General features: G+C 60.5%; 219 protein-coding genes, 3 tRNA genes, 1 other RNA gene, 1 pseudogene and 1 riboswitch (2 of these 225 running past the window's edge). Of the genes and pseudogenes, 127 read left to right on the top strand and 97 right to left on the bottom strand.

From position 1 onward, the window contains the following. Positions 1–175 carry the 3' portion of a DUF2171 domain-containing protein gene (locus LQ231_RS03625; protein ID WP_230170316.1) on the top strand. The gene continues 59 nt to the left of window position 1, outside the view, so 175 of the gene's 234 nt are visible here — the last part of the coding sequence; its start codon lies beyond the left edge, outside the window; the stop codon is at positions 173–175. A gap of 311 nt (positions 176–486) precedes the next feature. After that, positions 487–2,310, top strand: coding sequence for a translation elongation factor 4 (lepA, locus tag LQ231_RS03620; RefSeq protein WP_113139625.1), 1,824 nt, complete (start codon positions 487–489; stop codon positions 2,308–2,310). A gap of 58 nt (positions 2,311–2,368) precedes the next feature. Here lepA and LQ231_RS03615 read toward each other — a convergent pair whose 3' ends face one another. Beyond that, entirely contained in the window at positions 2,369–3,592 is a 1,224-nt protein-coding gene (locus LQ231_RS03615; RefSeq protein ID WP_230170315.1) for an argininosuccinate synthase, read from the bottom strand. A 124-nt stretch (positions 3,593–3,716) separates the two neighbouring features. On the opposite strand from LQ231_RS03615, the gene LQ231_RS03610 reads away from it, so the two are divergent. After that, on the top strand, positions 3,717–4,184 hold the full coding sequence (locus tag LQ231_RS03610) for an Lrp/AsnC family transcriptional regulator (protein ID WP_230170314.1): 468 nt from the start codon (positions 3,717–3,719) through the stop codon (positions 4,182–4,184). Positions 4,185–4,278: 94 nt separating this feature from the next. After that, on the top strand, positions 4,279–4,509 hold the full coding sequence (locus LQ231_RS03605; RefSeq protein ID WP_230170313.1) for a type II toxin-antitoxin system CcdA family antitoxin: 231 nt from the start codon (positions 4,279–4,281) through the stop codon (positions 4,507–4,509). Between the two features lie 9 nt (positions 4,510–4,518). Here LQ231_RS03605 and LQ231_RS03600 read toward each other — a convergent pair whose 3' ends face one another. Both LQ231_RS03600 and LQ231_RS03595 read right to left on the bottom strand, forming a co-directional pair. Then, positions 4,519–4,818, bottom strand: a complete 300-nt coding sequence (locus LQ231_RS03600; protein ID WP_230170312.1) for a type II toxin-antitoxin system RelE/ParE family toxin — start codon at positions 4,816–4,818, stop codon at positions 4,519–4,521. Next, complete coding sequence (locus LQ231_RS03595) at positions 4,815–5,054, bottom strand: type II toxin-antitoxin system ParD family antitoxin (RefSeq protein WP_230170311.1); 240 nt, start codon at positions 5,052–5,054, stop codon at positions 4,815–4,817. Before LQ231_RS03595 ends, LQ231_RS03600 begins: the two co-directional genes overlap by 4 nt. A gap of 145 nt (positions 5,055–5,199) precedes the next feature. Between LQ231_RS03595 and LQ231_RS03590 the strand changes: the two are divergent. Both LQ231_RS03590 and LQ231_RS03585 read left to right on the top strand, forming a co-directional pair. After that, a pseudogene (locus LQ231_RS03590) lies at positions 5,200–5,370 on the top strand (DUF1508 domain-containing protein); the annotation flags it as partial. Then, positions 5,365–5,565 (top strand): DUF1508 domain-containing protein, encoded by a 201-nt coding sequence (locus LQ231_RS03585; RefSeq protein ID WP_230173236.1) that lies wholly within the window; start codon positions 5,365–5,367, stop codon positions 5,563–5,565. The pseudogene LQ231_RS03590 and the gene LQ231_RS03585, both read left to right, overlap by 6 nt. On the opposite strand, the gene LQ231_RS03580 is transcribed toward LQ231_RS03585, so the two are convergent. Further along, positions 5,562–6,458 (bottom strand): LysR family transcriptional regulator, encoded by an 897-nt coding sequence (locus LQ231_RS03580; protein ID WP_230170310.1) that lies wholly within the window; start codon positions 6,456–6,458, stop codon positions 5,562–5,564. The two genes, LQ231_RS03585 and LQ231_RS03580, sit on opposite strands and share 4 nt — an antisense overlap. Before the next feature lie 163 nt (positions 6,459–6,621). Here LQ231_RS03580 and bla point away from each other — a divergent pair, with 163 nt between their 5' ends. Beyond that, positions 6,622–7,554, top strand: coding sequence for a class A beta-lactamase (gene bla / locus LQ231_RS03575; protein WP_230170309.1), 933 nt, complete (start codon positions 6,622–6,624; stop codon positions 7,552–7,554). Positions 7,555–7,629: 75 nt separating this feature from the next. Here bla and LQ231_RS03570 read toward each other — a convergent pair whose 3' ends face one another. Further along, positions 7,630–8,418: a WecB/TagA/CpsF family glycosyltransferase gene (locus tag LQ231_RS03570; protein WP_230170308.1), complete on the bottom strand. Its 789-nt coding sequence runs from the start codon at positions 8,416–8,418 to the stop codon at positions 7,630–7,632. A gap of 116 nt (positions 8,419–8,534) precedes the next feature. After that, positions 8,535–9,608, bottom strand: coding sequence for a glycosyltransferase (locus tag LQ231_RS03565; RefSeq protein WP_230170307.1), 1,074 nt, complete (start codon positions 9,606–9,608; stop codon positions 8,535–8,537). 246 nt (positions 9,609–9,854) lie between these two features. Here LQ231_RS03565 and LQ231_RS03560 point away from each other — a divergent pair, with 246 nt between their 5' ends. Next, positions 9,855–10,721, top strand: coding sequence for a DUF6492 family protein (locus LQ231_RS03560; protein WP_230170306.1), 867 nt, complete (start codon positions 9,855–9,857; stop codon positions 10,719–10,721). A 15-nt stretch (positions 10,722–10,736) separates the two neighbouring features. Here LQ231_RS03560 and LQ231_RS03555 read toward each other — a convergent pair whose 3' ends face one another. The 3 genes from LQ231_RS03555 to LQ231_RS03545 form a co-directional block, all read right to left on the bottom strand. Continuing rightward, positions 10,737–11,660, bottom strand: coding sequence for a glycosyltransferase family 2 protein (locus LQ231_RS03555; RefSeq protein WP_230173235.1), 924 nt, complete (start codon positions 11,658–11,660; stop codon positions 10,737–10,739). A 99-nt stretch (positions 11,661–11,759) separates the two neighbouring features. After that, on the bottom strand, positions 11,760–13,157 hold the full coding sequence (locus LQ231_RS03550; protein ID WP_230170305.1) for an O-antigen ligase: 1,398 nt from the start codon (positions 13,155–13,157) through the stop codon (positions 11,760–11,762). Further along, complete coding sequence (locus LQ231_RS03545) at positions 13,150–14,751, bottom strand: GumC family protein (RefSeq protein WP_230170304.1); 1,602 nt, start codon at positions 14,749–14,751, stop codon at positions 13,150–13,152. The genes LQ231_RS03550 and LQ231_RS03545 overlap by 8 nt, the downstream gene beginning before the upstream one ends. 161 nt (positions 14,752–14,912) lie before the next feature. Here LQ231_RS03545 and LQ231_RS03540 point away from each other — a divergent pair, with 161 nt between their 5' ends. The 3 genes from LQ231_RS03540 (at position 14,913) to LQ231_RS03530 (ending at position 19,396) form a co-directional block, all read left to right on the top strand. After that, positions 14,913–16,007: an endo-1,4-beta-xylanase gene (locus tag LQ231_RS03540; RefSeq protein WP_230173233.1), complete on the top strand. Its 1,095-nt coding sequence runs from the start codon at positions 14,913–14,915 to the stop codon at positions 16,005–16,007. Next, a complete protein-coding gene (locus tag LQ231_RS03535; protein WP_230170303.1) occupies positions 16,007–17,437 on the top strand; it encodes an oligosaccharide flippase family protein in 1,431 nt (476 codons plus the stop codon). The genes LQ231_RS03540 and LQ231_RS03535 overlap by 1 nt, the downstream gene beginning before the upstream one ends. A 111-nt stretch (positions 17,438–17,548) precedes the next feature. After that, on the top strand, positions 17,549–19,396 hold the full coding sequence (locus tag LQ231_RS03530) for an alpha/beta hydrolase (RefSeq protein ID WP_230170302.1): 1,848 nt from the start codon (positions 17,549–17,551) through the stop codon (positions 19,394–19,396). A gap of 1,030 nt (positions 19,397–20,426) precedes the next feature. On the opposite strand, the gene LQ231_RS03525 is transcribed toward LQ231_RS03530, so the two are convergent. The 4 genes from LQ231_RS03525 to LQ231_RS03510 all read right to left on the bottom strand — a co-directional run bounded on the left by LQ231_RS03525 (position 20,427) and on the right by LQ231_RS03510 (position 24,853). Then, positions 20,427–22,076, bottom strand: a complete 1,650-nt coding sequence (locus LQ231_RS03525; protein ID WP_230170301.1) for a CRTAC1 family protein — start codon at positions 22,074–22,076, stop codon at positions 20,427–20,429. After that, on the bottom strand, positions 22,073–23,389 hold the full coding sequence (locus LQ231_RS03520; protein ID WP_230170300.1) for a vanadium-dependent haloperoxidase: 1,317 nt from the start codon (positions 23,387–23,389) through the stop codon (positions 22,073–22,075). Before LQ231_RS03520 ends, LQ231_RS03525 begins: the two co-directional genes overlap by 4 nt. Positions 23,390–23,581: 192 nt before the next feature. Then, entirely contained in the window at positions 23,582–24,283 is a 702-nt protein-coding gene (locus tag LQ231_RS03515; RefSeq protein WP_230170299.1) for a type 1 glutamine amidotransferase, read from the bottom strand. Between the two features lie 126 nt (positions 24,284–24,409). Further along, positions 24,410–24,853, bottom strand: a complete 444-nt coding sequence (locus LQ231_RS03510; protein WP_230170298.1) for a DoxX family protein — start codon at positions 24,851–24,853, stop codon at positions 24,410–24,412. Positions 24,854–24,974: 121 nt separating this feature from the next. Between LQ231_RS03510 and LQ231_RS03505 the strand changes: the two genes are divergently transcribed. Beyond that, positions 24,975–25,298, top strand: a complete 324-nt coding sequence (locus tag LQ231_RS03505; RefSeq protein ID WP_230170297.1) for a SelT/SelW/SelH family protein — start codon at positions 24,975–24,977, stop codon at positions 25,296–25,298. Between the two features lie 63 nt (positions 25,299–25,361). Here LQ231_RS03505 and LQ231_RS03500 read toward each other — a convergent pair whose 3' ends face one another. Next, positions 25,362–25,865, bottom strand: coding sequence for a BA14K family protein (locus tag LQ231_RS03500; RefSeq protein ID WP_230170296.1), 504 nt, complete (start codon positions 25,863–25,865; stop codon positions 25,362–25,364). A 264-nt stretch (positions 25,866–26,129) separates the two neighbouring features. Between LQ231_RS03500 and LQ231_RS03495 the strand changes: the two genes are divergently transcribed. Beyond that, a tRNA-Leu gene (locus LQ231_RS03495) sits at positions 26,130–26,216 on the top strand. 181 nt (positions 26,217–26,397) lie between these two features. Beyond that, on the top strand, positions 26,398–26,613 hold the full coding sequence (locus LQ231_RS03490) for a hypothetical protein (protein WP_230170295.1): 216 nt from the start codon (positions 26,398–26,400) through the stop codon (positions 26,611–26,613). A 14-nt stretch (positions 26,614–26,627) separates the two neighbouring features. Here the strand turns inward: LQ231_RS03490 and LQ231_RS03485 are convergent, their stop codons facing one another. The 4 genes from LQ231_RS03485 to LQ231_RS03470 all read right to left on the bottom strand — a co-directional run bounded on the left by LQ231_RS03485 (position 26,628) and on the right by LQ231_RS03470 (position 29,824). Beyond that, positions 26,628–27,020 carry a hypothetical protein gene (locus LQ231_RS03485; protein WP_230170294.1) on the bottom strand — a complete coding sequence of 131 codons (393 nt, stop codon included), beginning with the start codon at positions 27,018–27,020 and terminating at the stop codon, positions 26,628–26,630. Between the two features lie 73 nt (positions 27,021–27,093). Then, positions 27,094–27,951: a C40 family peptidase gene (locus LQ231_RS03480; protein ID WP_230170293.1), complete on the bottom strand. Its 858-nt coding sequence runs from the start codon at positions 27,949–27,951 to the stop codon at positions 27,094–27,096. 21 nt (positions 27,952–27,972) lie between these two features. Next, positions 27,973–28,344 (bottom strand): MarR family winged helix-turn-helix transcriptional regulator, encoded by a 372-nt coding sequence (locus tag LQ231_RS03475; RefSeq protein ID WP_230170292.1) that lies wholly within the window; start codon positions 28,342–28,344, stop codon positions 27,973–27,975. An 88-nt stretch (positions 28,345–28,432) separates the two neighbouring features. Continuing rightward, positions 28,433–29,824: a leucyl aminopeptidase family protein gene (locus tag LQ231_RS03470; RefSeq protein ID WP_230170291.1), complete on the bottom strand. Its 1,392-nt coding sequence runs from the start codon at positions 29,822–29,824 to the stop codon at positions 28,433–28,435. Positions 29,825–29,959: 135 nt separating this feature from the next. Between LQ231_RS03470 and LQ231_RS03465 the strand changes: the two genes are divergently transcribed. Beyond that, complete coding sequence (locus LQ231_RS03465; RefSeq protein WP_113144287.1) at positions 29,960–30,781, top strand: tetratricopeptide repeat protein; 822 nt, start codon at positions 29,960–29,962, stop codon at positions 30,779–30,781. A gap of 44 nt (positions 30,782–30,825) precedes the next feature. On the opposite strand, the gene LQ231_RS03460 is transcribed toward LQ231_RS03465, so the two are convergent. Then, positions 30,826–31,431: a YigZ family protein gene (locus LQ231_RS03460; RefSeq protein ID WP_230170290.1), complete on the bottom strand. Its 606-nt coding sequence runs from the start codon at positions 31,429–31,431 to the stop codon at positions 30,826–30,828. An 86-nt stretch (positions 31,432–31,517) separates the two neighbouring features. Further along, positions 31,518–31,943 carry a hypothetical protein gene (locus LQ231_RS03455; protein ID WP_230170289.1) on the bottom strand — a complete coding sequence of 142 codons (426 nt, stop codon included), beginning with the start codon at positions 31,941–31,943 and terminating at the stop codon, positions 31,518–31,520. Positions 31,944–32,402: 459 nt separating this feature from the next. Between LQ231_RS03455 and LQ231_RS03450 the strand changes: the two genes are divergently transcribed. Next, positions 32,403–35,216, top strand: a complete 2,814-nt coding sequence (locus LQ231_RS03450) for a DNA translocase FtsK (protein ID WP_230170288.1) — start codon at positions 32,403–32,405, stop codon at positions 35,214–35,216. A gap of 104 nt (positions 35,217–35,320) precedes the next feature. Here the strand turns inward: LQ231_RS03450 and LQ231_RS03445 are convergent, their stop codons facing one another. The 9 genes from LQ231_RS03445 to LQ231_RS03405 form a co-directional block, all read right to left on the bottom strand. After that, positions 35,321–35,851 carry a DUF992 domain-containing protein gene (locus LQ231_RS03445; protein WP_113144290.1) on the bottom strand — a complete coding sequence of 177 codons (531 nt, stop codon included), beginning with the start codon at positions 35,849–35,851 and terminating at the stop codon, positions 35,321–35,323. 302 nt (positions 35,852–36,153) lie between these two features. Continuing rightward, positions 36,154–41,616 carry a hypothetical protein gene (locus tag LQ231_RS03440; protein ID WP_230170287.1) on the bottom strand — a complete coding sequence of 1,821 codons (5,463 nt, stop codon included), beginning with the start codon at positions 41,614–41,616 and terminating at the stop codon, positions 36,154–36,156. Positions 41,617–42,283: 667 nt separating this feature from the next. Further along, entirely contained in the window at positions 42,284–42,598 is a 315-nt protein-coding gene (locus LQ231_RS03435; protein WP_162742785.1) for a hypothetical protein, read from the bottom strand. Between the two features lie 45 nt (positions 42,599–42,643). Continuing rightward, positions 42,644–43,069: a helix-turn-helix domain-containing protein gene (locus LQ231_RS03430; protein ID WP_113144082.1), complete on the bottom strand. Its 426-nt coding sequence runs from the start codon at positions 43,067–43,069 to the stop codon at positions 42,644–42,646. A gap of 142 nt (positions 43,070–43,211) precedes the next feature. After that, positions 43,212–44,309, bottom strand: a complete 1,098-nt coding sequence (locus LQ231_RS03425; RefSeq protein WP_230170286.1) for a hypothetical protein — start codon at positions 44,307–44,309, stop codon at positions 43,212–43,214. Next, positions 44,306–45,019, bottom strand: coding sequence for a TfuA-like protein (locus LQ231_RS03420; protein WP_230170285.1), 714 nt, complete (start codon positions 45,017–45,019; stop codon positions 44,306–44,308). Before LQ231_RS03420 ends, LQ231_RS03425 begins: the two co-directional genes overlap by 4 nt. Before the next feature lie 11 nt (positions 45,020–45,030). Then, the gene (locus LQ231_RS03415; protein ID WP_230170284.1) at positions 45,031–46,224 is read right to left on the bottom strand and encodes a YcaO-like family protein; all 1,194 of its coding nucleotides are present in this window, start codon (positions 46,222–46,224) and stop codon (positions 45,031–45,033) included. A 23-nt stretch (positions 46,225–46,247) separates the two neighbouring features. Then, positions 46,248–46,679 carry a hypothetical protein gene (locus tag LQ231_RS03410; RefSeq protein WP_230170283.1) on the bottom strand — a complete coding sequence of 144 codons (432 nt, stop codon included), beginning with the start codon at positions 46,677–46,679 and terminating at the stop codon, positions 46,248–46,250. Positions 46,680–46,691: 12 nt separating this feature from the next. Next, positions 46,692–48,611, bottom strand: coding sequence for a BTAD domain-containing putative transcriptional regulator (locus tag LQ231_RS03405; RefSeq protein ID WP_230170282.1), 1,920 nt, complete (start codon positions 48,609–48,611; stop codon positions 46,692–46,694). Positions 48,612–48,772: 161 nt separating this feature from the next. Between LQ231_RS03405 and LQ231_RS03400 the strand changes: the two genes are divergently transcribed. The 3 genes from LQ231_RS03400 to LQ231_RS03390 all read left to right on the top strand — a co-directional run bounded on the left by LQ231_RS03400 (position 48,773) and on the right by LQ231_RS03390 (position 50,374). Further along, a complete protein-coding gene (locus tag LQ231_RS03400; protein ID WP_230170281.1) occupies positions 48,773–49,264 on the top strand; it encodes a hypothetical protein in 492 nt (163 codons plus the stop codon). A gap of 156 nt (positions 49,265–49,420) precedes the next feature. Continuing rightward, positions 49,421–50,047 (top strand): pyridoxamine 5'-phosphate oxidase family protein, encoded by a 627-nt coding sequence (locus tag LQ231_RS03395; protein WP_230170280.1) that lies wholly within the window; start codon positions 49,421–49,423, stop codon positions 50,045–50,047. Positions 50,048–50,098: 51 nt separating this feature from the next. Then, positions 50,099–50,374 (top strand): hypothetical protein, encoded by a 276-nt coding sequence (locus tag LQ231_RS03390; protein WP_230170279.1) that lies wholly within the window; start codon positions 50,099–50,101, stop codon positions 50,372–50,374. Here LQ231_RS03390 and LQ231_RS03385 read toward each other — a convergent pair. Further along, complete coding sequence (locus LQ231_RS03385) at positions 50,287–50,751, bottom strand: MAPEG family protein (RefSeq protein ID WP_230170278.1); 465 nt, start codon at positions 50,749–50,751, stop codon at positions 50,287–50,289. The two genes, LQ231_RS03390 and LQ231_RS03385, sit on opposite strands and share 88 nt — an antisense overlap. A gap of 141 nt (positions 50,752–50,892) precedes the next feature. Between LQ231_RS03385 and LQ231_RS03380 the strand changes: the two genes are divergently transcribed. Beyond that, entirely contained in the window at positions 50,893–51,564 is a 672-nt protein-coding gene (locus LQ231_RS03380; protein WP_230170277.1) for a TetR/AcrR family transcriptional regulator, read from the top strand. Positions 51,565–51,720: 156 nt separating this feature from the next. Here LQ231_RS03380 and LQ231_RS03375 read toward each other — a convergent pair. Next, positions 51,721–51,810, bottom strand: a tRNA-Ser gene (locus LQ231_RS03375). A 179-nt stretch (positions 51,811–51,989) separates the two neighbouring features. Here LQ231_RS03375 and LQ231_RS03370 point away from each other — a divergent pair. From LQ231_RS03370 to deoA, 10 genes are all read left to right on the top strand, one after another. Next, positions 51,990–52,307: a hypothetical protein gene (locus LQ231_RS03370; RefSeq protein WP_230170276.1), complete on the top strand. Its 318-nt coding sequence runs from the start codon at positions 51,990–51,992 to the stop codon at positions 52,305–52,307. Positions 52,308–52,361: 54 nt separating this feature from the next. Next, a complete protein-coding gene (msrA, locus tag LQ231_RS03365) occupies positions 52,362–53,021 on the top strand; it encodes a peptide-methionine (S)-S-oxide reductase MsrA (protein WP_230170275.1) in 660 nt (219 codons plus the stop codon). Positions 53,022–53,275: 254 nt separating this feature from the next. After that, a complete protein-coding gene (locus LQ231_RS03360; protein ID WP_113144072.1) occupies positions 53,276–54,268 on the top strand; it encodes a BMP family ABC transporter substrate-binding protein in 993 nt (330 codons plus the stop codon). 64 nt (positions 54,269–54,332) lie between these two features. After that, positions 54,333–55,853 carry an ABC transporter ATP-binding protein gene (locus LQ231_RS03355; RefSeq protein WP_113144071.1) on the top strand — a complete coding sequence of 507 codons (1,521 nt, stop codon included), beginning with the start codon at positions 54,333–54,335 and terminating at the stop codon, positions 55,851–55,853. A gap of 7 nt (positions 55,854–55,860) precedes the next feature. Further along, positions 55,861–56,964 carry an ABC transporter permease gene (locus tag LQ231_RS03350; RefSeq protein ID WP_113144070.1) on the top strand — a complete coding sequence of 368 codons (1,104 nt, stop codon included), beginning with the start codon at positions 55,861–55,863 and terminating at the stop codon, positions 56,962–56,964. A gap of 10 nt (positions 56,965–56,974) precedes the next feature. Then, positions 56,975–57,946 (top strand): ABC transporter permease, encoded by a 972-nt coding sequence (locus tag LQ231_RS03345; protein ID WP_113144069.1) that lies wholly within the window; start codon positions 56,975–56,977, stop codon positions 57,944–57,946. 1 nt (position 57,947) lies between these two features. Then, positions 57,948–58,340, top strand: a complete 393-nt coding sequence (locus LQ231_RS03340) for a cytidine deaminase (RefSeq protein WP_113144068.1) — start codon at positions 57,948–57,950, stop codon at positions 58,338–58,340. Continuing rightward, positions 58,337–59,146: a purine-nucleoside phosphorylase gene (locus tag LQ231_RS03335; protein WP_230170274.1), complete on the top strand. Its 810-nt coding sequence runs from the start codon at positions 58,337–58,339 to the stop codon at positions 59,144–59,146. The genes LQ231_RS03340 and LQ231_RS03335 overlap by 4 nt, the downstream gene beginning before the upstream one ends. Then, positions 59,139–59,909: a deoxyribose-phosphate aldolase gene (deoC, locus tag LQ231_RS03330; RefSeq protein WP_230170273.1), complete on the top strand. Its 771-nt coding sequence runs from the start codon at positions 59,139–59,141 to the stop codon at positions 59,907–59,909. The genes LQ231_RS03335 and deoC overlap by 8 nt, the downstream gene beginning before the upstream one ends. Before the next feature lie 16 nt (positions 59,910–59,925). Then, complete coding sequence (deoA, locus tag LQ231_RS03325) at positions 59,926–61,242, top strand: thymidine phosphorylase (protein ID WP_230170272.1); 1,317 nt, start codon at positions 59,926–59,928, stop codon at positions 61,240–61,242. 7 nt (positions 61,243–61,249) lie between these two features. Here the strand turns inward: deoA and LQ231_RS03320 are convergent, their stop codons facing one another. The 7 genes from LQ231_RS03320 to LQ231_RS03290 form a co-directional block, all read right to left on the bottom strand. After that, positions 61,250–61,777, bottom strand: coding sequence for a TIGR02281 family clan AA aspartic protease (locus tag LQ231_RS03320; protein ID WP_113144064.1), 528 nt, complete (start codon positions 61,775–61,777; stop codon positions 61,250–61,252). A 123-nt stretch (positions 61,778–61,900) separates the two neighbouring features. Continuing rightward, on the bottom strand, positions 61,901–62,530 hold the full coding sequence (gene upp, locus LQ231_RS03315) for a uracil phosphoribosyltransferase (RefSeq protein ID WP_007600359.1): 630 nt from the start codon (positions 62,528–62,530) through the stop codon (positions 61,901–61,903). A gap of 107 nt (positions 62,531–62,637) precedes the next feature. Next, positions 62,638–63,606: an adenosine deaminase gene (locus tag LQ231_RS03310; protein WP_230170271.1), complete on the bottom strand. Its 969-nt coding sequence runs from the start codon at positions 63,604–63,606 to the stop codon at positions 62,638–62,640. Further along, positions 63,603–64,823 (bottom strand): phosphopentomutase, encoded by a 1,221-nt coding sequence (locus LQ231_RS03305; protein WP_230170270.1) that lies wholly within the window; start codon positions 64,821–64,823, stop codon positions 63,603–63,605. Before LQ231_RS03305 ends, LQ231_RS03310 begins: the two co-directional genes overlap by 4 nt. Before the next feature lie 96 nt (positions 64,824–64,919). Continuing rightward, positions 64,920–65,498 (bottom strand): TadE/TadG family type IV pilus assembly protein, encoded by a 579-nt coding sequence (locus LQ231_RS03300; protein WP_230170269.1) that lies wholly within the window; start codon positions 65,496–65,498, stop codon positions 64,920–64,922. A 20-nt stretch (positions 65,499–65,518) separates the two neighbouring features. Next, a complete protein-coding gene (locus tag LQ231_RS03295) occupies positions 65,519–66,154 on the bottom strand; it encodes a TadE/TadG family type IV pilus assembly protein (RefSeq protein ID WP_230170268.1) in 636 nt (211 codons plus the stop codon). A gap of 115 nt (positions 66,155–66,269) precedes the next feature. Next, positions 66,270–66,683 (bottom strand): pilus assembly protein N-terminal domain-containing protein, encoded by a 414-nt coding sequence (locus tag LQ231_RS03290; RefSeq protein WP_113144059.1) that lies wholly within the window; start codon positions 66,681–66,683, stop codon positions 66,270–66,272. Positions 66,684–67,171: 488 nt separating this feature from the next. Here LQ231_RS03290 and LQ231_RS03285 point away from each other — a divergent pair, with 488 nt between their 5' ends. The 9 genes from LQ231_RS03285 to LQ231_RS03245 all read left to right on the top strand — a co-directional run bounded on the left by LQ231_RS03285 (position 67,172) and on the right by LQ231_RS03245 (position 76,154). Beyond that, positions 67,172–67,354, top strand: a complete 183-nt coding sequence (locus tag LQ231_RS03285) for a Flp family type IVb pilin (RefSeq protein ID WP_230170267.1) — start codon at positions 67,172–67,174, stop codon at positions 67,352–67,354. 188 nt (positions 67,355–67,542) lie between these two features. Further along, complete coding sequence (locus LQ231_RS03280) at positions 67,543–68,055, top strand: prepilin peptidase (RefSeq protein ID WP_230170266.1); 513 nt, start codon at positions 67,543–67,545, stop codon at positions 68,053–68,055. Between the two features lie 115 nt (positions 68,056–68,170). Then, entirely contained in the window at positions 68,171–68,989 is an 819-nt protein-coding gene (cpaB, locus tag LQ231_RS03275; RefSeq protein ID WP_230170265.1) for a Flp pilus assembly protein CpaB, read from the top strand. Between the two features lie 14 nt (positions 68,990–69,003). Beyond that, the gene (locus tag LQ231_RS03270) at positions 69,004–70,563 is read left to right on the top strand and encodes a type II and III secretion system protein family protein (protein WP_113144055.1); all 1,560 of its coding nucleotides are present in this window, start codon (positions 69,004–69,006) and stop codon (positions 70,561–70,563) included. Between the two features lie 62 nt (positions 70,564–70,625). Next, complete coding sequence (locus LQ231_RS03265; RefSeq protein ID WP_230173232.1) at positions 70,626–71,309, top strand: CpaD family pilus assembly protein; 684 nt, start codon at positions 70,626–70,628, stop codon at positions 71,307–71,309. A 34-nt stretch (positions 71,310–71,343) separates the two neighbouring features. Then, on the top strand, positions 71,344–72,633 hold the full coding sequence (locus LQ231_RS03260) for a CpaE family protein (protein WP_113144053.1): 1,290 nt from the start codon (positions 71,344–71,346) through the stop codon (positions 72,631–72,633). Between the two features lie 27 nt (positions 72,634–72,660). After that, positions 72,661–74,142: a CpaF family protein gene (locus LQ231_RS03255; protein WP_230170264.1), complete on the top strand. Its 1,482-nt coding sequence runs from the start codon at positions 72,661–72,663 to the stop codon at positions 74,140–74,142. 5 nt (positions 74,143–74,147) lie between these two features. Continuing rightward, the gene (locus LQ231_RS03250) at positions 74,148–75,158 is read left to right on the top strand and encodes a type II secretion system F family protein (protein ID WP_230170263.1); all 1,011 of its coding nucleotides are present in this window, start codon (positions 74,148–74,150) and stop codon (positions 75,156–75,158) included. A gap of 12 nt (positions 75,159–75,170) precedes the next feature. Beyond that, entirely contained in the window at positions 75,171–76,154 is a 984-nt protein-coding gene (locus LQ231_RS03245) for a type II secretion system F family protein (protein WP_230170262.1), read from the top strand. A gap of 16 nt (positions 76,155–76,170) precedes the next feature. Here the strand turns inward: LQ231_RS03245 and LQ231_RS03240 are convergent, their stop codons facing one another. The 10 genes from LQ231_RS03240 to LQ231_RS03195 all read right to left on the bottom strand — a co-directional run bounded on the left by LQ231_RS03240 (position 76,171) and on the right by LQ231_RS03195 (position 85,969). Further along, positions 76,171–76,326 carry a hypothetical protein gene (locus LQ231_RS03240; protein ID WP_230170261.1) on the bottom strand — a complete coding sequence of 52 codons (156 nt, stop codon included), beginning with the start codon at positions 76,324–76,326 and terminating at the stop codon, positions 76,171–76,173. Positions 76,327–76,490: 164 nt separating this feature from the next. Continuing rightward, positions 76,491–77,795: a nicotinate phosphoribosyltransferase gene (gene pncB, locus LQ231_RS03235; RefSeq protein ID WP_230170260.1), complete on the bottom strand. Its 1,305-nt coding sequence runs from the start codon at positions 77,793–77,795 to the stop codon at positions 76,491–76,493. 125 nt (positions 77,796–77,920) lie between these two features. Next, positions 77,921–78,211, bottom strand: a complete 291-nt coding sequence (locus tag LQ231_RS03230) for a hypothetical protein (RefSeq protein ID WP_230170259.1) — start codon at positions 78,209–78,211, stop codon at positions 77,921–77,923. Positions 78,212–78,309: 98 nt separating this feature from the next. Next, positions 78,310–79,290 (bottom strand): glyoxylate/hydroxypyruvate reductase A, encoded by a 981-nt coding sequence (locus LQ231_RS03225; protein WP_230170258.1) that lies wholly within the window; start codon positions 79,288–79,290, stop codon positions 78,310–78,312. Between the two features lie 10 nt (positions 79,291–79,300). After that, the gene (locus tag LQ231_RS03220; protein WP_230170257.1) at positions 79,301–80,929 is read right to left on the bottom strand and encodes an ABC transporter ATP-binding protein; all 1,629 of its coding nucleotides are present in this window, start codon (positions 80,927–80,929) and stop codon (positions 79,301–79,303) included. Next, positions 80,926–81,429 (bottom strand): PIN domain-containing protein, encoded by a 504-nt coding sequence (locus tag LQ231_RS03215; RefSeq protein ID WP_230170256.1) that lies wholly within the window; start codon positions 81,427–81,429, stop codon positions 80,926–80,928. The genes LQ231_RS03220 and LQ231_RS03215 overlap by 4 nt, the downstream gene beginning before the upstream one ends. Next, positions 81,426–81,683, bottom strand: a complete 258-nt coding sequence (locus tag LQ231_RS03210) for a hypothetical protein (RefSeq protein WP_230170255.1) — start codon at positions 81,681–81,683, stop codon at positions 81,426–81,428. Before LQ231_RS03210 ends, LQ231_RS03215 begins: the two co-directional genes overlap by 4 nt. Positions 81,684–81,750: 67 nt before the next feature. After that, positions 81,751–82,893 carry an ABC transporter permease gene (locus LQ231_RS03205; protein WP_113144043.1) on the bottom strand — a complete coding sequence of 381 codons (1,143 nt, stop codon included), beginning with the start codon at positions 82,891–82,893 and terminating at the stop codon, positions 81,751–81,753. Continuing rightward, a complete protein-coding gene (locus tag LQ231_RS03200; protein WP_113144042.1) occupies positions 82,893–83,987 on the bottom strand; it encodes a microcin C ABC transporter permease YejB in 1,095 nt (364 codons plus the stop codon). The genes LQ231_RS03205 and LQ231_RS03200 overlap by 1 nt, the downstream gene beginning before the upstream one ends. Before the next feature lie 143 nt (positions 83,988–84,130). After that, positions 84,131–85,969 carry an extracellular solute-binding protein gene (locus LQ231_RS03195; protein WP_230170254.1) on the bottom strand — a complete coding sequence of 613 codons (1,839 nt, stop codon included), beginning with the start codon at positions 85,967–85,969 and terminating at the stop codon, positions 84,131–84,133. 187 nt (positions 85,970–86,156) lie between these two features. Between LQ231_RS03195 and mepA the strand changes: the two genes are divergently transcribed. The 6 genes from mepA to LQ231_RS03165 all read left to right on the top strand — a co-directional run bounded on the left by mepA (position 86,157) and on the right by LQ231_RS03165 (position 92,182). Further along, a complete protein-coding gene (gene mepA, locus LQ231_RS03190) occupies positions 86,157–87,224 on the top strand; it encodes a penicillin-insensitive murein endopeptidase (RefSeq protein ID WP_230170253.1) in 1,068 nt (355 codons plus the stop codon). A 96-nt stretch (positions 87,225–87,320) separates the two neighbouring features. Then, positions 87,321–87,701: a methylglyoxal synthase gene (locus LQ231_RS03185; protein ID WP_230170252.1), complete on the top strand. Its 381-nt coding sequence runs from the start codon at positions 87,321–87,323 to the stop codon at positions 87,699–87,701. 35 nt (positions 87,702–87,736) lie between these two features. Further along, positions 87,737–88,780, top strand: a complete 1,044-nt coding sequence (locus tag LQ231_RS03180; RefSeq protein WP_230170251.1) for a glucokinase — start codon at positions 87,737–87,739, stop codon at positions 88,778–88,780. Between the two features lie 114 nt (positions 88,781–88,894). After that, entirely contained in the window at positions 88,895–90,688 is a 1,794-nt protein-coding gene (locus LQ231_RS03175) for an ABC transporter ATP-binding protein (protein ID WP_113144038.1), read from the top strand. Between the two features lie 24 nt (positions 90,689–90,712). Continuing rightward, a complete protein-coding gene (dapB, locus tag LQ231_RS03170) occupies positions 90,713–91,525 on the top strand; it encodes a 4-hydroxy-tetrahydrodipicolinate reductase (protein ID WP_230170250.1) in 813 nt (270 codons plus the stop codon). A gap of 21 nt (positions 91,526–91,546) precedes the next feature. Beyond that, a complete protein-coding gene (locus tag LQ231_RS03165) occupies positions 91,547–92,182 on the top strand; it encodes a 2,3-bisphosphoglycerate-dependent phosphoglycerate mutase (protein WP_113144037.1) in 636 nt (211 codons plus the stop codon). Between the two features lie 52 nt (positions 92,183–92,234). Here LQ231_RS03165 and phnF read toward each other — a convergent pair whose 3' ends face one another. Next, complete coding sequence (gene phnF, locus LQ231_RS03160) at positions 92,235–92,954, bottom strand: phosphonate metabolism transcriptional regulator PhnF (RefSeq protein WP_141649861.1); 720 nt, start codon at positions 92,952–92,954, stop codon at positions 92,235–92,237. 101 nt (positions 92,955–93,055) lie between these two features. On the opposite strand from phnF, the gene phnG reads away from it, so the two are divergent. The 14 genes from phnG (at position 93,056) to phnN (ending at position 105,282) form a co-directional block, all read left to right on the top strand. After that, positions 93,056–93,526: a phosphonate C-P lyase system protein PhnG gene (gene phnG, locus LQ231_RS03155; protein WP_230170249.1), complete on the top strand. Its 471-nt coding sequence runs from the start codon at positions 93,056–93,058 to the stop codon at positions 93,524–93,526. Then, positions 93,526–94,134: a phosphonate C-P lyase system protein PhnH gene (phnH, locus tag LQ231_RS03150; RefSeq protein WP_230170248.1), complete on the top strand. Its 609-nt coding sequence runs from the start codon at positions 93,526–93,528 to the stop codon at positions 94,132–94,134. The genes phnG and phnH overlap by 1 nt, the downstream gene beginning before the upstream one ends. 3 nt (positions 94,135–94,137) lie before the next feature. Continuing rightward, the gene (locus LQ231_RS03145; protein ID WP_230170247.1) at positions 94,138–95,244 is read left to right on the top strand and encodes a carbon-phosphorus lyase complex subunit PhnI; all 1,107 of its coding nucleotides are present in this window, start codon (positions 94,138–94,140) and stop codon (positions 95,242–95,244) included. Further along, complete coding sequence (locus tag LQ231_RS03140; RefSeq protein ID WP_230170246.1) at positions 95,241–96,122, top strand: alpha-D-ribose 1-methylphosphonate 5-phosphate C-P-lyase PhnJ; 882 nt, start codon at positions 95,241–95,243, stop codon at positions 96,120–96,122. Before LQ231_RS03145 ends, LQ231_RS03140 begins: the two co-directional genes overlap by 4 nt. Then, positions 96,119–96,895: a phosphonate C-P lyase system protein PhnK gene (gene phnK / locus LQ231_RS03135; protein ID WP_113144031.1), complete on the top strand. Its 777-nt coding sequence runs from the start codon at positions 96,119–96,121 to the stop codon at positions 96,893–96,895. The genes LQ231_RS03140 and phnK overlap by 4 nt, the downstream gene beginning before the upstream one ends. A gap of 12 nt (positions 96,896–96,907) precedes the next feature. After that, positions 96,908–97,615, top strand: a complete 708-nt coding sequence (gene phnL, locus LQ231_RS03130; RefSeq protein WP_113144030.1) for a phosphonate C-P lyase system protein PhnL — start codon at positions 96,908–96,910, stop codon at positions 97,613–97,615. Then, the gene (locus LQ231_RS03125; protein ID WP_230170245.1) at positions 97,612–98,226 is read left to right on the top strand and encodes a DapH/DapD/GlmU-related protein; all 615 of its coding nucleotides are present in this window, start codon (positions 97,612–97,614) and stop codon (positions 98,224–98,226) included. The genes phnL and LQ231_RS03125 overlap by 4 nt, the downstream gene beginning before the upstream one ends. Positions 98,227–98,348: 122 nt before the next feature. Continuing rightward, complete coding sequence (gene phnC / locus LQ231_RS03120; protein ID WP_113144029.1) at positions 98,349–99,209, top strand: phosphonate ABC transporter ATP-binding protein; 861 nt, start codon at positions 98,349–98,351, stop codon at positions 99,207–99,209. 84 nt (positions 99,210–99,293) lie between these two features. Next, positions 99,294–100,199: a phosphonate ABC transporter substrate-binding protein gene (gene phnD, locus LQ231_RS03115; protein ID WP_230170244.1), complete on the top strand. Its 906-nt coding sequence runs from the start codon at positions 99,294–99,296 to the stop codon at positions 100,197–100,199. Between the two features lie 97 nt (positions 100,200–100,296). Further along, on the top strand, positions 100,297–101,259 hold the full coding sequence (gene phnE, locus LQ231_RS03110) for a phosphonate ABC transporter, permease protein PhnE (protein ID WP_230170243.1): 963 nt from the start codon (positions 100,297–100,299) through the stop codon (positions 101,257–101,259). 11 nt (positions 101,260–101,270) lie between these two features. Continuing rightward, complete coding sequence (phnE, locus tag LQ231_RS03105) at positions 101,271–102,779, top strand: phosphonate ABC transporter, permease protein PhnE (protein ID WP_230170242.1); 1,509 nt, start codon at positions 101,271–101,273, stop codon at positions 102,777–102,779. 45 nt (positions 102,780–102,824) lie between these two features. Beyond that, positions 102,825–103,514, top strand: coding sequence for a DUF1045 domain-containing protein (locus LQ231_RS03100; RefSeq protein WP_230170241.1), 690 nt, complete (start codon positions 102,825–102,827; stop codon positions 103,512–103,514). Positions 103,515–103,534: 20 nt separating this feature from the next. Continuing rightward, positions 103,535–104,674: an alpha-D-ribose 1-methylphosphonate 5-triphosphate diphosphatase gene (locus LQ231_RS03095; RefSeq protein WP_230170240.1), complete on the top strand. Its 1,140-nt coding sequence runs from the start codon at positions 103,535–103,537 to the stop codon at positions 104,672–104,674. Further along, a complete protein-coding gene (gene phnN / locus LQ231_RS03090; RefSeq protein WP_230170239.1) occupies positions 104,674–105,282 on the top strand; it encodes a phosphonate metabolism protein/1,5-bisphosphokinase (PRPP-forming) PhnN in 609 nt (202 codons plus the stop codon). Before LQ231_RS03095 ends, phnN begins: the two co-directional genes overlap by 1 nt. 13 nt (positions 105,283–105,295) lie before the next feature. On the opposite strand, the gene pcaD is transcribed toward phnN, so the two are convergent. After that, positions 105,296–106,081 carry a 3-oxoadipate enol-lactonase gene (gene pcaD / locus LQ231_RS03085; RefSeq protein ID WP_230170238.1) on the bottom strand — a complete coding sequence of 262 codons (786 nt, stop codon included), beginning with the start codon at positions 106,079–106,081 and terminating at the stop codon, positions 105,296–105,298. 33 nt (positions 106,082–106,114) lie between these two features. Continuing rightward, the gene (gene polA / locus LQ231_RS03080; RefSeq protein ID WP_230170237.1) at positions 106,115–109,102 is read right to left on the bottom strand and encodes a DNA polymerase I; all 2,988 of its coding nucleotides are present in this window, start codon (positions 109,100–109,102) and stop codon (positions 106,115–106,117) included. Between the two features lie 438 nt (positions 109,103–109,540). Here polA and LQ231_RS03075 point away from each other — a divergent pair, with 438 nt between their 5' ends. The 7 genes from LQ231_RS03075 (at position 109,541) to dnaJ (ending at position 118,524) form a co-directional block, all read left to right on the top strand. Beyond that, positions 109,541–109,972, top strand: coding sequence for a MarR family transcriptional regulator (locus LQ231_RS03075; RefSeq protein WP_113144089.1), 432 nt, complete (start codon positions 109,541–109,543; stop codon positions 109,970–109,972). A 105-nt stretch (positions 109,973–110,077) separates the two neighbouring features. Continuing rightward, positions 110,078–111,466 (top strand): dipeptidase, encoded by a 1,389-nt coding sequence (locus tag LQ231_RS03070; RefSeq protein WP_230170236.1) that lies wholly within the window; start codon positions 110,078–110,080, stop codon positions 111,464–111,466. Positions 111,467–111,788: 322 nt separating this feature from the next. Continuing rightward, complete coding sequence (locus tag LQ231_RS03065) at positions 111,789–112,247, top strand: YbaK/EbsC family protein (RefSeq protein ID WP_230170235.1); 459 nt, start codon at positions 111,789–111,791, stop codon at positions 112,245–112,247. A 190-nt stretch (positions 112,248–112,437) separates the two neighbouring features. Next, a complete protein-coding gene (locus tag LQ231_RS03060; protein WP_230170234.1) occupies positions 112,438–114,675 on the top strand; it encodes a transglycosylase domain-containing protein in 2,238 nt (745 codons plus the stop codon). A gap of 315 nt (positions 114,676–114,990) precedes the next feature. Further along, a complete protein-coding gene (gene dnaK, locus LQ231_RS03055) occupies positions 114,991–116,904 on the top strand; it encodes a molecular chaperone DnaK (RefSeq protein ID WP_113144017.1) in 1,914 nt (637 codons plus the stop codon). Beyond that, positions 116,904–117,377, top strand: coding sequence for a hypothetical protein (locus tag LQ231_RS03050; RefSeq protein WP_113144016.1), 474 nt, complete (start codon positions 116,904–116,906; stop codon positions 117,375–117,377). The genes dnaK and LQ231_RS03050 overlap by 1 nt, the downstream gene beginning before the upstream one ends. A gap of 4 nt (positions 117,378–117,381) precedes the next feature. Beyond that, positions 117,382–118,524, top strand: a complete 1,143-nt coding sequence (gene dnaJ, locus LQ231_RS03045) for a molecular chaperone DnaJ (protein ID WP_230170233.1) — start codon at positions 117,382–117,384, stop codon at positions 118,522–118,524. A gap of 96 nt (positions 118,525–118,620) precedes the next feature. On the opposite strand, the gene LQ231_RS03040 is transcribed toward dnaJ, so the two are convergent. Beyond that, positions 118,621–118,830 carry a SlyX family protein gene (locus tag LQ231_RS03040; RefSeq protein WP_113144014.1) on the bottom strand — a complete coding sequence of 70 codons (210 nt, stop codon included), beginning with the start codon at positions 118,828–118,830 and terminating at the stop codon, positions 118,621–118,623. Positions 118,831–118,901: 71 nt separating this feature from the next. Beyond that, positions 118,902–119,189 (bottom strand): hypothetical protein, encoded by a 288-nt coding sequence (locus LQ231_RS03035; protein WP_113144088.1) that lies wholly within the window; start codon positions 119,187–119,189, stop codon positions 118,902–118,904. Between the two features lie 163 nt (positions 119,190–119,352). Between LQ231_RS03035 and recF the strand changes: the two genes are divergently transcribed. The 3 genes from recF to LQ231_RS03020 are packed head-to-tail and all read left to right on the top strand — an operon-like array spanning position 119,353 to position 121,780. Next, a complete protein-coding gene (gene recF, locus LQ231_RS03030) occupies positions 119,353–120,483 on the top strand; it encodes a DNA replication/repair protein RecF (protein ID WP_113144013.1) in 1,131 nt (376 codons plus the stop codon). A gap of 41 nt (positions 120,484–120,524) precedes the next feature. Next, positions 120,525–121,286: a molybdopterin-synthase adenylyltransferase MoeB gene (locus LQ231_RS03025; protein ID WP_230170232.1), complete on the top strand. Its 762-nt coding sequence runs from the start codon at positions 120,525–120,527 to the stop codon at positions 121,284–121,286. Positions 121,287–121,312: 26 nt separating this feature from the next. Further along, positions 121,313–121,780: a GNAT family N-acetyltransferase gene (locus LQ231_RS03020; protein ID WP_230173231.1), complete on the top strand. Its 468-nt coding sequence runs from the start codon at positions 121,313–121,315 to the stop codon at positions 121,778–121,780. Between the two features lie 4 nt (positions 121,781–121,784). Here LQ231_RS03020 and LQ231_RS03015 read toward each other — a convergent pair whose 3' ends face one another. After that, positions 121,785–122,789, bottom strand: a complete 1,005-nt coding sequence (locus LQ231_RS03015) for a D-glycerate dehydrogenase (protein WP_230170231.1) — start codon at positions 122,787–122,789, stop codon at positions 121,785–121,787. Positions 122,790–122,980: 191 nt separating this feature from the next. Here LQ231_RS03015 and LQ231_RS03010 point away from each other — a divergent pair, with 191 nt between their 5' ends. Next, on the top strand, positions 122,981–123,523 hold the full coding sequence (locus tag LQ231_RS03010; protein WP_162742789.1) for an SH3 domain-containing protein: 543 nt from the start codon (positions 122,981–122,983) through the stop codon (positions 123,521–123,523). A gap of 8 nt (positions 123,524–123,531) precedes the next feature. On the opposite strand, the gene LQ231_RS03005 is transcribed toward LQ231_RS03010, so the two are convergent. Next, the gene (locus LQ231_RS03005) at positions 123,532–124,524 is read right to left on the bottom strand and encodes an adenosine kinase (RefSeq protein WP_230170230.1); all 993 of its coding nucleotides are present in this window, start codon (positions 124,522–124,524) and stop codon (positions 123,532–123,534) included. A 353-nt stretch (positions 124,525–124,877) separates the two neighbouring features. On the opposite strand from LQ231_RS03005, the gene LQ231_RS03000 reads away from it, so the two are divergent. Next, complete coding sequence (locus tag LQ231_RS03000) at positions 124,878–125,822, top strand: AEC family transporter (protein ID WP_230170229.1); 945 nt, start codon at positions 124,878–124,880, stop codon at positions 125,820–125,822. 75 nt (positions 125,823–125,897) lie between these two features. On the opposite strand, the gene LQ231_RS02995 is transcribed toward LQ231_RS03000, so the two are convergent. After that, complete coding sequence (locus LQ231_RS02995) at positions 125,898–126,455, bottom strand: cytochrome c family protein (protein ID WP_113144007.1); 558 nt, start codon at positions 126,453–126,455, stop codon at positions 125,898–125,900. A 153-nt stretch (positions 126,456–126,608) separates the two neighbouring features. On the opposite strand from LQ231_RS02995, the gene LQ231_RS02990 reads away from it, so the two are divergent. Together LQ231_RS02990 and LQ231_RS02985 are read left to right on the top strand one after the other, a co-directional pair. Next, the gene (locus LQ231_RS02990; protein ID WP_230170228.1) at positions 126,609–127,364 is read left to right on the top strand and encodes a 3-deoxy-manno-octulosonate cytidylyltransferase; all 756 of its coding nucleotides are present in this window, start codon (positions 126,609–126,611) and stop codon (positions 127,362–127,364) included. A gap of 66 nt (positions 127,365–127,430) precedes the next feature. Then, complete coding sequence (locus LQ231_RS02985; RefSeq protein ID WP_230173230.1) at positions 127,431–128,228, top strand: prephenate dehydratase; 798 nt, start codon at positions 127,431–127,433, stop codon at positions 128,226–128,228. Between the two features lie 21 nt (positions 128,229–128,249). Here the strand turns inward: LQ231_RS02985 and nudC are convergent, their stop codons facing one another. Continuing rightward, positions 128,250–129,209 (bottom strand): NAD(+) diphosphatase, encoded by a 960-nt coding sequence (gene nudC / locus LQ231_RS02980; protein ID WP_230170227.1) that lies wholly within the window; start codon positions 129,207–129,209, stop codon positions 128,250–128,252. Next, positions 129,206–129,613: an HIT family protein gene (locus LQ231_RS02975; RefSeq protein WP_230170226.1), complete on the bottom strand. Its 408-nt coding sequence runs from the start codon at positions 129,611–129,613 to the stop codon at positions 129,206–129,208. Before LQ231_RS02975 ends, nudC begins: the two co-directional genes overlap by 4 nt. A 91-nt stretch (positions 129,614–129,704) precedes the next feature. On the opposite strand from LQ231_RS02975, the gene ffs reads away from it, so the two are divergent. The 3 genes from ffs (at position 129,705) to LQ231_RS02960 (ending at position 132,156) form a co-directional block, all read left to right on the top strand. After that, positions 129,705–129,801, top strand: an RNA gene (gene ffs, locus LQ231_RS02970) — signal recognition particle sRNA small type. An 84-nt stretch (positions 129,802–129,885) separates the two neighbouring features. Next, entirely contained in the window at positions 129,886–131,766 is a 1,881-nt protein-coding gene (locus LQ231_RS02965) for a DNA polymerase III subunit gamma/tau (RefSeq protein WP_230170225.1), read from the top strand. A gap of 66 nt (positions 131,767–131,832) precedes the next feature. After that, complete coding sequence (locus tag LQ231_RS02960; protein WP_007600510.1) at positions 131,833–132,156, top strand: YbaB/EbfC family nucleoid-associated protein; 324 nt, start codon at positions 131,833–131,835, stop codon at positions 132,154–132,156. A 27-nt stretch (positions 132,157–132,183) separates the two neighbouring features. On the opposite strand, the gene LQ231_RS02955 is transcribed toward LQ231_RS02960, so the two are convergent. Then, positions 132,184–133,074, bottom strand: a complete 891-nt coding sequence (locus LQ231_RS02955) for an alpha/beta fold hydrolase (RefSeq protein ID WP_230170224.1) — start codon at positions 133,072–133,074, stop codon at positions 132,184–132,186. Between the two features lie 102 nt (positions 133,075–133,176). Next, positions 133,177–133,782, bottom strand: coding sequence for an MOSC domain-containing protein (locus LQ231_RS02950; RefSeq protein ID WP_230170223.1), 606 nt, complete (start codon positions 133,780–133,782; stop codon positions 133,177–133,179). Between the two features lie 55 nt (positions 133,783–133,837). Between LQ231_RS02950 and recR the strand changes: the two genes are divergently transcribed. Both recR and LQ231_RS02940 read left to right on the top strand, forming a co-directional pair. Beyond that, positions 133,838–134,443: a recombination mediator RecR gene (recR, locus tag LQ231_RS02945; RefSeq protein ID WP_113144000.1), complete on the top strand. Its 606-nt coding sequence runs from the start codon at positions 133,838–133,840 to the stop codon at positions 134,441–134,443. A gap of 24 nt (positions 134,444–134,467) precedes the next feature. After that, on the top strand, positions 134,468–135,745 hold the full coding sequence (locus tag LQ231_RS02940) for a lytic murein transglycosylase (RefSeq protein WP_230170222.1): 1,278 nt from the start codon (positions 134,468–134,470) through the stop codon (positions 135,743–135,745). Positions 135,746–135,754: 9 nt separating this feature from the next. On the opposite strand, the gene LQ231_RS02935 is transcribed toward LQ231_RS02940, so the two are convergent. Beyond that, a complete protein-coding gene (locus tag LQ231_RS02935; protein ID WP_113143998.1) occupies positions 135,755–137,383 on the bottom strand; it encodes an MFS transporter in 1,629 nt (542 codons plus the stop codon). Positions 137,384–137,634: 251 nt separating this feature from the next. On the opposite strand from LQ231_RS02935, the gene rimP reads away from it, so the two are divergent. From rimP to LQ231_RS02880, 11 genes are all read left to right on the top strand, one after another. Then, positions 137,635–138,234 (top strand): ribosome maturation factor RimP, encoded by a 600-nt coding sequence (gene rimP / locus LQ231_RS02930; protein ID WP_113143997.1) that lies wholly within the window; start codon positions 137,635–137,637, stop codon positions 138,232–138,234. 56 nt (positions 138,235–138,290) lie between these two features. Beyond that, positions 138,291–139,901, top strand: a complete 1,611-nt coding sequence (nusA, locus tag LQ231_RS02925; protein WP_113143996.1) for a transcription termination factor NusA — start codon at positions 138,291–138,293, stop codon at positions 139,899–139,901. Beyond that, positions 139,901–140,584 (top strand): RNA-binding protein, encoded by a 684-nt coding sequence (locus tag LQ231_RS02920; RefSeq protein ID WP_113143995.1) that lies wholly within the window; start codon positions 139,901–139,903, stop codon positions 140,582–140,584. The genes nusA and LQ231_RS02920 overlap by 1 nt, the downstream gene beginning before the upstream one ends. Before the next feature lie 101 nt (positions 140,585–140,685). Continuing rightward, positions 140,686–143,400 (top strand): translation initiation factor IF-2, encoded by a 2,715-nt coding sequence (infB, locus tag LQ231_RS02915; protein WP_230170221.1) that lies wholly within the window; start codon positions 140,686–140,688, stop codon positions 143,398–143,400. 179 nt (positions 143,401–143,579) lie between these two features. After that, on the top strand, positions 143,580–143,993 hold the full coding sequence (gene rbfA, locus LQ231_RS02910; RefSeq protein WP_113143993.1) for a 30S ribosome-binding factor RbfA: 414 nt from the start codon (positions 143,580–143,582) through the stop codon (positions 143,991–143,993). Positions 143,994–143,999: 6 nt separating this feature from the next. Next, positions 144,000–144,929, top strand: coding sequence for a tRNA pseudouridine(55) synthase TruB (gene truB, locus LQ231_RS02905; RefSeq protein WP_230170220.1), 930 nt, complete (start codon positions 144,000–144,002; stop codon positions 144,927–144,929). Between the two features lie 152 nt (positions 144,930–145,081). Next, positions 145,082–145,351, top strand: coding sequence for a 30S ribosomal protein S15 (rpsO, locus tag LQ231_RS02900; RefSeq protein WP_007606000.1), 270 nt, complete (start codon positions 145,082–145,084; stop codon positions 145,349–145,351). A 344-nt stretch (positions 145,352–145,695) separates the two neighbouring features. After that, entirely contained in the window at positions 145,696–147,837 is a 2,142-nt protein-coding gene (pnp, locus tag LQ231_RS02895) for a polyribonucleotide nucleotidyltransferase (RefSeq protein WP_230170219.1), read from the top strand. Between the two features lie 128 nt (positions 147,838–147,965). Further along, positions 147,966–148,982, top strand: a complete 1,017-nt coding sequence (locus tag LQ231_RS02890) for a class I SAM-dependent methyltransferase (protein WP_230170218.1) — start codon at positions 147,966–147,968, stop codon at positions 148,980–148,982. A 122-nt stretch (positions 148,983–149,104) separates the two neighbouring features. After that, positions 149,105–150,133: an AraC family transcriptional regulator gene (locus LQ231_RS02885; RefSeq protein ID WP_230170217.1), complete on the top strand. Its 1,029-nt coding sequence runs from the start codon at positions 149,105–149,107 to the stop codon at positions 150,131–150,133. A gap of 211 nt (positions 150,134–150,344) precedes the next feature. Next, complete coding sequence (locus tag LQ231_RS02880; RefSeq protein WP_230170216.1) at positions 150,345–150,608, top strand: LuxR C-terminal-related transcriptional regulator; 264 nt, start codon at positions 150,345–150,347, stop codon at positions 150,606–150,608. A 76-nt stretch (positions 150,609–150,684) separates the two neighbouring features. Here LQ231_RS02880 and fabI read toward each other — a convergent pair whose 3' ends face one another. Genes fabI through fabA form a run of 3 tightly spaced genes read right to left on the bottom strand, consistent with a single transcriptional unit; the run spans position 150,685 to position 153,278 of the window. Then, the gene (fabI, locus tag LQ231_RS02875) at positions 150,685–151,491 is read right to left on the bottom strand and encodes an enoyl-ACP reductase FabI (RefSeq protein WP_230170215.1); all 807 of its coding nucleotides are present in this window, start codon (positions 151,489–151,491) and stop codon (positions 150,685–150,687) included. Positions 151,492–151,496: 5 nt separating this feature from the next. Continuing rightward, the gene (fabB, locus tag LQ231_RS02870) at positions 151,497–152,720 is read right to left on the bottom strand and encodes a beta-ketoacyl-ACP synthase I (RefSeq protein WP_230170214.1); all 1,224 of its coding nucleotides are present in this window, start codon (positions 152,718–152,720) and stop codon (positions 151,497–151,499) included. A 39-nt stretch (positions 152,721–152,759) separates the two neighbouring features. Next, positions 152,760–153,278 (bottom strand): 3-hydroxyacyl-[acyl-carrier-protein] dehydratase FabA, encoded by a 519-nt coding sequence (gene fabA / locus LQ231_RS02865; protein ID WP_007606009.1) that lies wholly within the window; start codon positions 153,276–153,278, stop codon positions 152,760–152,762. Positions 153,279–153,601: 323 nt separating this feature from the next. On the opposite strand from fabA, the gene irrA reads away from it, so the two are divergent. Beyond that, positions 153,602–154,018 (top strand): iron response transcriptional regulator IrrA, encoded by a 417-nt coding sequence (irrA, locus tag LQ231_RS02860; RefSeq protein ID WP_037074773.1) that lies wholly within the window; start codon positions 153,602–153,604, stop codon positions 154,016–154,018. A 3-nt stretch (positions 154,019–154,021) separates the two neighbouring features. On the opposite strand, the gene LQ231_RS02855 is transcribed toward irrA, so the two are convergent. Beyond that, the gene (locus tag LQ231_RS02855; protein ID WP_007606013.1) at positions 154,022–154,657 is read right to left on the bottom strand and encodes a trimeric intracellular cation channel family protein; all 636 of its coding nucleotides are present in this window, start codon (positions 154,655–154,657) and stop codon (positions 154,022–154,024) included. A gap of 117 nt (positions 154,658–154,774) precedes the next feature. Here LQ231_RS02855 and LQ231_RS02850 point away from each other — a divergent pair, with 117 nt between their 5' ends. Further along, entirely contained in the window at positions 154,775–155,248 is a 474-nt protein-coding gene (locus LQ231_RS02850) for a hypothetical protein (RefSeq protein WP_113143984.1), read from the top strand. A gap of 30 nt (positions 155,249–155,278) precedes the next feature. On the opposite strand, the gene LQ231_RS02845 is transcribed toward LQ231_RS02850, so the two are convergent. Beyond that, entirely contained in the window at positions 155,279–156,070 is a 792-nt protein-coding gene (locus tag LQ231_RS02845) for a YdcF family protein (protein ID WP_230170213.1), read from the bottom strand. A gap of 161 nt (positions 156,071–156,231) precedes the next feature. Here LQ231_RS02845 and LQ231_RS02840 point away from each other — a divergent pair, with 161 nt between their 5' ends. After that, positions 156,232–156,429 (top strand): hypothetical protein, encoded by a 198-nt coding sequence (locus LQ231_RS02840; RefSeq protein WP_113143982.1) that lies wholly within the window; start codon positions 156,232–156,234, stop codon positions 156,427–156,429. Positions 156,430–156,686: 257 nt separating this feature from the next. Beyond that, positions 156,687–158,075, top strand: coding sequence for a tyrosine-type recombinase/integrase (locus LQ231_RS02835; protein ID WP_230170212.1), 1,389 nt, complete (start codon positions 156,687–156,689; stop codon positions 158,073–158,075). 769 nt (positions 158,076–158,844) lie between these two features. On the opposite strand, the gene LQ231_RS02830 is transcribed toward LQ231_RS02835, so the two are convergent. Then, on the bottom strand, positions 158,845–159,627 hold the full coding sequence (locus LQ231_RS02830; protein WP_230170211.1) for a hypothetical protein: 783 nt from the start codon (positions 159,625–159,627) through the stop codon (positions 158,845–158,847). 197 nt (positions 159,628–159,824) lie between these two features. Here LQ231_RS02830 and LQ231_RS02825 point away from each other — a divergent pair, with 197 nt between their 5' ends. From LQ231_RS02825 to LQ231_RS02775, 11 genes are all read left to right on the top strand, one after another. Beyond that, positions 159,825–160,535, top strand: coding sequence for a hypothetical protein (locus LQ231_RS02825; protein WP_230170210.1), 711 nt, complete (start codon positions 159,825–159,827; stop codon positions 160,533–160,535). A gap of 96 nt (positions 160,536–160,631) precedes the next feature. Further along, positions 160,632–161,096 carry a hypothetical protein gene (locus LQ231_RS02820; protein WP_230170209.1) on the top strand — a complete coding sequence of 155 codons (465 nt, stop codon included), beginning with the start codon at positions 160,632–160,634 and terminating at the stop codon, positions 161,094–161,096. Positions 161,097–161,362: 266 nt separating this feature from the next. Then, positions 161,363–162,712 (top strand): hypothetical protein, encoded by a 1,350-nt coding sequence (locus LQ231_RS02815; protein ID WP_230170208.1) that lies wholly within the window; start codon positions 161,363–161,365, stop codon positions 162,710–162,712. Between the two features lie 682 nt (positions 162,713–163,394). After that, entirely contained in the window at positions 163,395–163,892 is a 498-nt protein-coding gene (locus tag LQ231_RS02810; RefSeq protein ID WP_230170207.1) for a hypothetical protein, read from the top strand. A 166-nt stretch (positions 163,893–164,058) separates the two neighbouring features. After that, positions 164,059–164,457 (top strand): hypothetical protein, encoded by a 399-nt coding sequence (locus tag LQ231_RS02805; RefSeq protein WP_230170206.1) that lies wholly within the window; start codon positions 164,059–164,061, stop codon positions 164,455–164,457. 260 nt (positions 164,458–164,717) lie between these two features. Next, on the top strand, positions 164,718–165,341 hold the full coding sequence (locus LQ231_RS02800; protein WP_230170205.1) for a recombinase family protein: 624 nt from the start codon (positions 164,718–164,720) through the stop codon (positions 165,339–165,341). Between the two features lie 307 nt (positions 165,342–165,648). Continuing rightward, positions 165,649–165,957, top strand: a complete 309-nt coding sequence (locus tag LQ231_RS02795; protein ID WP_230170204.1) for a hypothetical protein — start codon at positions 165,649–165,651, stop codon at positions 165,955–165,957. 516 nt (positions 165,958–166,473) lie between these two features. Continuing rightward, a complete protein-coding gene (locus tag LQ231_RS02790) occupies positions 166,474–166,917 on the top strand; it encodes a hypothetical protein (RefSeq protein ID WP_230170203.1) in 444 nt (147 codons plus the stop codon). Between the two features lie 4 nt (positions 166,918–166,921). Next, on the top strand, positions 166,922–167,740 hold the full coding sequence (locus LQ231_RS02785; protein WP_230170202.1) for a ParB N-terminal domain-containing protein: 819 nt from the start codon (positions 166,922–166,924) through the stop codon (positions 167,738–167,740). Positions 167,741–167,864: 124 nt separating this feature from the next. Further along, the gene (rnhA, locus tag LQ231_RS02780; RefSeq protein ID WP_230170201.1) at positions 167,865–168,356 is read left to right on the top strand and encodes a ribonuclease HI; all 492 of its coding nucleotides are present in this window, start codon (positions 167,865–167,867) and stop codon (positions 168,354–168,356) included. A gap of 77 nt (positions 168,357–168,433) precedes the next feature. Next, the gene (locus LQ231_RS02775; RefSeq protein ID WP_230170200.1) at positions 168,434–172,195 is read left to right on the top strand and encodes a hypothetical protein; all 3,762 of its coding nucleotides are present in this window, start codon (positions 168,434–168,436) and stop codon (positions 172,193–172,195) included. Positions 172,196–172,236: 41 nt separating this feature from the next. Here LQ231_RS02775 and LQ231_RS02770 read toward each other — a convergent pair whose 3' ends face one another. The 4 genes from LQ231_RS02770 to LQ231_RS02755 all read right to left on the bottom strand — a co-directional run bounded on the left by LQ231_RS02770 (position 172,237) and on the right by LQ231_RS02755 (position 174,947). Continuing rightward, a complete protein-coding gene (locus LQ231_RS02770) occupies positions 172,237–172,878 on the bottom strand; it encodes a hypothetical protein (RefSeq protein WP_230170199.1) in 642 nt (213 codons plus the stop codon). A gap of 3 nt (positions 172,879–172,881) precedes the next feature. After that, positions 172,882–174,084, bottom strand: coding sequence for a TIR domain-containing protein (locus tag LQ231_RS02765; RefSeq protein ID WP_230170198.1), 1,203 nt, complete (start codon positions 174,082–174,084; stop codon positions 172,882–172,884). Between the two features lie 249 nt (positions 174,085–174,333). Continuing rightward, positions 174,334–174,409, bottom strand: a tRNA-Ala gene (locus LQ231_RS02760). 151 nt (positions 174,410–174,560) lie between these two features. Further along, positions 174,561–174,947, bottom strand: a complete 387-nt coding sequence (locus LQ231_RS02755) for a TIGR02300 family protein (RefSeq protein WP_113143981.1) — start codon at positions 174,945–174,947, stop codon at positions 174,561–174,563. Between the two features lie 282 nt (positions 174,948–175,229). Here LQ231_RS02755 and cmk point away from each other — a divergent pair, with 282 nt between their 5' ends. Both cmk and rpsA read left to right on the top strand, forming a co-directional pair. Next, on the top strand, positions 175,230–175,859 hold the full coding sequence (cmk, locus tag LQ231_RS02750; protein WP_113144086.1) for a (d)CMP kinase: 630 nt from the start codon (positions 175,230–175,232) through the stop codon (positions 175,857–175,859). Between the two features lie 157 nt (positions 175,860–176,016). Continuing rightward, positions 176,017–177,720, top strand: coding sequence for a 30S ribosomal protein S1 (gene rpsA / locus LQ231_RS02745; protein ID WP_230170197.1), 1,704 nt, complete (start codon positions 176,017–176,019; stop codon positions 177,718–177,720). A 103-nt stretch (positions 177,721–177,823) separates the two neighbouring features. Here the strand turns inward: rpsA and LQ231_RS02740 are convergent, their stop codons facing one another. Beyond that, complete coding sequence (locus tag LQ231_RS02740) at positions 177,824–179,518, bottom strand: hypothetical protein (protein ID WP_230170196.1); 1,695 nt, start codon at positions 179,516–179,518, stop codon at positions 177,824–177,826. Positions 179,519–179,854: 336 nt separating this feature from the next. Here LQ231_RS02740 and LQ231_RS02735 point away from each other — a divergent pair, with 336 nt between their 5' ends. Beyond that, complete coding sequence (locus LQ231_RS02735; RefSeq protein ID WP_230170195.1) at positions 179,855–181,252, top strand: nicotinate phosphoribosyltransferase; 1,398 nt, start codon at positions 179,855–179,857, stop codon at positions 181,250–181,252. Here the strand turns inward: LQ231_RS02735 and LQ231_RS02730 are convergent, their stop codons facing one another. Together LQ231_RS02730 and LQ231_RS02725 are read right to left on the bottom strand one after the other, a co-directional pair. Continuing rightward, positions 181,253–181,540, bottom strand: a complete 288-nt coding sequence (locus LQ231_RS02730) for a hypothetical protein (protein WP_230170194.1) — start codon at positions 181,538–181,540, stop codon at positions 181,253–181,255. 227 nt (positions 181,541–181,767) lie between these two features. Then, positions 181,768–182,394: a ribonuclease D gene (locus LQ231_RS02725; protein WP_230170193.1), complete on the bottom strand. Its 627-nt coding sequence runs from the start codon at positions 182,392–182,394 to the stop codon at positions 181,768–181,770. 620 nt (positions 182,395–183,014) lie between these two features. Between LQ231_RS02725 and LQ231_RS02720 the strand changes: the two genes are divergently transcribed. Continuing rightward, positions 183,015–184,439: a phosphomannomutase gene (locus LQ231_RS02720; protein WP_230170192.1), complete on the top strand. Its 1,425-nt coding sequence runs from the start codon at positions 183,015–183,017 to the stop codon at positions 184,437–184,439. A gap of 52 nt (positions 184,440–184,491) precedes the next feature. Next, a complete protein-coding gene (locus LQ231_RS02715) occupies positions 184,492–185,247 on the top strand; it encodes an SDR family NAD(P)-dependent oxidoreductase (protein WP_230170191.1) in 756 nt (251 codons plus the stop codon). 19 nt (positions 185,248–185,266) lie between these two features. On the opposite strand, the gene LQ231_RS02710 is transcribed toward LQ231_RS02715, so the two are convergent. From LQ231_RS02710 to LQ231_RS02700, 3 genes are read right to left on the bottom strand one after another with little or no spacing between them, the layout of a single operon-like run. Next, complete coding sequence (locus LQ231_RS02710) at positions 185,267–186,487, bottom strand: cyclopropane-fatty-acyl-phospholipid synthase family protein (protein ID WP_230170190.1); 1,221 nt, start codon at positions 186,485–186,487, stop codon at positions 185,267–185,269. After that, positions 186,484–187,275 (bottom strand): DUF1365 domain-containing protein, encoded by a 792-nt coding sequence (locus LQ231_RS02705; RefSeq protein WP_230170189.1) that lies wholly within the window; start codon positions 187,273–187,275, stop codon positions 186,484–186,486. The genes LQ231_RS02710 and LQ231_RS02705 overlap by 4 nt, the downstream gene beginning before the upstream one ends. After that, positions 187,272–188,630 carry an FAD-dependent oxidoreductase gene (locus tag LQ231_RS02700; protein WP_230170188.1) on the bottom strand — a complete coding sequence of 453 codons (1,359 nt, stop codon included), beginning with the start codon at positions 188,628–188,630 and terminating at the stop codon, positions 187,272–187,274. Before LQ231_RS02700 ends, LQ231_RS02705 begins: the two co-directional genes overlap by 4 nt. Positions 188,631–188,753: 123 nt before the next feature. Between LQ231_RS02700 and LQ231_RS02695 the strand changes: the two genes are divergently transcribed. The 5 genes from LQ231_RS02695 to LQ231_RS02675 are packed head-to-tail and all read left to right on the top strand — an operon-like array spanning position 188,754 to position 193,236. Continuing rightward, positions 188,754–189,443 (top strand): sigma-70 family RNA polymerase sigma factor, encoded by a 690-nt coding sequence (locus LQ231_RS02695; protein ID WP_230173229.1) that lies wholly within the window; start codon positions 188,754–188,756, stop codon positions 189,441–189,443. Next, positions 189,440–190,117: a ChrR family anti-sigma-E factor gene (locus LQ231_RS02690; protein WP_113143969.1), complete on the top strand. Its 678-nt coding sequence runs from the start codon at positions 189,440–189,442 to the stop codon at positions 190,115–190,117. The genes LQ231_RS02695 and LQ231_RS02690 overlap by 4 nt, the downstream gene beginning before the upstream one ends. 43 nt (positions 190,118–190,160) lie before the next feature. Then, positions 190,161–190,562: a DUF2177 family protein gene (locus LQ231_RS02685; protein WP_230170187.1), complete on the top strand. Its 402-nt coding sequence runs from the start codon at positions 190,161–190,163 to the stop codon at positions 190,560–190,562. Positions 190,563–190,602: 40 nt separating this feature from the next. Further along, positions 190,603–191,616: a ligase-associated DNA damage response exonuclease gene (locus LQ231_RS02680; RefSeq protein WP_230170186.1), complete on the top strand. Its 1,014-nt coding sequence runs from the start codon at positions 190,603–190,605 to the stop codon at positions 191,614–191,616. A 3-nt stretch (positions 191,617–191,619) separates the two neighbouring features. Then, positions 191,620–193,236 carry a cisplatin damage response ATP-dependent DNA ligase gene (locus LQ231_RS02675; RefSeq protein ID WP_230170185.1) on the top strand — a complete coding sequence of 539 codons (1,617 nt, stop codon included), beginning with the start codon at positions 191,620–191,622 and terminating at the stop codon, positions 193,234–193,236. An 8-nt stretch (positions 193,237–193,244) separates the two neighbouring features. Here LQ231_RS02675 and glpK read toward each other — a convergent pair whose 3' ends face one another. The 13 genes from glpK to LQ231_RS02610 all read right to left on the bottom strand — a co-directional run bounded on the left by glpK (position 193,245) and on the right by LQ231_RS02610 (position 206,620). Then, positions 193,245–194,738 (bottom strand): glycerol kinase GlpK, encoded by a 1,494-nt coding sequence (glpK, locus tag LQ231_RS02670; RefSeq protein ID WP_230170184.1) that lies wholly within the window; start codon positions 194,736–194,738, stop codon positions 193,245–193,247. 81 nt (positions 194,739–194,819) lie between these two features. After that, positions 194,820–196,541, bottom strand: a complete 1,722-nt coding sequence (locus tag LQ231_RS02665) for an ABC transporter substrate-binding protein (protein ID WP_230170183.1) — start codon at positions 196,539–196,541, stop codon at positions 194,820–194,822. Between the two features lie 83 nt (positions 196,542–196,624). Further along, on the bottom strand, positions 196,625–196,906 hold the full coding sequence (locus tag LQ231_RS02660; RefSeq protein WP_113143964.1) for a DUF2160 domain-containing protein: 282 nt from the start codon (positions 196,904–196,906) through the stop codon (positions 196,625–196,627). A 10-nt stretch (positions 196,907–196,916) separates the two neighbouring features. Beyond that, entirely contained in the window at positions 196,917–197,735 is an 819-nt protein-coding gene (locus LQ231_RS02655; RefSeq protein WP_230170182.1) for a carbohydrate ABC transporter permease, read from the bottom strand. A gap of 13 nt (positions 197,736–197,748) precedes the next feature. After that, entirely contained in the window at positions 197,749–198,618 is an 870-nt protein-coding gene (locus LQ231_RS02650) for a sugar ABC transporter permease (RefSeq protein ID WP_113143962.1), read from the bottom strand. A 3-nt stretch (positions 198,619–198,621) separates the two neighbouring features. Next, positions 198,622–199,692: an ABC transporter ATP-binding protein gene (locus LQ231_RS02645; protein WP_113143961.1), complete on the bottom strand. Its 1,071-nt coding sequence runs from the start codon at positions 199,690–199,692 to the stop codon at positions 198,622–198,624. 13 nt (positions 199,693–199,705) lie between these two features. Then, complete coding sequence (locus tag LQ231_RS02640; RefSeq protein WP_230170181.1) at positions 199,706–200,788, bottom strand: ABC transporter ATP-binding protein; 1,083 nt, start codon at positions 200,786–200,788, stop codon at positions 199,706–199,708. Positions 200,789–200,835: 47 nt separating this feature from the next. Beyond that, positions 200,836–202,347: a glycerol-3-phosphate dehydrogenase gene (gene glpD, locus LQ231_RS02635; RefSeq protein WP_230170180.1), complete on the bottom strand. Its 1,512-nt coding sequence runs from the start codon at positions 202,345–202,347 to the stop codon at positions 200,836–200,838. Positions 202,348–202,436: 89 nt separating this feature from the next. Further along, entirely contained in the window at positions 202,437–203,228 is a 792-nt protein-coding gene (locus LQ231_RS02630; protein ID WP_230170179.1) for a DeoR/GlpR family DNA-binding transcription regulator, read from the bottom strand. Positions 203,229–203,324: 96 nt separating this feature from the next. Beyond that, on the bottom strand, positions 203,325–204,335 hold the full coding sequence (locus LQ231_RS02625) for an iron ABC transporter permease (RefSeq protein WP_230170178.1): 1,011 nt from the start codon (positions 204,333–204,335) through the stop codon (positions 203,325–203,327). 79 nt (positions 204,336–204,414) lie between these two features. Beyond that, positions 204,415–205,377: an ABC transporter substrate-binding protein gene (locus tag LQ231_RS02620; protein WP_113143956.1), complete on the bottom strand. Its 963-nt coding sequence runs from the start codon at positions 205,375–205,377 to the stop codon at positions 204,415–204,417. A 16-nt stretch (positions 205,378–205,393) separates the two neighbouring features. Beyond that, positions 205,394–206,188 carry an ABC transporter ATP-binding protein gene (locus LQ231_RS02615; protein ID WP_230170177.1) on the bottom strand — a complete coding sequence of 265 codons (795 nt, stop codon included), beginning with the start codon at positions 206,186–206,188 and terminating at the stop codon, positions 205,394–205,396. Between the two features lie 24 nt (positions 206,189–206,212). Further along, positions 206,213–206,620: a DUF1636 domain-containing protein gene (locus LQ231_RS02610; RefSeq protein ID WP_230170176.1), complete on the bottom strand. Its 408-nt coding sequence runs from the start codon at positions 206,618–206,620 to the stop codon at positions 206,213–206,215. Positions 206,621–206,727: 107 nt separating this feature from the next. Continuing rightward, positions 206,728–206,963, bottom strand: a riboswitch (cobalamin riboswitch). 223 nt (positions 206,964–207,186) lie between these two features. On the opposite strand from LQ231_RS02610, the gene LQ231_RS02605 reads away from it, so the two are divergent. The 9 genes from LQ231_RS02605 to LQ231_RS02565 all read left to right on the top strand — a co-directional run bounded on the left by LQ231_RS02605 (position 207,187) and on the right by LQ231_RS02565 (position 217,122). After that, positions 207,187–208,140 (top strand): sugar-binding transcriptional regulator, encoded by a 954-nt coding sequence (locus LQ231_RS02605; protein ID WP_113143953.1) that lies wholly within the window; start codon positions 207,187–207,189, stop codon positions 208,138–208,140. 149 nt (positions 208,141–208,289) lie between these two features. Next, positions 208,290–209,603, top strand: coding sequence for a sugar ABC transporter substrate-binding protein (locus LQ231_RS02600; protein WP_113143952.1), 1,314 nt, complete (start codon positions 208,290–208,292; stop codon positions 209,601–209,603). Positions 209,604–209,785: 182 nt separating this feature from the next. Next, on the top strand, positions 209,786–210,658 hold the full coding sequence (locus LQ231_RS02595; RefSeq protein ID WP_113143951.1) for a sugar ABC transporter permease: 873 nt from the start codon (positions 209,786–209,788) through the stop codon (positions 210,656–210,658). A 12-nt stretch (positions 210,659–210,670) separates the two neighbouring features. Then, positions 210,671–211,495 (top strand): carbohydrate ABC transporter permease, encoded by an 825-nt coding sequence (locus LQ231_RS02590; RefSeq protein WP_230170175.1) that lies wholly within the window; start codon positions 210,671–210,673, stop codon positions 211,493–211,495. Positions 211,496–211,506: 11 nt separating this feature from the next. Next, entirely contained in the window at positions 211,507–212,505 is a 999-nt protein-coding gene (locus LQ231_RS02585; RefSeq protein ID WP_230170174.1) for an ABC transporter ATP-binding protein, read from the top strand. Then, positions 212,502–213,278: an L-iditol 2-dehydrogenase gene (locus LQ231_RS02580; RefSeq protein WP_230170173.1), complete on the top strand. Its 777-nt coding sequence runs from the start codon at positions 212,502–212,504 to the stop codon at positions 213,276–213,278. The genes LQ231_RS02585 and LQ231_RS02580 overlap by 4 nt, the downstream gene beginning before the upstream one ends. Positions 213,279–213,333: 55 nt before the next feature. Then, complete coding sequence (locus tag LQ231_RS02575) at positions 213,334–214,818, top strand: mannitol dehydrogenase family protein (RefSeq protein ID WP_230170172.1); 1,485 nt, start codon at positions 213,334–213,336, stop codon at positions 214,816–214,818. 23 nt (positions 214,819–214,841) lie between these two features. Beyond that, positions 214,842–215,543, top strand: a complete 702-nt coding sequence (locus LQ231_RS02570) for an HAD family hydrolase (RefSeq protein ID WP_230170171.1) — start codon at positions 214,842–214,844, stop codon at positions 215,541–215,543. Further along, positions 215,536–217,122 (top strand): FGGY family pentulose kinase, encoded by a 1,587-nt coding sequence (locus LQ231_RS02565; RefSeq protein WP_230170170.1) that lies wholly within the window; start codon positions 215,536–215,538, stop codon positions 217,120–217,122. Before LQ231_RS02570 ends, LQ231_RS02565 begins: the two co-directional genes overlap by 8 nt. 335 nt (positions 217,123–217,457) lie before the next feature. On the opposite strand, the gene LQ231_RS02560 is transcribed toward LQ231_RS02565, so the two are convergent. Genes LQ231_RS02560 through LQ231_RS02550 form a run of 3 tightly spaced genes read right to left on the bottom strand, consistent with a single transcriptional unit; the run spans position 217,458 to position 219,406 of the window. After that, complete coding sequence (locus tag LQ231_RS02560; protein ID WP_230170169.1) at positions 217,458–218,009, bottom strand: hypothetical protein; 552 nt, start codon at positions 218,007–218,009, stop codon at positions 217,458–217,460. After that, the gene (locus LQ231_RS02555) at positions 218,006–218,926 is read right to left on the bottom strand and encodes a hypothetical protein (protein WP_230170168.1); all 921 of its coding nucleotides are present in this window, start codon (positions 218,924–218,926) and stop codon (positions 218,006–218,008) included. The genes LQ231_RS02560 and LQ231_RS02555 overlap by 4 nt, the downstream gene beginning before the upstream one ends. Positions 218,927–218,956: 30 nt before the next feature. After that, the gene (locus tag LQ231_RS02550; RefSeq protein ID WP_230170167.1) at positions 218,957–219,406 is read right to left on the bottom strand and encodes a hypothetical protein; all 450 of its coding nucleotides are present in this window, start codon (positions 219,404–219,406) and stop codon (positions 218,957–218,959) included. A gap of 437 nt (positions 219,407–219,843) precedes the next feature. On the opposite strand from LQ231_RS02550, the gene LQ231_RS02545 reads away from it, so the two are divergent. The 4 genes from LQ231_RS02545 to LQ231_RS02530 all read left to right on the top strand — a co-directional run bounded on the left by LQ231_RS02545 (position 219,844) and on the right by LQ231_RS02530 (position 224,716). Next, the gene (locus LQ231_RS02545; RefSeq protein WP_230170166.1) at positions 219,844–220,455 is read left to right on the top strand and encodes a hypothetical protein; all 612 of its coding nucleotides are present in this window, start codon (positions 219,844–219,846) and stop codon (positions 220,453–220,455) included. A gap of 694 nt (positions 220,456–221,149) precedes the next feature. Continuing rightward, a complete protein-coding gene (locus tag LQ231_RS02540; RefSeq protein WP_230170165.1) occupies positions 221,150–222,031 on the top strand; it encodes an AbiJ-NTD4 domain-containing protein in 882 nt (293 codons plus the stop codon). Next, complete coding sequence (locus tag LQ231_RS02535; protein ID WP_230170164.1) at positions 222,021–223,343, top strand: hypothetical protein; 1,323 nt, start codon at positions 222,021–222,023, stop codon at positions 223,341–223,343. The genes LQ231_RS02540 and LQ231_RS02535 overlap by 11 nt, the downstream gene beginning before the upstream one ends. Positions 223,344–223,396: 53 nt before the next feature. After that, entirely contained in the window at positions 223,397–224,716 is a 1,320-nt protein-coding gene (locus tag LQ231_RS02530; RefSeq protein WP_230170163.1) for a hypothetical protein, read from the top strand. Positions 224,717–224,946: 230 nt separating this feature from the next. On the opposite strand, the gene LQ231_RS02525 is transcribed toward LQ231_RS02530, so the two are convergent. The 4 genes in view from LQ231_RS02525 to LQ231_RS02510 are tightly spaced (at most 45 nt apart) and all read right to left on the bottom strand, a layout consistent with a single transcriptional unit that may run on beyond the window. Further along, entirely contained in the window at positions 224,947–225,390 is a 444-nt protein-coding gene (locus LQ231_RS02525; RefSeq protein ID WP_230170162.1) for a DUF6527 family protein, read from the bottom strand. Beyond that, positions 225,387–226,562, bottom strand: coding sequence for a ThiF family adenylyltransferase (locus LQ231_RS02520; protein ID WP_230170161.1), 1,176 nt, complete (start codon positions 226,560–226,562; stop codon positions 225,387–225,389). Before LQ231_RS02520 ends, LQ231_RS02525 begins: the two co-directional genes overlap by 4 nt. Next, entirely contained in the window at positions 226,537–227,298 is a 762-nt protein-coding gene (locus tag LQ231_RS02515) for a multiubiquitin domain-containing protein (protein ID WP_230170160.1), read from the bottom strand. Before LQ231_RS02515 ends, LQ231_RS02520 begins: the two co-directional genes overlap by 26 nt. 45 nt (positions 227,299–227,343) lie before the next feature. Beyond that, positions 227,344–229,290, bottom strand: the 3' portion of a protein-coding gene (locus LQ231_RS02510; RefSeq protein ID WP_230170159.1) for a UvrD-helicase domain-containing protein. Its footprint extends 1,491 nt past the window's final position; 1,947 of the gene's 3,438 nt are visible here — the last part of the coding sequence; its start codon lies off the right edge, out of view; its stop codon occupies positions 227,344–227,346.

Below are 229,290 nucleotides of genomic sequence, written 5' to 3'. Positions count from 1 at the left end.
TGTCGGCACCGTCGATCACCTTGAAGGCCAGAGCCGCATCAAGCTGACCAAGAGCGGCTCATCGGACGGCAAGCACCACCTCATCCCGCTCGACTGGGTCGATCACATCGACAAGCATGTCCACCTGTCGAAGAGCATCACCGATGTGCACAACGAGTGGACGGCGCTGAACTGACGCACCGGCACCGCAAAGCGTCATCGCCAGCATCGATGTCGCGGCAGGCATGCCGCGACGCTTGCCAACCTGAGCCAGGCGTCAAAGCCCAAGGAAATCTTCCGCGATTCGCCGACACAACAAGCATAGATGATCGCAAACCGCAGACCCGAAGGACAAGCAGCGGGCCGTTGACCGCCCGCAGCAGAGGCGCGCCTGCGCCAAAAGCGGGCCGCACGCGAGCGCGTCAGCACAAGAAAGCCACCGTGTCTGGTGATTTGACTCAAATTCCCGCTATGCGCTGAAACGGCCCGCTGCTATATGCGCAAGCCATGAGCACAGATAACCGCACCCCCCTCGACCATATCCGCAACTTCTCGATCGTGGCCCATATCGACCACGGCAAGTCGACGCTGGCCGACCGTCTGATCCAGACGACCGGCGGCCTCGCCGAGCGCGACATGTCCGAGCAGGTGCTGGATTCGATGGATATCGAGCGCGAGCGCGGCATTACCATCAAGGCCCAGACGGTGCGCCTGCACTACAAGGCCAACAATGGCGAAACCTATATCCTCAACCTGATCGACACGCCCGGACACGTCGACTTCGCCTATGAAGTCTCGCGCTCGCTGTCGGCTTGCGAAGGTTCGCTGCTCGTCGTCGACGCCTCCCAAGGCGTGGAAGCCCAGACGCTCGCCAATGTCTATCAGGCGATCGACAACAATCACGAGATCGTCACCGTTCTCAACAAGGTCGACCTGCCGGCGGCCGAACCCGACCGCATCCGCGAGCAGATCGAGGAAGTCATCGGCATCGACGCATCGCAGGCCGTGCTGATCTCGGCAAAAACCGGCTTCGGCATCCCGGACGTTCTGGAAGCGATCGTGCACCAATTGCCGGCGCCGAAGAGCGAAATGGGCGAAAAAGGCCCGCTGAAGGCGCTGCTCGTCGACAGCTGGTACGACACCTATCTCGGCGTCATGGTTCTGGTGCGCGTGCTCGATGGCGTGCTGACCAAGGGCCAGACGATCCGCATGATGGGCACCGATGCCAAGTATCAGGTCGAGCGCGTCGGCGTGCTCACCCCGAAGATGCTGGCCGTCGATTCACTCGGCCCCGGCGAAATCGGCTTCTTCACCGGCTCGATCAAGGAAGTGGCCGATACCCGCGTCGGCGATACCATTACCGAAGACAAGAAGCCGACGGCCAAAGCGCTGCCGGGCTTCAAGCCGGCCCAGCCTGTGGTGTTCTGCGGCCTGTTCCCGGTCGATGCGGCCGATTTCGAAGACCTGCGCGCCGCCATGGGCAAGCTGCGCCTCAACGATGCGTCCTTCTCGTTCGAAATGGAATCGTCTGCGGCGCTGGGCTTCGGCTTCCGCTGCGGCTTCCTCGGCCTTCTGCATCTCGAAATCATCCAGGAGCGTCTCGAGCGCGAATTCAATCTCGACCTGATCGCGACCGCCCCTTCGGTCGTATACAAGCTGTTCATGACCGACGGCACCGAGCGCGAGCTGCACAATCCGGCCGACATGCCGGACGTGGTGCGCATCTCGGAAATCCACGAGCCGTGGATCAAGGCGACGATCCTGACGCCCGACGACTATCTCGGCGGCATCCTCAAGCTCTGCCAGGACCGCCGCGGCATCCAAACGGAACTCACCTATGTCGGCAAGCGCGCCATGCTCACATATGAGCTGCCGCTCAACGAAGTGGTGTTCGATTTCTATGACCGCCTGAAGTCGATCTCCAAGGGTTATGCCTCGTTCGACTATCATCTCGACGCCTATCGCGAGGGCAACCTCGTCAAGATGTCGATCATGGTCAATGGCGAGCCGGTCGATGCGCTCTCCATGCTGGTCCACCGTTCGGCTGCCGAAAAGCGCGGCCGCGACATGTGCGAAAAGCTGAAAGACCTGATCCCGCGCCACATGTTCAAGATCCCGATCCAGGCGGCGATCGGCGGCAACGTGATCGCCCGCGAAACGATCTCGGCGATGCGCAAGGACGTCACCGCCAAGTGCTACGGCGGCGACGCATCGCGCAAGCGCAAGCTGCTCGACAAGCAGAAGGCCGGCAAGAAGCGCATGCGCCAGTTCGGCAAGGTCGACATCCCGCAGGAAGCGTTCATTGCAGCCCTGAAGATGAGCGACGAGTGAGGTGTGGCGACCCGGAGCAACCTGTCCGGGTCGAAACCCAACCCTTTGTCCGTCGCACCTAGCGCAGTGCGTCCCTGTTCCTGGCACCCCAATTCTTGAGCCTCAGACCGGTCAGCCGGATGAAGCCTTCGGCGTCGTGATGGTCGTATGAGCCGGAACCTTCCTCGAATGTCACAAGGTCGGCGTTGTAGAGCGAGTATGGGGATGAGCGGGCAATGACGCTCGCGGAGCCCTTGTAGAGCCTCAGGGTCACGTCGCCGCTGACGAATGCCTGGCTTTTGTCGATCAGGGCCTGAAGCATTTCTCGTTCGGGGGAGAACCAGAAACCGTTGTAGATCATTTCGGCATAACGGGGCATCAACTCATCCTTGAGATGAGCCGCCGCGCGATCGAGTGTAATCGACTCGATCCCTCGATGGGCGGCGAGCAGGATCGTCCCGCCCGGTGTTTCGTAGACACCGCGTGATTTCATTCCGACAAACCGGTTTTCGACCAGATCCACCCGCCCGATACCATGTCTGCAACCGCGCAGGTTCAATTGCTCAAGCAGTGGCGCCGGCGACATGGCTTCGCCGTCGAGGGAAATCGCATCGCCGCGCGCGAAACTGATCTTGATGATTTCCGGCTCATCAGGCGCATCAACCGGATCAACTGTGCGCTGATGAACATAGGCGGGAGCCACAACGGCAGGATCTTCCAGCATCTTGCCTTCCGTTGATGTGTGCAGAAGATTGGCATCGGTCGAGAACGGCGCTTCTCCGTGCTTGTCTTTCGGGATCACGATCTGGTGGCGCTCGGCATAAGCAATCAGTTCGAGACGGGAGCGGATAGGCCACTGCCGCCATGGAGCGATGACCGTGATCGATGGATCAAGGGCGTTCACCGCCAGTTCGAACCGAACTTGATCGTTGCCCTTGCCCGTCGCCCCATGTGAAATGGCATCAGCTCCAACTTCCTGTGCGATCTTGACAAGATGCCGGGCGATCAGAGGTCTCGCGATCGAGCTTCCCAGCATATATTGCCCCTCATACAGCGCATTGGCACGCAGCATGGGGAAGACGAAGTCCCGGGCAAACTCTTCCCGCAAGTCGATGATCCGGATGTCATTGACGCCGAGCATTTCCGCATTCCTGCGCGCCGGTTCCAGTTCCTCGCCTTGGCCGAGATCGGCGGTAAAAGTAACGACCTCGCACCCATATGCCTCCTGCAGCCATTTCAGGATCACGGACGTATCCAGTCCGCCGGAATAAGAGAGTACGATTTTCTTGAGTTTTTTGGTCATGGAAATGCCTCCGAATTTGCATGTGTACGGTAGGTCAAATCGCGGCAGCAGAAATTGCAAAAATTGTAGAAGTTAAACCTTTTCTAGCATAATCTGCCAATTATGACTGAATCGGGAGCGTTATGTGCCATTTATATTGGACCGCATAGATCGACGCATTTTAAGCGTCCTGCAGCGCGATGGACGCATCTCGAATGTGGACCTCGCAAAGGAGGTCGGTCTTTCGCCGTCGCCCTGCCTGCGTCGGGTCCGTCTGCTGGAGGAGGCCGGCGTGATCGATCGATACATCGCGGTGGTTAACCCGGCAAAAGTAGGGGCCAGCCTCACGGTGTTTGTCCGGGTCTGGTTCACGACCCAAGATGCTCAAGTCACCCTGCAGTTCGGGGAGGCCATCCGGCGGTTCCCCGAGGTAACCGAGTGTTATCTGACCACGGGCGAATGTGATGCGATCCTCCGGGTGGTCACCGCCGACCTACACAGTTACTGGCGCTTCCAGGCCGATCACCTCACGCGGATTCCAAGCGTCTTGAGCGTCAAGACAGATGTCCCGATGGAGACATTGAAACGGAGCTTCGAGGTCCCGATCACCTGAAACCGACTGGATCAGGCTGGTCCGCCGCCTTCGGCGCCCGCTTCCGGTTCGGCCATTCTTGCGCTATGATCCGGCATTCACCGGAGATCCGTGCATGTCGACGCAGGCCCGCAAACCCACCAAACTGCCCCTGGACGAGACGCTTGTCGCGGAAGCCCATGAACTTGGGCTCGATGTGGCGGATGCCGCCGAGGCTGGCATCGCGCATGCTGTGAGGGCCGAAAAGGAGCGCCGCTGGAAAATCGAGAACGCGGACGCAATTCAGGCCGATAACGACTATGTCGCCAAACATGGTTTGCCGCTGGCAAAGTACCGGCACGGCTGACGTGCCACCTCATCCGCCTTCGGACAGCAGTCGTGCCCAGTCCTGTCGATGGCCGACGACGCGCAGGACCAATACGCCAGCTTCATCCATCGTATAGAGGATCAGATGTCCGCCATGCGGATGCATCCTGAGCGGCGGCGTGAATTGCCGCTGCTGGCGGGCCAGCAGCGGGTGTTCGTCTATCAATGCGAACGTGGCTCTCAGATCCGCGTAGTAGCGCTCCGCCTGTGCCTCTCCGAACGCCCTCACTCCATAGACATAGATCGAAATCAGATCTTCTTCGGCTTCGACGCTGAGCCGCAGGCTCATGCCTTCGCCCGCCGCCTTGCATCGATCAGGATCTCGTCCAGGGTCCGGGTTCCGACGCCGCTTTCGATGCCCGTGTCGATCAGGCGCTGCAGGTCCGCAATCCCCTGCTGGCGCTCCTGGTCCCGGCGGATCAGGTCGCGCATGTAATCGCTGGCATTGCCATAGCGACCGCTTTCGGCCTGCTGTTCGACCCAGGTCTTCATCTGCTCGGGCAGCGAGATATTCATCGTGGCCATACGCGCCTCCATTGGCAAAGCTTGCCAAATTTCAGCCAAACCTGCAAGCCTCCCCCGGCTTGCAGCCCCTCAAAATCCTCGTTATTTAGTTGTGCAGGCAATTCGAATAAACCGCGACGCGATCGCTTCCAAGGGGGAATAGCCAATGCACAAGTTCAAGATCGTCAAGACCGAGAAGGGCGAATACCGCGTCCAGTTCGTCTACAATGCCGAAGTGATGGTGTGGTCGGAGAACTATGCCTCGAAGGCCAGCGCGAAGAATTGCGTCGAGTCGATCAAGAAAAATGCCCCCACGGCGGCGATCGTCGACCTGACCCAGCAGGAAACCGGCAGCGGCTATCGCTTCGAGATCGACGAGGCGAAAAACGGCGAGACTTTCGTCCGCTTTCGGGCCGCCAATGGCGAGATCATGGTGCGCTCGGAAACCTACAAGGCGAAGGCGAGCGCCAAGAACTGTGCCACTTCGGTGCAGAAGAATGCGCCCGAGGCCGAGGTGGTCGAGGAAGGCTAGCGGCCCATTCGCCCCGTAGCCTCGCCGGCCGCCATCTCCAGCAACCAGTCCTGGAACAGCCGCATGCCGGCGGTGGGTGGGCGCGATTTCAACCGCGTCAGCCAGTAGCTGCCCATGCCGGTCTCGATGGCAAACGGCTGCACAAGCTGGCCCGACGTCAAAAGCCGCTGAAACATCAGCGGCGGCGCCAGCGCCACGCCGGCGCCCTGCTGGCATGCCTCGATCATCGCCAGCGAGGTGTCGAAAACCATGCCCTTCAGCGGGACGGAGGCATCCACCCCTGATGCAGCAAACCACGACGCCCATTCCGACGCGCGGTAGGAGCGCAGCAGCGTCTCGCCGAGCAGGTCGTCTGGGGCGTTCAGCCGGGCAGCAATCTGCGGCAGGCAGAGCGGCGACAATGGCGCCTCGAACAATTCCAGCGCCTCCGTGCTGTGCCAGGCGCCATTGCCGAAGCGGATGGTGAAATCCAGGCCTTCGGCCGCCATGTCGACGCGGTTGTTATTGGTCGACAGCCTGAGTTCGACAAAGGGAAACCGCCTTGCGAAATCGCCAAGCCGCGGCAGCAGCCAGCCGACGGCAAAGGTGCCGACAGCGCCGACCTTGACCACTTCGCTCAGATGACCGTGCTCGAAGCGGTCGAGCGTTCCGGCGATCCGGTCGAAACTCTCGCGCAGCACCGGCAACAGCGCCTCGCCCTCTTCGGTGATCATCAGGCCGCGCGGCAGGCGCTTGAACAGCGCCACACACAGCCGGTCCTCCAACTGCTTGACCTGCTGGCTGACGGCTGCCTGGGTGACGCAGAGCTCGATCGCGGCGCGGGTAAACGACAGATGCCGGGCCGAGGCCTCGAAGGCCCGCAGCGCATTGAGCGGAAGATAGGGTCGAACCATGGATGCCCCAGTTTTTCTAAGGTGAGATGCCAGATAAGGTCGTTTGCGGTGCAATTGCGATAAATTTAGCGATGGGGGCGAGCCAATCGTCAAGCCGGACTGCCAACGCGCACCCGGGCCGACGAAACCGAAAACACATCCGCCACGTGCCCAAGGAGCCGTCATGTCCGCCTCGCCCGACCTTCCCATGTCATTTCCTCCGTCCCTCCCGCTGTCCCGTCGCCACTTCACCCGGCTTGCCGGCGCACTGGTCGCCGCCGCGTTCGCCGCTCCCCGCCTGTCGTTTGCCGCTGGCAATGGCGACAGCCAGTTCGCCCAAGCGCTCGAAGCGATCGAGGCACGCATCCAGGCGCGGCTCGGCGCCTTCGTGCTCGACACCGAAACGGGGGCCACGCTCGGCTACCGCGCCGACGAGCGCTTTCCGATGTGCAGCACCTTCAAGGCGATCGCCGCTGCTGCCGTGCTTTCACGCGTCGATGCCGGCAAGGAGGACCTGTCACGCCGGCTGCACTGGAAGAAGGCCGACCTGATCGCCCATTCGCCGGTGACCGAAAAACACGTCAAGGCTGGTCTGACGCTGGCCGAACTCTGCCATGCCGCGACCACCGTTAGCGACAATACGGCCGCAAACCTGCTGCTGGAGGCTGTCGGCGGCCCGGCCGGTTTTACCGCCTTCGTCCGCTCCGTGGGCGATCCCGTCACCCGCATCGACCGGATGGAGCCGGCGCTCAACAGTGCAAAGCCCGGCGACCCGCGCGACACGACAAGCCCGGCGGCTATGGCAGCCCTTCTGAAAACCCTGGTGCTCGACGATGCGCTCAGCCCCACGTCGCGCGATCAGCTCGCGCAATGGATGGTGGCCAACACCACCGGCGGTTCGAAACTGCGCGCCGGCCTGCCGCGCGGCTTCACCGTCGGCGACCGCACCGGGGCCGGGTCCAATGGCACGAACAATGTGGTTGCGGTCATCTGGCCACCGCAGCGCAAGCCGCTGGTGGCGACCGTGTTCATCACCGAAACCCGGACACCGCGGCCGGAAACGGATCCGGCCATGGCCGAAATCGGCCGGCTGTTCAACCGCATCCTCGAAATCTGACCACACGGCCGCAGCCGTCTCCCTCCGAAGACGGCTGCGGCGTGCTTTTTGCAAACACTCTCGCGCCCTGGCCGTTCAGCCGGACTTGGTCAGCAATTGATAGAGTGCGACCGGATTGGTCGAGAGGTAGCGCACCAGCAGACGGCGCGGCTCGCGAAACAGGCGATAGAGCCATTCGAGACCGGTCTTCTGCATCCATTCCGGTGCGCGTGGAAGCCTGCCGGCGAGAAAGTCGAACAGGCCGCCGGAGGTTTTGATGACGCCGACACCGCGCAGCCTTTCGAGGTTGCGGTCGACAAACTGCTGTTCATGCGGCACGCCCATGCCGATCCACAGAATGTCCGGCTTCAACCGGGCAATCTCGGCGACCACCGCCTCTTCCCGGTCGGCGATATAGCCGTGCGATGATCCGGCAAAGACGAGGTTCGGATATTGTGCGCGCATCTGCGCCACGGCGCGCTGGTTGACCTCCTCGGTGGCGCCGAGGAAATAGAAACTGACGCCCGCCTGTTCGGCAAGGGATGCCACCGCATGAACGAGATCGGTGGTCGCCACCCGTTCGGGCAGCGGCGTGCGGCACAGGACGCGCGACAAAAGCACCATCGGCATGCCGTCGGCATGGATCTGCGCCGCCGTCAGCAGACTGTTTCTGAACCCTTCGTCCTGGGATGCCAGCGCGATGACCTGGCCATTGGCCGAGGTCGAATAGAATGGCAGCCCGTCCCTGTTGCGCGCCTCAAGCGCCATGCGAATGAACGCATGGGCGGATGTCTGCATGTCGATCAAGGCAATGGGGAGACCGCCGAGCCGGACGGTGTTTGCACCATCGTCCGTCGGGCGATCTGTCAGGTCTGCATTGTGCATACGAAAGGGACGTCCAGTTGGTCGTTTGGTCCTGCAAGTTACTACCGCAACGTTAACGGTTCGCTACGAACTGACCACCAACGGACAGGCCGGGACCTATCTGCCGCGGCCGCATGTCACGCCTGCCCGCCATCCTCGACCACCGCGACGATCTCCGACCACAGTCTTTGCAGTTCGGTGCCTGCCTCGATCCGGGGAGCGGCTGCGTGACAGGCTTCCAGCACAGCGTCCGCCATGGTTGCCGCATCGGCATCGGTCGCGACAAGTTGGATCGCCTTATGCTCGATCAGCCGGCGAAACAGGCCGTGATGGGCAAGCGCGTCGCCCCGCCGCGGCGCGTTGACGACCACCGGCTTGCCGGAAAGGCCGGCCGCCAGCACACTGCCGCGACGCGCGGTCAATCCCTCGGGAAACAGATAGCAGAACACGTCGACCTGCTCGAAGATCGCAAAGAGTTCGGCATTGGTCGCGACATAGCCGGTGACCGTGACACGGTCACGGATGCCAAGGCTGCGCGCAAGTTCGAAAAAATCGCGCTCGATATTGTCCATGCCCTTGATGAAGGAGCCGACAAAGACAATGCCGACATCATGACCACGCGCCAGCAGGGCTGCGGCGATGGCGAGCACTTCGGTCGACTGTTTTTTCGGATAGATCGAGCCGAACTGGCCGATGATCAGGCGGCCGGCCTGCTTCTGCTGTTCCAGCGCCTGCGATCGCGATCCGGGCTGCAATGTCGCCGGCGGCACGAGATTGGGTGGCACGGGCACGATGGCGCGACGCTTCGTCGTGACGTTAGACACCGGGCTTGCGGCGAACTCGTCCGCGATTTCCGGCGCCGAGAAACAGACGCTACTGGCCAGCAGCATGACTGGCATCAGCACCAGGCGGCGCTTCCAGTCGAGAGCCTGCCATTCATGCAGCACCACGACACGTTTGCGGCGCATGAGCCAGGCGACCAGCGCCGCAAACGTCGGCTCGACAAGCTTCTTCTTCCAGCCGACGACCGGAAAGTTGAAAATGACCGCATCCACGCCGGACAGCGCCTTCACCAGGCCGAAAAGGTCGAAGCCGAGTTCGTGCCTCTCGGCGCGGGGACCCAGTCGATCGGCCAGGAGCCTGGCAAAACTCTCGACGCCACAGGTCTCGGTCGCGCTGGAGACAAAAACGAGATAGGTCTTTTCTGTCATATCGGTCTGTCCAATGTCCTCGGTGGACAGTTCGGCGCCGCGCAAAGACGTGACGGCCCGCATCGGTGATGCAAAATCGGCCTTTAATCTAAAAATTCCGTGAAGCCGGGAGCCGTCGGTTTCATTGCTTGTCGTGGCACCAGCCGCGCGCCGCGCGCTCACAACGGATTTGGCATGAGCCGTTAAGCTATTCTAGGGGAATGCCGCCTAGATTTGGCAGCCAATTGCGCCATGAAGGACAAAGACATGACGGCATCTATTTCGCTGGTCACGCCGAGCTATAGCGGTGATTTCGACTGCTGCAAGCTGCTTTGCCTGTCGGTCGATCGCCATGTCACCGGCCATGACATGCACTATATCGTCGTCGGGGATGAGGATGCGGCACTGTTTGCGCCGCTGAACGGACCCAGGCGCCGGGTGGTTTCGTCCTCGAGCCTGCTGCCGACATTCTGGGCCCTGCCGAAATGGCGCGGCCGGCGCTACTGGTGGTCGCCCGCCATCCATCTGCCGGTTTATGGCTGGCATCTGCAGCAATTGCGCAAGATCGCCATGACGCTCGCCCAGTCGAGCGAACGGGTGATGTGCGTCGATTCCGACAATGTCTTCTGCCGTCCGCTCGATCTGTCGGAGATAGCCGCCGCGCCAAGGCTGCCACATTATGTCGAGCCCAGCCAGATCAACCCGTCGCGTCCCAACCATGTCCGCTGGTGGCAGAACGCCCATCGCGCGCTCGGCCTGCCGGATCCGGTCCTGCCCGGCGACGACTTCATCGGCCCGATGACGCTCTGGGAGCGCGAGACCGTCAAGGTGATGACGGCGCGGATCGAAAAAACGTCCGGCCTGCCCTGGTGGCAGGCGCTCGCACGCCAACGGCATTTCTCCGAATACCTCGTCTATGGCGCAGCGGTCGCCGGCGATCCGACGCTTGCCGCCCGGCATGAGCGGGTGTCGGAAAGCCGGTGCGTCACCTATTGGGTCGGTCCGCCGCTTGATCGCGCCGGCCTTCAGGCGCTCGTCGACAGCCTCCTGCCGCACCAATGCGCCATCACCATTCAGTCGCACACGCAGACACCGATCGAGATCATTCGTGAGGTCGCCATCGGCAAGGCCTGAGGTCGGGTTTGTCTGTCAGCCCTTGTAGGGCTTGGGCAGGAAGCCGAGGCTTGCGACCGTGCGGCCCAGCGAGACCAGCAAAGGATGGCTTGCCGGCAGCAGTCGGCGGGTTTGCCCGAACAGAACCAGCGACCGGCCAAGCCCGAGCACAAGGCTCACCGCATTCTTGGCCACCGGCTTCAGCGCCGAGCCGCTATGGATACGGTCGATGACATAGTTGATGCTGCCGGTGCGGATCGAGCGTTTCATCAGGAAGCGCGCCGTGACCCGCTCCTCGGCGACGAATTCGTGGATCATCGCCTCGGCGCACCACCAGGTCCTGAAGCCCGCCCTGCGGCAACGGGTGAAAAATTCCATGTCGCCGCCACCGAGAAAATTGAAGCGCACGTCGAACAGCGGCGATGCGAGACCCTCGAAGACACGCCTGCGGATCAGGCAATTGCCCGAGCCATGGATCTGGTCGATCTCGCGGCTTTGCCCTTCGATCGAGCCGAACAGCGGATGCTGCATGACGGCCGTGGTCGCCGGCACCTCGAATTCCCGGTCGACCGGGCCGCCGACGATATCGGCATTCTCGCGCCTGGCCGTCCCGACGATCGCCGCCAGCCAGCCGGGCATGGCCATTTCGTCATCGTCTATCATCAGCAGGAACTCGGCCTTGGGAAAGGCCTGCATCGCCTCGGCAAAGGCCCGGTTGATCGCGTGGCAATTGCCCTGATTGCCCTCGGTGAAGACCGCATAAGGCAGGCCAGCCGGGCCGAGCAGGTCTCCGGCGCAGGCCGCACCAACCGGATTGGCGGCATCATTGTCGACGACAACGATCGCGAAGGGGAAATCGGTTTTCTGCGCAATGACGGATGACAGCGTGCGCGCCAGCCAGGCCGGCCGACGAAAGGTCGGGATGCACACGACCGCCTGGATCGAACCCGCATCCTGCATTGGCATTTCAGAAGCTTTTGTCACCGGCGACTGCAATCTGGCTGATGTCAGCCTCTCTGATCCTGCGGCGAAACCTACAAACTGCAGGTAAGCATGACGTTAACGGACATTGGCCAGACGCTGGGTCAGACCCTGTGCCAGACCCTGTGTTTGGCGCTGCGGCCTTTGCCAGTTCACGCGTGCCGGCCGCACCTTTGCCGCGGCAACCTGCTTTGCTTCGACCAGGCTGGCATAGGCCTGGAACCTGAGACCGAAGACCGAAATCAGCGTGGTGAACCAGAGCGGGCCGGTATTGCCGAAGAACGGGCTCTCCAGGCAGGCAAAAAACAGGGAAAACAGCCAGATGCGGATGAACAGCCGCGTCAGCGCCTTATCCTTGCCGCTCTTCAACGCGCGGCTCGCATCGCGGATCGGCAGCAGGACCAGCCAGGCCACGACCAGGATCAGCATCGGAATGCCGCCGTTGATCAGTTGCTCGACATAGCCATTGTGCGAATTGGCGGCCGTCACCGCCCATGAACTGAGTGCCTGGCCGCGTGAAAACAGGGCTTCGGTCTGCCAGAACGACTGGAAGCCATAGCCGAAGAGTGGCCGATCGGCGATTGCCGACAGCGCCAGCTCCCAGATCGAGCTGCGGTCGGTGAAGGTCGGGTCGACGCCGAGCGAAAGCAGGAAGCCGCTGACCGCCGGAGACACGGCCGCCGACATCAGGATGGCGTTGACGACAAGCAGGCCGACGATCGGGATCAGCCAGCGCGAGGCCCGCACATGCTCGAACACCCAGGCGAGCACCAGAACGGCCGGCAACATGCCGGCCGAGGTCTTGCCGCCGGATTTCAGTACAAAAAAACCGGCTGCCGCGACGATCAGCAAACCGATCATCGTCGAGCGCACCTGGCGCAGATAGAGACCGAAAAAGACCGCAAAGACCATGGCGCCTGCCGCAACATTCTTGTGGCCGAAATGACCGCGCCAGTCGCCGGCCAACAGCTGTTCGAGTGCATCGGTCGGCTGGTGAATCGCCCGCTGCGGCAGGGCGATGACGCCGAAATAGGACAGGCAGATCACCGCCACCATGATGCCGCAGACCAGCTTGCCGAACTGCTGCTCGTTGCGCGGCAAAAGTAATACGGCACTGCTACACAGGCAGACCAGCACGGCAAAGACGATGCGGCGGAAGGCGGTGGCCGGATCATCGGACAGAAGCCCGGTGAAGCAGACCCACACCAGCAGCACTGCCAGCAGACCATGCGGCCGAAGCAGCATGCCGGCTGAGCGATAGCGAAACATCGTGACCAGAACGACGCCGGACAGGCTGACGACGATCAGCTGGTTGATGAGGTTCGAGCTTTTGCCATAGGCGGTCAGCAAGGCTGCGGCATTCGGGTCCGGGAAGGGCGCCAGACCGATCCAGAAATAGCAGAAAATGGTCAAAAAGAGCAGGCTGGAGAACAGGCCGTTCTTCGCGCTCGCTCCGTTCTGACGCCCGTCAGGCATGGGTTTCGTCCCCGAATTCGCTCAGGTAACGATAGTCGCGCCACAGGCCGAGTGCGACGGCGACAAACAGCCCGAGGAAAAGCCCGGCCATGCCGCCGGCTGCAGCCAGAAGGTAACCTCTGGGCGGGAAGCTGCGATTGGCAGGCGCGACGGCCGGCGTGACGATGCGGACATTGGTGGCGTCGATCTGCTGGCGCTGAGCGGCTTCGCCGGCACGCGCCATGAAGGCTTCATAGACGGCAGCCTTGGCGCGCGCCTCACGCTCGAGTTCGCGGAGCTGAATCTGCGAGGCGCTGTCGTCGAAGACCGAGCTTGCCATCTGGTTGGCCTGCGAACTCAGCTGTTTCAACGCGGTGCGGGCCTGATCGAGTTCTGTCTTGGCGGCCTGGACGATGCGGCCGGTCTCGGCGTTGATCTGGTCTTCGAGGGCCTTGACCTGTGGTGTCAGGGTCAGGATCACCGGATGATTGGGGCCAAGGACCGCCGATTGCGAGGTCATGCGCTGCTTCAGCGTCGAATACTGGGTGCGCAGCATGGTCATCGTTTCCGACTGCAGGCTTGCGGCATTCATCTGGTTGCGCGGGTCGGTGGCGACCAGTTCGTCGTAGCGGGTTTCCGCCTGGATCAGCCGCGCCCGCGCCTCGATCAGCTGGGTATTGGTCTGCTGCGACATCAGCGTCGAGGTCAGCTCGCCCGACACCGATTGCAGGCCGCGCTCGCGCTTGAACTGCTCGACATTCGATTCCGCCTTGGTCACCTCGACCTTGAGGTCGTCCAACCGGGCGATCAGGGCGCTTGCTGCGCGGCCCGCCCCTTCGGATTCTGCCTTGGCCAGTTCTTCCTGGAAGCTGGTGACAACCGAATTGGTGATGGCGACCGACTTGTCCGGATTGTTCGACCAGACCGCGACATTGACGATGAAGGAGCGTTCGTCGCGGCGTGCGACGACGCGCTTGGCGAGCGTCGTCAGGGCGTCATTGGCGGGATCCTTCGACGAGGCACCGGCAAATTCCGGATCGGCAGAAAGCTTCAGGTCCTTGACCACCCGACCGAGCACATTGCCCGAGGTGATGACGCGCAGCTTGCTGTCGACGTCGAGCAGCTTGGTGTCGCGCTGCATGTTTTCGGAAAAGATGTCGTTGCTGACCACCCTGAGATTGGCCGGATCCAGCAGGATGTCGATGCCGGCGACAAAGCGCGGCTTGACGAAGATGGTTGCGCTATAGCCGACAACGGCACCGATGACGGCCAGGGCGACGATCCAGATGGCGCCGCCGCGCAACCAGTTCAGGATGCGAAACAGGTCGAGCTGGAACAGCTCCTGAAGCCGGGAATAGGTTTCGGCATCGCGCGCTTCATTCTCCTCGAACGCGTGCGATACCGTCTCAGTGCGGCGCACCTCCCGCGTCGGCTCCTCCAGCGTCTGCACTTCTGGCTGAAGCCCGTGCTGTGCCGGCTCCGACGGCGCATCGGCCTGATGATGCACTCTGTCGATCCAGCCGCGTGTGCTGACCACGGGCTTCTTCAGTCGAGAGTTGGCTTCATACATGGTGGTCGGGACCCAGTCGCTTGTCAGCTTTGCGCGCGCAATCATGGTTAACAAACCCTGTTTTCATTAAGTATCCATTAATGCCGTTTGCGAATGGTGGATGCGCCTGCGCAAAGCCTGATATAAAAGGTGCCGTCATGCGTTGTCGGATGCGACGCGCCACAGACCATGCTCCATTTCGGAGCGTAGCCGAGGGAAGCATCGTGATGCGCAGGCGGGAATTCGTGGTCGGCGCCCTCGGGGCAGGTCTTGCAGCATCCAACGTGCTCGACAGCATTATTCCCGGCGCGCCTGCCGCTGGCGGCACGGCCAGCGCATCGCAGCTCAGGACCGCCATTCCCTTCGGTGCGGCGGTGCGCGTCGACTATCTCGCCGACCAGTTCGACTATAAGACCGCCATTCTCGAGCACTGCCAGATGGTGGTCGGCGAAGGCGGGTTGAAATGGATCGACCTGCGCCCGACGCGCGACGACTTCGTCTTCGACCAGCCCGACCGCCTGATCGCATTCGCCGAAGCCAATGGCATGAAAATGCGCGGCCATACGCTGGCCTGGTACGGCGCCATGCCGGACTGGACCCAGCAGATCGCCAGCGAAGCCGAGGCGGAGGGCGAGCTTGTCCGCCATATCGAAATGGTGGTCGGGCGCTATAAGGGCCGCATCCCGAGCTGGGACGTGATCAATGAGGCAATCGCCGATCATCCGACGCCAGACAGCCCTTACCGCGAATCGATCTGGCAGCAGCGCCTCGGCAAACGCTTCGTCGAACTGTCGCTGCGCACGGCCGCCGCCGTCGATCCCGACGTGCAGCTGGTGATCAACGACTACGCCATCGAAAATCCGACCGGCCAGTGCCGGGCCAAACGCGAGGCGCTGCTCAACATGTTGCGCGACCTGAAAGACCGCGACGTGCCGCTGCATGCCGTCGGCATCCAGGGCCATCTGCTCGGCGACCAGGAGATCGACAAGGACGGCCTGTCGCGTTTTGTCGAGGCGGTCGCCGCCATGGACCTCGAGGTGCTCGTCACCGAGCTTGACGTGATCGACAACAAGCTGCCCGCCTCGACCTATGACCGCGACCAGATCGCGGCAGCCACGGCCAATGATTTTCTCCGCGCCATTTGCGACGTCAAGCGCCCCGGCGCCATTCTCACCTGGGGCATCACCGATCGCTACACATGGGTGCCGATGTGGTTCACCCGCGACGACGGCAAGCCGAACCGGCCATTGCCGCTCGACGTCAACTATCGTCCGAAAGCCCTGATGCAGGTGATCGAAGAATACACGCGTGTGCCTGCCTGATGCTTCGTCAAGTCTCGTCCTACATGATCGCCAATGTCGTGACCGTCGTGATCGGCGGTGCCTCGGTCGTACTGTTCACCCATATCCTCAGCCCGCATGAATACGGCATCTATGTGCTGGGCATCAGCGTTGCCGGACTGATCTCGACGCTGCTATTCGGCTGGATCAAGACATCGGTGCTGCGCTTCGCCTCCGAAGAAGGGGGTGCGGACGTGCGCATGTCGGCGCTGATCGCCTATGGCGTCATCGTGCTCGCCATTCCGCTGATGGTGATCGCGGCGCTCTTCCTGCCCGATGGTTCGGCGCAATACGTCGTGCCGGCGATCTTTGTCGCCTATACCGTCGGCCTGTTCGAATTCGTGCTGGAAATCTTCCGGGCCCGCCAGGAAACCGGCTCCTACATGCGATCGACGATCCTGCGGGCCGCCCTCGGCATCACGCTGTCCTGTATCCTGGTGATGGTCTTCGACCTTGGCGGCCAGGGCCTGCTGATCAGCGTCGCCGGCTCCTATCTGGTCACCATCCTGGTCTATGCGCCCAAGGTCTGGCGCCGCCCTCTACATGGTTTCGACCGCGGCATTCTCACCGAAATGCTGCGCTTCGGCCTGCCGATGACGGTCTCGGGCGGCATCTTCATGCTGCACACGATCATCGACCGGCTGATCATCGTCGGCTATCTCGGCGAAAACGCGGCCGGCACTTACGGCGCGGCCGCCGATCTCGTGCGTCAGATCATCCTGTTTCCAGGCGTGGCGATCGGCTCGGCCATGGTGCCCATCGCCATTCGGCTCTTGTCCCAGGACGGACCTGCGGCGACCAACCGGCATCTGTTGCACAGTCTGGACCTCCTGCTGGCGATCCTCATTCCCGCCTGCGTCGGCATGGCGCTGACCGCGACCAAGTTTTCCGGCCTGATCCTCGGTCCGGAATTCGAGGTCGCAGCGTCGGAACTGATCCCGGTCATCGTTTTTGCCTGGCTGTTCCGCTCGATTTCCTACCAGTTCATCCATGTCAGTTTCCAACTCGCCAAGACGGCGCGGCTGGTGTCGATCCAGGGCATCGTCATCCTGACGATCAATGTCATCGGCATGGTCGTGCTGGTGCCGCGTATGGGACTGATGGGTGCCGCATGGTCGCTGCTGTTTTCCGAGATCTGCGGCGTGGTCGTCGGCTATTTCCTGTCGTTCAAGGCGCATCCGCTGCCGCTCGAGATCTGGCCCACCGTGAAGATCTGCATTGCCGCGACCGCCATGGCGCTGCCGACATGGTATGTCGAGACGTTTTTCACCGAGAAGGGCATTATCGACCTGATCATGCCGGTGCTGACGGGTGTCGTCGCCTACACGATCGCCGCACTCTGCCTCGATGTCGCCGGCATAAGGCAGATGCTCAGGGACCGCTTTTCCAGAGCGAGCCAGCAGCCCATCTGATCCGCGCGCCCGAACGCGTCCGGCATGCAAGGTCTGTTAAACTCTTGGGCATTTAATTGCCGCGAAAAAACGGGTGCGGCGCTGGCAGCCGTGTCCTTGAAGGAAGAGAGCGTGGACGGAGCAGCCAACACTTCTGCAAAACCGGCAGGTACCGATGTCTCGGCATCGCAACCCACCGTTTTCGGATCGCATGTCGGCCTGTTTTCAGCGGCTGCACCAAGCGCTGATCGCCGTGATCTGGCCGTGCTTTTTCTCAGCCCCTGGGGTCTCGAGGAAATGTGCACCCGCAGGTTCTACCGGATCCTCTCCGAACGGTTCGCAGCGCTCGGGGTGGCGAGCCTGCGCTTCGACTATCCCGGTGCGGCAAACGCATTCGACGCTGAGGGAGACGGGGCAGAGCTTGCCGAATCAGATCTGGCCAAACCAGGTCTGGTCGGCTGGGTCTCGACCGTCGGCGAGGCCATTGCCGAACTCAAGGCGCTGTCCGGCGCCCGCCACATCGTGTTGCTCGGCCAGGGTCTGGGCGGCAGCCTTGCCTATCTGCGCGCGCCGATGGAAACCGATCTCGCCGGCCTGATGCTGCTCGGGCCGGTGCTGAAAGGTCGCAGCTATCTGCGCGAACTGTCGCTCTGGTCGAAGATGATCGACGAGCCGATGCAGATCAAGGCCGAGCTTCGCGACACGTCGCCCGGCGCCATTGCCGGACTGCGCATGCCGGAAACCGTTGCAGCCGACCTGAAAAGCCTCGATCTTTCCACCGCCTCTCCGCTGGAACCGGCACTCGGCACCGCGCTCGATCCGACGCTCAAGCCGGCCCTGCCGGTGTTTCTTGGCCAGCGCCCGGGCAATCACGGCGACATCGCCTTCGGCGAAATCCTGCGCAAGATCGGCGGCAGCCTGACGACGGCCGATTTCACCGGCTATGATCAGCTTGTCTCCGGCCCCCTGTCGCAGACGATGCCCGGCGCATTTATCGATACCGTGCTGTCCTTCGTTCAGGCACTGCCGCAATTCCAGAGCCTGGCCGGAGAGGTCGTCCGGCCTCCGGTGATCCGGCCGATCACCTGCGGCGCCTGCCGGGAGACGCCTGTGCGCTTCGGCAAGGCCGACACGTTCTACGGGACGCTGTGTCAACCTGTGGGTCCATCGGTCGGGGTGACGGCGGTCATACTCTCGACCTCCTACGATCATCAGGCCGGCTGGGCCGGTTCATCCGCCGTGATGGCGCGGCGGCTGGCGGCGATCGGTGTTTCGTCGCTGCGCTACGATTCCGCCGGTGTCGGCGACAGCCCGCCGATCCCGGGACGCCGCAGGCAGATCCTCTACGACGACGCCCAGCTCGCCGATGTCTCGGCCGCCTATGATTTCCTCGCAACACGGGGGCTCACCGGCCGGACGCTGATCGTCGGACGCTGCAGCGGCGCCTATATCGCGCTGCGCGCCGCGATCGCCGATCCGCGCTGGAACGGGGTGGTTGCCGTCAATCCGGATTCCTTCCTGTGGCGCTTCAAGGGCCTGCCGCGCACGCTGAGCGCCTATTCCGCCGAGCTTCTCAAGCACGAGACGATCAGGCGCGTGCTGGCCGGGGACGTGGATGTTGGCGCGGTCACGCGCAATATCGCCGTCCGGCTGATCGACCGCGCCGCCAAATCCGCCTCGCGTTTCGTCAAGGCGGCCGTGCCAATCACCCGGTTGAGCGGCCGGGTTCACAGCGAATTCCGCACGCTCGAGGCGCGGCAGACCCGGGTGGTTCTGGTCTATGCCGAAGGTGATGAAGGTCTCGAGCGTTTCCACGCCCATTTCGGGCCGCGTGCCGAAAAGCTCGCGGCCTATGGCAATGTCGCGTTTCACATGATCCCCGATGCCGACCACAACCTGACGCCCCGGCCGGCGCGCGAACGCCTGTTCGCCATCGTCGAGGCCACCGCCCGGGCGCTTGCCGCAAAACACGCGATGTGAACCATCCAAGGGGGATGACTTTTGCAAATCCCCCAACGTTTTCAATAAAACGCACCCACTTTCATCCCCCTCGTTTCGACCTGTGCCATACTCCTCCCGTTCCGCTTTCGGATACACCGGGGATTGCGAGCCCGGCGAAGCGGAACCGGCGCCGGAGGGCGCGGCTGTCGCTGGCCAGACCCTCCGGGCCGGATGCAACGGTCTCCCTCCGGTGGCGGGACGGTGGATGGCGAACACCTCGGATGGTTTCAGCCAACCTCGATCCCAACGGCCATCGGGCGTGCCTCAGGGGCACACAAACAAGGCGCCGGATCCGGTCAAACGGGTCTGGTGACAAAGACGGCGGGAGCTCAGGCGTTAATGCCAAGGCTCCCCGGGCGAGGGTCAGGTCGGGATGTGCGCACATCCGCCGAGAACCTGAAACCTCCCGGGCACCCGGCCAGAACGTCTCGATGAGACGTTTCGGACCCGCGCCCGGTTGACGACGAGACCTATGTTTCGCCGCGCAGAGCCGCCTTGCCAGAGAGACGCATGCAACCGGCAAAAATCGCCGAACGGGGCGCCGGAAGGAGCCATATAAATTATTTCAACAGGTTGCTTCTGGCGCCCTGTCCGAGACTGCCACCATCCCCGGAGGAGGAATTCCGACCGGTGTATTGGCGTGGGATTTTGAAGGTTCTGAGTGATGAAGAGGACGTTGAACCATGTGGATGGAAGTCGAAGCGTGGCCGTAGCAACAGTCTTGCCGGCAGCGGTCAGCGCCAGTTCGCCCCCCTCTGTCGGCTCCGCCGACATCTCCCCCACACGGGGGGAGATCACCGAGACCTCGGCGCAAGGGAGAGGATGGTGACCTTGGTGCAAGGGCGACAAAACACCGACAGTCAGAAATTCCTCGTCGCACCGGCCTCATTTGCACAAGCTATCCGGTTGGACGAGCGGCCAGCCACCTGCCGATCTCCCTCCTTGTGGGGGAGATGCCCGGCAGGGCAGAGGGGGGTATTGCGGGGCACAACGACCGACATCCGTCCCCCTACAACCCCTCGCCCGGCGTCCAGGCCCGGACCGGATGATCCCGTTGCACGACATAAAACCCGTCGGCCTTGACCGTCTGCCAGTCCCCGGCCGTGCCATCCGGCCACAGCACCCGGATCTCCGTCTCGGCCGCGTCACCAATGCCGAAATGGTGCCAGCCGATCTTGCCCCCGGCATGGCCGCCGCCGATGGTGACCTCGCGGGTCAGCAACCGATCGCCGTGCCGGACCTCGATCCAGGCGCCGATGGCATCTCGGTTGGCCCCGTCCTGGCGCAGCGCCAGTTGCAGGAAATGCCATGCGTCTTTCGTGTCGTTGCGCCAGATCTCGACCGGCGAACCCTGGTTGACGACGACAAGATCGATGCGGCCGTCGAGATTGAAATCGCTGAGGGCTGCGCCCCGCCCGCTTGCCGTGCTGGCAATGCCGGCGGTGTCGCCCATCTCGACGAATTTGCCGTCGGCGCCCTGAACCAGCAGGTTGTTCGGGTCCTTCTCGGCGAAATCCGGCATCTTGGCGACATTGCCCTTGGCGATGAACAGGTCGACGAGCCCGTCATTGTTGACGTCTTCGAAATCGGTATGCCAGGCGGTCGAGGGGCGGATTTCGCCGCCGGTATAGGGTCGGTGCGCGGTCACGCCTCGGGCAAAGGCAATGTCGGCAAAACCCGGCTTCGGCTGGCCGTCTGCCGGCACCTCGGCCAGGACCTGCAGCTTGTTGTCGGCCATGCTGGTGAGGAAATAGTCGGGATAGCGATCGAAATTGACGTCGTAGCTGGCAATGCCCATGCCCCAGATGCGCAGGTAGCGCCAACCGTCCTGCTGGCTGTAGAGCACCGGCGCCTTGCCCGGTTCGATGCGCCACATCTGCTCCTGGCCGCCCTTGTAATATTCGCGGTCATTGGAGACGCGCAGCGATGGGGTGCCGGAGCGGTTCCAGTCGGTAAACAGGATCGACAGCGGACAGAAGGAGGGCGTCAACGCCACAGGCGGTGCAAAACGGCGCCCGCCCTCTGTGGCCGGGCGATGCAGCCAGTTGTCGGTGCACGAGCCCCAGGGCTCGATGTCCTCGAAGCGGTCGATATAATTGCCGACGGCCATGGTCGGCCAATCGGCACCGCGCTCGAAGGTTGCCGAAAAGGCGGTCGACCAGGCGTCACCGCCGTCGAAACCCCAGGCCTCGTTGGCGCGCTCAAAGCGGCATTCGCCGAGGCCGCGCATCGCGACATTCTCGCCGGAGCGCAACAGCACGAGGTCCTGTGTGCCGTCGCCATCGATGTCCAGCGGGTAGGCGCCGATGACCTTGTCGAGTTCGAGGCCGGATTGCGCTTCGGCGAAAGACAGCGGCCCACCGGCTGCGCTGCGATTGCGGTAGAACCGGGCCGGTGCCTCGCCGCCGGCCAGAAGCAGATCGGCAAAACCATCGGCATTGCAATCGAAGCTCGCAACGCCGCCGCCGACCATGAATTCCCAATCGCCGCGATAGGTGCTGTCGATGCCGCTGGTCGCGGTTTCATCGACAAAATGCGGCACGACAGGTTGCTTGGTCTCGGCCAGGGCGGCACCGGCCAGGGCGGCACCGGCCGACACAAGCAGGGAAGCCAATACCAGCGCGACCGGAGACAGCGTGTTCTTATCGGCGCCGCTCACTTGCGCGTCACCAGGGCGATGGCATGATCGCCGATGCAGCGGCCCTGATCGAGGCCGCGCTCGATCGCGGCGCGGAAATGGATGCCGCCATAGAGGCGCGAAATGCCGGCCTCTTCGGCGGCCGCCCAGAAATTCGGGAAACTGCGGTTCGGCAGACCGTCCTTCTCGTGGGTGGCATCGACAAAAGCGACGTCGTCGCCGAAGAAGGCGGTCAGCACCGCGGCGGCCGCGCCGGACTGGGTGGAGTGGCCGCTCGGATATTCCGGAAACGGTGGGGTGATCAGCAGCGCCTCCCATTTCGGGTCGATGACGCGCTTGATATAGGTGATCGGCCGCAGCAGGTCGTATTCGAACTTGCTGTTCCAGCAGCCGATGAAGGCGTCGGCCAGCGTCACACCCAGGCGGGCGAGCAGGTCGGCGCGGTCGGCAGCGGGTGCCTTGCGCCCGTCGAGCACCTGCAGGGCGATCGAAATCCAGTGACCGGGCGGGGTCGGCGAAAGCATCGGATCATCGGACCAGAAACGGGCAATCGCCCGCTGTTCCGGCGTGATCGCCTTGACCACGTCATGCACTTCCAGCGCTTCGCGGTAGAAGTCGGAGGTTTTTTCCTCGCTATAGGTGGGCGGCGGCGGCAGGCCGCAGCTCTTGCCCTCAGGCATGGCGAAAGGCCGGTTGTCACCCCATTTGGGCAGGAGCGGCATCTGCTGCTGGTTGACCAGGCTGGTCGGCACCCAGTTGCCCGGCCCCTTGTTGAGCGCGAACTCGACCGGGAAACCCATGTTCTCGACTTTCGCGCCGCCGTCGTCTCTCGACCAGGCCAAAACATGGGCAACGACCGCGCGGCCATAATCCTGGCTGCGCGACGCAAGCTGCGGCTCGAGGCCGTCGGCAACCTTTGCCGCCATCTTCGCCTGCATGCGTGCCAGCACCCGCTGACCGGTCGGACCCGTGTTGGAAAACAACTGCACGACCGCCTCGGCCAAAGCAGCGTTGATCACCACCGCCTCGTCATAGGCCTGGGCAGGGTCCCGGCCCGTCAGCGGCGAGAGCCCGTTCAACTGGCCGGCCAACGACACGAGGGCGGGGTCGCCCGACGCTGTCGCTTCATGGGCAATCACGCCGAGATAGGCAAAGGCACGGCTGGCGACCGGCGGCGAATAGGTCGCGGTGTGGCGCACCAGTTCCAGCACCAGCCGGTACCAGTCGTGGATCACCGCATCGGCACCTGGCCGCACGGCGGCGGCTGCCGGGCTCGACAGCACGGAAAAGATAATCAGGCCGATTGCGCCCATGCGCCGCCAGATTGCGTTCATTGCCCCCTCCCCGAGGTTTTGAATGCCGACCCTCCCGAAACCGGGCTCCCAAGGTCTTGTTCAGAGAGGATAAAGCATGGGTCCGGCCAACTCGCAAGAGACGGGCCACAAGAGTGGTGCGGCCAGATGTGCCACTGGCGCCAAACGGCGGTGGAACCGGATGCGTCCGATCACGATCAGATCAAGACCGGATCAAGACCGGATCTGGGCGACCCAGGCGCGGGCGATGGCGAGACCGGCCTCGTCCGAGGCGACGCCATGGGTTTCGGCAAGGGCCGGATGGCGCTCCAGCCAGCCCGGCTCCATGCGCTCGATGACATCCGGGAAGGCCGCCTTCCAGTCATCGACGACGTTGCGGTCGGCCTCGAAATGGAACTGGAAACCATAGGCGGCGCGACCGAGGCGGAAGGCCTGGTGGCGGGCGGCGGCGTTTTCGGCGAGATGCACGGCGCCTTGCGGCAGCGTGAACGTATCGTCGTGCCACTGGAAGGACAGGAAACTGTCGGAGACTGCGGAAAAGACCGGATCGGACTTTCCGTGCTCGGTCTTTTCAATGACGCGCCAGCCGAATTCCGGTGCGGTACCGATCAGGTTGTCGCCGCCATAGGCGCGGGCGAGCAGCTGGCTGCCGAGACAGATGCCGAGCACCGCCTTGCCGGCATCGCCAAAGCTGCGCATCAGAGCGGACAGATCGGCCAGATAGGGATGTTTCTGGTCATCACGGGCGTTCTGCTCGCCACCCAGCACCACCAGGGCCTCGTAGTCGTCAACCTTCGGCAATGGAGCGCCGGCATAGGCGGGGATGACGGTGACCGCTGCGCCGGCTTCGGCGAGCGCCCTGCCAACCTGGCCGGGATAGGAGATCTTCATGTTTTCGATGATGGCGACGCGCATAGGATCCGGTGCTGGGAGTGATCAGGAGCGGCCACGAAAGCATGGCATCGGCTTGACCGCAAGGGCGCGACAGCGCCGCGCCCTGCTTTTTCAATCCACCCGCTTTCAGCGCTCAGAAGGTGTTTTTCAGAACGTCTTCTTCAGGCGGGCGTCGACGGAATGGGCATTGCCGCCGCGGCTGATGAAGAACAGCGTGATGGCCGCCCAGAGGATCGACTTTTCGGCGCCGGAGAAACCCTGGCTCATGGTGACCCAGTGGAAATAGACCGTGACCAGGAGGATAATGGTGGTCGCGAGGGCTGCCACACGGGTGAAGAGGCCGAGCGCCAGCAGGATGCCGCCGAAGAATTCGCTGGCGGCCAGCAGTGGCGACCAGAAGACGCCGGGATAGAAGCCAAGACCTTCGACCATCTGGATCGCGCCGAATGGATCGGCGATCTTGCCGCTGCCATGGATGGCAAGGCAGACGCCGGCAACGACGCGCAGAACGGTTTCGACGATTTCGTGAGTCGAACGATAGAGCGGTGCTGCGGCCGGAGCGATGAGGCGGCTGGAATCGGTGGATGACATCGGCGAACTCCTTGAAATAATGATAGCTTGCCTCTTGGCGGATCAATGCCGCAGTGGCAATTGTCCTGCGACAAAAAGAAGAGTTTACAGGTTAACTTATCCGTGAAGACGAGGATTTGAGATGGACCCGCAGACACGTGGCAAACCGCGCATTGCAATCACCTATTGCACCCAGTGCAATTGGCTTTTGCGCAGCGGCTGGATGGCGCAGGAACTGCTGCAGACGTTTGCGGCCGATCTCGGCGAGGTGGCGCTGATCCCCGGCACCGGCGGGATCTTCGAGATCCGGCTGAATGACGACCTGATCTGGGAGCGCAAGCGCGATGGCGGCTTTCCCGGACCGAAAGAGCTGAAACAGCGGGTGCGCGACATGATCGACCCGGAGCGCGATCTCGGCCATGTCGACCGGATCGATCCGGAGCGCAACAGCGGCCTCGACACCTGAGCAATCCACAGAAAAGGCGGCCCGAAGACCGCCTTCTGCATTCTTGCCTGTGTCGGACGTGGCTCAGCCGAAGGGCGAGCGGCAGGTCTTGAAATAACCCGAAGACGACAGGAACTGGTTCGTCCGGGGATTGTAGGAGCGATAGCGGTCAAGGCACCAATCGATATGGCGGTCCCAGCTGCGGCCTGGTCTCGCATAGACCGGCGGCGGGCGATAACCCGGCTGAACATAGACCGGCGGACGACCGTAGATCGGCGGGCGGCCATAGCCCGGTGGTGGCGGTGGCGGACGACCGTAACCCGGCTCGACATAGACCGGAGGCCTTCCATATCCCGGCGGCGGCGGTGGCGGGCGACGATAGCCCGGAGGTGGGCGATCGAAGGTTTCGTAGCAGCCGTTGAAGTCACAGACCAAATCAACCGTCTGCACATCGGATTGCTTGCGGATATCCGCAGGCTGCGCCTGGGACACCGGTGATGTGGGCATGATGGTGGCAGCCTGCGCGACCCCGGCAAGGCTTTCCATGCCGATCATCGCGATCGCAAGCATTGCAATGGTTTTTTTCATCACCGATTTTCCTGTCTTCGAAATCGAATTGCTGCGTGGCCCACCGAAGTGGATCGCCGCCTGAGCGATAATCAGCGTTTCGATCACGGCTTTTTCACGGCGTCGTCAACAGGTTCATTGCGTGCATGTGCCTGAAAGGTCTGGAAAAGCGGGGCGAAAGCCGCAGCCGGCCAGCGTGCTGCCGGATGTATATTCAGCTGTGACATGAAAACTTCAAAAAGCCGATTGACAGGGGGAGTCTGTCGCTTTACATGGCTCCTCGTCGCCCAGATGGCGGAATTGGTAGACGCGCCAGCTTCAGGTGCTGGTACTCGAAAGGGTGTGGAGGTTCGAGTCCTCTTCTGGGCACCAAATTCCCATTCATACCAAGGCTTTGGCCTTGGGGATGAAACTAAAAAAGCCCGGTTATCCGGGCTTTTTTTATGGCTTGATTCCAGCCTCAGGCCGGGGTGACCACCACCCCGCGGAGACTTGGTCAAACGCATGGTCGTGCCGCCCCACAAGGCTTGCCAATCCTGAAAGGAAACCCGCTATGGATGAGACAGTCGCTATCGAATCGCGCAGCGATTTTGCCCTCTGGGCGATCGAACGGGCGAAAGAAATCGTCAGCCAGGAAGGTTCGGCGCTGGCGCTTGCCTCCCGCGACATGAACGAAGAGGCAATCCGCGACGCGGGCCACGCACTCGGTGCGGCGATCAGCGAGGCGCTTCTCGAAGTGTTCGACGGGCTGATCGGCGAAGAGGCATAATTTTCTACCGACACTCAGTCCAGATTGCGCGGATTGACCCCCGGATACCAGCCGCGGCCCGATGTCGGCGGCTGGGTGCCCTGGTAGATGATACCGTTCTTTTCACAACGATAGACGGTTTGCGGCAGGCTGTCGCGGAGCTCACGCGCGTTGATGCGCCGCGGCGCGACGGTCATGGTCTCGCAGCGATAGCCGTCGCCAAACAGTTGCGGGTCCTGCGGTTTGACACCCGGCAGATCGGTGAACGTGTCCTGGCCCGCCTTCTGCCACTCGACGCCGCTGCCGGCGGCAAAGGATGTGGCCGGTAGGAGCGTCACAAGGGCCAGTCCCAGAATGCCGGCAAGCTGTGCCGGTCTTGTCGCGACAATGCGGCGCTGAACCGGGAGGACTGACTTCAACTGGATCATGGGGAACGGTTCCGATGCGGGCTTGATGACACCGATATAAGAAATCGGCGGTCCTGCACCAAGAGAGCGCTCATCACATTTCAGCGATGGGCCGACGATAGCCGGTCGGGGCGTCATACAACCAGCCGATGCGCTCGATGGCGTCATCGAGCCTCTCGCGCGCCACCGTCATGGTATGGCCATTGGCATGGATCATCATCTGCCCATCCTCCATGACAGCCACATGGCCCTTCCAGAAGACGAGATCGCCGCGCCGGAGCTGTTCGCGATCAATCGGCTCGCCGAGGCAGGATGCCTGCATGTCGCTGTCACGTGGGGCGGAGCGGCCGGTCATACGCAAAGCCAGTTGCACGAGGCCGGAGCAATCGATGCCGAAGCCGGATTTGCCGCCCCAGAGATAGGGCGTTTCGACGAAGCGGGCGACTACCGACACATAGTCACTGCCGACAGGTTCAGCGGCCGGGCCGCAATGATTGGCGACCAGGGCTCCGCCATCGGCGAGCAGCAGATAACGGGTGCCACGCGTTTCTGCTTCACCGACCGAAGCGACAGTGCTGCCCATGGACAGCGCGGCCTTGACCGGGAAGCGCAGGTCAGGACCGGAATAGACGAAGGTGCGCGGGGTGAGAACCACATGGGTTGACGCGACGACAGGGCAAAGCGCCGTCTCGGGCAGATAGCCGACATAACCGTCGGCATCGGCCTTGATCCAGGCCCAGCCATCGGCGCGATCCAGGACACGAACCGTTTCGCCCAGCAACAGCTGGGTGTCGATACCGGAGCCCGGATCGGGCCGCGGGCGCAGGTCGACCACCGGCTCGCCGATCATGGCGGGTTCGCCGTCGGTAAACCGCACTGCCTCCACCTTGCCCTGCAAGGCGGCTTCGGCAAGATCGGGTCGGAAGGCGTTGAGCCTGCGGTCGAGCATCATGTCAGTTGTCCATCAATCGGTTTATTGTCCATCCATCGGCGCGCGGGAGCCGAGGGCGCGGGCTTGGGCAATGACCCGGTCGCCGAACTTCTCCAGAAACAGCGCGCCGCCGACGGTGCGCTTGACCACCACGCTGCGCCGGTCAAGCTCGTCGCGGACGCGATCGACCAGCCCCATTTCACCCAGCGTATCCAGCGCCCGGGTGACGACCGGCTTGGTCACGTCCAGGGTTGCCGCAAGGCCGCGCACGGTATGCGGCGGCGGCACGAGATAGATCTCGAGCAGGATCGCCAGCTGGCGCATGGTCAGATCCGGCCCGTCCTCGCGGACCTGCTGCAGCGTTACCCGATGCCAGAGGCCGAGCGCCTGGGTTGCGGTCAGTTCAAGGCTCATGGCCGGCTTCCGAAATGGTCATTGCGGGCATCTTTCCGGCAAACAGCCCGCCGATGCAAGAGGCCCGCCCCAGACCCGCGAGGGATGGCTATTTCCAACCGGTCTGCAGATAACGATACAGAGCGCGAATGCCCTGCGCCTCGCCGCCGACCGGCGAATGCGGACGCTCGCTCTGCGACCAGCCGAAGATATCCAGATGCAGCCAGGTGCGGTCCTTGGAGACGAAGCGCTTGAGGAAGAGGGCGGCGGTGATCGCGCCAGCCATGCCGCCGGCCGGTGCATTGGTCAAGTCGGCGATCTGGGCCTTCAGCATGCGCTCATAACCCTTGTGCAGCGGCAGGCGCCACAGGGGATCATCGACCTCGAGGCTGGCATCGGCGAGATCGTCGGCCAGGTCTTCGTCATCGGTGAAGAAGGGGGGCAGGTCCGGGCCGAGTGCGACGCGCGCGGCACCGGTCAGCGTCGCCATATCGATGAGCAGATCGGGTTTTTCGGCATCGGCATAGGCCAGGGCGTCGGCGAGAATCAGACGGCCTTCGGCATCGGTATTGTCGATCTGCACCGTCAGGCCCTTGCGGCTGCGATAGACGTCGCCCGGGCGGAAAGCATTGCCGGCGATGGAATTTTCGACCGCCGGAATGATCACCGTCAGGTCGATCTTCAGCTTGGCGTCCATGATCATCAGGGCAAGGCCCAGAACATTGGCGGCACCGCCCATGTCCTTCTTCATCAGCAGCATGGAGGAGGACGGCTTGATATCGAGGCCGCCGGTGTCGAAGCTGACGCCCTTGCCGACCAGGGTCAGCTTGCGATGGCCCTTCTTGCCCCAGCGCATCTCGATCAGGCGCGGCGCGACGGTGGAGGCGCGGCCGACCGCATGGATGAGCGGGAAGTTCTTCTCCAGCAGCTCGTCGCCGGCAGTGACGGTGACCTCGGCCTTGTAATGCTCGGCGAGACGACGAACCGCGGCCTCGATATCGGCGGGGCTCATGTCGTTGGCCGGCGTGTTGATCAGGTCGCGGGCGAGGTAGACGCCGGCCAGCTGGCGCTTGATGTCGGCGGCATCGGCATCCTGGGGAATGAGCAGTTTCGGCTCGGTCGGGCGCTCCGAGCGATAACGGTCGAAGCTGTAGGCGCCGAGGCCATAGCCGAGCAGCAGGCGGTTGGCGGTCAGCGGTGCTGTTTCAATGTGCCAGTCGCCGGCGGGCAGCGTGCGGGCGAGCTTGCCGGTGAGGAAGGGGCTTTCGGACGGATTGGCGCCCAGACCGAAGAGCGCGCCACCGAGATGGCCCTCTTCCGTCGGAATCAGCAGCAGGGAACCGGCTTCCGCCTTGAAGCCCGCCTTTCTCGCCCAGTCGAGGGCGAGCGGCTCGAGCGTTCCGGTCTCGACATGGGCCGGCGTGACCGCGAAGATCGGCAATGTCTTGCCGCCCTTGGTGCTGAAGTGGGTCGGGCGTTCAATATACTGGAAGAGGGCCATGGCTGCTGCTTTCAAGAGAATCGGCGTCGAGCGAATTAACACTCCGTTAGGGTTAACAGATTATTGCTTGAGTGGAGGTTACGTCATGCTCTTGAGGCAGGTGACGCAGAAAACCAGACTTTCGGGATAGCAATCATGGCCAACCGGCATCATTCCTCGCGCCGCCGTATGCAGACCCTCGGCGGAATCGGTCTTGTCATCGCAGCGCTGACATTGAGCGGCTGCGCCGGCCGGGAAAAACCGCTGATCACCGGCTCGATTCCGAAACTGTCGAAACCCGTCGATTCGATGACCGGGCCGGAACTTTCGCGGGCCTCCGAGACGATCGGCAAGGCCTATGAGGCCAATCCGAAGGACCGTAATACCGGCCTGAGCTATGCCAATGTACTGATGATGTCGGGCCGCAACGCGCAGGCGCTGGCTGTCATGCAGCAGGTGGCGATCGCCCATGCCAATGACCGCGAAGTGCTGGCCTCTCTCGGCAAGGCGCAGGCCGCGGCCGGGCAGCTGGAAAAGGCGCTGGGCACGATTGCCCGCGCCCAGACACCCGACCGCCCGGACTGGAAGCTCTATTCAGCCGAAGGCGCCGTGCTCGACCAGCTCGGTCGCTCCGGCGATGCCCGCGGGCGCTACCGCATGGCGCTGGACATCAAGCCGGGCGAACCGAGCGTGCTGTCCAATCTCGGCATGTCCTATGTGCTGTCCGGCGACCTGAAAACCGCGGAGACCTATCTCAACCAGGCATCGCAGCAGCCGACGGCCGACAGCCGCGTACGGCAGAACCTGGCGCTGGTGGTCGGCCTGCAGGGACGTTTCCAGGAAGCCGAGCAGATTGCTTCGCGCGAACTCGACCCGCAGCAGGCGGCCGCCAATCTGCAATATCTGCGCGGCATGCTGGCGCAGCAGGATTCGTGGAAACAGCTTGCCGCCGACGGCAAGCCGAAGAAAAGCGGCTGAGGTAAGCCTTGCCGGATATGGGGCGGAGCGAGCGGATAGCCGACCTATTGCGGTAAAGCATCTTCGTCCGGCAGGACCAGCCGGGACCGGCCGCTGGTCAGGTCCTGGACAAGTCGCTCGACCTGATGTTCGTCGCCGGCACGCAGCGTGACTGTCAGCATCGCGCCCTCGCCTTCGAAACTCTCGACCAGCGACACATGCGGCATGGCGAGCAGCCTTGCCTTGACCAGCGCCAGATCGGCAAAACCCGTCATCACCTCGCCTGTCAGCATCGGGATGATCTCGACCTTTTCGCCTAGACGCAGGGCGGCTGCCGCCGACCCGCCATAGGCGCGCATCAATCCGCCGCTGCCGAGCAGAATACCGCCGAACCAGCGGGTGACGAGAACGGCGACCCCGTCGAGCGCCTGGCCATCGATCGCCTGCAGGATCGGCTTGCCGGCAGTTCCCGACGGCTCGCCGTCATCGGAAAAGCGATAGGCCTGCCCCAGCCGCCAGGCCCAGCAATTGTGGTTTGCCGTCTCATCGCGGTGGGCGGCGAGAAAGGCTTTGGCCTCGTCTTCGCTGGCGATCGCGGCGGCCCTGGCGACAAAGCGGCTCTTCTTCACGTCCTGGGAAAACTCGACGGGCTGGAGCAGGGAAAATAGCATGGTCGATGATCAGACTCTGGTGTGGCGGAATGCCATGTCGCGCGACGCTACAGGGCCGTTTGTGCCGGTTCCAGCGGAAATCGGCCTCAGCGGGTATGGGTGCGATTGCTCTCCAGCCACAGGCGCAGGGCGGCGATGACCGAGAGCCTGAGGCTCGCCTTCATCGCCAGCGCCCGGGCGAGCGCATGGTCATCGGCGGCAAAGCCCATTTCCGCCATCACGGCGCGCGGCGTCAGGCGTCTGGCGCGCATGACCCTCTCGATGCGCTCGATGGTGGCCGGAAGTAGGTAGCGGCCATTGGCAATCAACGGCAGCGAAGCGGGCTGCGTGGGCGCGGGCGTAGGTACAGGCGGGGGTGCAGCGTCCGCCGTCGGAACCAGCGGATGCACAATGCCATTGGCGCGTGTTTCCGCCGCGACGAAATCCAGGAAGGCTTCCCGGTCTTCCGATGTTGCCTGGGCCCAGGCCTTGATCAGCTTCTTCAGATGATTGCGCTTTGGCTTTTTCGACATCACCGGCCTTCTCTTCGATCCCCGGTCCTTACCCCGCCAGGCGACCGAGTGCGAGAAAAATTCCTGTTCCTTGTCCGGCCCCGGCGAAGCGCCGAATTCTCCTGCGACAACAGGGGGATCCTGCCCGGGAACGGCGTCGGCGGATCGCTGGAATATTAGCGAAATCGGCTGCAGCGCAAGCAGTCGTTAACCTTTATTTTCTACTGATAGAGCGCTTGCCAGCTCTCCCGTTTCTCGTCAGCGATCAGGTTTTTCATGCATCCTCCCCGTCAAAATTCCGCGTTTTCTGTCAATAGTTTAGGGGACAAGCCGACGAGCCCGCAGACCCCGGCCCCAGGGCCGGCGGCAGCACAGGCACAAGCAGTTCAGGGGCAGGCGGTTCAGGGGCAGGCGGTTCAAGGTCAGCCACGGTCCGGGACCGACCAGCTGGCGGCCAGCCAGATCGAGGGACGCAGCGAGATGCCGGCCTGGCAGACAGCTTTCGTGCTGGGGCCGAATGTACGCTTCACCCGCACACCGGACAAATCGCCAAATCAGGCACAGGGGCAAAGCACCTTCGAGCCCCTGGGCCAAACTCCGGGCCAGATCCCGGAGCAGCGCAGTGCGCCGGAAACCATCGAACCGATGATCGCACCGGCCCCCGTGGTGACACAGGCGACAATGCCGGCGGCCAAGCCCATCACTGAAACACCGCGTCCACCGGCTTCGGTCACCCTGCCGCAGCCGCCGGATGCGGTCGGCGCACGGGCGCTGACCTACAAGCTGCGCCGCGAACTGGCCCGCCAGCAGGCGGAACAGGCGGCCTGGGCTGCCGCACACGGGCACGAAATGCCGGTGATTGCAGCGCAAGCCCACAGCCCGGCGCCCACCCTCGCGACACCGATGCCCGCGATACAGGCACAGGCGATTCAGGCACCCGCCGCACCGTCACCGCGTGCGATGATGCCAAGCCGGATTGCCGTTTCCGCGCCGAGCGAAACGCGGGCGGAGCATCCGACAATGGTGCGCAATGCCTTCCTGCGCGGACCGCTGCAGGCACAGCAGCAACAGCAGCAATCAACTGCCACTGCCGCCGCTGCCCTTGCCGGCGCAGCCGTGCAGACAGAAGCGATGACGGAAAACGCCGAGCGGGCTGTTCCGGCTGAAGTGCAACAGGCGACACAGCCTCGTGCAGCGCCGGATCTCAGCGCATTGCTGTCGGACCATATCTTCTTCGAAGCGATGATCGCGGCCAGCGATGCGCCGATCGAGGCCAATGCACCGCATACGGCGGTCGCACCGGCTGCGAAAACTGCCTCCCCTTATGCGAACCGCAGCCTCAGTGCTGCGCGGGCGGCTCTTCCGACGCTTCAGGCGAGTGTCCGAGCGAGTGTTCCCCAGACCGGACCGGCGCCGCAGGCCGCCCGTTCCCGTGTCACGACACGTGCCGAGGTGGTGCGCTATCGACCGGATATGGCCGTGCAGCCGCCAGCGGTATCGCCGCCGGTTGCGCCCGTCATCAAGCCGGCCTTCGACGCGCCGGATGGCTCGGTGATTGCGCTTTACCGCGAAATTTCTGCCCATATTCCAGCCCTGCCCACCGAGACGGCGGTCGTGGCTGCGGCACCGGTCGACCCGATCCAGTCGGCGGCACCGCTGATGCGCTTTGCTTCACCGGTCGCCCAGGCGCTGAAGGCACGCCAGCCGCTTTTCCGCGAACAGGCAGCATTGGCCGAAGGCGAATACGAACTGCCGCCGATCGACCTCTTGCAGGAAGTGCAATTGCTGGATGCGCCGGCGATGAGCCCGGAGGCGCTGGAACAGAGCGCCGGCCTGCTGGAAAGCGTTCTGGAAGATTTCGGCATCAAGGGCGAAGTGATCGATGTGCGACCGGGCCCGGTCGTCACACTCTACGAATTCGAGCCGGCACCGGGGGTCAAGTCCTCGCGCGTCATCGGCCTTTCCGACGATATCGCCCGTTCGATGTCGGCACTCTCGGCCCGTGTCGCCGTGGTGCCTGGCCGCAATGTGATCGGCATCGAACTGCCGAACCCGGTGCGCGAAACGGTCTATCTGCGCGAACTGATCGAGACCCCGGATTATGCCGAGACACGGTTCAAGCTGCCGGTTTGCCTGGGCAAGACCATTGGCGGCGAGCCGGTGATTGCCGAACTCGCCAAGATGCCGCATCTTTTGGTCGCCGGCACCACGGGTTCGGGCAAATCGGTGGCGATCAACACGATGATCCTGTCGCTGCTTTACCGGCTGCGGCCGGAAGAATGCCGGCTGATCATGGTCGATCCGAAAATGCTCGAGCTTTCGGTCTATGACGGCATTCCGCATCTGCTGACGCCTGTCGTCACCGACCCGAAGAAAGCGGTGATGGCGCTGAAATGGGCCGTGCGCGAGATGGAAGATCGTTACCGGAAGATGAGCCGGCTCGGCGTGCGCAATATCGACGGCTACAATTCGAGGGCAGCGACCGCGCGTGCCAAGGGCGAGACTATTCTCTGCAGCGTGCAGACCGGGTTCGACCGCTCGACCGGCGAGCCGATCTACGAGCAGGAGGAAATGGATCTCGCAGCCATGCCTTACATCGTCGTGATCGTCGACGAAATGGCCGACCTGATGATGGTTGCCGGCAAGGAGATCGAAGGCGCGATCCAACGGCTGGCGCAGATGGCGCGTGCGGCAGGCATCCACCTGATCATGGCAACGCAGCGCCCGTCGGTCGATGTCATCACCGGCACGATCAAGGCGAACTTCCCGACCCGCGTCTCCTTCCAGGTGACCTCGAAGATCGACAGCCGCACCATTCTCGGCGAGCCGGGTGCCGAACACCTGCTCGGCCAGGGCGACATGCTGCACATGGTCGGCGGCGGCCGCATTGCCCGCGTGCACGGGCCGTTCGTCTCCGACGAGGAGGTCGAAAAGGTCGTCGCGCATCTGAAGACGCAAGGCCGGCCGGAATATCTCGGCACGGTCACCGAAGATGCCGACGAGATGGACGAGACGGTTGAGGACGACAGCGCCGTGTTCGACAAGTCTGCCATGGGCGAAGAGGACGCCAGCGACCTCTATGACAAGGCGGTCAAGATCGTGCTGCGCGACAAGAAGTGCTCGACATCCTATATCCAGCGCCGGCTGTCGATCGGCTACAACAAGGCCGCCTCACTGGTCGAGCGTATGGAGCAGGAAGGCCTGGTCGGCCCGGCCAACCATGTCGGCAAACGCTCGATCATTGCCGGTGGCCGCGATGTCAGCCCCCTGCCCGACAGCGAGATCGACGGCTGAACGCGCAAATGTCGCTGGCGATACGATCGCCCACAACAACAAGCCAAAAAAACGGCGCCTCCCGATCGGGAAGGCGCCGTTTTCTCACCATCTGAAAAGACGGATCAGCTGTCGGGCGTGAGCGTCATCGACGTGCCGGTGGCTGCCAGGTTGAGGCCGAGCTGGCCGGTCACGCTGATCGTCTGCAGGTGGATCGAGCCAGAGGTGCCGCCAACAAGAATGTTGGCACCGACGCCGGCACCGACCGTCGCTTCAGCTGTAATGCCCTGGTAGAGGCCGCCGAGCGAACCGCGGTGATAACCGGCTGTCGGGGCGAAGACAGCCCAGATCATGCTGCCCTTGGTGGTGAAGCCGAGATCGACACCCATCTTGCGCAGGGCGCCGGTGTAGCGGTCGAGCGGCTCGCTGCCGATGGTCGAGGTGAAGACGCAATCGACTTCCTTAGCGGAACCGATCAGGTAGCCAACGCCGCCACCGACATTGCACTGGAGATAACCGATACGAACGCCGCCGCGCTGGTCAGCTTCCTCATAGGTGGGAACGGGATCCTGGCGGGACATATCAGCCGAGAAGGCTGTGCCTGCGCTGGCCAAAAGCGGCAGTGCGGCAAGCGCAACGGCGAGAGAATTCTTCATGGTGTACTCCTTCAAACTTGAACCTGCCCTCCGATGACCATGCATCCGAGCGGGTGGGCTAGGTGTGATTAACGCATATGGCGAAAGAATGATCCATCGGCGCTTTCACTTATGTTTTTGCGGTCGATCGGCATCGATTGGCAGACGCAGCTACGCCGCGCATGGGTGCGAGCGGTGAAACGGCCGGACGGGCCCGCCCCAATCCAGCGACCACCGACAAGCGACCTCGCCCAAAAACACTTCGGCGGCGTGCTGAGCACGCCGCCGAAGTGAGCATATCATTATGATCGTTGACGCTGACGTCAGTAGGACTGATAGGCGGAAACCACCGCTGCGATCTGGTCCGGGGTGAGCGCTGCGACCTGGGCCGTGGTAATGGCTTGCAGCTGCGCGCTCGACAGATTGCCGATATCCTCCGTCGACAGGCCGGCGAGGGCCGCGGAATTGATCGACGAGATATCCGCTGTCGAGAAGGTCGCCAGATCTTCGGCTTCGAGCGCTGCAATCTGCAGCGAGCTCAGACCTGCAACCTGTGTCGGCGTCAGGACCTCGACCTGCTCGGTCGACAGGGAACCGATCTGGGCCGTGGTCATGCCGACAATCGCGCTCGGCGAGATTGCCACCATCTGTTCGGTGGTCAGGCTGGCAATATGGCTGGTGCCCAGTGCTGCGACCTGGATGGCATTCAGCGCGCCGATTTGCGCGGTGCTCAGGACCGAAACCTGGGCGGAGGTCAGGGCCCGGATCTGACTGAAGATCAGCGAGCCGAACTGAGCTGTGCTCAAGGCGGCGATATGGGCGGTCGACAGGGCGGCGATATTTGCCGTCGACAGGCCGCCGATCGCAGAGGCGCTGATGGCGGCAAGATCGCCCGTCGAGAAGGTCGCCAGATCCTCCGTCGTCAGAGCGCCCAGCTGTGTCGAGGTCAGGGCGCCGAGCTGAGCGGACGACAGAGCATCAATCTGGGCTGTCGACAGCGCGTCGATCTGCGCCGTCGTCAGGCCCGGAATGGCACTGGATCCCAGCGCGGCAACCTGGGCTGTCGTCAGTGACGCTATATTCGAGACGGAGAGGCCCGAGATACCCGCCGCGCTGAGTGCCGCGATCTGCGTCGTCGTGAGGTTGCTGACCTGGGTCGCGTTCAGCGCACCAACCTGAACCGACGTCAGACCGTTCAACTGGTCTGCGCTCAAGGCGGCGATCTGCGTTGTCGTCAGAGCCGAAACCGTGGCCGCCGACAGTCCGGCAATGGCCGAGGCACTGATTGCCGCCATATCAGCCGACGAGAAGGTTGCAAGATCCTCCTGGCTGAAAGCACCGATCTGGGTGGCGCTGAGGGCAGCGATCTGCGTCGCGGACAAGGCATCGACCTGGCTGGTCGACAGCGCATCAATCTGGGCGGCGCTCAGGCCGCGGATCGCAGTCGCGTTCAGCGCCGCGATCTGATCCGTCGACAGGGCTGCGATATTGCCCGTGGACAGACCCGGCAGAGCCGTCGAACTGAGAGCGGAGATCTGCGTCGGTGTGAAGCTGCTGATCTGGCCGGATTTCAGCGCCTCGACCTGGGTCGAATTCAACGATGCGATTTGCGCTGTCGTCAGCGCGGCAATCTGCTCCGCCGAAAGGGCGGCGATATTGGCCGTCGACAGACCGGAGATCGCGGCTGCCGAGATCGCCGCGATGTCGGCGGACGAGAAGGTCGCCAGATCCGCCGTGCCCAGGGCTGCCAGCTGTGCCGATCCCAGCGCCGCAATCTGCTGGGTCGTGAGCGCATCAATCTGGGCGGTCGTCAGCGCTTCGAGCTGGGCCGTGGTCAGGCCAGCCACGGCTGCCGTGCTCAGCGCAGCAATCTGCTCGGCGGTCAGCGCTGCAATCGACTGGCTCGGCAACGCATTGACCTGCGACGATGTGACGGCTGCCAGCTGCGCAGCGCTGAGCGCAGCCAGCTGGGCAGAGCTCAGCACTTCCACCTGGCTTGACGACAGGGCAACGAGCTGAGCCGTCGTCAATGCGGCGATCTGATCGGATGTCAGCGCCGCGACATTGGCGGTGGACAGGCCGGGCATGGCGGCGGCGGTTATGGCAGCCAGATCGGCGGTGGAGAATGTGGCAATATCGGCGGTGCCGAGGGCGGAAAGCTGCGCCGAATTCAGGGCGGCCACCTGCGATGGCGTCAAGGCCTCGACCTGAAGGGTGCTCAGGGCCTCGATCTGGGCTGCCGTCAGTCCAGGGATTGCCTTGGGGTTCAGAGCCGCGATCTGATCATCGGTCAATGCGGCGATCGTGCCGGTGGCCAGACCGGAGACACCGGCGGACGACAAGGCACCGATTTGCGCGGTGCTCAGCGCTGCGACCTGCTGGGAGGTCAATGCTTCGACCTGGTTCGACGACAGGGCAGCGACCTGGGCAGTCGTCAGCGCTTCCATCTGGTCAGAGCTGAGGATCGCAACATTGCTTGTCGAGAGGCCGGCCATGGCCGCGGCACTGATGGCCGCGATGTCGGCCGTCGAGAAAGTGGCCAGTTCGGCAGCGCTCAGGGCGGCGATCTGGGCCGAGCTCATCGCACCCACAAGAACGGACGTCAGCGCCTCGGCCTGTTCGACCGACAGGGCCTCGATCTGGGCCGTGGACAGGCTTGCGAAGGCCTTGGTGCTGAGGGCGGCAATCTGCTCGGTCGTCAGAGCCGAAATGTTGCCTGTGGCCAGACCGGCAATGGCGGCTGCGGACAGGGCGCCAATCTGCTCGGGGGTCAGGGACGCCAGCTGAGATGTGCCCATAGCCTCGAGCTGGGCGGATGAGAGCGCTGCAACCTGGCTTGTGGTCAGGGCCGCCAGCTGATCGGGCTTGAGGGCGGCGACATTGGCGGTGGACAGACCCGGAATGGCCGCAGTGCGGATCGCGGCGATTTCTTCCGGTGTGAACGTTGCCAAATCCTCCGGTTCGAGGGCGGCCAACTGGTCGGACCCGAGAGCGGCGATCTGCGACGTTGACAGGGCTTCGATCTGCGCGGTCGACAGGGCGTCAATCTGGGCGGAGGAAAGGCCGGACACGGCTTTCGTGCTCAGCGCCGCAACCTGGTCAATCGTCAGCGCTGCGATGCTTTCGCTGGACAGAGACTTGAGCTGGGCCGAGCTGAGCGCGCTGAACTGGGCGGCAGACAAAGCTGCGATCTGCGCGGAGGTCAGCGCTTCGATCTGCGTCGTCTTGAAGGCGGCAATCTGGCTCGTCTTCAGCGCCGAGGTCTGACTGGTTGTCAGGGCAGCGATCTGATCGGACGACAGGCCGCTGACAGCCGCCGTGCTCAGAGCGGCGATCTCCTCGGCGGAGAAGGTTGCCAGATCCTCGGTGCTGAGGGCAGCGATCTGCGCCGATCCAAAGGCTGCGATCTGGGTCGAGGACAGGGCATCGATCTGGGCCGCGCTGAGAGCGTCCACCTGCGACGATGTCAGGCCCGCAATGGCCTTGGTGCTCAAGGCGGCGATCTGGGCCGTCGTCAACGAGCTGACGGTGGTGCTCGACAGGGCTCCAATCTGGAGCGAGGTCAGCGCACCAACCTGCGCCGTGGTGAGGGCGGCGATCTGGCTGTCGCTCAGCGCTGCGACCTGGGCGGTTTTCAGCGCGGCAATCTGCGCGGTCTTCAGCGCCGCCGCCTGTGCGGTGGTGAGCGCCGCGATACCGTCCGACGACAGGCCCGTGATCGCAGACGCGCTGATGGCGGCGATCTCCGCGGGGGTGAATGTCGCAATGTCTTCGGCTTCAAGCGCTGCGATCTGGCTCGACGACATGGCCGCAATCAGCGTCGATGTCAGCGCTTCCGCCTGTTCGGTGCTGAAGGCGGCGATCTGGGTCGTGCTCAGGCCGCTGACGGCCTTGGTGCTGAGGGCGGCGATCTGGGCCGGGGTCAAAGCGGCAATCCCGTCGCTGCTCAAAGCCTTGATCTGCGTCGCGCTCAAAGCGGAGAACTGCGCCGTGGTCAGGGCGGCGATCTGGCCGGTGCTGAGGGAAGCGATCTGATTGCTCTTCAGGGCTGCAATCTGGTTGGTCTTCAGCGCAGCCGCCTGATCCGAGGTCAGTGCCGCGATGTTCGTGGTGGAGAGACCGGCAATGGCTGCCGTTGAGATCGCAGCAATTTCCGCGGTGGTGAAGGTAGCCAGGCCTTCGGCGCTCAGGGCTGCAATCTGCCCCGAGTTCATCGCAACGATCTGTGCCGATGACAGAACCTCGACCTGCTCGGCCGACAAGGCCGCGACCTGCGCCGATGTCAGACCGGCGATGGCCTTGCTGCTAAGCGCGGCGATCTGCGCGGTCGTCAGGCCGGCCACGCTGTCACTCGACAGGGCCTTGATCTGGGCGGAATTCAGGGCGGCGAACTGTGCCGTCGTCAGATCGTCGATCTGCAAGGCGGAAATCTGGTTGGTCTTCAGGGCAGCAATCTGGGTGGTCTTCAGGGCTGCGGTCTGGGCCGAGGTCAGACCCGCAATCGCGGCCGAGTTCAGGCCTGTGATAGCCATCGAGCTGAGGGCTGCAATTTCTTCGGTGGTGAAAGTGGCGATATCCTCAGCACCCAGTGCCGTGACCTGGCTTGAGGTCAGCGCGGCGATCTGGGCCGCAGACAGTGCTTCGACCTGGGTCGTGCTCAGGGCCGCGATCTGCGTCGAAGACAGGCCGGCAATCGCCTTGCTGCTCAGTGCGGCAATCTGTGCCGTGGTCAGATCAGCCACCATCGCGCTCGACAAGGCCTTGATCTGGGTTGAACTCAGGGCAGCAATCTGGGTGCTCGACAGGGCGTCGATCTGGGCCGATCCCAGCGCCGCCACCTGGGTCGTCTTCAACGCGGTGATCTGGGTCGTCTTGAGTGCCGCGACCTGGGCTGACGTCAGCGCAGCGAGAGCTGCGGTGTTCAAGCCGCCGATGCCGGCCGAGCTGATGGCCGCGATCTCAGACGGCGTGAATGTCGCGATGTCCTCGGCGGCGAGTGCGGATATCTGGCTCGAGTTCAGGACCGCAATCTGGGCCGACGACAGCGCTTCGACCTGGGCGCTGGACATGGCAGAGATCTGAGCCGTGTTCAGGCCGCTGATCGCCTTGGTGCTCAGCGCCGCAATCTGCGCCGTGGTGAGCTCGGCGATGGAATCGTTGCTCAGGGCCTTGATCTGGGCCGAACTCAGCGCAGCAATCTGCGCGGTCGACAGGGCATCGATCTGGGTGGAGCTCAAGGCCGCGATCTGCGTCGTCCTCAGAGCCGCGAGCTGGGCGGTCGTCAGGGCCGCCGTGTGGTCAGCGGTCAGGGCTGCGATCGTGGCCGTGGGAAGGCCGGACATGGCTGCGGTGCCGATCGCTGCAATTTCCGCCGTGGTGAATGTCGAGATGTCGTCCGGCGTCAGGACTGCGAGCTGGCTCGATTTGAGCGCCGCAATCTGGGCGGCGGACAAGGCTTCGATCTGCTGGGAGCCAAGGGCGTCGATCTGGGCCGTTCCCAAGGCCGCGATCTGGCCGGTGGCGAGACCTGCGATCTTGTCAGTGGTCAAGATGGCCAGCTGGTCGAGATTGAGGCTGACGATGGCCGACGTGGCGATCGCGCTTAACTGGGATGTCGAGAAGACGGCGAGATCTTCCGTCTCCATGGCACCAACCTGTGCGGAGGAGAGCGCCTTGATCTGCGTGGTCGACAGCGCCGCCGCATCTTCGGTTGTCCAGGCAGCAATTGCGGCAGTCGAAAGGGATCTGATCTGGCTGACGCTCAGCGAAGGAATGGTCGTGCTCATAAACAAATCCCTTTGATGTTATCCAAACTAAAAATCTGACGACGCCACCGCCGCCGTGCGAAAAGACCGCTCTTCTCGTATCGTCACGGCATGGCAACCTACCGGCGCCCAGCTTGCACTGGGCGCACAACTGCAGGCATGGACAGTCCTCGGCCCACCAGTTTGAAACAATCTATGAGCGTATGGGCTTGCCCGAAGCTGATCTGCGAGTGGCAATGGCTTGGATCGCCGCGGCAAGCCCCGCGGGATGTGGGGCCACCGGCCAGGGTCACGGGTGGGGAGAGGGTGGGCGGCCAGGGCCTGTGTAATGATTGGGGTCAATTCAGACGGCGTCGAGAAAATCTGCGATACGCCTGGAGGAAGCGGCCTGAGTCCCACGCTTGCAGGCGCGGCGGGCGCCGCAGCATCGTGATCTCTTTCTGATATGATCGGATTTGTCAGATTGGCCAGAAACCAGAATATTCTGTGCGGCCCTGTTTCGTGTCTGACAATCGCGGCTTGATCGGTGGCTGCCGGGCCTACCCGGCTTTCAATCCATAAACAGCAAAAAGAGCGGCGCCCCCACGACCACCGCTCTTTCCGCATCCCCGCCGGCGACACTGGAGATCGCCAAGCCGATGGGGACGATGTATTTCGTCTGATGCCATCGCCGGAACTCTACTGGCTGTCAGTGAAATCCCGCGCCCGTATTGGGCAGATTGAACGGCTCATTTGCAGCGCCGTCCATGCCGGTGTTCAACATGTCCTGCATCAGCGACATCAGCGCCATTTCGAGAAAATATGTCGAAACGCCGAGTTCCATCGATCGCGCGCGCTGGCAGGCGAAAGACAACATCCGGCTGATGGCCAAGATCTCAGCCATTTCTTCTTCTGGTGCAACATCCTGTTGTGTGACCATAGAATTTTGCATGTCCGCCCCCGATTTACTTCCCCTGAACGCAGCTTCGCTGCCCAGATAGAAAGAAACCACAGAGGGCGTCACGTCATCGTCACGCGCTATTCAGCACACCAGGAAGGGAAGTTCATCTCAATCGCGCAGCGCCGGATCGCTGATGTCGGCACCATCGGCGAGAGCCTTGACCAGCGCCACGATACGCCGACGCACGGTCTCATCCTTGATCTTGAAGAAGGCGCGGTTCAAGGCGAACCCGTCGCTTGACGCCAGGAAGGATTGCAAAGCCTGGGCTTCGTCGCTCGGCCGCGATTTCAGGGCCAGATCCGAACCATCGACCGTGTTGAAAAAATGCTCGACAGATACACCGAGAACACCCGCAATCGCCTGCAAGCGGGACGCGCCGACGCGGTTGACGCCCTTCTCATATTTCTGGACCTGCTGGAAGGTGATCCCGAGCTTGTCGGCGAGGAGGGACTGGCTGATACCCACCGTTTTGCGGCGAAGTTTGATTTGCAGGCCCACCTGTATATCGATTGGATTGGCACTTTTGATTGACATTTATTTTCCCCAGCAGCGGCTCAGTCTAGCTTCATGGGCAATAGCATATATTCGTCGCGCCTTTGAAGAAAGCACAATCTGTCGATGAAGAAGCCAATGCTAATTTATTTCACTCGGTGAAAAATCGAGGGGTAGCCGCCTATCAATCCATGCTGCGCCTGAGCACCTTCGAAGCGCAGCGGAGAGCCCCGTTTCGACTGGCGAGATGGCTCCAGCCGGCCACAGGAATGGTCTCGAAGCCAAGCCCTTCCCAGATACCGCAATTGATGGCGTCATGGGCCTGCAATGGCTCGACATCGCCGAACTGGGGCACCCAGACGATCGGTTTCAGCCGTCCCGTACGGACGGCATTCTCGACGATGACATTGTTGTAGAGCCTTGGCAGACGCTTGCCGCTATCGGGGACGATGACAAACGGCACGGCATTGCGGATGACGGCAAACCCCTGTTCAGTCAACAAACGAACGGAGGCTTGCAGAAGGGTGCGCGCAGCGTCGACAAGCACACTGCCGCCCGGCTCGGGCAGAGATGGCTCGGCGACAAGCAGCAGCGGGCGACCCTCCCGTTGCAACCCGGTCAGAGAGATATACTGGTCAATGTGGAATCCGTACTGGTGCATGTGATCCAACAGGATTTCCGTCGCTGCCGGTGCGTATTGCAGCCGGTAGCCGAAGACCGAGATCGGTCGAGGATCGAGCCGGTGGAGATTGTCGAAGCCGGCGATGGGCTTGCGATCGGTTCCCACGAGGTCGGCGTGGCCGATCAGCCGAAAATCCGCCCCGACGAGCTGGTTTCCGCCGACCAGGCCGAGGGACAGTTCGACAACGGCCGCGTCAAGGACTTTGGCAAGGCAACGGGCTACCGCATTTCCCGGCTGACAGACCAGTTGCCTGTCCACTGCCGGACAGGCACCGGACGACCGAACATGGAACATGTCCTGGATCCACGGCCCGGAAACTCCGACAATCGGCGCGTCTAGCGTGACAAGCCGCAGCGAACACACTTTATCCAGCGTCGCGATCCAGTCTCGCGACGCTGGCACACTTGCATCATCAAGGAGAATGAAAGCCTCGATGTCCGCCGGAAGAGCTTCGATCAGGTTGCCTAGGGGAACCAGGGGGCGGCACCCGCCAAGCACATCGGCGGGCTGGAAAAAGGCGGCCGGAACCGCCAACGCGATCTGGCGGACAAGGCCGCCGCAATCGGCCACCAGAGCCGGAGCCGACTTTCCAGCCGTCATACCACAATGTCCCCGACCGTCTGGCGCGCCAGCAGTGCTCGGAAGAAGACCGTTTCCTGCAAGGTCCAGCCGGGCGTGGCTGTGCCGGCCACCTGTGTGTGCTGCACCGTCTCCAGCAACAGCAGAGCATCCGCTTTCTTCATCGCAACCAGATTGCCAGCGCAGAGCGCAGCGAGGTCGGCACCATAGCCAGCGCGCAAGGCAATTGCCTTCCAGGTCCGCTTGGAAAAATGCAAGGCCCGGGCCGCGGCACGCAAGCGTGTCCGCTGCATTTCGTCGAGCGTGCCAGCCAGACCGTCAATGGTCGCCTCGGCATCAATCAGCGAAACCGTCAACGGGCAGAAATCCAGCTCGGCCGGCCCATGGCTCAAGGCAACATCGGCATCGGAAACACGAGCGCCGGCGCGGTATTGTTCAAAGATGCGTCCCAGACCGATCATGCCGAAGGCCTCGCATTCCACCGCCCGCAAAGCACCCATGCTGGCGGCACCGATCACGGTGACGCCATGCGACAAGGCGTAAAGAATTTCCTTGTGCCAGACGGCGGCACAATCGCCGTAGAGGCCATCGATGAGGCCGACAACATGGACGCCTGACCGGACAGCGGCCAGCATATCGCCGGCAGCCGCAGGCGGCTTGAACGTCACAGCAGAATACGGCGTGCGATCCAGCCCGTGAATTGAGGGTCCCGCAAACACGACAGTCTGCATCGGCTTCTCCCTCATCCGAGCAATCCGTTCAGTGCGCCGGCGGAGAGCCGGTTCATGCCGGCGCTGGCGACCGACAGACCCTTGGCGAGCACCCGGACGACGTGAATGTCAGGAGCGCCCGTGTCGAGCGGGAAGATGTAGATGTCCTCCACGCCGGTGGTGAACAGATGATCGGCAAGCCTTTGCCACACGGCGCCGTCCTCATCGCGGGCCCATGGACCAAGCGGACCTTGTCCCACTCCGCCTAGCCTCGTTGGCGCATCGCGCTCCTGCACGTCCCGATCTCCAACATAGCGTTGCGGCGTCAGATCATCGCGCGCACCACTGATATCCGTCAGCCGGGATTGAATTGCCTCAAGCAGGGCCGCAACCGCGGCTTCGCCGTAGTCGAGGCGGCAGGCAACGCCCGCGACGACGCGCGTACCCGGCCCGTCCTGCCCTGAGACGGAACGCGGCAGGCTGGCCATGATGACCGGTACGGCATTTGCACCCGTCAAGTCGAAGAACCGGGCCGAGAGACCCGCCTCGTGCACAGCTGCGGCAAGTCGGTCGAGCGGCAGACACTGACCCGGCGGAAATGTCACGGGGCGCAGGCCAAGGGCGCGCGTGGCCAGCGCATCGACGAGCAAACAGGCGTCGTTTTCGATCAGTTCCAGAAGTCCGTGCATGACCGCGCGGTCATGATCAAAGCCTGCGGCCAGACCTTGTGAACTCATCTGGAATGCCTGACGATCCCAGGGGAAATCCGCGCGATAGTCCATGCCGATCAGTTCGTAAGGGGCAAGCACAGCCTCCTGGCGGCGGACGGAAAATCCCCTTACCCAGGCCCGTTCGCGGTCCGGGTCGAGGTTTTGCCAATCAACCCGCGCCATATCCTCCAGCGGCACGGGGCGCATCGCCTGGCCGGCCAGAGATCGAAGTGATCCATATTGATGGATATGCTTTTGCGTGTCCTCCGCAACGGCGCCTTCAATCGCTTCCATGACGGCCGAGATCCGGGCCTGCTGTACCGTCAGACCCTTTCCCTGCGATACCGAAAGACCACGCGAGTTCGGCCGTGCGGCAAACCAGACCGGAATGCCGATGATATCGAGATCGGTGGCATCACCCAGGCGGGTGATGCCGAAGTGCCGCAGGAATACCGAATCAAACGCCGCAGATCCGGCAGAAATGGGCCGGCTGCGGTCGTCAGATGATGCAGACATCAGCGGCGTTGTCGCGCGGTCGCTCAGGGAGCGGAATTCGGCTTGTCCGCGAGGACAGCCTCAAACAGCTTGCCGGCAACCGGACCGCTCGGGCCGACCGCCTGAAGCGGGCTTTCGATCGGCATCTGGATGACACGGTTGAAATCCCAGCCCGCATCGACAACCTCGCCGACGAGCGCGAAATCGGCCTCGGAGATCGACGCGCCGCCAGCGATCAGCGCCTCGATGCCCTGAATCTGGATCTGGTCGAGCGCCGTCTCCGGCTGACCGTCTTGGCCGGCCATCATTGCCTTTGCCGCGGCCGCGATGCGCGCATAGCCATCCACGCCGGGATGGCTCGCCTCATAGGCGACGATCGCGTCATGCGACACCGAGGCAACCCGGAGTGGCGACGTGCGCAGGAACAGCACGCCAAAGCCCTTCTTACCAATCACGTAAAACTGAGAACCAGCCATAGTCATTATCCCCTATTTGATACCAGCCAATCGAAATGCCTGAAAAAGCTTCTCATTCGCCGCCGGATTGCGATCCGGCGACAAACCACTGATTTCCCGGGCGGTCATGCCGGGATAATTCTCCTGAAGACGACGCGCCGTCTCCCTGGCCGCCAACAGATTTCCGCTCAACGCATGGCTTGCCGTCAAAACCCTGAGCGCGGGTTCATCGTCTTCCATGTTTGCGCAAAGCTCCAGGGCGGTGTCGTATTCCTCGCGCTTGAGCGCGATGCTCGCGCCGGCCCACCAATAGATGTCCGGTGCGAATGGGTTGAGATCGATCGCCTGCTGGAAACGCTCCCAGGCAAGGCCAAGCTCGCCGAAATGCGCCAGTGCATCGGCATGCTGGAGAAGCAGATCGGCGGAATTGGGCGCCAGCGCCTCGGCTTCGAAAAACTTCTGCGCCGACGTCTCGAAGTCGCGCTGGTAGAGGGCGACAACGGCAGACATCCAGTGACCGATCCCCAAGGCCGGATCGCTTTCGATCGAGGCTTCGGCTTCGGCCTTGGCGCGATGCAGCAGATGCGGGTCATTGCCGCCGAGCATCAGCCATTCGAGTTGCAGGGTCTGGGCGATGCGCGCCCGGGCAACGGACATGCCAGGATCCAGATCGGCGGCCTTGCGGAATTCACCGCGCGAGCGGCGCAGCAGCGGCAGATCGCATTTGCCGCTCAGCATCTGCTGGCCGGACAAAAGGTGATGATAGGCGCCGGCATCATGCAGGCGCGCCGGCTCCATCTGCAAACGTTCGATCTGCTCGGCAAGCGCAGCCGCCACCTGCTTGGACAGAAGACGGAAGGCGGCATGCAGTTGCCTGTCGTTCAAGACGACTTCCAGCGCCCATTTGATCTCGCCGCTCACTTCCTCGACCAAAGCGAACGAAACACGCATCTGGTCGAACACCGTAGCCTCGACGCGGTAGTCGGCGCGCAAGGCGCGGTAGTCGTCACCCGACTGATTTCCCGCGGCAAAGCTGCTGTGTGGCGACAGAACGGCAAAGGTACGGAACCGCACCAGGCTGTTGGCAATATCCTCGATAAAGGCCTGAACGATGGGACTGGCCGACATGCCGTCTATCCCGGCTGGCCGGATGAAGGCGACGCGCGGGCGCTTGCCGGCGGGCCGGGTCGGCGCGGGACTGTCCTTGGCGTTCGGGCTCGCGGCATAACCCTGAACGCGCCGACGAAGGGCAAGCGTTGCCGGTTCCGGCGACCTGCCCTCGATGCGCAACTGCCGAAGCAGCCTGTCGTAGACCCGTTCGCTTGCGGCCATATCACCGGCCCTGGCATAGGCTGCCATGATCATCCGATAGGTTTCTTCCCGATCCTCCTCGAGCCGCAAGGCACATTCGGCGAGCGCCGGAATGTGGGCGGGCGGGCGGCCGCCGAAGCGGGTCGTGTCCTCCAGCAAATGGCCGAGCGACCCGAAGAACAGATCCTTCATCCGGTTGCGCTCGGACAGGAGCCACAAATAGAATTGCTCCTGGCCGGTTTCCGCCCCATGCAGCAATTCGCCCTCGACCATGAGCAGGCCCTGGGTGCGGACGGCGTTGTCATCGGATTGCACGGCCGACAGGAAGAACGCCAAGTCGGAACGGCCAGCCATCGGACCCGCGGTCAAACCGGTGGCAGACACCCCGATCAGGGGGTCTTCTTCTGAGGAAAACGACTGTAGCCGCGACAGCAACTGACGCAGATTGCCCATGGATCGCTTCTGCTCGACATCTTCCCACAGGAGCGAAGCCGCGGCCTGGCGCGTCAGGATCTGTCCAGGCGACAGCAGGATCGCCGCGATGAGCACAAATCCCTTCTGCGGGAAAAACACCTGTTTCCCGGCCTCAAACCGAGGCACGCCAAAAAATCGGATCGCTATATTGTCTGTGTCCCCGAACACGTCTCACCCCGTCGTGATTTCACATCTAACAATGACCAATGAGAAATTGAAAGTGTTTTCGCTTGCCCTTTGACGTTGCTGTGACGCCATCAAACATAGCATGCGGCGGAAAGAAAGAGAGCATAGGAGCTCGCCAGCGGAGCAGGTGGGCAAAAAAGGAAATGACAAACACTCTGATATTTAATCGCAATTACATCACGTTCGCATTGTATACCGAACCTTATCAACGCGCTGACGACGTAGGATATGCCGTAACCGAATTCATGTGGTTCGATGGTCGGCCATTCTATCCGGTCGGCGCCCTGACAGACGCCAGGATTGCCTATCTGCGGCTGTCGGACGGCGCCTTCGACGAAAGTGACGAGGACAATCTCGACCTGATCTTCCAGATGCGGGAGGCCGGGGGCGGGCATTTCTTCGAAGTGGTGCTGCGGTCGAATATCGGGACGTCCTATGCCGGCTGGCTCTGGGGGCAGGAACTCGAAGTGCTGGACGAAATCGCATCAAACCACCGGGTTTTGCTGGTCGACTGCAATGGCTCGAAATTGCGCTATGCGTTTAGCGAGGCGGAAGGCCGCTATGTTTGCGAAAGCCTGGATGCCAAATCCAAACTGTCGTTCAGACACGCCATGAAACGCCTCCCCTCGCAATGAGACACGACATGCCCGCGCTTGCGCCATAGCCGGCTGCTCGGCTAGCCTATGCGCCGGCGATTGATCCAGGATCACATTCGTTCACCCGTTGCCGTCGTGCACGGCAAGGGCTTGCGCTGCCTGCCTGTTATCGCCGTTGCGATCTTGGAGAAACCTATGGCCTACGGATTCATGGATATTGCCCGGACGCAGAGCGTAAGGGATGCGCAAGCCGAAATGGGCGCCGATCACCTGTGGACCAATTTCAAGGGCGATCGGCAATCCGCCCACTTCACCGAACAGGAAGCCGCGTTCATTGCACAGCGCGACAGCTTCTACATCGCCTCGGTGTCGGAAACAGGCTGGCCCTATGTCCAGCATCGCGGTGGCGCCCCGGGTTTCCTCAAGGTTGTCGATGATCAGACATTGGCCTTTGCCGACTATCGCGGCAACCGGCAATATATCAGCACGGGCAATTTTGCCGTCAACGATCGGGCCTGCCTGTTCCTGATGGACTATCCGCGCCAGGCGAGGCTCAAGATCTACGTGCATGTCGAACGACTGGCGCTCGATACCGATCCTGCGCTGACTGACAGGCTCTCGGATCCTGGCTACAAGGCAAAGGCAGAGCGGATCTTCAAGCTCCGGCTTGACGCCTATGACTGGAATTGCCCGCAACATATCACGCCGCGCTACACACAAAAGGAGGTCGAGCAGGCCGTTTTGCCGTTGCGGGAACGACTGGCTCAACTGGAAGAAGAGAATGCGACATTGCGAGCGCGACTGGACGCCCAAAAAACGTGATGGATATCGCAAGACGCCCGTTTGCTCGCAGACAGGGATAGAGAAAAGGTCATGGCGCGCACGGGCTCCATCGCGGGCGGCCAGAATGTCGGGATGAAGCGTCTGGACGCTACGCAGGGCCTCGACCACCTGATCGACCTTGATGCCGAGGTCTTCGAGCCCGGAGCCCTTCAGCCGTGGCGCACGTCGGAGCGCGACGATGACCCCGTCGAAGCCGGTGCGGCCGCCGAAAAACCGGCCTACCAGACCGCGCTCACCAGCGTGCTGCCCGCCATGAAGATGATGATGAATGAGCCGGGCGTCCAGAGTGCCGCGCGAATATCGTGAATCTGAGCGGTGTAGTAGGCAATGAAGTGCAGCAGGCGTGTCACGACGTAGCCATAGAAAAGGAATTGCGCCAGCAGCAGCGACGGCTCTGTCGTCACATACAAGAGACCTGCAACAAGGAAATAGGGCAGGTTTTCGAGATCGTTGAGCTGAATGCGGCGAATACGTTCAACGCGCTCGTTGGGTGCCAACTGGCCGTCATGCGGCCGCGGATTGGCCATCGTCCTCTTCAAGTCCTCGGGATTTCGGAAGCCGCCATTTTCGATTGTCATGCGAATAACGGTCAGCCACGACATCGCGACGCCCTTGAGGATCATCAATGCTGCGGCGGTTGCATAGGTCGCGAACACCGGGTTGCTCAGACTCAAGTCGTCCATGTGAAGATCCCCCAGACACCATCTTGATCCGGATTTTGCGTGCCAACATATTTTTAGACCATCGGTCTAAAAAGTCAACATATGGACGAATAACTATTCTGCCGGTATATTACTCCAATCGCACATCGATCGGAGCAACTCGTGCCAAGCAGTGAAAACAGCCCTAGCGTTGAAGACAAGGTCGCCTCCCGGCTGGCACGCCAACAACGGCGGCGCGAGAGGTCGAGAGGCGAAATCCTTGATGCGGCACGAAAAGTGCTGCTCAAGAGTGGTGTTGCGGCGATGACGCTTGAGGCCGTCGCCAACGAAGCGGGAATCTCGAAGACGGGGCTCTATTACTATTTCAGCTCCAAGGACGTGCTTGTTTTTGAACTTGTGTTCAGCACGCTGGAGGGCCACGCGAAGGCCGTACAGACCGCTGTCGCAAAGGCCGAAAACGGGGGCGAGGCGCTTGGTGCGATCGTGCGTGAAACGGTGCAGGCCTACGCTTCGAAAATGGACGACTTCCGCCTTGCATTCATGTTTGGTCAGGTGGCGGGACCTGCCGGCGTTCAATGGTCGCCCGATCAGTTCGCGCGGATCCGACCGCTCAATGAAATGATCCTTGGCGGAGCGGACGGGCTGATCGACAAAGGAAAAACCGAAGGGGGGAAAATCGAGCCAAGGCTGCTCGCCTTTCTTGCCTATGTCTCAGCACTCGGTCTGCTGACGATGAAGGGAATGGTCGAATCCCTGGGTGATCCGCTGATCTACAGTGACGAAGAACTGATTGACGGTTTCGCTCAACTGTTCGCAGACATGGACGGAAGGTAAGCGCAAATGTCGACGCCCTGTCACGGAGCTGGATTGGGCGTGGCGGCTAAAAAGCCGGCCGGGATTTTCGTGGCGGGCCATCTGACTGACACAGCGCCAGGCATAGCCTTGCGGCTTAAAAGCACACGAACAAAAACAATAATTTATGGCGATACATGGCGGACAGGGTGGGATTCGAACCCACGGTACGCTTTCACGCACACACGCGTTCCAGGCGTGCGCCTTAAACCACTCGGCCACCTGTCCTATGTCGGCCTGCATCGTCAGACGCAAATCGTTGGAACGGCGCGATATATACCGATGAATTTCAGCGGATCAACCTAAATCTGACAGTTTTTTGACTTCTGCAATCAAATACCTATCTATAGGTCTCGAAGGTCGACGGGCGTTCAGCCCAACCTTTCGCACAGGCCGGGGAGTTTACAGTGCGGCTTATCTTCAGAGTTATGAGTTTCCTGGCGCTGTGCCTTGGCGTGATTGCCGCCAGTGTCGATTCCATCGCTTCGGTTTCGGCCTCGCAGGTTTCGCTTACCCCGGTTGAGGCGGCATGGACGGATCTCAGTCCATCCAGCCTCTCAGCCTTGCAGGGATTGATCGAAAGCCAGCTCGGGACGGCGGCGTGGACTGCATTCGCAGGTCTCGTGCTGCCACAACCCGCCTTTGCCGCCCTGCTGCTGCTGTCGCTGCTGTTCTGGATGATCGGCTACAAAAAGCCCTCGCCCGCCGGACGGTTTGCCGCCTGAGCCGCTACCCATCTGTTTCAGCAAGGCCGGAGACGCCGGCCATTGGAGGTCACGATGTTTCTGATCGACATGTTCAACAAGAAGACGGTCATGCCCACGACGGAGACGGCATTGCCGGGACGCGCGCAAGCGATCCCGACGGCGTCGGCACATTTCATTTCGGGCGCGCCGCTGAAGGGGCCTTATCCCGCCGGGAGCAAAACCGTCTATCTTGGCATGGGCTGCTTCTGGGGCGCCGAACGTCTGCTCTGGGAAACGCCGGGCGTACATGTGACGGCGGCGGGCTACCAGGGCGGGATTACGCCCAATCCGACTTACCAGGAAACCGTCACCGGGCTGACCGGCCACACGGAAGTGGTCAAGGTGGTCTACGATCCGGCGACGATCACGCTGGACGCGCTTTTGAAAATCTTCTTCGAAGCGCATGATCCGACCCAGGGCATGCGCCAGGGCAACGACATCGGCAGCACCTACCGCTCGGCCATCTATGTCGAGGACGAGGCGGACATGGCGCTGGCGCTCAACGTGCGCGACCGCTTCCAGGAGGCACTGACGAAAGCCGGGCACAGCAGCCGGGTGACCACCGAAATCGCTGCGGCCGGCCCGTTCTACTATGCCGAGGATTATCACCAGCAGTATCTGGCGAAGAATCCCAACGGCTATTGCGGCCTGCGCGGCACGGGTGTGTCCTGCCCGATTGTCCCCGCCGCCTGACGTCATATTGCCTAAGGCAGCAGCACAAATCCCATTGATCTGACTAGATTTTCAGCGCCCCGCGCTGAAAATTCAGCAACTCTGTGAATCTTTACCAGATGAAAAAAATCTGGTGAATTTTTGTCAGAGCCATGCAAGGATGCGCGCCAGCCAGGACCTCTGGAAAAGGGGGTGGCGGTTCCGCAGACATGTCTTCTTTCCAGGAGGCTTGCGGGAGGACCCAACAAGATCAATAGCAACAACAGGGCTGCACAATGAAAAAAACCCTCTTGAGTCTCTTTGCCTTGGCCGCGATGTCGGCGACCGCTCTTGCGGCCGACATCAAGCCGGCGCTCGTCTACGGCACGGGCGGCAAATTCGACAAGTCGTTCAATGAGGCGGCCTTTGCGGGCGCCGAAAAGTTCAAGGCTGAAACCGGCATCGACTTCCGCGACTTCGAGCCGACCGGCGACACCCAGGGCGAGCAGGCGATCCGCAACTTCGCTTCCAAGGGTTTCAACCCGGTCGTTGCGGTTTCCTTCGCCTGGACTTCGGCTGTCGAAAAGGTAGCCGCTGAATTCCCGGATACCAAGTTCGTCATCGTCGACAGCGTCGTCGAACTGCCGAACGTGCGTTCGGTCGTCTACAAGGAACACGAAGGCTCGTACCTCGTCGGCCTGCTCGCAGGTCTTGCATCGAAGACCGGCAAGGTCGGTTTCGTTGGCGGCATGGACATTCCGCTGATCCGCAAGTTCGAATGCGGCTACGAGCAGGGCGCTCGCGCTGCCAAGGCTGACATCGAAGTGTTCCAGAACATGACCGGCACCACCGGCGCTGCCTGGAACGACCCGGTCCGCGGCGGCGAACTCACCAAGAACCAGATCGACCAGGGCGCAGACGTTGTGTACGCAGCGGCCGGTGCCACCGGTCTCGGCGTGCTGCAGACCGCAGCCGACAACGGCAAGCTGTCGATCGGCGTCGATTCGAACCAGAACCACCTGCATCCGGGTTCGGTTCTGACCTCGATGGTCAAGCGTGTCGACCTCGCGGTCTACAATGCCTTCGCCGATGCCAAGGGTGACAAGTTCACGCCTGGCCTGCAGTCGCTCGGCGTTGCCGAAGATGGCGTTGCCTACGCTCTCGACGACAACAATTCCAAGCTGATCACCGATGACATGAAGGCCGCCGTCGAAAAGGCGAAGGCCGACATCATCGCCGGCACGGTCAAGGTGCACGACTACATGTCGGACAATTCCTGCCCGAAGTGATTTGAACCGGGCGCAAGGTGGCTTAAAGTCGCCTTGCGCCCTTTCCATGTCTGGGGGACAGGCAATGAACGACAAGAGCCAGGCACCGGCGATCGAACTGATCGGCATCGACAAGAAGTTCGGTGCGGTGCACGCCAACAAGAACATCAACCTTACGGTTGCCAAGGGCTCGATCCACGGCGTTATCGGCGAAAACGGTGCGGGGAAATCGACGTTGATGTCGATCCTCTACGGTTTTTATCAAGCCGATCAAGGCACGATCCGGATCGCCGGGGAAACCATGACCATCAAGGACAGCCAGGCGGCGATTGCTGCCGGCATCGGGATGGTGCACCAGCACTTCATGCTGGTCGAGAACTTCACCGTGCTGGAAAACCTGATGCTCGGTGCCGAGGGTGGCGCGCTTCTCGCCAAGGGGACGGATGCCGCTCGGGCGGCGCTGAAGAAGCTGGAAGAGGACTACGAACTGGAGGTCGATCCCGACGCGGTCGTGGAAGAACTCCCCGTTGGCCTGCAACAGCGGGTGGAGATCCTGAAAGCCATGTATCGTGGCGCGGAAATCCTGATCCTCGACGAACCGACCGGTGTCTTGACACCGGCGGAGGCCGATCATCTGTTCAAGATCCTCGGCGTATTGCGCGACCAGGGCAAGACCGTGCTTCTGATCACGCACAAGCTGCGGGAAATCATGGCGATCACCGATACGGTGTCGGTCATGCGCCGCGGCGAGATCGTGGCAACGCGCAAGACCTCCGACACGACAGTCGAAGAACTTGCCGAACTGATGGTCGGTCGGCGTGTTCTGCTGCAGGTCGACAAGGGCGTGGCCAATCCGGGCGAGGTCTATCTCTCGGTGCGCAACCTGACGGTCAAGGACAGCCGTGGCGTGACCATGGTCGACAATGTCTCGTTCGATGTGCGCGCCGGCGAGATCGTCGGCATTGCCGGCGTTGCCGGCAATGGCCAGAGCGAGCTTCTTGAAGCCATCACCGGCATCCGCAAGCCGACATCCGGCGAGATCTTCATCTGTGGCGAACCGGTCGCCGGCTACGATCCGGCCAAGCTTCGCTCGATCGGCGTCGCCCATATTCCGGAAGACCGCCATCACATGGGTCTGGTGCTCAGTTTCGAGGAAAGCCAGAATGCCATTCTCGGCTATCACCGTGACGAGGCCTATGGCAAAGGTCCGTTCCTTTCGCCGGACCTGATGCGCCAGGCAGCTGCCGTCGAGATCGAAAAATACGATATTCGTCCGCCCAATCCCCGGCTGAAGACCGCCAACTTTTCCGGTGGCAACCAGCAGAAGATCGTCGTGGCACGCGAGATCGAGCGCGATCCGAAGCTCCTGATCGTCGGTCAGCCGACGCGCGGCGTCGATATTGGCGCGATCGAATTCATCCACAAGCGCATTGTCGAAACACGCGACGCGGGCAAGGCCGTTCTGCTGGTCTCCGTCGAACTCGACGAAATACGCTCGCTATCGGACCGCATCCTGGTGATGTTTGCCGGCAAGGTGGTCGGGGAAAAGACCCCGGATACCGGAGAACAGACCCTCGGCCTGATGATGGCCGGCATCGCCGCGTGAGGAATTCATGAGTACCGCTTCCTTTCCCCTTCCAAGATGGATCGACTATGCCGTCTTGCCGTTGCTCAACCTGATCCTGGCGTTCCTGGTTTCCGGCCTTGTTGTCTGGATCATCGGTGAAAATCCGATCGAGGCACTGAAACTGATGCTGAACGGGGCGCTCGGCCGCGGCGAAGGCATCGGCTTCACCCTGTTCTATGCGACCAACTTCATCTTCACCGGCCTGTCGGTGGCGGTCGCCTATCACGCAGGCCTGTTCAATATCGGCTCCGAGGGCCAGGCCTATCTCGGCGGCCTGGGTGCCGCGCTGGTCGCGCTGGCGCTCGACCACTATGTGCCGTGGTATGTGACCATGCCGTTCGCGATCCTGGGTGCTGCCGCTTTCGGTGGCCTCTGGGCGCTGATCCCCGCCTGGCTGCAGGCAAAGCGCGGCAGCCATATCGTCATCACCACGATCATGTTCAACTTCATCGGCGCGGCGCTGATGGTCTATCTGCTGGTCAATGTGATGATCGTGCCAGGCAAGATGGCGCCGGAAAGCCGCACCTTCCTCGAAGGCGGGCAGTTGCCCAAGCTCGACTGGCTGATGGCGATGTTCGGCATGAAGCTCGGACCGGCACCGTTCAACGTGTCGTTCCTGATCGCGCTGGTCATGTGTTTCCTGGTCTGGGTGCTGATCTGGCGGACCAAGCTCGGCTTCGAGATGCGCACGCTCGGCCTCAGCCGTTCGGCGGCGGCCTATGCCGGCATCCCCTATACGAAGATCGTCATCATCACGATGCTGATTTCCGGCGGTCTGGCCGGCATGATGGCGCTCAATCCGGTCCTGGGTGCCTCGGCGCGCCTGCAGGTGGAATTTGTCGGCGGCGCCGGCTTTGTCGGCATCGCCGTGTCGCTGATGGGTCGCAATCACCCGATCGGCATCATCATTGCCGCGATCCTGTTCGGAGTTCTCTACCAGGGCGGTGCCGAACTGTCGTTCGACATGCCGAACATCACCCGCGAAATGATCGTCGTGATCCAGGGCCTCGTGGTCCTGTTTGCCGGCGCGCTCGAATACATGTTCAGGCCGGCGCTCGTGCGGGTCTATCAGCAGTTCACCAAGGGTTGAGGGCCGTCCGATGGATTTCTTCGATATCGTCGTCAGCATTCTCGGCTCGACCATCCGCCTGTCGATCCCGCTGATCTTCACCGCCCTTGCCGGGCTGTTTTCCGAACGCTCCGGCATTTTCGACATCGGCCTGGAAGGCAAGATGCTGGCGGCGGCCTTTGCCGCGGCCTCGGCTGCCTATGTCACCGGCTCGCCATGGATCGGCCTTGCGTCGGGCGTCGGCGTCTCGATCGGGTTCTCGCTGATCCACGGCTTTGCGTCGATCACCAATCGCGGCAACCAGATCGTCTCGGGCGTGGCGATCAACTTCGTCGCCGCCGGCCTGACCGTCGTGCTCGGCCAGGCCTGGTTCAGCCAGGGTGGACGCACGCCGCAGCTGCCGGCTGACGGGCGGTTCGGTCCGATCAAGCTGCCGGGCGCGGATGCGGTTCGCGATGTGCCGTTCATCGGGCCGCTCTACGCCAATGTCATTTCCGGCAACAATATCCTGACCTATCTCGCCTTCGTTGCCGTGCCGCTGTCGTGGTGGGTGCTCTACCGCACCCGTTTTGGCTTGCGACTGCGGGCCGTGGGTGAAAATCCGGGTGCAGTCGATACCGCCGGCATCTCGGTCACCTGGCTGCGCTACCGTGCCGTGATCGTCGCCGGCCTGCTCTGCGGATTTGCCGGCACCTATCTGGCGATCGCGCAATCGGCGGCCTTCATCAAGGACATGTCGGCCGGCAAGGGCTTTATCGCGCTCGCGGCATTGATCTTTGCCAAGTGGAAGCCGGTTCCGGTGATGTTTGCCTGCCTTTTGTTCGGCTTTCTCGATGCGCTGGCCAACTTCATGCAGGGCAAGCAGGTTCCGCTGATCGGCGAAGTGCCGGTACAGATCTTCCAGTCCCTGCCCTATATCCTGACCTGCATCCTGCTTGCAGGCTTTATCGGCGCTGCCAACCCGCCCAAGGCCGGTGGCGTGCCCTATACGAAGGAGCGCTAGAATGGCTCACGACCTGTTCGAGGCCGCACGCGATGCGATGAAATTCGCGCATGCGCCCTATTCGAAATTCCCGGTCGGCGCGGCAATCCGCGCCGATGACGGCCGGATCTATACCGGCGCCAATATCGAGAACCTGTCGTTCCCGCAGGGCTGGTGTGCCGAACCGACGGCGATCGGCTGCATGATCATGGGTGGGGCTAAAAAGATCGTCGAAATGGCTGTCATCGCCGAGAAGCTGGCACTTTGCCCGCCCTGCGGCGGCTGCCGGCAGAAGATCTCGGAATTCGCCAGCGCCAGCACCAAGATCTATCTGTGCGACGAGGTCGGCGTGCAGAAGACCATCACCATGGACGAGTTGCTGCCGTTCAGCTTCAAGACCGAGTTGCTCGGATGAAGGCCGCCGTCGATCTGCTGGTCGAGCGGCTGAACGGGCTGATGCCGCGCATCGCCATCGTGCTCGGCTCAGGCCTCGGCTCGCTGGTCGACGAGGTGAGCGACGCGATCCGCATTCCCTATAGCGAGCTTCCCGGCTTTCCGGTGAGCGCCGTGTCCGGCCATGCCGGAACGCTGGTTGCGGGTTACCTCGGGCAAGAGCCGGTTATCATGCTGGCCGGGCGCGTGCATTATTATGAACATGGCGATGCCAGCGCGATGCGGGTGCCGATCGAGACACTGATGGGCTTAGGGGTCAAGTCGCTGATCCTGACCAATGCGGCTGGCTCGCTGCGCGAAGACATGCCGCCCGGTTCGGTGATGCAGATCACCGACCACATCAATTTTTCCGGCCGCAACCCGCTGATCGGCGAGCCGAGCGACAGCCGCTTCGTCGGCATGACGTCGGCCTATGATGCCGCCCTCGCCCGGGCGATCCGCGATGCGGCAGCGGCCGAAGGCGTGCCGCTATCGCAGGGCGTCTATATGTGGTTTTCTGGACCAAGCTTCGAAACGCCGGCGGAAATCCGCATGGCGCGGGTTCTGGGGGCGGATGCCGTGGGCATGTCGACCGTTCCGGAAGTGATCCTGGCGCGATTTTACGGGTTGCGCGTGGCGGCGGCATCGGTGATCACCAATTTCGGCGCTGGCATGACCGGCGGCGAACTGAGCCACGAAGAGACAAAAGACATGGCGCCGATCGGCGGCAAACGGCTGGCCGCCATCCTGAAGCGGATGATCGCCGGCGGAGGAACAGATCTTGGATAATCACGAATTGCGCGCTGTCGCGACACGCGCCCTGTCGCTGCTTGACCTGACCAACCTGAAGGACGATTGCACGCCGGAGCAGATCGTCAGCCTGTGCGCCAGGGCGCAGACGGCGTTCGGCCCGACAGCAGCAATCTGCATCTGGCCGCGCTTCGTCATGCAGGCCCGCACGCTGCTCGGCCCCAACAGCCCGGTCCGGATCGCCACCGTGGTCAATTTCCCGGCCGGCGATGCCAAGATCGAGGATGTACTGGCCGAGACGCGCGATGCGGTGGCCGATGGCGCCGACGACATCGATCTCGTCATTCCCTACCGCGCGCTGATGGCGGGCAATGAACAGGCTGTGACCGACATGGTGACCGCGGTGAAGGCGGCGTGCGGATCGGCGATCCTGAAGACCATTCTCGAGACCGGGGAACTGAAGGACAAGAGCCTGATCCGCAAGGCGTCCGACCTGTCGATCGCAGCCGGCGCCGATTTCATCAAGACCTCGACCGGCAAGGTCGGCGTCAACGCCACGCTGGAAGCGGCCGACATCATGCTGCAGGCGATCCGCGACAGCCGCAAGAAGGTTGGCTTCAAGCCGGCCGGCGGGATTGCCAATGTCATGGATGCGAGCCTCTACCTGCGGCTGGCCGACACGATCATGGGCGAAGACTGGGCGATCCCCTCGACCTTCCGCTTCGGTGCATCCGGCCTGCTGGACGATATTGTCGCCGTTCTTTCCGGTGAGCGCTCAGCCACCAACACATCGGGGTATTGAGGGGAGTATTGAGACCATGCTGCCGCAGGAAATCATTCGCCGCAAACGCGATGGCGGCACACTGACCCGTGAGGAAATCACCGGCTTCATCGAAGGTCTCGCCAACGAGACGATTTCGGAAGGCCAGGTGGCGGCCTTTGCCATGGCTGTGTTCTTCCGCGGCATGACGCCGGATGAGATCGTGGCACTGACACTGGCGATGCGCGATTCCGGCGAGGTCCTGTCCTGGGCCGGCGTCGGCAAGCCGATCGCCGACAAACATTCGACCGGCGGCGTGGGCGACAATGTTTCGCTGATGCTGGCACCGATCGCGGCGGCCTGCGGGCTGGCCGTGCCGATGATTTCCGGCCGCGGGCTTGGCCATACCGGCGGCACGCTGGACAAGCTGCAGTCGATCCCCGGCTATGACGTGATGCCTTCGCCCGCCATCTTCCGGCGGACGGTCGACACGGCAGGCTGCGCGATCATCGGCCAGACCGGCGACCTGGCACCGGCCGACAAGCGCCTCTATGCGATCCGCGACGTGACGGCGACGGTCGAATCCATCCCGCTGATTACCGCCTCGATCCTGTCGAAGAAGCTCGCAGCGGGGCTCGAAAGTCTGGTGCTCGACGTGAAGTTCGGCAATGGCGCCTTCATGGCAAAACCCGAGGATGCCGAAGCGCTGGCGCGCTCGCTGGTGAGGGTGGCGAATGGCGCAGGAGTCAAGACAACGGCACTGCTGACCGACATGAACGAGCCCTTGGCCGATTGCGCCGGCAATGCGATCGAGGTTCTGAACGCGGTCGAATTCCTGAAAGGTCAGAAGGCTGGCACCCGGCTCGAAGAGGTTACGCTGGCGTTCGGGGCCGAAATGCTGATCAATGCCGGTGTCGAGAGCGATGCCAGCGTGGCGCTGGCGCGCTGCCGCAAGGTCCTGGCCTCGGGCGAGGCAGCCGAGATCTTCGGTCGCATGGTGACGGAGCTCGGTGGGCCGGCGGACTTCATGGACAAGGCGACACACTATCTGCCGCGCGCACAAGTGGAAGTGCCGGTTCTCGCCGATCGGGACGGCTATCTGTTCGCCTGCGATACGCGGGGCCTCGGACTTGCCGTCGTCGCGCTCGGTGGCGGGCGGCAGCGGCCGAGCGATGCGATCGACCACGGCGTCGGCATCTCCGGCTTCAGGCCTCTCGGAAGCAAGGTTTCGAAGGGAGAGCCGATCGCCTTCGTGCAGGCCAATGATCCGGCGAGCGCCGAGCAGGCGGCCAGGACCGTGGCAGACTGCTACACGATCGGCGACGGTAAGCCAGCAGATGCCCCCGTGATCGGCATGCGGATATCGGCGGAGTAGACGCTGGCTACTGGACGAGGCGCAGGGTGCCTTCGCCAGCGCTGTAGGATTTGAGTTTCTTCAGGAAGCTCATGCCGATCAGGCTGGAGGACAATTGTTTGTCCTTCAGCACAAAAGCATCGACATTCCTGACGCGCACGCTGCCGATCTCGATGCGATCGACGACGACATGGGCTGCCTGGGTGGTGCCGTTGGCGGTGTTGATCGGATATTTGAAATCGAGCGTGGCGGCGGAAAAGCCGAGGCGCCGGGCCGTCGTCTCGTTGATCGCGACCAGCGAGGCGCCGGTATCGATCATGCCATCGACCTGCTTGCCGTTCATCCTGAAGCTGCCGGCATAGTGACCGCCAGGGCCGGCTTTCAGCATGGTTTGACCGGGTGGCGCAGTGCTTGCCGGTGTCGCTGCCTGAGTCGTGGCCGCTGGCTGAGTGGCTGTCGCCGGCTCCTGGGGAGGATGCAACACTTGCAACACCGCCGGCACCTGGCTGGCGGCCAAGGCGATGAAAGACACGGTGATCAGGGTGCGGACGAACATCGGCGCTCCAGAATTGCAACCGGATGATCCTACCATTGACGCGCTGACGGAAAATAAGCGCGGGCGCAAAAACGGCCCGAAGCGGGGCAACGGGCCGTCAATTTCAAAGATGTGGTTAAGACTTCACTTCGTGCCGTACATGCGGTCGCCGGCATCGCCGAGGCCGGGCATGATATAGCCCTTCTCGTTCAGGTGGCTGTCGATGGAGGCGGTGAAGATCGGCACGTCCGGATGGGCTTCCTGGAAGTTCTTGATGCCTTCGGGCGCGGCCAGAAGGCAGAGGAAGCGCAAGTTCTTCGCGCCGCGCTCCTTCAGCTTCTCTATCGCGGCAATCGAGGAATTGCCGGTGGCGAGCATCGGGTCGACGACGATCACCAGACGTTCCGAAAGCGCGTCCGGCGCCTTGAAGTAATATTCGACCGCCTGCAGCGTCTCGTGGTCGCGGTAGACGCCGACATGGGCGACGCGGGCTGCGGGAACCAGCTCCAGCATGCCTTCGAGCAGGCCGTTGCCGGCGCGCAGGATCGAGGCGAAAACCAGCTTCTTGCCCTCGAGGATCGGCGACTGCATTTCGGTGAGCGGCGTCTCAATGGTTTCCATGGTCAGTTCGAGATCGCGGGTGACCTCGTAGCAGAGCAGCGTCGAGATTTCGCGCAGCAGCCGGCGGAAGCTCGACGTGGAGGTTTCCTTGCGGCGCATGATCGTCAGCTTGTGCTGCACGAGGGGGTGATTGATGACTGTGACGCCGTCCATGATCGAGCCTTCTTTTCTTCTTGTGCGATTGTCCGTCTATTTTCACATTCCAGCGAATACCCGCAAGAGCAGGCGTTCATTTTGCGCCGTCTTCCCCAGCCGCGACCTCACAGACGGGCCAGAAGTGCCGTGCGTGTGTCCTCATCGACAAAGGCGGCCTCGATTGCGGTGCGGGTCATGGCGTTGAGCTCGTCGTCGGTAAAGCCCATGATCTCGGACGCGATCTGGTATTCGCGCGCCAGCGAGGTGCGGAAAAAGGGCGGATCGTCGGAATTGATGCAGACACGCACCCCGGCGTCACGCAGACGGCGCAGCGGGTGGCTTTCGAAATCGGGATAAACGTTGAGCGCGATGTTCGAGCCTGGGCAGACCTCGAGCACGACACCGGTGTCGGCGAGACGCTGCAGCAGTGCCGGATCCTCGACGGCCCGGACGCCATGTCCGATCCGCTGCGGTTTCACCAGATCAAGGGCGTCGGTAACGCTGAAGGCGCCGCAGACTTCGCCGGCATGGATGGTGAGGCCAAGGCCAGCATCGCGGGCGATATCGAACGCGCGCGCATAATCGGCCACCCGGCCCATGCGCTCCTCGCCGGCCATGTTGAAGCCGGTGACCAGCGGATTGTGGCTGCGGGCTGCATATTCGGCAGCGGCAATCACGCTTTCCGGGCCGAAATGACGCTCGCCGGTGACGATGATGCGCGCCTCGATACCGGTCTTTGCCTTGGCCTCGTGAATCCCGCGTGTGATGCCCGCCAGATAGGCATCGGCACCGAGGCCGATCCGGTCGCCATGGTCGGGGGAAACGATAATCTCGCTGTAGATCGTGTTGATCGCCGCAAGCTCCAGGAGGTAACTTTCGGTGAGAACCGCATAGTCGTCTTCCGTGCGAAAAAGCGCTGCGACCTTGTCATAGGCCTGAATGAATTCGGCGAAATCGGTCCAGGCATAGGTGTCGCCGTGCATGAAGGTAGTCGGATCGACGCCATATTTGCGCGCCTGGGCCAATGCCAGCGCCGGCGGTGCAGCACCCTCGATATGGCAGTGCACTTCGGCCTTGATCAGATGTGTGGTCACAGAAAACTCCGTCCGTGGCGCCCCGGGGCAAGTCCCAGATGCGCGGCAATGGTTTCGCCGATATCGGCATAGGTGTTGCGGATGCCGACATTGCGCGACTTGATACCGGGGCCAAAAGCCATGATCGGCACACGCTCGCGGGTATGGTCGGTGCCGCGCCAGGTCGGATCGCAGCCATGGTCGGCAGTCATCAGGACGAGGTCGCCCGGTTTCAGCTTGCGGTGCACCTCGGGCAGGCGGCGGTCGAAGGCTTCAAGTGCCGCCGCATAACCCGGCACATCGCGGCGATGACCATAGAGCATGTCGAAATCAACAAAATTGGTGAAGACCAGATCGCCGTCCTCAGCCTCGTCCATGGCTTTCAGCGTCGCATCCATCAAGGCCGCATTGCCATTGGCCTTGATCAGCCGGCTGATGCCCTGATGGGCGAAGATATCGGCAATCTTGCCGACGGCATGCACCTTGCGGTCGGCTGCGACGAGACGATCGAGCAGCGTCTTTTCCGGCGGCAGCACCGAGTAATCACGGCGATTGCCGGTGCGCTCGAAGGTCGAGGCGGTTTCGCCGATGAAGGGACGGGCGATGACGCGGCCGATATTGAGTGGGTCGAGCAGCTTGCGGACGATCTGGCAGAGTTCAAGCAAGCGCTCGAGGCCGAAATGCTTCTCGTGCGCCGCGATCTGGAAGACCGAGTCGGACGAGGTGTAGCAGATCGGCTTGCCGGTGCGGATATGCTCCTCGCCGAAGCGCAAAAGAACATCGGTGCCGGAGCCGTGGCAATTGCCGAGAATGCCGGGGATATTGGCTTCCCGGCAGATCGCCTCGACGAGATCGGCAGGGAAAGCCTCATCGCCCAGCGGGAAGTATCCCCAGTCGAACATGACAGGCGTGCCGGCGATTTCCCAATGTCCGGACGGCGTGTCCTTGCCCTTGGACACCTCGCTTGCGGCACCATGCAGCCCGAAGACCCGATCGGGCATCAGCATTCCGGCCGGGGCCGAGCCGGACGCCATCTTGGCGATGGTGACAAGGCCAAGCGCCGACATGTTGGGAAGGCTCAAGGGACCATGGCGCAGGCCCTTGCGATCGCCGGCGCCGGCGGCACAGAATTCGGCGATATGGCCAAGGGTATCGGACCCGTCATCGCCATAGCTGAGCGCATCCGGCGCGCCGCCGATGCCGAAGGAATCGAGAACAAAGAGAAATGCGCGTGCCATGCCTAATCCGTTGCCGGCAGGGTTATCCTCATGGCTGCCAGCGTTTCCGGATCACCAATAACGATTGGGCCAAGGCTTGGCAAATGGCTGCAGGGATCAGCAGTCGGTGCAGGAGATATCGTCGCCAAGGCGTTGGCGGAAAAAGAATTCGCGCGCCAGCGTCAGGTGCTTGATCTCACTGCCGGAGAAGTTCGGCATATACATCAGCAGTTCATGCGTCACGCTGAGTTCGCTGCGGATGAGGAAGGTATTGGCAACCAGCATTCCCGACGGAACGTCGGTTACCGCATTGGCGGCATAGGGCGCCGTTCCCGTGGTCGACCATGACCAGACGACCTTCGCTGACTGGTTTGCATCAATCTGGATAGCACTGATCTTGATCAGCAGATCGTCTGACGCATAGGGGACAAAGATGGCCTGGGCAACATTGCTCATGGCCGTCAGGCTGGACTTGGTGACCTTGTCCTGGCGCGCAACGAGATCCGCGACGGTGCTGCTTGCCAGGGAGACCTTTTTTGCGACACTCAACCCCATCGTCAGCTCGAAGGCGCCGAGATAAAGCACCAGCAACATCGGCGCGATCAGTGCAAATTCGACACCGCCGACACCAGCCCTGTCGTGACGCAGCGCACGAAGATGGTGCCGCAATATCCGGGAGACGGTCAGCAGTCTCATCGCGTGGTTTCCCAACTTGCTCACGGATAGTTCTCGTTCTGGAAGGCCGTCGTTGCAACGATGAGGAAATCGCTCGGCATCGAGCCATCCGCCGGACGAATATTGGTGATGTAAGGGCGAATGAGATCGGTAATGACCTGCCACCGGTAATAGGCGCGCAGCATGTTGATCGTCGTGGGGCCGCCGGGTGTGAAGGCGAAGCTCGCGGGATTGAGGTCGGCATGGGCATCCGCCGACATACGCGGGATGTAATCCGGGATTGCGGCAAAGGTCGCGAAGGTGCGCGCGTCGATATAGAGCTTGCTCGGCGTGGCGATTTCCTCGGCCGAGCAACTGATGAGGATGCTGATTTCGTCACAGAAGGCAGTGCGAAATTCCGACCTGTCCTTGTCGCTGTCGCGGCTAAGGTTGTAGGTGATCTCGCCCGTGCGCAGCTGCCGGCCCAACGTGTTGACGGCGTTGGTGATCAATTGTTCGGCGGTAAAGGCGACGAAGGTCTCGATGATCGCGAAGACGATCAGAAAATAGGGAATGGACAGGATCGCAAACTCGATGGCGGCCGCACCGTCGCGCGAGCGGGCCAGTTTCTTCCACAGACGCAAACGCGTCCTGGCTGCCTTGCCACTGTCTCGCAGGTCTTGGTCTTGCGCGATCATCGCCCTCATCCGAATTCGGAAACTCCCCGAAAACTACGGGTCAAGTGTTGATTTTCCGTTTCCGAAATCTTTACATTTGGCGCAAAGGCGTTCAGGTCGCCAAACGCAGCGCCGTTCAGTTTGCCGCCGCCGCACCGGTTTGCGCATGTTCTTCGCAATTGGGGGTGCAAGACAGGACCGTGCGCGCGGTCGACCGGAAGACACGGACAGTGCTGGATTCATCGATCGACACGAGGATGCGCTCATCGACAATGGCATTGCCGTCGGCATCCAGGAGCACGAGATTGGTGGTGCCGAAAGAACGGCCGGTCAGAACAATGGTCTGGGAATCCGCCACCGTCGCATCGGCGACTTCGGAATTGCCGACAATCACCTTGCTGACGGGGCGATCGAGCTTCAGAATTCGCGCGCTATTCATATAGACACGCAGAAAGTCCTCATCCGCCTGTGCCGGCAGGCAAACCGACCCGAGCGCCAAGACTGCACTGACCAGGCCGGTGGCGGCGACAGAAAGACGACGATTGAACATGGGCCTGCCTTGGGTTGCACGCGTGAACGGAGCTCTGGCCAAGCATGGCCGGTTTTGGTGAATGAAGCGTTAAGTGCATTTTCCGCCGCAATGGCGGTGCTTCAACCGGTCAATTTCATCCAAAGGCGACGAAATCTGACCGGGCTCAGAACCGTTCGTACCAAAAATGGACAGATCCACCGATCGGTAGGCTCGAATGTGAGCGATCGGGTACCGAACAGGGTTCGCCATGCGCCGGCAGCGGTGCGGACCGCAATTTCCAAGCTCCTGTTTTAAAACAGTTTTTACCGGACAACCGCGCCATCCTCGGTATTTTATCCACTTTCGGTTTTCTTTGTTTACTACAATTCATGCAACCCGGAATTCATCAAGCGGTAACTGTCTTTCTTAAGTCGATGGCAAGGGGCCGGCGTTAGTTTGCAGTCATCCGAGCAGCGGAAAACAGTTGCCGGCAGTGCTGATCAACCCTTGCGGAGCAGGAGAGTAACATGACCAAGATTTTTGCACGTTTCATGAAGGACGAGTCTGGCGCAACCGCAATCGAGTATGGCCTGATCGCCGCTCTGATTTCCGTCGCCCTCATCACCGGCGCCAGCACCCTTGGCAACGCGCTGAACACACAGTTCGGCGAACTCTCGACCAAGATGACCGACGCTGCGGCAAGATACTAATTCGCCGTCTGGCCAGCGGGGCAACTGCCCCGCAACCGCCGATGAACGATTGCATAAGCCGCCTCTTCTATTGGGGCGGCTTTTGCATTTTACAGCATTGATTCACTGAGATTCAGCATCCAGTTGTTTCCGATTTCGTAATGCGCCAGCGCTACTATCCAAGCTTTCCGGACGGAGATGTGCTTACGATGTATTCAGCAGTCATTTTCCTGATCTTCCCGATCTGCCTGATCCTGGCAGCGCTGACCGATTTTCTCGAAATGACGATCCCCAACAGGATTCCCGCCGTTCTTCTCGCGACGTTCCTGGTGATTGCTCCCTTCAGCGGCCTGACCCTGGTCGAATTCGGCTGGCATCTGGCGGCGGCCGCGATGGTCTTTGCCGTGTGCTTCGGTCTCTTTGCTATCAACGTCATGGGTGGCGGCGACGCCAAATTGCTGACCGCCGCGGCGATCTGGTTCGGTTTCAATCCATCGCTCTTCGCCTTTCTCGCCTATACCGGCTATCTCGGTGGCGCATTGACGGTGCTGATCATTCTGCTGCGAGCCAATTGGGACAAGGTGGCCATCATCGGCGTGAAACTGCCGCAAACCCTGATGCAGGCGAAAAAGGTGCCTTACGGCATTGCGATCGGAGCCGCAGGTCTGATGACTTATCCGCAGTCTCCCCTGGTGCTTGCCACGATCAAGAGCCTCGGCTGATCGCGGCGAAGAAACTTCCCGTTAACCACAATTGTAAGCGTCTTATTAACTATAAGTACACCAATTCCTGATCAATCTGGTCGGCAGAATCTGTCGTGCCGTCCAAGGATCGATCATGAAGCCCGCTCGTATCATCATCCTCGCAGTTGCCATCGTGGCCGCCGGCATGGCCGGTCTGCTGGCCATGCGTCTCAGCGGGCGAACATCCGTCACCATTCAGCAAGCCGATGCCGTGGTCGAGCGGGAACCGACGATCAATGTGCTTGTGTCGGCCAAGAACCTGCCTGTCGGTGCAAGGCTCGATGAAAGCGCCATGCGCTGGATGGCCTGGCCGGAAGGCAGCGTCGTCGATGGCTTCATTACCGAAACCACCAGACCGCAGGCCGTCACCGAACTGACGGGCGTCGTGGTTCGCTTGCCGCTGTTTGAGGGTGAACCGCTGCGGCGCGAAAAAATTGCCGATCCCTCCTCCCGCATCCTCTCGTCGCTGCTGCCGTCGGGCAAGCGCGCCGTCGCCACGGAAATCTCGGTTGCCACAGGCGCCGGCGGTTTCATCCTGCCGAATGACCGGGTCGATGTGATCATGGTTCGTAAGGGTGACGCGGACAATTATCTGACGGAAACGGTGCTGTCGAACGTGCGCGTGCTTGCGGTCGACCAACAGATCGAAGAACAGCCGGACGGCTCCAAATCCGTGCTGGCGACAACGGCAACACTGGAACTGACACCAGACCAGACAAAGGTAATGGCCGTCGCACAGCAGATGGCCGACCGGCTGTCGCTGGCGCTGCGCTCGGTTGCCGACGCCCAGGAAGAAGATACCACCGCCGCCGATTACCTGCTGAGCGGAAGTTCCGGTCAGCCGACGATCCAGGTCATCAAGTCGGGCGCGGTGGTGAAATCCACCAGCTCAGCCGCCGATTCCATGAAGTGAGTGGGGGACACACAATGAAAAGCATCCGCGAAAGAATTCGTGTTTCCCTGGCCGGCAGCGTCGCCTTCGCTCTGGCCTTCACCAGCATTCCAAACCATTTTGCCCAATATGCCTTCAAGCTTCCCGCCGCGGAAGCTGCCCAGGAAAGCGTGCTGCGGATCACCGATGCGGGTCCCGGCCGGCGCAAGACCGTCAAGCTCGGCCTCAACAAGGCGCTTGTGGTCGACCTGCCCGCCGACGCGCATGACATCCTGGTGGCTGATCCGACGATGGCGGATGCCGTGACGCGCTCGTCGCGCCGAATCTACCTCTTCGGCAAGACCGTCGGGCAAACCAATATCTTCATCTTCGGCGCCGACGGCCAGGAAATCATCAGCCTCGATATCGAGATCGAGCGTGATATCGCCGGCCTCGAAGCCAATCTGCGCCGCTTCATTCCTGAATCCGATATCAAGATTGAGATCGTGTCCGACAATATCGTGCTGACCGGAAGTGTACGCACACCACAGGACGCGGCACGTGCACAAAGCCTGGCACAGGCTTTCCTGCAGGGCGGTGAAGCCACCACGCGCAACCTGACAGCCGAGGGCGGGGACAATGGCGGTGACGTGGCAATCTATGCCGAAGCGCGACAGGAATCGCAGATCGTCAACCTGTTGCAGATCGAGGGCGAGGATCAGGTGACGCTGAAGGTCACCGTTGCGGAAGTCAGCCGGCAGGTGCTGAAACAGCTTGGTTTCTCCGGCAGCATTTCCGACGGTTCGACCGGGATCAGCTATGCCAACCCATCCAACCTGGGCAATTCCATCGACCCAACAAGCACGGCCAGCATCACGGCCGGCATCGGTGGCCTGGGCATCACCACCTATATCAATGCCATGGAACAGGCCGGCGTCATGCGCACCCTGGCGGAGCCCAGCCTGACGGCAATCTCCGGCGAGCAGGCCAAGTTCTATGTCGGCGGCGAATATCGCATGGCCGCCGAGCAGGAAATCGACGTCGACAACGAGACGGGGCAGGCAACGCTGAGCCGTACCAGCGAGACGGTCGACTATGGCATCGAACTGAATTTCCGTCCCGTCGTGCTGGCGCCAGGGCGGATCAGCCTGAAAATCGAGACGAATGTGTCTGAACCGACCTGGGAGGGCTCGGTTGTCACCGGCAACACCTCGAATTCAATCCCAGGATCGACCTATCTGTCGATCCGCAAGCGCGAGGCCTCGACAACCGTCGAGTTGCCGTCGGGCGGTTCGATCGTGATTGCCGGCCTCGTGCAGGACAACATCCGCCAAGCCATGTCGGGACTGCCAGGCCTTTCCAAGGTACCGATCCTCGGCACACTGTTCCGCAGCAAGGACTTCCAGCGTAGCGAAACCGAACTGGTGATCATCGCGACGCCTTATCTGGTGCGCCCGGTGGCCCGTGGTGCGCTGTCCCGTCCCGATGACAATTTCAACCCTGAAAACGATGGCGCAACCTTCTTCCTCAATCGGGTGAACAAGGTCTATGGCCGCCGCGAAACCGCTGGTTCCGCCGGCCAGTATCACGGTGCCGTCGGGTTTATTTACAAGTGAGCGGAGGTTTCAAGATCGCAATGAGCAACACCACGCTGCACGCCAAGGAAAGCCAGCCAGCCATGGCCTCAGATCGCAAAAACCGCAACCTGTATCGCATCGCGATGACGGCCCTGATGATCGGTTCCGCCGCCATGCTTACCGGATGCGGCACCAACAAGGACAACATGTCGACGGGCGCAATCCCCGATGATTATCGCACGCGCCATCCCATCACGTTGAACGAAGTCGAACATACGCTCGACATTCCGATCGCCTCGGGCGACCACAAGCTTTCGAACGGAGTGCAGGATTCAATCGGCGGCTTTGCCTCGGACTATCTCTCCACCTCTTCGGGAACGATCCAGATCATGCTGCCACATGGTTCCGCCAATTCGGGTGCGGCGGCCAACGTCCGGGCAGAGATCAAGAAAGTGCTGACGGCACGCGGCGTGAAGAGCAACCGGATCATCGAAACATCCTACCAGGCATCGCCCACAGGCGACGCGGCGCCCGTGCGGCTGAGCTATGTCGCGATCACGGCGGTCACCAACCAGTGCGGCGAGTGGCCGGAAGATCTGCAGAACAACACGTTCAGCAATCAAAACTATCACAACTTCGGTTGTGCCACGCAGAGCAACCTTGCCGCCCAGATCGCCAACCCGATGGACCTGGTGACACCGAGAGCCATGGCGCCGATCGATGCGACGCGACGGTCGAATGTCATCGGCCTTTATCGCGAAGGCAGCGACACCTCTACGGAATGATGCGGCTTGATGCCCTCAAGGACAGGAAGATAGCATGAGCGCGATCGATTACGAATTCGAGGAAGGACCTGGCGGCAGCCGCGGATCGGCGGAGCCGGTGATCGCTGGCGACGTCGAAGCCCTGCGACCGTTGCCACGCATTTCCGTGCACGCCTTCTGCCTCACCGACAGCGTGCAGCGGGTGATGGAACAATGCGCCAACGATCGGCGCCTGGCACGGGTCAGCCTGCGCATCACCCATGGCAATATCAGCGCTGCGGCCAACATGTTTGCCTCAACGCCGACACCGAACCTGATCATCCTGGAAACCGAAGCTGCGCCGGCACACCTGCTGGCGGAGCTTGCGCCCCTTGCCGAGGTCTGCGACCCAAGCTCCCGGGTGATCATCGTCGGACGGCACAACGACATTGCGCTCTACCGGGAACTGATGCGCAGCGGCATTTCCGAATACATCGTCGCGCCATTTTCAATGGCCGATATCATGAGCGCCATCGCGGGGATCTTTGTCGATCCGGAAGCGGAACCGCTGGGCAAAAGCATCGCCTTTATCGGTGCCAAGGGCGGCGTCGGCTCCTCGACGATCGCCCACAATTGCGCCTTCGGCATCTCGACACTGTTTTCGACCGAGACCGTGCTTGCGGATCTCGACCTGCCGTTCGGAACCGCCAATATCGATTTTGACCAGGACCCGGCACTTGGCATGGCGGAGGCCGTGTTTTCGCCCGAGCGTCTCGACGAAGTTTTCCTCGATCGCCTGCTGGCCAATTGCTCGCGCAACCTGTCACTGCTGGCGGCGCCCTCGATGCTGGACCGCGGATATGACTACGAGAGCGGCGCCTTCCAGCCCATTCTGGAACTGCTGCAACGCAGTGCCCCGATCACCGTTCTCGACCTGCCGCACAGCTGGTCGGACTGGACCCGCACCGTTCTGTCGGATGCCGACGAGATCGTGATTACCTGCGCACCGGATCTCGCCAATTTGCGCAATGCAAAAAACATGGTCGATGCGCTGAAGAAGCTGCGGCCGAACGACAAGGCACCGCATCTGATACTCAACCAGGTGGGAATGCCCAAGCGCCCGGAAATTTCGCCGCAGGATTTCTTCGAGCCGCTGGAAATCGAGCCGGTCGCGATCATTCCCTTCGATGCGATGCTGTTCGGCACGGCGACCAATAGCGGTCGGATGATCTCCGAAATGGATGCCAAGTCGCCGACCGCGGAGACCTTTTCGCAGCTGGCACATCTGGTGACTGGCCGTGCAACGATGAAGAAGCCGAAGAAGGCGGGCCTCGGCTCGCTGATCGGCAAACTTCGCAAGAAGTAAACCGCAAGACGGGAACGGGTAGAGCTCATGTTTGGCAAACGCGGCGGCGAGGGTTTTGGCAAAGGCGGATCGGGCGTTGGCACGATACTGGCGCAGCCCCCGGCTGCCAGTTCGGCAGGACGGTCCGCAACCAGCCTGCTGGAGCCTGGCAATGCGGAGGCTCGCCAACAGGTGGCTCCGCCGCCGCTGCAGGCCCCCGGCCGCAAGCGCCCGCCCCGGGCGGACGACTACTACGACACCAAAAGCCAGGTGTTTTCGGCGCTGATCGACACGATCGACCTGTCGCAGCTGGCCAAGCTCGATGGCGAGAGCGCGCGCGAAGAAATCCGCGACATCGTCAACGACATCATCACGATCAAGAATTTCGCGATGTCGATCTCAGAGCAGGAAGAACTGCTCGAAGACATCTGCAACGACGTGCTGGGCTACGGGCCGCTTGAGCCATTGCTGGCACGCGACGACATCGCCGACATTATGGTCAACGGCTCGGGCCAGACCTTCATCGAAGTCGGCGGCAAGACGATCGAGTCGGAAATCCGTTTCCGCGACAATGCCCAGCTGTTGTCGATCTGCCAGCGCATCGTCAGCCAGGTCGGCCGCCGCGTCGATGAATCGAGCCCGATCTGCGACGCCCGCCTGCCCGACGGCTCGCGCGTCAACGTCATCGCACCGCCGCTGGCGATCGACGGTCCGGCTCTGACCATTCGTAAGTTCAAGAAGGACAAGCTCAATCTTGCCCAGCTGGTGAAATTCGGCGCCATCACGCCGGAAGGCGCCGAGGTGCTGCAAATTATCGGGCGTGTTCGCTGCAACGTCGTCATCTCCGGCGGTACCGGTTCAGGCAAGACGACGCTGCTGAACTGCCTGACCGCATTCATCGATACCGACGAACGCATCATCACCTGCGAAGACACGGCCGAACTGCAACTGCAGCAGCCGCATGTGGTGCGACTGGAAACACGTCCGCCAAACATCGAAGGCGAAGGCGAGATCACCATGCGCGATCTCGTGAAGAACTGCCTTCGTATGCGCCCGGAACGCATCATCGTCGGCGAAGTGCGCGGACCCGAGGTTTTCGACCTTCTCCAGGCGATGAACACCGGTCACGACGGCTCAATGGGCACGATCCACGCCAATACGCCGCGCGAATGCCTGAGCCGCATGGAATCGATGATTGCCATGGGCGGCTTCACGCTGCCGGCCAAAACGGTGCGTGAAATCATTTCCGGTTCGATCGACATCATCATCCAGGCCGCCCGACTGCGTGACGGATCGCGTCGCATCACCCACATTACCGAGGTCATCGGCATGGAAGGCGACGTGATCATCACCCAGGATCTGATGCGTTACGAAATCGAAGGCGAAGACGCGCATGGCAAGATCATCGGCCGGCACATGTCGACCGGTATCGGCAAGCCGCATTTCTGGGACCGCGCCCGCTACTACAACGAAGATCGCAGACTTGCTGCGTCTCTCGACGCCATGGAACAGAAATCCAAGGGGATTTGATCGCAATGTTCGGTATCGATCCGACCATACTGGCCATCGTCATGCTCGCCGCGATCTCGACCGGCGCGGTGGCCTATGGGGTTCTGTATACCCGCATCGAGACTGACAAGAAGACCGCGACCCGGATCAGCCGGGTGAAATCGGCGGAAACCGACCTCACCCAGGTCAAGGCGGCCCGCGACAGGGTGCTGGAGATCTCCAAGCGTCGAAAATCAGTGCAGGACTCGCTGAAAGAGCTGGAAAAGAAGCAGGAAAAGTCGAAAAAGGCCAAACAAACCAGCCTGAAAGGCAAATTGACCCAGGCCAACTTGCCCCTGACGCCGACGCATTTTTTCCTGCTGAGCGCCTTGCTCGGCATCTTCGTCGTTGTCGGCACCTTCGTGATGGGCCTGCCGCCGCTGGTCGTTGGCGGCTTGGGCTTCGTGACCGCAGTCGGCCTGCCTCGATGGATCCTCGGTTTCCTGATCAAACGCCGGCAGAAGCAGTTCATCAACGAATTCCCCAACTCGCTCGACGTGATGACCCGCTCCATCCGCTCCGGCCTGCCGCTCAACGATGCAATCCGGATGATCGCGGCTGATGGCCAGGAACCGGTGAAAACCGAGTTTCGGCGGGTCGTCGATGCGCAGCAGATGGGTCTCAGCGTGCCGGAAGCCTGCGCGCGCATGTATCAGACCATGCAGCTGTCCGAGATCAGCTTCTTTGCCATTGTCATCGCCATCCAGGGACAAGCAGGCGGCAACCTTTCCGAAGCGCTCGCCAACCTGTCACGGGTGCTGCGTGACCGCAAAAAAATGCGGGCAAAGGTCAGTGCGCTATCGATGGAAGCCAAGGCGTCTGCTGCGATTATCGGTGCCCTGCCATTCATCGTCGCCTTCCTCGTCTACATGACGTCACCCGCCTATATCATGATCCTTTTCACCGACTCGCGCGGACACATGATCCTTGGCGCGTCCGCGGTGTGGATGAGCATCGGCCTGCTGGTCATGCGCAACATGATCAACTTCGATATCTAGGAGCGGCAATTCATGAGCGAAGACTGGGCCGCCCGCGTTACCGACCCCACACTGATCATCGCAGTGCTGGTGGCACTTGCGGTTTTTGCAACCCTGTACACGCTTGTCATGCCGATGCTGGAGCGAGGCGACCTGAACAAGCGCATGCGCGCCGTCTCGACCGAGCGCGACCAGATCCGGGCACGCGAACGCGCGCGACTGAACGCCGACGCGCAGGGCAAGGCGTCGCTTCGTGCCAACAACAACCAGTCTGTGCGCCAGCTTGTCGAACGGTTCAACCTGCGCAAGGCGCTGGTCGACGATACGACGATGGACAAGCTGAAGGCGGCCGGCCTTCGCTCGCAAAACGCCCTCAACATCTTCCTGCTGGCACGTTTCCTGCTGCCTTTCGCGACACTCGTCATCACGGCAATCTGGATCTTCGCACTCGGCAATCTTGCCGAGAGGCCACTGCCGGTCCGGCTATTCGCCACCATAGTCGGCGGCTATATCGGTTTCTATCTGCCGAATATCTATGTTTCGAACCGGATCGGAAAACGTCAGCACTCGATCCGCCGGGCATGGCCCGATGCACTCGACCTGATGCTGATCTGCGTCGAATCCGGTATTTCCATCGAAGCAGCGATGCGGCGGGTGGCGGACGAAATCGGTGAACAGTCTCCGGAACTGGCCGAAGAAATGGTCCTGACGACCGCGGAACTTTCATTTCTGCCGGATCGCCGGCAGGCGCTGGAAAATCTCGGGACCCGCACGCAGCTCGACGGCGTGAAAAATGTGATGCAGGCACTGATCCAGGCCGAGCGATACGGAACGCCGATCGCCCAGGCTTTGCGGGTACTCGCCCAGGAAGGGCGCGACGAACGGATGAACGAAGCCGAGAAGAAGGCCGCAGCATTGCCGCCGAAGCTGACCGTGCCGATGATCCTGTTCTTCCTGCCGGTACTCGTCGCGGTCATTCTCGGACCGGCCGGCATTCAGGTTTCCGACCGGTTCTAAGCCCGGCCGGACAGGCTCAGTGAACGGTGTCCATCTCGTCTTCGAGAAGCTTCAACGCATCCTGCAAGGCAGCAACCAAAATGTTGGTCAACTCGTCAGCCTTGTTTTCCAGCAGCATCAGCTTGATTGCCATGTCCTGCTGCTCAAAATACTGATCCGGTCCCTCAATCATCTTACATGTCCCCATATCACCGAATCATCTCGGCTCATGATGAACATCAACAAGGTGGCTTGCGCAGGGCTTTCAGCCTTGATCTGTAGATTTAACAAATGCCACCCGACATCCCGTTCGGGACATTCCGGCCAAACGGCAGACACCGCATCTTAAGGTATCTCCTAGACCAGGACGGCCTGCTCGACCCGGTCCTGCGAGCCGAAAAACTTCAGGTAACGTTCGACCTCGGCGGGATCGCCGGTGGCTTTGCGGGGATTGTCCGACAGCTTGACTGCGGGCCGGCCATTGGCTTCGGCGACCTTGCAGACGATGGAAATCGGCTTCAGTCCGGCAATCTCGTGCGGGGCGCAGCCGGCAAAGTCGTTGGTGAGATTGGTGCCCCAGCCGAAGCTCATGCGCACACGTCCGGCAAAATGGCGATAGGTATCGATGATCGCATCGACATCGAGGCCATCCGAGAAGATCAGCAGCTTCTTGCGCGGATCGCGGCCCATCTTCTTCCACCACTCGATGATCTTTTCGCCACCTTCGATCGGCGGTGCGCTGTCCGGGCGGAAGCCGGTCCAGTCGGCGACCCATTCCGGCGCGTCGCGCAGGAAGGACGCCGTGCCGAAGGCATCCGGCAGGACAATCAGAAGATTGCCGCCATAAAGGCGGTTCCAGTCTTTCAGAACCTGATAGGGGGCGGCGGCCAGCTGTTGATCGGTGTTGGCCAGAGCTGCCACCACCATCGGCAGTTCATGCGCATTGGTTCCGACGGCTTCGAGATCGGAATCCATCGCCAGCAGGACGTTGCTGGTGCCGGTGAAGGCTGGGCCGATGCCTTCCTTCAGGGCATCGACACACCAGCGCTGCCACAGGAAGCTGTGGCGACGGCGGGTGCCGAAATCGGAAATGCGCAGGCCCGGAAGTTCGCCCAATCGCTCGACCTTGGCCCACATCTTGGCCTTGGCGCGGGCATAGAGCACGTCGAGGGTAAAATAACCGAGCGAGCGCATGGCGGCGCGACTGCGCAATTCGTTGATGATGGCGAGCGCCGGGATTTCCCACAGCGTCGTTTCCATCCAGGTGCCGTGAAACGTCAACTCATACTGGCCATCGCGTTTGTGCAATTCGTATTCCGGCAGTTGCAGGTTGCCGAGCCATGCAAGGAATTCCGGTTCGAAAATCTGGGCGCGGCCATAGAAGGTGTTGCCGGCCAGCCAGATCATTTCCTTCTTGGTCAGTCTCAGCGAGCGCACATGATCCAGTTGATCGCGCAATTCCTGCTCGTCGATCTCGTCAGCGAGGCGGACCGAGGTGGTGCGGTTGATCAGGGTGAAGGTGGCATTGACTGTCGGATAGAGCTTCCAGATCATCTGGAGCATCAGCAACTTGTAGAAATCGGTGTCGATCAGGCTGCGGATGATCGGATCGAGCTTCCAGGCATGATTGAATACCCTGGTTGCGATATCAGTCTTCGTCATGGAAGCCACTGCCTTATTTGCCGCGACGCTCCGGACACGGCTGAACGGCCGAAAATCGCTTCGGCCGTTTCCGTTTCAAGTTATCGGCAAACTCCGCCGGAATGTCCAGACAGTGGCGCCGCCGTTTACTGACCCGGGGTCGGATTGGACAGCGGCATATTCTGCTCCTGACTGCTTTCGGCCGGCTGTGGTGCAGTCTCCGTCTGGGCCGGGTTTTGGCCCTCGGACTCGATCGAGTTGCCCCACCATTCTGCAGGGATCCAGACCAGCATGGCAAGGATGAGCCCGCCGAGCAGCACAATCAGCACCGGAAAACCGCGGTTTCCCTGGCGCGCTTCGGTTGCTGTCAGGGTTTCCGGCTGAAGCCCGCGTGTCCTGCGATCAGTGTCGCCAGGCAGATCGGTTCGGCTGCTCATGATCATTCTCCATTGTCGTCTGATGCAGCGCTTTCGCGCAGGTTCTGATCAGCTAACGGCGGGAATGTCCTAAAGGTTCCGAAAGTGCGCGGGACGGGTCAGTAACCGTTGAGCCGGTCCACAACGTTCTGCAGCGGCAAACCGTCTTCAAACCGGGCGATCTGACTGTCGACATGGCGGAAAAGCGCGCTGACTTCGGACGATGCGGCGGCATGGGGCGTGATAATGACATTGTGCATGTCCCAGAGCCGGCTTTCGGGCGCCAGGGGTTCCTGCTCGAAGACATCGACGGAGGCTGCCTTCAGCGTGCCGTCCTCCAGACAAGACACAAGATCCGCCTCGACCTGGCTTCCGCCCCGACCTGCGTTGAGGAACACCGGCCCTCCGAGGGCACCGTGGCGATTGAGCTTCGAGAACAGCGCGCGGTCATAGACCCCACGGGTCTCATCCGTCAGCGGCAGAAGCCCGACAAGGATATCGGTGCGTCCGAGAAAAGCATCCAGCCCGTGAGCGTCATAGGTTTCGACACCGGCGATCTGCTTAGGCCGACGCGACCAGCCGACGACATTGAAGCCCATGACCTTCAACTTGGCGACGGCATCCTGACCGAGCACACCCAGCCCCATGACGCCCACGGTGACGTCGCAGGCTTCCGGCTGGCCGGGGAGTTCATGCCAAATATGGTCACGCTGCTGGCCAGCATAGGTCAAGGTCTGGCGAAGATGGCTGAGGCATTGCAACACGACCCATTCGCTCATCCGGTCGGTCAGGCTGCGGTCGACGAAACGGACGATCGGCAGATCCGGCAGCTCATAGGTGGTCAGGATGTGGTCGACGCCGGCACCACCGGAGAAGATGGCTTTCAGGCCCTTTGCCTTTTCGAAAAGGGCAGGATCCGGCTTCCAGACCACGGCATAGGCGGCGGCGGCCAGATCACGCTCTGCATTGGCCGGATCGGCCATGTCGATCACCTCACGATCGGCAAAGGCGTTGCGCAGTGCCTTGACGACGCTTTCACGCTGGAATTTCAGATCGATGATGACAGGGCTCTTGGAAGAAACGGGGCTGATGGAAGACATGCAATTCCCACTATTGGCGGATACCGCCGATTTCGACGGCTTCGAGATTGAAGGCAGCGGCCATCAGGGCCTTGGTGTAATCGGCCTTTGGTGCGGCGAAGACCTCGGCGGCGGGGCCTTTTTCGACCACCTTGCCGGCGCGCATGACGATGATTTCATTGGCCAGCGCCTTCACCACCCGCAGATCGTGGCTGATGAAGAGATAGGCGAGATCATGCTTCTTTTGCAAGTCGCGCAGAAGATCGACCACCTGGGCCTGCACCGTCATGTCGAGCGCCGATGTCGGCTCGTCGAGCATGACAAACCGGGGCTTCAGCACCATGGCACGGGCGATGGCGATGCGCTGTCGCTGGCCGCCGGAGAATTCGTGCGGGTAACGCCAGCGGGTGGCAGGATCGAGGCCGACCTCGTCCAGCGCCCAGCAGACACGGGCATCGCGCTCGTCGGCCGACAGGGCGCTTTCATGCACCTTCAGGCCCTCGGCAATGATTTCGCCGATCGACATGCGCGGGCTGAGCGAGCCAAACGGATCCTGAAAAACGACCTGGAGCCGATCCCTGAACGGCCGCATCTCCCGGTAGGAGAAACCGTCGATGTCATGGCCGATAAAACTGATGCGCCCCTTGGACGTGATGAGGCGCGCCAAAGCCAGACCGAGCGTGGTCTTGCCGGAGCCGGATTCGCCGACGACGCCAAGGGTCTGCCCGGCGCGCAAGGTGAGGTCTATGCCGTCAACGGCCTTCACATGATCGACGGTCTTGCGCAGGAAGCCGGACTTGATCGGGAACCAGACGCGGATGTCCTCGCCCTGCATGATCGCCGGTTTTTCGGCATCTATCGCCGGCGGCTCGCCGCGCGGTTCGGAGCCCAGGAGTTTCTTCGTGTAGTCGTGCTGCGGCCGCTCGAAGATTTCCTCGACCGGGCCGGTCTCGACGATCTTCCCCTTGGTCATGACGCAGACGCGATCGGCGAATTTGCGCACGATGCCGAGATCATGGGTGATGAACAGCATGGACATGCCATGTTCCGTCTTCAACCGTCCCAAAAGCTCCAGGATCTGCGCCTGCACGGTGACATCGAGCGCCGTTGTCGGCTCGTCGGCGATCAACAGCTTCGGCCGGTTGGCCAGAGCCATGGCAATCATCACGCGCTGACGCTGGCCGCCGGACAGTTCGTGCGGAAAGGCATTCAGGCGTTTCTCCGGCTCGCGGATGCCGACCTGGTGGAGCAATTCCAGAATGCGGGCACGGGCGGCACTGCCCGTCATAGCCTGATGCAGTTCCAGAATTTCGCCAATCTGCCGCTCGATCGTGTGCAGCGGATTGAGCGAGGTCATCGGCTCCTGGAAGATCATGGTAATGTCGTTGCCGCGCACGGCCCTGAGTTCGGCCACGGACGCCGTCATCAGATCGCGACCCTCGAACAAAATCGATCCCGACGGGTGGCTGGCTGAGGGATACGGCAGAAGCTTCAATACGGATGCGGCGGATACAGACTTGCCCGAACCGGATTCGCCGACAAGCGCCACCACTTCACCCCTGCCGATATCGAAGGAGATGTTGTCGACGGCCAGGCTCTGTTGACCACCCTGATGAAAGGCCACGGAGAGTTCGCGGACGGAGAGAAGGGGTTCGGTCATGCGGAGAGGCTTTCGATCAGGGATGTGAGCGTGGGTTCATCGGGGCGGAGGATAGAAAGGTTTGCACTACCGGAAAGAGAGCCATAACGCTTGTGAACGACGTGATACTGATCTTTGATCCCGTGATCGTCGGACAAGAAATGCGAGCAACCTTGCCCGATAGCACTGGACATATGGATAGCATCCGGGAGTTTCAGGTGACGGTGCTGAGCGCGGATAACCGCTGCATAATACAGGACACCTCGATCGACAGGCCGAACATCCAGCCAATCACTCGTGAGGATCAAAGACTCGTAACCATCGATCAAGGCGTCATCGTCGGCCTGGTGGGGCTTGACCAGAAGTTCGGAGAGCGTCAGCTCGCTCGTGGCAAACACGGGGGGCTTCATGAACGGTTGCGCTGAAATCAGCTCCACGAGCAGTTGCTGCAGCCGATGGCTTTTTTCGGAAAGCATGATGAACACGTTGGTGTCCAGGTAGACACGTTCAACGGCGATCATCCATCTTCCCATTCATCTCGAAGCGCACGGATCCGGGAAACTGCCTCCGCCATGTCGGTGTCGGGGGCACGGCCTTGCCGAAGCTTTTCCAAGTGCTCCAGTGTCTCTTTAACCGAACGCTGCTTTGGCGGATCATCGGGCGCAATCCCATCGACTTCGATCACTACCCGCACGGTTGCGCTGTCGCCGAGCCCCTCTCGCAGATCGGCGGGGAGATTCTCAACGGGATAATGCTCTCTGACGATCTTGTTCATGGCATCGTGCTCCTGATCGGACCTGCGACCATCATGCCACAAATGCTTTGCCGTGACGAACCTGCACTCATCGGAAGGTCTTTCGCGGGTCAAACGCGTCGCGCACGGCTTCGCCGACAAAGATCAGCAGCGACAGCATGATCGACATGGTGAAGAAGGCAGTCAACCCGAGCCAAGGCGCCTGGAGATTGCGCTTGCCCTGGGCGATCAGTTCGCCGAGCGAGGGTGAGCCAGGCGGCATGCCGAAGCCGAGGAAGTCGAGCGAGGTCAGCGTGGTGATCGAGCCCGACAGGATGAAGGGCAGGAAGGTCAAGGTTGCCACCATGGCATTGGGCAAAAGGTGGCGGAACATGATGGTCCAGTTGCCGACGCCGAGCGCGCGCGCCGCGTTCACATATTCGAAGTTTCGCGCCCGCAGGAATTCTGCCCGGACGATGCCGACGAAGCCGACCCAGGAAAACAACAGCATGATGCCGAGCAGGACGAAGAAGCCCGGTGGCAGGATGGCCGCGATGATCAGCAGGATGTAGAGCACCGGCATCGACGACCAGATCTCGATGAAACGCTGCATCAACAGGTCGGTCCAGCCGCCGAAATAGCCCTGCACGGCGCCGGCGGTGACGCCGATCATGGCCGACGCAATCGTCAGCGCCAGACCGAACAGGATCGAGATGCGGAAACCGTAGATCATCCGGGCCGTGACGTCGCGCGCCTGGTCGTCGGTGCCGAGCCAGTTCAGGTTGCCAAGCACGCAACCGGGATCCTCGGCCTTCAGCGGATAGGCCGCACAACGGGTTTCCTTGTCCATCAGCCAAAAGGGCGGCGTCGGGGCCGAGTGCGGGATCTCGGAATTGACCGTGCGGTAGGAATAGCGGATCGGCGGCCAGAGCATCCAGCCATTGGCGTTGATCTCGTCGGCGATAAAGGGCGAGCGATAGTCGGTGACGGCGAGGAAGCCGCCGAACTTTTCCTCCGGATAATCGACGACCACCGGAAACAGGATCTCGCCCTTGTAAGAGGCGATCACCGGCCGGTCGTTGGCGATGAACTCGGCGAAAAGACTGAGCAGGAACAGGATCATGAAGATCCAGAACGACCAGAGACCGCGGCGATTGGCCTTGAAGTTCTCCAGGCGGCGGCGATTGGTCGGCGACAGAAAGGGTTTGCGCGGCGGCACGGCACCGGAGATGGCGGGTTCGACGGCGGACATCAGACATCCCTCCGGTCGAAATCGATGCGCGGATCGATCCAGGTATAGATCAGGTCGGAGATCAGGCCGACGACGAGGCCCATCAGCGAGAAGATGTAGAGCGTGGCAAAGACGATCGGGTAGTCGCGATTGACCACGGCGAGGTAACCGAGGCGACCGAGGCCATCGAGCGAGAAGATGTTTTCGATCAGCAGCGAACCGGTGAAGAAGGCCGAGATGAAGGCGGCCGGAATGCCGGCAATGACGATCAGCATGGCGTTGCGGAAGACATGGCCGTAGAGCACCTGGCGTTCGCCGAGACCCTTGGCGCGGGCGGTGACGACATATTGCTTCTTGATTTCGTCGATGAAGGAATTCTTGGTCAAGAGCGTCGTCGTGGCAAAGGCAGACAGAAGCAGCGCAGTCAGCGGCAACGTCAGATGCCAGAAGTAGTCGAGGATCTTCTGCCACCAGCTGAGTTCGGCGAAATTGTCCGAGGTCAGGCCGCGTAACGGGAACCAGTCGAAGAACGATCCGCCGGCAAAGACGACGATCAGCAGGATGCCGAACAGGAAGCTTGGGACCGCATAACCGATGACAATGACGCCGGAGGTCCAGACGTCGAAGGTGGAGCCGTCCTGCACCGCCTTCTTGATGCCGAGCGGAATGGAGATCGCGTAAGAGATCAACAGGACCCAGACGCCGAGCGAGATCGACACCGGCATCTTTTCGATGATCAGGTCGATCACCGACGTGTTGCGGAAGAAGCTCTCGCCGAAATCGAAGCGAATGTAGTTCCACATCATTTCAAGGAAACGCTCGAGCGGTGGCTTGTCGAAACCGAACTGCTTTTCGAGCTTTGCGATCAGTTCCGGATCGAGACCCTGGGCGCCGCGATAGCGCGCACCCCCCTCGTCTCCGCCCATCTGCTGGCCGAGCATGTCACCGCCGCCTGATAGCCTAGCATCGGCGCTGTCGCCCTGACCGCTGAGCTGGGCAATCACCTGTTCGACCGGGCCACCCGGGGCGAACTGGATGACGGCGAAGGAAATGCCCATGATTCCGATGATCGTCGGAATCATCAGCAGAAGGCGGCGGAAAATATAGGCTGTCATGGAACGCGCCTCATCGCGGATCTTGCGCCGCTGTCAAACCACAGTTCCTGTCTGTCAGCCAATCCGTCGGCCCTCCTGCAAAAGCGATTCGCCCTGTTCATCCTTGATAGCCAGCTTCGGCGCACAAGTCCCGCTGATTAACATCATGGCGACTTCGACCACCAGATGGAGGGAAAGCCGATGCCATAAGTGGGCAATTCGGCGTGATCGAACTTGTCCCAATAGGCGATGCGCGAGGACCGCAGCGTATAAGTGGGCAAGGTGTAATTGCTGGCGAGCAAGACACGGTCGAGCGCCTTGACCGTCGGGATCAGGGTGTCGCGATCCTTGGCGAAAATGATCTGGTTGATCAGCTTGTCGATCCCGGGGTCTGAAATACCGGCATAGTTGCGCGATCCCGGCTGATCGACGGACTTCGAGCCCCAGTAGTCGCGCTGTTCGTTGCCCGGATTGAGGCTCTGCGCCCAGCCGAGATAGATCATGTCATAGTCGAAGCTGCGGACGCGGTTCGCATATTGGGCCGAATCGACAGTGCGGACATTGGCCTGGATGCCGATCTTGCGAAGATTGTCGGCGAAGGGAATGGCGACACGCTCGATGGTCGGGCCATTCAGCAGGATTTCGAACTGCAGCGGGGCACCGGTCGCGGCCAGCACCATCTTGCCGTTGCGCAATTCGTAGCCGGCTTCCTTCAACAACGCGAGCGCCTGGCGCAGATTGTCGCGCAGTTTTGCGCCATCGCCACCGACCGGGTTCTTGTATTCCTGCGTGAGGACTTCCGGCGCAACGTCGCTGCCCAGGCCTTTGAGGATCTCCAGTTCCTTGCCTTCGGGCAGACCCTTGGAGGCCAGTTCGGAGCCGTAGAAATAGCTGTCGATGCGCTTGTATTGATCGAAGAAGATTGTCCTGTTCAATTCCTCGAAATCAAACGCGTAGTTCAGGGCCTTTCGCACGCGGGCATCCTTGAACATTTCACGGCGCATATTGGGAACGAAGCCGACGAGAACACCCGAGGTCTTGTATTCGTTGTCGAGGACCTGGCGCTTGACCCGGCCATCGGCGACAGCGGGGAAATCATAAGACCGTGCCCAGCGCATGGCCGAATTCTCGGCCCAGAAATCGACGCTTCCTGAGCGGAAGGCTTCGAACTCGACGTCCAGATCGGCGAAATAGGTGTAGGTCTGGCTCTTGAAGTTGTTATAGCCGATGTTGACGTTGAGATCCTTGCCCCAATAGTCATCGCGCAGTTCATACTGGATCTTGGCGCCGGGGGTGAACGCGGCAATCTTGTAAGGTCCCGATCCCAGGATCGGTTCCAGCGTGGTTCTGGAAATGTCGCGCGATTTCCCGTCCGGCCCGTTGGCCGTCCACCAGTGCTTGGGGACGATATCCAGTTCGCCGACAATCACAGGCAGTTCGCGATTGTTCTTCTCGTCGAACGTAAAGGTGACCTCGCGATCGCCGGTCTTTTCCGCCTTCACGACGTGATTGTAGTAGGTCGAATAGAGCGGATTGAATTCCTTGAACTTGTCGAAGCTGAAAATGACATCTTCGGGTGTCACCGGCACGCCATCGGCCCATTTGGCTTCCGGCCGCAGGCGGAACCTGGCATAGGCATAGTCCTCCGGATAGTAGACGGCTTCGGCCAGCAGGCCATAGACGGCATCGACTTCGTCCATGGACGGTTTCAACAGTGTTTCGGTGACCAGCGAGAGCCTGGGTGCAAGGCCTGCTGCCAGTTCACCCTTGTCGAGAACCGGATTGAAGCTGTCGAATGTGCCGGACGCTGACAGATTGATATTGCCCGCCTTGGGGGCATTCGGGTTCACATAGGAAAAACGCTCGAAATCCTTGGGGTATTTCGGTGCCTCGATCACGGCGAGTGCATGACGCCATTCCGGTTCCTGGGCCTGAACGCCCAGAGCCGGGCTACAGAGCAGTAGCCCCAGAACCGATGCCGCAATCCGCCTTGCCAATGCCATTCGCCAACCCCTTTTGTTTTCGCTTGGATGCAGAATAGGGCAAATGACGGCAAAATACAGACGGCTGACACAGAAGTGAGCGGGTGCACATTCGCAGATTCACCAAAATCGCCATTCAGGATAGACTGAAAGGTGAATCGTTCGGGACCACAATCCCGGATGCGGTGATGAATGAGGATGGATGACGATGAGATCGGTGAAACGCTCCGGCAGGATTGCCAAGGCCTTGATGCTGGTGGCAGCACTCGGCGCTGCCGCACCCGAGGCGATCGCCGCCGATGGACCGCCGGCCAAGGAATTGTTTGGCGGCATGAAACTTCCCGCGCGCGCTGAACCGACCGCCTATGGCTTCTATTCCAAGGGTTGCCTTGCCGGCGGCGTGGCGATCCCGACCGATGGGCCGACCTGGCAGGCGATGCGGCTGTCGCGCAACCGGCGCTGGGGCCATCCGCAGATGATCGCGACGCTGGAACAGCTGTCGCAGGATGCGGCGCGTTACGACAACTGGCCGGGACTTCTTCTCGGCGACATTTCGCAGCCGCGCGGCGGCCCGATGCTGACGGGCCATGCCTCGCACCAGATCGGGCTCGACGCCGATATCTGGCTGACGCCGATGCCCTCTCGCACATTGACCCCGAGCGAGCGGGAGAATATCTCCGCCACGACCATGCTGAAGCCGAAGGCGTTCCTGACTGTCGATCCGAAGGTCTGGACGCCGGCGCATGCCGCCGTGATCATGCGGGCCGCCAGCTATCCACAGGTCGAGCGCATCTTCGTCAATCCAGCGATCAAGAAGAAGCTCTGCGAGACCTGGACCGGCGACCGCAGCGACCTCGGCAAGGTCCGACCCTATTACGGCCATGACTATCATTTCCATGTGCGGATCAAGTGCCCGGCGGATTCCGTCGGCTGCAAGTCGCAGGATCCGATCGGCCGCGGCGACGGATGCGACAAGTCGCTGGCGTGGTGGTTTACCGACGAGCCGTGGGCGCCGCCGAAGAAGGACCCGAACGCCAAGCCGGCGCCGAAACCCAAGCCAATGCAACTGTCGGCCTTGCCGAAGGCCTGCGCGATGATCCTCAACGCGCCGTCGCCGGACAGCGAACTTGAGGCAACGTATCGGGGCAACGGGCAGATACCGGTCACTGCATCGGCGTTTTCTGCGCCCGCGGCCACGCCTGTGACAGACGGGGCGGCGATGTTTGCATTGCCGGCCGACGTGCCCGTTCCGCTGCCGCGGCCGGCGGATCAGTGAGCGAAACGCGGCTTGAGGGCAGTGGCTTTTCAAGCCGCCATTCCTCAGCTACAGGATCTAAGTCAAATCGATTTAAAAGAGCCGCCGATCCTCGCCATGACCCGCGCAAAATGTATCGCCCTGATTGCCCATGACCAGAAGAAAGACGACATGGCGGAGTTCGCCCGTCGTCATCGGGCCCGCCTCACCGGCTGGCGGATCGTCGCGACCGGAACAACCGGCGGGCGGGTCAAGGACGCTTGTCCGGATCTGGATGTGACGCCGCTGAAAAGCGGCCCGCTGGGCGGCGACCAGCAGATCGGGGCGCTGATTGCGACCGGCGAAGTGGATGTGCTGGTGTTTTTCGTCGATCCGCTGACTTCGATGCCGCATGATGTCGATGTGAAAGCATTGATGCGGCTGGCCACGGTTTACGATATTCCCATGGCGCTCAATCTTGCGACTGCCGAAATCCTGATGACCACTCCGGTCGCCTGAAACACGCGCTTCACGCGGCTCGAAACGGATAGACGATGGCCCAGACATCTCGCGACGACCAACTCAGCTTTCCGATCCTGATCGGCGATATCGGCGGCACCAATGCGCGCTTTTCGATCTTGATCGATGAAAGCGGAGAAACCATCCCTTTTCCGAATGTGGTGAACAAGGATTTTGCCACGATCGACGATGCGATCCGGCAGAGCGTTCTCAACAAGACCACGCACACGCCGCGCACTTTGATCATTGCCATGGCGGGTCCGATCGATGGCGACGAAGTGCCGTTGACCAATTATCCCTGGGTGGTGAAGCCGAAGGTGCTGATGGCCGAACTGGGCTTCGAGTCGGTGCTGCTGCTCAACGATTTCGAGGCGCAGGCGCTGGCTGCCGCGACGCTTGAGCCGCAATACCGGCATCCGCTGGGACCCATCAGCGATGCGCCGATCGCATCCCGTGTTGTTCTCGGTCCCGGCACCGGTCTCGGTGTTGCCGGTCTCGTGCATGCCCGCGACACATGGTTCCCTGTGCCGGGCGAAGGTGGCCATGTGGATGTCGGTCCGCGCACTGCACGCGATCAGCAGATCTGGCCCTTCCTGATACCGGTGAAGGATCCGACCGCAACGCTCGGCCGCATCTCGGCCGAGGAGCTGCTTTCCGGCCGCGGCCTGATGAACATCTATCAGGCGCTGTGCCAGGCCGAGGGCGACGGTGCGCCGCGCTACGGCGAGCCAGCAGAGATTTCGCTTGCCGGGCTCAATGGTTCCGATGCGTTGGCGGCCGAAGCCCTCAGCCTGTTTGCCACCTATCTCGGCCGGGTGGCCGGCGATCTGGCGCTGATCTTCATGGCGCGCGGTGGCGTTTTCCTTGCCGGCGGCATTTCGCCGAAGATCCTGCCGGCGCTGGAAAAGCCGGAGTTTCGTGCGGCCTTCGAGGACAAGGCACCACATACGACACTGATGAAAAGCATTCCGACCTTCGTTGTCACCCATCCGCAGGCCGCGCTTTCCGGTCTTGCGGCCTATGCCTGCAATCCCGGTGGCTTCGGGCTTGCCACCGAGGGACGGCACTGGCGCCGCTAAACCGGCGCTTATGTGCCCAAAAGTGGGCAGCTATGGTCAAACGCGGCGCGACTGGCTATAGAGCGGCGGCGCCCAAAAGGGCGTAGTGAGCGAAATCGCACAGGAATTCTTTTCTTGGACGCCAGCGGCACCAACAAAACAGTCGTGGATTCAGGCAGCGTCACTGCCATGCTGAAACGCATCATGGCGGAAAACGGCCGCGACCATGTCGGCGGCTATGTGTTTGCCGTCCTCTGTCTCATCACCGTGGCCCTGACTACGGCGTTCACCGCCTGGATCATGGAATCGGTGATCAATGAAACCTTTGCCAACCGCCGCGCCGATCTCATCTGGCTGATCTGCGGCGCCATCCTCGCCTCCTTCGTGTTGCGCGGCTTTGCCGGCTATGGCCAGGCGGTGACGCTGTCCAAGATCGGCAACAACATCGTGGCGCGCTACCAGCGCCGGCTTTTTGCCCATCTGATGACGCTGTCGATCGGTTACTTCTCCGATGCACGCTCGTCGCACCTGGCAGCACAGGTCAGCCAAAACATCGACGGCATCCGCGATGTGCTGAACCTGACGATTACCTCTCTGGCGAGAGACCTGCTGACGCTGATCGCGCTGGTCGGCGTGATGATCTACCAGGATGCGCTGCTGACGCTGATCGTCTTCGTCATCGCGCCGCCGCTGCTGCTGGCGCTGCGCTATATCTCGAAGCGGCTGCGCAGCGCGACGCGCGAATCCGTGCTCTACAATGCGCATGTGATGGGCGCGATGCAGGAGACGATCCAGGGGATCGCGATCGTCAAGGCCTTCACCATGGAAGCCGAGCTGTCGCGCAAGATCCAAGGCACGATCGACGCTGCCGAACATCGCTCCAACCGGATTGCCCGCCTGAGCGAGCGCACGTCGCCGCTGACGGAAACCTTTGCCGGCGTCGCCATCTCCAGCGTGCTTGCCTATGCCGCCTATCAGTCGATCTATGGCGGCATGCTGCCGGGCGCCTTCTTCTCCTTCGTCACGGCGCTGCTGCTCGCCTATGAACCCGCCCGGCGCCTGGCGCGCCTGCAGGTGCATATGGAGCGCGCCGTGGTCAATGCGCGGATGATCTACGACATTCTCGACATGCAGCCGCACCAGCGCGACAAGGACGGGGCAAAGCCGCTGTCGGTCAGCGCGGCGAAAATCGAGTTCCGTGACGTGCAGTTTGCCTATGGGCAGAACGAACAGACCTTGAGGGGACTGAGCTTCACTGCCGAAGGCGGCAAGACGACCGCCCTGGTCGGGCCTTCGGGTGCCGGGAAATCCACCGTGATCACGCTCATTCCGCGGTTCTACGACCCGATGGCGGGCCAGATCCTGATCGATGGCCAGGACATTGCCAACGTGACCAAGGCATCGCTTCGCCAGCACATCGCCTATGTATCGCAGCAGCCCTATCTGTTCGAAGGCACGATCCGGGACAATATCCGCTATGGACGGCCCGACGCCACGGATGCGGAGATCGAAGAGGCAGCCCGGCTCGCCTATGCGCATGATTTCATTCTGGCGCAGCCGCAGGGCTATGATACGCCGGTCGGCGAAAACGGCGTGACGCTGTCGGGCGGCCAGCGCCAGCGGCTGTCCATCGCCCGCGCCCTGGTGCGCAATGCGCCGATCCTGCTGCTCGACGAGGCGACATCGTCGCTCGATACGGAATCGGAAGCCGCGGTGCAGAAGGCGCTGGACGAGGCGATGAACGGCCGTACCGTTGTCGTCATCGCGCACCGGCTGTCGACCGTGATGAATGCCGACAAGATCATTGCGATGCAGGACGGGCTTGTGGTCGAAGAAGGCACGCATGAGAGCCTTGCGAAGCAGCCGGGCGGGCTCTACGCTCGCCTGAACAGCCTGCAATCGGCACCAGCCGAGCCAGAAACGCACTAGGGACGGATGACTATGGACACCCCGATGAAGCTTGTCGTTGTCGGTGCTGCCGGCCGGATGGGCAAGGCCTTGATCCAGGTGATTGCCGATGCCGACACTGTGGTCCTGCATGCGGCGCTCGGCCGGCCCGGCTCAGTCGCGATCGGCAGCGATGCCGGTGAAATTGCAGGATGTGGCCACCTTGGCATACCGGTGACCGACGATCCGCTGGCTGCCTTCCTGCATGCCGATGGCGTGATCGACTTCAGCGCTCCAGAGACGACGACGGAATTTGCGGCACTCGCGGCCCAGGCACGCATCGTGCATATCATCGGCACGACCGGTTGCGGCCCGGAGCATGAAGCGAAAATCGATGCGGCCGCGCGGCATGCCCGCGTGGTCAAGTCGGGCAATATGAGCCTCGGGCTCAATCTTCTGTCGGTTCTGGTCCAGCAGGCGGCGAAAGCGCTTGAAGCCTCGGACTGGGACATCGAGGTGCTGGAAATGCACCACAAGCACAAGGTGGACGCGCCTTCGGGCACGGCCCTTCTGTTGGGCGAGGCTGCCGCTGCCGGTCGTGGCGTCGACCTGGCCGACGCTTCGGTCCGTGTTCGCGACGGGCATACGGGCGCGCGTGAAGAAGGCTCGATCGGTTTTGCCACGCTGCGCGGCGGCTCCGTCGTTGGCGAACATTCCGTCATTCTGGCCGGCGAAGGCGAACTGGTGACTTTGTCGCACAGCGCGCTTGACCGCTCGATCTTTGCCCGTGGCGCCGTCAAGGCCGCGACCTGGGCCCGGGACAAGAAACCCGGCCGTTATACCATGCTCGATGTTCTCGGGCTTTCTTCCACCCACTGATCGTCAGAAAAGGAATTGTCGATGACCGGTACACTCGTGCTCGTCCGCCATGGCCAGAGCGACTGGAATCTGAAGAACCTGTTTACCGGCTGGCGCGATCCGGACCTGACGGAACTCGGCGTCAAGGAAGCCAATGCCGGCGGCAAGGCGCTCGCCGACTACGGCATCACGTTCGACGTGGCGTTCACCTCGGTGCTGAGCCGGGCGCAGAGGACCTGCGACATCATCCTGCAGAATGTCGGCCAGACGGGCCTTGAGACAATCAAGGACGAAGCGCTGAACGAGCGCGACTACGGCGATCTGTCGGGCCTCAACAAGGACGATGCCCGCGCCAAGTGGGGCGAGGAGCAGGTGCATATCTGGCGCCGTTCCTACGATATCCCGCCGCCGGGCGGCGAAAGCCTGCGCGACACCGGCGCGCGCGTCTGGCCGTATTACCTGACCGAGATTCTGCCGCGGGTTCTGCGGGGCGAGAAGGTTCTGGTTGCGGCGCATGGCAATTCGCTGCGCTCGCTGGTCATGGTACTCGACAAGCTGACCAAGGAGCAGATCCTCAACGTCAATCTCGCGACCGGCGTGCCGATGGTCTACAAGCTCAACGCCGATTCGACCGTCGCGTCCAAGGAAGTGCTCGGCGACATGTCCGGCGCCCACTAAGCGCGTCTGGGACAAAGCTTTCGGAAGCCGCCGCAAGGCGGCTTCTTGCGTTTCAGCTGCGGATGGTGAACTGGACCCGGTCGGCGGGGAAGCGGGTCACGGCATACTGGATCGGCACGCCGTCGACATCCGTATTCAGGGCGCGGGTGATGAGAATGATGGCGCCCGGCGTCAGTTCCAGCGTCGCGACATCGTCCGGCTCAGCATGCACGGCAGAGATTTCCGTCACTTCGCGCAGATAATCACGCACGCCACAGGTAGCGAGTGCCTGGGTGATCGAACCCGTCCGGCGGAATGCCTCGTCTATGCCTTCGAAACGGGCCGCCGGGAACCACATGGTCGAGCAGGAAACGGCACGGCCATCGGCCTTGCGCACGCCGTCAAGACGCAGGACTTCCGTACCTGCCGGCAGCTTCAGATGGCGGGCGAGTTCCGCCGTTGCACCCTCCCGTGCGGCGCTCAACAGCAATCCCTTGATGTCTCGGGCCTGATCGCCAATACCTTCGGTGAAGCGGGTGCGGCGGCCGATGGGGAAATCGAACTTGTCGCGCCGTTCGATCATGGTGCCGCGACCCTGCACCGCACGGACCATGCCTTCCTGCGCCAAGGCCGACAGGGCTGCGCGGACGGTGTGGCGATTGACGCCGAATTCCTCCGCCAGAGCCGTTTCGGCCGGCACCATGCCGGAAGCGTCATAGGCGCCACTGGCGATATTGGCGCGGATCCGGTCTGAAATTTGCCGCCACAGGGCCACGCCTTTCTGTCTCTGGATCACCGGCTGCCCGCTCCTGTCATATGCTTGTCATGCCTGGCGTTTACTCATACATTAACTTGTATGGTTGTCTATATTACTAGACATTATGAGGAATTGCAATGGACGCTGTGAAACAAACGATGACAGAGCAACACTCCGGTCGAAAGCATATCGTCGATCTGCTCGCACGCGCGACAAAGGCGGAACTGCAGGCCGCTTTCGACAGCCTCTCCCCCGCACCGAGTTTTGCGCCGCTGCGTGGCCCCGAGACCGGACTGGTGATGGTGCGTGGACGGATCGGCGGCGGTGGGGCTGCCTTCAATCTCGGCGAAGCGACCGTGAGCCGCGCCAGCGTCCGTCTCTCCACCGGGGAAATCGGCCATGGCTACCGGCTCGGCACAGACCGGGCTGCGGTGACGCTTGCCGCGGCAATCGACGCCCTCGCCCAGGACGACGCGCAAAGGCGGGTGCTGGAGACGGGCCTGCTGGCCCTGGTCGCAGCACGGATCGCCGACGAAAAGATGCGAACCGAGCAGGAAACGGCCGCCACGAAGGTCGATTTCTTCACCATGGTACGGGGAGAAGACTGATGGACAACAAGAATGAAAGCCTGATCGGCGGCTTCCCGGATGCCGTCTTCAACGCGCAGAACGTCTTTCGGGTGCTGATGGACTGCATGGCGCGACCAGGGACGCTGGGTGCCGTGCTTCCGCCAGTGGCGCCGCCGGCACCGCTTGGCATTGCCGCGGGTGCGCTGCTGTTGACGCTTTGCGATCACGACACGCCCGTGTGGCTGACGCCCGGCCTCAGCAAATCGGCCCTGCCCGAGTGGATCGGCTTCCACACCGGTGCGCCTTTGACCCGGGAAAAGATCGAGGCTCGGTTCGCCTTTGCCGAGGTCAAGGCGATGCTGCCCTCCTTCGCGCATTTTGCCCTGGGCAGCCAGGAATATCCGGACCGCTCGACGACCATCATCGTTGAAGTCGAGGCGCTGGACGGCGGCAGGCTTCTGCAGCTGTCCGGCCCCGGCATCCGCGAGACGGTGCAGATCGCGCCGAAGGGTCTGCCGGAGATGTTTCTCCGGCAATGGACCGACAATCGCGCGTTGTTTCCGCGCGGCGTCGATGTCGTGCTGACCGCCGGGCGCCAACTGATTGCCTTGCCCCGCACCTGCAAGATCACCGCTCTGGAGGCCTGAGCCATGTATGTAGCCGTCAAAGGTGGCGAAACCGCCATTGCCAATGCGCATCGCCTGCTCGCCGACAAACGTCGCGGCGACCGGACCCTGCCGAGCATCACCATCGACCAGATCATCGAACAGCTTGGCCTGTCTGTCGACCGGGTGATGGCGGAAGCCTCGCTCTACGATCGTTCGCTGGCCGCCCTTGCCTTGAAACAGGCGCGCGGCGACATGATCGAGGCGATCTTCCTGCTGCGTGCCTATCGCACCACACTACCGCGCTTCGGCACATCGCTGCCGGTTGAAACGGGTGCGATGCGCGTTGAGCGGCGCGTGTCGGCGACCTACAAGGACCTGCCCGGCGGCCAGTTGCTCGGACCGACCTTCGACTATACCCACCGCCTTCTCGACCCGTCGCTGCTTGAGGACGAGAGTGTCGATGAGCCGATGATACGGGAAGATGGCGGCGAATATGTCATGCGCGTCTCCGACATTCTCGATGGCGAAGGCCTGATCGAGCCGGATGGCGAGATGCCGCAGGACCATATTGCCGGCGACATCACCCGCGAGCCGATGGAATTTCCGATGCCGCGCGATCTTCGGCTGCAGGCATTGGCACGCGGCGACGAGGGTTTTCTGCTGGCGCTCGGTTATTCGACGCAGCGCGGCTACGGCCGCACGCATCCCTTTGTCGGCGAAATCCGCATGGGACAGGTCGAGATCGAATTCGATGTGCCGGAACTCGGCTTCTGTGTGTCGCTCGGCGAGATCCGCGTGACCGAATGCCAGATGGTCAACCAGTTCAAGGGCTCGGCCAAGGCGCCGCCGCAGTTCACCCGTGGCTATGGCCTGGTGTTCGGCCAGAGCGAACGCAAGGCGATGTCGATGTCACTGGTCGACCGGGCGCTGCGCACGCAGGAATTCGGCGAGGATGTCGTCGCCCCGGCCCAGGACGAGGAATTCGTCATTTCCCATTGCGACAACGTGCAGGCGACCGGCTTTGTCGAGCATCTGAAGCTGCCGCACTATGTCGACTTCCAGGCCGAACTCGATCTCGTGCGCCGCATGCGGGCCAAGCATGAAGCCGCGCGCCAGGAACAGAATGATATCAAGGAGGCTGCGGAATGAGCGATCTCGCCACCTATAACTTTGCCTATCTCGACGAACAGACCAAGCGGATGATCCGCCGTGCCATCCTGAAGGCGATCGCCATTCCGGGATACCAGGTGCCGTTTGCTTCCCGCGAAATGCCGATGCCCTATGGCTGGGGCACCGGTGGCGTGCAGGTCACCGCCTCGATCATCGGGCCCGACGACGTGCTGAAGGTCATCGACCAGGGCGCCGACGACACGACCAATGCGGTCTCCATCCGCGCCTTTTTCCAGAAGGTCGCCGAAGTTGCCGTCACCACCCATACCGGCGAGGCGTCGATCATCCAGACGCGCCACCGCATTCCCGAAGAGACGCTGCGGGAAGGCCAGGTGCTGGTCTATCAGGTGCCGATCCCGGAACCCTTGCGCTTCCTCGAGCCGCGCGAGACCGAAACGCGCAAGATGCATGCGCTGGAAGAATACGGGCTGATGCATGTGAAGCTCTATGAGGACATCGCCAAGCACGGCCGCATCGCCACGACCTATGCCTATCCGGTCAAGGTGCATGGACGATACGTGATGGATCCCTCGCCGACACCGAAGTTCGACAATCCGAAGATGCACATGTCGGAGGCCTTGCAGCTGTTCGGCGCCGGCCGCGAGAAGCGGATCTATGCGGTGCCGCCGTTTACCGAGGTCGTCAGCCTGGACTTCGAGGATCACCCCTTCGAGATCCAGACCTTCGACAAGCCCTGCGCGCTCTGTGGCGCAGAACATGTCTATCTCGACGAAGTGGTGCTCGACGACAAGGGCGGCCGGATGTTCGTCTGCTCGGATACCGACCACTGCGAAACCCGCCAGGCAGAGGGCCATGTCGGCGCGATGCTGGCCGCCAGCAAGGAGGCTGCGGAATGAGCGACCAACCGCTTCTCAAGGTGCGCAACCTGTCGAAATTTTATGGCACCCGGATCGGCTGCAATACGGTGTCCTTCGATCTGTGGCCCGGCGAAGTGCTGGCAATCGTCGGCGAAAGCGGCTCGGGCAAGACCACCCTACTCAACTGCCTGTCGACCCGGCTGATGCCGACGACCGGCAGCGTCGACTATCACATGCGCGACGGCCAGTACCGCGAGCTCTACCATATGAGCGAGGCGGAACGCCGGTTCCTGATGCGCACTGACTGGGGTTTCGTGCACCAGAACCCCGCCGACGGGTTGCGCATGACGGTGTCGGCCGGCGCCAATGTCGGCGAACGGCTGATGGCAATCGGCGACCGCCATTATGGCAATATCCGCCAGACAGCCAACGAATGGCTTGAGCGCGTGGAGATCTCAACGGACCGCATCGACGACCAGCCGCGCTCGTTCTCCGGCGGCATGCGCCAGCGCCTGCAGATCGCCCGCAATCTGGTGACCGGGCCTCGTCTCGTCTTCATGGACGAGCCGACGGGCGGCCTCGACGTCTCCGTGCAGGCGCGCCTGCTCGACCTGGTGCGCGGCCTGGTCAACGATCTCGGGCTTTCCGCCATCGTCGTCACCCACGACCTTGCCGTCGCCCGCCTGCTGTCGCACCGGATGATGGTGATGAAGGACGGCCATGTCATCGAACAAGGGCTCACCGACCGCGTGCTCGACGATCCCCGCGAACCCTATACCCAGCTGCTCGTATCCTCGATCCTGCAGGTCTGACGGAGAAAAACCATGGCAACGCCCCTCGTCGTCTCCGAAGTCTCGAAGAGCTTCACCATGCATCTGCGCGGCGGCCTCAAGCTGCCCGTCGTCGCCAATGTCTCGTTTTCGGTCGCCACCGGCGAATGCGTCGTGCTCGGCGGTCCGTCGGGCATCGGCAAGAGCTCGATCCTGAAGATGCTCTACGGCAACTATGCCGTCGATGCCGGGCAGATTCTGATCAACCACCAGGACAAGATGATCGACATCGCCAGCGCCGATCCGCGCCAGGTGCTGGAGGTCCGACGTGGCACGCTCGGCTATGTCAGCCAGTTCCTGCGCACCGTACCGCGGGTCTCGACACTGGATGTCGTGGCCGAACCGCTGGTTGCCCGCGGTGTTTCGACCGAAGAGGCCCGCGCCCGGGCCTCCGAATTACTGGCAAAGCTCAACCTGCCGCACGATCTCTGGCAATTGCCACCATCGACCTTTTCCGGTGGCGAGCAGCAGCGCGTCAACATCGCCCGCGGTTTCATCACCGACCATACGATCCTCTTGCTCGACGAACCGACAGCATCGCTGGATGCGGCCAACCGCGCCGTCGTGGTCGAGATGATCCGCGCCAAGAAAGCGCAAGGCGTCGCGCTTCTCGGCATCTTCCACGACGAGGAAGTGCGTGAACTGGTGGCCGACCGCATTCTCGACGTTTCGCAATTTTCACCTCGGAAAGTGGCCGCATGAGCAAGCAACTCGGTCTTGAGCCCTACATTCACGTGACAGCACGGGTGAACAATTCCACGCTCGGCCGCTATATCGAAGTGTCGGAACGCTGCCGGCTCGAAGAAGTCGAGATGGGCGATTATTCCTACATCATGCATGACGGTGCCGTCTGGTGCGCGACGATCGGCAAGTTCGCCAACATCGCCGCCAGCGTGCGTATCAACGCCACCAATCATCCGACCTGGCGGGCAACGCTGCATCACTTCACCTACCGGGCAGCGGATTATTTCGAGGGCGCCGAAAACGACCACGACTTCTTCGAGTGGCGCCGCGGGAACCGCGTGACCATCGGCCACGATGTCTGGATCGGTCACGGATCAACCGTGCTGCCCGGCGTCACGGTCGGCAATGGCGCGGTGATCGGTGCCGGGGCCGTCGTTTCCAAGGATGTCGCACCCTATACGATCGTCGGCGGCGTGCCGGCCAAGCTCATTCGCGAGCGGTTTCCCAAGGCGGTGGCGGACGGCATGGAGCGGCTTGCCTGGTGGGACTGGGCGCATGACCGGCTTTTTGCAGCACTTGAGGACTTTCGTGCACTCAAGGCAGACGCATTTGTCGAGAAATATTCGTGATTATCGATAATAATCAGTATTTTAGATCATTTTACAAAACCGACATGAAACTGACATTCGGACTTCACGCAAAGCCACTAGATCGGAGCACGTTCCGTAGACATGATGGCGAAGGACCCAAGATGCGTTTCAAGTTGGAAAACCTCAATCGCCAGTTCGGCAGCAACAAAGCCGTCGATTCCGTGACGCTCGATATTCCGGCCGGCCAGATGGTCGGCGTGATCGGACGCTCCGGGGCCGGCAAGTCGACACTGCTGCGCATGATCAATCGGCTTGTCGATCCAACCTCCGGCAGCATCCGTTTCGGCGATACGGAAATCTCGACACTGCGTGGTGCGGCCTTGCGCAATTGGCAGCGCGACTGTGCGATGATCTTCCAGCAGTTCAATCTCGTGCCGCGCCTCGACGTGTTGACCAATGTGCTGCTCGGCCGTCTGAACCATCGCTCCACGACGCTCAGCCTGTTGAACATCTTTACCCGCGAAGAGCGCCTGATGGCGATCGCAGCCCTCGAGCGCCTCGGCATCGAACAGACGGCACTTCAGGCCGCCGGCACGCTTTCGGGTGGCCAGCAGCAGCGCGTGGCGATTGCCCGTGCGCTGATGCAATCGCCGAAGATGGTTCTCGCCGATGAGCCGATCGCCTCGCTCGACCCGCTGAACGCGAAGATCGTCATGGACGCCCTCAAAAACATCAACGAACAGGATGGCATCACCGTCGTCACCAACCTGCATACGCTCGATACGGCGCGCAATTATTGCGAACGGATCATCGGCATGGCGCGGGGCCGCGTCGTCTTCGACGGCACGCCGGGCGAGTTGACCGCCGAGGCGGTGCAGGAAATCTACGGCTCGGACCAGCATGGCGCCGGCATCGACGAAACGATGACCTCGACCAGCATCAATATTCCCGCCCATCAGAACAATGCGGCGATGCAGACCCCATCAGCCGGCCTTCGCCCCTTGGTCACCGCCGAGGCCTAAGCGCCCGCAAAGATCGCAAGCCCGCGTCAAGGGCGACCGGTTCCAGAACCACCTCACGCATCCTATCGAACAGGAGATGAACTCATGTTGAAGAAGACTTTGCTTGCCACGGCAGCTCTCGTCGCTCTCGCCGGCTCCGTCCATGCCGAAGACCTCAAGGAATTCCGCATCGGCATTCTTGGTGGCGAAAACGAAGCCGACCGCCTGCGCAACTACCAGTGCATGACCGACAAGCTGCCGGCCGTTCTCGGCGTGGAAAAGGTCTCGCTGTTCCCGGCCGCCGATTATGACGGCGTTATCCAGGGCCTGCTCGGCGGCACGCTCGACTATGCCGAACTCGGCGCCTCCGGTTATGCCAAGATCTACCTCGCCAAGGCTGACGCCGTCGAGCCGATCCTGACCACCGTCCAGACCGACGGCGCAATGGGCTACTACTCGATCATGGTTGCCCGCAAGGACAGCGGCATGACCAAGGTCGAAGACATCAAGGGCAAGAAGCTCGGCTTCGCTGACCCGGATTCGACATCGGGCTACCTGATCCCCACCGTCACGCTTCCGGAAGCCATCGGCGGCCCGGTCAAGGAATTTGTCGCTGAAACCGGCTTCGGCGGTGGTCACGAGAACCTGGTTCTCGAAGTGCTCAAGGGCACGTTCGATGCCGGCACGACCTTCGGCTCCGGCGTTGGCGATTTCAAGGACGGCTATACCTCCGGCAACCTGCGCAAGATGGTCGACAAGGGCATCCTGAACATGGACGACCTGGTTGAACTGTGGAAGTCGCCGCTGATCCCGAACGGCCCGGTCGTCGTTCGCACGTCGATGAACGAAGACATGAAGACGAAGTTCAAGCAGTTCATGATGGACCTGCCGAAGTCCGACCCGGCCTGCTTCTCGGCTGTCCAGGGTGGCGATTTCACCGGCTTCGCCGAAGTCAATGTCGACTTCTACAAGCCGATCATCGACGCCCGCAAGGCAACCATCGGCGGCTGATACGCCACACCGACATCAACGCCGCCGGTCGATCTGTCGACCGGCGGTTTGTTTGTCATGAAGACGACGGCCACGCGGCTTTCGAGGGGATTGTTTCATGCGTCTGACCGCAACTCATCCGCAGCTCAGCGAACGTGGCGCTCTGGTCGAGCGGCACTGGCAGGAGCTTGCCTCACGCCGGCGGATGTACACGCTTTTTGGCGTGGTCCTTCTGCTTCTAGCCGTCAGTGGCTCGCTGTGGTTTGCCAACGAGACCAATTCCGGCAAGTTTTTCGACCGCCTGCCCTATCTTTTCGATTTCGTCGAGGAACTGGTGCCGCGCGATGCTACCGAGATCTGGCGCGCGATGTTCGACCTTGCCTCGCCCTATGACGACGGCAGCCTGAAATACAATTATCCCGAAGGCCGTCTCTACATCACCGAGACGCTCTACATTCCGGAATATATCTACAAGATGGTCGAGACCATCAACATCGCGCTGTTCTCCACGGTGATCGGTGCGATTTTCGGCTTCTGCCTGGCGTATCTCGCTGCCAAGAACATGATGCCGCTCGCCTGGGTCCGCTGGCCGGTGCGCCGCACGATGGAGATCCTGCGCGCCTTTCCGGAAGTGGTGATCGCGGGCTTCTTCCTCGCCATTCTCTCCCTCGGGCCGATCCCGGCGATTGCCGCGGTATCGCTGCACACGATCGGTGCACTCGGAAAACTGTTCTTCGAGGTCATCGAAAATGCCGACATGCGGGCCGACGAAGGTCTGCGCGCCGTCGGCGCCAACTGGTTCGAGCGGGTGTGGTTCGGCATCACGCCGCAAGTGATGCCGAATTTCGTCAGCTACTTTCTACTGCGCTTCGAGATCAATGTGCGCGCATCCACGATCATCGGCGCCGTTGGCGGCGGCGGTATCGGTGAATTGCTGCGCCTGTCGATCAGCCAGGGCCACGAGGCCAAGACGCTCGCCATCGTGCTGCTACTGCTGCTCACCATCATCGGCGTAGACCAGTTGTCCGCCACCCTGAGGCGCAAGCTGGTTGGCGAACAGGCCTTCCAGTCGGTCCAGTGAGGATAGATCCCATGTCGATGACCAATACCGCCGAACTGAACCGTCTTGCCGAACGCTATCCGCATGTGCTGGAGCGCTCACTCTGGCAGCGTTTCCGCGTGCCGATCTCGGTCGGACTGATCGTGCTCTATCTCAGCTTCAGCTGGTGGTTCTTCGCCTTCGGCAAGACGCTGTCGGAAGCCAATTGGGGCATTGCCGGCAACTATCTCGCCGACTGGGTATCCTTCGAGATCCGGCCGGATTTCGAGATTGCCGCCGATGGGGCGATCAGCATCGTCTATTCGCGCTTCGATCCCATTGGTCCCAATCCCAATCCGGACTGGATCAATGCGCAGCGGCAAACGCTGACGCGCACGATCGCTGCCGAACCGGCAACACAGGCGGCAGCGCCCGCGGCAAAAGCTCCTTCGGCGTTCAGCTTCATGCCAAAGCCCGTGGATGCGCCTTCAGCAACCGTTGCCGCGCAGGCAGGCCCGACGACGGTTACCGAGGACGTGATCACGCAGGCGACCGTGACGCTCGGCTCTTCGGCTCATGTCGACATCACTCCGGATCGTGTCACGCTCGTGCGCGGCGGCGAGAGCATCGACCTCGCTCTTGACCACGCTGGCGATACCGTCACGGTCAATGGTGCCAAGCCCGACTGGCTCGACCAACGCAGTTCCGGTGGCCGCGTGGTTGCTTATTTCGGCTTTGCCGGCTGGATCGAGGTGAGTGCGGACCGTGTGCGCATCCGCAAGCGTTTCCTTGGCTGGGAAAATTTCGTCTTCGACACGAATTCGCCGTTCTTCGACATGCCGATCAGCAAGCTGGCCGATACGATCGTGTCGGGCGAGCGCATCGATCCGAAAATGAGCAATCTGGCGCTGGCCTGGAACAACTTCCTCTTCAATGCCTCCTGGCAGCATCTGGATGTGTGGACCAAGCTTCTGCAGACGATCGTCATGGCTTTTGTCGGAACGCTGTTTGCGATGCTGGTGGCGTTTCCACTGTCCTTCATCGCGGCGCGTAACATCACGCGCAATCGCCCCGTCAACCAGTTGACCAAGCGGATGTTCGATTTCCTTCGCTCCGTCGACATGCTGATCTGGGCGCTGTTCTTCACCCGCGCCTTCGGTCCAGGGCCGCTCGCCGGAATCTCGGCGATCTTCTTCACCGACACCGGCACGCTCGGAAAGCTCTATGCGGAAGCGCTGGAAAACATCGACGACAAGCAGCGCGAAGGGGTGAAATCTGTCGGCGCCCCTGCGGTCGCTGTGCAGCGTTTCGGCGTGGTGCCGCAGGTGCTGCCGGTGTTTGCCTCGCAGGCGCTCTATTTCTGGGAAAGCAATACGCGCTCGGCCACCATCATCGGCGCGGTTGGTGCCGGCGGAATCGGGCTCAAGCTCTGGGAAGCGATGCGGACCAATTCCGATTGGGAAAACGTTGCCTATATGGTGTTGCTGATTCTGATCGTGGTCTTCGTGTTCGACGGGATTTCGAATAGCCTGCGTTCGCGACTGATCGGCAGCAAGCGCTGATTGCGTCGCGATCGTTTCAACAGTTTCGAATTTCAGGATAGGTCCTTGCGATACGCCATTTATTTCACGCCTCCCGCCGATGACCCGCTGACCGTGGCGGCTGCCGCCTGGCTGAAGCGGGATGCCTTCAGCGGTCACCAGGCGGACATTGGGGATCTCGAGGGCTTCGATCTGGACGAACATCACCGGATCACCGGGGATCCGCGGCGCTATGGCTTTCATGCGACACTGAAGGCGCCGTTCGAACTGGCCGAGGGGCAGGACGAATCCGATCTGGTCGTTGCATTGCAGGCCTTCTGTGGCCGCGAATTCAGTTTCGAATTACCGAGCATTGTCGTCGGGCAGCTGGGGCCGTTCTTTGCCATGATCCCCGGTCGCACGCATGCACCGCTCCAGGATTTTGCCGCCCGCATCGTCGAAGAGTTCGAGCCATTCCGGGCGCCGTTGTCAGAGGCCGATATCGCGAGACGCAATCCCGATAGACTTGATCCCACGCTGCGGCAGAATCTCCTGCGCTGGGGCTATCCGCATGTCTTCGATGCCTTTCGCTTTCACATGACGCTGACCGGACCGATCGCACCCGAGCGCAGCGCCACCATCGCTGACGTTCTCGATCGGCGTTTTTCCGCTTTCAACCAAAAACCGCTGGCCATCTCGGGGCTGGGTCTCTTCGTCGAGACCCAGCGCGGTGCGCCGTTTACCGTTCATTCCTGGCACCCGTTGATCGGGGCCTGACACAGTAGCAGGGACTTCCCATGTCGATCGAATTTGCCCTCAACAATACCCGTATCGTGTTGGAGGACGAGGTTGTTTCCGGCTCGGTTCTCGTGCGCGACGGAAAGATTGCCGATATCTCGCAAGGTCCATCACAGGCCGGCGAAGATTTTGGTGGCGACTATCTGGTCGCCGGCCTGGTCGAGTTGCATACCGACCATCTCGAAGCGCATTATTCGCCGAGGCCGGGTGTGCGCTGGAACAAGATGTCGGCGATCCAGGCGCATGACGCGCAAGTCGCGACCTCCGGCATCACCACGGTGTTCGACTGCCTGCGCATGGGCTCGGACGAAGACGGCGGCTTTGCCAAGGGCGAGATGCGCGAAATGGCGGACGCCATCCAGGCGGCCGAGCGCGAAGACCGGTTGCGCGCGGAGCACCTGATCCACCTGCGCTGCGAAGTGGCATCCGACAACGTGCTCGACCATTTTTCCGATTTCGCCACCGATCCGCATGTCCGCCTCGTCTCGCTGATGGACCATTCCCCGGGTCAGCGGCAGTTCCAGACGATGGAGCAGTATACGCTTTACTACAAAACCAAGCGCGGCCTTTCCGAGGAAGCCTTCGCCCGTTTCGTCGAGGGGCGCTTGAAGATGTCGGAACGCTATTCCTCGGTGCACCGCGACACGCTTGCGGCGATCTGTGCCGAGCGCGGGATCACGGTTGCCAGCCATGACGATGCGACGCTCGCGCATGTCGAGGAAGCCAAAGGCCACGGCGTGAAGCTTGCGGAATTCCCGACCAGCTTCGAGGCGGCCAAGGCCTCCCACACGGCGGGCATGAGCGTGCTGATGGGCGCACCGAACGTCGTGCGCGGCAAGTCACATTCGGGCAACATTGCCGCACGTGATCTGGCCGCGCAGGGCGTGCTCGATGTTCTGTCTTCCGATTACGTGCCGCTGAGCCTGTTGCATGCACCCTTCGTTCTGGCCGACGAGATGGATGGCCTGTCTCTGCCGAAGGCGCTGGCCATGGTGACTTCGACACCAGCAAGGACGGTCGGCCTTGACGATCGCGGTCGGATCGCCGCAGGTTTGCGCGCCGATCTCGTTCGCGTTCGTCACACGGAAGGTGTGCCGGTGGTGCGCTCGGTCTGGCGCGAAGGACGAAGGGTTGCGTGATGGCGGAGAATGCACGACAAGCCCGGACACTGCCATCGGGAACGCTGGTCGCCGTTGTCGGACCGAGCGGTGCCGGCAAGGACAGCCTGATCCAGTTTGCGATGGGGCATTTTTCCGGACGCGATGACATCCATGTCGTGCAGCGGGTCATTACCCGCGCATCCGACGCTGGCGGGGAAGACCATCAGGCAGCATCAGCTACCGAGTTCGAGACGCAACGGGCCGCAGGCGGCTTTGCGGTGAACTGGGACGCCCATGGATTGCGCTATGGCATTCCATCGGATGTTCAGGATCAGCTGGCCAAAGGGCATCTGGTCATCGCCAATGGCTCACGATCGGCGCTCGACCTTTTCCAGCGGGCGTTTCCCTCGCTGCTCGTGGTCAACGTGACCGCAAGGCCGGAGGTTCTGGTCAAACGGTTGGAAGCGCGGGGACGTGAAAGTGCGGCAGAGATCGAGGCAAGGTTGACGCGTGGCGGCTCACTTGCCATTCCCGCGCAATACAATTGCCTGACTATCGACAATAGTGGCCCTCTCGAAGAAGGCGGCCGAAAACTTGTCGAGACGCTTGAAGCACTGCTGGCGGGCAGACCCGCGCAGCAGTCCTGACCAATCCAGTCCATTATTTGCGCATGAAGCCCTGCAGCAGTTCGGCCAAGGCCTCCGGCTGCTCGACGCTCGGAATATGCGCGCAATCTTCGATGACTTCAAAACGGGCGCCCGGAATAAGGCTAGCAGCAGCCTCGACCAATTCCGGCGGCGTCGAGCCATCCTGATCGCCAACGATGAGCATCGTCGGGACAGTTATGGTCGGCAATACATCGGAAAAATCGGTATCGCGCAAAGCTTCGCAGGTCGAAAGATAGCCGGCTGTTGATTGCCGCGTCATCATCAATCTGTAGCCTGCCAGTTCATCGGCGCGGTCTTGATGGAAAGCCGGCGTGAACCAACGCTGCATGGCGTTGTCGGCCACACTATCGAGGCCCTTGGCGCGGACGCCTTCGATACGCTCGGCCCAGATGTCCGCTGTGCCGATCTTCGGGGCGGTGTCGCAGAGAACGAGCTTGCGAAAGAGGTCCGGCCGCGCCTTCCACAGGCCCTGGCAGATCAGGCCACCGACCGACAGACCGCAGAAGGTTGCCTTCTTGATCTCAAGCTCATCGCAGAGCGCTGCCAGATCCGAGACGAGGTCATCCATGCCGAAAGGCTGCTCGGCACCGCCGGACAGGCCATGGCCGCGGCTGTCATAGAGCAGGACCGAGACATCCTCGCCGAGCTCATCGAACAGGGGCAGCCAGATGCGGAAATCGGTGCCGAGCCCGTTGGAAAAGACGATCAGGTTCTTGGCCTTGGCTTCGCCGATCAGTTCGTAATGGACGACATTGCCGTTGATTGTTTTAAAGGCCAAAGCCCTGTTCTCCTGTGTGATCGGAACGGGCGCTCAGTGCGCTTCGTCCCAGTTATGGGCTGCGCGGGCATCGACCTTCAGCGGCACCCGCATGGAGACTGCCGGCATGGCGGCATTTTCCATCGTATCGACGATGAGTGGCATTGCAGCCTCGATCGCATCGTCCTCGACTTCGAAAATCAGTTCGTCATGGACCTGCAAAAGCATGCGTGCGCGTTCGCCAAGACCGGCCTTGGCCAGTACCGGCTCGATCTTGATCATGGCGCGGCGGATGACGTCGGCGGCCGAGCCCTGGATCGGCGCGTTGATCGCGGCGCGTTCGTTAAAGGCGCGCATCGACGGATTGGACGAGCGGATTTCCGGATAATAGGCACGGCGACCGAAGATGGTTGCGACATAACCGTTTTCGCGGGCGAAGGCCTTGGTGCTTTCCATATAGTCCTTGATGCCCGGGAAACGCTCGAAATATTTCTTGATGTAGTCGCCGGCCTCCGAACGTTCGATCGACAGCTGGTTGGCGAGGCCGAAGGCGGAAATGCCGTAGATGATGCCGAAATTAATCGCCTTGGCACGACGGCGGACTTCCGACGGCATGCCCTCGACCGGCACGCCGAACATTTCCGACGCGGTCATCGCATGAATGTCGATGCCATCGGCAAAGGCCTGGCGCAGTTGCGGAATATCGGCGACATGGGCGAGCACGCGCAGTTCGATCTGGCTGTAGTCGGCCGACAGCAGCTTGTGGCCCGGCGTCGAGATGAAGGCGGTGCGGATCTTGCGGCCTTCAGCGGTGCGCACCGGAATATTCTGCAGGTTCGGCTCAGACGAGGACAGGCGTCCCGTCGTGGTCGAGGCCAGGGAATAGCTTGTGTGCACGCGTTTGGTCTGCGGATGCACATAGCCGGGAAGCGCATCGGTATAGGTCGATTTCAGCTTGGTGAGCTGGCGCCAGTCGACGATCTTGCGCGGCAATGGCGCGCCTTCAGCGGCGAGATCTTCGAGCACCTGCGCTGAGGTCGACCACTGTCCGGTCTTGGTCTTGGAGCCACCGGGCAGGCCCATGCGGCCGAACAGGATATCGCCGAGCTGCTTGGGCGAGCCGATGTTGAAACGTTCGCCGGCGAGTTCATAGACCTCGTCTTCGGTGGCCGCCGCCTTCTGGGCAAGTTCACCGGAGAGACGCGACAGGATCTGGCGGTCGACCGTGATGCCGCGCTCTTCCATGTCCGCCAGCACCGGCACGAGCGGTCGTTCGAGCCGCTCATAGATGCGGGTCAGGCCTTCGGCGGCGAGGCGTGGCTTCAGCACCAGCCAGAGGCGCAGTGTCACGTCCGCATCTTCGGCGGCATAGGCCGTCGCCTTGTCGATATCGACATGGTCGAAGGTAACCAGCGACTTTCCGGAGCCGGCGACCTCCTTGAAGGCGATCGGCGTGTGGCCAAGCCATTTTTCCGACAGGGTGTCCATGCCGTGATTGCCTCTTCCGGCATCCAGCACATAGGACATCAGCATCGTGTCATCGAAACCGTCGATGACGACGCCGTGGCGTTTCATCACCAGATAGTCGTATTTCAGGTTCTGCGCGACCTTGAGAACGGCCGGATCTTCCAGCATGTCCTTCAGCGCCGCCAGCGCGTCGGCCATCGGTATCTGGCCTTCGCTGAGCTTGACGCCATCGCTGAACAGATCATCGCGGCCGGTCTTGTGCGCCAGCGGCACATAGCAAGCGCGGATATTGGCAGAGCCCGGCGTGGTGCGATTGTCCTGGATTGCCAGCGACAGGCCGACCAGATCCGCCTGCATCGGATCGATGGAGGTAGTTTCCGTATCAAAGGCAACAAGGCCGGTTTCGCGGGCATCGGCAACCCATTGGCGCAGCGACGCCAGATCGCGGATTGTCACATAGCCGGAACGATCAATCGGGAGCGATGCAAATGCATCGGCGCGCGCCTTGGCAAGTGTTGCCGGCCTTGAACCATCCGGATCGGCGGCACCGGCAGATGCGACCGGCGCTTCGGCGGATGCAGAGGTAGGCTCCAAATGGGCTGCAGGCTGAGCGTCGAGATCGGGGCCATGGGCTCGGCCACCGCGCTCGACCGGGACGTCGGCGGCATCGATGACGCTGGCATCGGCACCGGTTGCCTCGGCGACGCGGCGGGTCAGCGTGGTGAATTCCATGGCTTTCAGGAATGCGATCAGCCTGGGGCCATCCTGCGGCTCCAGCGTCAGGTCTTCGAGCGCCATGTCGAGCGGCACGTCGGTGCGCAGTTCGACAAGCTGGCGCGAGATGCGGGCGAGATCGGCATTGGCGATGATGTTTTCGCGGCGCTTCTGCTGCTTGATCTCGCCGGCACGGGCGAGCAGCGTTTCGAGATCGCCGAATTCCTCGAGCAATTGAGCCGCCGTCTTCGGTCCGATGCCGGGAATGCCCGGAACGTTGTCGGTGGAATCACCGGTCATCGCCTGCAGGTCGATCATCTTTTCCGGCGGCACGCCCCATTTCTCGACGACGTCCGGGATACCGATCTGCTTGTCCTTCATCGCGTCGTACATATGCACGTTCGCCGTGACGAGCTGCATCAGGTCTTTGTCGGAAGAGATGATCGTGACATCGGCGCCGATGGCTTCCGCGGCCCGGGCATAGGTCGCGATGATATCGTCGGCCTCAAATCCTTCGGTCTCGATGCAGGGCAGATTGAAGGCGCGCGTGGCATGGCGGATCAGGCCGAACTGCGGAATCAGGTCCTCCGGCGGCGCAGACCGGTTGGCCTTGTACTGGTCGTAAAGCGCATTGCGGAAGGTCTTCGATGAATAGTCGAAAATGACCGCGAAATGGGTGGGCGTCACGCCAACATCGGTATTGCGGGCATCGCGCAACAGTTTCCACAGCATGTTGCAGAAGCCGGAGACCGCGTTGACGGGCAGGCCGTCGGATTTGCGGTTCAGCGGCGGAATGGCGTGGAACGCCCGGAAGATGAATCCGGAGCCGTCAACGAGAAAGAGATGATCGCCTTTTTTCATGTCGGCATGGATAGCGCGAGGCGGCGAAAAGGTCCATTGCGGTTTGAGGTGGTGAACGGCAATTTCGATGCTTTGGGGCGCGTCACGCCCTGCTCGAAATCGCAGACGTTAGGCGCGAGGGCGGCAATCACGAAAAGCTTACCGATTTGTAATTCGGCCCTCCCTTGAAAAACCACATTCGGCCGCTCATTTGATACTCATCGACGCCTGATCACGTCGTAGTCTGAATGAGGCTCGTCCCCCGCCGCTTCAGACTTGGACAAAGGCCTTATCCCCCTCTCCGGGCCTTTGTCCCTATATTCTGAAGCCGTCGTGGCAATCCCCCCGCCCGCCACGACGGCTTCATTTATTCAGAATACCTCATCCAAAAATGGTCAGCCCCGGGAATGGATCGCATGCGATATTCCCGTGAAGGCAAACAGCGGCATGTTCAGTCCCATGGCCCATGAACGCTCAGAATCGGCCACGTCCCTTGCGACCCAGCTGGCCCGCGGCTTTACCCGTGCGCTGCAAAGCCGGGCGGCGCGGCTTGGCTTTTCACCAGGCCAGTTTCCCATCCTGCTGGAGCTCTGGGAAGAAGAAGGCCTGACGCAGCGGCAATTGCTCGACCGGGTCGATGTCGAGCAGGCGACGATTGCCAACACGCTGGCCCGGATGGAGCGCGACGGGCTGATCGAGCGGCGGATCCACCCCAAGGACAAACGGGCTCAACAGATTTTCCTGACCGACAGGGCGCGCGCGATGCGCGGCGAAGCCTTGGCTGCCGCAGAGGATGCCGAACAGGCCGTGTTTGCCGGGTTCCGCAGGTTCGAGAAGGAATTGCTGAAGGAATACATACGCTGGGCGATCGCCAATGCGCGCAAGCTGTGAAGCAAGCCTGCAAGAGGTTTGAGAAAAAATCACCTGCCGGCAAGCTCGAAAGTGCCGACGCTTTGTTCTATCGTCCCGCCGATTTCAATCGCGCAGGATATTGCCATGACCGATCTTTCCCCTCTTCTCGCCAAGGCCGACGAGACCTTGCCGCAGAGCCTCGAGCGCCTTTTCGAGCTCGTGCGCATCCCCTCGATCTCGACCGATCCGGCCTTCAAGGCAGATTGCCAGCGGGCCGCCGAATGGCTGGTCAAGGAACTGAACGATCTCGGCTTCACCGCCTCGGTGCGCGATACGCCCGGCCATCCGATGGTTGTTGCCCATCATGCCGCGGCCAGCGATAACGCGCCGCATGCGCTGTTTTACGGCCACTATGACGTGCAGCCGGTCGATCCGCTGAACCTCTGGGAAGACGACCCGTTTGCCCCGGCGATCAAGGAAAAAGACGGCCGCAAGGTGATCACCGGTCGCGGCACGTCCGACGACAAGGGTCAGTTGTTGACCTTCCTCGAAGCCTGCCGCGCCTACAAGGCGGTGAACGGCAACCTGCCGGTGCGGATCACCATCCTGTTTGAAGGCGAGGAAGAATCCGGTTCGCCGTCGCTGAAACCTTTCCTCAGCGCCAATGAAGCCGAACTCAAGGCCGATTTCGCCCTGGTCTGCGACACCAGCATGTGGGACCGCGAGACACCGGCGATTGCGGCCGCCCTGCGCGGTCTGGTCGGCGAGGAAATCACGATTACCGCAGCCGACCGCGACCTGCATTCCGGGCTGTTCGGTGGTGCAGCCGCCAATCCGGTGCATATCCTCACAAAGATCCTTGCCGACCTGCATGACGAGACCGGCAAGGTGACACTGCCCGGCTTTTACGATGGGGTCGAGGAAACACCGTCGAACATCAAGGCGTCGTGGGACAGCCTCGGCCGCACGGCCGAAAGTTTCCTCGGCGAGGTCGGGCTCTCCGTTCCGTCCGGCGAAAAGGGCCGCTCGGTGCTGGAACTGACATGGGCGCGGCCAACGGCCGAGGTCAACGGCATCATCGGCGGCTATACCGGCGAGGGCTTCAAGACCGTGATCGCGGCCAAAGCCTCCGCCAAGGTCTCGTTCCGCCTCGTCGGCGACCAGGACCCGGCGAAGATCCGCGATAGTTTCCGCAGCTATGTGAAGTCGCACATTCCGGCCGATTGCTCGGTCGAGTTTCACGAACATGGCGGCTCTCCGGCCATCCAGTTGTCCTACGATTCGCCGGTGCTGACCAAGGCGAAGAACGCGCTGTCGGACGAGTGGCCAAAGGCCGCCGTGGTGATCGGCATGGGCGGCTCGATCCCGATCGTCGGCGACTTCCAGAAGATGCTCGGCATGGATTCACTGCTGGTCGGCTTCGGACAGGTGGACGACCGCATCCATTCGCCGAACGAAAAATATGACCTGAATTCATTCCACAAGGGCATCCGCTCGTGGATCCGCATTCTCGACGCCTTGTCGAAGAACTGACACAAAAAAGCAAAAAGGCCGGTGAAAACCGGCCTTTCCTTTACGTTTCTACATCCCTGCCAGTACATCCGTGGTCAAAAACGGAAACGTGCCATGCGATCGCCGGTGTCTGTCAACGCTCTGCTGACTCACACCCTGGAGCCGAGAATGGCCCTTGATGCTTAACGCCGGGTTAATCCTGACGAGAACTCTCGCAGAGTTCTGCATGCCGGACTGGTTGCGTGGCTGAACCATAGATGGGATTTCGGTCGCATTTTTCAAGACGCTGCTTGATTGCCGTGGCACCTTGCGCAGATTGCCGACGTCAGCGTAACCTTGGCGCATGAGCCTTGAATCCGTCCGCAGCTTCTTCCTCACCCATGCGCCCGGGATTTCCGTGATCGTCACGGAAGCCAGTTCCGCAACCGTACCACTGGCCGCCGAAGCCCATGGCGTCGAGCCCGACCAGATCGCAAAGACGATCTGCCTCAGGATCGGCGAGGACGTCGTGCTCGTGGTGACCGCCGGCACGAAGCGGCTCGACAATCGCAAGTTCAAGGACCGGTTCGGCGTCAAGCCGCGCATGCTCGATGCCGATGGTGTCATTGAGGCAACCAGCCATCCGGTCGGCGGCGTCTGCCCTTTCGGCCTGCCGTCGCCACTCAAGGTCTATTGCGATCTCTCGCTGCAAGATTTCGATGAAGTGGTGCCGGCCGCAGGCGCGACGAATGCCGCCGTGCGGATCTCGCCGCAGCGGATGGCCGAATTGACCGGCGCCGAATGGGCGGATCTCTGCCAATAGATCAAACGGCAGACATCGGGAAAACGGCCTGTTTACGGCCTCTTAACCACCCCTTAAATCGCCGCATTTAGTGTTCAGATCGGAAGCAGGCTAACCATCGTCGAATGCAGCCTGCCCTCGACATCAACCTGACGCAGGCGCGGCACCCATGCCGCGGCGTCCGAGACCTATCCGGAGCAGACCGTCCTCGATGGTGACCAGAGGCAAATCCCGCGACCGTGTCGAACCGACTTTCGAGGAAGATCGAGAGGAGGAGGATTTTCGCCTTGACGCCAACGATCGTCTCGGCGGGCGAAGCGGTCAGGCGAAGACGGGAACCAAGGGCGCCAAATCCCAGACGAAGACGAAGGCGAAACCGTCGGCGCGTGGCCGCAAGGCGAAGCCTGCGCCCAGAAGCGGCTTTGGCATTGGCAAGCTGATCTACTGGTGCTTCGTTCTGTCGATCTGGGGCGGGATCGCCGTCGGCGGGCTCATCTTCTACTACGGGATGCAGATGCCCAGTGCGAGCAGCTGGTCAATCCCCGAACGCCCGCCGAACATGAAGATCGTTTCGGTCGAGGGAACCGTCATCGCAAATCGCGGCGCGACCGGCGGCGAGGCGCTGCCGCTTGAGGAAATGTCGCCCTATATTCCGCAGGCGGTGATGGCGATCGAGGATCGGCGTTTCTATTCGCATTTCGGCGTGGATCCGCTCGGCCTGGCGCGCGCCGTGGTCAACAACCTGACCGGAAGCGGCAGTCTGCAGGGTGGCTCGACGCTGACCCAGCAGCTGGCCAAGAACCTGTTCCTGTCGCCGGAGCGCACGATTGAACGCAAGGTTCAGGAAGTGCTCCTGTCCTTCTGGCTGGAGCAGAAATTCACCAAGGACCAGATCCTCGCCATGTATCTGAACCGGGTCTATTTCGGTTCGAACGCCTACGGGGTCGAGGCGGCGGCGAGGCGCTATTTCAACAAGTCGGCCCGCGACGTCAACCTGGGGGAAGCAGCGCTTCTGGCCGGCCTTTTGAAGGCGCCATCGCGACTGTCGCCTGCGCGCGACCCGGAGGCGGCGGAAGCGCGCGCGCAGGTCGTGCTGGGTGCGATGCGCGAAGAGGGCTATGTCACCGAGGACGAAATCAAGACAGCAATGTCGCAGTCTCCGACGCAGGCGAAGCGATACTGGAGCGGCGCGGGCCAGTATGTCGCCGACATGGTCAAGGACGAGGTGACGGGGCTGATCGGCACCGTGACCGAAGATCTGGTGGTCGAGACCACGATCGACCTGACTCTGGAGAAGAAGGCGGAAGCGGCCCTGACCGAATCGCTGGCGGCCGAAGGCGGGAAACTGAATGCCTCCCAGGCAGCGCTGGTCTCGATCGACGGCACCGGCGCAATCCGGGCGCTTGTCGGCGGGCGCGACTATGCCGAAAGCCAGTTCAACCGCGCGGTCAAGGCCAAGCGCCAGCCGGGTTCGGCGTTCAAGCCCTTTGTCTACGCCGCCGCGATGGAAATCGGCTTGCGGCCGGATTCGATCCGCAATGACGCACCGATCCGGATCGGCGCCTGGACGCCGGAAAACTACGATCAGAAATTTCGCGGTCCCGTGACGCTGACGCAGGCGATGGAGGATTCGCTCAACACCATTGCCGCACAGCTGGTGATGGAGGTCGGCCCCGACCAGGTGATCAAGCTTGCGCACCGGATGGGCATCGATTCGGATCTGCAGAACAACGCCTCGATCGCGCTCGGCACGTCGGAAGTGTCGCTGCTCGAACTCACCGCTGCCTATGCACCGTTCATGAACGGCGGATACAAGGCGACGCCGCATGTGATCCGGCGGATCCTGAAGACCGACGGCACGGTGATCTACGAGAACAACTATCTCGAGCCGCCGCGCGTCCTCAGTGACGGCGTCGTATCGTCGATGAACAAGATGATGATGGGCGTGATCAACAATGGAACGGGCCGCAAGGCGCGCCTCAAGGGCTGGGAGGCGGCCGGCAAGAGCGGCACGACGCAGTCTTTCCGCGATGCGCTGTTTATCGGCTATACCAGCAACCTGACCACCGGCGTCTGGTTCGGCAATGACGATGGCCAGTCGATGAAAAAAGTCACCGGCGGCGGTCTTCCGGCTGTCGCCTGGCATGACTTCATGACTGCCGCCCATCAGGGGCTGTCTCCGGCGCCTCTGCCGGGCGGCGACTATTACGAGCCTGCGCCGCAACAGGACGACATGACGATCGGTACGATCATTTCAGACGTGTTCACGGGCGGCGGCGAGGAACGGTATCCTGCGCAACCGGAGGCACAGTCGCCGCCGCAAGGCAGTTTGCCTCCGATGAACGATGCGCCCGGTCCGCCGGTCCCGCCAGGCGATGTCGGGCCCACACCGCCTCAGGGCGGAGCGCCGCGGCGCACCACGCTGCTGGACCTCATTCTGGGCCAGTAAATTCGATATCGGAGCGGGCAGAAAAAGCGGCCGCAAGCGCCGTTATCGCCCGGCATGCCAGGCGCAAGCCCGCTTCTCTAAAAAATCTGTTTGGCAAAGCGGGATCGCCATCCCATTTCTGGTGGAGAGGATCGCGCCAATCTGTTCTTTTTACTGGATTACAGCGGAAATCCAGCCTTGCAGTCCGAAAAACTGCTTCTTATATACGCGACATAACCGCAGCGTGGCTGCGAACAACACAGACCGTCCACGTCGAGGGGCTGTCAAGGAATGCCTGATTGGGGTTCCGACAGCCTGCTTCAAGGAGAGAATAATATGGCTAAAGTAATCGGTATCGACCTTGGAACGACCAACTCCTGCGTCTCCGTCATGGACGGCAAGGATGCGAAGGTCATCGAAAATTCCGAAGGCGCACGCACCACGCCGTCGATGGTGGCATTTTCCGACGATGGTGAACGCCTTGTCGGCCAGCCGGCCAAGCGTCAGGCTGTCACCAATCCGACCAATACCCTCTTTGCCGTCAAGCGCCTGATCGGCCGCCGCTACGAAGACCCAACGGTTGAGAAGGACAAGCATCTTGTCCCGTTCCCGATCATCAAGGGTGACAATGGCGACGCCTGGGTCGAAGCTCAGGGCAAGGGTTATTCGCCTTCGCAGATCTCCGCCATGATCCTGCAGAAGATGAAGGAAACGGCAGAAGCCTATCTCGGCGAGAAGGTCGAAAAGGCCGTCATCACCGTTCCTGCCTATTTTAACGACGCCCAGCGTCAGGCCACCAAGGATGCAGGCCGCATCGCGGGTCTCGAAGTGCTGCGCATCATTAACGAGCCGACCGCAGCTGCCCTTGCCTATGGCATGGACAAGCGCGAAGGCAAGACGATCGCCGTCTATGACCTGGGTGGTGGTACCTTCGATATCTCGGTTCTCGAAATCGGCGACGGCGTCTTCGAAGTGAAGTCGACCAATGGCGATACCTTCCTCGGTGGTGAAGACTTCGACATGCGTCTCGTCGAATATCTGGCTGCCGAGTTCAAGAAGGACCAGGGTATCGACCTGAAGGGCGACAAGCTGGCCCTGCAGCGCCTGAAGGAAGCCGCTGAGAAGGCCAAGATCGAGCTGTCCTCGTCGCAGCAGACCGAAATCAACCTGCCGTTCATCACGGCAGATGCTTCCGGCCCGAAGCACCTGACGATGAAGCTGACCCGCGCCAAGTTCGAAAACCTGGTCGACGACCTGATCCAGCGCACTGTTGCCCCGTGCAAGGCAGCCCTCAAGGATGCCGGCGTCACGGCTGCTGAAATCGAGGAAGTGGTTCTCGTCGGCGGCATGAGCCGCATGCCGAAGGTCCAGGAAATCGTCAAGCAGCTGTTCGGCAAGGAGCCGCACAAGGGCGTCAACCCGGATGAAGTGGTCGCCATGGGCGCCGCGATCCAGGCCGGCGTTCTGCAGGGCGACGTCAAGGACGTCCTGCTGCTCGACGTAACCCCGCTGTCGCTCGGCATCGAAACGCTCGGTGGTGTCTTCACCCGCCTGATCGACCGCAACACGACGATCCCGACGAAGAAGAGCCAGACCTTCTCGACGGCCGAAGACAGCCAGTCTGCCGTAACCATCCGCGTATCGCAGGGCGAGCGCGAAATGGCCCAGGACAACAAGCTGCTCGGCCAGTTCGACCTCGTCGGCCTGCCGCCGGCACCGCGTGGCGTTCCGCAGATCGAAGTCACCTTCGACATCGATGCCAACGGCATCGTGCAGGTATCCGCCAAGGACAAGGGCACCGGCAAGGAACAGCAGATCCGCATCCAGGCGTCTGGTGGTCTGTCTGATGCCGACATCGAAAAGATGGTCAAGGATGCCGAAGCCAATGCCGAGGCAGACAAGCAACGTCGTGCCGTCGTCGAAGCCAAGAACGGCGCCGAAAGCCTGATCCACTCGACCGAAAAGTCGGTCAGCGAGTTTGGCGACAAGGTTTCCGAGACCGATCGCAAGGCGATCGAGGATGCGATTGCTGCCCTGAAGGGCGCACTCGAAGTCTCTGAACCATCGGCAGACGACATCCAGGCGAAGACGCAGACGCTCATGGAAGTGTCCATGAAGCTCGGCCAGGCCATCTATGAAGCCCAGCAGGCTGAAGGTGGCGCCGGCAATGCCGACAATGGCCCGGATAGCGATATCGTTGATGCCGATTATGAGGAAGTGAAGGACGAAGACGCGAAGAAGTCCGCCTAATGCGGGCCTCGACACGGCGTTTTTCTCCAAGGTGGCTGGCCCTCGGGCCAGCCGCATTTTCTTTGATCGCCGCGTCGGGTGTTGTGCAGGCGCAGGACAAGGCTCAGCTCAGTGCCGTTCATCGTCAGGTGAGCGCTGCCGAAGTGAGTGTGGCAAAAGCCATATCTGCAAGCGACAGCAAAAACCTGTTTCGCATCGGCAATGAGCTCGGACGGATCATCGAGGCAGCCCTGGAGAGACGCGAAAACGGGGGTGAGGTTTCGTCCTGTGAGATGGCGGCACATTCCCTGGCCTTCGTCGCAGTATCGGCATCCGACGGGCTCGCCAGCAAGGGCGAACCGCGCAAGGCCCTGCTGGAAGACGCCGCTTCCGCTTCATCCGATTTCAGGAAAGACATGCTGGCTTGCGACAAGCAGGCAGGCCAGAAAACTGGCAGCCACACCAGCGTGGATAAAGCTTTGAGAGCTCTGTAATATCATGGCAAAAGCAGATTTCTACGAGACCCTCGGGGTCGGCCGGACCGCAGACGAGAAGGAGCTGAAAAGCGCCTTCCGCAAACTTGCGATGGTTTATCATCCCGACAAGAACCCTGAAGACAAGGACGCCGAGCGCAAGTTCAAGGAGATCAACGAGGCCTACGAGACCTTGAAGGATCCCCAGAAGCGCGCGGCCTATGATCGGTTCGGCCATGCCGCATTCGAAAATGGCGGCGGTGGTGGAGGCGGCGGAGGCTTTGCCGGCGGCGGTGGTTTCTCGGATATTTTCGAGGACATCTTCGGCGAGATGATGGGTGGTGCCCGCGGCGGACGCGCCCGCTCCACAAACGGGCGCGAGCGCGGTGCGGACCTGCGCTACAATATGGAAATCTCGCTGGAAGAGGCATTTACCGGCAAGACCGCGCAGATCCGGGTTCCGACCTCGATCACCTGCGAAGTCTGTACCGGCAGTGGCGCCAAGCCCGGCACCAAGCCGACGACCTGCGCAACCTGTCAGGGTTCCGGCCGCATTCGTGCGGCGCAGGGCTTCTTCTCGATCGAGCGCACCTGCCCGACCTGTCACGGACGCGGCCAGACCATTTCCGACCCGTGCGGCAAATGCAACGGCCAGGGCCGCGTGACGGAAGAGCGTTCGCTGTCGGTCAACATTCCGTCGGGCATCGAAGACGGCACGCGCATTCGCCTGCAAGGCGAAGGCGAAGCCGGCCTCAGAGGTGGCCCGTCAGGCGACCTCTACATATTCCTGTCGGTGAGGCCGCATGAATTCTTCCAGCGCGACGGGGCCGATCTCTATTGCTCGGTGCCGATCTCGATGACGACGGCAGCGCTTGGCGGCACGTTCGACGTCGCGACGCTGGATGGGACCAAGTCGCGGGTGACCGTGCCGGAAGGCACGCAACCCGGCAAGCAGTTCCGGCTCAAGGGCAAGGGCATGCCGGTGCTGCGCTCGACGCAGACGGGTGATCTCTATATCCAGATCCAGATCGAGACCCCGCAGAAGCTATCCAAGCGCCAGCGCGAATTGCTGCAGGAATTCGAGCAGTTGTCGTCGAAGGAAAACAATCCGGAATCGACAGGCTTCTTTGCCCGGATGAAGGATTTCTTCGACACGCTCAGCGACTGATCATCTGTTGATCGCGTATGTTTTCAGGCGGGCCGGATCCTTTTCGGCCCGCTTTTTATGCCTTACCGCTGGTGTCGCTCGAGCAGCAGTCAAACCTCAATAATGTGGTGGCTTGGTAATGGCCGGGGCGTCGAGCGATTGTTCTTCTAGGTTTGAGAATCGCTCCGACAACCGTTCAAGCTTGGCGCGGGTCTGCTCGACCACCTTCCATTGCTCGGCAATCTGATCGGACAGATCTTCAATCACCCGAGCCTGATAGGCCAGCATTTCCTCCAGCCGAATTACGCGGTCGTCCTGTTCGCTCATGGCCATCTCCGCTGACTGTTTATACCCAGGGCTTAATGCAGAAAGAATGGCGGAGCGTCAAACCGCGGATCTCATCTTTGCTTCTTTTTCTTGTAGGGCATCAGCATCACGGCTGACGCTGTTACGGCCGCTGCAAAGGTGAGCGCGAACGGTATGATCATCATCAAGACCGGCAGGATGGGGTGACTGGCGCGTCCCAGTGACGTGCCCACGCCTCCCAGATCGAGCCAGAGGATCGCACCCGCGGTGACAAGGCCAAGCACTGCGCCAAAGGCTGCGTTGATCGCCAGAAAGCGCAGCATCTCCCAATGATCGCGGCGGGCTTCTTCAGGCGTCAATTCGTCAGGATCCGGCTGCATGGCGGAGGGCTCCTCGCCTTCAAGTCCGATCACACTATTGCAAAACCAGAACTTGCCCAAGGCACATGACGTCGCAGATCCTTGATGCGCAAGATAAACCATGACGGCTCCCTTGCCATCCCGTCTGGATCGTCCTAGCTCAGGGCAACAGCGAATCCGGCCGATGATCCAGAAGACCCATATAGAACGACTCAAGCTGACCGACTTCCGCAACTATGCGCAGGCTTCCCTGAGCCTCCGCGGTCGTCATGTCGTGCTGATCGGCGAAAACGGGGCCGGCAAAACCAATCTGATGGAGGCTGTGTCGTTTCTATCGCCCGGACGCGGGCTGAGGCGGGCCGTGCTTTCCGATATCGCCCGGGTCGGCGCGCAAGCAGGTTTCTCGATCTTTGCCGAGATCGAAGGAATGGCAGGCGATGTGGAGATCGGGACAGGCACTGAGGGTGGCGGCGAAGACGAGGCGCTCGTTCGTCGCCTGCGGATCAATGCAACTCCGGTCAAATCGGTTGACGAACTCACCGACCACCTGCGCGTGCTGTGGCTGACGCCTGCCATGGACGGGCTGTTCACCGGGCCATCCGCCGACCGGCGACGTTTTCTCGACCGGCTGGTGCTTTCGCTGGATCCGGCGCATGGACGTCGCGCGAGCGATTTCGAACGGGCGATGCGCAGCCGCAACAAGCTTCTATCCGATGGCCGGTTCGATCCCTCCTGGCTGTCGGGCATCGAACAGCAGATGGCAGCACTCGGCGTCGCCATGGCGGCTGCCCGACGCGAGATGCTCGGATTGTTGGCCGGCTTGATCGAAGGGGATCGGCAGACATCGCGTTTTCCCTCGGCCCATCTCGCGCTCAGCGGCTTCATGGACGACGAGGCGGACAGGCCGGCTTACGAGCTGGAGGATCGCTACATCCAGATGCTGGCATCCTCACGCCACAGGGATGCGGCGGCCGGACGGACACTGGACGGTCCGCATCGCGTCGACCTGCAGATCCGGCATATCGAGAAAGACATGAACGCGGAACGCTGCTCGACCGGAGAGCAGAAGGCTCTTCTGATCGGATTGGTGCTCGCGCATGCGAGACTGGTTGGAACCATGACCGGCTTTGCTCCGGTTCTGCTGCTCGACGAGATCGCCGCCCATCTGGACGAGGGTCGGCGGGCGGCCCTGTTCGACCGGATCGATGCGCTGGGCGGACAGGCGTTCATGACAGGGACGGATCGTTCGATGTTTGCAGCATTGGGCGAACGTGCCGATATCATCACGGTGCGGGACGGCAGCCTGGATGCCTGACCGCCCTTCCCCACCCCTCTTTCACATGGCATGATCGGTTGATGGATCCACTGCTGCCCGACGAACTGTCCCGTTATCATCGCCATATCCTGCTGCCGGAAATCGGCGGCCATGGACAGCAATTGCTGAAATCGGCCCGCGTTCTGGTGATCGGTGCCGGTGGGCTGGGTGCGCCGGTGCTGCAGTATCTCGCGGCCGCCGGCGTCGGCACGATCGGGATTGTCGATGATGACGGGGTTTCCCTATCGAACCTGCAGCGACAGGTGATCCACGACACCGGTACGATCGGGGAGAAGAAAACCGAAAGTGCTGCGCGTGCCATCGCCCGGCTCAATCCGCATTGCCGGGTGGTGCAACACGAAGCGCGCTTCGACGCTCACTTCGCCCGCGACCATCTGGGACGTTTCGACCTGCTGATCGACGGATCGGACAATTTTGCGACGCGCTATGCGGCAGCGGACGCGGCCGAGATGCGCGCCATTCCGCTGGTGACGGGGGCAGTCGGCCGCTTCGATGGCTCGGTCACCGTACTGGCTCCACACCTGACCGATGCCGAAGGGCGGCAGAACCCCCGCTACCGTGATCTGTTTCCCGAGGCCCCGCCCGAAGGCCTCGTTCCGGCCTGTGCCGAAGCCGGCATCATCGGCGCCCTGACCGGCGTCATCGGCACGCTGATGGCCATGGAGGCGATCAAGCTGGTGACAGGCGTCGGAGAGCCTCTGCTCGGGCGCCTTTTGCTCTACGATGCGCTGTCGGCGAAATTCGACACGATCCGCTATCGCCGCCGGGAGCCGCGTCCTTGAACGGGAACGGGGACCGTAGCGTCGACATTCGGCGGATCGATGCAGCCGGATATTGTGACTATGAAGCGCTGCTCGACCTGATCGTCAGATCGTTCGCCTATATGGATGGCGTGATCGATCCGCCGTCTTCGGCGTATCAGTTGAGCGTGGAGGGACTGAAGCAGAAGGCGCTGGACGAGATCGGACTGGCCGCGCTCCTCGACGGCAGACTGGTCGGCTGTGCGTTCGTCAAGCCGGAGGCCAGGGCACTCTATGTCGGCAAGCTTGCTGTCGCCGCCAATATGCAAGGTTACGGAATAGGCTACCGGCTGCTGACCGAGGCCGAAACGATCGCCGGGAAGCTCGGGCGCGACATGCTGCGACTGGAGACACGTATCGAGCTTGTCGGCAATCACCGGCGCTTTGCCGCATGGGGGTTCGTAAAGACGGCCGAAAACAGCCATCCGGGCTTCACCCGGACGACCTCGATTGAAATGTGTAAACGGTTGGCCTGACGGTTCAGGTGCGATTCGGCAGGACCCTGTTCGGCGGGCGGTGACCGTCGAAATAGGTGCGAATGTTGATGATGACCTTGTCGCCCATGTCGATCCGGCCCTCGATCGTCGCCGATCCGGTGTGCGGCAGAAGCACGACTTTGCCTTCGTTGGCGAGCTTGACCAGTTTCGGATTGACGGCAGGCTCGTTTTCGAAAACATCCAGACCGGCGCCCGCGATCTTGCCGGTCTTCAGGCACTGGATCAGCGCGTCCTCGTCGATGATATCGCCACGCGCCGTGTTGACGATGTAGCTCGTCGGCTGCAGCAGCGCCAGACGGCGCGCCGACAGCAGATGGAAGGTGGCCGGTGTCGAGGGGCAATTGACCGAGACGATATCGACCCTTGCCAGCATCTGATCGAGGCTGTCCCAATAGGTCGCCTCCAGTTCGTCCTCGGTCTGCGGGCTGACGCGCTTGCGGTTGTGATAGTGGATCGACAGGCCGAAAGCCTTTGCACGGCGGGCGACGGCCGTGCCGATGCGTCCCATGCCAATGATACCGATGCGCTTGCCCGAGATCCGGCGTCCGAGCATCCAGGTCGGCGACCAGCCGGCCCAGTCGCCCGGCCTGTCCATCAAGACGCGTGCGCCCTGGACCAGGCGGCGCGGCACGGCAAGGATCAGCGCCATGGTCATGTCGGCCGTGTCTTCGGTCAGGACATTCGGCGTGTTGGTGACGGTGATGCCCTTTCGGGCCGCCGCATCGATGTCGATATGATCCGTGCCGTTGGAGAAACTGGCGATCAGCTTGAGTTGCGGGCCGGCTTCGTCGATCAGGGCCGCATCAATGCGATCGGTGACGGTCGGCACCAGGACGTCGGCGCTTTTCATCGCGGCAATCAGGTCTTCGCGGCTGCGCGGTGCATCATCTATATTGAGCTCCGCGTCGAACAGTTCGCGCATGCGCGTTTCCACAGCGTCAGGCAATTTCCGGGTAATATAGACCTTGGGTCTTTTCCTGTTCGTCATGGGACGGATCAATGCCTTGTTCAGAACTCGTTAACCAAGACGGGGGATACTCCCCCAAAGAGCAATTTCTAGCAAACCCACCGGCGAAGACAAACAAAACTCGCTCGCCGTTCCGGATTTGTCGCAATACCTGCCGGAACAGGTTCAGGGGTCGCGGAATGCCCTTCAATCATCGCATAGTCGGATCCAGTATGAACCAGAACGCGCTCCGAATCAGTTTTGCATCCTGTATCCTGCTCTTCTCGACGCTGGCCGCGTCGGAGAGCGCGCTTGCCCAGGCGACGACCAAGGGGTCGAGCGGACTTCCCCTGCCTCGCTTTGTCAGCCTGAAGGCGGAAAAGGTCAACCTGCGGATCGGCCCGAGCACGGACTACGCCGTATCCTGGCGTTATCTCAAATCGGGGCTGCCGGTCGAAATCATCCGCGAATACGAAAACTGGCGACAGATCCGCGACGCCGACGGGACCGAAGGCTGGGTCAACCAGACGCTGCTTTCGGGCGAACGTACCGCCGTCGCCGCACCGTGGATGCGCGCCAACGGCGACAATGTCTATGTGATGATGCGGCGCGATTCGATGTCATCGGCCGCCGTCATCGCGAAACTCGAGCCCGGCGTCGTGCTCAAGATCGAAGAATGCAACGGCAACTGGTGCAAGGCCGAAACCAAGGGCGTTGCCGGCTGGGTGGCGCAGGCGGAAATCTGGGGCGCCTATCCCGGCGAAGCCTTCAAATAAGGCCTGCTTTAAAGCAGGCCTGCGGCGCGCGCGCCCTTGTCCAGCGAACTCATCGGACGCGGGCCTATCTGCTGGATGACAACGCCCGCCGCATAGCAGCCCAGATGGGCGCAATCCTCAAGCGACCGATCATTGGTGTAGCCGAACAGGAAACCTGAGGCAAAAAGATCGCCGGCACCGGTGGTATCCAGAAGATTAGTTACGAGCGTGGCCGGAACGCGGATACGCTGGTCGCCCTTGACCACGACGGCGCCATTTTCGCCCATGGTGACGGCCGCAAGCTTGCAGTCCGCAGCAATTCGATCCAGCGCAACGGCGAAATCATTCGTTTCGTAGAGCGACAGCGCTTCCTGCTCATTGGCAAAAACGATATCGACCGTGCCAGAACGCATCAGATCGAGGAATTCCTCGCGGTAACGGCCGACGCAGAAGCTATCAGACAATGTCATCGACATTTCGCGCCCATTCTCATGGGCAATGCGGGCACATTCGAGGATCGCCTGCTTGGCGCGCGGCGGATCCCAGAGATAACCTTCGAAATAGGTGACCTTGGACTGGGCAACAACCTCTGGCTCGACGTCTTCCGGGCCAAGCTCAACACAGGCACCGAGATAGGTGTTCATCGAGCGCTCGCCGTCTTCGGTGACGAAGATCATGCTGCGCGCGGTCGGAGGCTGGGTACCGCGCGGCTTTGTCTCGAAATGCACACCCTGGGCGCGGATGTCATGGGTGAAGATCTCGCCGAGCTGATCTTCCGCTACCTTGCCAAAATAGGCCGCCTTGCCACCAAAATTGGCGATACCGGCTGCGGTGTTGCCGGCGCTGCCGCCGGACGCTTCGACGGCGGGACCCATCAGACTGTAAAGCCGCTCGGCGCGGTCCGCATCGATCAGGTTCATCGCACCCTTAGTGATCTCGTTGTCGATGAGAAAGCGATCATCGCAGCGGGAAATGATGTCGACGATTGCGTTACCGACAGTGAGGACGTCGAATCGGCTCATAATGGTCTTGGGCTCCGTTAAATAGGCAAGACGGTCATAGCCTTTTTTGCCGGGTTTGAAAGGGGGCGGCGAAAACCTTCGTTGTCATGCGGCTGTTACCTTGGCGGGCTAGTGGATGCGTGTGCGGACGGCATAGCTCCCCAGCGCCGCTCCGAAGAACCATGACAGGTTCCACAACCTGGCCAAGCCGACCACGGATGTACTGGCGGCGCGGATACAGGTCCCGGCTCGACCGGGCGTAAAAGCAGGCATTGCCTGCTTTTTGTCGTCAGGAAGCACCCCTTCAATGGCTGGTCGGCGGTGGATTCAAGGTCTAAGAAAAAGTCTGTCTTTTTCTGTGAGTCGCCAATTTCATGTCATCCGTTGCCCAAGACGTCCTGCCTATCTTCATTCTCATCCTGTTCGGCTGGTCGCTGGTAAGGCTGAAAATCCTCAAGGCGGACATCGGAGACGGGCTGGGCGACTTCGTGTTCAGAGTGGCGGTGCCGATGCTGATGTTCCGCACCATCGCCAATGCCGATTTCCATGGCGCCTCGCCATTCCGGTTGTGGATTGCCTATTTTGCCGGGGTGGCCGTCGCCTGGACGCTGGGTCATATTATTGCAACGCGGTTTTTCGGTCGCGATCAGCGCATCGGCGTTCTGGCCGGCCTTTCCGGCGCCTTCGCCAACAACGTGTTCATCGGTCTTCCGCTGGTCGATCGCACCGTTGGTCCCGATGGAATTGTCGCCATGTCGATCCTGCTGGCCGTGCACCTGCCGCTGATGATGATCGCCGGCACGGTGGCAATGGAACGTGCGGAGCAGAAAACCACGGGCAAGCCTTCGGAAGGCGTTCTGGCCGTGTCGCGCCAGGTTGGCGCCAATCTCATCCGCAACCCGCTGATCATCGGCCTTATGGCGGGGCTGGTGCTGCAGGTCGTCGGCATTAAGATGCCCGTAATGCTCGACGGTATCGTCGGCCAGGTGGCCGGGATGGCAGCACCTGCGGCTTTGATCTCGCTCGGCATGACGCTGACCAAATATGGCATGGCGGGCAATGTGCGGATCGCAAGCGTCATCACCGTGATCAAACTGATCGTCATGCCTGCAACCGTCTGGCTGGCATCGACGCTGCTCGGCCTCAGTCCACAATGGACCGCCGCGCTCGTGCTCACATCATCCGTTCCGACCGGGATCAACGCCTGGCTAATCGCCAGCCGCTTTGGCGTGGGTCAGGGACTTGCAGCCTCTATCATCACCCAATCGACGGCGATCGGCGTGATCAGCGTCTCGCTCTGGGCTCTTTTTCTGCTCTGAAGCATGTTCGTTGTCGGGACAAACGAAAATGCCCGGCACAACGGCCGGGCATAGAAATTTGCACGATCTGAATGATCAGTTGGTCGCCGGCGGCGCCGGCAGAGCGACCGGAGCATCTGCCATGGTATGCAGATACAGGATCAGGTTGGCGCGCTCGTCATCCTTCTTGATGCCGGCAAAGCCCATGGCGGTGCCCGGGATATGCTTTTTCGGCGCGGTCAGGAAGGCGTTCAGGTGATCCCAGGTCCAGAGTTCGGTACCACCCTTGGAGAAATCCTTCATGGCAGCCGAATAGCTGAAGCCTTCATGCGTTGCGATCGGACGGTCGACAAGGCCAAAGAGATTCGGGCCAACCTTGTTGGCGCCGCCCTTGGTATCGGTGTGACAGCTCGCGCATTTCTTGAAGACGCCTTCGCCAGCGGTCGCATCGGCGCTGGCCAGCAGAACCGCGATCGGCACAGCCGCTGCGGCTTCCGGCGCAGCTTCGCCTTCAGCAGCCTCAGCCACAATGGCAAAGCCTTCCTTCTCAGGATGTTCCGAATGGAAAATCCCTTCCGAGGCGATGGACACAGACATCAGGACGAAGACGGTGCCCAGAAAGGCACCCACGCCCATATTCACGTAAGAATTCATCTGCAAAGCTCCCCATGCAGCCGGCCGATCAGCAACCGAGCGATCTTGAAATCGCGCGGAACCTATGTCTTTTGCATAACACATGCAACACGATTATGGTCCCGCAACTGGGACTTATTGACACTTCTGCGCGGTGATTTGAAGGGGTTAGGCATGAATAAAGACGATAGCGGCAAAACCCTGGTGCTAATTCCCGCCCGCATGGCCTCTACCCGCCTGCCCGGCAAGCCTTTGGCCGACATTTGCGGCCTGCCGATGATCGTTCAGGTGGCCAAGCGGGCACAGGAGGCCGATGTCGGACGAATCATCGTCGCAGTCGACGACCAGCGGACATTCGATGCGGTTGTCGCCGCCGGTTTCGAGGTCGTGATGACGCGGGTCGATCATCAATCCGGCTCCGACCGGATCTTTGAAGCGCTGACCAAGATGGATCCCGATGGCAAGGCGGAGATCGTCATCAATGTGCAGGGCGATCTGCCGACCATCGATCCGCAGACCATCCGGGCCGCACTGCGGCCGCTCGACAACCAGGCCGTCGATATTGCAACGCTGACTGTGGAAATCGAGGACGAGGCCGAAAAGACCAATCCCAACGTGGTCAAGGTGGTTGGGTCGCCGCTCAGCGAAACGCGACTGCAGGCCCTGTATTTCACCCGTGCCACGGCACCGCATGGCGCCGGGCCGCTCTACCATCATATCGGCCTCTACGCCTATCGCCGGCGCGCTCTTGAACGGTTTGTCTCGCTACCACCCTCGGCACTGGAAAAGCGCGAGTCGCTTGAGCAACTCAGAGCCCTCGAAGCCGGGATGCGCATCGATGTTGAGATCGTCAAAACCATTCCGCTCGGCGTAGACACGCCGGCCGACCTCGAAAAAGCCCGCCGCATTCTTTCGGCCCACTCCATTTAAGGACGCATAGCCTTGGCCCCGACCAACAAGATTTCCTTCCAGGGCGACTTTGGCGCCAATTCCGACATGGCCTGCCGGGACATGTTTCCATCGATGGAGCCGCTGCCCTGCCCGACTTTCGAGGACGCCTTCGTGGCGCTGGAAACCGGCGAAGTCGATCTGGCGATGATCCCGATCGAGAACACGCTGGCCGGACGCGTCGCAGACATCCACTACCTGCTGCCGCTGTCGCGACTGCATATCATCGGCGAATATTTCATGCCGATCCGCTTCCAGCTGATGGTGCTGCCGGGCGTCAAGCTCGACGAGATCCGCACCGTGCACAGCCATATCCATGCGCTGGGCCAGTGCCGCAAGATAATCCGCAGCCATGGCTGGAAGGCCGTCGTCGCCGGTGATACGGCCGGCGCCGCCAAGCAGGTGTCGCAGCAAGGCGACCGCAGCATGGCGGCGCTCGCGCCGCAGCTGGCATCCTCACTCTATGGTCTTGATATCATCGCGGAGAATGTCGAGGATTCCGACAACAACGTCACACGCTTTGTCGTGCTGTCGCGCGATGAACACGAGCCGAAGCGCAAAAGCGACGATGAACTCTTCATCACCACCTTCGTGTTCAATGTCCGTAACCTGCCGGCGGCTCTCTACAAGGCGATGGGCGGTTTTGCCACCAATGGCGTCAACATGACGAAGCTGGAAAGCTACCAGATCGGCGGCAAGTTCATTGCCACCCAGTTCTATGCCGATATCGAAGGGCATCCGGACGACGCAGCGGTAAAGCGGGCGCTCGAAGAACTGCGGTTCTTCTCGGAAAAGGTTCGCATCCTCGGCGTCTACAAGGCGCATGCAATGCGCGGCAAGCTGTAAGGCCGGCGGAAGACCGGGCGCTCAGCGCGCCCAGTCCAGCCAATCGCTCATCAGTCGATGGGCAATGGTGCCCCTCACCGGTGCCTTCACCGTTTCGTTCGTCAGGTCGATCATCGACTGTACCTCCTCGCGCGTGAACCAACGGCAATCCACCAGTTCGGCCTCGTCGCGCGTCACATCAAGCGACAGCGCCTCCGCATAACAGCCGATCATCAACTGGTGCGGCATCGGCCAAGGCTGGGTGGCATGGTAGCGAACCCTGCCGATGGTGATGCCCGATTCCTCAAGTGTCTCCCGGCGCACAGCGTTCTCAATGGTTTCCGCGGGCTCGATGAAACCGGCCAGGCAGGAATACATGCCTTCCGGAAAATGCGCGCCGCGCCCGAGAAGGCAGCGGTCATTCAGTTCATCAATGGTCATCATGATGACGACCGGATCCGTGCGCGGAAAGGCGACGCGGCCACAGGCTAGACATTCACGCTTGTAGCCGCCGATGCGCGATTCCATCGCTTGCCCGCAACTGCCGCAGAAGCGGTTCTCGCCATTCCAGTGCAGCAGGCTGAAACCCTGGGCTGCTTCGCCGACGAGTTCTTCATCCACACCCGCTTCACGGAACAGTTCGCGCGCGGTCAGCGCCTTGTAATTCATAGCCAGCTGTTCTTCGCCGGCATTCACCGGCACGGCGATGCGCGGCTCGCCATTCGGCTTGTGGCCCAGCAACACGGCGTTGTCGAGATCAGGTTCCAGCCCGGCCAGTTCGTAGGGCGCAAAGAGCGGATCGAGGATCTGGCCCTCGTGCTTGAATATCAGGCGGTTGCCGGCAAAGGCCAGAAGGTGCGTGCCTTCAACGGCCAGCGCATCAGCCAGACTTGCTTCCGTGCGGTGCTCGGCATTGCGATCAAGACCATTGCCGGAGAAGGCGGTGAGCGAACTGGCCTCAGGATGGGGGGCGGACGTATCAAAAATGGATCGTTTTGTCATTGCAGCGCTTCGAGCATCCGGGTCTTGAGCGTATTGAATGTTTCGTCGGAGTGGGGCACGGCCGTTCCATGACCCCAGATCGGGCCCGGCCAATTCGGATCATCCTCGAAGCGGGCGACGACATGGACGTGGAGCTGGCGCACGACGTTGCCGATTGCGGCCGTGTTGATCTTGGTTGCACCGGTCACCTTCTTCAACGCAGCAGCCACCGTCACCTGCTCGAATGTGAGCATGGCCTGATCGAGCGGCGTCAGGTCGAAAATCTCGCTCATGCCCGGTCTTTGTGGGACAAGGATCATCCATGGCCAGCGGCTGTCATGGGCAAGCCTGAGATCACAAAGCCCCAGCTTCAGGATGGATTGGCTGTCGCGCGCGAGACGCTCATCGAGAAGGAATGGCTCCAAGGTGTTTCTCCGCTGTTGTTTTTCCAAGCTGTAGCAGTTTTTTACGGGCTTGGCTTGCATTTGCCGTCGTTATTGCCGATATGTCACCTCGGGAGGTTGGTGGTGGACGAGCCACTCGCCAACCGGGTCAGATCCGGAAGGAAGCAGCCCTAACGAGCGCGGCACGGGTCATCGTGCCAGCCTCCCACCTCATCTTCATTTCCGGCCCGTGATGCAAAACCATGGGCCGCGCCATGCCCGGATCCGGGCGGCAAGGGGAAGCTGGCAACGCGATGAGCGATTTGGAGCCCACTGCAGAGGCCAAGACCGCCCCCGGCGGATACCGCGTGCTTGCCCGCAAATATCGCCCCAAGGATTTCTCGGACCTGATGGTCGGCCAGGAGCCCATGGTTCGCACGCTGACCAACGCGTTCGAGACCGGCCGCATTGCCCAGGCCTATATGCTGACCGGCGTGCGCGGGGTCGGCAAGACGACCACGGCCCGCATTCTGGCGCGTGCGCTGAACTACAAGACACCCGAGATAGACAAGCCGACCATCGACCTTCGCATTCCCGGCGAGCATTGCCAGGCAATCATGGAAGGCCGCCATGTCGACGTGATCGAGATGGACGCCGCCTCGCATACCGGTATCGACGATATCCGCGAGATCATCGAGCAGGTACGCTACCGCCCGGTTTCGGCCCGCTACAAAGTCTACATCATCGACGAAGTGCACATGCTGTCGACGGCAGCCTTCAACGGGCTGTTGAAGACGCTCGAAGAGCCACCCGAGCATGTGAAGTTCATCTTTGCCACGACAGAAATCCGCAAGGTGCCGATTACCGTCCTGTCGCGCTGCCAGCGCTTTGACTTGCGCCGGATCAGTGCCAGCGATCTGGTGGGGCTGTTCTCGACCATCGCGTCGAAAGAGGGCATCCAGGCTGACGAGGATGCGCTGGCGATGATCGCACGGGCTGCCGAAGGTTCGGCGCGCGACGGTCTTTCGCTGCTCGACCAGGCCATTGCCCATGGCAGCGGGGTCGTGCATGCCGACGCGGTGCGCTCGATGCTCGGACTTGCCGATCGCGCGCGCATCGTCGACCTGTTCGAACACGTTGTGCGCGGCGATGTCGCAGCCGCTCTTGAAGAGTTCGGCGGTCAGTATGAGGCGGGTGCCAATCCGACCGTGGTGCTGACGGATCTGGCCGACTTCACCCATCTGGTGACCCGGCTCAAATATATCCCATCAGCCGCACAGGATGCTTCGCTGAGCGAAGTCGAGCGTGTGCGCGGCGCATCGCTCGCTGAAAGCGTGGCCGTAACGACGCTTTCGCGCATGTGGCAGATGCTGCTGAAGGGCATTCCCGAAGCGGAAGGTTCATCGCGTCCGGCGGGTGCTGCCGAAATGGTCATCATCCGCCTGGCACATGCAGCGCATCTGCCATCACCGGAAGATGCAGCCCGTCGCCTGCTCGAACTGTCCGATGGCCAACCGGCCGAGCGCGGACCCTCTGCGCCACGCCCGAATGGCGGCGGCGGTGGTGGCGCCTCGATGGCGATGCGGGTCCAGGCGGTCGCCCAACCTTCAACCGACAGTGCGCCGCGGATTGCATCCAGCCAACCTGTTGCCCATCTGCAGAGCGTGCCTGCCGGTGACTCGCTGCCAGCCGCCATGGAGCGGGTGCAGCCGAAGCCGCAGGAAGCGCCGACACCCAAGGTGCAGGTCAAGTCGCTGGAAGACATTGCCGAGCTTTGCAGCAAGAACCGCGACCCGCGCCTGAAGGCGTTGATGCGTGGCTTCGTCCGGCTTGTGCGGCTGGAACCGGGCCGGCTGGAAATCAATCTGCCGCCCGACGCGCCGAAGACACTGGTCGGCGACTTGCAGAAGCGGCTGGAAGAATGGACCGAAATCCGCTGGATGGTCATTCTGAGCCGCGAAGAAGGCGCGCCTACTCTGGTCGAACTGGAGAATACGACGCGCGAGACGCGGCTGCGCGATGCGCGGCAGGATCCTGACGTAGCGGCCATCCTTGCGCGCTTTCCGGGCGCCAAGATCACCGACGTTCGGATCAAGGCGGGCAGTGTCGAGGAAGATGAAGAATTGCGTCCGCCGCCGGCGATCCTCGAAACCGAGGAAGGCGATATCCTGCCTGGCGACGATATCGAGTTCTAGAGCGTTACTGTTGCACGGGCACACAGATTAGGCCCGGTGAAAAAACAACAATCCAAGGAGATGACGATGCGCGACATCATGGGCATGATGGGCAAGGTCAAGGAAATGCAGGCCAAGATGGAAAAGACGCAGGCGGAAATCGCCGCGCTTGAAATCGAGGGAAAATCCGGTGGTGGCCTGGTGACCATCGTGCTGAACGGCAAGGGCGAGATGAAGAGCATCAAGATCGACCCGTCGCTGTTCAAGGAAGAGGATTCCGAAATCCTCGAAGACCTGATCGTCGCCGCTCACAAGGATGCCAAGGACAAGGGCGAGGTTCAGGCCCAGGAAAAGATGGCCTCGATCACGGCCGGCATCCCGCTGCCGCCGGGCATGAAGTTCCCGTTCTGATTTCGCGGATAGGTCCGGGCGGGTCTGCTAGCGATAGACCCGCTGCGGCCAAGGGTTGCGCCCTTCGTGCAGCCAGTCGAGACTGCTTTTCCAGAAGCCATGTTCATGGCGCGCGTGGAAAAGGTTGAAATGGCCGACCGTGTCGAAGCCAAGATCGCCTGGTGACAGAAGTACTTTCGTGACCGGCGCTGCGCTGTAATAGCCCGTGGCCCTGTTGATGGCCTTCGGCGTTGCAATCGCATCGTCCGACATGGCCACGGCCAGAATCGGTGCTGTGAATGCGGCAAAACCCGCGCACATCCGGGTGATCTTTTCAGGCGGCAGCCCTTGCTCCGCCCTGCCCTGCTGCAGGCCCCAACCGAGCGCCACGCCCTTGGGCAGGTCCTCCAGCCAACCCAGCCGCTTCCCGGGAAAATAACCAAGTACCGCGGTGATTGCCGGCATGGCGAGATGCCATTTGATCGCCAGTGGCAAGCGCATGCGCAACTGGTAGTCGCCCCAATAGCCAAACTGTCCGCCAATGGAAAGCAGGCCGGCAATTCTGCCCGTCGCTGACGCGTAGCCGGGTAGAAATCCGCCGATACTATGGCCTACCACCAATAGGCGCCCCGTTTCATCGCGATCCAGGGCATGCCGCAGCGCTGCGTCGAAATCCTGCTCGCCCCACTCACGCCATGTGTAAGCGACACGGCGCAGATCGGCCGGTCGCGACTGACCGATGCCGCGATAGTCATAGGTCAGGACCGCAAATCCTTGCCTTGCCAGGAAGCGGGCATAGTGGTGGTAGTAGCGCGCCAGCACGCCGGTGGCGGCATTGATCACCACTGTTGCGGCCGCGACGCCAGACGGTGGCAGCCACCAGTCGCCAGCAAGCCGCACGCCATCGGCGCAGAGCAGTTCGATCCGCTTTTCCTGCATATTGTCCCCCGCAGTGGTCCGGCAGCATGATGACTGCGCCAGGCAGACGGGTAAAGTTGCGCGGGATGCGACTATCGTCGACATCGATCCGGTCAGCGCGTTCTATAGTTCCCGCGTCCACCTGTCGTTCACCGGAGCAGCAAGATAGCGCTGACTGTCTTGCAGAGACAGGGGCTTGCCAAAGGTGGCCATCATTTCCGGCAATGTGACCCGAACGCCATGATAAGCGGTAAAAATCACGTCCTGATCCGCTTCGATCATGCCGCCCTGCAGGACCCTGCAATAAGCACCAGCACGCGCCGCGCGCGCGTATCGCTTGACCAATGTGGGCTCGCCCATGCGGGCTGCAAACGTGGCACAGGGCATGCGTGGCGACGTCACTTCCAGCAGCACATCGCCAATGGCAAAGCGGTCACCGACTGCCAGCGTTCGATTGTCCAGGCCCTCGACGATCAGGTTTTCGCCAAAGGTGCCCGGTGGCAGATCACGTCCAAGTTCTTCCGCCCACCAGGCGAGATCGAGGCTGCCTTCCATATAGATCGCCTGATCGACACCGCCATGGTGTTTACGATTGCAGATGCTGTCGCCGACTAGGCCCTCGGCATCGACCATCATCGGTCCGCTGACAGCGGTCTTGTTGATGCCGGTCTTGTATTTCTTGCCTGGCAACACTTCCGGGTTACCCCGGCATACGGCGCGTATTTTCATCCATGACCCATGTTCATCGATTCCGTTTGCCGATGTTATGGGCTAGAAACGCCGCATGGCAAAGCGAGTCACCGGCCCCGAAATCGAAAAACTCATCCAGCTTCTGGCAAAGGTGCCGGGGCTCGGGCCGCGTTCGGCCCGGCGCGCGGCACTGCATCTGATCAAGAAGAAGGACCAGCTTCTCGGTCCACTCGGCCACGCCATGGGCGAGGCCTATGACAAGGTGAAGATCTGCTCGTGCTGCGGCAATGTCGATACGATCGATCCCTGCACGGTGTGCACGGACGATCGGCGCGACCAGTCGATGATCATCGTCGTCGAGGACGTTTCCGACCTCTGGGCGCTGGAGCGGGCAGGTGCAATGAACGCCGCCTATCACGTTCTCGGCGGCACGCTGTCGCCGCTGGATGGCGTCGGACCCGATGATCTCAACATCAAGGGGCTGATCGAACGCGTGGCCAAAGGCGGCGTTCGCGAAGTCATCATCGCGGTGAACGCGACCGTCGAAGGACAAACAACCGCCCACTATATCACCGATCATCTGGTCGGGATGGACGTGAAGATCACCCGGCTGGCGCATGGCGTACCTGTCGGCGGCGAACTTGACTATCTCGATGAGGGCACGCTGTCTGCAGCGCTCCGAGCACGCACGGTGATCTGACGGTCGCCTACGGGAGAGAACATCATGGGCAAACCGCACCACCTCCTTTCACATCGTGCGCTGCCGGCGGTGGCATTGGCGCTATCGATCGTGTTCGGGTTCGGCCAGCCGACGGCCCAGGCTGCGCCGTCACGCGCCAATGTCGAAGCGCAATTCCAGCGGTGGATCGCGACCGACCTGTGGACCGAAGCCAAGGCGTCGGGTATTTCCAAGCCAGCTTTCGACACGGCAGTGTCTGGCCTGTCGCTCAACTGGGAACTGCCGGATCTCGTGCCGCCGGGTACTGCGCCGCCGAAGGAACAGAGCCAAAGCCAGGCAGAATTTTCGTCTCCGGCGTCCTATTTCTCCGAGAAAAGACTGCAGGGACTGGCCGCGACCGGGCGGTCGCTCGCATCGCAGCACGGCGGCACGCTGCGCAAGGTCGAGGCGACCTATGGCGTCCCCGGTTCGATCCTTGTCGCCATCTGGGGTCGGGAATCCGGTTTCGGCAAGGCGAAGATGCCCTATCCGGCGCTGGAAGTGCTGGCCACCAAGGCCTTCATGTCGACGCGCAGGGACATGTTCCGGCGCGAGATGATCTCGGCGCTGCACATGATCGAGGGCGGCGACGTGACGGCGCAGCAGATGCGCGGCTCCTGGGCCGGGGCGCTGGGCCAGCCGCAGTTCATGCCGACGAGTTTCCTGAAATATGCCGTCGATTTCGATGGCGACGGGAAACGCGACATCTGGAATTCGGTGCCGGACACGCTCGCCTCGATCGCCAATTACCTGGTCAAGAGCGGCTGGCAGCGCGGCCGCGACTGGGGCTTCGAGATCAGCATTCCCGATGGTGTCTCCTGCGCCCAGGAAGGGCCGGACCGGGCACAGCCTACCACGACCTGGTCGGCGGAAGGCCTCGCCCGCATTTCCGGTAAGGCTTTCCCATCAAGCGAGATGAGCCAATCCGCGATGATGTTGGTTCCGGCCGGTACCTTCGGCCCTGAATTCCTGGTGACGCCGAATTTTTACGTCATCAAGGAATACAACAATTCGGACCTCTACGCACTGTTCATCGGCAATCTGGCCGACAGGATCGGCAGCGGATCCGGTGCTTTCAAGGCGTCTTGGGGCGATGTCGGCAAGATGCTGCGCTCGGATGTCCTGGCCATGCAGAAAGCACTGGTGGCGCAAGGTTATGATGTCGGCAAGGTGGACGGGCTGCCTGGTTTCAAGACACGGCGATCTCTCGGTGAATGGCAGGCAAAAAACGGCCTGAAACCGACCTGCTATCCGAGCGCCAGCCTGAAAGCTAAGCTGCGCTGATACTCGTGGTCAGTGAGGGTCCAGATGTGACTGGTGGAACACATCATCCTCCGGCGGGATCGCCTGTCGCTCGATCATCCGGTGCACATGCGGCTTGGTCGGCCCGCGATGCAATTCGATCAGACGATCGGTGATCTCCGCGTCGGCTTTGGTGCGGCGCTGGTTGTGACGAACGTAATCGACCCAGGTCGGGACGTGATAGGTCTCCGTCCAGATCTCCGGCTTTTCGAGATCACGCATCAGCGTCCAGTTGCGCGCACCGTCGCGCAGGCGGATGCGGCGACGCTCGACCATGATGCGGAGAAATTCCGGCATGTCGACGTCGTCGATCTCGAAATCGATCTGGATGACGATCGGCCCGCTCCGCGGCCTTATGTCCAGCTTGAGCGCCGGCTCGTTGAAGCGGTTGAGGGGATCAAGATCAAGGGCCGAGAAAGCCGGCATCGGCAGAAAGAACCCGATCGCGACACCGACCATCATCAGCGCGCCAGAAGCAACGAGCGCATGGCCGGAACCGTAGCTTTCAGCGATACTGCCCCACAACCAGCTTCCTGTCGCCATGCCGCCGAAGGTGGCCGTCTGGTACAGCGACAGCGCCCGACCGACGACCCAGCGCGGGGTTGAAAGCTGCACCACCGTATTGAACAGCGACAACGCCAAGACCCAGCAAGCGCCGGCGACCATCAATGCGGCGCCCGCCAGCCAGATCGAGTCGCTTACCCCGGTGACAACCGTCGCCAGCGCAAAGCCGGCAAAGGAGGCACGCACGATATCCTCGCTGGACAGGATGTCGCGCAGGCGCTGATTGTAGAGAGCGCCGAGGATCGCGCCGATGCCGAAGGCACCCAGAAGACCGCCATAGACCAGCGGTCCTCCGGCCAACTGGTCGCGGGCGACGATCGGCAAAAGCGATAGGATCGAGGTTGCGGTCAGGCCGAAGACAAAGCCGCGGAACAGAACCTTGCCGAGATTGGGCGACATGGCAACGTAACGAAGACCGGCGGAGATCGCCGGGCCCAATTGCTCACGCGGCAGCGTGCTTTGCGGAAAATTCGGTTTCCAACGGAAAAGCGCGTACAGAATGGCGAAATAGCTCAGTGTGTTGACGGCAAAAGCCGCCGCCGCACCGGCTGCGGCCACGATCAGACCGCCAATGGCGGGGCCGACGCTTCGGGTGATGTTGAAGCCCATGCTGTTGAGTGAAACCGCCGCCGGCAGATCGGCGCGCGGCACCATATCGCCGACCGAGGCCTGCCAGGACGGATTGTTGAGTGCCGTGCCACAGCCGATCAGGAAGGTAAAGGCGAGAAGCGCCCAGGGCGTGATCAGGTCGAGATAGGCAAACAAGGCGAGAAGCGCCGAGATCGTCACCATGAAGATCTGCGAGGCGATCATCACGCGCCGACGATCGAAACTGTCGGCAATGGCGCCAGCGATCAGCGAGAACAGCATGATCGGTCCGGTGTTGGACGCCTGGACCAGCGCCACCATGTTTTCGGAACTGGAGATGGACGCCATCATCCAGGCCGCGCCGACACCTTGAATGAGGCCACCAAGATTGGACGCCATGCTGGCGAACCAGATGCGTCGATAGAACTCGTTTGCAAGCGGAGATAGCGGAGATCGGCTGTCGGGCACAGAGCTTACTCGTCGATTGGCTTGTCCAGGAACGGAATTGGCGAAGCACGCCAGCCGCCTCCACCTTGCAACGGTCAAGGCGTGAAAGGCAAGTTTGTTTTGAAGTTGAAGTGAAAAGCTTGCATTTGGGGGCAAGGCAGCGTATACGGCATTCAAATTCTTGATCGACCGATGGAGAGTGGGACCGCAAGGACCCGCTCTTTTTTATTGGCGATCGTATCCAATCGGGAGTATGACGATTGTCCGATAACATGCCGCAGCCTGAAGCAGGCGAAGCACGGATTATCATTGAGACGGGCCTTGACCGTCGAATCGCAGAGATCATCGAGCCTGTGCTCGTGGCGATGGATTTCAAACTTGTTCGCGTTCGCATGATGAACCAGAATGGGCTTACGCTGCAAGTCATGGCTGAACGCAGCGACGGGACAATGACCGTCGAGGATTGCGAAGCCGCATCCATGGCGATCTCGCCGGTGCTCGACGTCGAGGACCCGGTTGACCGGGAATATCATCTGGAAGTCTCCTCCCCAGGGATTGACCGGCCGATGGTACGCAAGTCGGACTTTGTCCGCTGGCAGGGCAATCTGGTGAAATGCGAGACTTCGATCCTTGTCGACAATCGCAAGCGCTTCCGCGGCAAGATCGTTGCCGTGGATGCAGATGGCTTTACCTTAGAACGTGATCAGCTGGCTTATGGCGAAGAGCCGCGGCTGACGATCCCGTTCAGCACCTTGGCCGAAGCCAAGCTGATTCTGACCGATGACCTGATCCGTGACGCGCTTCGCGCGGACAAGTTGGCCAAGGCGCAAGCCGCCAACCAGAACGACGAAGACGACAGCGAAGACGCATAACGTTTGACAGATAGCCTTGTGGCAGACGCCCAGGCATGAAGACGGAGACCTAAGACATGGCAGTCAGTGCTAACCGGCTCGAGCTCCTGCAGATCGCAGATGCCGTTGCCCGCGAAAAGGTGATCGACCGCGAAATCGTGCTCGCCGCCATGGCCGACGCGATCCAGAAGGCTGCCCGTTCGCGTTACGGCACCGAGACCAACATCCGCGCCGACATCAACTCGAAGACCGGCGAAATTCGCCTGCAGCGCCTGCTGGAAGTCGTCGAGAAGGTCGAGGACTACGCAACGCAGATCGCTCTGGAACTGGCGCGCGACCGCAATGTCGATGCCAAGCTGGGCGACTACATTGCCGATCCGCTGCCGCCGATGGACTTTGGCCGTATTGCCGCGCAGTCGGCCAAGCAGGTCATTGTGCAGAAGGTGCGCGAAGCCGAACGTGACCGCCAGTATGACGAGTTCAAGGACCGCATGGGCGAAATCGTCAACGGCACCGTCAAGCGCGTCGAATACGGCAACGTGATCGTCGATCTCGGCCGCGGCGAAGGCATCATCCGTCGTGACGAGATGATCCCGCGCGAAGCTTTCCGTTACGGCGACCGCGTGCGCGCCTATGTCTACGACGTGCGCCGCGAACAGCGCGGCCCGCAGATCTTCCTGTCGCGTACCCATCCGCAGTTCATGGTGAAGCTGTTCACCATGGAAGTGCCTGAAATCTACGACGGCATCATCCAGATCAAGTCGGTGGCCCGTGATCCCGGTTCGCGCGCCAAGATCGCCGTCATCTCGAACGATAGTTCGATCGATCCTGTCGGCGCCTGCGTCGGTATGCGCGGTAGCCGTGTTCAGGCCGTCGTCGGCGAATTGCAGGGTGAAAAGATCGATATCATTCCGTGGAGCCAGGATCCGGCTTCGTTCATCGTCAACGCCTTGCAGCCGGCGGAAGTCGCCAAGGTCGTTCTCGACGAGGACGCCGAGCGCATCGAAGTCGTGGTGCCGGACGAGCAGCTGTCGCTCGCCATCGGCCGTCGCGGCCAGAACGTGCGCCTTGCCTCGCAGCTCACCGGCTGGGACATCGACATCATGACGGAAGCCGAGGAATCGGAACGCCGCCAAAAGGAATTCAACGTCCGCACCAACCTGTTCATGGACGCGCTCGACGTCGACGAAATGGTTGGTCAGGTGCTGGCCTCGGAAGGCTTCGCAGCCGTCGAGGAACTGGCTTACGTCGAGTTGGACGAAATTGCCTCGATCGATGGTTTCGATGACGATACCGCCGAAGAAATCCAGACCCGCGCTCGCGAGTATCTGGAAAAGATCGAAGCCGAGAGAGATGCCAAGCGCCGCGAGCTCGGCGTTGCCGACGAATTGCGCCAGATCAACGGCATGACCTCGCAGATGATGGTCGCGCTCGGCGAAGACGGCATCAAGACGATCGAAGACTTTGCAGGCTGCGCCGCTGACGACCTGGTGGGTTGGAGCGAACGCAAGAATGGCGAAACCAAGAAGTTCGAGGGCCTGTTCTCGAAGTTCGAAGTTTCGCGTGCAGAAGCCGAAAACATGATCGTCCAGGCGCGACTTTCCGCCGGATGGATCACCGAAGACGATTTGGCTGTTGAAGCCGAAGCAGATGTGGAAGGCGAGGCGGAAGCCGAGCAGGAAGCGTGATGACCGCCCAGTCTCCGGACACGGTGCAGGACGAAGATGACTTCGACTTGAGCGACGTGAATGGACGCATGTGCATCGTTACGCGTGAGAGTGGTTCCCCGGAAACGTTGCTTCGCTTCGTTGCCGGGCCGGACGGTTCGATCGTTCCCGACCTGAAGCGCACGCTTCCCGGTCGGGGCTGCTGGGTCACACCAAGCCGTGAGGCTGTCGAAAAGGCTGTGGCGAAGAAACTCTTCGCCAGGGCGCTGAAGAAAGACGTTAAGGCGGATCCCGCCCTTGGCGAACGGGTTGACAGGCTGCTTGCCAGTCAGCTGACCGGAATGATGAACCTGGCCCGCAAGGCGGGGCAGTTCATCATCGGGTCTGCCAAGGTCGAACTCGCTGTTCGCAGCGGGGAAGCCCTTGCGGTGTTCCATTCCAAGGACGCTGCAGCGGACGGCATTCGCAAGATTGACCAGGCTCGAAAGGCCCGGCATCTCGGAATGGAAACTGATGCGGAGATCCCTTCGTTCCAGCTTTTATCCGGGAACGAAATGGACGAACTGATGGGCCAGAATGCGTTTATCCATGCTTGCGCGCTTGCAGGGCAGGCGGGTGAAGGTGTAGTGAAACGCGCAACTCTGCTCGAAACCTACCGTGGCCTTGAGCCGCGCAGGTTGAGCACTGGCCCGAGACCACAATGACGCGGTCATCGGCCAAGGCCGACCTCCGTGGTTTAGGACAGTATGTGAACGGCGTGGTCTGATGCTCGGCATCCGGCCTCGCTCGAAGGAACGGGAACGGAATGACCGACAACAATGACGACAAGACCATCGGCGTGAAGAAGACGCTCACCCTGAAACCATCGGGGATGAGCCAGGGCACCGTACGCCAGGACATGGGGCGCGGCCGCACGAAGTCGGTCGTCGTCGAGACTGTGAAGCGACGCCCTACACGCCCGCAAGACGAAAAGCCGCCAATCACCCCCATTCGTGCGCCTGAGCCAGTCGCTCCGGTGGCCGTCGCGCAACCGCCGCGTCCGGCAGCACCTGCGCCCGCACCCGCGCCGACACCCGCTCCGCGCGCGCAGCAGCCGGCTCCGCAGCAGCACCGCCCGGCACAGCAGCAGAACAACAACAACCGTCAGCCGGAACGTCCGCAGCAGCAGAACCGCCAGCCGGAACGTCCGCGCGGCGCCGTGTTGCACGATCTGTCGGCCGGCGAGATGGAAGCACGTCGCCGCGCACTGATTGAAGCGCAGGCCCGTGATATCGAAGACGCCAAGCGTCGTGCCGAAGACGAGGTTCGCCGTCAGCGCGAAGCCGAAGAAGCCGCACGCGTCGCCGCGGAAGAAGCGGCCCGCCGGGCCGCCGAACCGCAGCCCGAGCCGCAGGCTGAAGCACCTGTCGAGGTGGCGCCAGCCGCTGTTGCCCAACCGGCCAGCACTGCACGTCCTGCCGGTGAAACGCGTCCGGCTGCCCCGGCGCCTGCAGGCTTCGTACGTGGTCGCAAGGCTTCCGACGAAGAAGAAGATCGTGCTCCGGCGCGCGTCATTCCAGGTCGCGGCAAGGTTGTGGCTCCGGCTCCGGCCAAGGTTCCTGCCCGTCCGAAGGCCGAGGAAGACCGTCGCCGCGGCAAGCTGACGGTGACCACTGTCGGCACCGACGACGACGGCAATGCCCGTGGCCGTTCGCTGTCTGCCATGCGTCGCCGCCAGGAAAAGTTCCGCCGCAGCCAGATGCAGGAAACGCGCGAAAAGGTTATGCGCGAAGTGGTCCTGCCGGAAACCATCACCATCCAGGAACTGTCGCAGCGCATGTCCGAACGCGCCGTCGATGTCATCAAGTACCTGATGAAGGAAGGCCAGATGATGAAGCCGGGCGACGTCATCGACGCCGACCTCGCTGAACTGATTGCCACGGAATTCGGCCACACCGTCAAGCGCGTATCGGAATCCGACGTCGAAGAAGGTATCTTCAACGTCAAGGACGATGCAGGCGAAATGGTCTCCCGTCCACCGGTCGTCACCATCATGGGTCACGTCGACCACGGCAAGACCTCGCTGCTCGACGCCATCCGCAAGACCTCGGTCGTATCGGGCGAAGCCGGTGGTATCACCCAGCATATCGGTGCCTATCAGGTCGAACAGAACGGCCAGAAGATCACCTTCATCGACACACCCGGTCACGCCGCGTTTACCGCAATGCGTGCCCGTGGCGCACAGGCGACCGACATTGCCATTCTCGTGGTTGCGGCCGACGACAGCGTGATGCCGCAGACGATCGAGTCGATCAACCACGCCAAGGCGGCCGGCGTGCCGATCATCGTGGCGATCAACAAGATCGACAAGCACGAAGCCAACCCGGACAAGGTCCGCCAGCAGCTTCTGCAACACGAAGTGTTCGTCGAATCCATGGGCGGTGAAGTGCTCGACGTCGAAGTTTCGGCGAAGAACAAGCTCAACCTCGACAAGCTGCTCGAGGCCGTGCTTCTGCAGGCCGAAATCCTCGACCTGAAGGCCGATCCGAGCCGGACTGCCGAAGGTACGGTCATCGAAGCCCAGCTCGACCGCGGTCGCGGTTCGGTGGCAACGGTTCTGGTCCAGAAGGGCACGCTTCGCCCAGGCCAGATCATCGTGGCCGGCGATCAGTGGGGCCGCGTTCGTGCGCTGGTCAACGACCAGGGCGCGCATGTCAAGGAAGCAGGGCCTGCCATGCCGGTCGAGGTTCTCGGCCTGTCGGGTACGCCGGCTGCCGGCGACAAGTTTGCCGTGGTCGAAAACGAAGCACGTGCTCGCGAGATTTCCGAGTATCGTCAGCGTCTGGCCCGTGACAAGGCCGCTGCTCGCCAGTCTGGCCAGCGCGGTTCGCTGGAACAGATGATGACCCAGTTGCAGAACACCGGCTACAAGGAATTCCCGCTGGTTATCAAGGGCGACGTGCAGGGCTCGATCGAAGCCATTATCGGCGCACTCGACAAGCTGGGCACGGACGAAGTCCGGGCACGGATCGTGCATTCGGGTGCCGGTGGTATCACCGAGTCCGACATCGCGCTTGCCGAAGCGTCGAATGCGGCCATCATCGGCTTCAACGTTCGTGCGAATGCCCAGGCCCGGACCGCCGCCGAGCGTGCGGGCTCCGAAATCCGCTACTACAACATCATCTACGATCTGGTGGATGACGTGAAGGCAGCGATGTCGGGCCTCTTGTCTCCGGAACGCCGCGAAACCTTCCTCGGCAATGCCGAAATCCTGGAAGTGTTCAACATCACCAAGACCGGCAAGGTCGCGGGTTGCCGCGTCATCGAAGGCAAGGTGGAGCGTGGTGCAGGCGTTCGACTGGTGCGCGACAACGTCGTCATCCACGAAGGCAAGCTCAAGACGCTCAAGCGCTTCAAGGACGAAGTTGCCGAAGTGCCGATGGGCCAGGAATGCGGTATGGCCTTCGAGAACTACGAAGACATCCGTGCCGGCGACACGATCGAGTGCTTCCGCGTGGAGCATATCACCCGTACGCTCTGATCCAGAGCCGGCGGACAGGAATAGAGAACGGGCGCCGGATTTCCGGCGCTCGCTTTATTTGAATGCAGACATTGGTCTGCGACAGCTTTTGCTGCCGATTTTATCTTCTCCCAACTGAAGCATTGCGACTGGGAAAACCGGACCTTCGGACCCCGTTGAATGCGAAAAGGCAAACGACCATGAGCAAAGCAAACTCTTCAGCTCCCACGCAGCGCATGCTGCGCGTCGGCGAGCAGGTGCGCGCCGCCATTACCCAGGTCCTGCAGCGTGGCGATGTCCGCGACGACCTCATCGAACGGACGGTGATTTCCATTTCGGAAGTGCGCATGTCGACCGACCTGAGGGTGGCGACGGCCTTTGTCGCCCCGCTCGGGGTCAGCGACCACACGGCGATCATCGAGGCGCTCAACCGCCATGCCAAATATATCCGCGGTCGGATCGGCAGCCAGCTTCGCCAGTTGAAGCACATGCCCGAAGTGCGTTTTCGCGACGACACCAGCTTCGACAATTACCAGAAAATCGATGCCCTGCTGCGCTCGCCGGAAGTCCAGCGTGACCTCGCCGCCAACAGCGCAGACGACGAACAAGAATAAGAGACAATGTCCAAACCCAGAAAGCCCAAGGGCCGCCCGATTTCGGGCTGGCTCATTCTCGACAAGCCCGTGGATTTCGGCTCGACCGAAGCCGTCGGCAAGATCAAGTGGTTGTTCAACGCCCAGAAGGCCGGCCATGCCGGTACGCTCGATCCGCTCGCCTCCGGCATGCTGCCGATCGCGCTTGGCGATGCGACCAAGACCGTTCCCTATGTGATGGACGGCCGCAAGATCTACGAATTCACCGTGACCTGGGGCGAGGAACGCTCGACGGACGACCTTGAAGGCGAGGCCACGCAGACCTCCGACAAGCGGCCGAGCGAAGACGACATCCGGGCCTTGCTGCCGAACTATACCGGTGTGATCAACCAGATCCCGCCGCAGTTTTCCGCCATCAAGATCGCCGGCGAACGGGCTTATGACCTTGCCCGCGAAGGCGAGACCGTCGAAATCCCGTCACGCGAGGTGGAAGTTTTTCGCCTGACCCTGCTGAACGTGGAAGCCGACAAGGCGCATTTCGAAGTGGAGTGCGGCAAGGGCACCTATGTACGGTCGATCGCCCGCGATCTCGGACGCGACCTGGGCTGCTATGGTCATATCTCGAGCCTGCGCCGCTCGTTTGTCGCACCGTTTGCCGAAGAGACGATGGTGCCGCTTGCCGAGCTCGTGGCACTTGAAGCCATCGAGGATCGCGATGCCCGGCTCGAGGCACTCGATGCTTTCATCGTCGATACGAGCGAGGCACTTTCCGCCCTGCCGCAGATCCGCATCACCGAGGATCAGGCCCATCGCCTGCGCATGGGCAATCCGATCATCGTGCGTGGCCGCGACGCTCCCGTTGCCGAACCGGAGGCCGTCGCGCTTTCGGGAAGCAAGCTGATTGCAATCGGCGAGATTGCCGGCGGCGAGTTTCATCCGCGGCGGGTGTTCAACTGAAATTGCCGGAAAACGTCCGCTCTTCCCTTTCCAGGGGGAATGGAGTATAGGCGGCACCAGCTGGCGCTGATGCGCCTGCATCCATGGCCATTGCTGAACGACATCTCGGCCTTTGGCGACCTATTTCTCATAAATTCTAGAAAGGATTTACGATGTCGATTACTGCAGAACGCAAGGCTGCCCTCATCAAGGAATACGCGATCAACGAAGGCGATACCGGTTCTCCGGAAGTCCAGGTTGCGATCCTGACCGAGCGGATCAACAACCTGACGGAACACTTCAAGGGTCACAAGAAGGACAACCACTCCCGCCGTGGCCTCCTGACGATGGTTTCGACGCGCCGTTCGCTTCTTGACTATGTCAAGAACAAGGATGAAGCCCGCTACAGCAAGATCATCACTGCTCTGGGCATCCGCCGCTAAAACAGTTTCCGGCGGATCTTCGCAAGAAGGTCCGCCGGCCTCTTTTGGGACACAGGTCCCTGGACTTCGACATGGTACCATCGTGATCGAAGCGCATGAAAGGCAGTCCGGATGACCGGTGCTGCAAATACCAACCGATGACCTGTCATGGGGCAGGATTGCCGGATGCTTTCGCCAGAAACTGGCGTCAGATGGACTGAGCGATCGGAAAGAGATCCGTTCGCGACAGCCGAAAGCCTCCCGCTGTCTTGCCCGTGATGTGTCAGAATTTCCGCGGAGACGTTGGTTCCTTCTGGAACGCTCGTCTTTTTGTGCAAGGGCACTCCGCGGATGAAGGACAAGAGATGTTTGATACTCACAGCGTTGAAATCGAGTGGGCAGGCCGCCCGCTGAAGCTCGAAACCGGCAAGATCGCCCGTCAGGCTGACGGTGCTGTTCTGGCCACCTACGGCGAAACCGTCGTTCTCGCTACCGTCGTTTCGGCCAAGTCGCCGAAGCCGGGCCAGGACTTCTTCCCGCTGACCGTCAACTACCAGGAAAAGACCTATGCCGCCGGCAAGATCCCGGGTGGCTATTTCAAGCGCGAAGGTCGTCCGTCGGAAAAGGAAACGCTGGTTTCCCGCCTGATCGACCGTCCGATCCGCCCGCTGTTCCCGGAAGGCTACAAGAACGACACCCAGGTCGTCGTCACCGTCGTCCAGCACGACCTTGAGAACGATCCGGACGTATTGTCGATGGTTGCCGCTTCCGCAGCGCTGACGCTTTCCGGCGTTCCTTTCATGGGCCCGGTCGGTGGCGCACGCGTCGGCTACATCAACGGCGAATATGTTCTGAATCCGCATCTGGACGAAATGGACGAGTCGGTTCTCGACCTCGTCGTTGCCGGCACCCAGGACGCCGTGCTGATGGTGGAATCGGAAGCCAAGGAACTCAACGAAGAGATCATGCTCGGCGCCGTCATGTTCGGCCACAAGGGTTTCCAGCCGGTCATCGACGCGATCATCAAGCTCGCTGAAGTCGCCGCCAAGGAGCCGCGCGATTTCCAGCCGGAAGACCATTCCGAGCTCGAAGCCGAAATGCTCAAGCATTTCGAAGCCGAGCTGCGCACCGCCTACAAGAACACCCAGAAGGCTGAACGTTACGCTGCCGTCGACGCCGTCAAGGCGAAGGTCAAGGCACATTTCTTCCCTGAGGGCGCAGAGCCGAAGTACACCGCTGAAGTGATCGGCGCGACCTTCAAGCACCTGCAGGCGAAGATCGTTCGCTGGAACATCCTCGACACCAAGAGCCGCATCGACGGCCGCGACCTGTCGACCGTTCGCGCCATCGTGTCTGAAGTCGGCATCCTGCCGCGTACCCATGGTTCGGCGCTGTTCACCCGCGGCGAAACCCAGGCGATCGTTGTTGCGACGCTCGGCACCGGCGAAGACGAACAGTATGTCGACAGCCTGACCGGCATGTACAAGGAACGCTTCCTTCTGCATTACAACTTCCCTCCCTACTCGGTTGGTGAAACCGGCCGCATGGGCTCCCCGGGCCGTCGCGAAATCGGCCATGGCAAGCTCGCATGGCGCGCTATCCGTCCGATGCTGCCTTCGCCTGAGCAGTTCCCCTACACGCTGCGCGTCGTCTCCGAGATCACCGAGTCGAACGGCTCGTCCTCGATGGCAACCGTTTGCGGCACCTCGCTCGCACTGATGGACGCCGGCGTTCCGCTGGCCAAGCCGGTTGCTGGTATTGCCATGGGCCTGATCCTCGAAGGTGAGCGCTTTGCGGTTCTCTCCGACATCCTGGGTGACGAAGATCACCTCGGCGACATGGACTTCAAGGTTGCTGGTACTGCCGACGGCATCACCTCGCTGCAGATGGACATCAAGATCGCCGGTATCACCGAAGAGATCATGAAGGTTGCTCTGGAGCAGGCTCAGGGCGGTCGCAAGCACATCCTCGGCGAAATGGCCAATGCCATCACCGAAGGTCGCTCGCAGCTCGGCGAATTCGCACCGCGCATCGAAGTGATGAACATCCCGGTCGACAAGATCCGTGAAGTCATCGGCTCGGGCGGCAAGGTCATCCGCGAAATCGTCGAAAAGACCGGCGCCAAGATCAACATCGAAGACGATGGCACCGTGAAGATCGCCTCTGCCTCCGGCAAGGAAATCGAAGCGGCCCGCAAGTGGATCCACTCGATCGTGGCCGAGCCGGAAATCGGCGTTGTCTACGAAGGTACCGTTGTGAAGACCGCCGACTTCGGCGCCTTCGTCAACTTCTTCGGTTCGCGTGACGGCCTCGTGCACATCTCGCAGCTCGCTTCCGAGCGTGTTGCCAAGACCTCTGACGTCGTCAAGGAAGGCGACAAGGTCTGGGTCAAGCTGATGGGCTTCGACGAGCGTGGCAAGGTTCGCCTCTCCATGAAGGCCGTCGACCAGACGACCGGCAAGGAAATCGCCGAGAAGAAGAACGAAGGTGGCGAAGCCGCTGAATAAGCGCGCTGCCAACTGATCCAGAGGCGCGGAAGAATTTCCGCGCCTTTTTTGTTATCCAATTGTTTGATGCAGTCTTCAACCGAAGAGGCCCGACGCCCTTCCCTGAACTGCTCTAGAGGGGCCTCGAGATGAGCCGCGATACGCTGAAGACCCTGTTCCATCCCTTTGTCACGGAAACCGTCACGTTGCCGGGCGAAGGCACACGCTATCTCTTCCTCGGCGCCGAAGCCGGCTTTGCCAAGCCTGAAGGCTTCGCAGCAGAGCTGACGGTCGTTCAGGGGTTCCGTCCCGAGTTCCGTCGACTGGAAGCAGCGCACCACGGTCCCGTACCTGTGGTCGAGGGCGAAGATTTCGACGGTGCCCTGATCTTGTGCGACAAGCACAAGGGCATCAATGAAGACCGGGTTGCCGAAGCGCTGACGCGCGTCAAGGCCGGTGGGTTGGTCGTGATCGCCGGCGCCAAGGAGGATGGCGTGCAGCCCTTGCGCAAGCAACTCGATCGGCTGGGCTTCGAGCCTCAGTCCATGCCGAAATATCATGGCATCGCCGTCTGGTTTACCGTTCCCCAGGATCCCTCTTCCGCGATCGCGAAACTGCAGGCCAAGCCGGTGATCGTCGACGGCCGCTTCGAGACCAAGGTGGGTCTGTTTTCGCACGCGCATGTCGACGATGGTTCGGAACTGCTCGCAAGCCGCCTGCCAACCAACTTCGACGGCAATGCCGCGGACTTTGGTGCGGGCTGGGGTTATCTCTCCGTCATGCTGGCCGAAACATCACCGCGCACCAACCGGATCGACCTCTTCGAGGCGAGCCACGACGCTCTGGAGCATGCCCGCAAGAATCTTGCGAGCAACTGCCCGAAGCTGACGACCCGTTTCTTCTGGCAGGATCTGGGCAGCGAGCCGGCAAAGGAAAAATACGATCTGGTGATCATGAACCCGCCATTCCACGAAGGGCATGCCGCCGAACCTTCCATTGGCGAGGCGATGATCAAGGCCGCGGCAGAGGCACTGCGCAACGGCGGTGAGCTGCTGATGGTGGCAAATCGCGGCCTGCCCTACGAGCCCATCCTGGCGGCGAACTTCAAGCAGCATGGCGAAACCTGCCGGAATTCGCGCTTCAAGATCCTCTGGGCGAAACGCTAATCCATATTTTCGCATGTAATCACGGGAGATTGATATCTTCCGTGATTGGGCCACTCGACTCGTGTGCCATCCTCTCTTAGCTTTGGACGCCAAGTTCTTTCCCTTCGGCGCCAGGCTTCAAAATGCCGCAAAAAAATCTGACCGATGAACTGACCACGGTTGCAGGCCTTGCCTCAGCCGTGGTGGTTCACGCCCAGAGCTACGGCATCGATATCGTGCCGATTTGCAAGGCGCTGGACATCAATCCAGACTGTTTCCAGAGTATGACCGCCCGCATCAGTCTCGATCGCCTGTGCAGGCTTCTGGAAGCGTGTGCGCTGCTGTCGGATGACGAGGCATTCGGTCTCGCCAGCGTACGTGCCTATGAGCCGGGCTCGACCGGCGCTTTCGGCTATGGTCTGATGTCTGCACCGACGGGTCTCGATTTCGTGCGGTTCCTAGATGCGCATATCCAGTACGTTACCCATACCAGTTATTCTCGACTGTCGATGGATGAGCGCGGCGCCCTGCTATCCTGGACATTCGCGCCGATTGTGGTGAAACGCGATCAGTATGTCGATATGTCGGTCGGGCTTGTCATGCAACGCGCACGCGATCTGGCGGCGTCGGTGACCGATCAGATCGAAATCGAACTTGAAAGGCCCAGGCCACGAAACATCCAGCCGTTTCGGGAGCTTCTCACGCGAAAGGTCACCTTCGGCCAACGGATGAACTGTATCCGGTTTCCTGGCAGTTTTCTGGAAACGGCCAATCCGGCGGGAGACAAGCGCCTGCACGAGCTGATGGACATGCAGTGCCGGACGGCGCGGCCCGCCACTCTGAAAATGGATGGCGACTTCCTCGATCAGGTGCGTCACTATCTGCTCCTGCATGTCTGCGACGGAGACTATCCACTTTCCGATATCGCTCCCTATTTCGGGTTGTCGGAGCGTACGTTCCAGAGGCGACTTGCCCAGCACGGCACCAGCATGAACGACCTCCGTGACAATATCCGCCGCGACGTGAGCTTCAATCTGCTCACGGAAAGCGAGTTGCCCATCTCCGAAATCTGCTACCGGCTCGGCTATTCGGCACCCAGCGCCTTCACCCGTTCGGTGACCCGGTGGTTCGGCCACACGCCCACCGAAGTACGCGAAAGAAAATCGGCATAGGCTGGAAGCCTTGACAATTCGATGATTATACCGCGAAATAGATCTTCTATCCCCATCACAAGATGTGACGTAATCTCCACCTGCACCCAAAGGTAAGACTTTGGCGTGCCGGGATAAATACTTTGTGTCCGGTTTGACTATAAGGGCGCAGTGTTGACGTGCGGGTGAGCCCTTCCGTCTTTTGTTGCTTCACCTTCCCGGCGTAAAGAAAATGATGACCGATACCCATGTGGCGATCGGGGATCGGTTGATTTCACCGATGCTCACAGATCGTGAAATACAGTGTCTGACGCTGATTGCGGAAGGCAAGAAGCCCGGCGACACCGGTACAAGCCTTGTGCTGTCGCGCGCGGAAATCGATGTGGCGCTCACTTCGGCGCGGATCAAGCTGAATGCCAGCAATCTCATGCATGCCGTGAGCATAGCAATGTTGATCGGCGCGATCGATCACTCGGATGAATCTCACTCGGAGTAGTCGATCTCCCATCGGCTGGCGGACCCTCCGACTGAATGCCTGGCGCGACACGAGACGCGCCAGGCTTTTTTATGCGTTATTCGCTGTCCGCACTGGCAAGCACATCCAGTGCCGGCATGGATGTGACGTTATATCCCGCATCCACATAGTGGATTTCACCGGTCACGCCGCGCGACATATCGGAAAGCAGATAGAGCGCCGAGCTTCCGACATCCTCGATCGTGACGCTGCGGCGGAGCGGGGAATTCTTCTGCTGCCACGACAACATAGCGCGCGCGTCCGCAATGCCGGCACCGGCAAGGGTACGGATAGGACCTGCGGAGATCGCATTGACGCGAATACCGCGTGGACCATAGTCGGCCGCGAGATAACGAACGGATGCTTCAAGGGCTGCCTTGGCAACACCCATGACATTGTAGTTCGGCATGACCCGGACGGAACCACCATAGGTCAGCGTCAGCATCGAGCCGCCTTCAGCCATGAGGCCGGCTGCGCGCTTGGCAATCTCGGTGAACGAGAAACAGGAGATCACCATGGTCTTGGTGAAGTTGTCCCGGGACGTGTCGGCATAGAGGCCCTTCAGTTCGTTCTTGTCGGAAAAACCGATGGCATGAACGATGAAGTCGATCTTGCCCCAGCGCTCGCGCAAGGCGTCGATAACGCTGTCAAGCGAGGCCAGATCCTCGACGTCGCAGGGCAGGACGAGGTCCGAGCCCAGTTCTGCAGCCAACGGCCTGACGCGCTTGCCAAGCGCATCACCCTGATAGGTGAAGGCCAGTTCGGCGCCGGCGGATGCAAGCGCCTTGGAGATACCCCAAGCGATCGAGTGGTTGTTGGCAACGCCCATGATCAGGCCGCGTTTGCCCTGCATTGATCCCAGCATGTTGATCATCCGTTGTGACGCTGGAAGACCAGCGTGGCGTTCGTACCGCCAAAACCGAAGGAGTTCGACAGGACCGTATCGATCTTGGCGTCATCGATGCGCTTGCGCACGATCGGCACGCCGTCGAATTCGGGATCAAGCTCGGTAATATGGGCGCTTTCGCCGATGAACCGTTCCTGCATCATCAGCAGGCCGTAGATCGATTCCTGCACGCCTGCTGCACCCAGGGAGTGACCGGTCAACGACTTGGTCGACTGGATGTGCGGGATCTTGTCGCCGAAAACTTCGCGGATCGCGCCGATTTCCTTCGAGTCACCCACCGGGGTCGATGTGCCGTGGGTGTTGATGTAATCGACTTCGCCCTTCACCGTGGACAGGGCCTGGCGCATGCAGCGCATGGCGCCCTCGCCCGACGGGGCAACCATATCGTAGCCGTCGGAAGTGGCACCATATCCGGTGATTTCGGCATAAATCTTTGCGCCGCGCGCCTTTGCATGTTCCAGTTCTTCGAGGACCAGAACGCCTGCACCGCCGGCGATGACAAAGCCGTCGCGCGAGACGTCATAAGCCCGTGATGCGGTCGATGGCACGTCGTTGTATTTCGACGACATGGCGCCCATGGCGTCGAAAAGGTTCGACATGGACCAGTCGAGATCTTCGTGGCCGCCGGCGAACATGATGTCCTGCTTGCCCCACTGGATCATCTCCGCGGCATTGCCGATGCAATGGGCCGAGGTCGAGCAGGCCGACGAGATCGAATAGTTGACGCCGTGGATCTTGAACCAGGTGGCCAGCGTGGCCGAGGCGGTCGAGGACATCGCCTTCGGCACGGCAAACGGGCCGATGCGCTTCGGGCTCTTGTTCTGGCGGGTGATATCGGCTGCCTCGACAATCTGTCGGGTCGACGGGCCACCAGAGCCCATGATGATGCCAGTCCGCTCGTTGGCGGCGTAGTCCTTTTCCTCAAGACCGGAATCGGCCAGAGCCTGCTTCATCGCGACATGGTTCCAGGCACCGCCCTGCGACAGGAAGCGCATGGCGCGACGATCGACCAGATCGGTCGGATCCATATTGGGCTTGCCCCATACCTGGCATTTGAAGCCGTGGTCGGCAAAATCCGGCGAAAAGCTAATGCCCGACTTGGCACTGCGCAGCGATGCGGTGACTTCTGCAGCGTCAGCGCCAATCGAAGACACGATGCCAAGACCCGTTACTACAACCCGTCTCATCTCTCAGACCTTCTGGTAATTATGGTGGGGGACAGGCGCCTATTCGGCAACCTTGTCCTTCGACAGACCTACACGAAGGTCGGATGCCTGATATATGGTTTCTCCATCGGCCTTCAACCATCCATCCGCCGTGCCCAGCACCAGGCGGCCGCGCATGACGCGCTTGAAGTCGATGCCGTATTCGAGCAGCTTCGTGTCCGGGCGAACCATGCCCTTGAATTTCACTTCGCCGGTGGAGAGCGCCATGCCGCGACCCGGCTCTCCGAGCCAGCCGAGAAAGAAGCCGGTCAACTGCCACATACCGTCGAGGCCAAGGCAGCCCGGCATGATCGGATTGCCCTGGAAATGGCAGGGAAAATACCAGTCATCGGGACGAACGTCATATTCCGCGCGGATATAACCCTTGTCGAAGGTACCGCCGGTTTCGGAAATGTCGGTGATGCGATGAACCATCAACATCGGCGGCAAAGGCAGTTGGGCGTTGCCCGGGCCAAACAATTCGCCACGGCCGCAGGAGAGGATTTCTTCGTAATTATAGCTAGACTGTCTCGTTACCATTTTTCTTCTTCTTCCCCCCTCGGCTACAGATGTCCGGACCCAATAGAGCAAGAGAGAGGCAAAATGAAGCCCCGCAATCTCGGGTCAGTGATCGCCGGCATTTGGAACCGGCATTCGGGCCGGACGATGAACCTATTTCACTCACGGTCGATACAGGAAGCAATAACGCACCACCAGACCCATTTCGGCGAAAAAAGGAGGCCTGCCCGCTTGCCCTCCGGCTTGTACCCACCCCAACTATTGAAACGCCCTGATTTTAAAGCTATATCCGAAGTTCATGCGATGCACATTGCTCGCGCCGAACCGGAGGTCGTTCTTTGACGATGGCAATGTGCCAGACTGGCATCGAACTGAAATTGCGTCGATCGGGCCTGCGCCCGACGCGTCAACGCATCGCGCTGGCCAATCTTCTGTTCGCCAAGGGCGATCGTCATCTCACTGTCGAAGAACTGCATGAGGAAGCTCTTGCTGCTGATTTTCCAGTGTCCCTGGCAACCGTCTACAACACGCTGCACCAGTTTACCGAGGCCGGACTGATCCGGGTTCTCGCGGTCGAAAGCGCAAAGACCTATTTCGACACCAATGTTTCCGACCACCACCACTTCTTCGTGGAGGGGGAAAACAAGGTTCTCGACATCCCGGTCAACAACCTGACGATCGACAACCTGCCGGAAGCACCCGAAGGCATGGAAATCGCGCATGTCGACGTGATCATCCGCCTGCGCGCCAAACAGGGCTGAGCTTCACATCACCTCATCCGGATGCCGTCCCGGTTTGTGCCTGTAGGTCGGGAAGGTCCAGCCGAAATAGAGCGCGCCGCCGCGAACCACGAACGCCGCAAGAGCGCCAATCATCGATGCAACATAGAGCGGCACACCGATTTCATTGGCCAAGGTGAAGACGGCAGCGCCGACAAGGGCAGCCGTGATGTAGATTTCCGGCCGCAGCAAAACCGATGGCTCATTGGCGAGAAGATCGCGCAACACGCCGCCGAAGCTTGCCGTCAACGTTCCCGTAACGATCGCGATCGTTGGCGAGCCCGTGGCAGCCAAACCTTTCGCCGCGCCCATGACACAATAGGCCGACAGGCCGATTGCATCCAGCCAGATCAGCAGCTTGTAACGGGATTCCACCAGATGCGCGGTAAAAAAGACCAGCACACCGATGGCGCAGCAGACAATGATGTAGTCTGGATTGAGCACCCAGAAGACCGGCACGCGACCGAGCACGATGTCGCGCACCGTGCCGCCACCAAGGCCGGTGATGACGGCGAAAAACAGGAAGCCGATCATGTCGAGCTGCTTGCGCGACGCGGCCAGCGCACCCGTGGCTGCAAACAGCGCGATGCCGGCATAGTCCAGATACGATAGCAGCGACATGTCTCGTTTTCCTCTTGGGCTGGCTGGATTTGAATCACGCCGTTAAGGGTGACGCAAGCCGCCTGCGCTAGATTGGCGCCTCCTGTTGTTTGGCCGCTGCATCCCGGAGGTTCAGCCTTGACGCCCTTTATTCGCCTGTTACTTGCCCTGCTGCTCGGCCTTGCAGCACCGATCGCCCATGCGCAGCAGGAGCTTCTCAGCGATCCGGAGATCTACGAGAAGGAGCATTACGGCAAACGCTGCAAGCTGGTGCAATACGGCGCCGACTTCATCGATCGGATCGACATCAACAATGACGGACTGATCGACGCCGTGACCAACAGCAGCGAGATCCTGTGCGACGGCACACGCGGACCGGATTGCTCCGACGAGGGTTGCCCGTTCAACTACTACCTCCAGGTCAAGGAGGGTGGATATTTCATGATCGCCACTGCGCAGATGTATAGCTATGACTTCATCAAGCGCTTCGGCAACATGGTCTTCGTGCTCAAAATGCACCCCAAATATTGCGAGCGCGAGGAAGGCACCGACCCTTGCGAAATGACGGTGCGGGTCCGCGGCACGAAATTCCTGACCATCTCCAAAAAGTAACTGCCCGACCGGATCTCCTGCACCCTAGGGCTAGGGCGAGGGGTACAGCGCGCTTGTCCGGCCCAGGACAAAGTAGGCGAGCAGACCGATCCATTCCCGCATGGCAGTCGCCATCTGCTGTGCATTCAGCGTCGGCTGCGTGAAGTCCAGGCCCAGGCTCACGGTGCCGCTGGTGCGGAAATCGACGGGCCAGGGCACGACATCAATGGCTGCCTTGCGAAACAGGCCCATGGAGCGCGGCATGTGAAACGCCGACGTGATCAGCAGGCAATTGGTCAATCCGCTCCGATCGAGGACCGTACCGCTGTTTTCGACATTCTCGAACGTGGTGCGCGATGCGCGTTCGCCGATCAGACGGTCAGCCGAAACGCCGAATGTGGCAAAGAAGCGCTCGGATGCCACGGCATCGCCTTCGTAGCTGCCGCTGAGCGAGCCGTCGCCACCGGATACGAAGATCTTCGACTGGGGAAAACGGTCGGCAAGACGCAGCGCCTCAATGAAACGCTCGGCCGCTTGGTTGAACTCGATCCCGCCGCGGGCAGTCGTCACCTCTGTCTCGAAGGCTCCGCCAAGCACGATCATGCAGGAAAGCGATGCGGGATCGGCCGTCGGGCGCGCAAAGCGTGCCTCAAGTCCCTGGAGGACATACGAGCCAAGGGTCGTATAGAGCGTCAGAAACAGAATGAGCAGACTGGCAACCAGTGCGCCGATCGCCGTCCTGCGCCCGTGAAACAGCAGCGCCGCGAAGGCGAACGTCGCAAGCAGGAAGGCAAGCGACAGCGGCTGTGCCGCCATCCAGAACAGTTTCGATATGACAAACATAGCGCTTCCTTCCTTCATGCTTCAAGCACGGCCACGGGCTCGAATCGGATCCTGCGCGGCGCTTGGGGCCGAATCATCAAGACACGTCAGTTTCGCTCAAGCAGGCGTTCATACACCCTGAGCCATTGCGAAATTTCGATTCTTTTATGGGGAGGGTGTTCATGCGTTTTGCAATTGATACCGTCGACGAAACCGGAAACAACCGAATCTACATCGGCACCCCGCTTGGCATGGCAGAGGACCAACTGTGCGTCCAGCTCCGCGATGGAGAAATGAGGATCGCAATCGACAGGATCGTCGACTGGTTCCAGATCGATCGCCCCGAAAGCCGGGAACGCGGACAGCTTTTTCAGCGCTGAAGCGTCAACATATCGCATTTAATAACATACCGGCCTCGGAGATTTCCGGGGCCGGATTTCAAGGTCGCGTCATGCGCCAAATCTTCTATAGAAGACGAGCATTTCGAGAATGAGAGGGAAGTTTGGTGGAGCTAAGCGGGGCCTCCACGACCGCCCTCTAATGCATTGAAACCATTGAAACCATGTGATAATCATCGGCCAAAATTGGTCTGAATGGTTGGTCTGAAATGGCAAAAAGCTCCCGTCGATACCTCGTTATGCGAGGCCTCAAATACTGGTTCAAGCGCGATATTCCCGCAGCGATCCGCCGCCACTTCGGGGGCAAGAGTGCCTACCTCGTCAACCTTGAGACGGGCGACATTCGGGCAGCTATGGAGCGTCGAGACGAGATCAAGCGCGAGACTGATCGGCTCTACCGCGATGCACGAGAAGGCCGGTCGACCGCCCCCGCCTCCGACACCATCCGACAGAAGGCCGAAATGTGGTCCAAGGAGATCGCCGAAGCGCGGGACGATCCACATAGCTGGACGGCAAAGATCACCGGACGCATGACCGGAGACGTTCAGGATGAGGAGGTGGCCGATCCACGCGAGCTAGTCGAGCGCGAGGCGGAGCGCATCGAGCAGAGCCACGGTACAGAGGGCCGCGACCGGTTCCTGAACCTAGTGCAAGGCAATGTTGATGTGGAGCACCACATGGAGACGTATCTAAAGGAGACAAGGCTTGCTCCGAAGACCACCGATGAGCGCCGGAACCTCATCAAGCGGTTTGCTGCGTGGGCCAAACTCAACGGCTTGTCGCTCCGTCAGATTGATCGCTCTAAAGCAGGGACATATTTCTCAGAAGCGATTGCACCGCTCAACGAAAGGACCGCCCGAAAGCACCATGGGGCCGTGAAGCTCTACTGGGATTTCCTCGTTGCGAGAGGGCACGTCCGGGGACCAAACCCGTGGGACGGCCAACGGATGCCCGACAGGAGCCGGAGGGTCGAGCGCGGTGGCAAGGCTGACGAGCGCCCCTTCACCGAAGCGGAAATGAAGACCCTGCTCTACTCTACCTTCCCCCGTGGCATGAAGAAGGACTTCGAGGCTCAGATAACCGACGCAGTGCGGATTGCTGCCTTGTCGGGATTGCGACTTGCGGAGTTAGTCACTCTATGGGTCGAGGAATGCCCGCTCGATGACGAGGGAAATGGCTACTTCGATATTCGACAGGGCAAGACAGCAGCAGCAGCGCGGCGAGTGCCGATGCACCCCGACCTGATTGAAATCGTGAAGCGTCGGAAGAAGAACAAAGGCCCCCAGGACTGGCTCTTTCACGAACTGGCTAAAGAGCGGAATGCGGGAGACGTGTTTGGGAAGCGTTTCGCGAACTATCGAGAAAAGCTCACGGTGGACGACAAACGGCCCGGACAGCGCCGAAGCCTCGTCAACTTCCATTCCTTCCGTCGCTGGTTCGTCACGCAAGCGGAACAAGCGGGCATCCCGGAAAGCACCATTTCATCCGTAGTCGGCCACGAGGAGGGCCGCAAGTCGATCACGCTTGGGGTGTATTCTGGTGGGCCTGCTTGGCAACAGATGCGGGCCTGCGTGGAGGCGGTTAGACTACCCAACCAAAGACTGGAACTGATCGAGAACAAAACTTAAACCCGCCTAGAATCGCCACAGAAGGCTACTGACGGGCAAATCCTTTTTGGGCAGTATCGGGTCAAATTGCACCACCGAGGGCGCTGGCGGCCGAATAAACCGGGATTGCATGGTGAATTAGCCGATCGCCGCTTGCCGACTCCGTCGGAACCTAGTATTTAAGGAATAGTTTTTGCTGGCCCGCACTTATGCGGCACTCTTGAGTATCTCGGGAGGGTGCAGCTTCGTCGCATGAAGTGACGAAGGGCTGGCGAGAGCGAGTCCTCCTGGCTCTCATCTGAGGAAAGGAGGCGGGTATGAGAGTTTCATGCCCTGCATTCAGGCCGGTATCGGTTATCCAGTACCGGAGGTTCCGTCTGGGCCAATGGGAGACAGTTTGCTCTCATTGCCGCCGTTGGCCGCGCTCGAACGCGTCAATTGCGTAACCCAGACGTACCAAGTCGAAGCATGAGAAAGGCTCCCATTTCGGTGGGGGCCTTTTTCCTGTAATCAACAGGATGTTGATTTTGTAAGCTATTGATTCACGCTTGACAAGCGAATCTGGACAAATTGTCCGGCGCAAAATCGCAATTTATTCAATGCGATTCACGAAAATTCATATAAATCAACACCTTAAAAATTCAGCGCGGCTTCTACAAGAAAGGCATTGCTAAGTCAAGCTCGCTGGCGTGTGAATAGCGGGGACAATTATTCCCGCTTCGCCTCAAAGCCTACAGCTTTCAAAATGACGGAAAAATCCGAGATAGCGGTCGATGATTGCGGCGTCGCGTTACCCCCGTGGGGACAGCATCGTGTCAGGGGGTGCGATTCCGTACAGGCTCATTCCCGTCCAGACTATTGAGGTGAGTGCCAGACCAGTCGGCAGTATGATGTCCATGACAATTATACGCCAAGCTTGTACCCTTTCGAAGCAGCGGAACCATTTGTCAAAGCGACCGAGAGAAGCGGGGATCCGCTCTGCCTGAAGCGCTGTCTGCGCTGATTGAATCCTTCCAGCCAAATTGCTAGCTGCTGCACGAGCCTCTGTTGCGGCCTTCGTCATCTGCTGGATATTCGGTTGATCAATGTTGCCCGGGCGGGCCGCAAGCTCCTGTATCTCTGAGCACGCTGCTTCTAGCTTATTGACTGCGGACTCAAAGTCCCCGATCTTATCAGCTTGCGTAGTCCACCAATAGTACAGCGTCGATTGACGCGGGTTGCTTGGATAGTCTCCGTGATGGGAGGCGAGAACGGCAGTCGTTACATGGGATAGTGCCGTTCCTGTGATGCGTACTCGCGTTTCCTGAAGATACTCCACAGTCAGCCACGCAAATTTTATGAACAAATAGGCAGCGATGGACAGCATGGCGGCTTCGAGCCAAATTTGCTCAGGGTTGTTGAACTTGAACCCGAGAAAACTTGCCTCTGTAATTCGAATACCCGCCAGTTTTGCAAAGAGTGATACGCTCGCGAATAGGAGCAAATTCCTCTTTGTTCGCCGGAGATCGTCTGAGGCCTCAGCGAGCACCGGAGATCCTATCGCCTTTTGTAAATCTGTCTTCTCATTTGCCATCTAAACTCCAATACTCTCAGGTGGGAGGACGCGTGGCGGGCATTTGCGACCAAAATAACAAGCGTTTAAATTGGCGCGACGGATGTCCAGCATTGCCCACAAAGTTAAAACTCTGCCGTTGACGCGGCACGGCATACGAACACCGAGTGGTGAAACACCTCAATTTACGAGATTATGGATAGAGAAGCTCAGTAAGAATGTCCGCTGGTCCAAATTTTTTCGTCGATGAAAAGCAGATCGTAGCGGTGCATGACCGCATGATCGCCAGCGACAGTGACCTGACGCGGCACATTGCGTTAATTGGCACCTGTCTCGAATGCTTGAGCTTGCTGCCAGAGTTCCACAAAGAGGGGGATGTCACTGAGCTAAATGTTCTGCGGTTGGGAGTTCGCTGTTTCAACTCCGGAGCTTCGGCGTTGCGCCTTCTGCGCTGCGGGTATTTCCAGCCCGCAGTAGTAATGATTCGCGATCTGCTGGAGGTGCGATGTTTGATGGACCTGTTCGTTAGAGAACCGAGAGCCCTACAAGACTGGCTTTCGATGGGGGATAAAGACCGCATGAAGCACTTCAAACCTGTTCGTGTGCGTGAGCGATTGGATCAGTTTGATGGCGTTAACGGAGACCAGCGCCGGGCTGCGTACAACCTATTTAGTGAGATTGCAGTTCATCCAAATCCAAACGGCCACTTTTTGATCTCGCCAGAACATGCGACACGTATTGGACCGTTCTTTAGCTATGAATATTTCCGTCCGGGTATTGAGGAGTTGGTCTCGCACCTATCGTCAGCAACAGCGGCATTCTGCAACTTATTTGAGACTGACAACCTCGCGGCACTGAACGCGAAAGAAAAGTTCGCAACACAGCTGGCGAAGTGGCGATTGCGCTATTTCCCGCCGAAAAACGGGTAAAAAATGCGAGGCCCTGACCTCGATAGGTGTGGAGGCTACCTCCCCCCCCGGGGGGCACTCCAATGTAGGCAGAAGTTTCAGGATTGGAGGACAGGCTTGTCAAGAGAGCCCACGTTCAACCCGCTTAACCTGGCAATAGCCGGAAGCTTTTTCTTCCAACTCGTAGCTGTTGCTCTCCCCGTATTCGCCGTCTTCACCCTTTCGCACATTACGGTGGCCTACGCGTGGGAAGCATGCAAGGCCGGTGAGTATGGCCCATTGGTGCGGGCGGGTACGGTTATTCAAACCATCGCCTTTCTCTATATTCTGATCGAAGAAGTTTGGGGGATAACCCCGCGCGATCTTGCTATGGAGATGGAAGACAGTTTCCGGCGTTGGCATGCGCATGAGATGCCAGAAGCGGCTGTTGCTATCGATAAATTTCGGACCTTTGCTGCATGGAGCAACCGGGTACATAGGCCGCTAGTCAGAACAGTAGAAACGTTGTTGGTGCTCTTGGGGGGAGCGCTGAGTGGATTTGGCGACTTGATCGGGCAATGGGTAGGTCCATACATTTCATAGCTTATTTGGGTGTACCTTATCGAAGTGGGAGTTTGAGATCCCGTCGCGGCGGTCCGGGAAGGAGGCTGCATGGGCTGGCACCCTCCCGCCCCCTCGCGTTGGACCACGAGCGCCTCCTCCAGGACGATGATGGGCCACCACACACACCCAACAGGGGGGAAGAAGCCGCCGCGTTGCCACGTGTATAGGAGATCTCGTGTGAGCTACCCTTGTGGCGATCCGGTACGCCAGCGATACTGGGTGACCCACAAAGTGACGATAAGACGATGAATGACCTTACCCCGACTAGTAGCCGCCTCAGCCTGAAGCTCGATACTGAACTTCGGCGGATGCATAATGAGTGGTTTTTTAAATGGCATTTTATCGGAGAACGGGAGGCGGTTGAGATCGATCGTTTCGATGGTGGGGTCATCCGGTATGGCGGAATTCAGTACAGCGGATCTTCCCAGGTTGTCTTTTGGGACACCATCTCCCGCTACCTACGCCAGAAGATCGAAGAACTCTTTGAATTGCTGGAAGAGGAGATACAGCGCCATCCCATACCGGTTCGTGTGAGGACGCTAGACCAAGCCGGGCCTCTGATTGCCACGTTCGCCAAGAGCATACGCAATGCTGCTATTGAAAAAGATCAAGTGCTTCGCGGCAGTGGCTTCGAAAAGCCTGCGCCAATGGACCAGGGTCGGTGGCAGACCAGCCTTGAGCCAGTCATCATACGTCGTATTGACGCACTGAAGGATATCTACTGCGCCCAGCAGCAAACCAGAGGAAACCTAAACATGGGGTTTCAAGCGACTGTTTTGAAGATCATGATAGCGTCCCCAGGTGACGTTGTCCCTGAACGAGTGATGATCAGGGAGATCATTCATGAGTGGAATGCGATTCATGCCGACAAACGGCAGATTGTGCTTCTTCCGGTAGGCTGGGAGACCCATTCTTATCCCGAGATGGGTCAACGGGCGCAGGCCATCATTAACAAGCAAATCCTAGCGGACGCAGACGTTCTGATCGCGGCTTTCTGGACCAAACTAGGGACGCCTACGGGAAGCTCTGCCAGCGGTACGGCGGAGGAAATATCCGAGCACATCGCCGCAGGAAAGCCTGCCTTGATTTATTTCTCGGCGGCCCCCGTGAAGCTGGACGAGGTGGACCACGCCCAGTACGCCGCGTTGTCAGACTTCAAGAAGGACGTCATGCAGAAAGGCCTAATCGAGCAATACGAAAGCCTTGCAGACTTCAAGGAGAAGCTGACCCGCCAGCTAAATTCCGTGATATACAGTTTGCACTTGAAGGATCAGGGATCGCTCCTGGAGCCTCAGCAGGCAGGCCAACCTGAAGTCCCGGCGCTGTCCCCTTCCGCTCAAGAGCTTTTGTTGGAAGCAAGTAAGGACAAAAGTGGCGTCATCACATTTTCCCAGTACTTAGGCGGAGTGCAGATATCGACAAATGGTAGAGACCTTGTTGGTAGTAGTTCAGATAAGCGCGAGATAGCTCGATGGCGGGACGCGATCCAGGAGCTTGAAGACTTTGGCTACATTGAGGATCGTGGCGGTAAAGGCAGAGTCTACTTTATGACCCACTCGGGGTATGCCACCTCTGATGATCTAACTGAGCGTTAGGATAATCAAGCCAGTTAGCGATGAGATAAGTAGAGATCGCCAAATTGGAGCATATACTGACGTAGAACGGTGCGGAGGGAGGGCAGCACCTCGGCCATGAGGTTGTCACTACCCGCACGGATCTCCATGCCGCCATCAAGGTCCCCAACTCGGGACCATCCACACACCATCACTCCTGCCCTTGCCGGTGGCCGAAATACATCGCTCCCTGCCTTGAATTTTATTGGGTTCGGGTTCTTCAGGTTGTCCAAATGCTTTGCCCCGATGGCCACCGCATGGACCACATTCCACGCTGCTGTGCATTGGCTCCTCATCGCGTCCTGGACCTTGGAGGCCCCCGCTTTCTCAAGGTAGTCCGACAAGTGACACATAACGATACATGCTAGGTATCCCTTGCGCCTAGAGCGGAAGTCTTCCTCATAGTCCTCCAGAGTGGGCAGTAGGATTTCCTCTAGGTAGTTTATGGGTGTCATCGTGCGCCTCAGGTCGCCTCTTTGAGCATCCTGAAGACACTAGCACGGCTGATGTCCAAAGCCTCCACAATCTGAGGGACGGTCTTTCCGGGTGTCGCGTGAGTGGCCGATTTTGCACGTCCCGGGGATTGCTGTGTGTTCATGCTTTGTGCGTTGACTATTAGACCGACTCGATGGAACCCTCAGGGTACCGAACAAGGAGAGAACCTTTGATAGACATAGCGCTGTGGAGTGGGGTGGCGAGTGGCCTGAAGACCGCCGTAGACATTGGGAAGACCATCAAGGAGATCAATGATCTCACCGTGATCCGCTCCAAGGTCATTGAGATGCAAGACATCATCCTGGGTGCCCAATCCTCCGCCATGGCTGTCCAGACCCAGCTCTTCGAACTCATTCAGGAGAACTCAGAGTTAAAGGCCAAGGTCGCCGCCGTGGATGACTGGAAAGCGACCGCCGCAAGGTATCAGCTCAAAGACTACGGCGAAGGCACCTATGCATATGAACTCAAGGAAGACGCCGCAAATGGTGAGCCGCCGCACAAGCTCTGCCCCGTGTGCTTTGAGAATGACAAGCGGTCATTACTCCAGTTCCAGGGCAAGACCGTTTCTAAGCAGCACATGTACAAATGCCACTCGTGCGGTGGCGACTTTTATCTGGGCACACGGTCAGAGACTAGCTGGCCCTCTCGTGCTAATAGGCGCGTGTAGACCCACCGTGAGGAAACTGGCGTGACCTGGGAAGAGATACTTCCTGCACTCATTGGGGCAGGCATCCTTTCTGTCCTTCAGAGTTGTGATCCAGTTGGAGAGCTATGCGGCCTTGTGCGTCAGTCGCATTTATGACGCCGACAACTGGCGAAGCTCAAGGGAGGCCATGGGACATGCATGGAATCTGCTCCCAGACCTCCCTGAGTTTCCCGATGATTCCGATGGCTGGCGAAATGTTGGCACTGAGATACTGCATCTGGCCTACAGTCTGAAGTCTGCACATGAGGCGGAACAGGCTGCGCAGCGCTTCCTTAGTAACGAGCTTGGTGGAGAAGAGGCTTTCGACAGCCTACCGCCGGTCTGCTGGCGAATGGGACACAAAGCGCTTCTTGCATCAAAAAGCATCCGGCTCAGATACGGCTTCCCCGAGGGAGCGGCGGACACATGGGCAAGCATCGACGATCTGAAACCCACACATGGAAAGGGTGATGGCTGGTACCTGTTTCCGAGCTTTCGCATTACTTCTTGGGTTCACGCCTCCCGAAAGACGCTTCTTTCACCTTAACGGTCACTTGCCGTAGCGGACCATTACCAATCACAGCACTTATACGGTTTCGAAGCTTCTCCCGTAATACCTGGGGACTGCTCCAAGTGATGTGGTTGAACTGGCGGGAACCCTTACGGACAGCCGTGGCTAAGCAGGGCGATTGTCCGAATGGGTATGCAGCAAGAGAACCAGCGAAAAATTGGTTCGATAATTCGTATTGACAATCCTAATGGAACCGTTGATAAGCGAACCACGTAAAACGAACTATGGGGTTCCCGATGCATACCCGTGCCTACCTCCGCGCCAGCACCAAAGAACAGGACGCCAGCCGCGCTAGAGATGACCTCCAGAGCTTCGCTGACGAGCGCGGCTTGAAGATCGCGTCTTGGTATGTCGAGAACGAGAGCGGCGCTTCCCTGACTCGCCCTGAGCTTTTCAGGCTGCTTTCCGATTGCCATCCCGGCGATCTGCTCTTGGTGGAGCAGGTGGACCGCTTAAGCAGATTGAATGCCGAGGATTGGGCATCTCTCAAAGCTGAGATCACAGCGAAGCGGGTGCGTGTCGTGGCACTGGACCTGCCGACCTCCTATCAGTTGGCGAACTCTGGCGACGATTTCACCACTCGAATGCTCGACGCGATCAACGGCATGATGCTGGATATGCTCGCAGCCATCGCCCGCAAAGACTACGACGACCGCCGCAGGAGGCAACGTCAGGGCATCGATAGGGCCAAGTCGGAAGGGGCCTATCGGGGCCGTCCAGAGGACGCCAAGCGCAATGACGCAATCATTTCCATGCTCAAGAGCGGGCAAAGCTGGAACAGCATCGTCAACGCGACAGGCTGCTCCCGTTCGACTCTCTCACGGCTGGCAAAGCGGATCAGCGACAAGGTGGAGGTGTGACCATGGCCCATACTCTCCCCTTTATCGTCATCGTGCCGATGCTCTTGGCGGGCGTATGGGGCGTCTACGACACGTTCTTCCGGGACTAGGGTGCGACAATCTGTCCACATGGTCCCGTAAGTGGGAGCATCAGAAGTGGAGACGGGGCTCCCGGCCCGCATTTGCAGGGTGGGGCCATTCCCACTACAGGGACCATCCAATCCCGCCACAAAAACGGTCCCGATAGTGGGTGCATCTTGTTGTTTTAATTACGATTAGTTCCTGCGATTTCTTTCCATGCCGCGCTGGTGCGGCTTGAGGAGAGAACATGCAGCCGACGCACGCCACCCAGGAATCCCCATTCATCCCACTTTGCGCCGCCCTCGACACACTTGAGAGCATCGCGCACCCGGCCAATACTCCCGCCCGCTTTGCCCTGAGATCGATGACGGACGTGGTCGATCAAGGCTTTCAAGTCGCCTTGGCGCTGGCGGAAGGGCGGGACGTTAAGGCGCGTGACGTTCAGAGGCAGTTGGCGTTTGTCACCGCCAAATTGCTCGAAGTGAGCCAACTGCTTGGATTGCCCGAAAACAGTTCCGCAAGGCGATGCCTCGCCCTCATCAAGTGGGAGGGTTGAGGATGGCGCGGCACCGTGATGATCGCAAACCGCGTCTAGCAGAGTTCCGATCAGAGAAGAGAGGGGGGAAGAGTGCTTTTAGGGCGGGTTTCGTCGCCGGGTTCTGCTCGCCATTTTTAATCCTCACTAGAGTTCTGGCACGGCCCCCAATGTGTGGCGTCAATGTGGAGGACGCCGTGGGTGACGTGGCAGACGCCTTTAGCGATGTATTGACCGAGGAGGGCAAGCAGCGCGGACGAGCCAGCAAGGACGTTTAGGCGAATGCGCGGGGCGGGGCGATAAAACAGCCTCATTGAGGAAGACACACCGATTACCCACTCATAAAGGTGGGCGCACCGATAACCCACCCATCAAGGACGAACGATTTTGCTATGCGTTTTCGCGTGGCCATGTCGCGCAGCTATGCGCAATTCGTCTGTGACCCTATCTGTTTTCAGCGCGTCGCCGCTTGGTATCCGCGTCGGCAAGAATGCAGGCGTCCACTCTGTTTTTAGCCATGTCCACAATAGGAAGTTCATGACCCCAACTGACAATCACCATCAATCCCAAACGAGAACCCGCCGTTCGAACACCGCCGCCCACCGCAGTGCCCCCATTCGTTTCCGTGACCAGCACGGGAGGGAATGCTACAAGGTCCCGCTTGACCGGCAAGGACAATACCACGCAACAGTCACGGCGCGGGACTATCAAACCATCCGGGAGGCAGGGGCAACCGGCGCTTGGTATCTGAACGGCAATGGAAGTGGCGGAGCCTACGTCCGCATTCACTTCAACCGTACCCGCCTGATGCCCGCTAGGATCATCGCAGGCGCCGGGCCCCGTAGCGTGGTTCGCTACATCAATGGCGATGCCCTTGACCTCCGCCCTGAGAACATCGTCTTGCAACGCGGCGCTTCCAAGAAGGCGGACGCTTTCATCGTCGCCGACCACATATCCACGGGCCTTGATACCGGATGGTAAGTCGGTGACGGCAGAAGCCACCGTAGTCCACCGGGAGCGGGCCTTTATCGCCCTCTCAGAAATCACATTTCAGCCCGACTTCATTTCCCGGAACGGCCCGCAAGATCGAGCCCACGTGCGGACGTTAGCCCAAGCCGTCAAGAACCACGGCCCCCTTGATCCGGTCATTCTGTGGCGGAACGGGGAAACGCTCGTCTTGCTGGACGGGGCATATCGAATAGCAGCGTATCGGGCGGCAGCATGGCGGGACGCAATCCCGGCCTATGTGGTTTCTTGTGACCGACGGACGGCACTCTTGCTGGCAGCAGGGGCCAACTCCAAAGACAAGGCCAGTCTCACGCAAAATGAGAAGGCGGACTTGGCATGGCGGCTTGTTCGCGAACCCGGCATGGATTTCTCGAAGCCTGAAATTGCCCGTGCGACCGGCATTTCTAGCGCCACCGTTGGCCGCATGAGGGCGCGGCACAAGGCGTTGCTCAAGAGGGCCAACGTGGAGCTTACGGGGCACTGGTGGCGCGATAGGAGCGATGATTGGGACGAACAACCCGAGGGCCCGGCGATGAGCGACGGTCAACGGAGAAAAGCCATCAATCAGCTTGTCAACGAATTGCGCAACTTGCTCGACTGGCGAAAACCGGGGGCGATTACGAGGGACAGCACGGCGGTGTTCGAGGCGCTTTATGAAGCACTAGGAACCAAAGCTGCCCGGTTCTTCGCTGATTGGGCCGTGGGCGGGGAGGGAGACGACGGGGAAGAGTGGAGTAGCTTCGATCTCGATACCGAGCCCCCGGCGTCCGAGGACGACGACTCCTCCCCATTCTAGACCACCATCATATCACCAGAAGGGGCGTATCATGATACGGCCCGCGCTTCCTCATGAGCCCCTGTCGTTTCCACGGCGGGGGCTTTTTCGTTCACATTCTCATCACTGAAAGACCCCTAAAACCATGACAAATTCCGACTTCACTCCGCGCATTACGATCCACACTGACGGCGCTTGCTCCGGCAATCCCGGCCCCGGAGGGTGGGGCGCTGTCATTTGCTATCTGCACGGCGATGACCGGCAAGAGCGGCTTGAATTGTCAGGCGGCGAAACGGAAACCACCAACAATCGAATGGAACTCAGTGCTGTCATACGGGCCCTGTCATTTGTTCAGGAGCGCGATGGATTTGATCCGTCTATTCCGATCACCATTATCAGCGACAGCAAGTATGTGGTGGATGGGTTCACCGTCTGGAGGCCGAATTGGAAGCTCAAAAATTGGCGAACTGCCGACAAAAAACCCGTCAAGAACCAAGAACTGTGGCGGCATTTGGAGTTCGTTGCGACTGAACTCTCATTGTCGTTCCAGTGGGTGAAAGGCCATGCCGGAGACCCAGACAACGAGGCCGCCGACGCGCTCGCAAATGCTGCGATACCGACCCCCTCGTTCGCCTAATCCACACCCACCCGCCAAATCAACAACCTCAACAGGCCTCGTCATCGCGACGGGGCTCTTTCTTTTTGGAGAACTGAATGACAACCCGCCTAGCGGAAGCAATCAAAACAGAAGCCGCAAGGATCGGAGCCAATCCCGCTGACCTCGCGACCGTCATGTCCTACGAGACCGGGGGCACCTTCGACCCTTGGAAAAAGGGCCCGACGACCAAGTGGGGGACGCACCGTGGATTGATCCAGATGGGCGACCCGCAGCGCGAGAAGTACGGCTACCACAAGGACATGGAGATTGAGGACGCGGTTCGCGCCTCCGCCGACTACCTCGTGGACGCTGGCTTCTCCCCCGGAATGGGCCTTCTCGAAATGTATTCGGCAATCAACGCCGGGGGCATCGGGGAGAAGTATTATGGCCGCAGCGATGCGGGTGCTGGCGGCGCTCCGGGCACCGTTCGGGACAAGGTTCAATACCAGATGGGGAGCCACAAGCAGAAGGCGATGGCGCTCCTGAACGGAGAGTTCACGCCGACCGAATACAGCTACTACGGCGATGACACCGGGCAGGACCTCCCGGAAATCACGACCAGCCCGAACGACGTGATCAGCGCACCCACTCCGCAGACTTACGTGGAGCAGAACGCCAACCCCGATCCGCAGCCTTACGGGTTCGTTGAGGGCGTTGGGGCGAACTACCAAAGCTTCGGCATCACGTCGCACTTGTCGCGATGGATGGAGGAGAGCGGGATGGACCCGAGCTTCACCATTGGCGACGACCGGGGCAAGCACCTCCAGAAGTCTTACGCCCCCCAGTATCACGACTTCCTCCTCTCCTCGGATAGCGATTTCAATCTTCGCCGCCGTGAAGAGTGGGTCCAGAAGGACATGGTGCGTCAGGCCCGCATGAGCCAGTCGGGCACCGTTGCGAACGTTTCACAGGGTCTCGTGGCAGGCGCGATCGATCCCGTTTCGTTGGGCATCGGCGTGGCCTCCGGTGGCATGGGCGCAGCCCTAGTTGGCGGCGGACGTGTTGGCCGAGCGCTCTACGGGGCAGTCTCCGGCGCGGCGATGAACGCTGCTCTCGACGTTGGCTCCGAAGCGATCACGGATAACCCCTATGCCGATCCCGTCATGGCGGGCGCAGCGGGGGCCCTGTTCGGTGCCTTCGGTGGCGCTCTTGTCAACACACGCGGGGCATCGTTCGAGGGCCATGCGGCCTATGATGCAGCGGCCTCAATCCGGCGCGGGGTGGCTCCTCCGGCTGACGCCGAACCGTCCGCCTCTATCTCCCTATCCGGCTCGGGCGGCGCGGCGAGGAACCCCGAAATGCGGGATAGCCTCATCGGCTTGGATCGCGGCGCGTCGATTGAGATGGCGGACGAAAGTGTCCCCGTGGGCTTCGGCGGGTGGTTCCGAAAGGGCGACGTGACGGGCCAGATGACGACCGCAAAGAACCCGATGACGCGCCTGATCGGTGCCAACTTGTTTGAGGAGACGGCGGGCTTCACCGACCACTCGGTTGTCCCGGACAGCGTGAACTCCCGGTTCCGGGCCACTCATCGCAAGTTCGAGGGCAACTTCAACTCGGCATACCTCCCGGCCAAGAACGCCTACATCAAGGAGGCCGGGCTTTCTCGCCTGAATATCGCAGGCCGGGCGCAGAAGGAGTTGGAGTTCAACCGGGCCGTCAACGACTACATTTGGGACAGCAACCCGAGCCCCGACACCCGCCCCCATGTCGTCGCTGCCGCTTCGGCATTCCGCAAGGGGATGGCTGACTTCGCCACGGAGATGGCGGACGCTGGAATGTGGAAGGGTGGACCGGATGCCAACTATGTGCCCCTCGTGGCGGACCACAACGTCATCGCTCGCGTGGACCAGCTCGTCCACCAAGAGGTGATGGAGAAGTTCTTCAAGGACGCCATTCGCGCCCACGCCTCGCATATTTCGGACGACCTCGCGGCTCGCATGGGCCGGGGCTACTGGTCGAATATCCGAAAGGCGGGCTTCGGGATCGAGGACAGCATGTCGAAGGCTCTCCACTTGGAGGACCGAGACGGGTTCATTAAGTCGTTCCATGAGGGGCTAGAGGATCGAAACATCCTGTCCGACACGGAGCTTGCCGAGGTGTTCGACCTCCTATCCGGGATGATGGACGCCACCAAGAAGACCGAAGGGGACGCATCGGGCGGCATTCCCCGCCTCAAGCGCCGAACGCTGATGGACCATAACTACAAGGCATCGGTCCAGATGCGGGACGGCTCCCGTGTCGAGCTACGTCCTCGGGACCTGTTCGAGCAGGACGCCGAGCTTCTGTTCCGCCGCTACTCCCGGTCCATGTCGGGCCGACTGGAGTTCGCCAAGACGAAGATCTTCAACCCGGACAACGGGGACCTGATCGTGGACGGCATCCGCTCCAGCAGCGACCTCGACAAGCTCAAGCAGTCCCTCAAGGAGAGCTACAGGCTAATGCCTGGCACTCGCTCCGAGAAGGAAGCGGAACTCAAGAATGCCCTCGAAAACATCGACTTCGGGTGGGCTAAGATCAACGGCCATCCGATCTACGGTTCCGAGAAGGCATCGGCCCAATGGGTGAGGCGGATCAAGGCCGCGCAGTTCATCCGCCTCATGTCGAACATGGGCCTCAATCAGGTTCAGGAAACGTGGAAGATCGTGTCACTGACGGGGTTCCGCTCGGCCATGAGCCAGATGCCGGCGATCCGGGATATGTCTCGCGCCGTGGCAACCGGCAAGCTCTCGAAGGACAAACTCCTCAACGAACTTGGCGACATGACGGGCATCGGCATGGAGAACCTTTGGAACCGCTACGACCTCCGTTTGGACGATGAACGTCTCGGCGCGGAGACGGGCGGGCGGTTCACTCAGGTGGTTGATAACGTGCTCGATGCGGGACAGCGCCTCACGGCCAACGTCTCGTTCATGCGCCAGATCAGCGACTATCAGCAGCGGTGGGCGATGAAGGCAATCACGCAACAGGTCGCGGACATGGCTCGCAAGGCCCGCACGGAGGGGCAGTTCGACTTCTCCAAGATCAAGGAACGGGACCGCCAGCGGCTCGCCTCGATTGGCCTTGGCGAGGATGACGCCCGGAAGCTGTTCGCCAACATTCTGGAGCACTCGGAGTTCGACGGGAAGAAGATCGTCGGCATCAACACGATGAAGTGGGACGCGGAGACGTTGAGCAAATACCGCGTCTTCCTTACCGGCTATACCGACCGCCTCGTCCAGCAGAACGATTTCGGTGCTTTATCGAAGTGGATGAGCCGCCCGGTCTTCTCGCTGTTCGTCCAGTTCCGGTCTTTCGTGTTCGGAGCGTGGGCCAAGTCCACCCTCTGGACGCTCAACCACGGGGCCGTGAACGATCCCAAAATGTGGGTCCTGATGCTTGGGGAGATCGCAGCGGGAGCGGCAACCTACGCGGTTCGCCACTCAGGTACGGCGGTTACCGAGGAGGGATGGGAAACGTATTGGGAGGAGGCCATGCAGCCCGGCAATCTCCTAAAGAACGGATGGGCCCGCTCGGCGACCGCTTCGGTGCTCCCGATGTTCCTCGATAGCCTGCTCATGGCGACGCCGATGGGTCCTCAGTTCGGGCAGGCTCGCGCCTCCGGCTCGGCTACCGAGACGTTCATCGGGTCCCCTGCGGTGGGCCAGATCGACAGCGCAATGGCTTTCTCTCGTGGCGTGAGCGGGGCGTTGTGGGACGACGAGGACGTGACGCAGCGGGATATCCGGGCGGGCATCCGGGCGTTCATGCCGCTCGGAAACTGGGTGCCGATCACGGCGGCGCTTGGGGCCCTGATCGAGGGTCGACCGGAGAGATGAGGGTTTGCTGATGGCTTCGCCGGGGAAACTCGGCGGGGCCTCTATTCTCGTTTTTCAGGCCGTGCCTCTGCTCGTCCTTTTTCAATAACCTGCCGCATGAGCTCCATGTTCAAGCTTCCTTTTATCGCTTCAGAAACGTCGGCACTGGCCCGGTAAAGGCGGGCTCGTTCCGGAAAAAACGGTCCACCTTGTTTGATCGTCTCAAGGTGCAACGGAAGGCGCTCGTCCTCGTCATTCAAAGTCAAACGCATCAGCGCGAGGTTCGTTTTTTTACCGCCCACGTAATCATATGCCAGCAGATCGATACCGTTGTCCCGTTTCTCCCCCTCTATGAGAATGGCGGAATACACGTAGATCTCAGACAACCCGGTGCTCTCGATCTCTCCCTCAACTCTTCCATTATATACTCGCATCCGAAGCGATACTGGGCCGCCGGAATCCGTGGACGAGTTGAGCTCCTGATCGGTTGCGTCCACCCAGCCCTCCAAGCTGCTTGTCCACATCCCGGTGTAATCTTGGTCAAGCAATAACCAGTCGGCGACGCTTTCTTTCGCTTTGGGTGCTTCGCTCGTGAAGGAGTTAATTTTTGCAGGTAGCTCCAACAACCCTAAGAAGACAGACACAATCCAGCCAGACGCGGTTAATGCTATCGTGCCCCACGAAATGCTACGCCGACGCGACATCGATCAAACTCCAGTCTCCCCGAGTTCTATAGGCGTTGAGAAGGTGCCCTCACCTAGCCCAACATATTCAATGTCCAGCGCCGATTTGAATACTGGGGAGACGAAAGCTGCAATCTTTTCGTACCCAACTAGCGCGGTTTGCGGACCAGCTGCATACGGTGCAACTTGATATGGTGGGAAATGAAGCTTAATTCCTTTTTCTTCGAAAGTGAACGCCCGGAAATCATCCCACGTTTCAGTTCCACGTTCGATCCAGTCTCGATCTACGTGTTCATCCCCGTCTTCCCCCTGTATCGTAACCAGATGCGACCGAACCTCACTTCGAATAGCATCCAAAGCAACCGTTGCATCCGCAAAGATCATCTCTAAGCTGCGAATATAGCAGAGCGGGTCCACAAGAAAGCAATACGTACTGACGCCGTGATTGGGATGCGCCGCCCTAGCATAGTAGCTATGCAACCAATATGCCAACGACAGTATGCGTCCTTTAACTTTAGGCGTCTGCGGAGACGCGTCGAGGGTGTGGGTGCGTCTATACTTATCTTGACCAAAATTGAACTCTTCAGGATCGGGCAGAAGCGTTTGATACCGCAAGTCCGCCAATTCCAGAAACAATTCACCGCGCACGATGTCTCCGATTTGGGAGACCATTGGGTGTTTTGTTGAACTCAAGCGCGGCAGTCTGAAATCGGCTTCACATCCTGGGATGCCGTCGCGGAACTCGCGATGACTGTAGAACTGCCAGCTTATCTCAGCCTCATTCTGTGCCACCTCGATTGCGAGCCCAAGGCGTTCGAGCTGATGCCTAACGGCATCCAGCAGATGCTCCTGAAATGCTTCATCGTTATATCGGATGAACTGAAGGTCTTTGATCAAATCGGGGACGGTGACATTCTCATCGAGGAGGACTGGAATAAGGTAGATGTCGTCTACCAGCTTTTCCTCTGCCTTCTCCAATGCCAAGCGGATTTCACGTTGGACATAGCCTCGTTTAGTTACGGACTTGTCTGAAATGAAGACGACCAAAACTGCAGCCTTATCAAGCGCTCTGCGAATTTCGAAATCCCAGTTCTGCCCTGCCTTCAATCGCTTCTTGTCCATCCACGCGTCCACGCCAGATGCGATAAGGGCGTCAGCTATGGGCTCAACACGATCGCGGTCGCCCGACGTATAGCTGATAAAGACCAGTTGCTCGTCTTCCCCCATCTCGCACTCCGCTTCGTTAGAATCGTCAGTGCCACAAGTTGCACGTGGCGCACAATTTTCTCAAGCAGTTGTGTCGAAGCGGCCGTTTATCAATGTCGCCCGCTCTGATGCGGAAACCGGGTCGAAGCGTTCAGACGGCAATCAATTCCAAAGTTGGTCTGAATGATTGGTCTGAATTGGTCTGAGACGAGGTCCGGAGTTCGGTCTAGTCGTCTGATAAAATTGCGATATTTTCAGTTTCGGGAAAATTGGTGGAGCTAAGCGGGATCGAACCGCTGACCTCTTGCATGCCATGCAAGCGCTCTCCCAGCTGAGCTATAGCCCCATCAAGGGTCCGGCGATGCCGGTTCCGGGAACCCCGTGAAGCAGCGCTTCCGTCGGGGTGGCGGCTTAATACGTTCGGTTTCCGAAGATAGCAAGCCTAAAATTTCGGACCCGGGAAACTTTTCGTCTCCGGGTCCGAAAATATTGAAATATCAGACTTCGTCGTCGTCGCCGGAGACGCCGATGATGCCGGTCATGTCGTCGTCGTCATCGTCTTCATCGGCTTCGAGGAAGGTGTCGTCGTCGTCGCCGTCGATTTCGACGTCATCGTCGCCGAGGTCCGGAATGTCATCGCCGCCGGCTGCATCATCTGCATCCTCGAGCGAAACCAGTTCGACATCCGTATTCTCGGTATCGACTTCCGCGACTTCCTCTTCTTCAGCCTTCTCCATGATGGCTGCAACCGAAGTCTCCTCGAAATAGGAGAGCGGCCAGGATTTGCCCGTATAGGGCGATACGATCGGATCCTTGTTCAGATCGTAGAATTTCTTGCCGGTATCAGGGCAAGTGCGTTTTGTTCCAAGTTCTGCCTTCGCCACTGTCAAAGCCTCATGAAGTCGTGAAGAATAAGGGAATGCGCCAAGCGCCCGGCGGAAAGCCGGCCAAACTGTAGTCGGTCCCCTTAATCGTTGCGCTTCGGTCTGTCAAAGGCAAACTGCATCAAGACCGGATGGCGGTGGGCTGGGCCGCCAGTTAGGCCGGCGAGAACGTCGCCTGGCGTGCCCGGTTCGGCTTTCGCAAGACCTGCCGACATGCTTGGCTTTCATGGCCGGGATCGCTATCAGGAACGCAGATTTTTCTTCTTCAGAACGAGGACGCCGATGATCATCGCCATTGATGGACCCGCTGCTGCCGGCAAGGGAACGTTGTCGCGCCGCATTGCAGAGGCCTACGGCTTCCATCATCTCGATACGGGCCTCACCTACCGGGCAACAGCCAGGGCGCTATTGGATGCCGGCCTGCCGCTCGATGATGAAGGTATTGCAGCCAAGATCGCCGGGACCGTCGAACTTGCCGGTCTGGACCGCGACATTCTCTCGGCGCACGAGATCGGCGAAGCGGCCTCCAAGATCGCCGTAATGCCATCGGTGCGCCGTGCACTAGTCGACGCACAGCGTGCATTTTCGATCAGGGAACCTGGAACCGTGCTCGACGGTCGCGACATCGGCACCGTGGTCTGCCCGCAGGCGCCGGTAAAGCTCTATGTCACGGCGTCGCCGGAAGTTCGGGCAAAGCGCCGCTTCGACGAGATTGTCGGCAAAGGCCGGGCTGCCGATTTCGAGGCTATTTTCGAGGATGTGAAGCGGCGGGACGAGCGCGACATGGGCCGCGCCGACAGCCCGTTGAAGCCAGCCGAAGACGCGCACTTGCTAGATACCTCGGAAATGAGTATAGAGGCGGCGTTTCGGGCAGCGAAGGACTTGATTGACGCTGCCTTGAATAAAGCATGAACTGATCCGGGACCGGCCTGGCCGTTTTCCTTTTCAGTTGGCCAATCCCACCGTCCCCGCGCCGGACAGCTCTTTAGAGCGGACGAAGGAATTGGCCCCGACCAACACGAACCACCGGCGCAGCCCGCATCCGAAATGGATGCGACTAGGAGATTTCATGTCTGTTTCTACCCCGTCGCGCGAGGACTTTGCTGCCCTCCTCGAGGAATCCTTTGCCAAGACCGATCTGGCCGAAGGCTATGTTGCCAAGGGCATCATCACGGCCATCGAAAAGGACGTCGCTATCGTTGACGTCGGCCTCAAGGTCGAAGGCCGCATCGCGCTGAAGGAATTCGGTGCACGCGCCAAGGACGGCACGCTGAAGGTCGGCGACGAAGTCGAAGTTTACGTCGAGCGCATCGAAAACGCTCTCGGCGAAGCTGTTCTGTCGCGCGAGAAGGCTCGTCGCGAAGAAAGCTGGATCAAGCTGGAAGCCAAGTTCGAAGCTGGCGAGCGCGTTGAAGGCGTTATCTTCAACCAGGTCAAGGGCGGCTTCACGGTTGACCTCGACGGCGCAGTTGCCTTCCTTCCGCGTTCGCAGGTCGACATCCGTCCGATCCGCGACGTCACCCCGCTGATGCACAACCCGCAGCCCTTCGAAATCCTCAAGATGGACAAGCGTCGCGGCAACATCGTTGTATCGCGTCGTACGGTTCTCGAAGAAAGCCGCGCCGAGCAGCGTTCTGAAATCGTTCAGAACCTCGAAGAAGGCCAGGTTGTTGACGGCGTCGTCAAGAACATCACCGATTACGGTGCGTTCGTTGACCTCGGCGGCATCGACGGCCTGCTGCACGTCACCGACATGGCATGGCGCCGCGTCAACCATCCTTCGGAAATCCTGTCCATCGGCCAGTCGGTCAAGGTTCAGATCATCCGTATCAACCAGGAAACCCACCGCATCTCGCTCGGCATGAAACAGCTCGAGTCGGATCCGTGGGATGGCATCGCTGCCAAGTATCCGGTTGGCAAGAAGATCTCCGGTACCGTGACCAACATCACCGACTACGGTGCATTCGTCGAGCTGGAGCCGGGCATCGAAGGCCTGATCCACATCTCGGAAATGTCCTGGACGAAGAAGAACGTTCATCCCGGCAAGATCCTTTCGACCACGCAGGACGTCGACGTCGTCGTTCTCGAAGTCGATCCGTCGAAGCGCCGTATCTCGCTCGGTCTCAAGCAGACCCTCGAGAACCCGTGGCAGGCATTTGCCTTCAGCCATCCGGCCGGCACTGAAGTCGAAGGCGAAGTCAAGAACAAGACCGAATTCGGCCTGTTCATCGGCCTCGAAGGCGACGTTGACGGCATGGTTCACCTCTCCGACCTCGACTGGAACCGTCCGGGCGAACAGGTCATCGAGGAGTTCAACAAGGGTGACGTGGTCAAGGCCGTCGTTCTCGACGTTGACGTCGAGAAGGAACGCATCTCGCTCGGCATCAAGCAGCTCGGCCGTGATGCGGTTGGCGAAGCAGCAACCTCGGGCGATCTGCGCAAGAACGCCGTTGTTTCTTGCGAAGTCATCGCGATCAATGACGGTGGCGTCGAAGTGAAGCTCGTTGCTCACGAAGACATCGTGTCGTTCATCCGTCGTGCCGATCTTGCTCGCGACCGTGACGACCAGCGTCCTGAGCGTTTCTCCGTTGGCCAGGTTTTTGACGCTCGCGTCACGAACTTCTCCAAGAAGGATCGCAAGGTCATGCTGTCGATCAAGGCTCTCGAGATCGCAGAAGAGAAGGAAGCGGTTGCTCAGTTCGGTTCGTCCGACTCTGGCGCATCGCTTGGCGACATCCTGGGCGCAGCCCTGAAGAACCGCACCAACGACTAATCGTTGCGGTTTTGCTGAATAGGAAAACCCGCCGGACGACAGCGTCCGGCGGGTTTTTTGTTGCATGCGGACGTTTTCGCGTCGCTCAGTCGGTCTGCCGGGTTCAAATCAACCCCGACATCCGCAGATAGAGGTCATGGGCGGGATCATCTTGCCCCGCAGGCTCTGAGATGATGTGATCGGCGCTGAGATCTTCCAAGATGAAAACGGGTGCCGTTTCCTGGAGAGTGAGCAAGTTCGCCTCTTGCCCTGCATGGTCTTCGGGCAACTGTTCCTGCGCCTGTTCGTTCGGGTCGTCGCTGGCGGCACCGTCATCGGACAGGCCTTCGTCGCCTGGTTCTTCCTCGTCTTCGGCGTGCCGGCGTTCTTCGACCTCGCCGAGATCCGGATCGAACGCGTCGACAATCAGATAGTTGACGAAAGGAACGGGGATGACGTCACGTAAGCCGATTGCCTGAAGGGCAACCGGCGCATCGGTCGGCGCCGTGAACATTGCGTAGGCGACTTGTTCCTCGAACCCTCCGCTACGACCGCGTTGCGCCAAAGCGAGGGTTAACGCCTCCGGTTCGGGCGCAAAGGGCGCCAAGCCACGATCCGGCCTTGCTGGCGCCAAATCCTCAGCCTCGCCATGGATCTGGACAATGTCGGTCGCCGCGCCGTCACGGCTCGCCTCCTCGACTTGCAGATTGAGCAAGACGCGCGCGAGATCGGTTTCTACCACATCGATCAGGGACGTCGCCGGAATCGGCGGAAACATTGCTGGCGGCTGCCCGTTGGCGCCTGCCGAAGTTACCACCAATGGCGATCGGGACATGTTTGCGTTTGGCTCGATCGGGTCAGTCCCCGACAGCCCTGCCTCTTGCGCGCTTGTCGCTTGCCGAAAGGCAGTCTGTAGCCGAGTGGCATTGCCTTGCTCGTCATTGGCATCTGCCCAAGAAAGATCGCTCGCCGCTTGTTCAGGCGGGACGGCAATCTGCCCCTCGTTCACCGCCGAGATCATTTTCGCTCCGGCGAAGGTCTCATCCAGCTGCGCCTGCAGTACGTGAGGGACAATTTCGAGATTGCGCAACCGGTTTCTGACCGTCTGAAGGTCTTCCGCAGCGATAATGGCAGGAGGGGGCTGCCGAGAGATTTCCACCATCTCTTCGGGGGCCGGCGTGGCCGTCCCCAACTGTGCAAAATTCCTCGTTTCGACCGACGGTCCAGCCGGACGCTTGTCCACTGCAATCGAACCTGCAGCATGGGTGCCGCTATCGCTCAGCGACACACCGGGCGGCGTCCTGGGGGCTGTCGTCGCCTCGCTCCCGGAAGATTTTGGCAAGACGTCCAAGGGTACCCGGCCCTCTGCAGAATTTTGCCTGTAGGATGTCACGACAGACCGGGTCGCAAGATCGCGATCCTTCTGGCGGTAAAGCTCAAGATAGATCGACAATGTTGCCGCTTCCGGGCCAACGGGATTGCGGAAAGCCTCTATCAGCGTCCGCAATTGAAGACCTGCGAATGCCTGCATCAGTTGCCGTTGCAAAGCGACGCGTTCGCGGGGCGTCAGATCCGTTAGCGCCTCGATCAAGCGCGCCGCATAGCCACTGAGTGGCTCGTTGGGCAAACGCTCCATCTTCAATGCGCTGCCCAGCAGATCGACCAGGACCGTGAGATTTTGCGCCATGCGCTCCTGACCCGTCAGAAGCAGAAGGTTGAGCCGACCGGCAATTTCATTGTTTTGCTCAAGCGCGCCGGGCGTTTTCGCTGCGGTATTCGCACCGAGTGCGGCCGTCGCGCCCGCACTGTCGCTGGGCACGCGCGCATCCTGATATGCCGGATAGGCGTTTGACGCAGTGCTCACAGGAGGAAGCATTGCAAACTCTCTCGGTGCGGGTGAAACAACAAGGGCAAAGTCTCAGGCCGCTCATGCGGTCCACAGTCTCCATGCGGCCGTGACCGGCACGGGGGCATACAATAAGGGTCTGCCAGAGTATCAACGGGCAGTATTGGCGAGAAACGGTTAACAAAGCGCTAACCATAAAAACCAAGGCCATCCTTGCCGCTCCACCGGTGCTCGCATACATCTCTGTGACGCGTGATTCACGTTCGGCGATGCGGTATTGTCGGGCTGATATCCGGATGGGCGCCAAGCATGACACTCAATACGATCTTGAACACGGACAGCTACAAGCTCGGGCACTTCCTGCAGTATCCGGCGGATACCAGGGCCATCAGTGCCTACATCACCACTCGCGGCAATTCCTTCAGGCCGGAGGTGATGTTTTTCGGGCTACAGATGTTCCTGAAGGAGTATCTGTCGAAAGCAATCACCGCTGCCGACATCGATGAGGCTGAAGAGGTCGCCGGCCTGCATGGACAACCGTTCGACCGGGCAGGCTGGACACACATCCTCAATGCCCATGGCGGATACCTGCCGCTGCGCATCGAGGCCTTGCCCGAAGGCATCGCCATCCGTCGCGGCGTGCCGGTCGTGCAAGTCGTCAATACGGATATGCAGGTTCCCTGGCTCGTCACTCATATCGAGCCTGCCCTGCTGCGCGCGGTCTGGTATCCATCGACGGTGGCAACCACAGCCTGGCGCTTGCGACTGGCCATCCAGCCCTACCTCGATCGCACGGCCGACGATATCGACGGCCTGGCGCGAAACCGCATCAGCGACTATGGCGCGCGCGGGACGTCCAGCCTGGAACAGGCGGCATTGGGGGGGGCAGCCCACCTGGTTCATTTCGACAGCACCGATTCGCTGCCAGGTATCCTGCATGCTCGGCGCTACTACGGCGCAAAAATGGCCGGCAAATCGATACCCGCCTCGGAACACAGTACCATCACCGCCTGGGGGCAGACCCGCGAAGCGGATGCATTTGCAAACATGATCGAGACATTTGCAAAATTCGGCGCCTATTCCGTCGTTTCCGACAGCTATGATCTCAACAATGCTGTCGCGGAGATCTGGGGCAAACAGCTGCAAACCAAGGTTCGGGCCGCAGGAGCAACCCTGGTCGTGCGACCCGACAGCGGCGATCCGATCGAAACGCCAGTCCAAGTCGTTGCACAGCTGGCCTACGCTTACGGCACCCGACTGAACAGCAAGGGCTTCAAGGTGCTGGACGCGAATGTCCGGGTTGTTCAGTCGGACGGCATATCGCTGCAGGACATCCAGATGATCCTTGGTCGGCTGGAAGGCATGGGGTTTTCGGCAGAAAACATTTCCTTTGGCATGGGTTCGGCGCTCCTGCACAAGATCAACCGTGACACGCTGTCATTCACCATGCGAGCGAGTGCACTTCACGATGACAAGGGTGTCTGGCGCGACATCGGCCGACGGCCAACCAATCCTCAGGAGAAACCACCAATGGCAGGGCGGCTGGCCGTCATCACGGAGGGTACGGATATCGTCAGCGTCCCGCTCACCGAGCTTGGACGCCGGGACAACATTCTGCAGCCGGTCTGGGAGAATGGCGCGCTTCTGCGCGACTGGATGTTTGACGATGTCCGCAAGAGAGCTGCCGAAGCGACTCCATCGCGCTGATCAGTCGATCGCCTTCATGTGCATCTGATAAAGCCCTGCCTCGTCGGAGGGCGACGCAATTCTCGGTGCAATCTTGCCGGTGTGGCTGCGCTCGTCAGCGGTGAAAGCGTCGAGCCAGTTTGCCGGCGCGTAGCTCGGCAAAGACGCCGAAGGGTCCTCATCGCGCGGCAGGTCGTCGTCATTATCCCCAGCGGGAAAAGAGGACTGAAGCCGTTCATCGGGATCATCCCGAAACATTGTCATATCACGCGATACCGTCTCAAGCAGGCTATAGGATGCTTCCGTCATGTCCGCAGAAATTCACCGCGTTATGGAGACATGATCAGCGCGAAAGCCAACCCTGTCCCTCCGATTCTTTGCAGCCATGATGGGTTACGGCGGTTAAGAAAAGCTTGGCGGGAGGATCTGTTGGGGACAAGAATTCACCCGTGTTTTTTCACTGCCGGGCGTGGCCGGTGCGGCGAAAGCGCAGCCGGATGCAAGAGCAGCGGCGATAGTTCCTGCAATACAGGATCTCAGCTATGGGCAAAGATGTCGGTTTCATCCCAGCCCAGCAGATCGAGCTTGGCTCGTGTGGGCAGGAATTCGAAACAGGCCCCGGCGTGCTCCATGCGGCCATCGCGAACCAAACGTTCCATCAGTCGGTCGCGCAAGGCGTGCAGATGCAGGACATCGGATGCCGCATATTCAAGCTGAGCCTTGCTCAGTGTCTGGGCGGCCCAGTCCGACGACTGCTGAACCTTGGAAATGTCGATCTCGAGCATTTCCTTCAGATTGTCCTTCAGACCGTGGCGATCCGTGTAGGTTCGGCTCAAGCGGGACGCAATCTTGGTGCAGAAAACAGTCGTGGTTGTCACCCCAAACGTGTGGAAGAGAACGGCGATATCAAAGCGGCCATAGTGGAAGATCTTCTGGCGGGCGGGATCTGCCAGCATCGCCACGAGATTGGGCGCATGCTTCTGACCCGCGGCAATGCGAATGATGTCGGCACTGCCGTCACCGGGGGACAATTGCACAACACACAGGCGATCCCGTCGTGGGACAAGTCCCAACGTTTCCGTATCGATCGCGATCGCGCCGGTGTAGCGTACGGCATCGGCTGCGGAAATGTCGCCTTCGTGAAAGCGGATCGTCGATGCCATGCCTATCTCCTGTCAAAATCCGGTCCGCTGGCTATATCCCAAAGCGCATGCTGGCACTACCCCAACCCACCACCGTGTACCTCGCATGCAGAGTAGGCGCTGAGCAAAAGCCCGGAGTTCGGGCATTTCTGAAGCAAGTCCGCGCCTGAGTTTTTTGCAACAGCTACAGCTATCCGTGTTTTGCATAGGTTCTCCGGTCTCAGTCCAACACATGTTCAGTTGCATGACTTCGCTGATGCAATGAGCTGTTTTTCGAAGACTTTTTGTGTCGATATGAACCTCACTCGCAGAGAAATACATTCAGGTGGATCTGGCGCAGTGATAGCTATGCATTTTTCACACTGCTGCATTGCACCAACAAGGATTGGCAGGCCAAACTCAAGCTCGTATAAACAAACCATCGAAGCGGCGCACTCCTCCTCCCAGTGCCGCCCGATTGGATCGGCAACTCCTCCTCCTCCCAATTGCCGATCAAGTTTAAGAGCCTGGCGCATCCTCCTCCCGCGCCAGGCTCTTTCCATTTCTGGGCTTCCTTATCCAAAAATCATACGTTTGCTTGAGCCTGTGACCAGCGGGCTCTATATCCTGTGGTCAAAGCGTCTGACGAACAGGAGAACCTTATGGCAGTAAAATTCGGAACAAGCGGGCTGCGCGGGCTTTCCTCCGACCTAGTCGGAAGTGTATCGGCACTGTACGCGACGGCCTTTGCCCGATTTCTGCTGGAAGGCAACCTTGTCAGCGCTGGCGGCTGTGTCGTCGTTGCGCGTGATTTCCGCCAATCCAGCCCTGAAATTGCGGCAACGGTCATGGCCGCACTCACCCGCGCGGGACTGACCCCGATCGATTGCGGAACAATCCCAACACCGGCGCTGGCGCTTTACGGTGCTGCCATCCAAGCTGGCGGCATCATGATTACAGGCTCGCATATTCCCGCCGACCGCAACGGCATCAAGTTCTATCGACCGGACGGCGAGATCGACAAGCAGGACGAACAGACGATCGTGGCATTGGCTGCGAGCCTTGAAGATGACGCTGAAGCCAATCGCGTTGAAAGGGGCTCGGGCGCCAACCATGAGGCGGAGGCGACAGATCTGTTCCTGGCACGCAATTTCGCGACGCTGCCCGAGCAAGCGCTCGCCGGCATGCGCGTCGGCATCTACCAGCATAGCACCGTCGCCCGCGACATGATGGTCAAGGTATTCGAGCATTTCGGGGCAACGGTATTCCCGCTTGGCCGCTCCGAACAATTCATTCCGGTTGATACCGAGGCCGTGTCGGAAGAGACAGTCGCATTGCTTGCCGGGTGGACGGACGAACTGGCGCTCGACACGATTGTTTCAACAGATGGCGACGGAGACCGCCCACTGGTGTCGGACGAGCGTGGAACGCCGCTGCGCGGCGATCTGCTCGGCCTGATTTCAGCACGCTTCCTGCGGGCCTCGCTTGTCGCAACACCGGTGACCTCCAATTCCGGACTTGAGGCAGACGGACATTTTACCGTTGTTCGCACGCGTGTCGGCTCACCATTTGTCATCGCCGCGATGAATGAAGCCCTCGCCGCCGGTCAGACAGGGGTTCTCGGCTTCGAAGCCAATGGCGGCCTGATGCTCGGTTCGGATTTCGATACGGGAACGGCTGTGCTGAAGTCTTTGCCGACGCGCGACAGTTTCCTGCCGGCACTTGCCGTGTTGGCGACGGCCAGACAGACCGGGCAATCACTCTCAGCGCTTGCCAATGCGTACCGCATGCCGATGGCGCTCAGCGACCGGCTGGAGAATTTCGCCGTCGAACGCAGCAGTGCCTTGATGGCGCATCTGCGCCAATCCACCGACAACATGACACGTTTCCTTGCGCCTCTCGGTGGCGTGAAAACCGTCAGCGACATTGATGGCCTGCGCATCACACTTGACGATGGCTCTGTCGTTCACTTCCGCCCCTCCGGCAACGCACCCGAGATGCGATGTTATGTCGAAGCACCCTCTTTTGAGGAAGCAAAGACGCTGCTGAAGGGCGGCTTGCAGCTCTTGGACAACTGGCAAAGCTGAACCGGAAGCGAGGTTACGGCGTATTGGTTGCATGACAAACCAAGAGGATGCCATGACCAAGATCGCATGGGTTACCGGTTCCAGCTCCGGCATCGGCCGTTCACTCGTCCATAGGCTTGTGCGTGACGGCTATACCGTCGCCGTGAGTGCACGGGGTACTGACGCATTGGCCGATCTTGCCACAGCTGCGCCGCAACACATCAGGCCGTTTCCACTCGACGTCACCGACAAGGCGGCGGTGCAGGCCGTCACGGAGACGATCGAAGCGTCATTGGGTCCAATCGATCTCTGCGTCTTCGCCGCCGGCTCCTATACCCGAGACTATGCGGCTGGCTTTGACAGCGATCGAACCCGCCAAATGTTTGACTTGAACGTGATGGGAACCGCCCAATGCCTCGAAGCGATCATGCCACGCATGATCGCGCGCAAACGGGGACATATTGCGGTTGTCGCGTCAGTGTCCGGCTATGTCGGCCTGCCGGGCGCAGCAAGCTACGGCGCTACCAAGGCGGCGCTGAATGCGATGTGCGAAGCGCTTTATCCTGAACTCGCCGCCCATGGCGTGAAGCTGACTATCGTCAACCCGGGCTTCGTCGATACACCTCTGACGCAGAAGAACGATTTTCCCATGCCCTTCCTCGTCTCGGCCGAAGAAGCGGCCGACAGCATAGCCGACGGCCTGAACACGGGTCGTTTCGAGATCATCTTTCCGTGGAAAATGGCTATTGCTGTTCGGCTGCTGCATGCGCTGCCGCATAAACTGCGTTTCGCCATCACCCGCCGGATGCTGCGTCCTTCCGGTCTCTGATGGCACACGCAGGCCTCATCTATCCGCGGGGCTTTTCCAGCTTGAATTGCGCAACATCGATGCGGCCGGTGCGGAATCCGACTGCGCAGTAGTGCAGGTACAGTCGCCACATACGGTAGAAGCGGCGATCAAACCCCAGCGGTTCGATCTTCTGCCAGTTGGCCGTAAACGCCGCATCCCAGGCGAGAAGCGTCCGGTCATAATCCTTGCCGAAACGGAAGCAGTCCGACACCAGCAACCCCGTCTCCTGCGCGTCGCCAACGAACCGGGAAACGGAGGGCAGCATGCCGCCCGGGAAGATGTAGGTCTGAATGAAGTCGGCATTGCGCCGGTAGGCCTCGAAGCGCTGCTCGTCGATGGTGATCGTCTGGATGAGGGCCTTGCCACCCGACGCAAGTCGTTCGTGAACAGCCCTGAAATAGACCGGCCAGTTTTCCTCGCCCACGGCCTCGAACATCTCAATGGACACGACCTTGTCGAACTCGCCCTTGCAATCGCGATAATCCTCCAGGCGGATATCGACGCGGTCGGCGATGCCGGCCTTCTGCAATCTGTGCTCGGCAAAACGAGCCTGCTCGACGGAAAGCGTCAAACCGGTGACGCGACAGCCGGTGGCCCGCACGGCAAATTCGGCAAAACCTCCCCAACCGCAGCCGATCTCCAAAACATGGTCGTCTGGACCGATGCCAAGTTCGCGCACAATGCGGGCGTATTTCTCTTCCTGTGCTTCAGCCAGCGAGAGGCTGCTGGGGGCATACAAGGCCGATGAGTAGGTCATCGTCCGATCCAGCCACAGGCCATAGAATGCATTGCCGAGATCGTAGTGGAAGGCGATATTTCGACGGCTGCCCTGCTTGGAGTTGCGCCGCAGTCTATGGCGCAAGTGCGCCAGCCTTCCGAAAATGGTCGACGGATTGAGAACTTTCTTCAGGCTCGCTTCATTAGCGAGCGCAAGTTCGAGGACGGCGCCGATATCGGGACTATCAAGGTCACCCTCCATGACCGACTGCGCAAAGCCGAGCGTTCCCCCGGTGAGAATGCGAAATGCGGCTTTGGAGTTGCGAATATGAAGGACCGCGCTCGGTCCCACTTCGCGACCGACAGCGGTGTGAGCAGCGCCGCCGTCAAACTGCAACGTCAAGCGCCCCACCGATATCCGGTCGGCCCAGCCGCACAGGACACGCTGCCAGATGGAACGCGCATGGATCACATTTTGCATTTCCTGCTCTGCATGGCTCATGACTTTTCTATCCCATTCTGCAGAACGATTGTCGTTGCGATCGGCTTCGCTGCGGGTTTGTGGCGGTAAATCGGGGTCCCTTTCAGCCACAGCCTTAGCGCTTCCCAGTGGATCCCACCCATCACCTTCAGGGTCATCAAGGGGAAGGTTACTAACATGTGCAACAAGCTTGCATCCGACAAGACCCGGCGTCGCCCGGAAAAGCCCGCGAAAAGCAGCAACCCGTCGGCGTCCGTTTCTCCGATGTTGATCACGACATCGTCCGACGGCGGCTGGATGCTGAAACTGTACTGGCAGTTCATGGGAATGAACGGCGAGACATACATTTCCTTGGCGCATTGATGACGCAAGATTTTGCCACCTGCTGCGACCGGGATCACGTATGTATGACGCTCTTTGAAGGTGTTGCTGACTTCGTAAAGAACCGCGGCGAGGTCACCGGCTTCGCGGTAGCAGAAATAGACTGTGAGCGGATTGAACACATAACCCAGTATGCGAGGATAGCAGAGCATGTGGATTTTCATGCCCTGTCGATCAATGCCCGCTGCAGCCAGTTGCCGCTCGACCCACTCGCGCAGGCCGCCCACAATACCATCGCCGTGATCTTCGTCATGCACCGAATAAACAGCCCGACGGTTGTGGGCAAACAGTCGCAGTGACCTGTCGAGCAAAGGCAATTCATCCAGATCGACCAGAAGCGAGAATACGCTATAGCGCAGCCTGTGCTGTTTGGGTCGGTGCCGAACATGCAGTACATGGCCGGCATAAATGGCGGATGTCAGGCTCATTCCGCCGCCTCAAGTTGATGGCCAAGCACGATGCGGCCGGATTCGTTGGCAACGCTCCACGGTCGGCGAACGCCACCCAGCGCTTCAGCCACGGCCAGCCCGGCCTGGAGCCCGTCTTCATGAAAGCCGCTGCCAAAATAGGCTCCGCAGAACCATGTATTGCGGCGACCCTGCAACTGCCAGAGCTCGCGTTGCGCACGAATGGCCGCAGTATCGAACAGCGGATGTTCGTAGTTGAATGTCTGCACGATCTTCGCCGGATCGATCTTGCGGCACGGATTGAGGGTGACGAACAGTGGACAGCCGGCATCCAGCGACTGCAACTTGTTCATCCAGTAGGTCACACAGGGTGCTTTGCTGCCGGCATCGTGACCATCGGCGATGTAGTTCCAGCTCGACCATACCGATTTTCGGCTTGGCATCAGGCGCTCGTCCGAATGCAGTACGGCAAGGTTCGGGGTGTATTGAAAGGATTCAAGCACACGGCGTTCAACACTGTCTGCATCCTGCAGGAGGTCGAGGCTCTGATTGGCATGCGTTGCCATGACAATATCGTCAAACTGATCTATGTGGCCGCGTATATCGACGACTTCCACGCCGGAGCCGCTACGGCGAACATGCGCCACCGGTGTCGACAGCCGCAACTCGCCCGGGAAATCGGCGAGGATGCGCATCACATATTCTCGACTTCCACCATCCACGGTGCGCCAGCGCGGTCGATCGGTCAGAGACAAGAGACCATGATTATCGAAAAAGCGGATAAAGGCATGCAACGGATAGAGTTGCATGTCATGCGCCGTGGTCGACCAGATGGCAGCACCCATCGGCAGAAGATGATCTTCGATGAAGGACGCGCCGTAGCCGGCGGACTTCAGGTACTCGCCAAGACTGACACTCTCAAGTTCCGGGCGGCCCAGCAAGCCGGGTGCCTCGCGGTAAAAGCGCCTGATGTCCGAGACCATTTTCCAGAAACGGGGACTGAAGAGATTCGTGCGCTGGCCCAGAAGGCCGAACAAGCCAGAGCCGGAATATTCGAATTTTCCACCCGCAATCGACGCAGAAAACGACATGTTCGATGCTAAGGTCGGCACCTTCAAATGCTCGAACAGCTTGACCAGATTCGGGTAGTTCCGGTCGTTGTAAACGATGAAGCCCGTGTCAACCGGAATATTCCTGCCATCGGCCGGTGCAATCACCGTATTGGAATGGCCGCCGGGTCGGGCTTCGGTCTCATAGAGCACAACGTCTGCGCTTTTGGATAAAAGCCAAGCTGAAGATAGACCAGAGATTCCAGATCCGATGACCGCAATCCTGCGCTTGCCGCTGACAACAGTCCTAGAAATATCCGTGTCCATCACCTGCCCTTTATTCGAATACCGCAGCTTTTGTCTGGTCATCACTACGGTTCGGTTTCGGGAACGGATTGTTCGCGGCGGAATAAAATCTCAACGGTGATCCAGCAACGCAAGGTCGCCGTAATGGCTGCCATGATGGTCAACACGATTCCCATATCGGCAGATGCATGCCAGAATGGCCCCCGGCTCTTGGTGCGGCAGCTTGCCGTGGCACAGCCCCACAAGGGGAAGACAAGCGTTTCTATGTCCGATTCTGCAGACGATATTGCGCAGCGTAATTTTTCAAAGCTTCTGGCCGCCGTCGGCCGGGACCGGGACGTCGAAGCGTTCGAACAGATTTTCAAGCATTACAGCCCGAAGATAAAAGCCTACATGGCCAAGCTTGCCCGCGACGGACAGATGGCCGAGGAACTGATGCAAGAAACCATGCTTGCCGTCTGGAACAAGGCCGCGCAATTCGACCCCCTGAGGGGCAATGTTTCGAGCTGGATCTTCACGATTGCGCGCAATCAACGAATCGATGCCTTTCGCAAGGAACGCCGGCCCACTTTTGACCCTACCGATCCAGCCTTCGTGCCGGATGATGTGCCTGCTGCAGACGTCGAATATGAAGGGCGCCAGGAAGCAGATCGCCTCCGCCGCGCCATGGAAACACTCCCTCCCGAGCAACTTGAACTCCTGAAGATGTCATTTTACAAAGAAGCCTCGCACAGTGCCATCGCCGCCGAACTCGGCTTGCCGATGGGCACGGTCAAATCCCGTATTCGCCTTGCTTTTGCAAAGTTGCGAGCAGCTCTGGAGCAACGCGCATGACGCTCCAGGTCCAACATCACGTCAGCGACGAATTGTTGCTCGCCTATGCCACAGGAGAATTGGCGGAAGGCTGGAGCCTTGCGGTCGCAACGCATCTGGCCCTTTGCCCAAGCTGTCGTAGCCGGCTTTCCTTCATGGAGCATGCTGGTGGCGAACTGCTGGAACTGGCGATGCCCGAGACCACGGACGACATGGCGTCGAGCAGCTGGGACGAGATGAAAGCGAAGATTTCAGCGTCCAGGCCTGTGAAAAAATCCGAACTCAAGACTGTGCCCGAACAAACCGATACCCCCATTCTGCCGGAACCGCTTCGATCTTATCTCGGCGGCGACGTCGGGCTCCTGAAATGGAAGGCCCTCGGGCGGGGCGCATATCATATCCCGATAAAGACTGCGGATGGCCAGACACAAGTACGCCTGTTGAAGATCCCTGCGGGCAAGCCTGTTCCGGAGCACTCGCACGGCGGTCGTGAACTGACGCTGGTGCTAAAAGGCGCTTTCACCGATGGCGCTAGTGTGTTCAAGCGCGGCGACCTTGAGGAAGCCGACGAGAGCCTGACGCACCAGCCCGTGGCGACGCCGGAGGAAGACTGTATCTGCCTCGCCGTCACGGATGCGCCGCTTAAATTCCAAAGCCGGCTTCTGAGACTGTTGCAGCCTGTTCTCGGCATCTAGCAAAAAGCGCGGTCGTAGCAGGCCGTCGCATGGAGAAGACAAGATGACCTATCTGGTCGCCTATCTGTCGACGGCAGTCGTGTTCTTCGGCCTCGACTTCCTGTGGCTGACGCGCATTGCCATCGGATTTTACCGTCGGAATATCGGCGACCTGATGCTGGCGAGCCCCAACCTTGCCGCAGCAGGTGCGTTTTATCTCCTCTATATTGCCGGCATCGTCTATTTCGCCGTTTTGCCCGCCGTCAACGCCAACACTCTTTCGACCGCGATTATCAATGGTGCCCTGCTCGGGCTGTTGGCCTATGGCACCTATGACATGACCAATCTTTCGACCTTGAAAGGCTGGTCGCTGTCGGTCAGTGTCGTGGACATGGCGTGGGGGGCGTTTCTGACAGCAACCGCTTCAGCAACAGGCTATCTGGCGGTCTCGCGTTTCGTGGCTTGAGCGGCTGGCAAGGCGCAGTTTGTCGCCCTATCTTGATTGCATGATCAAACCAGAGCAGCTGCTGCATCCTACCCCCAACGGGCTTTATTGCCCGCCCGGCGACTTCTATGTCGATCCGGTTCGCCCCGTTGGACGGGCACTGGTGACCCACGGACATTCCGATCATGCCCGCTCCGGACACACCCATGTGCTGGCGACACGTCAGACACTGGATATCATGGCCATCCGCTATGGGGACAACTTTTGCGACAGCGCTCAGGCTGCAGAATTCGGCGAGACGATCCAGCACAACGGCGTCTCCGTGTGCTTTCATCCCGCCGGCCATGTGCTGGGCTCGGCGCAGATCGAAATCGAGCATCAAGGCACAAGAATTGTCGTGTCCGGTGACTACAAGCGCGGCGCCGATCCGACCTGCGCGGCTTTCGAACCGGTGCCCTGCGACGTCTTCATCACGGAGGCGACGTTCGGACTGCCGGTCTTTCATCATCCCGATCCGAAGATTGAAATTCTCAAGCTGATCACCTCGCTGAACCAGTTTCCCGAACGCAGCCATCTGGTCGGCGCCTATGCGCTGGGCAAGGCACAACGGGTGATTTCGCTCATTCGTCGTTCCGGCTATGACAAGCCGATCTATATTCATGGCGCCCTCACCAGGCTCTGCGACTATTACCGCGGCGAGGGCATCGATCTCGGCGTTCTTCGGCCGGCAACCACCGAAGACACGAAATCCGGCGCCTTCAAAGGGAGCATTGTCGTGGGACCACCGTCAGCGTTCAATGATCGCTGGGCACGCCGCTTCGAAGATCCGCTGTCGATCTTTGCATCCGGATGGATGATGGTGCGGCAGCGGGCAAAACAACGCGGTGTCGAACTGCCGCTGGTCATTTCCGACCATTGCGACTGGCCGGAACTGATCGCAACGATCACCGATATCGCCCCGCAGCAGGTCTGGGTCACGCATGGCCGTGAAGAGGCGCTTGTCCGCTGGTGCGAGCTTGCCGGCATCAAGGCGCGGCCGCTGCATCTGGTTGGCTACGAAGACGAGGGAGACTGAGCGATGAAGGCATTCGCGGCCCTTCTCGATCGTCTGGTGCTCACACCGAGCCGCAACGGCAAGCTTAGGCTGCTCGAAGACTATTTCCATGCCACGCCCGATCCTGACCGGGGATATGCACTTGCGGCACTGACCGACAATCTCGAGATCAGCAACGTCAAGCCGGCCCTGCTCAAGGAGCTGGTTCTGGAACGCATGGACGACGTTCTGTTCCGCTATTCGTATGACTATGTCGGCGACCTTGCTGAAACAATCTCGCTGGTCTGGGAGCCTACAGGCGACGCACAACCGGCCGAAGGCGCCGAATTGCAGCTGGCGACGATTGTCGAGAGACTGCAACGTCTCGGGCGGAACGAGACACGCGGCGTCATGCGCAGCCTTCTCGACAGCCTCGGCACTTCCGAACGTTTCGCACTGATCAAGCTGGTCACAGGCGGCATGCGCATCGGTGTGTCGGCGCGTCTTGCCAAACAGGCATTGGCGGGTTTCGGCAACAAGGATATCAGCGATATCGAGAGCCTCTGGCACGGACTGACGCCCCCCTATCTGCAGCTTTTCGACTGGCTGGAGGACCGCACCGAAAAACCCGTTCTGGCGACGCCTGCGATTTTCCACTCGGTCATGCTGTCGACGCCGATCGAGGACCGCGATCTTGAGGTGCTTGACCCTTCGGATTTTGCCGCCGAATGGAAGTGGGACGGCATTCGCGTGCAGCTTTCCTGCTCAGACGGGCGAAACCGCCTCTATTCCCGGTCCGGCGATGACATTTCGGGTGCCTTCCCGGACATTGTCGAAGCGGCCCTTTTCGATGGCGTGATCGACGGCGAACTGCTGGTCGGGGGAACCTCGCGCAACAATGCGCCGGTACGAACGTTTTCGGATCTGCAACAACGGCTGAACCGCAAGACGGTGACAACACGGATGATGGAGGACTATCCGGTCTTCATCCGCGCCTATGACATTCTTTTCGAAGGTAAAGACGACGTTCGAGGCGAGGTCTTTCCTGCAAGGCGCAAGAGACTTGGCAGGCTTGTCGAGACGCAGGAGGCGAGCCGCTTCGACCTGTCGCCGCTGGTGCCGTTCACAAGCTGGGAGGAGTTGGAGCGTTTGCGGTCTTGCCCGCCCGATCCGGTGATCGAAGGCGTGATGCTGAAGCGCCACGACAGCGTCTATCAGGCTGGGCGCGCCAAGGGGCCGTGGTTCAAGTGGAAGCGCGATCCGATGAATGCCGATGCGGTGCTGATGTATGCGCAGCGCGGGCATGGCAAGCGATCGAGCTACTATTCGGACTTCACTTTTGGCGTCTGGACCGCCGTTCCCGGCGAAGGTGATGTTCTTGTGCCTGTCGGCAAGGCCTATTTCGGTTTCACCGACCAGGAACTCGAAGTACTCGATCGCTTCGTGCGCAACAATACCGTCGATCGCTTTGGCCCGGTGCGGGCGCTCAGGGCAGAGCCGGAGCATGGCTTTGTCGTGGAAGTGGCCTTTGAAGGCATCGCCCGTTCCAATCGGCACAAGTCGGGTGTGGCCATGCGCTTCCCGCGCATCGCACGCCTGCGGCAGGACAAGCTGCCGAAGGATGCCGATCGGCTGGAAACCCTTGTCGCCATGATCGCGTAGACTTGAGGCTATCGCTTGGTCAGGCAGCGGCTGACGCAATCCTGCCAGCCGGCGATCGCCTGCTCTCTTTCGGCAGATAGCATCTGTGGTTCGAAGCGGCGGTTGCGTTTCCAGGTCGCGGCAAAACCAGCCTGATCCGGCCAGAGACCGGCGCGAGAGCCGGCAAGCCAGGCAGCACCCAACACGGTGGTCTCCAGGATCATCGGACGGTCGACGGGTGCGTCGAGAATGTCGGCGAGACGCTGCATGGTCCAATCGGAGGCGACCATTCCGCCATCGACGCGCAGGACGGTTTGCTCGCTGGCACCCGACCAGTCCTTCTTCATCGCTTCGAGCAGGTCATTGGTCTGATAGGCCACGCTTTCCAGCACGGCGCGAGCAAATTCGGCAGGTCCTGAGCTGCGGGTCAGGCCGAAGATCGCGCCGCGTGCATCGGCATCCCAATGCGGCGCGCCGAGGCCGGTAAAGGCCGGCACGAGATAGACGCGCTGATTGGGATCGGCGCGCATTGCCAGCGCATCTGTGTCGGAGGCGACCTGGACGAAGCCCATCTCATCGCGAAGCCACTGTACGGCCGCACCGGCAATGAAGATCGAGCCCTCGAGGGCATAGGTGGTCTTGCCATTCATGCGGTAGGCAATCGTGGTCAGCAGGCGGTTCGACGAGGTGACACGATCAGACCCTGTGTTCAGCAGTGCAAAACAGCCCGTTCCATAGGTCGATTTCATCATGCCGGGCTCAAAGCAGGCGTTGCCGATAACGGCAGCCTGCTGGTCGCCGGCCACGCCGAGGATCGGGATGGCGGCGCCCAAAACAGAGATTTCAGTAATGCCGAAGTCATCGGCGCAGTCCTTGACTTCCGGTAGCATCGGCCGCGGGATCTCAAGAATCTGCAGCAGGTCGTCATCGAAGCGGTTTTCGCCGATATCGTAGATCAATGTTCGCGAGGCATTGGTGGCATCCGTCGCGTGGACCTTGCCGCCTGTCAGCTTGTAGATGAGCCAGCTATCGACCGTGCCAAAGCAGAGTTCGCCTCTTTCTGCACGCGCCTTCAGACCATCGACATTCTTGAGCAGCCAGGAAAGCTTGGTGCCGGAGAAATACGGATCGAGCAGCAGGCCGGTCTTCTCCGTGAACAGCGGTTCCAGGCCCTTCGCCTTCAGTTCATCGCAAAAACGCGCCGTGCGACGGTCCTGCCAGACGATCGCATGATGCATGGGCTTGCCTGTTTCGCGGTCCCAGACCACGACGGTCTCACGCTGATTGGTGATACCGATCGCAGTCACGTCGCCGATCTTGATGCCCGCTGCGGCGACTGCCCTGTCTATGGTCTTCAGGACACTCTGCCAGATCTCGTCGGCATCATGTTCGACCCAGCCGGAATCGGGGAAATGCTGCGTGAATTCCTGCTGCGCGACACCGACAATGTGCATGTCTTGATCGAAGATCATCGAACGCGTCGACGTCGTTCCCTGGTCAATCGCCAGAATGTAACCGCTCATCAGGCTTCAAGCTCCCTTATAGAAGAAGCCGGGGCGTAGATATCGCCCCGGCGGTTGTCAATGATCAGATCCCTGGCCGGCTTACTTCTGCCAGCTCTTGACGAGTTCGTCGTAGTTGACCGTCATCGGCTTTTCTTTTTCTTCGGCGATCTTCAGCTGCGGTGCCAGGTTGCCCTTGGCGACAGCGTCGGCATTCCACTCTTCGAGTGTCTTTTCCTCGGCGAGTGCCGGACCGATGTCACCCTGGACGCCTGCACGCTCAAGACGCTGCAGGACCTTTTCCTGCTCGGCGCAAAGCGAATCCATGGCTTCCTGCGCGGTCTTTGCACCCGAGGATGCATCGCCGATCGCCTGCCACCACAGCTGTGCCAGCTTCGGATAGTCAGGGATGTTCGTTCCGGTCGGCGACCACTGGACGCGGGCCGGCGAACGGTAGAACTCGATCAGACCACCGAGCTTCGGCGCACGGTCGGTGAACGACTTGTGCTGGATCGTCGATTCGCGGATGAGCGTCAGGCCAACCTGGCTCTTCTTCACGTCCACGGTCTTCGAGGTGACGAACTGTGCGTAGAGCCAGGCGGCCTTGGCGCGGTCGTCAGGGGTCGACTTCATCAGGGTCCAGGAACCGACATCCTGATAACCGAGCTTCATGCCGTCCTTCCAGTAGACGCCATGCGGGCTGGGTGCAAAACGCCACTTCGGCGTACCGTCGGCGTTGACGACGGCGAGGCCTTCCTTGACGAAGTCGGCGGTGAAGGCCGTGTAGGTGAACATCTGTTGGGCGACGTTGCCCTGGGCAGGCACCGGACCAGCTTCACCGAAGGTCATGCCCTGCGCTTCCGGCGGTGCATAGGCCTTCAACCAGTCGAGATACTTCTGGATGGCGTAGACCGAGGCCGGGCCGTTGGTATCACCACCGCGGGCGACGCAGGAGCCGACCGGCTGGGACTTTTCATTGACCTTGATGCCCCATTCGTCGACCGGCAGGCCGTTCGGCAGGCCCTTGTCGCCGTTGCCGGCCATCGAGAGCCAGGCATCGGTGAAGCGCCAGCCGAGAGACGGGTCCTTCTTGCCGTAGTCCATGTGGCCGAAGACCTTCTTGCCGTCGATCTCGCGGCCGGTGAAGAACTCAGCGATGTCCTCATAGGCAGACCAGTTGACGGGTACGCCGAGGTCGTAGCCATACTTCGCCTTGAAGTCGGCCTTGTTCTTGTCGTCGTTGAACCAGTCATACCGGAACCAGTAGAGGTTGGCGAACTGCTGGTCGGGCAGCTGGTAGAGATTGCCGTCCGGCGATGTGGTGAACTTCAGGCCGATGAAGTCGTTCAGGTCGAGACCGGGATTGGTGACGTCCTTGCCGGCATTGGCCATCCAGTCTGTCAGCGAGCGGGCCTGCTGGTAGCGCCAATGGGTGCCGATCAGGTCCGAGTCGTTGACATAGGCGTCATAGATGTTTTCGCCCGACTGCATCTGCGTCTGCAGCTTTTCGACGACGTCGCCTTCACCGATCAGGTCATGGGTGATCTTGATGCCGGTGATGGCGGTAAACGCCGGTGCCAGGACCTTGGATTCGTATTCATGCGTGGTGATGGTCTCGGAGACCACCTTGATATCCATGCCGGCAAAGGGCTTTGCCGCATCGATGAACCACTGCAGTTCGGCTTCCTGGGCCGCGCGGTCGAGAGACGACATGTCGCCGATCTCGGTGTCCAGGAATTTCTTTGCCGCGTCCATGTCGGCGAATGCCACGCCGGTCATGGCGAGAAGCATCGTCGCCGTCGTCGTTAAAAGGTGCTTTCGCATAGTATCCTCCCTAAGGTTGCGATTGCCGAGTTTCCAGTCCGTGAGGATGGCAGCCTCCCGCCGCCATCCGTCGTTGTCTTGCTCTATACGTAGCGAAATACGCCGATGGCGTAGACCACGGAGAGAGCGAGAGCCCACCACAGGTTCGACCCAACAAGGCCGAGCCAAGCGAGATGAATAAAGGCTGATCCGAGCAACGACACGAAGAGCCGGTCGCCGCGCGTGGTTTCAAAGCGCAGCACGCCGACGCGCGGATTGCCGCCCGGCGAGAAGTATTCCCAGACCGCCATCGAGACGATCAGCGTGAAGATCGCAATGAAGAAGAGCGCCGTCGGCAGCGTCCAGGCCATCCATGTGAAGTTCATCGACGCCTCCTCAGACGCGGCCCAGGGCAAAGCCCTTGGCGATGTAGTTGCGGACGAAATAGATCACGAGTGCGCCCGGGATGATGGTGAGCACGCCGGCGGCTGCCAGCACGCCCCAGTCCATGCCCGAGGCCGAGACCGTGCGCGTCATGATGGCAGCGATCGGCTTGGCGTCGGTTGTCGTAAGTGTGCGGGCGATCAGGAGCTCGACCCAGGAGAACATGAAGCAGAAGAAGGCGGCGACACCGATGCCCGAGGCGATCAGCGGCATGTAGATCTTCACGAAGAAGCGCGGGAAGGTATAGCCGTCGATGTAAGCGGTTTCGTCGATTTCCTTCGGCACGCCCGACATGAAGCCTTCGAGGATCCACACCGCCAGGGGAACGTTGAACAGGCAGTGGGCAAGCGCGACCGCGATATGCGTGTCGATGAGGCCGAAGGCCGAATAGAGCTGGAAGAAGGGCAGCGCAAAGACGGCCGGCGGTGCCATGCGGTTGGTCAGCAGCCAGAAGAACAGGTGCTTGTCGCCGAGGAACCTGTAGCGCGAGAAGGCGTAAGCCGCCGGCAGGGCCGCAGCCACCGAGATCACCGTGTTCAGGCAGACATAGATGATCGAGTTGATATAGCCCTTGTACCAGGACGGATCGGTGAAGATCACCATGTAGTTGCCAAGCGTCGGATTTACGGGCCAGAGCGAGAGCGCCCCGGTGATTTCCGCGTTGGTCTTGAAGCTCATGTTGACCAGCCAATAGATCGGCAGGAGCAGGAACACGATATAGACCGTCGGGATCAGAAAGCCGAAGCGCGAACGATCGTCGGAATTGCTCATCGAATACGCCTCCTTACTGGCTCTTTGCGTCGCTGACGGTCATCACGGTGTAGAAGACCCATGACAGCAGCAGGATGATTAGGAAGTAGATGATGGACATGGCGGCTGCCGGACCGAGGTCGAACTGGCCGACGGCCATCTTGACGAGGTCGATCGACAGGAAGGTGGTGGAATTGCCCGGTCCGCCGCCGGTGACGACGAAGGGTTCCGTGTAGATCATGAATGAATCCATGAAGCGGAGCAGGACGGCGATCAGGAGCACACGCTTCATCTTCGGCAATTGGATATAGCGGAAGACGGAGAGGCGCGAGGCACCATCAATCTTGGCGGCCTGGTAATAGGCATCCGGGATCGAGACGAGGCCGGCATAACACAGCAGCACCACGAGGCTGGTCCAGTGCCAGACGTCCATGGCAATGACGGTGATCCAGGCGTCGACCGGGTCCTGGGTCAGGTTGTAGTCGACGCCCATGGCATTCAGCGTGTAGCCGAGCAGGCCGATATCGACGCGGCCGAAGACCTGCCAGATCGTACCAACAACGTTCCACGGAATGAGCAGCGGCAGTGCCATCAAGACGAGGCAGACGGGCACGCCAAGACCTTTTTTCGGCATGTTGAGCGCGATCAGGATGCCGAGCGGCACTTCGATCGCCAGGATGATCATTGAGAAGATCATGTTGCGACCAAGCGCATTCCAGAACCGGTCCGAGGACAGGATTTCCGTGAACCAGTCAGTGCCGGCCCAGAAGAACTCGTTATTGCCGAAGGTGTCCTGCACCGAGTAGTTGACCACGGTCATCAGCGGGATGACGGCGGAGAAGGCCACCAGCACCAACACCGGAATGACCATGAACCAGGCTTTGTTGTTCCAGGTCTTGTTCATCGCTCAGCCCTCCATGCCCACGCGCCAGCTATCGGCGTAAATCCCGATCGCCTGGGGTGCGAACGTCACTTTCGGATCCGATGGAATGTCCGTGTCTTCTGCTACGACGATCGACATCGGCTGATCGCAAAACCGCGTGCGGATGATCTTCTGGCGACCGATATCCTCGACCTTGGAAATCGTGATCGGCATGCCCTCGCGTCCAAGGCGGACGAATTCGGGACGAATGCCGAGCTCTATCTTGGACTGGCCCGACAGTTTCGGCACACCGGGAAGGGCGATGGACTGGTCACCGACGGTCGCGGTCGCGCCATTCACGGCAGCGGGCAGGACATTCATGCCGGGCGAACCGATGAAATAGCCGACGAATGTGTGGCTGGGCTTCTCGAACAGTTCGGCCGGCGTGCCGATCTGGACGATCTGGCCGTCATACATCACCACAACCTTGTCGGCGAAGGTCAGCGCCTCGGTCTGATCGTGCGTGACATAGACCATGGTGAAGCCGGATTGGCGATGCAGGCGCTTCAACTGAGAGCGCAGCACCCATTTCATATGCGGATCGATCACCGTCAGCGGTTCATCGAACAGGATCGCGTTGACATCGGCGCGAACCAGGCCGCGGCCAAGCGAAATCTTCTGCTTCTGGTCCGCTGTCAGGCCTTGTGCGGTCTTCTTCGCCATCGCGGCGAGATCTGTCATCTCGAGGATTTCGGTGACGCGGCGATGAACCTGATCTTCCGGCACATGGCGATTGCGCAACGGAAAGGCGAGATTGTCGTAAACGCTCATCGTGTCGTAGACGACCGGAAACTGGAAAACCTGGGCGATGTTGCGGGCCTGGGTCGAGAGGTTGGTCACGTCGACGCCGTCGAACAGGATCTTGCCGTCAGAAGGGTTGATCAGCCCGGAAATGATGTTGAGCAGGGTCGTCTTGCCGCAGCCGGAAGGCCCGAGCAGGGCATAGGCGCCGCCGTCAGCCCATTCGTGATGGACTTCCTTCAGCGCATAGTCTCCCGCCGCGCGGGCAGCGGGGGAATAAGCGTGGCGGATATGGTCGAGATTGATACGTGCCATGTCGCGCCTCCCTTCAAGCGGCCATGCTGGCATGGGCGAGCAGGGATTGGCCCTGCACGTCAAATGCCATCAGGTGACGGGTGTCGATATAGACGTCGATTTCCTTGTCCGGATCGATGTCGTGGATGCCGTGCGCAAGGATAACCCAGCGCGCACCGGCAAATTCGACGTGGATGAAGCTTTCCGAGCCGGCGATTTCCGACACCAGCGTACGAACTCGCAACGGCTTAGCGGCATGGGATGTTGCCGCCAGCGACAGATGGTGAGGATGGAAAGCGACCGTCAGCGGCCCATCCGCCACGCCTGCAAGATGCGCCGGAACGTCAAGCACATGGCGGTCAGCCAGCAGGAACTGCTGGCCGGATTTCACCAGTGCCAGGGTGTTCAATGGCGGGTCTGCGAAGGTTCTCGCCGTCAACAGATCGACCGGCTGGCGATAGATGCCGATGGTCTCGCCAAACTGCGTCACACGCCCTTCGCTCAGGGTTGCTGTGTTGCCCCCAAGCAGCAAGGCCTCCGACGGTTCTGTCGTCGCGTAAACAAAGATAGCGCCGGACTGGGCAAAAATCTTCGGCAGCTCCTCGCGTAATTCCTCACGCAGCTTGTAGTCGAGATTGGCCAGTGGCTCGTCCAGCAGGACCAGTGTCGCCTTTTTCACCAGCGCGCGGGCAAGCGCCGTGCGCTGCTGCTGACCACCGGAGAGGCTGAGTGGCGTGCGTTGAAGATAGGGCGTAAGCCGCAACAGGTCCGAGGCCTTGTGCACCTCGCGATCGATGGTGGCGGCGTCCTTGCCGGCAATGCGCATCGGCGAGGCGATGTTTTCATACACCGTCAGGGCCGGATAATTGATGAATTGCTGGTAGACCATGGCGACATTGCGCTGCTGCACCGGCTTTCCAGTGACATCCATGCCATCGACATGGATCGTGCCGGATGTCGGCTTGTCCAGCCCGGCCATCAGCCGCATCAGCGATGTCTTGCCCGAAAGCGTCGGCCCGAGAAGGACATTCAGCGAACCCCGCTGCAACGTCAGGTCGGTCGGGTGAATGTGGTATTCACCGCCCGCCATCTTCGAGATGTTCTTCAATTCCAACATGTTTCCTCAGGCCTCCTCCAAACCTTCGGCAATCCGGGATCAGGCGGCTAGCTCGCCGCGACAGTCCCCAAGTATTCCTCCAGCCCCCGCGCCTCCTCAGGCGACAGGAACAACCCTTGTTTCGTTCGGCGCCACAGCACATCCTCTGCCGTGACCGCCCATTCCTTTTCCATCAACCAGCGCAATTCGCACTCGTAGAGACTTCCGCCGAAATGCCGACCGAGATCCTCGGTCGTCGCCGCATTTCCGAGAATGGTTTTTGCATCCGTCCCGTAACAGCGGATGAGACGTTCCGCATGGCGGCGTTCCAGAAACGGGTAGACGCCAATGAGTTCCTGCACCGTGGCATCATAGCCGGTCACGAGAAAATCGCCGCCCGGAAGCCGACTGCCTGCGGTCCACGCAATGCCCTTGACACCGATCGCTTCACCGATCTTTTCGAGAGCATGCTCGGCCAGGCGACGATAGGTCGTCAGCTTGCCGCCAAATACATTCAACAGCGGCGCTCCGTCGTCCGCTGCCTCGACCTTCAGCACGTAGTCGCGGGTCGCTTCCTGCGCCTTGGAAGCGCCATCGTCGAACAGCGGACGCACGGCAGAATAGCTCCAGACAATGTCGTCCGGTACGACCGGTTCCTTGAAATACTCGCTCGCGGCATTGCAGAGGTAGTTTACCTCCTCCGCACTGATCTTCACATCCTTCGGATCATCCGTGTAGTCACGATCCGTTGTGCCGATCAGGGTGAAATCGCCTTCATAGGGAATGGCAAAGATGATGCGATTGTCCGGATTCTGGAAGAAGTAGGCACGTTTATCGGCAAACTTCCTGCGGACAATGATATGGCTGCCCTGAACCAGGCGAACGTTGTGAACGTTGTTGCGGCCGAAGGCACCAGCGAGCACCTGATCGACCCAGGGACCGGCTGCATTGACCAGCATTCGGGCGCGGTGGACGGTTGTCGCTCCGCTGCCCTTGGCCTTGGTCGTCACGACCCATACGCCGTTTTCGCGATGGGCCGAGATCACCCTGGCGCGGCTGTAAATGCGGGCGCCGCGAATTTCCGCGTCACGCGCATTGAGCACGACCATGCGGGCATCATCGACCCAGCCATCGGAATATTCAAAGGCCTTCGCAAAAATTGGCTTCAGCGGCTGTCCGGCCTGATCCCGGCGGAGATCCAAGGTCTTGGTCGCCGGGAGCAGCTTTCTGCCGCCGAGATGATCGTAGAGAAACAGGCCAAGGCGGATCAGCCAGGCCGGACGGATGCCACCCTTCTGGAACGGCAGGACAAAACGCAGCGGCCAGATAACATGCGGCGCCATGGCCCACAGCACTTCGCGCTCCATCAACGCTTCGCGCACGAGGCGAAATTCGTAATGTTCGAGATAACGGAGACCACCGTGGATCAGCTTGGTCGCGCCTGAGGATGTGCCCGAGGCAAAATCGTTCATTTCGGCAAGCGCAACGGTATAGCCCCGGCCAGCGGCGTCACGGGCAATGCCGCAGCCGTTGATGCCGCCACCGATCACAAACAGATCGTAGATAGGCTCGTCCGTCATTGTTCCCCCGTATTTCGCACTGCAGCATTTATTGCGATAGCGAAAGCATCGTCATCTAAAATGAAATGCAAACGAATGTCAAACGAATGTTACGCCGATCTGTCCTGGCCGATGTCCGAAGGGGTCGTCTCAAGCAACTGGACCTCCTTGTCCAGGCAGATCGCCCGGACATTGGCCGAAGGACAATGGTCGGTAATGAAGGTATGAACCTGGGAAATATGCCCGATACGCACAGGTGCCGTGCGCTCGAACTTCGAGGCATCGGAAACCAGCACGACGTGCCTTGCATTGGCGATGATGGCCTGCGCCACCTTCACTTCTCGAAAATCGAAGTCCAGCAGTGCTCCATCCTCATCGATCGCCGAAACGCCGATCACCGCGAAATCAACCTTGAACTGGCGGATGAAATCGACCGCAGCCTCACCGACGATACCGCCGTCAGCGCCACGAACAACGCCGCCGGCAATCACCACCTCGATCGAGGGATAAACACGCAAGCGATTGGCGACATTGATATTATTGGTGATAACCATCAACTCCCTGTGGTCAACAAGCGCTTCGCCGACAGCTTCCGTGGTCGTGCCGATATTGATGAAAAGCGACGAGTTGTCCGGAATCAATGCGGCCGCTGCCCGACCGATCGCCTGTTTTTCGGCCGCCGCCATGGATCGGCGCGCTTCGTATTTGACGTTTTCATTTCCGTTCGGAAATACGGCGCCGCCGTGAATGCGGTTCAGCGCCCTGGTATCACAGAGGTCGTTGAGGTCCTTGCGGATGGTTTGCGGCGTGACGGCGAAACGCGTGGCAAGTTCATCAACCAGAACACGCCCCTGCTCCTTTGCGATGGCCATGATTTCGGCCTGACGCGCGGAAAAAATCATTGTCCCCTCCCCATTCTTCGTTTTGCTTCATCCTAGGCCAAAACGAAAATGGAGCAATAGCTCGTCATAAATTGCTGTTGTCGCGACTTGTGACGGTCATCGGCGGCGAAGCAAGACGATGAACGCAACCCCACCCACCAGACCGGTGACAACACCGATCGGCATGTCTTCGGGTGCCATGACAACCCGCGCGGCAATGTCGGCGAGGATCAGAACGATCGCACCAAGAAAGGCGGACAAGGGGATAACGCGGACATTATCGCTGCCACCGACCAGCCGCACGACATGCGGGATCAACAGGCCAACAAATCCGATGGCACCGGAAAAGGCGACCATAACGCCGGTCAACAGAGCCGTGACGACAAACAGCTGGGCGCGGAATCGCGAGACGGGAACACCCAGTGTCGCGGCCGTCTCGTCGCCCATGGCAAGCGCATTGATTTCGCGCGCGCGCAGCAGGAGCCAGATCAGCGATAGAGCCAGTGCCAGGGCGGGATAAAGCAGGTGCGACCACTGGGCGAGGCCCAATCCGCCGAGCATCCAGAAGACAACGGTATGGGCCGCACGCGGATCACCGAGGAAGATGGTAAGATTGCCGAGGGCGGTGGCGACAAAGGCAACGGCGACACCGGACAGGACCAGCCGATCCGCAGCAGCGCCCGAATAGCGGGTGACCGCCATCACAGCCAGCGTTGCAGCAAGTGCGCCGACAAAGGCAAACAGAGGTACCGTGACAAGGCCGAAGATCAGGCCCGTGTGCAGCAGCGCGATGATGGCGCCAAGCGCGCCACCCGAAGAGACGCCCAGCAGATGCGGATCGGCGAGCGGATTGCGCGTGACCGCCTGCAGGACAGCACCGACAACCGCGAGACCTGAGCCGACAAGTCCTGCCAGGATCGCTCGCGGGAAGCGCACGTCCCAGACAATGCTCTCACGACCGGCGGACCATGTCACTTCGCTAAAGCCCGGATGAAGCTTGTTGGCGATGATCGACCAGACCGTGGTGAACGGGATCGGCGCGGCGCCGAAAGAAACGCCTGCAGTCAGGCACAGCACCATCAGGGCGGCCGCTAGTGCCCCCCACATCAACACCTTGCCGCTCGTCATCACATGCCTATCTGCTGGATAAAATTCGGTTCACCGGGCGCATGGCGCCCGGTGACAAGACCTGTTTCCGTTTCGCGATCTACATATTGCGAGGATGGAAAGCGTCGGCCAGCCTGCCGATAGCATCAATATTGCGTGGTCCCGGGGTCGCCTCGACATATTCGAGAACCACAAAACGGTCCTGCTTCACCGCATCGAGATTCTTGAAGGCGGGATTTTCCTTCATGAAGGCGATCTTCTGGTCAGCCGTCACGTCGCCGTAGTTGACGATGACGATGACCTGAGGGTTGCGCTCGATCACCGGCTCCCAGGACACTTCAGTCCAGCTTTTCTCGACATCGTCCATGACGTTGATGCCGCCCGCAGCTTCGATCATCGCCGTCGGAATGCCGTAGCGACCCGAGGTGAACGGCTTCTCCGTGCCCGAATCATACACAAAGACACGAACCGGTTCCTTCACCGCGCCGATGCGGGTTTGAACCTCGGCCAGTCCTTTTTCATAGCCGGCTACAAGTTCATTGGCGCGCTCTTCGACGCCGAAGATCTTGCCGAGATTGACGAGATCGACAAACATGTCATTCATCGTCGGCTTGCCCTTGGCCATGATGTGAATGCAGGATTCCGTCAACTCGTAGACCTTGATCTTGAACGCATCGAGTGTCTCCGGTGTGACTTCACCGCCGACCTTCATGCCGTAATTCCAGCCGGCAAAGTAGAAATCAGCGTCAGCGTTGAGCAAGACTTCCTTCGTCGGATATTTGGGCGACAGCTCCGGCAGTTCCTTGACGCCCTCCCTGATTTTTTCGTCCAGGGTTTTCCAGCCGGAAACGCCGGTGTAGCCCACCATGTGATCCTGCAGTTTCAGCGCCAGCATCATCTCGGTCAGATTGACGTCGTTGGAAACGGCGCGACTGGGTGCCGCATCGAAGGTAACGTCGCGATTGCAACTCTTAACGGTGACCGGATAAGCGAGCGCCGAGGTGGTCAGCAAACCCGAGACGAGAATGCTGGCGGTCGCGGCGGAAAAACGTGTAAGCGACATGTGGAATCCTTTTAAATCAAGCAGTTTGAAGTGAAAACGAGAAGCGTGAAACGCTGTGGCCAGGGGTCGGATGCGCCATGGCTGAGACGCCAAATGTGGTCGAGACAGCGCCGGATGTCAGGACATCATCCGGTCTTCCAAATGCGGTCATGCGCCCCTCGCACATCAGTGCGACATGGGTGGCGAAGTCGCCCGCCAGGTTGATGTCATGCAGCGTGGTGATGATCGTGAGTTTGAGACTGCGCAACAGGTTGAGGATCTCGAGCTGGTGGCGGATATCGAGATGATTCGTCGGCTCATCGAGAATGATGATCTCGGGTTTCTGGGTCAGCGCGCGGGCAACCAGAACACGCTGCTTTTCCCCGCCCGACAGCGTGGAGAACTGGCGCATGGCGAGATGCGCCAGGTTCAGGTGCTCAAGGGCATGGGCAACTTCGCGGCGATCCTCATCCGTCCAGCCGGTCAGACCCTCGCGCCAGGGAATGCGCCCCATCATCACCACATCACGGACACTGAATGGGAAATCCGCCGGCATTTCCTGCAGGACCACGGCGATTCGGCGCGCAACCTGTCGCGATCCGATTTGCCAAATGTCCTCTCCTCCGACTTCGACCCTGCCTTCGCGCGGAACAACACCGCGGTAAAGGCAACGCAGGAGCGACGTCTTGCCGGCACCATTGGGGCCGATGATCGCGAGCCGCTCGCCTGCGTTCAGCTCGAAATTCACCCCGCGCACCAGGAGGAGGTCCGGCTTCGGACCCCAGCCGAGATCGGACACCCGTATCGACGTGCCATTCGCATCACAGCTCATGGGAGGCTCTCCCACGGTTCGGGCTCATTGGAGACGCTCCGAGGATTGTTCCGAAATCAGCACGGAGGCCGGGATGCGGGCGAGTATCTTGCCGCCAAGACCGCGCGGACGTTCTGCTTCGCGGGTCATGCCATCGGGGCGCTCGCCGTAGAGCTTGGCAAATGTGACCAGCGCCTCGATGTCCGCGTCGGGCTCGATGTCACCAAAGAGATAGGTGGCCTTCCCGCTTGCCTGGAACGCGATGGTGCAGGGTCTCTTGCAGCCCGCCATGCATACGGTGCCCTCAACCGCAAAGTCGCGATTGTCCGAGGCCCCGATCTTTGACAGGCAGGCGTTAAGGTGATCGAGAAGCTGAAGTCCGGGGCGGCACGCCGTCCCCGTGATTCGGCAGTCCGTGCAAACGGTTACCGTGTGTCGTTTCGCATGTGCCATGATTGTCCTCCGTCGGTATCTCCGGAGGCAATATGGCAATATTGTAAAAGCGCGCGGAAGCGCTGCCTTCAAGCCAGATCTTTTCCATCGGAACACCCCGTCCGTTGCGGTTTCTCTTCGACGACGGCAGGTCTCCTGGCTCGCGGATATCTGCTGTCCATCTGCCTTCCCGCGATCACGATCGCAGTGGCCTGGCGCTTTCACGCCACGAGGATGGACGGCAATCCGCTTACAGTTGCGGGGGCAGCCACGGTCTTGGTCCCTTGTTGGGTATTCCGCACCGTGTTCCCTATTAATCCCCTTGGAGTCATCCAATTGGGGAACCGTCAGCCATATGTTTAGGGCTTGTCGGGTCTTCCGGTCAAGCCTGCTCATGCCTCATCCACTCGCCGATATTTGGTAATGTAATATCGTAACATTAAAGATCTCCGATTCGAATGTCCAGTGCAATTTTACCGCTCAGGACACGCTGGCGCACCCTGTGGAGATGTGAGGAGACGCCTCGGTCATTTGACAGTCAGAGCGAAAATTGGCAGCACTGGTTTCGAAAGGGTGGGCCAATCTTGATGGCAAAGCGACCAGAAGGCCAAACGCGGCTCGATGATGCGGCAAGAGCAGGCTGGCTCTATTATGTCGCCGGTCGGACCCAGGACGAGATTGCGGTTGCGATGGGCATTTCGCGGCAAAGCGCCCAGAGGCTCGTGTCGCTGTCGGTTGCCGAAAAGCTGATCAAGGTGCGGCTCGACCATCCGATTGCCGCCTGTCTCGAACTCGGCGAAGCTGTCAAAGACAAATACGGCCTCAAGCATGTCGAAATCGTCCCCAGCGACCCGGCCTCCGAATCGGCCACCGTTGGCGTGGCCGAGGCTGGCGCCGCGGAACTGGAACGATGGCTGAAGCAGCCCGACCCCTTGGTCATTGCCATGGGAACGGGACGCACTTTGCGCGCCATGGTCGATCAACTCTCGCCGATGGAATGTCCGCAGCATAAAATTGTGTCGCTGACCGGCAATATCAGCCCGGACGGCTCGGCTGCCTATTTCAACGTCATCTTTTCGATGGCGGATGCGGTCAAGGCGCGGCATTTTCCCATGCCTCTGCCCGTCATCGTGTCGTCACGCGAGGAGCGGGATCTTCTGCACCGCCAGCCGCTGGTCGCTCCCACGATCGAGCTTGGCAAATCCTCCGACGCCGCATTCGTCGGCATCGGCGAGATGACACTCAATGCCCCGCTTCTGCTCGATGGTTTCCTGCAGCAAGACGAGATGGAGGCGCTGCTGACGGCGGGCGCGACCGGTGAGATCTGCGGCTGGATCTTTGGTCCCGATGGCCGCCTGCTCGATGATCCGGTCAATGATCGGGTGGCAAGTCTCGCCATACCTTCGCGCGAAACATCGACCGTGATCGGCATGGCCCGCGGTCAGCGCAAACATGCCGCCATTCGAGCTGCGGTTCGCGGCGGGCACATAAACGGGCTGATTACCGACGAAGACGGTGCTCGATATCTGCTCAAGGGCTGATGTTTCATTAAAATAAATCATTGAAATTCAACGTCCTGAGTATTCTTTGCCGCATCGCAGCATGGAATCTCCATTGACTTTCGACAGCCGGAGACTGAGTAATTGCCCATGAGCAAAGCGAATGCTCAGTTCTCTTCTGGGAGGAAGACATGACATTGAAGACGATTCTGCTGGGCGCATGCTCAGCTCTCGCCCTTGCGGGCATGGCATCTGCCGAAACCCTTACCATCGCAACCGTGAACAATGGCGACATGATCCGCATGCAGGGTCTGACGTCCGAATTCACAGCCAAGAACCCCGACATCCAAGTCGAATGGGTTACGCTGGAAGAAAACGTCCTACGCGAGCGTGTCACGACCGACATCGCGACCAAGGGCGGCCAGTACGACATCATGACGATCGGCACCTATGAAGTTCCGATCTGGGCCAAGCAGGGCTGGTTGCTGCCACTCGACAATCTCGGCGCCGACTATGACGTCGACGATCTGCTGCCGGCCATCCGTTCGGGCCTCACCGGCGACGACAGCAAGCTCTATGCCGCGCCGTTCTACGGTGAAAGCTCGATGGTCATGTACCGTCGCGACCTGATGGAGAAGGCTGGCTTGACCATGCCTGACGCTCCGACCTGGGAATTCATCGGCGAAGCGGCACGCAAGATGACCGACCGCGCGGCCGGCATCAACGGCATCTGCCTGCGCGGCAAGGCTGGCTGGGGCGAGAACATGGCGTTCCTGACGGCAACGTCCAACGCTTTCGGCGCCCGCTGGTTCGACGAGAACTGGAAGCCGCAGTTCGATCAGCCTGAATGGAAGAACACGCTCGACATGTATGTCAAGCTGATGAACGACGCTGGCCCGCAGGGTGCTTCGTCGAACGGCTTCAACGAGAACCTGGCGCTCTTCCAGCAGGGCAAGTGCGGCATGTGGATCGATGCCACGGTTGCTGCTTCCTTCGTGACCAACCCGAAGGACTCGACCGTTGCCGACAAGGTCGGCTTTGCTCTGGCTCCGGATACCGGCCTTGGCAAGCGTGGCAACTGGCTCTGGGCTTGGAACCTCGCAATCCCGGCCGGCTCGCAGAAGACCGCATCGGCCGAGAAGTTCATCGCCTGGGCAACCGGCAAGGACTACGCCAACCTCGTCGCTTCCAAGGAAGGCTGGGCCAACGTTCCTCCGGGCACGCGCACCTCGCTTTACGAAAATCCCGAGTACCAGAAGGCTGCTCCGTTCGCAAAGATGACGCTCGACAGCATCAATGCTGCTGATCCGAAGAACCCCACTGTCAAGCCGGTGCCATATGTCGGCGTGCAGTTTGTCGCCATTCCGGAGTTCCAGGGTCTTGGAACAACCGTCGGCCAGTTGTTCTCTGCAGCGCTTGCAGGCCAGATGTCGGTTGACGATGCTCTTGCCCAGGCCCAGCAGGTCACCGAACGCGAAATGACCCGCGGCGGCTATATCAAGTAATTTCCTCCCGAAGGAAATGAAGCCGTCCGGATTGCGATCCGGGCGGCAACACCAAAAAGTTTGACGCGCCTCTCCTGCCGTTCGGCGCGGATACTTCGGGCCGTTTTGGCCGACACAAGAAAACGAGCTGACGCAGCCGGCCGACACAGCCGCGCGTGTTGGCCATCAGGGTGGGTTCTTCCATGGCTACGCACAACACACGGGCGCTGTCGCGTCTCATGATGGCGCCGTCCGTCGGTCTTCTTCTCGTCTGGATGATCGTACCGCTGGCGATGACACTGTGGTTCTCGTTCCAGAACTACAATCTGCTCAATCCGGGCAATGTCAGCTTCGCCGGGCTGTTCAACTACAAATACTTCTATACCGATCCCGCTTTCTTCCAGTCGGTCTGGAACACGCTGCTCATCGTCGGCGGCGTTCTGTTGATCACCGTGGTCGGCGGCATCGGCATTGCCCTCTTGCTTGACCAGCCAATGTTCGGCCAGGGCATAGTCCGTATCCTGATCATCTCGCCTTTCTTCGTCATGCCACCGGTAGCTGCCCTGGTTTGGAAGAACATGATCATGCATCCGGGCTACGGGGTGCTCGCCGATATCAACAGGTCGCTCGGTCTGCAGCCCGTCGACTGGTTCGGGCAATATCCGCTATTTTCAATCATCGTCATCGTCGCATGGCAATGGCTGCCGTTCGCGACGCTAATCCTGCTGACCGCATTGCAGTCTCTGGACGGCGAGCAGAAGGAAGCGGCCGAGATGGACGGGGCCGGCTTTATCAGCCAGTTCATCTACCTCACGCTGCCGCACTTGGCCCGTGCGATCACCGTCGTCATCCTGATCCAGACAATCTTCCTGCTCGGCGTCTACGCGGAAATCCTCGTCACCACCAATGGCGGGCCGGGCTATGCCTCCACCAACCTGCCCTTCCTGATCTACCGCACGGCCCTGCTCGGCTACGACGTCGGTGGTGCATCAGCCGGCGGCATCATCGCAGTCATCCTCGCCAATATCGTCGCCTTCTTCCTGATGCGCGCCGTCGGCAAGAACCTCGACCGCTAAGGAGAAGAGATCATGGCCCGAACAGTCTCCACCCAGCGCAAGATCGCCTTTACGCTCGTCGCATGGATCCTCGCGATGGTGATCTTCTTCCCCATCCTCTACACGATCATCACGTCGCTCAAGACCGAGACCGAAGCGATCCAGGGCTTCCGGCTGATCCCGTCGTTCACGCTGGAGAACTATGTCACGGTGCAGACGCAGCGCGACTATTTCAAGCCGTTCATGAACTCGGTGATCATCTCGGTCGGCTCCACCATCCTGGCGCTGATCATCGCGATCCCGTCTGCCTGGGCCATGGCGTTTTCGCCGACAAAGCGGACCAAGGACATCCTGATGTGGATGTTATCGACCAAGATGATGCCCGCGGTCGCCGTACTCGTGCCGATCTACCTGATCTTTCGCGATACAGGACTGCTCGACACCCGTATCGGCCTGACCATCATGCTGATGCTGATCAACCTGCCGATCGTCATCTGGATGCTCTACACCTACTTCCGCGAGATTCCCGGTGAAATCCTGGAAGCTGCCCGCATGGACGGGGCATCGCTCTGGGGCGAGATCGTCTATGTCCTGACGCCGATGGCGATCCCGGGCATCGCATCGACGATGCTGCTCAATATCATTCTCGCCTGGAACGAAGCCTTCTGGACGATCCGGCTGACCACGACCAATGCAGCGCCGCTGACGGCGTTCATCGCCTCCTTTTCCTCACCGCAGGGACTCTTCTGGGCGAAGCTGTCCGCCGCTTCGACGCTGGCCATCGCCCCGATCGTGATCCTTGGCTGGTTCAGCCAGAAACAGCTTGTCCGCGGCTTGACCTTCGGCGCCGTCAAATAAGGAAGACCATAATGGGTAGCATCACACTTCAGAACGTGTCGAAAACCTTCGGCGAAGTCTCGGTCATCCCGTCGATCGACCTGCAGATCAACGACGGCGAATTTGCAGTCTTCGTTGGTCCCTCGGGCTGCGGCAAGTCCACCTTGCTTCGCCTGATTGCAGGTCTCGAGGATGTCTCGGGCGGCAAGATCCTGATCGACGGGGTCGACGCCACGGACAAGGCTCCCTCGCAGCGCGGACTGGCGATGGTGTTCCAGTCCTATGCGCTCTATCCGCATATGAGCGTGCGCTCCAATATCGGCTTTCCCTTGAAGATGGCCGGCATGGACAAGGCAGAGATCGACCGCAAGGTCAATGACGCGGCAAAGATCCTCAACCTGACTGACTACCTAGAGCGCAAGCCGCGCAACCTGTCGGGTGGCCAGCGCCAGCGCGTCGCCATCGGCCGCGCGATCGTGCGTTCGCCGGAATGCTTCCTGTTCGACGAACCCTTGTCGAACCTCGATGCGGCGCTGCGCGTCAACATGCGGCTGGAAATCACCCAGTTGCACCAGCAGCTGAAGGCGACCTCGATCTATGTGACGCATGACCAGGTTGAAGCCATGACAATGGCCGACAAGATCGTCGTCTTGAACAAGGGGCGTATCGAACAGGTTGGCTCACCACTCGATCTCTATCACAAGCCGGCTAACATCTTTGTCGCCGGTTTCATCGGCTCACCGAAGATGAACCTGATCTCGGGCGCTTTTGCCGCAAACTACAGCGCCCATACCATCGGCGTTCGCCCGGAACACGTAACGCTGTCGACAACCGAAGGCACCTGGAAGGGCAAGGTCGTTGTCGCAGAGCATCTGGGCTCCGACACTTTCCTGCATGTCGATGTCGAGGGCATCGGCCATATTACCACCCGCGCGGGCGGCGAATTCACCGTGAAACACGGTGACACCGTGTTCATCACGCCTGATCCGAACCGCATTCACCGGTTCAATGACAAGGGACTGGCGATATGACTGGCAGGCTTACAGGCAAGTCGGCTCTGATCACCGGATCGGCGCGCGGCATAGGCCGCGCGTTTGCCGAAGCCTATGTCCGCGAAGGCGCAACAGTTGCCATTGCCGATATTGACCTTGCCCGGGCCAGCAACACTGCCTTGGAGATTGGTCTACGTGCCTATCCTGTTCATCTCGACGTGACGGATCAATCGTCGATTGATGCCGCGATCGGCGCTGTCGAGGAACGGGCGGGCGGGCTGGACATCCTGATCAACAATGCCGCTCTGTTCGATCTCGCCCCGATCGTCGAGATCAGTCGCGCAAGCTATGATCGCCTGTTTTCGATCAATGTTGCCGGCTCATTGTTCATGCTGCAGGCCGCAGCCAAATCGATGATTGCGCGCGGCAAGGGTGGCAAGATCATCAACATGGCCAGCCAGGCGGGCCGCCGCGGCGAAGCCCTGGTCGCTGTCTATTGCGCCACCAAGGCTGCCGTCATCTCGCTCACGCAATCGGCCGGGCTCGACCTGATCAAGCACGGAATCAATGTCAACGCGATCGCGCCCGGCGTGGTCGACGGCGAACACTGGGACGGTGTCGACGCGCTGTTTGCAAAGCATGAGAACCGGCCACGCGGCGAAAAGAAGAAGCTGGTCGGTGAAGCCGTGCCCTTCGGTCGCATGGGCCGGGCCGAGGACCTGACTGGCATGGCGATTTTCCTCGCCTCACCGGAATCCGATTACATCGTCGCCCAGACATACAATGTCGATGGCGGCAACTGGATGAGCTGAGCGCCCAACGCGCACCGCTCGAAAGACTTGCGTCTCGCACCCCGAGGACCATGACATGACACATACCTTATCACTGGCCAATCTTGCCGAAATCGCCTCGACCGCCACTGTGCCCAGCTATCGCCGCGAGCAGCTGAAGGCCGGCATCCTGCATTTCGGTGTCGGTAATTTTCACCGCGCCCACCAGGCGATCTATCTGCACGAACTGTTCAACAAGGGCCGGGATCTCGACTGGGCCATTCTCGGCGCTGGTATCATGCCGTCGGACCAGATGATGAAGGAAAAGTTGGCATCGCAGGATTATCTGACGACGGTGGTCGAGCAGGACAACAATCGCAGTGCCGCGACCGTGACAGGACCGATGACAGGCATCCTGACCGCGCCGGACTTTGACGAAATCATTGCGGCTCTGGCCGACCCGGCGATCCGCATCGTATCGATGACGATCACCGAGGGCGGCTATTTCATCGATCCGGCCACCGGCAAATTCGATCCGACCCACCCGGCGATGGTTGCCGATGCCGGTGATCCCAGCAATCCGACAAGCGTCTTCGGGTTGATCATCGCCGGACTCAAGGCGCGCCGAGCTGCGGGGATTGCGCCATTTACGGTGATGTGCTGCGACAACATTCCCGGCAATGGCGAGGTCACGGAAGCCACGCTGACCGGGCTTGCCAAGCTATCGGATCCGGAATTCGCCCATTGGATCGAAGAGAATGTCGCCTTCCCCAACGCCATGGTCGACCGCATCACGCCGGCGACCGGCGAGCGCGAGGTCGGGATAGCGCGGGATACCTACGGCATTGACGACAAATGGCCGGTGTTCTGCGAGGAATTCAAGCAATGGGTTCTGGAGGACAAGTTTCCGCTCGGGCGACCGGCGCTTGAGGAGGTCGGCGTCACTTTCGTTGCGGATGTTGCCCCTTACGAACTGATGAAGCTGCGCATTCTCAACGGCGGCCATGCGGCAATCGCCTATCCGGCGGCACTGATGGACATTCATTTCGTGCACGAATCGATGGAGAATCCGCTGATCCGCGGCTATCTTGCCAAGCTGGAGAACGAAGAGATCATACCGATCGTACCGCCAGTGCCCAATACCAGCCTCCAGGATTACTTCACACTGATCGAAAGCCGTTTCCTTAACCCGAAAATCGGCGACACCATTCCGCGTCTGGCGCAGGACGGATCGAACCGCCAGCCGAAATTCATCCTGCCGTCGACCGCAGATCGCCTTGCCAAGGGACTTGACGTTGTCGGACTGGCCCTGGTGTCTGCCTTGTGGTGCCGCTATTTCGAAGGCACGTCCGATGCCGGCAAGGCCATTGTCTTCAATGATGCCAGCGCCGAACGCCTGCAGGCTGCCGCCATTGCCTCGCGCAACGACCCGAAAGCCTTTCTTGCGCTCACCGATATCTTTGGCACAGTCGGCACCAATCCGATATTTGTCCAGCGATTCGCCAAAGCCTTGGAGACTTTGCGCACCTTTGGCACCGCAGAAACACTGAAACGCTACATCGACGGCCGTCTGGCCGCCTGAAGGCCAGCAGGGGGCCAGACGTCTTGGATGCGAAACGGCTGATCATATTCGATTGCGATGGCGTGCTGGTCGACAGTGAGCCGATTGCGCTGTCCGTGCTGACGGAAACACTCACCCTCTCCGGCATTGCAATCGATGCGGAAGGCGCGGCGCGGCGTTACCTTGGACGGAGCCTCGCAACGGTGCGCAATCTTGTCCGGGAGGAGTTCGGCCTTCAGATCGACGACGCGTTTCTAACCCGGATGCGCGACACGCTCTATGCGCGCTTTCGGAGCGAGCTTCGACCGATCCAAGGCCTCCAAGCCGCCCTCGATGGACTGCATGACGCCGGCATCGCCTGGTGCGTCGCGTCCTCAAGCCAATGTGAGCGCATTGAACTTTGCCTGGCGACCACCGGAATGCTCAATCGCTTTGCACCGCATATTTACAGTGCCAGCATGGTCAAACATGGCAAACCGGCGCCTGATCTGTTTCTTCATGCAGCGAGGGATATGGGTGTCAAACCATCGGAATGCCTCGTCATCGAAGACAGTCCCGCGGGTATCCTCGCTGCCCGGGCAGCCGGCATGGACGTGCTTGCCTTTACCGGCGGCTCGCATACAGGGTTGTCAGCCTATCGCGACGGACTGGAAGCGCTGATGCCCCTGCAAACATTTGACGCCATGGAGAAATTGCTCCACCTTGTCACCCCAGCGAGGAGACCGAAAGACCGACCGGATGCATGACCACATCATTGCCGTGGACGTGGGCACGGGAAGTGCGCGTGCCGGCGTCTTTGACCTTCGCGGTCGCCAGCTATCCCGACATGTTACAGCGATCTCCCTGCACCAATCGGAACCACGGCACCTGGAACAAGACAGCGACGAGATCTGGTCGGCTGTCTGCACCGCAGTCAGGGCGGCATTGTCGGAAGCCGGGCTTCCGTCATCCGCCGTCCTTGCCATCGGCTTCGACGCGACCTGCTCGCTTGTGGTGCGTGACAAGCGAGGAAAGCCGCTTTCCGTCTCTATGTCCGGCCGACGCAATCTGGATACCATGCTCTGGATGGACCATCGGGCAATTGACGAGACCGACGCGTGCAACAGCACGGACGATCCAATTTTGCAACGCTTCGGCGGTCGCCTGTCGGTCGAAATGCAGGTTCCGAAACTGCTCTGGCTGAAGCGGCACCTGCCCGACACATGGTCGCAAGCCGGCATGATTTTCGATCTGGCGGATTATCTGACATGGCGGGCGACGGGCCTCAACCATCGCGGCCACTCGGCGCTGGCGGCGAAATGGGGTTATGGACCCATCGCCCCGGGCGAGCGCCCCGATCGCTTCTATGAGCGCGTCGGACTGGCGGATCTCTCAGAAAAATCGGCGCTTCCTGAAAAATCAGGCCAGCCGACCGCGCCTGTCGGCCGATTGACCACCGACGCTGCCGAGGCGCTCGGTCTGACTGACGATTGCATGGTTGCCCCTGGGCTGATCGATGCCTATGCCGGAACAATATCGCTGTTTTGCGCCACCGATCGCTCGATGCCCGCAACGCTGGAGAACCAGGCGGCACTGATCGCCGGTACATCGAGTTGCATCGTTCGGCTCCTTGATCGGCCGGTTTCCGGAGAGGGATGCTGGGGAACCTTCCGTGATGTCGCGGTGCCCGATCTATGGCTGCTCGAGGCGGGGCAATCGGCGTCTGGTGCATTGCTGGATCACATCGTCAGCACACATCCCCAAGGGGGCGAGCCGAACCAGGCACGTCATCGGGCCATCCTCGACCATATTGGTCTGCAGCTTCAGCAGAGGGGCGCCGACTACGGCCTGCCGATCACCGTGCTGCCCGACTTTCATGGAACCCGCTCCCCCACGTCCGATCCCCGCCTGACGGGAACCATGGCGGGCCTGAGCCTCGACCGGAGCTTTGACGGCCTCTGCCAGATCTACTGGCGAAGCTGCGTGGCGCTGGCTTGCGGGGTCAAATATATCATCGACCGCCTGCCACCGGACCTTGTACCGATCAAGACACTGCTGCTGGCCGGAGGCCTCGCCCATCATCCGCTCCTGTCGCAACTCTATGCCGACGCAACGGGATGCACAGTCCGCAAGGCTGATGGCTGTGACGCAGTTCTGCTCGGCACGGCGCTGCACACGGCGGTTGCCGCCGGCCGCTATCCTGATTTCTGGACAGCGGGGCAGGCAATGGCCGTCCGCATGACGGAAATCGCGCCCGATACAGCGCGAAAGAATCGTTTGACCCGGGACCATGCCCTTCTGAGGGAAATGATACACCACCGCGATGCGCTGCATCGCTTGATGTGACCGATATTTGTCAGACGATGAGATCCGGCCCTCGAGAGAGGTCGAAACGCAAAAAGCCCCACGAGGGGGCTTTATTGGTATCGCAGGGATGGTTGGTTGCGGGGGCCTGACTGCATGGAGACTTGTAAATTCTCAGCCTCAAGTCGGTCCTGCATTGACAGTTTCCGTTTAAGTCAAAGGCGGTCATTGTGCACAGTAATCTCGCGGCCGAAAAGGGGCCGTGAACCGACCGACATCTTTCGGGTGAAGTCATCAGTAAGCGGACGTTCTTTCGCCGACTTCATTGTAGCCGTTCCGCTACCTCCCGACGCTGCCCAACCTTCTCTAGCGGAGGACTAACCTGCGCCTGCGTGCACGAGGTGGCGCCGGATTTGCTCGGCCTCGCTCTCAGTACAAAGCCGGCGATCGAAAGCCTCCTCGTCTTCATGCCCATAGGAGAAAATGGGAACGCGCCGCTCGAGTGTCCTCACCACGGTGATGCAGGGCCTTGTGATCACAGCCACCCGGTGGATCACGCCCGCCTCAAGCCGGTAGGACGCGCCCGAAGCGGTCTCGAACGACGCGATCGGGAGGAGCCGTCCCCTTCTTCCTGATGGCGTCAGGATGGATTCTTGCCCATCGTAGGTGACCGCGTATTCCGCCTCGGGACCTTCCGCCTCCTCTTCGAACCGGAACAGTTCGCTGCGCATGCGTCCGGCGACCACCAAGGATTCGATGTCGAACGAATGCTGGTGACGGTCGTTCTCCGGCCGGTCCGGGCCGTCGGGAAGCCAGATATGGACGCGGCGCGTCCTCGCCTCCCCGACAGCATCCTGGAGGTAGAAGAACCCGAGCGGATGCAAGCGGAAATCGCTGGCCCGCTGTTGTGCTCCGACCAGTTCCCTCATCCGTAGCGGTGGGGCCGGACCGTGATCAGGCGCGCCACCTCCTGCTGAATCGCGTCCACGTCGCCGACGTTGATGCCAAACGCTTTTAGGGTCTTCGCATCGCAGCTTTTCTCTTCCAGCTTCAGGCCCGCGAACAGCGCCGTGTCCCAGGTCACCTCTCGGGAAACGTCGCGCTCGTTCGTCACCGTGCTACGGAACATGTCGTAGAACTCGGAGCCGTAGTCGAAATAGAGGGCCGACTTCTTCTTGTCGTCCTGCGTGAGGATCGCGCCGTTGTCGGAAAGGTCGACCCGGAACGCTGGCAGAAAGCGGGACAGATGAATCTTGATGTCGAGGTGCTTATTGTTCGACGACACGATCGCGCAGGCCATACAGGTCGAGAGGACGTTGGGAAGCAGTGGATTGTCCCCCGGCTCTTCCCCGAGCGCCTTCAGGATCTCCCTGTAGGACCTCACGAGGCGCTCGTCGTCGGGATCGGGCAGGAGGACGTCGACCACGATGTTGCGCTTGTTCTCGCGGGCTTGCCTGTCTAGCTCGAGCAGCGGATAAGCCCTGAAGAACGACCCCGACCGTCCCCAGAACATGTAATGCCGGACCTCCTTTGGCATCGCAATCATCCGCTCGCTGATGTCCTGCGGACGGGTGACGTTCACCTCTCTGACGGCTGTATTGGCTCCGATGAAGTAGACATAGAGAGCGTAGAACCCGAGGATGATCACCAACCCGGCTACGATCTCGATCAGCACGGAGACCATGATCTCGTTGATGATTGGCCATGTAACGTATGCTTTAACAACGCCGACGAGTACCAGGCAGAACACTATCAGTAGGCTGAACCCGCCGAAGAACCTTTTGCGCGCGTAGCTTGAAGTCAGATCGTCGAAAAAATCGACCGCCGTTATCTTGGATGCTTTCATAGCATTGCTTTCGAGTGGTGACGCTGTTCGCTACGGCGATAAGGCTGCATCATGTAGAATAATTTCCGATATTTGCGACGTCATGGCGCTGGCGATCTGCCAAGCTTGAAATAGTTCCTCGTGGATAGCTTCCAGATCGGCAATCATCGCGTCCCGCCCCTCGTCGGTCTGAATCTTGAAATTGTGTTTTTCGTAAAATCCATGGTTCAGACGATTTCGAGCTCTTAGAGCGGATGAGAACTTATCCGCAAGGTCGCCTTCAATGCGGATCGCACCTTTGAAGCTATTTAATAGGCGTCCGAGCGTGCTCCGGTCAATCTCATCCAGAACGGCGCGCGCTTTCTCGCCGTTCGGCACGAGGTGCCAGCCATGCTCGAGTCCTCGCGAGCAGAGCAGCAACGTTCCAAGCTCTGTTTCGAATAGCTGACCGGCTTCGGCCGCGATCCCGAACTTCGTGTACAGTTCCTCTCGCGTTGCCAATTTCGGTCACGCGCCTCCCGCCGTGGCTTTGGGCGCGGCCGGTCCGGTTCCCGGCCCATCGAACAATCGCACCCGAGGTGCAGGTGCTGACGTGATCACGTAGGCAACACTACCTTCATCAAGTCCTGTATCCCAACCCAATACTCGCCCCCATTTGGTTTGATCTTCAATCTACCGGTTCCGGAACCAATTGAAAGTCCCCTTCTACGTTAGCTTGTTGTGGAACTACCGTTGCCACCTGTGCCATCCGAGGCGCGGCCTTAGCCCCACTTTGCAGGCTGGCAGGTCTAAGTCCGCGGCGGGGAATACGCGGGGCGTCCGGGGCACCCAGCGCAAGCATCACATTCCAGATCCCGGGCGGCATTGGGTCGGCGTGCAACTTTCGAGGTCGAAGATGTGAGAACGTGCTATCGAAGCGTGACCAGAAGGGAGTTGCCATGATGAAGAAGGCCAGTCATCTCGACAAGTACGCCGCACTTTTTCACGAGAAGATGGGGCAGATCGATCCGCTCCTACAGGCTGTCTTGACAGGGCACCTGATCATTGAGACCGCGCTCGATAACATCTTGACCATAGTCTTCTTCCACCCAGAGCATGTTTTCAAGGAAGCACGCCTCGGCTTCTCACAGAAAGTCCAGGTGGTACGCGCCTACGGTTTGCGGAAAGACGACAACTCGATCTGGGACCTGATCCTCGCTGTGAACTCAGTGCGCAACGAGATCGCCCACAATCTCGCGGGCGAGAAGCGTGACGCACGGCTGCAGCAGCTCCGGTCACTTTTCATGGCCGAAGCCAGCGGCGAAATGCAGACCGCGCTTGAGGTGGAGTGGAAGAGGCTGAAGGACGTGCCCGACCAGGTAATTGTGGTCTGGGCATGCTCCCTATGCACGGGCTTCCTCGGAGAGTTTGAGGCAGACGTCTCTTCTTTGAGAAACATGATCGACGCGCTCGATGAGAACATTAATCCAGATCGGGAGCGAGTTGCGAGAAAGACGCCGGAGGAGGCGAAAGCCAGGATGAAGAAGGCGGTGAAGGGGGACGCACGATAAGGTTCCGGCAGGAGCCATCTGGAAGCGATCGCGGACGCACTGGGTGACCCTGACTTCCTGATTGAGAGCGCGAAACTGAAGAATCCCGGTTCCAGCACGAAGCGCGATGCCCCAAGGGTCTGAACGCCTAGTCCTCTGGTGCGCATAGACCCAACCGTACCTTCTACAGATAAGATGTCAAAGCTGAACCCAGCCCATGACGAGCCTTTTCGCGTTTAGGATAGGGCCGGCGACCTTCAGCGTCGCCGGCTACGTCCGCTTTAAGGAGCGTCAAATCTGTTCTCGATGTCCGAGATCGGGCGCTTTCCGCCCGTTTGGACCCGACCCCATTGCAGACGTTGGCAAGATGCTCGATCGGCGACAGCTTTTGGGTCCCAAATCAGCCAGCCCATCATGCTCAACGCCACCGCTTTACTTACCTGCATCCGATGGATATTCGAAGCTGAAGCTATTCATCATGCTCAGCGCCATCGGTCCACTTGTGGAGCAGGCGTATCCTTTGTAGATCGAGAGTTGAGCGCAACGATCTGGCTGACCCTAACTGGTGCAAATTCAGTATATCGCCTCGCGATTTCCACTTGGGTGGGGGCGGCCTGTTGCTGGACCGCGCCGAACCTTTCGAGGCTGATCAAGCGATGCGCAGACTGGTCGGGAGCGGGTAGAACCGCGCTGAGAAGCGATAATGGGGGAGAGCGTGTCGACCTATTTTACAGAACGTGAGTACGGGGCGCGTCCCGCAACCATTGAGATCATTGATGAGCGCTTGTGGGCCGGCCTCTACAGTCTGATCCAGACGAGAATTGGCAACGGCTCATTTGGCCTGCGCTTTCCGGAACAATGCCCCGACGGAAACGGTCCCTGCGGGTGTGACGAGCAAGCCTTTCGCCAGGTGCTCGGCGCCGAGGTGCCGTGGATTGAATGGCCGCTATTTCCCAACGAAGTGCCCGACACGCCGGTGATCCTCGATCTGCTCGAGTTCTGCGCTAGCGCCGTGGGTGAGCCAATTCAGGGCGCTTATCATTCCTATTACCGTCACCATCACTTAAGTTGGAATCGAGACGCCGGCCTTGCGCGATTTGTGTCGGACGTGAACCTACAGTTTCGCCGGAACGCTGTCGCCTATGAGCTCACAGCAACCGGACAGGCCCGCCGCGTTCTTCCGCAGGCGATCGCCAACACTATCGGCTGGGCCTTGTTTCATACCGGTGATGCAGAAACCGATGGGCTACTTGAAGCCGCACGACAGCGAATTCTCTCGCCAAAGCCTGACGATCGCCGCGATGCGCTGGAAAAGCTGTGGGATGCATTTGAGCGGATGAAGACGCTGGAGGCGGGGGCCGACAAACGCGCGCAGGCCGATGCATTGCTAGATCGTATCGCTGCGCCAGATTCAAGTTTTCGCCAAGCGCTCGGACGCGAAGCCGCCGAACTAACTAAAATCGGAAACAGCTTTCGCATTCGCCATTCTGAGACGACGCAGGAAGCGCTGACATCCCTCGATCAGGTCGACTACCTGTTTGCGCGGATGTTCGCCTTCGTGCGTATGACGCTAAAGGGAACAAGCCGTGGCGGGTAACCTCTATGGGCTTATCTCCGGGATTCTGCACGGGATGAGCCACGCCCAAATGAGCCAAGAGCCAGAACAGGTCGCTGGGCTGGTCGTGCCTGCACCAGAGGGCTTCTCGAAACGGCAGCGTATCGAACTTGCGCTCAATAATCTTACGCAGGAGGACTTGGCTCGACTGGCGCTCAAATTTGCTGCTGCTCGCAGCGACATCCCCCTCGATGAGGCCGGTCGCAAGGTACTCGAGGCTAACGATCCGCCGCTGACGCAGATAACACGACGAGACGTCGCGCGGATTCTCGGCGACGATCTCGCTGGTGAACGCAGCACCGTGGAAGTGGTCGAGTGCTACTTCCCGATTTCCTCGCCATTCGAAGCCTTTTTCGGCAGCAGGGGCCAGAGCCTGCGCGACCAGATCGCCCGGCACATGGATCACAATCCCGGCGATTGGTCGGTCGAACAACTGTTCGGAGAAATAGGGGCCTTCGATTGTTCCAGGGCAAGATTCGGCGCCTTGGTCGAACAAGCAGTTCACCCTCTTTCCCGATCGGGCGATGAGCAGACTAAGACGGTCGCGGCGCTAAACAGGGTACTCGCGCCGGATGGATATGAGCTTGTGCAGGACGGCGAGATATCCGGTCACCCTCTTTTCAGTTTCCGCTCCCTCGCGCGCGGGGTTGGCGGCCGGCCGAAAAACCTGATCTTTGCGTCGCGAGGACCGAAACCGGAGATCGGCTTCGCCGATGCGATCAACAACGATATTGTCATTCTGTCTGGCGAAGAGAGCTGCTTGGTCTACGACCGGCTAATTGGCGCGAGCGGCCTTCTGTGGTCGGAGCTTGTTTCCTGGTGGGGTGAGGTTACGCCGGGGGCTGATGCCGCTAAACTTGGAGCTCGCCTCCAGGAATCCCTAGCCTCCGACGCAGAACACAAGCTTTTCGCGACCTACTTCAAGGCCTATCGGTCCGCCCTCGGCGAGGCGCTGCCCGCGCTCCTGCCGCAGGTCTATCTTCACTACGATCCTGCCGTCGTGAAAGTCCTGCGCCACCGGCTTCCGCTACCGCGTCAGCGTATGGATTTCCTGATGTTGCTTCCTAGCCGTCAGCGCATTGTGATCGAGGTCGACGGTAAGCATCACTTCTCGGAAAACGACCTTCCGTCATTGAAGGTCTACGCCGACATGGTGTCGGCTGACCGCGAGCTGCGCCTTGCCGGATACGAGGTCTATCGGTTCGGCGCAAATGAACTGGTCGGTGGCGGCGCCGAGGTGAGGATCACAGATTTCTTCGACAGGCTTTTTCGGCTGCATCGAATTCGGCAATGAATGTGTTCGCCGATGCACTACAACGTATCGCGGTTAGTAGAGGGTAACAATTGATGACAAAGATATTCTGGTCCTGGCAAAGTGATCGCGATCCGAAATTACACCATTATTTTGTCCGCGACGCTCTGAAAGATGCCTGCAAGCTCATCGCGATCGATCCCGACTATGAGGAGGCAGCGAGACCTGAGGTCGACCACGATACCAAGAATATCGCCGGAACCCCGGACATCACAAAGACGATCCTGGACAAGATCGCCAAGGCGAATGTGTTTGTCGCCGACATGACTCCAGTCGGGGTAACCGATCCTATAGCACTTCAGCCGAATACGGCTGCAGATCAGCGTTCGGAGCCGAAGCATCTGCAAAACCCGAACGTCATGTCCGAGCTTGGCTATGCGGAACATGCACTCTCTCAGGGCCGCATCATCCTGGTGGCGAACGGCGCGCACTATCCCGGTCCCGTAGCGCTCCCCTTTGACTGGCGTCACCGGAGCGGCGCGAAAGTCTATAACCTGAAGGACGGGGCGACGAAGGAAGAGATCAGGACGGAGCAGAAGCGTTTCGCCGAAGTCTTGAAGAGTTGCATCTTGCCCATCCTGGCCGAGCAGGCGCCGGCAAAGACGCCGCCGCCGCCCATCTCCTGGCAGGCGCCAAGCAGCAGCGATCCGGCGATCTGGCCGGCGGCGGAGAAGAAGCTCGAGTTCCGCAACAATGCGATGGAGGAGCCGCGGCGCAGTGTTGATCTGCGGGAAGGGACACGGATCTTTGCGCGTATCGCGCCCCGCGAATGGTCGGTCCCTGCCAGGGTGGAGCTCGAACAGCGAATTTCGGACATAGCACTGAACATTCGCGGGCAAGATGGCGACTGGGGGCTCAATAGCGATGGCGCATTGTCGGTCTGGGGCCACATCACCGGCGCGCGCAACGACATGATCGTCACCAACGCGACGCAATGGTTTCAGTCGAACGGTGAGCTTTGGGCGGTCAATAACAACTGTTTCGCGGAGAGCAGCGGTGGCCAGGTTTTCGCTTATGCGTTGCCGTTCACGCCGCTCGATACGTTCCTGCGCAAGGGCGTCGCTGCCATTAGGGCGATGGGCGGCAGAGGCCCGATCGGGATCAAGCTGGGCGCCGGCGATCTGACCGACACGGTCCTGCCTGGAGAATTCCGAACGCAACGCTTTCCGGCTGTCGGCGCGTGGGTGGATGTCAACGAAGAATTGGAGACCTGGACGCCGGAGGAACGGCGTGCGCTCCTGCGGCGATTCTGGAACGCTCTGATGGACGCCTACGGCCGATCGCCTGCGCGCTCCATTGCAGAGTTCGAGCGAGCAACTGCGGTAGCACCGCTTTCGAATATTGATCTAAGGTGACCGCTTTTGGGGCAAGTTGACATCAGCAACTCGATACCGGATTGACTGGTGCCTGGGGTTTGACGGCAATGTCTGCTCTTGGAATATCGCGAAGGCTCGTCGAACGGCCGTAATGAGGGCGCTAAGCGGCAATTAATTCCGCCTCCAGAATACCCAGCAGCAAGTGGAGAGCCACACCGACAATGCCTGATGATGCGGCTGAGTTGAATATGCACTCTGTATCACGCCGCTCAAAGGCCGAGCCAAGCTTTAAAGCGATCCATGAAGCCCTTCCTCTTTTCCGGCACCTTGGGTGGCGAAGAAGAAGTGGCAGGTGGCGCGGTATTGACCTGGCCATAGTATCTCTGCTTCGCGCCACGGTCACGACGACGTTCTGCCTCGATCTGTTCATCGCTCCACGCCCCGGCTTCGATGACCTTACCGCGCGTTATGATGTAGTGCGAGCGGCACCGCAACGTCCAGCTACCCACGGAAGGGCTGAGCGAAATGGTTTCTCCGTCGAAGTCCATGCGCCAGTCAGTCGGAGTGAACGGTGTGACGACCTCTTCGCCACACCCGCAGCAGCAGCTATGGGCCGCCGTCGCATATTCCATCGAGATGTAGAGTACCCCGGCCTCCAACTTGTCGGGAATGACAGAGGTGAAGCGGTGCTTGAGATGTGTATGGAGCATCACGACCGGTCCTCGTTGAGCAGCATGTTGCCATCCGTCGTAAACGTGCTGTGGTGTTCATTCTCCAGGTCGCGGTAGAAGCCGCGCAGTTTCTTCCACTTCATGACAGCTAAGGCTGCATTGAGCATGTTGAGGTCGGCGACCTGAATGTTGGTGGCATAGACGGCATCGGCCGGCGCGCTATGGAAAGAGATACGCCCGTTGTGAACGTGATCGCGCTTGGCAGGCGTGCTGGCGGTGACGCGGAGAATGCCGCCGAGCGAACCGTCGACCAGTTCGAGCCCCATCCCGACGTCGATGAACGGGACGCCCATCGCCTCGAGCCTGGACACCACTGCCCGCTTCGCGTCACCTGCATCCATCGAGAGAAAGGCGAAGGTGATGCCATCCAGCAAATGCACGTTGCTCGCGTCGAGAGCGACGACATGGGGGACGATCCCCTTGTGCATATGTGAGTAGATCGAGGCGAAATACTCCACCTTGGGGACCGCCGCCCGCAACTGGTCAATCGAGGGCGCCCCAGGTGCTCGGAATGCATTGTGCTGCAAAAAGGTGTCGCCATCGAACAGGTGAATCTGGTCGACGGGTGTCTTTGCCGTTTGATCCAGGATGTAGCTCCCGGTTCCGCCAAGCCCGATGATACCGACCTTCTCGCCCTCGAGGCGTTCAGTGAGAGCACCGATACCGGCACGATCTGAGGCAGTCTCGGTATAGTGGAATGGCGAGACCGTTTGGTCTTCGGGAACCTGGAAGACGCGCGGGCTAAGACCTGGCTGCAGAACCGCCGCGGGGCCGGCGAGGATGTTTGCATAGGCTGTCATCTTCTTGTGGTAGTCTGGATACCCTTCGGAGGGTTTGCTGGAAAAGGAGTGGCGCGACGTCAGACCGTGGCCCAGATGCGATGTCACGCTCTGGTGCATGATCGCGGAGATGGGGCTACCATCAGCGTGGCACGGATATTCGCCATCGAAAAACATCACATGCGTGTCGGGTCGATGGGTCCGATCCCCAGCCATCGTAAGGCTGGAGATCAGCTTGCCCATTTTCACCTGACGGGAAGCGTTGACGTAGGGCACCTGATGCATGACCAGGTAGCCACCGCGCTGCTCCACGACATAGCCTTCGTCGCGGAGTTGCTTGAGGTCGGGATTAAGACTGAACAGTGCGGGTGACATTGAACGTAGTCCCTTTCTTGACGGTTACGACACCGCCGATGCCCAGCTCACCTTGGTGAGGCTTGGACTTCGCATGGCGGTAAGTCATGGAGAACACTACGTTGGCTTCCGGGGCACCCGGAAAGGCCAGTTGCACAATCTGCTCGAAAGTTACGTCCGGCCCATCGACAAGCCGTGGACGGGCATTGACGATGATCTCGATCTGGGAACGCGGCTTGGCAGCGGTAATGAAGTGCTCGATACCAGGCTCATCGAGATCAATGAGATCTTCGGGCTCGATTAGGCGGTCAGTGCCCCCCGGCACCTCAAGGAAAACAGCTTCGTCGGCACCGGCTTTCGCGAGGGTGTAGAGGACGGCGCCGCTGATAATGCGCTTGCCCCATTCGATTTGGGCACCGTTGACGGTAGCCTTATAGTCGCGGTCGGTGACGAAAGCGATGAAGCGTTCCGCGCCGTGTCCGCGCAGATCGAAGGGCTCGTCCAGACGGACGTCCTCGAAATCACCCGAGGCGAGGACCGCGAAAAGGCTCACCCCGGCCTTCGGCTTAACACCACCGGCAGCCAGGATCTGACGGCCCAGCGGGATGGGATCGGGCACCGTGCACGGCTTGAATTCCAGATCGCCATTGGCGAACTGAATGCGATAGTTGTTGGCGGGGTTGAGGGGACGTCCCTCACGGATGGCGATGCCGACATCCTCGATTTCCTGCGTGGCAGGACCGGACTTGACGCTCATTGTCATTCTCCAGTGCTCCCGGACTGTCCGGGGGCTTCTGAAGGGCTAATCGGAGCGTGTCGAGAAATCCGGTAGGGTCGTGTTCACTTTTTTTGTCAGAATGCCGTCAGGAACTGGACCGCAGAAGAAAAATGCCGGGCAGCTAGGGCAACGTCTGGGGTTCGGATCCGTCTCGAACGCACCGGCAGCAATGCTTTGGAGCGCGCCGATAATCTTCACTCGCCTGCCTTCCAGCTTTCTCGCATTGAGTTCCACCGGGTCGAATGTGCTGTCACCGAGGAAAACAAGATCGGCACGCGGTCGATCAGGATGCTGTCTCGCAGCTAAGACGAACGCGGCAGCAGCCAAATCTTCCATGCTCTTGGAATTCGCATGGCCCGTCCGGATCGAACGAACTACGTTCACGCCATTCCGCACGAACGCTTCATCCGGCCTCATCTCGATCACACCATAGTCCGTGTCGAATTGGAGACGGGTAACGGATTTCCTTATTTGGCCGATCCGGTTTTCGTGGAGCGATCGCGTAAGCGAGCGTGCTATCTCCACATACTCCGCTCGCTCGGAAACATCGAACCCCTCCGCATCGAAGGCGAGTTGCAGGCGTCGTTCGATTTCCGCCAATTCGACAATTTCGGGATCTTGCGCAACCATCCAGTCGGTTACGTGTCTTGTGGCGTTGTGCATGCGCATAAAGGCAGTTTCGGTCTGCCTTCCGCCGACCTTAAGCAGGTAACTGTAGAAAAAGCGCCGAGGACATTTCTCGTATTGCAGAATCTGCTGTCCGGTAAACGAAGGCTTGTCCTCGAAGACGATACTGATTGGCATGTCTTCCGGAGCCGGAGGCACCTTCAGGGTCGGCGTTACCATCCACGGCGCAGGGATTATGCGATCGATGAACGGCGAGTGGTTCATTGTCTTACCATCCACGGAACGCGACTGCGAATAGCATATCAGACGGTCCCGTGCACGAGAGGTCGCCACATAGAACAGGCACTCCTGTTCCTCCTCATGGGCCTTGGCCCGAACGTCGATGCCGCTCAGCCCGTGGCTTGCGACGAGCCCATCCGGCGGCGCAATGCCTTGAATTTGGTTAGCGGACCTGGGCAGGCTAGCTGCAGTCAAGCCAGGTAAGTGCACGACCGGGAACTCGAGACCTTTGCTGCCATGGACCGTCATAAGCCGTACCGCATTCAGACCCTGGGCTGATGGCGGCAACTGCCTGAGGTCGCGGTCATCCGCGATGGAGACCAAACGACGGATACGGTCGAGCATGTCCAAGATTGGGGACGCAGTTCCGCGTGCATTCCGGATGAAATTCATGAACTGCCAGATAGCAATGCCAGCGGCGCGGTGCGAGATCGCCCCCGAGCGGCCGATTTCGCCTGCTATGACGGTCCGATCGAGAAGTATATGGGCGAGGACGTCCCATGGGCGCGACCGCCGGTCGAAACCTGCCAGCACTGTTCGCAAATGTACAAGCGCTTGCTGGCCTTCTGGTGAAAGACCGAGAATTGGAAGTTTCATCGTCTTCCAGTCGTTTGCCTTGTCGCTACGCAACTCCGCCACGATGGAGGCGAGGTCAGCCATCGACATGGTGAACGGTTTTATGGTCGCGACACGTGCGAGCCCTAGAGCCTTACTGTCGGCGACCATGGCCAGCATGGACAACAAGTCCTTGATCTCGGGACGCTCGAATACGCTGCCGAGATATAACACCGGCACACCTAGGCTTTCGAGCCCGACGCCAAACCGCGCCAGCTTGTCATTGCCCGTGCAGAGAACCGCCTGGTCACGAAAATCGTGGCCAAGAGATCTCATCTCGTGAATCGCTTCCACCAATACCGCTATCTCATCCTTATCTGTACCGCTCTTCCGGAACTCGGGACGGTGGCCGCATGCGCCGCGGTCCGCAGTAAGCCTTGACGGCCTGCCGGCGGCGGCCTTCATTGCATCGGCAAAATCGGAAAAGGCATCGACGATCTCTTCACGAGA

Source organism: Rhizobium sp. CECT 9324, from assembly GCF_918741265.1.
In the GTDB taxonomy this organism is placed as follows: Bacteria; Pseudomonadota; Alphaproteobacteria; order Rhizobiales; family Rhizobiaceae; genus Allorhizobium.
Note: the sequence above shows the minus strand (reverse complement) of the source record. Positions and strands in the feature narration are given on the sequence as shown.

Coding starts and splice junctions, on each gene's coding strand:
- rnhA (WP_230170201.1), top strand. CDS start 167,865: ATGACAAATTCCGACTTCACTCCGCGCATTACGATCCACACTGACGGC.
- LQ231_RS03605 (WP_230170313.1), top strand. CDS start 4,279: ATGTCGACGCAGGCCCGCAAACCCACCAAACTGCCCCTGGACGAGACG.
- mepA (WP_230170253.1), top strand. CDS start 86,157: ATGAGATCGGTGAAACGCTCCGGCAGGATTGCCAAGGCCTTGATGCTG.
- LQ231_RS02560 (WP_230170169.1), bottom strand. CDS start 218,009: ATGAGGGAACTGGTCGGAGCACAACAGCGGGCCAGCGATTTCCGCTTG.
- LQ231_RS03340 (WP_113144068.1), top strand. CDS start 57,948: ATGGCTCACGACCTGTTCGAGGCCGCACGCGATGCGATGAAATTCGCG.
- LQ231_RS02800 (WP_230170205.1), top strand. CDS start 164,718: ATGCATACCCGTGCCTACCTCCGCGCCAGCACCAAAGAACAGGACGCC.
- LQ231_RS03570 (WP_230170308.1), bottom strand. CDS start 8,418: ATGCACAATGCAGACCTGACAGATCGCCCGACGGACGATGGTGCAAAC.
- LQ231_RS03430 (WP_113144082.1), bottom strand. CDS start 43,069: ATGTCAATCAAAAGTGCCAATCCAATCGATATACAGGTGGGCCTGCAA.
- phnH (WP_230170248.1), top strand. CDS start 93,526: ATGGACAACAAGAATGAAAGCCTGATCGGCGGCTTCCCGGATGCCGTC.
- msrA (WP_230170275.1), top strand. CDS start 52,362: ATGTTTCTGATCGACATGTTCAACAAGAAGACGGTCATGCCCACGACG.
- LQ231_RS02795 (WP_230170204.1), top strand. CDS start 165,649: ATGCAGCCGACGCACGCCACCCAGGAATCCCCATTCATCCCACTTTGC.
- LQ231_RS02775 (WP_230170200.1), top strand. CDS start 168,434: ATGACAACCCGCCTAGCGGAAGCAATCAAAACAGAAGCCGCAAGGATC.
- LQ231_RS03265 (WP_230173232.1), top strand. CDS start 70,626: ATGGCCTCAGATCGCAAAAACCGCAACCTGTATCGCATCGCGATGACG.
- LQ231_RS03300 (WP_230170269.1), bottom strand. CDS start 65,498: ATGAGACTGCTGACCGTCTCCCGGATATTGCGGCACCATCTTCGTGCG.
- LQ231_RS02715 (WP_230170191.1), top strand. CDS start 184,492: ATGACCAAGATCGCATGGGTTACCGGTTCCAGCTCCGGCATCGGCCGT.
- LQ231_RS02730 (WP_230170194.1), bottom strand. CDS start 181,540: ATGACGGAAGCATCCTATAGCCTGCTTGAGACGGTATCGCGTGATATG.
- LQ231_RS03250 (WP_230170263.1), top strand. CDS start 74,148: ATGTTCGGTATCGATCCGACCATACTGGCCATCGTCATGCTCGCCGCG.
- LQ231_RS02680 (WP_230170186.1), top strand. CDS start 190,603: ATGATCAAACCAGAGCAGCTGCTGCATCCTACCCCCAACGGGCTTTAT.
- phnL (WP_113144030.1), top strand. CDS start 96,908: ATGGCAACGCCCCTCGTCGTCTCCGAAGTCTCGAAGAGCTTCACCATG.
- LQ231_RS02575 (WP_230170172.1), top strand. CDS start 213,334: ATGACACATACCTTATCACTGGCCAATCTTGCCGAAATCGCCTCGACC.
- LQ231_RS03280 (WP_230170266.1), top strand. CDS start 67,543: ATGTATTCAGCAGTCATTTTCCTGATCTTCCCGATCTGCCTGATCCTG.
- dnaK (WP_113144017.1), top strand. CDS start 114,991: ATGGCTAAAGTAATCGGTATCGACCTTGGAACGACCAACTCCTGCGTC.
- LQ231_RS03205 (WP_113144043.1), bottom strand. CDS start 82,893: ATGTCCGCCGTCGAACCCGCCATCTCCGGTGCCGTGCCGCCGCGCAAA.
- LQ231_RS02585 (WP_230170174.1), top strand. CDS start 211,507: ATGGGTAGCATCACACTTCAGAACGTGTCGAAAACCTTCGGCGAAGTC.
- LQ231_RS03200 (WP_113144042.1), bottom strand. CDS start 83,987: ATGACAGCCTATATTTTCCGCCGCCTTCTGCTGATGATTCCGACGATC.
- rimP (WP_113143997.1), top strand. CDS start 137,635: ATGCCGCAGCCTGAAGCAGGCGAAGCACGGATTATCATTGAGACGGGC.
- LQ231_RS03230 (WP_230170259.1), bottom strand. CDS start 78,211: ATGAGCAGCCGAACCGATCTGCCTGGCGACACTGATCGCAGGACACGC.
- LQ231_RS02625 (WP_230170178.1), bottom strand. CDS start 204,335: ATGACGAGCGGCAAGGTGTTGATGTGGGGGGCACTAGCGGCCGCCCTG.
- LQ231_RS02965 (WP_230170225.1), top strand. CDS start 129,886: ATGAGCGATTTGGAGCCCACTGCAGAGGCCAAGACCGCCCCCGGCGGA.
- LQ231_RS02645 (WP_113143961.1), bottom strand. CDS start 199,692: ATGGCACGTATCAATCTCGACCATATCCGCCACGCTTATTCCCCCGCT.
- LQ231_RS03165 (WP_113144037.1), top strand. CDS start 91,547: ATGACCGGTACACTCGTGCTCGTCCGCCATGGCCAGAGCGACTGGAAT.
- LQ231_RS02995 (WP_113144007.1), bottom strand. CDS start 126,455: ATGAATTCTTACGTGAATATGGGCGTGGGTGCCTTTCTGGGCACCGTC.
- phnE (WP_230170243.1), top strand. CDS start 100,297: ATGCGTCTGACCGCAACTCATCCGCAGCTCAGCGAACGTGGCGCTCTG.
- cpaB (WP_230170265.1), top strand. CDS start 68,171: ATGAAGCCCGCTCGTATCATCATCCTCGCAGTTGCCATCGTGGCCGCC.
- LQ231_RS03480 (WP_230170293.1), bottom strand. CDS start 27,951: ATGATGCTCGACCGCAGGCTCAACGCCTTCCGACCCGATCTTGCCGAA.
- LQ231_RS03410 (WP_230170283.1), bottom strand. CDS start 46,679: ATGGCTGGTTCTCAGTTTTACGTGATTGGTAAGAAGGGCTTTGGCGTG.
- bla (WP_230170309.1), top strand. CDS start 6,622: ATGTCCGCCTCGCCCGACCTTCCCATGTCATTTCCTCCGTCCCTCCCG.
- LQ231_RS02695 (WP_230173229.1), top strand. CDS start 188,754: ATGGCTGCCATGATGGTCAACACGATTCCCATATCGGCAGATGCATGC.
- LQ231_RS03285 (WP_230170267.1), top strand. CDS start 67,172: ATGACCAAGATTTTTGCACGTTTCATGAAGGACGAGTCTGGCGCAACC.
- infB (WP_230170221.1), top strand. CDS start 140,686: ATGACCGACAACAATGACGACAAGACCATCGGCGTGAAGAAGACGCTC.
- LQ231_RS03065 (WP_230170235.1), top strand. CDS start 111,789: ATGAGCCTTGAATCCGTCCGCAGCTTCTTCCTCACCCATGCGCCCGGG.
- nudC (WP_230170227.1), bottom strand. CDS start 129,209: ATGACAAAACGATCCATTTTTGATACGTCCGCCCCCCATCCTGAGGCC.
- phnN (WP_230170239.1), top strand. CDS start 104,674: ATGGCGGAGAATGCACGACAAGCCCGGACACTGCCATCGGGAACGCTG.
- LQ231_RS03510 (WP_230170298.1), bottom strand. CDS start 24,853: ATGTCATCCACCGATTCCAGCCGCCTCATCGCTCCGGCCGCAGCACCG.
- LQ231_RS03420 (WP_230170285.1), bottom strand. CDS start 45,019: ATGCAGACTGTCGTGTTTGCGGGACCCTCAATTCACGGGCTGGATCGC.
- LQ231_RS03255 (WP_230170264.1), top strand. CDS start 72,661: ATGTTTGGCAAACGCGGCGGCGAGGGTTTTGGCAAAGGCGGATCGGGC.
- LQ231_RS03520 (WP_230170300.1), bottom strand. CDS start 23,389: ATGAACGCAATCTGGCGGCGCATGGGCGCAATCGGCCTGATTATCTTT.
- LQ231_RS03485 (WP_230170294.1), bottom strand. CDS start 27,020: ATGATCCAGTTGAAGTCAGTCCTCCCGGTTCAGCGCCGCATTGTCGCG.
- rpsA (WP_230170197.1), top strand. CDS start 176,017: ATGTCTGTTTCTACCCCGTCGCGCGAGGACTTTGCTGCCCTCCTCGAG.
- LQ231_RS02545 (WP_230170166.1), top strand. CDS start 219,844: ATGATGAAGAAGGCCAGTCATCTCGACAAGTACGCCGCACTTTTTCAC.
- LQ231_RS03390 (WP_230170279.1), top strand. CDS start 50,099: ATGGCGCGCACGGGCTCCATCGCGGGCGGCCAGAATGTCGGGATGAAG.
- LQ231_RS02920 (WP_113143995.1), top strand. CDS start 139,901: ATGACCGCCCAGTCTCCGGACACGGTGCAGGACGAAGATGACTTCGAC.
- phnG (WP_230170249.1), top strand. CDS start 93,056: ATGGACGCTGTGAAACAAACGATGACAGAGCAACACTCCGGTCGAAAG.
- LQ231_RS03455 (WP_230170289.1), bottom strand. CDS start 31,943: ATGTCGAAAAAGCCAAAGCGCAATCATCTGAAGAAGCTGATCAAGGCC.
- LQ231_RS02620 (WP_113143956.1), bottom strand. CDS start 205,377: ATGTCGCTTACACGTTTTTCCGCCGCGACCGCCAGCATTCTCGTCTCG.
- LQ231_RS03305 (WP_230170270.1), bottom strand. CDS start 64,823: ATGGCACGCGCATTTCTCTTTGTTCTCGATTCCTTCGGCATCGGCGGC.
- LQ231_RS03290 (WP_113144059.1), bottom strand. CDS start 66,683: ATGTTCAATCGTCGTCTTTCTGTCGCCGCCACCGGCCTGGTCAGTGCA.
- LQ231_RS03540 (WP_230173233.1), top strand. CDS start 14,913: ATGCGCAGGCGGGAATTCGTGGTCGGCGCCCTCGGGGCAGGTCTTGCA.
- LQ231_RS02660 (WP_113143964.1), bottom strand. CDS start 196,906: ATGAACTTCACATGGATGGCCTGGACGCTGCCGACGGCGCTCTTCTTC.
- LQ231_RS02515 (WP_230170160.1), bottom strand. CDS start 227,298: ATGAGCGTCAAGTCCGGTCCTGCCACGCAGGAAATCGAGGATGTCGGC.
- nusA (WP_113143996.1), top strand. CDS start 138,291: ATGGCAGTCAGTGCTAACCGGCTCGAGCTCCTGCAGATCGCAGATGCC.
- LQ231_RS02770 (WP_230170199.1), bottom strand. CDS start 172,878: ATGTCGCGTCGGCGTAGCATTTCGTGGGGCACGATAGCATTAACCGCG.
- LQ231_RS03500 (WP_230170296.1), bottom strand. CDS start 25,865: ATGAAAAAAACCATTGCAATGCTTGCGATCGCGATGATCGGCATGGAA.
- LQ231_RS02520 (WP_230170161.1), bottom strand. CDS start 226,562: ATGTCACCCGCACTGTTCAGTCTTAATCCCGACCTCAAGCAACTCCGC.
- LQ231_RS03445 (WP_113144290.1), bottom strand. CDS start 35,851: ATGAAGAATTCTCTCGCCGTTGCGCTTGCCGCACTGCCGCTTTTGGCC.
- LQ231_RS03260 (WP_113144053.1), top strand. CDS start 71,344: ATGAGCGCGATCGATTACGAATTCGAGGAAGGACCTGGCGGCAGCCGC.
- LQ231_RS02700 (WP_230170188.1), bottom strand. CDS start 188,630: ATGGACACGGATATTTCTAGGACTGTTGTCAGCGGCAAGCGCAGGATT.
- glpD (WP_230170180.1), bottom strand. CDS start 202,347: ATGACGGACGAGCCTATCTACGATCTGTTTGTGATCGGTGGCGGCATC.
- fabB (WP_230170214.1), bottom strand. CDS start 152,720: ATGAGACGGGTTGTAGTAACGGGTCTTGGCATCGTGTCTTCGATTGGC.
- LQ231_RS03550 (WP_230170305.1), bottom strand. CDS start 13,157: ATGCCTGACGGGCGTCAGAACGGAGCGAGCGCGAAGAACGGCCTGTTC.
- irrA (WP_037074773.1), top strand. CDS start 153,602: ATGGCAATGTGCCAGACTGGCATCGAACTGAAATTGCGTCGATCGGGC.
- LQ231_RS03005 (WP_230170230.1), bottom strand. CDS start 124,524: ATGAGCCGATTCGACGTCCTCACTGTCGGTAACGCAATCGTCGACATC.
- LQ231_RS02950 (WP_230170223.1), bottom strand. CDS start 133,782: ATGAAAATACGCGCCGTATGCCGGGGTAACCCGGAAGTGTTGCCAGGC.
- LQ231_RS03350 (WP_113144070.1), top strand. CDS start 55,861: ATGAGTACCGCTTCCTTTCCCCTTCCAAGATGGATCGACTATGCCGTC.
- LQ231_RS03195 (WP_230170254.1), bottom strand. CDS start 85,969: ATGGCATTGGCAAGGCGGATTGCGGCATCGGTTCTGGGGCTACTGCTC.
- LQ231_RS02720 (WP_230170192.1), top strand. CDS start 183,015: ATGGCAGTAAAATTCGGAACAAGCGGGCTGCGCGGGCTTTCCTCCGAC.
- LQ231_RS03225 (WP_230170258.1), bottom strand. CDS start 79,290: ATGTCTTCCATCAGCCCCGTTTCTTCCAAGAGCCCTGTCATCATCGAT.
- LQ231_RS02610 (WP_230170176.1), bottom strand. CDS start 206,620: ATGGCACATGCGAAACGACACACGGTAACCGTTTGCACGGACTGCCGA.
- LQ231_RS02815 (WP_230170208.1), top strand. CDS start 161,363: ATGAATGACCTTACCCCGACTAGTAGCCGCCTCAGCCTGAAGCTCGAT.
- LQ231_RS03075 (WP_113144089.1), top strand. CDS start 109,541: ATGGCCCATGAACGCTCAGAATCGGCCACGTCCCTTGCGACCCAGCTG.
- LQ231_RS03460 (WP_230170290.1), bottom strand. CDS start 31,431: ATGCTATTTTCCCTGCTCCAGCCCGTCGAGTTTTCCCAGGACGTGAAG.
- LQ231_RS03535 (WP_230170303.1), top strand. CDS start 16,007: ATGCTTCGTCAAGTCTCGTCCTACATGATCGCCAATGTCGTGACCGTC.
- phnD (WP_230170244.1), top strand. CDS start 99,294: ATGTTGAAGAAGACTTTGCTTGCCACGGCAGCTCTCGTCGCTCTCGCC.
- LQ231_RS02595 (WP_113143951.1), top strand. CDS start 209,786: ATGGCTACGCACAACACACGGGCGCTGTCGCGTCTCATGATGGCGCCG.
- LQ231_RS03490 (WP_230170295.1), top strand. CDS start 26,398: ATGGATGAGACAGTCGCTATCGAATCGCGCAGCGATTTTGCCCTCTGG.
- upp (WP_007600359.1), bottom strand. CDS start 62,530: ATGGACGGCGTCACAGTCATCAATCACCCCCTCGTGCAGCACAAGCTG.
- LQ231_RS03335 (WP_230170274.1), top strand. CDS start 58,337: ATGAAGGCCGCCGTCGATCTGCTGGTCGAGCGGCTGAACGGGCTGATG.
- LQ231_RS03345 (WP_113144069.1), top strand. CDS start 56,975: ATGGATTTCTTCGATATCGTCGTCAGCATTCTCGGCTCGACCATCCGC.
- recF (WP_113144013.1), top strand. CDS start 119,353: ATGATCCAGAAGACCCATATAGAACGACTCAAGCTGACCGACTTCCGC.
- LQ231_RS02890 (WP_230170218.1), top strand. CDS start 147,966: ATGAGCCGCGATACGCTGAAGACCCTGTTCCATCCCTTTGTCACGGAA.
- LQ231_RS03470 (WP_230170291.1), bottom strand. CDS start 29,824: ATGGCCCTCTTCCAGTATATTGAACGCCCGACCCACTTCAGCACCAAG.
- fabA (WP_007606009.1), bottom strand. CDS start 153,278: ATGGTAACGAGACAGTCTAGCTATAATTACGAAGAAATCCTCTCCTGC.
- LQ231_RS03355 (WP_113144071.1), top strand. CDS start 54,333: ATGAACGACAAGAGCCAGGCACCGGCGATCGAACTGATCGGCATCGAC.
- LQ231_RS03565 (WP_230170307.1), bottom strand. CDS start 9,608: ATGACAGAAAAGACCTATCTCGTTTTTGTCTCCAGCGCGACCGAGACC.
- LQ231_RS03425 (WP_230170286.1), bottom strand. CDS start 44,309: ATGACGGCTGGAAAGTCGGCTCCGGCTCTGGTGGCCGATTGCGGCGGC.
- LQ231_RS03125 (WP_230170245.1), top strand. CDS start 97,612: ATGAGCAAGCAACTCGGTCTTGAGCCCTACATTCACGTGACAGCACGG.
- LQ231_RS02630 (WP_230170179.1), bottom strand. CDS start 203,228: ATGATTTTTTCCGCGCGTCAGGCCGAAATCATGGCCATCGCAAAGGAG.
- LQ231_RS02605 (WP_113143953.1), top strand. CDS start 207,187: ATGGCAAAGCGACCAGAAGGCCAAACGCGGCTCGATGATGCGGCAAGA.
- LQ231_RS03560 (WP_230170306.1), top strand. CDS start 9,855: ATGACGGCATCTATTTCGCTGGTCACGCCGAGCTATAGCGGTGATTTC.
- phnK (WP_113144031.1), top strand. CDS start 96,119: ATGAGCGACCAACCGCTTCTCAAGGTGCGCAACCTGTCGAAATTTTAT.
- dnaJ (WP_230170233.1), top strand. CDS start 117,382: ATGGCAAAAGCAGATTTCTACGAGACCCTCGGGGTCGGCCGGACCGCA.
- LQ231_RS03395 (WP_230170280.1), top strand. CDS start 49,421: ATGGCCTACGGATTCATGGATATTGCCCGGACGCAGAGCGTAAGGGAT.
- rpsO (WP_007606000.1), top strand. CDS start 145,082: ATGTCGATTACTGCAGAACGCAAGGCTGCCCTCATCAAGGAATACGCG.
- rbfA (WP_113143993.1), top strand. CDS start 143,580: ATGAGCAAAGCAAACTCTTCAGCTCCCACGCAGCGCATGCTGCGCGTC.
- LQ231_RS03010 (WP_162742789.1), top strand. CDS start 122,981: ATGAACCAGAACGCGCTCCGAATCAGTTTTGCATCCTGTATCCTGCTC.
- LQ231_RS03095 (WP_230170240.1), top strand. CDS start 103,535: ATGTCGATCGAATTTGCCCTCAACAATACCCGTATCGTGTTGGAGGAC.
- LQ231_RS02655 (WP_230170182.1), bottom strand. CDS start 197,735: ATGAGCAATTCCGACGATCGTTCGCGCTTCGGCTTTCTGATCCCGACG.
- LQ231_RS02955 (WP_230170224.1), bottom strand. CDS start 133,074: ATGCAGGAAAAGCGGATCGAACTGCTCTGCGCCGATGGCGTGCGGCTT.
- LQ231_RS03140 (WP_230170246.1), top strand. CDS start 95,241: ATGAGCGATCTCGCCACCTATAACTTTGCCTATCTCGACGAACAGACC.
- LQ231_RS03465 (WP_113144287.1), top strand. CDS start 29,960: ATGGCCAACCGGCATCATTCCTCGCGCCGCCGTATGCAGACCCTCGGC.
- LQ231_RS03240 (WP_230170261.1), bottom strand. CDS start 76,326: ATGATTGAGGGACCGGATCAGTATTTTGAGCAGCAGGACATGGCAATC.
- LQ231_RS02690 (WP_113143969.1), top strand. CDS start 189,440: ATGACGCTCCAGGTCCAACATCACGTCAGCGACGAATTGTTGCTCGCC.
- LQ231_RS03040 (WP_113144014.1), bottom strand. CDS start 118,830: ATGAGCGAACAGGACGACCGCGTAATTCGGCTGGAGGAAATGCTGGCC.
- LQ231_RS03015 (WP_230170231.1), bottom strand. CDS start 122,789: ATGACGAACAGGAAAAGACCCAAGGTCTATATTACCCGGAAATTGCCT.
- LQ231_RS02580 (WP_230170173.1), top strand. CDS start 212,502: ATGACTGGCAGGCTTACAGGCAAGTCGGCTCTGATCACCGGATCGGCG.
- LQ231_RS03220 (WP_230170257.1), bottom strand. CDS start 80,929: ATGACCGAACCCCTTCTCTCCGTCCGCGAACTCTCCGTGGCCTTTCAT.
- LQ231_RS02940 (WP_230170222.1), top strand. CDS start 134,468: ATGGGCAAACCGCACCACCTCCTTTCACATCGTGCGCTGCCGGCGGTG.
- LQ231_RS03210 (WP_230170255.1), bottom strand. CDS start 81,683: ATGAACAAGATCGTCAGAGAGCATTATCCCGTTGAGAATCTCCCCGCC.
- LQ231_RS02845 (WP_230170213.1), bottom strand. CDS start 156,070: ATGTTTGTCATATCGAAACTGTTCTGGATGGCGGCACAGCCGCTGTCG.
- LQ231_RS02885 (WP_230170217.1), top strand. CDS start 149,105: ATGCCGCAAAAAAATCTGACCGATGAACTGACCACGGTTGCAGGCCTT.
- dapB (WP_230170250.1), top strand. CDS start 90,713: ATGAAGCTTGTCGTTGTCGGTGCTGCCGGCCGGATGGGCAAGGCCTTG.
- glpK (WP_230170184.1), bottom strand. CDS start 194,738: ATGAGCGGTTACATTCTGGCGATTGACCAGGGAACGACGTCGACGCGT.
- LQ231_RS03215 (WP_230170256.1), bottom strand. CDS start 81,429: ATGATCGCCGTTGAACGTGTCTACCTGGACACCAACGTGTTCATCATG.
- cmk (WP_113144086.1), top strand. CDS start 175,230: ATGATCATCGCCATTGATGGACCCGCTGCTGCCGGCAAGGGAACGTTG.
- LQ231_RS03145 (WP_230170247.1), top strand. CDS start 94,138: ATGTATGTAGCCGTCAAAGGTGGCGAAACCGCCATTGCCAATGCGCAT.
- LQ231_RS02830 (WP_230170211.1), bottom strand. CDS start 159,627: ATGGCAAATGAGAAGACAGATTTACAAAAGGCGATAGGATCTCCGGTG.
- LQ231_RS02855 (WP_007606013.1), bottom strand. CDS start 154,657: ATGTCGCTGCTATCGTATCTGGACTATGCCGGCATCGCGCTGTTTGCA.
- LQ231_RS02675 (WP_230170185.1), top strand. CDS start 191,620: ATGAAGGCATTCGCGGCCCTTCTCGATCGTCTGGTGCTCACACCGAGC.
- LQ231_RS03050 (WP_113144016.1), top strand. CDS start 116,904: ATGCGGGCCTCGACACGGCGTTTTTCTCCAAGGTGGCTGGCCCTCGGG.
- LQ231_RS02590 (WP_230170175.1), top strand. CDS start 210,671: ATGGCCCGAACAGTCTCCACCCAGCGCAAGATCGCCTTTACGCTCGTC.
- LQ231_RS03505 (WP_230170297.1), top strand. CDS start 24,975: ATGGACCCGCAGACACGTGGCAAACCGCGCATTGCAATCACCTATTGC.
- LQ231_RS02705 (WP_230170189.1), bottom strand. CDS start 187,275: ATGAGCCTGACATCCGCCATTTATGCCGGCCATGTACTGCATGTTCGG.
- LQ231_RS02600 (WP_113143952.1), top strand. CDS start 208,290: ATGACATTGAAGACGATTCTGCTGGGCGCATGCTCAGCTCTCGCCCTT.
- LQ231_RS02555 (WP_230170168.1), bottom strand. CDS start 218,926: ATGAAAGCATCCAAGATAACGGCGGTCGATTTTTTCGACGATCTGACT.
- LQ231_RS03025 (WP_230170232.1), top strand. CDS start 120,525: ATGGATCCACTGCTGCCCGACGAACTGTCCCGTTATCATCGCCATATC.
- LQ231_RS03545 (WP_230170304.1), bottom strand. CDS start 14,751: ATGATTGCGCGCGCAAAGCTGACAAGCGACTGGGTCCCGACCACCATG.
- LQ231_RS03320 (WP_113144064.1), bottom strand. CDS start 61,777: ATGTTCGTCCGCACCCTGATCACCGTGTCTTTCATCGCCTTGGCCGCC.
- LQ231_RS02960 (WP_007600510.1), top strand. CDS start 131,833: ATGCGCGACATCATGGGCATGATGGGCAAGGTCAAGGAAATGCAGGCC.
- lepA (WP_113139625.1), top strand. CDS start 487: ATGAGCACAGATAACCGCACCCCCCTCGACCATATCCGCAACTTCTCG.
- pncB (WP_230170260.1), bottom strand. CDS start 77,795: ATGACGAAGACTGATATCGCAACCAGGGTATTCAATCATGCCTGGAAG.
- truB (WP_230170220.1), top strand. CDS start 144,000: ATGTCCAAACCCAGAAAGCCCAAGGGCCGCCCGATTTCGGGCTGGCTC.
- LQ231_RS02840 (WP_113143982.1), top strand. CDS start 156,232: ATGCGTTTTGCAATTGATACCGTCGACGAAACCGGAAACAACCGAATC.
- LQ231_RS02710 (WP_230170190.1), bottom strand. CDS start 186,487: ATGAGCCATGCAGAGCAGGAAATGCAAAATGTGATCCATGCGCGTTCC.
- LQ231_RS03060 (WP_230170234.1), top strand. CDS start 112,438: ATGGTGACCAGAGGCAAATCCCGCGACCGTGTCGAACCGACTTTCGAG.
- LQ231_RS03385 (WP_230170278.1), bottom strand. CDS start 50,751: ATGGACGACTTGAGTCTGAGCAACCCGGTGTTCGCGACCTATGCAACC.
- LQ231_RS02880 (WP_230170216.1), top strand. CDS start 150,345: ATGATGACCGATACCCATGTGGCGATCGGGGATCGGTTGATTTCACCG.
- LQ231_RS02665 (WP_230170183.1), bottom strand. CDS start 196,541: ATGCGAAAGCACCTTTTAACGACGACGGCGACGATGCTTCTCGCCATG.
- LQ231_RS03515 (WP_230170299.1), bottom strand. CDS start 24,283: ATGCGCGTCGCCATCATCGAAAACATGAAGATCTCCTATCCCGGCCAG.
- LQ231_RS03360 (WP_113144072.1), top strand. CDS start 53,276: ATGAAAAAAACCCTCTTGAGTCTCTTTGCCTTGGCCGCGATGTCGGCG.
- LQ231_RS02640 (WP_230170181.1), bottom strand. CDS start 200,788: ATGTTGGAATTGAAGAACATCTCGAAGATGGCGGGCGGTGAATACCAC.
- LQ231_RS02735 (WP_230170195.1), top strand. CDS start 179,855: ATGACACTCAATACGATCTTGAACACGGACAGCTACAAGCTCGGGCAC.
- LQ231_RS02790 (WP_230170203.1), top strand. CDS start 166,474: ATGACCCCAACTGACAATCACCATCAATCCCAAACGAGAACCCGCCGT.
- LQ231_RS03245 (WP_230170262.1), top strand. CDS start 75,171: ATGAGCGAAGACTGGGCCGCCCGCGTTACCGACCCCACACTGATCATC.
- LQ231_RS03615 (WP_230170315.1), bottom strand. CDS start 3,592: ATGACCAAAAAACTCAAGAAAATCGTACTCTCTTATTCCGGCGGACTG.
- LQ231_RS03600 (WP_230170312.1), bottom strand. CDS start 4,818: ATGAGCCTGCGGCTCAGCGTCGAAGCCGAAGAAGATCTGATTTCGATC.
- LQ231_RS02985 (WP_230173230.1), top strand. CDS start 127,431: ATGGCCTGCCGGGACATGTTTCCATCGATGGAGCCGCTGCCCTGCCCG.
- LQ231_RS03555 (WP_230173235.1), bottom strand. CDS start 11,660: ATGCAGGATGCGGGTTCGATCCAGGCGGTCGTGTGCATCCCGACCTTT.
- LQ231_RS03580 (WP_230170310.1), bottom strand. CDS start 6,458: ATGGTTCGACCCTATCTTCCGCTCAATGCGCTGCGGGCCTTCGAGGCC.
- deoA (WP_230170272.1), top strand. CDS start 59,926: ATGCTGCCGCAGGAAATCATTCGCCGCAAACGCGATGGCGGCACACTG.
- LQ231_RS03595 (WP_230170311.1), bottom strand. CDS start 5,054: ATGGCCACGATGAATATCTCGCTGCCCGAGCAGATGAAGACCTGGGTC.
- LQ231_RS03180 (WP_230170251.1), top strand. CDS start 87,737: ATGGCCCAGACATCTCGCGACGACCAACTCAGCTTTCCGATCCTGATC.
- polA (WP_230170237.1), bottom strand. CDS start 109,102: ATGAAAAAAGGCGATCATCTCTTTCTCGTTGACGGCTCCGGATTCATC.
- LQ231_RS03070 (WP_230170236.1), top strand. CDS start 110,078: ATGACCGATCTTTCCCCTCTTCTCGCCAAGGCCGACGAGACCTTGCCG.
- pnp (WP_230170219.1), top strand. CDS start 145,696: ATGTTTGATACTCACAGCGTTGAAATCGAGTGGGCAGGCCGCCCGCTG.
- LQ231_RS03450 (WP_230170288.1), top strand. CDS start 32,403: ATGCCGGCCTGGCAGACAGCTTTCGTGCTGGGGCCGAATGTACGCTTC.
- LQ231_RS03035 (WP_113144088.1), bottom strand. CDS start 119,189: ATGCAGCCGGATCCTGACGAATTGACGCCTGAAGAAGCCCGCCGCGAT.
- LQ231_RS02650 (WP_113143962.1), bottom strand. CDS start 198,618: ATGAACAAGACCTGGAACAACAAAGCCTGGTTCATGGTCATTCCGGTG.
- LQ231_RS03400 (WP_230170281.1), top strand. CDS start 48,773: ATGACAAACACTCTGATATTTAATCGCAATTACATCACGTTCGCATTG.
- LQ231_RS02615 (WP_230170177.1), bottom strand. CDS start 206,188: ATGAGCTGTGATGCGAATGGCACGTCGATACGGGTGTCCGATCTCGGC.
- LQ231_RS03295 (WP_230170268.1), bottom strand. CDS start 66,154: ATGATCGCGCAAGACCAAGACCTGCGAGACAGTGGCAAGGCAGCCAGG.
- LQ231_RS03270 (WP_113144055.1), top strand. CDS start 69,004: ATGAAAAGCATCCGCGAAAGAATTCGTGTTTCCCTGGCCGGCAGCGTC.
- recR (WP_113144000.1), top strand. CDS start 133,838: ATGGCAAAGCGAGTCACCGGCCCCGAAATCGAAAAACTCATCCAGCTT.
- LQ231_RS02685 (WP_230170187.1), top strand. CDS start 190,161: ATGACCTATCTGGTCGCCTATCTGTCGACGGCAGTCGTGTTCTTCGGC.
- LQ231_RS02825 (WP_230170210.1), top strand. CDS start 159,825: ATGTCCGCTGGTCCAAATTTTTTCGTCGATGAAAAGCAGATCGTAGCG.
- LQ231_RS02835 (WP_230170212.1), top strand. CDS start 156,687: ATGCGAGGCCTCAAATACTGGTTCAAGCGCGATATTCCCGCAGCGATC.
- LQ231_RS03185 (WP_230170252.1), top strand. CDS start 87,321: ATGACCCGCGCAAAATGTATCGCCCTGATTGCCCATGACCAGAAGAAA.
- LQ231_RS02530 (WP_230170163.1), top strand. CDS start 223,397: ATGACAAAGATATTCTGGTCCTGGCAAAGTGATCGCGATCCGAAATTA.
- LQ231_RS03475 (WP_230170292.1), bottom strand. CDS start 28,344: ATGAGCCTTGAACTGACCGCAACCCAGGCGCTCGGCCTCTGGCATCGG.
- LQ231_RS02725 (WP_230170193.1), bottom strand. CDS start 182,394: ATGGCATCGACGATCCGCTTTCACGAAGGCGACATTTCCGCAGCCGAT.
- fabI (WP_230170215.1), bottom strand. CDS start 151,491: ATGCTGGGATCAATGCAGGGCAAACGCGGCCTGATCATGGGCGTTGCC.
- LQ231_RS02805 (WP_230170206.1), top strand. CDS start 164,059: ATGGGACATGCATGGAATCTGCTCCCAGACCTCCCTGAGTTTCCCGAT.
- LQ231_RS03440 (WP_230170287.1), bottom strand. CDS start 41,616: ATGAGCACGACCATTCCTTCGCTGAGCGTCAGCCAGATCAGATCCCTT.
- LQ231_RS02765 (WP_230170198.1), bottom strand. CDS start 174,084: ATGGGGGAAGACGAGCAACTGGTCTTTATCAGCTATACGTCGGGCGAC.
- phnE (WP_230170242.1), top strand. CDS start 101,271: ATGTCGATGACCAATACCGCCGAACTGAACCGTCTTGCCGAACGCTAT.
- LQ231_RS02565 (WP_230170170.1), top strand. CDS start 215,536: ATGCATGACCACATCATTGCCGTGGACGTGGGCACGGGAAGTGCGCGT.
- LQ231_RS02990 (WP_230170228.1), top strand. CDS start 126,609: ATGAATAAAGACGATAGCGGCAAAACCCTGGTGCTAATTCCCGCCCGC.
- phnC (WP_113144029.1), top strand. CDS start 98,349: ATGCGTTTCAAGTTGGAAAACCTCAATCGCCAGTTCGGCAGCAACAAA.
- LQ231_RS03415 (WP_230170284.1), bottom strand. CDS start 46,224: ATGTCTGCATCATCTGACGACCGCAGCCGGCCCATTTCTGCCGGATCT.
- LQ231_RS03000 (WP_230170229.1), top strand. CDS start 124,878: ATGTCATCCGTTGCCCAAGACGTCCTGCCTATCTTCATTCTCATCCTG.